Origin of the sequence: Chryseobacterium hagamense, from assembly GCF_007991455.1 — a bacterium.
In the GTDB taxonomy this organism is placed as follows: domain Bacteria; phylum Bacteroidota; class Bacteroidia; order Flavobacteriales; family Weeksellaceae; genus Chryseobacterium; species Chryseobacterium hagamense.
Genome location: NZ_BJYJ01000010.1, coordinates 1 through 173,325, shown reverse-complemented (window position 1 = coordinate 173,325; position 173,325 = coordinate 1). Strand labels below are relative to the sequence as shown.

Annotated in this window: 157 protein-coding genes, 2 tRNA genes and 1 riboswitch; of the genes, 77 read left to right on the top strand and 82 right to left on the bottom strand. The window is 42.0% G+C overall.

Annotation, left to right across the window (positions count from 1 at the left end; translation table 11 throughout):
* Positions 1-160: 160 nt before the first annotated feature.
* Both CHA01nite_RS21025 and CHA01nite_RS11505 read left to right on the top strand, forming a co-directional pair.
* A complete protein-coding gene (locus tag CHA01nite_RS21025) occupies positions 161-1,006 on the top strand; it encodes an RHS repeat-associated core domain-containing protein (RefSeq protein WP_146941580.1) in 846 nt (281 codons plus the stop codon).
* Entirely contained in the window at positions 996-1,472 is a 477-nt protein-coding gene (locus tag CHA01nite_RS11505) for a hypothetical protein (RefSeq protein ID WP_146941579.1), read from the top strand. Before CHA01nite_RS21025 ends, CHA01nite_RS11505 begins: the two co-directional genes overlap by 11 nt.
* 258 nt (positions 1,473-1,730) lie before the next feature.
* Here CHA01nite_RS11505 and CHA01nite_RS11500 read toward each other — a convergent pair whose 3' ends face one another.
* The 3 genes from CHA01nite_RS11500 to CHA01nite_RS11490 form a co-directional block, all read right to left on the bottom strand.
* On the bottom strand, positions 1,731-2,897 hold the full coding sequence (locus CHA01nite_RS11500) for a beta-helix domain-containing protein (RefSeq protein WP_146941578.1): 1,167 nt from the start codon (positions 2,895-2,897) through the stop codon (positions 1,731-1,733).
* 556 nt (positions 2,898-3,453) lie between these two features.
* Positions 3,454-4,878 carry a beta-helix domain-containing protein gene (locus CHA01nite_RS11495; protein ID WP_146941577.1) on the bottom strand — a complete coding sequence of 475 codons (1,425 nt, stop codon included), beginning with the start codon at positions 4,876-4,878 and terminating at the stop codon, positions 3,454-3,456.
* A 45-nt stretch (positions 4,879-4,923) separates the two neighbouring features.
* Positions 4,924-7,719 carry a TonB-dependent receptor gene (locus tag CHA01nite_RS11490; RefSeq protein ID WP_146941576.1) on the bottom strand — a complete coding sequence of 932 codons (2,796 nt, stop codon included), beginning with the start codon at positions 7,717-7,719 and terminating at the stop codon, positions 4,924-4,926.
* A 191-nt stretch (positions 7,720-7,910) separates the two neighbouring features.
* Between CHA01nite_RS11490 and CHA01nite_RS11485 the strand changes: the two genes are divergently transcribed.
* The 12 genes from CHA01nite_RS11485 to CHA01nite_RS11430 all read left to right on the top strand — a co-directional run bounded on the left by CHA01nite_RS11485 (position 7,911) and on the right by CHA01nite_RS11430 (position 23,436).
* Positions 7,911-8,588, top strand: a complete 678-nt coding sequence (locus tag CHA01nite_RS11485; RefSeq protein WP_146941575.1) for a response regulator transcription factor — start codon at positions 7,911-7,913, stop codon at positions 8,586-8,588.
* 53 nt (positions 8,589-8,641) lie between these two features.
* Positions 8,642-9,673, top strand: coding sequence for a sensor histidine kinase (locus CHA01nite_RS11480; RefSeq protein WP_146941574.1), 1,032 nt, complete (start codon positions 8,642-8,644; stop codon positions 9,671-9,673).
* A gap of 129 nt (positions 9,674-9,802) precedes the next feature.
* A complete protein-coding gene (locus CHA01nite_RS11475; protein WP_146941573.1) occupies positions 9,803-10,393 on the top strand; it encodes an IS1096 element passenger TnpR family protein in 591 nt (196 codons plus the stop codon).
* A gap of 792 nt (positions 10,394-11,185) precedes the next feature.
* Entirely contained in the window at positions 11,186-12,538 is a 1,353-nt protein-coding gene (locus tag CHA01nite_RS11470; protein WP_146941572.1) for an alpha-amylase family glycosyl hydrolase, read from the top strand.
* 220 nt (positions 12,539-12,758) lie between these two features.
* Positions 12,759-13,199, top strand: coding sequence for a hypothetical protein (locus CHA01nite_RS11465; RefSeq protein WP_146941571.1), 441 nt, complete (start codon positions 12,759-12,761; stop codon positions 13,197-13,199).
* A gap of 127 nt (positions 13,200-13,326) precedes the next feature.
* Positions 13,327-15,486, top strand: a complete 2,160-nt coding sequence (locus CHA01nite_RS11460; RefSeq protein WP_146941570.1) for a prolyl oligopeptidase family serine peptidase — start codon at positions 13,327-13,329, stop codon at positions 15,484-15,486.
* Between the two features lie 116 nt (positions 15,487-15,602).
* The gene (locus CHA01nite_RS11455) at positions 15,603-16,397 is read left to right on the top strand and encodes a thymidylate synthase (RefSeq protein ID WP_146941569.1); all 795 of its coding nucleotides are present in this window, start codon (positions 15,603-15,605) and stop codon (positions 16,395-16,397) included.
* A gap of 42 nt (positions 16,398-16,439) precedes the next feature.
* Positions 16,440-16,679, top strand: coding sequence for a hypothetical protein (locus CHA01nite_RS11450; protein WP_146941568.1), 240 nt, complete (start codon positions 16,440-16,442; stop codon positions 16,677-16,679).
* 378 nt (positions 16,680-17,057) lie between these two features.
* Positions 17,058-18,377, top strand: a complete 1,320-nt coding sequence (locus tag CHA01nite_RS11445; RefSeq protein ID WP_146941567.1) for a serine hydrolase domain-containing protein — start codon at positions 17,058-17,060, stop codon at positions 18,375-18,377.
* A gap of 5 nt (positions 18,378-18,382) precedes the next feature.
* Positions 18,383-18,601 (top strand): hypothetical protein, encoded by a 219-nt coding sequence (locus tag CHA01nite_RS11440; RefSeq protein ID WP_146941566.1) that lies wholly within the window; start codon positions 18,383-18,385, stop codon positions 18,599-18,601.
* Between the two features lie 12 nt (positions 18,602-18,613).
* Complete coding sequence (locus CHA01nite_RS11435) at positions 18,614-21,127, top strand: M1 family aminopeptidase (RefSeq protein ID WP_146941565.1); 2,514 nt, start codon at positions 18,614-18,616, stop codon at positions 21,125-21,127.
* A 980-nt stretch (positions 21,128-22,107) separates the two neighbouring features.
* Positions 22,108-23,436: a hydroxymethylglutaryl-CoA synthase family protein gene (locus tag CHA01nite_RS11430; RefSeq protein ID WP_146941564.1), complete on the top strand. Its 1,329-nt coding sequence runs from the start codon at positions 22,108-22,110 to the stop codon at positions 23,434-23,436.
* A gap of 374 nt (positions 23,437-23,810) precedes the next feature.
* Here the strand turns inward: CHA01nite_RS11430 and CHA01nite_RS11425 are convergent, their stop codons facing one another.
* Positions 23,811-24,752 carry an alpha/beta hydrolase gene (locus tag CHA01nite_RS11425; RefSeq protein WP_146941563.1) on the bottom strand — a complete coding sequence of 314 codons (942 nt, stop codon included), beginning with the start codon at positions 24,750-24,752 and terminating at the stop codon, positions 23,811-23,813.
* The gene (locus tag CHA01nite_RS11420; RefSeq protein WP_146941562.1) at positions 24,749-25,672 is read right to left on the bottom strand and encodes an AraC family transcriptional regulator; all 924 of its coding nucleotides are present in this window, start codon (positions 25,670-25,672) and stop codon (positions 24,749-24,751) included. The genes CHA01nite_RS11425 and CHA01nite_RS11420 overlap by 4 nt, the downstream gene beginning before the upstream one ends.
* Positions 25,673-25,854: 182 nt before the next feature.
* On the opposite strand from CHA01nite_RS11420, the gene CHA01nite_RS11415 reads away from it, so the two are divergent.
* The 3 genes from CHA01nite_RS11415 to CHA01nite_RS11405 all read left to right on the top strand — a co-directional run bounded on the left by CHA01nite_RS11415 (position 25,855) and on the right by CHA01nite_RS11405 (position 28,536).
* Positions 25,855-27,384: an aldehyde dehydrogenase family protein gene (locus CHA01nite_RS11415; RefSeq protein WP_146941561.1), complete on the top strand. Its 1,530-nt coding sequence runs from the start codon at positions 25,855-25,857 to the stop codon at positions 27,382-27,384.
* 244 nt (positions 27,385-27,628) lie between these two features.
* Positions 27,629-28,012, top strand: coding sequence for a DUF779 domain-containing protein (locus CHA01nite_RS11410; RefSeq protein ID WP_146941560.1), 384 nt, complete (start codon positions 27,629-27,631; stop codon positions 28,010-28,012).
* A 224-nt stretch (positions 28,013-28,236) separates the two neighbouring features.
* Positions 28,237-28,536: a GIY-YIG nuclease family protein gene (locus tag CHA01nite_RS11405; protein WP_146941559.1), complete on the top strand. Its 300-nt coding sequence runs from the start codon at positions 28,237-28,239 to the stop codon at positions 28,534-28,536.
* A gap of 330 nt (positions 28,537-28,866) precedes the next feature.
* Here the strand turns inward: CHA01nite_RS11405 and CHA01nite_RS11400 are convergent, their stop codons facing one another.
* Positions 28,867-30,066, bottom strand: a complete 1,200-nt coding sequence (locus CHA01nite_RS11400) for a dicarboxylate/amino acid:cation symporter (RefSeq protein WP_146941558.1) — start codon at positions 30,064-30,066, stop codon at positions 28,867-28,869.
* A gap of 93 nt (positions 30,067-30,159) precedes the next feature.
* Here CHA01nite_RS11400 and CHA01nite_RS11395 point away from each other — a divergent pair, with 93 nt between their 5' ends.
* The 3 genes from CHA01nite_RS11395 to CHA01nite_RS11385 all read left to right on the top strand — a co-directional run bounded on the left by CHA01nite_RS11395 (position 30,160) and on the right by CHA01nite_RS11385 (position 32,028).
* The gene (locus CHA01nite_RS11395; protein WP_146941556.1) at positions 30,160-31,086 is read left to right on the top strand and encodes a DnaJ C-terminal domain-containing protein; all 927 of its coding nucleotides are present in this window, start codon (positions 30,160-30,162) and stop codon (positions 31,084-31,086) included.
* 3 nt (positions 31,087-31,089) lie between these two features.
* Complete coding sequence (locus tag CHA01nite_RS11390) at positions 31,090-31,392, top strand: chaperone modulator CbpM (protein WP_146941554.1); 303 nt, start codon at positions 31,090-31,092, stop codon at positions 31,390-31,392.
* Between the two features lie 87 nt (positions 31,393-31,479).
* Entirely contained in the window at positions 31,480-32,028 is a 549-nt protein-coding gene (locus CHA01nite_RS11385) for a hypothetical protein (RefSeq protein WP_228458402.1), read from the top strand.
* 54 nt (positions 32,029-32,082) lie between these two features.
* Here CHA01nite_RS11385 and CHA01nite_RS11380 read toward each other — a convergent pair whose 3' ends face one another.
* Positions 32,083-33,066 carry a PLP-dependent cysteine synthase family protein gene (locus CHA01nite_RS11380; protein ID WP_146941550.1) on the bottom strand — a complete coding sequence of 328 codons (984 nt, stop codon included), beginning with the start codon at positions 33,064-33,066 and terminating at the stop codon, positions 32,083-32,085.
* Positions 33,067-33,491: 425 nt separating this feature from the next.
* A complete protein-coding gene (locus CHA01nite_RS11375; RefSeq protein ID WP_146941548.1) occupies positions 33,492-34,721 on the bottom strand; it encodes an ABC transporter permease in 1,230 nt (409 codons plus the stop codon).
* A gap of 4 nt (positions 34,722-34,725) precedes the next feature.
* Here CHA01nite_RS11375 and CHA01nite_RS11370 point away from each other — a divergent pair, with 4 nt between their 5' ends.
* Positions 34,726-35,937, top strand: coding sequence for an exo-beta-N-acetylmuramidase NamZ family protein (locus tag CHA01nite_RS11370; protein ID WP_146941586.1), 1,212 nt, complete (start codon positions 34,726-34,728; stop codon positions 35,935-35,937).
* A gap of 192 nt (positions 35,938-36,129) precedes the next feature.
* On the opposite strand, the gene CHA01nite_RS11365 is transcribed toward CHA01nite_RS11370, so the two are convergent.
* From CHA01nite_RS11365 to CHA01nite_RS11335, 7 genes are all read right to left on the bottom strand, one after another.
* The gene (locus CHA01nite_RS11365; RefSeq protein ID WP_146941546.1) at positions 36,130-36,336 is read right to left on the bottom strand and encodes a hypothetical protein; all 207 of its coding nucleotides are present in this window, start codon (positions 36,334-36,336) and stop codon (positions 36,130-36,132) included.
* Positions 36,337-36,340: 4 nt separating this feature from the next.
* Positions 36,341-36,973 (bottom strand): DUF3575 domain-containing protein, encoded by a 633-nt coding sequence (locus CHA01nite_RS11360; RefSeq protein ID WP_146941544.1) that lies wholly within the window; start codon positions 36,971-36,973, stop codon positions 36,341-36,343.
* 3 nt (positions 36,974-36,976) lie between these two features.
* Positions 36,977-38,152, bottom strand: a complete 1,176-nt coding sequence (locus CHA01nite_RS11355; RefSeq protein WP_146941542.1) for a thioredoxin family protein — start codon at positions 38,150-38,152, stop codon at positions 36,977-36,979.
* 134 nt (positions 38,153-38,286) lie between these two features.
* Positions 38,287-38,359 (bottom strand) — tRNA-Phe (locus CHA01nite_RS11350).
* Between the two features lie 118 nt (positions 38,360-38,477).
* Positions 38,478-38,550: transfer RNA gene (locus CHA01nite_RS11345), tRNA-Phe, on the bottom strand.
* Between the two features lie 96 nt (positions 38,551-38,646).
* The gene (locus tag CHA01nite_RS11340; protein ID WP_146941541.1) at positions 38,647-40,488 is read right to left on the bottom strand and encodes a bifunctional lysophospholipid acyltransferase family protein/GNAT family N-acetyltransferase; all 1,842 of its coding nucleotides are present in this window, start codon (positions 40,486-40,488) and stop codon (positions 38,647-38,649) included.
* Positions 40,489-40,510: 22 nt separating this feature from the next.
* Positions 40,511-41,749, bottom strand: coding sequence for an aspartate kinase (locus CHA01nite_RS11335; protein WP_146941539.1), 1,239 nt, complete (start codon positions 41,747-41,749; stop codon positions 40,511-40,513).
* Positions 41,750-42,256: 507 nt separating this feature from the next.
* On the opposite strand from CHA01nite_RS11335, the gene fbp reads away from it, so the two are divergent.
* The gene (fbp, locus tag CHA01nite_RS11330; RefSeq protein ID WP_146941537.1) at positions 42,257-43,273 is read left to right on the top strand and encodes a class 1 fructose-bisphosphatase; all 1,017 of its coding nucleotides are present in this window, start codon (positions 42,257-42,259) and stop codon (positions 43,271-43,273) included.
* Positions 43,273-44,277: an o-succinylbenzoate synthase gene (locus tag CHA01nite_RS11325; protein ID WP_146941536.1), complete on the top strand. Its 1,005-nt coding sequence runs from the start codon at positions 43,273-43,275 to the stop codon at positions 44,275-44,277. The genes fbp and CHA01nite_RS11325 overlap by 1 nt, the downstream gene beginning before the upstream one ends.
* A gap of 13 nt (positions 44,278-44,290) precedes the next feature.
* On the opposite strand, the gene CHA01nite_RS20505 is transcribed toward CHA01nite_RS11325, so the two are convergent.
* Complete coding sequence (locus tag CHA01nite_RS20505; RefSeq protein ID WP_170234724.1) at positions 44,291-44,458, bottom strand: bacteriocin-like protein; 168 nt, start codon at positions 44,456-44,458, stop codon at positions 44,291-44,293.
* A gap of 341 nt (positions 44,459-44,799) precedes the next feature.
* Positions 44,800-45,192 (bottom strand): hypothetical protein, encoded by a 393-nt coding sequence (locus CHA01nite_RS11320; protein ID WP_146941534.1) that lies wholly within the window; start codon positions 45,190-45,192, stop codon positions 44,800-44,802.
* 157 nt (positions 45,193-45,349) lie between these two features.
* On the opposite strand from CHA01nite_RS11320, the gene CHA01nite_RS11315 reads away from it, so the two are divergent.
* The 3 genes from CHA01nite_RS11315 (at position 45,350) to CHA01nite_RS11305 (ending at position 51,043) form a co-directional block, all read left to right on the top strand.
* Positions 45,350-47,023: a glutamine--tRNA ligase/YqeY domain fusion protein gene (locus CHA01nite_RS11315; protein WP_146941532.1), complete on the top strand. Its 1,674-nt coding sequence runs from the start codon at positions 45,350-45,352 to the stop codon at positions 47,021-47,023.
* A 199-nt stretch (positions 47,024-47,222) separates the two neighbouring features.
* On the top strand, positions 47,223-48,437 hold the full coding sequence (locus tag CHA01nite_RS11310; RefSeq protein ID WP_373869026.1) for an MFS transporter: 1,215 nt from the start codon (positions 47,223-47,225) through the stop codon (positions 48,435-48,437).
* 575 nt (positions 48,438-49,012) lie between these two features.
* Positions 49,013-51,043: a TonB-dependent receptor gene (locus tag CHA01nite_RS11305; protein ID WP_146941530.1), complete on the top strand. Its 2,031-nt coding sequence runs from the start codon at positions 49,013-49,015 to the stop codon at positions 51,041-51,043.
* A gap of 691 nt (positions 51,044-51,734) precedes the next feature.
* Here CHA01nite_RS11305 and CHA01nite_RS11300 read toward each other — a convergent pair.
* Positions 51,735-52,733 (bottom strand): S41 family peptidase, encoded by a 999-nt coding sequence (locus CHA01nite_RS11300; RefSeq protein WP_146941528.1) that lies wholly within the window; start codon positions 52,731-52,733, stop codon positions 51,735-51,737.
* Positions 52,734-52,806: 73 nt separating this feature from the next.
* The gene (locus tag CHA01nite_RS11295; RefSeq protein WP_146941526.1) at positions 52,807-53,772 is read right to left on the bottom strand and encodes a YpdA family putative bacillithiol disulfide reductase; all 966 of its coding nucleotides are present in this window, start codon (positions 53,770-53,772) and stop codon (positions 52,807-52,809) included.
* Positions 53,773-53,929: 157 nt separating this feature from the next.
* Here CHA01nite_RS11295 and CHA01nite_RS11290 point away from each other — a divergent pair, with 157 nt between their 5' ends.
* Complete coding sequence (locus CHA01nite_RS11290; protein WP_146941524.1) at positions 53,930-54,568, top strand: hypothetical protein; 639 nt, start codon at positions 53,930-53,932, stop codon at positions 54,566-54,568.
* 608 nt (positions 54,569-55,176) lie between these two features.
* Here CHA01nite_RS11290 and CHA01nite_RS11285 read toward each other — a convergent pair.
* The 7 genes from CHA01nite_RS11285 to CHA01nite_RS11255 all read right to left on the bottom strand — a co-directional run bounded on the left by CHA01nite_RS11285 (position 55,177) and on the right by CHA01nite_RS11255 (position 62,263).
* Positions 55,177-56,490: a glycosyltransferase family protein gene (locus CHA01nite_RS11285; RefSeq protein ID WP_146941584.1), complete on the bottom strand. Its 1,314-nt coding sequence runs from the start codon at positions 56,488-56,490 to the stop codon at positions 55,177-55,179.
* Between the two features lie 235 nt (positions 56,491-56,725).
* On the bottom strand, positions 56,726-59,260 hold the full coding sequence (locus CHA01nite_RS11280; protein ID WP_146941522.1) for a glycosyltransferase family protein: 2,535 nt from the start codon (positions 59,258-59,260) through the stop codon (positions 56,726-56,728).
* 33 nt (positions 59,261-59,293) lie between these two features.
* On the bottom strand, positions 59,294-59,518 hold the full coding sequence (locus CHA01nite_RS11275) for a hypothetical protein (RefSeq protein WP_174771818.1): 225 nt from the start codon (positions 59,516-59,518) through the stop codon (positions 59,294-59,296).
* Positions 59,519-59,614: 96 nt separating this feature from the next.
* Positions 59,615-60,667, bottom strand: coding sequence for a DUF6263 family protein (locus tag CHA01nite_RS11270; RefSeq protein WP_146941518.1), 1,053 nt, complete (start codon positions 60,665-60,667; stop codon positions 59,615-59,617).
* A gap of 24 nt (positions 60,668-60,691) precedes the next feature.
* Positions 60,692-61,450 carry a 23S rRNA (guanosine(2251)-2'-O)-methyltransferase RlmB gene (gene rlmB / locus CHA01nite_RS11265; RefSeq protein ID WP_146941516.1) on the bottom strand — a complete coding sequence of 253 codons (759 nt, stop codon included), beginning with the start codon at positions 61,448-61,450 and terminating at the stop codon, positions 60,692-60,694.
* On the bottom strand, positions 61,450-61,785 hold the full coding sequence (locus CHA01nite_RS11260; RefSeq protein ID WP_146941513.1) for a hypothetical protein: 336 nt from the start codon (positions 61,783-61,785) through the stop codon (positions 61,450-61,452). Before CHA01nite_RS11260 ends, rlmB begins: the two co-directional genes overlap by 1 nt.
* Before the next feature lie 7 nt (positions 61,786-61,792).
* Positions 61,793-62,263: a DinB family protein gene (locus CHA01nite_RS11255; protein WP_146941511.1), complete on the bottom strand. Its 471-nt coding sequence runs from the start codon at positions 62,261-62,263 to the stop codon at positions 61,793-61,795.
* Positions 62,264-62,515: 252 nt separating this feature from the next.
* Here CHA01nite_RS11255 and CHA01nite_RS11250 point away from each other — a divergent pair, with 252 nt between their 5' ends.
* The 10 genes from CHA01nite_RS11250 to CHA01nite_RS11205 all read left to right on the top strand — a co-directional run bounded on the left by CHA01nite_RS11250 (position 62,516) and on the right by CHA01nite_RS11205 (position 71,286).
* Entirely contained in the window at positions 62,516-63,520 is a 1,005-nt protein-coding gene (locus tag CHA01nite_RS11250) for an AAA family ATPase (RefSeq protein WP_146941509.1), read from the top strand.
* A complete protein-coding gene (locus CHA01nite_RS11245) occupies positions 63,520-63,978 on the top strand; it encodes a GNAT family N-acetyltransferase (RefSeq protein WP_146941507.1) in 459 nt (152 codons plus the stop codon). Before CHA01nite_RS11250 ends, CHA01nite_RS11245 begins: the two co-directional genes overlap by 1 nt.
* Positions 63,979-64,065: 87 nt before the next feature.
* Positions 64,066-64,929 (top strand): DUF58 domain-containing protein, encoded by an 864-nt coding sequence (locus tag CHA01nite_RS11240; protein ID WP_146941505.1) that lies wholly within the window; start codon positions 64,066-64,068, stop codon positions 64,927-64,929.
* A gap of 41 nt (positions 64,930-64,970) precedes the next feature.
* Complete coding sequence (locus CHA01nite_RS11235; RefSeq protein ID WP_373869025.1) at positions 64,971-65,867, top strand: BatD family protein; 897 nt, start codon at positions 64,971-64,973, stop codon at positions 65,865-65,867.
* Positions 65,860-66,852, top strand: coding sequence for a vWA domain-containing protein (locus CHA01nite_RS11230; protein ID WP_146941501.1), 993 nt, complete (start codon positions 65,860-65,862; stop codon positions 66,850-66,852). The genes CHA01nite_RS11235 and CHA01nite_RS11230 overlap by 8 nt, the downstream gene beginning before the upstream one ends.
* Positions 66,852-67,859, top strand: coding sequence for a vWA domain-containing protein (locus CHA01nite_RS11225; protein WP_146941500.1), 1,008 nt, complete (start codon positions 66,852-66,854; stop codon positions 67,857-67,859). The genes CHA01nite_RS11230 and CHA01nite_RS11225 overlap by 1 nt, the downstream gene beginning before the upstream one ends.
* A gap of 97 nt (positions 67,860-67,956) precedes the next feature.
* Entirely contained in the window at positions 67,957-68,700 is a 744-nt protein-coding gene (locus CHA01nite_RS11220) for a tetratricopeptide repeat protein (RefSeq protein WP_146941498.1), read from the top strand.
* Positions 68,700-70,439, top strand: a complete 1,740-nt coding sequence (locus CHA01nite_RS11215; protein WP_146941497.1) for a BatD family protein — start codon at positions 68,700-68,702, stop codon at positions 70,437-70,439. The genes CHA01nite_RS11220 and CHA01nite_RS11215 overlap by 1 nt, the downstream gene beginning before the upstream one ends.
* A 44-nt stretch (positions 70,440-70,483) precedes the next feature.
* Positions 70,484-71,086, top strand: coding sequence for a MarC family protein (locus CHA01nite_RS11210; RefSeq protein WP_146941495.1), 603 nt, complete (start codon positions 70,484-70,486; stop codon positions 71,084-71,086).
* Between the two features lie 5 nt (positions 71,087-71,091).
* Positions 71,092-71,286: a hypothetical protein gene (locus CHA01nite_RS11205; RefSeq protein WP_146941493.1), complete on the top strand. Its 195-nt coding sequence runs from the start codon at positions 71,092-71,094 to the stop codon at positions 71,284-71,286.
* 783 nt (positions 71,287-72,069) lie between these two features.
* On the opposite strand, the gene CHA01nite_RS11200 is transcribed toward CHA01nite_RS11205, so the two are convergent.
* From CHA01nite_RS11200 to CHA01nite_RS11155, 10 genes are all read right to left on the bottom strand, one after another.
* Positions 72,070-73,038, bottom strand: a complete 969-nt coding sequence (locus CHA01nite_RS11200) for a chorismate-binding protein (RefSeq protein ID WP_146941491.1) — start codon at positions 73,036-73,038, stop codon at positions 72,070-72,072.
* Positions 73,039-73,059: 21 nt separating this feature from the next.
* Positions 73,060-73,959 carry an outer membrane beta-barrel protein gene (locus CHA01nite_RS11195; RefSeq protein WP_146941489.1) on the bottom strand — a complete coding sequence of 300 codons (900 nt, stop codon included), beginning with the start codon at positions 73,957-73,959 and terminating at the stop codon, positions 73,060-73,062.
* Between the two features lie 14 nt (positions 73,960-73,973).
* Positions 73,974-75,065 (bottom strand): RNA polymerase sigma factor, encoded by a 1,092-nt coding sequence (locus CHA01nite_RS11190; protein ID WP_146941487.1) that lies wholly within the window; start codon positions 75,063-75,065, stop codon positions 73,974-73,976.
* 3 nt (positions 75,066-75,068) lie between these two features.
* Entirely contained in the window at positions 75,069-76,109 is a 1,041-nt protein-coding gene (locus CHA01nite_RS11185) for a hypothetical protein (RefSeq protein WP_146941485.1), read from the bottom strand.
* A 341-nt stretch (positions 76,110-76,450) separates the two neighbouring features.
* Entirely contained in the window at positions 76,451-76,882 is a 432-nt protein-coding gene (locus tag CHA01nite_RS11180) for a hypothetical protein (protein ID WP_146941483.1), read from the bottom strand.
* Positions 76,883-77,012: 130 nt separating this feature from the next.
* Positions 77,013-77,447, bottom strand: a complete 435-nt coding sequence (locus tag CHA01nite_RS11175) for a PaaI family thioesterase (protein ID WP_373869024.1) — start codon at positions 77,445-77,447, stop codon at positions 77,013-77,015.
* Positions 77,448-77,549: 102 nt separating this feature from the next.
* Complete coding sequence (locus tag CHA01nite_RS11170; protein ID WP_228458401.1) at positions 77,550-78,152, bottom strand: 1-acyl-sn-glycerol-3-phosphate acyltransferase; 603 nt, start codon at positions 78,150-78,152, stop codon at positions 77,550-77,552.
* A 319-nt stretch (positions 78,153-78,471) separates the two neighbouring features.
* A complete protein-coding gene (locus CHA01nite_RS11165; protein WP_146941482.1) occupies positions 78,472-80,190 on the bottom strand; it encodes a PspC domain-containing protein in 1,719 nt (572 codons plus the stop codon).
* Between the two features lie 10 nt (positions 80,191-80,200).
* Positions 80,201-80,530, bottom strand: coding sequence for a PadR family transcriptional regulator (locus tag CHA01nite_RS11160; protein ID WP_146941480.1), 330 nt, complete (start codon positions 80,528-80,530; stop codon positions 80,201-80,203).
* A gap of 443 nt (positions 80,531-80,973) precedes the next feature.
* Entirely contained in the window at positions 80,974-82,308 is a 1,335-nt protein-coding gene (locus tag CHA01nite_RS11155; RefSeq protein ID WP_146941478.1) for a cytochrome P450, read from the bottom strand.
* Positions 82,309-82,634: 326 nt separating this feature from the next.
* Here CHA01nite_RS11155 and CHA01nite_RS11150 point away from each other — a divergent pair, with 326 nt between their 5' ends.
* Positions 82,635-83,225 (top strand): HD domain-containing protein, encoded by a 591-nt coding sequence (locus CHA01nite_RS11150; protein ID WP_146941476.1) that lies wholly within the window; start codon positions 82,635-82,637, stop codon positions 83,223-83,225.
* A gap of 521 nt (positions 83,226-83,746) precedes the next feature.
* Here CHA01nite_RS11150 and CHA01nite_RS11145 read toward each other — a convergent pair.
* The 3 genes from CHA01nite_RS11145 to CHA01nite_RS11135 all read right to left on the bottom strand — a co-directional run bounded on the left by CHA01nite_RS11145 (position 83,747) and on the right by CHA01nite_RS11135 (position 85,974).
* A complete protein-coding gene (locus CHA01nite_RS11145; protein ID WP_146941474.1) occupies positions 83,747-84,130 on the bottom strand; it encodes an acyl-CoA thioesterase in 384 nt (127 codons plus the stop codon).
* Positions 84,131-84,236: 106 nt separating this feature from the next.
* Positions 84,237-84,420, bottom strand: a riboswitch (cobalamin riboswitch).
* A gap of 60 nt (positions 84,421-84,480) precedes the next feature.
* Complete coding sequence (locus tag CHA01nite_RS11140; protein ID WP_146941472.1) at positions 84,481-85,281, bottom strand: hypothetical protein; 801 nt, start codon at positions 85,279-85,281, stop codon at positions 84,481-84,483.
* Between the two features lie 30 nt (positions 85,282-85,311).
* Entirely contained in the window at positions 85,312-85,974 is a 663-nt protein-coding gene (locus tag CHA01nite_RS11135) for an ATP-binding cassette domain-containing protein (protein WP_146941471.1), read from the bottom strand.
* A gap of 365 nt (positions 85,975-86,339) precedes the next feature.
* On the opposite strand from CHA01nite_RS11135, the gene CHA01nite_RS11130 reads away from it, so the two are divergent.
* Positions 86,340-87,440: a GEVED domain-containing protein gene (locus CHA01nite_RS11130; RefSeq protein WP_146941469.1), complete on the top strand. Its 1,101-nt coding sequence runs from the start codon at positions 86,340-86,342 to the stop codon at positions 87,438-87,440.
* A 73-nt stretch (positions 87,441-87,513) separates the two neighbouring features.
* On the opposite strand, the gene CHA01nite_RS11125 is transcribed toward CHA01nite_RS11130, so the two are convergent.
* On the bottom strand, positions 87,514-88,002 hold the full coding sequence (locus CHA01nite_RS11125) for a YcxB family protein (RefSeq protein WP_146941467.1): 489 nt from the start codon (positions 88,000-88,002) through the stop codon (positions 87,514-87,516).
* Between the two features lie 9 nt (positions 88,003-88,011).
* Positions 88,012-90,159, bottom strand: a complete 2,148-nt coding sequence (locus CHA01nite_RS11120; protein ID WP_146941465.1) for an endonuclease MutS2 — start codon at positions 90,157-90,159, stop codon at positions 88,012-88,014.
* Positions 90,160-90,245: 86 nt separating this feature from the next.
* Between CHA01nite_RS11120 and CHA01nite_RS11115 the strand changes: the two genes are divergently transcribed.
* The 3 genes from CHA01nite_RS11115 (at position 90,246) to CHA01nite_RS11105 (ending at position 92,487) form a co-directional block, all read left to right on the top strand.
* Positions 90,246-90,764 (top strand): GNAT family N-acetyltransferase, encoded by a 519-nt coding sequence (locus CHA01nite_RS11115; protein ID WP_146941463.1) that lies wholly within the window; start codon positions 90,246-90,248, stop codon positions 90,762-90,764.
* A gap of 381 nt (positions 90,765-91,145) precedes the next feature.
* On the top strand, positions 91,146-91,817 hold the full coding sequence (locus tag CHA01nite_RS11110; protein ID WP_146941461.1) for a hypothetical protein: 672 nt from the start codon (positions 91,146-91,148) through the stop codon (positions 91,815-91,817).
* A 28-nt stretch (positions 91,818-91,845) separates the two neighbouring features.
* Positions 91,846-92,487: a uracil-DNA glycosylase gene (locus CHA01nite_RS11105; protein WP_146941459.1), complete on the top strand. Its 642-nt coding sequence runs from the start codon at positions 91,846-91,848 to the stop codon at positions 92,485-92,487.
* Here CHA01nite_RS11105 and CHA01nite_RS11100 read toward each other — a convergent pair.
* The 3 genes from CHA01nite_RS11100 to CHA01nite_RS11090 form a co-directional block, all read right to left on the bottom strand.
* Entirely contained in the window at positions 92,474-92,884 is a 411-nt protein-coding gene (locus CHA01nite_RS11100) for a hypothetical protein (protein ID WP_228458400.1), read from the bottom strand. The two genes, CHA01nite_RS11105 and CHA01nite_RS11100, sit on opposite strands and share 14 nt — an antisense overlap.
* A 96-nt stretch (positions 92,885-92,980) precedes the next feature.
* Positions 92,981-93,472 (bottom strand): DUF456 domain-containing protein, encoded by a 492-nt coding sequence (locus CHA01nite_RS11095; protein WP_146941457.1) that lies wholly within the window; start codon positions 93,470-93,472, stop codon positions 92,981-92,983.
* A gap of 77 nt (positions 93,473-93,549) precedes the next feature.
* On the bottom strand, positions 93,550-94,731 hold the full coding sequence (locus tag CHA01nite_RS11090; protein ID WP_146941455.1) for a carboxypeptidase-like regulatory domain-containing protein: 1,182 nt from the start codon (positions 94,729-94,731) through the stop codon (positions 93,550-93,552).
* A gap of 167 nt (positions 94,732-94,898) precedes the next feature.
* Here CHA01nite_RS11090 and CHA01nite_RS11085 point away from each other — a divergent pair, with 167 nt between their 5' ends.
* The 13 genes from CHA01nite_RS11085 to CHA01nite_RS11025 all read left to right on the top strand — a co-directional run bounded on the left by CHA01nite_RS11085 (position 94,899) and on the right by CHA01nite_RS11025 (position 106,149).
* Positions 94,899-96,158 (top strand): mechanosensitive ion channel family protein, encoded by a 1,260-nt coding sequence (locus CHA01nite_RS11085; RefSeq protein WP_146941453.1) that lies wholly within the window; start codon positions 94,899-94,901, stop codon positions 96,156-96,158.
* Between the two features lie 184 nt (positions 96,159-96,342).
* The gene (locus CHA01nite_RS11080; protein WP_146941451.1) at positions 96,343-97,062 is read left to right on the top strand and encodes a pyridoxine 5'-phosphate synthase; all 720 of its coding nucleotides are present in this window, start codon (positions 96,343-96,345) and stop codon (positions 97,060-97,062) included.
* Between the two features lie 224 nt (positions 97,063-97,286).
* A complete protein-coding gene (locus CHA01nite_RS11075) occupies positions 97,287-98,066 on the top strand; it encodes an alpha/beta fold hydrolase (protein WP_146941449.1) in 780 nt (259 codons plus the stop codon).
* 115 nt (positions 98,067-98,181) lie between these two features.
* On the top strand, positions 98,182-98,397 hold the full coding sequence (locus tag CHA01nite_RS11070) for a microviridin/marinostatin family tricyclic proteinase inhibitor (protein WP_146941447.1): 216 nt from the start codon (positions 98,182-98,184) through the stop codon (positions 98,395-98,397).
* 99 nt (positions 98,398-98,496) lie between these two features.
* Positions 98,497-98,712 (top strand): microviridin/marinostatin family tricyclic proteinase inhibitor, encoded by a 216-nt coding sequence (locus CHA01nite_RS11065; RefSeq protein WP_146941445.1) that lies wholly within the window; start codon positions 98,497-98,499, stop codon positions 98,710-98,712.
* Positions 98,713-98,748: 36 nt separating this feature from the next.
* Entirely contained in the window at positions 98,749-98,991 is a 243-nt protein-coding gene (locus tag CHA01nite_RS11060) for a microviridin/marinostatin family tricyclic proteinase inhibitor (protein ID WP_146941443.1), read from the top strand.
* A 33-nt stretch (positions 98,992-99,024) separates the two neighbouring features.
* Positions 99,025-99,246 carry a microviridin/marinostatin family tricyclic proteinase inhibitor gene (locus CHA01nite_RS11055; protein ID WP_146941441.1) on the top strand — a complete coding sequence of 74 codons (222 nt, stop codon included), beginning with the start codon at positions 99,025-99,027 and terminating at the stop codon, positions 99,244-99,246.
* Positions 99,247-99,323: 77 nt separating this feature from the next.
* Positions 99,324-100,280, top strand: a complete 957-nt coding sequence (locus CHA01nite_RS11050) for an MvdC/MvdD family ATP grasp protein (protein ID WP_146941439.1) — start codon at positions 99,324-99,326, stop codon at positions 100,278-100,280.
* A complete protein-coding gene (locus tag CHA01nite_RS11045) occupies positions 100,273-101,277 on the top strand; it encodes an MvdC/MvdD family ATP grasp protein (RefSeq protein WP_146941438.1) in 1,005 nt (334 codons plus the stop codon). The genes CHA01nite_RS11050 and CHA01nite_RS11045 overlap by 8 nt, the downstream gene beginning before the upstream one ends.
* A gap of 580 nt (positions 101,278-101,857) precedes the next feature.
* A complete protein-coding gene (locus CHA01nite_RS11040; protein ID WP_146941436.1) occupies positions 101,858-102,871 on the top strand; it encodes an NAD-dependent epimerase/dehydratase family protein in 1,014 nt (337 codons plus the stop codon).
* Complete coding sequence (locus CHA01nite_RS11035; RefSeq protein WP_146941434.1) at positions 102,868-104,637, top strand: AMP-dependent synthetase/ligase; 1,770 nt, start codon at positions 102,868-102,870, stop codon at positions 104,635-104,637. The genes CHA01nite_RS11040 and CHA01nite_RS11035 overlap by 4 nt, the downstream gene beginning before the upstream one ends.
* Before the next feature lie 3 nt (positions 104,638-104,640).
* Positions 104,641-105,057 (top strand): hypothetical protein, encoded by a 417-nt coding sequence (locus CHA01nite_RS11030; RefSeq protein WP_146941432.1) that lies wholly within the window; start codon positions 104,641-104,643, stop codon positions 105,055-105,057.
* 33 nt (positions 105,058-105,090) lie between these two features.
* Positions 105,091-106,149 carry a diphosphomevalonate decarboxylase gene (locus CHA01nite_RS11025; RefSeq protein ID WP_146941430.1) on the top strand — a complete coding sequence of 353 codons (1,059 nt, stop codon included), beginning with the start codon at positions 105,091-105,093 and terminating at the stop codon, positions 106,147-106,149.
* A gap of 277 nt (positions 106,150-106,426) precedes the next feature.
* Here CHA01nite_RS11025 and CHA01nite_RS11020 read toward each other — a convergent pair whose 3' ends face one another.
* Positions 106,427-107,512, bottom strand: coding sequence for an endonuclease/exonuclease/phosphatase family protein (locus tag CHA01nite_RS11020; RefSeq protein WP_146941428.1), 1,086 nt, complete (start codon positions 107,510-107,512; stop codon positions 106,427-106,429).
* Between the two features lie 134 nt (positions 107,513-107,646).
* Between CHA01nite_RS11020 and CHA01nite_RS11015 the strand changes: the two genes are divergently transcribed.
* Genes CHA01nite_RS11015 through bla form a run of 3 tightly spaced genes read left to right on the top strand, consistent with a single transcriptional unit; the run spans position 107,647 to position 109,379 of the window.
* On the top strand, positions 107,647-108,087 hold the full coding sequence (locus CHA01nite_RS11015; RefSeq protein WP_146941426.1) for a nuclear transport factor 2 family protein: 441 nt from the start codon (positions 107,647-107,649) through the stop codon (positions 108,085-108,087).
* Positions 108,088-108,093: 6 nt separating this feature from the next.
* Positions 108,094-108,471 carry an SMU1112c/YaeR family gloxylase I-like metalloprotein gene (gloA2, locus tag CHA01nite_RS11010; RefSeq protein ID WP_146941425.1) on the top strand — a complete coding sequence of 126 codons (378 nt, stop codon included), beginning with the start codon at positions 108,094-108,096 and terminating at the stop codon, positions 108,469-108,471.
* 26 nt (positions 108,472-108,497) lie between these two features.
* Complete coding sequence (gene bla, locus CHA01nite_RS11005) at positions 108,498-109,379, top strand: subclass B3 metallo-beta-lactamase (RefSeq protein ID WP_146941423.1); 882 nt, start codon at positions 108,498-108,500, stop codon at positions 109,377-109,379.
* On the opposite strand, the gene CHA01nite_RS11000 is transcribed toward bla, so the two are convergent.
* Both CHA01nite_RS11000 and CHA01nite_RS10995 read right to left on the bottom strand, forming a co-directional pair.
* Positions 109,360-109,743, bottom strand: a complete 384-nt coding sequence (locus CHA01nite_RS11000; protein WP_146941421.1) for a DUF1634 domain-containing protein — start codon at positions 109,741-109,743, stop codon at positions 109,360-109,362. The two genes, bla and CHA01nite_RS11000, sit on opposite strands and share 20 nt — an antisense overlap.
* Positions 109,740-110,570 (bottom strand): sulfite exporter TauE/SafE family protein, encoded by an 831-nt coding sequence (locus CHA01nite_RS10995; RefSeq protein ID WP_146941419.1) that lies wholly within the window; start codon positions 110,568-110,570, stop codon positions 109,740-109,742. Before CHA01nite_RS10995 ends, CHA01nite_RS11000 begins: the two co-directional genes overlap by 4 nt.
* 85 nt (positions 110,571-110,655) lie before the next feature.
* Here CHA01nite_RS10995 and CHA01nite_RS10990 point away from each other — a divergent pair, with 85 nt between their 5' ends.
* Positions 110,656-111,207 carry a DUF1543 domain-containing protein gene (locus CHA01nite_RS10990; RefSeq protein ID WP_146941417.1) on the top strand — a complete coding sequence of 184 codons (552 nt, stop codon included), beginning with the start codon at positions 110,656-110,658 and terminating at the stop codon, positions 111,205-111,207.
* Positions 111,208-111,460: 253 nt separating this feature from the next.
* Positions 111,461-112,573 carry a 5-(carboxyamino)imidazole ribonucleotide synthase gene (locus CHA01nite_RS10985; RefSeq protein ID WP_146941415.1) on the top strand — a complete coding sequence of 371 codons (1,113 nt, stop codon included), beginning with the start codon at positions 111,461-111,463 and terminating at the stop codon, positions 112,571-112,573.
* Between the two features lie 29 nt (positions 112,574-112,602).
* Here CHA01nite_RS10985 and CHA01nite_RS10980 read toward each other — a convergent pair whose 3' ends face one another.
* The 4 genes from CHA01nite_RS10980 to CHA01nite_RS10965 form a co-directional block, all read right to left on the bottom strand.
* Entirely contained in the window at positions 112,603-113,433 is an 831-nt protein-coding gene (locus CHA01nite_RS10980; RefSeq protein WP_146941413.1) for a hypothetical protein, read from the bottom strand.
* A gap of 50 nt (positions 113,434-113,483) precedes the next feature.
* A complete protein-coding gene (locus CHA01nite_RS10975; protein WP_146941411.1) occupies positions 113,484-115,604 on the bottom strand; it encodes a cation:proton antiporter in 2,121 nt (706 codons plus the stop codon).
* A 7-nt stretch (positions 115,605-115,611) separates the two neighbouring features.
* Positions 115,612-116,181, bottom strand: a complete 570-nt coding sequence (locus tag CHA01nite_RS10970) for a hypothetical protein (protein WP_146941409.1) — start codon at positions 116,179-116,181, stop codon at positions 115,612-115,614.
* 85 nt (positions 116,182-116,266) lie between these two features.
* The gene (locus tag CHA01nite_RS10965; RefSeq protein WP_146941407.1) at positions 116,267-117,178 is read right to left on the bottom strand and encodes a DMT family transporter; all 912 of its coding nucleotides are present in this window, start codon (positions 117,176-117,178) and stop codon (positions 116,267-116,269) included.
* Positions 117,179-117,319: 141 nt separating this feature from the next.
* Here CHA01nite_RS10965 and purE point away from each other — a divergent pair, with 141 nt between their 5' ends.
* Positions 117,320-117,823, top strand: coding sequence for a 5-(carboxyamino)imidazole ribonucleotide mutase (gene purE / locus CHA01nite_RS10960; RefSeq protein ID WP_146941405.1), 504 nt, complete (start codon positions 117,320-117,322; stop codon positions 117,821-117,823).
* A 59-nt stretch (positions 117,824-117,882) separates the two neighbouring features.
* Here purE and CHA01nite_RS10955 read toward each other — a convergent pair whose 3' ends face one another.
* The 3 genes from CHA01nite_RS10955 to ahcY all read right to left on the bottom strand — a co-directional run bounded on the left by CHA01nite_RS10955 (position 117,883) and on the right by ahcY (position 122,028).
* Complete coding sequence (locus CHA01nite_RS10955; RefSeq protein WP_146941403.1) at positions 117,883-119,556, bottom strand: BspA family leucine-rich repeat surface protein; 1,674 nt, start codon at positions 119,554-119,556, stop codon at positions 117,883-117,885.
* 151 nt (positions 119,557-119,707) lie between these two features.
* On the bottom strand, positions 119,708-120,100 hold the full coding sequence (gene yiaA, locus CHA01nite_RS10950) for an inner membrane protein YiaA (RefSeq protein ID WP_146941401.1): 393 nt from the start codon (positions 120,098-120,100) through the stop codon (positions 119,708-119,710).
* Between the two features lie 614 nt (positions 120,101-120,714).
* A complete protein-coding gene (gene ahcY, locus CHA01nite_RS10945) occupies positions 120,715-122,028 on the bottom strand; it encodes an adenosylhomocysteinase (protein ID WP_146941399.1) in 1,314 nt (437 codons plus the stop codon).
* Positions 122,029-122,235: 207 nt separating this feature from the next.
* On the opposite strand from ahcY, the gene CHA01nite_RS10940 reads away from it, so the two are divergent.
* Positions 122,236-122,850, top strand: coding sequence for a 4'-phosphopantetheinyl transferase family protein (locus CHA01nite_RS10940; RefSeq protein WP_146941397.1), 615 nt, complete (start codon positions 122,236-122,238; stop codon positions 122,848-122,850).
* Here the strand turns inward: CHA01nite_RS10940 and CHA01nite_RS10935 are convergent.
* The 3 genes from CHA01nite_RS10935 to porU form a co-directional block, all read right to left on the bottom strand.
* Complete coding sequence (locus tag CHA01nite_RS10935; RefSeq protein WP_146941395.1) at positions 122,831-125,116, bottom strand: FUSC family protein; 2,286 nt, start codon at positions 125,114-125,116, stop codon at positions 122,831-122,833. The two genes, CHA01nite_RS10940 and CHA01nite_RS10935, sit on opposite strands and share 20 nt — an antisense overlap.
* 648 nt (positions 125,117-125,764) lie before the next feature.
* A complete protein-coding gene (gene porV / locus CHA01nite_RS10930) occupies positions 125,765-126,928 on the bottom strand; it encodes a type IX secretion system outer membrane channel protein PorV (protein WP_146941393.1) in 1,164 nt (387 codons plus the stop codon).
* A 60-nt stretch (positions 126,929-126,988) separates the two neighbouring features.
* Positions 126,989-130,900 carry a type IX secretion system sortase PorU gene (gene porU / locus CHA01nite_RS10925; RefSeq protein WP_146941391.1) on the bottom strand — a complete coding sequence of 1,304 codons (3,912 nt, stop codon included), beginning with the start codon at positions 130,898-130,900 and terminating at the stop codon, positions 126,989-126,991.
* Between the two features lie 164 nt (positions 130,901-131,064).
* Between porU and gldJ the strand changes: the two genes are divergently transcribed.
* Both gldJ and CHA01nite_RS10915 read left to right on the top strand, forming a co-directional pair.
* Positions 131,065-132,660, top strand: coding sequence for a gliding motility lipoprotein GldJ (gene gldJ / locus CHA01nite_RS10920; protein ID WP_146941389.1), 1,596 nt, complete (start codon positions 131,065-131,067; stop codon positions 132,658-132,660).
* A gap of 64 nt (positions 132,661-132,724) precedes the next feature.
* On the top strand, positions 132,725-134,002 hold the full coding sequence (locus CHA01nite_RS10915; protein WP_146941387.1) for a UDP-N-acetylmuramoyl-tripeptide--D-alanyl-D-alanine ligase: 1,278 nt from the start codon (positions 132,725-132,727) through the stop codon (positions 134,000-134,002).
* On the opposite strand, the gene CHA01nite_RS10910 is transcribed toward CHA01nite_RS10915, so the two are convergent.
* A complete protein-coding gene (locus CHA01nite_RS10910) occupies positions 133,989-134,600 on the bottom strand; it encodes an NUDIX hydrolase (RefSeq protein WP_146941385.1) in 612 nt (203 codons plus the stop codon). The two genes, CHA01nite_RS10915 and CHA01nite_RS10910, sit on opposite strands and share 14 nt — an antisense overlap.
* A 39-nt stretch (positions 134,601-134,639) precedes the next feature.
* On the opposite strand from CHA01nite_RS10910, the gene CHA01nite_RS10905 reads away from it, so the two are divergent.
* Positions 134,640-135,029: an SRPBCC family protein gene (locus CHA01nite_RS10905; RefSeq protein WP_146941383.1), complete on the top strand. Its 390-nt coding sequence runs from the start codon at positions 134,640-134,642 to the stop codon at positions 135,027-135,029.
* A 62-nt stretch (positions 135,030-135,091) separates the two neighbouring features.
* On the opposite strand, the gene CHA01nite_RS10900 is transcribed toward CHA01nite_RS10905, so the two are convergent.
* Positions 135,092-136,144, bottom strand: a complete 1,053-nt coding sequence (locus tag CHA01nite_RS10900; RefSeq protein ID WP_146941382.1) for a hypothetical protein — start codon at positions 136,142-136,144, stop codon at positions 135,092-135,094.
* A 69-nt stretch (positions 136,145-136,213) separates the two neighbouring features.
* On the bottom strand, positions 136,214-137,083 hold the full coding sequence (locus tag CHA01nite_RS10895; protein WP_146941380.1) for a helix-turn-helix domain-containing protein: 870 nt from the start codon (positions 137,081-137,083) through the stop codon (positions 136,214-136,216).
* A 259-nt stretch (positions 137,084-137,342) separates the two neighbouring features.
* Between CHA01nite_RS10895 and CHA01nite_RS10890 the strand changes: the two genes are divergently transcribed.
* The gene (locus CHA01nite_RS10890; RefSeq protein WP_146941378.1) at positions 137,343-138,014 is read left to right on the top strand and encodes a hypothetical protein; all 672 of its coding nucleotides are present in this window, start codon (positions 137,343-137,345) and stop codon (positions 138,012-138,014) included.
* A 25-nt stretch (positions 138,015-138,039) separates the two neighbouring features.
* On the opposite strand, the gene CHA01nite_RS10885 is transcribed toward CHA01nite_RS10890, so the two are convergent.
* From CHA01nite_RS10885 to bamG, 3 genes are read right to left on the bottom strand one after another with little or no spacing between them, the layout of a single operon-like run.
* A complete protein-coding gene (locus tag CHA01nite_RS10885) occupies positions 138,040-139,083 on the bottom strand; it encodes an anhydro-N-acetylmuramic acid kinase (RefSeq protein WP_146941376.1) in 1,044 nt (347 codons plus the stop codon).
* Positions 139,084-139,085: 2 nt separating this feature from the next.
* A complete protein-coding gene (locus CHA01nite_RS10880) occupies positions 139,086-139,676 on the bottom strand; it encodes an LPS export ABC transporter periplasmic protein LptC (RefSeq protein ID WP_373869027.1) in 591 nt (196 codons plus the stop codon).
* A gap of 4 nt (positions 139,677-139,680) precedes the next feature.
* The gene (gene bamG, locus CHA01nite_RS10875) at positions 139,681-140,967 is read right to left on the bottom strand and encodes a BamG family beta-barrel-assembly machinery protein (protein ID WP_146941372.1); all 1,287 of its coding nucleotides are present in this window, start codon (positions 140,965-140,967) and stop codon (positions 139,681-139,683) included.
* 708 nt (positions 140,968-141,675) lie between these two features.
* Between bamG and CHA01nite_RS10870 the strand changes: the two genes are divergently transcribed.
* From CHA01nite_RS10870 to CHA01nite_RS10850, 5 genes are all read left to right on the top strand, one after another.
* Positions 141,676-142,794, top strand: a complete 1,119-nt coding sequence (locus CHA01nite_RS10870; RefSeq protein ID WP_146941371.1) for a DNA polymerase III subunit — start codon at positions 141,676-141,678, stop codon at positions 142,792-142,794.
* A 1,327-nt stretch (positions 142,795-144,121) separates the two neighbouring features.
* Positions 144,122-144,748, top strand: coding sequence for a TetR/AcrR family transcriptional regulator (locus CHA01nite_RS10865; RefSeq protein ID WP_146941369.1), 627 nt, complete (start codon positions 144,122-144,124; stop codon positions 144,746-144,748).
* On the top strand, positions 144,732-146,042 hold the full coding sequence (locus CHA01nite_RS10860) for a TolC family protein (RefSeq protein WP_146941367.1): 1,311 nt from the start codon (positions 144,732-144,734) through the stop codon (positions 146,040-146,042). The genes CHA01nite_RS10865 and CHA01nite_RS10860 overlap by 17 nt, the downstream gene beginning before the upstream one ends.
* A gap of 19 nt (positions 146,043-146,061) precedes the next feature.
* Complete coding sequence (locus CHA01nite_RS10855) at positions 146,062-147,165, top strand: HlyD family secretion protein (protein ID WP_146941365.1); 1,104 nt, start codon at positions 146,062-146,064, stop codon at positions 147,163-147,165.
* A 695-nt stretch (positions 147,166-147,860) separates the two neighbouring features.
* A complete protein-coding gene (locus tag CHA01nite_RS10850) occupies positions 147,861-149,435 on the top strand; it encodes a DHA2 family efflux MFS transporter permease subunit (RefSeq protein WP_146941363.1) in 1,575 nt (524 codons plus the stop codon).
* A gap of 438 nt (positions 149,436-149,873) precedes the next feature.
* Here the strand turns inward: CHA01nite_RS10850 and CHA01nite_RS10845 are convergent, their stop codons facing one another.
* Complete coding sequence (locus CHA01nite_RS10845; RefSeq protein WP_146941361.1) at positions 149,874-150,695, bottom strand: vWA domain-containing protein; 822 nt, start codon at positions 150,693-150,695, stop codon at positions 149,874-149,876.
* 643 nt (positions 150,696-151,338) lie between these two features.
* Between CHA01nite_RS10845 and CHA01nite_RS10840 the strand changes: the two genes are divergently transcribed.
* Entirely contained in the window at positions 151,339-151,893 is a 555-nt protein-coding gene (locus tag CHA01nite_RS10840) for a DNA-3-methyladenine glycosylase I (protein ID WP_146941360.1), read from the top strand.
* A 290-nt stretch (positions 151,894-152,183) separates the two neighbouring features.
* Here the strand turns inward: CHA01nite_RS10840 and CHA01nite_RS10835 are convergent, their stop codons facing one another.
* From CHA01nite_RS10835 to CHA01nite_RS10810, 7 genes are all read right to left on the bottom strand, one after another.
* The gene (locus CHA01nite_RS10835) at positions 152,184-152,558 is read right to left on the bottom strand and encodes a glyoxalase (protein WP_146941358.1); all 375 of its coding nucleotides are present in this window, start codon (positions 152,556-152,558) and stop codon (positions 152,184-152,186) included.
* 26 nt (positions 152,559-152,584) lie between these two features.
* On the bottom strand, positions 152,585-152,926 hold the full coding sequence (locus tag CHA01nite_RS10830; protein WP_146941356.1) for a hypothetical protein: 342 nt from the start codon (positions 152,924-152,926) through the stop codon (positions 152,585-152,587).
* A gap of 19 nt (positions 152,927-152,945) precedes the next feature.
* A complete protein-coding gene (locus CHA01nite_RS10825; RefSeq protein WP_174771817.1) occupies positions 152,946-153,446 on the bottom strand; it encodes a DUF2199 domain-containing protein in 501 nt (166 codons plus the stop codon).
* Between the two features lie 514 nt (positions 153,447-153,960).
* Positions 153,961-154,122 carry a hypothetical protein gene (locus CHA01nite_RS20500; protein ID WP_170234723.1) on the bottom strand — a complete coding sequence of 54 codons (162 nt, stop codon included), beginning with the start codon at positions 154,120-154,122 and terminating at the stop codon, positions 153,961-153,963.
* Between the two features lie 144 nt (positions 154,123-154,266).
* A complete protein-coding gene (locus tag CHA01nite_RS10820) occupies positions 154,267-154,653 on the bottom strand; it encodes a hypothetical protein (protein WP_146941354.1) in 387 nt (128 codons plus the stop codon).
* Between the two features lie 168 nt (positions 154,654-154,821).
* Positions 154,822-156,408 carry a patatin-like phospholipase family protein gene (locus CHA01nite_RS10815; protein WP_146941352.1) on the bottom strand — a complete coding sequence of 529 codons (1,587 nt, stop codon included), beginning with the start codon at positions 156,406-156,408 and terminating at the stop codon, positions 154,822-154,824.
* 125 nt (positions 156,409-156,533) lie between these two features.
* On the bottom strand, positions 156,534-157,433 hold the full coding sequence (locus CHA01nite_RS10810) for a magnesium transporter CorA family protein (protein ID WP_146941350.1): 900 nt from the start codon (positions 157,431-157,433) through the stop codon (positions 156,534-156,536).
* Between the two features lie 72 nt (positions 157,434-157,505).
* On the opposite strand from CHA01nite_RS10810, the gene CHA01nite_RS10805 reads away from it, so the two are divergent.
* Entirely contained in the window at positions 157,506-158,528 is a 1,023-nt protein-coding gene (locus CHA01nite_RS10805) for a 3-oxoacyl-ACP synthase III family protein (protein WP_146941348.1), read from the top strand.
* A gap of 70 nt (positions 158,529-158,598) precedes the next feature.
* Here CHA01nite_RS10805 and CHA01nite_RS10800 read toward each other — a convergent pair whose 3' ends face one another.
* Complete coding sequence (locus CHA01nite_RS10800; RefSeq protein ID WP_146941346.1) at positions 158,599-158,985, bottom strand: helix-turn-helix domain-containing protein; 387 nt, start codon at positions 158,983-158,985, stop codon at positions 158,599-158,601.
* A gap of 480 nt (positions 158,986-159,465) precedes the next feature.
* On the opposite strand from CHA01nite_RS10800, the gene CHA01nite_RS10795 reads away from it, so the two are divergent.
* Complete coding sequence (locus CHA01nite_RS10795) at positions 159,466-160,209, top strand: GLPGLI family protein (protein WP_146941344.1); 744 nt, start codon at positions 159,466-159,468, stop codon at positions 160,207-160,209.
* A 59-nt stretch (positions 160,210-160,268) separates the two neighbouring features.
* On the opposite strand, the gene CHA01nite_RS10790 is transcribed toward CHA01nite_RS10795, so the two are convergent.
* The gene (locus tag CHA01nite_RS10790; protein ID WP_146941342.1) at positions 160,269-161,438 is read right to left on the bottom strand and encodes a thioredoxin family protein; all 1,170 of its coding nucleotides are present in this window, start codon (positions 161,436-161,438) and stop codon (positions 160,269-160,271) included.
* A 269-nt stretch (positions 161,439-161,707) separates the two neighbouring features.
* On the opposite strand from CHA01nite_RS10790, the gene CHA01nite_RS10785 reads away from it, so the two are divergent.
* Both CHA01nite_RS10785 and CHA01nite_RS10780 read left to right on the top strand, forming a co-directional pair.
* Entirely contained in the window at positions 161,708-162,586 is an 879-nt protein-coding gene (locus CHA01nite_RS10785) for a helix-turn-helix domain-containing protein (protein ID WP_146941341.1), read from the top strand.
* Between the two features lie 218 nt (positions 162,587-162,804).
* Entirely contained in the window at positions 162,805-163,722 is a 918-nt protein-coding gene (locus tag CHA01nite_RS10780) for a phage tail-like protein (RefSeq protein ID WP_146941340.1), read from the top strand.
* Positions 163,723-164,055: 333 nt separating this feature from the next.
* Here the strand turns inward: CHA01nite_RS10780 and CHA01nite_RS10775 are convergent, their stop codons facing one another.
* The 5 genes from CHA01nite_RS10775 to CHA01nite_RS10755 all read right to left on the bottom strand — a co-directional run bounded on the left by CHA01nite_RS10775 (position 164,056) and on the right by CHA01nite_RS10755 (position 168,063).
* A complete protein-coding gene (locus tag CHA01nite_RS10775) occupies positions 164,056-164,259 on the bottom strand; it encodes a hypothetical protein (protein ID WP_146941338.1) in 204 nt (67 codons plus the stop codon).
* A 250-nt stretch (positions 164,260-164,509) separates the two neighbouring features.
* Positions 164,510-165,607 carry a grasp-with-spasm system SPASM domain peptide maturase gene (gwsS, locus tag CHA01nite_RS10770; protein ID WP_170234722.1) on the bottom strand — a complete coding sequence of 366 codons (1,098 nt, stop codon included), beginning with the start codon at positions 165,605-165,607 and terminating at the stop codon, positions 164,510-164,512.
* Between the two features lie 162 nt (positions 165,608-165,769).
* Positions 165,770-166,732, bottom strand: coding sequence for an ATP-grasp domain-containing protein (locus tag CHA01nite_RS10765; protein ID WP_146941334.1), 963 nt, complete (start codon positions 166,730-166,732; stop codon positions 165,770-165,772).
* A complete protein-coding gene (locus CHA01nite_RS10760; protein WP_146941332.1) occupies positions 166,683-167,753 on the bottom strand; it encodes a hypothetical protein in 1,071 nt (356 codons plus the stop codon). Before CHA01nite_RS10760 ends, CHA01nite_RS10765 begins: the two co-directional genes overlap by 50 nt.
* Positions 167,754-167,802: 49 nt before the next feature.
* Entirely contained in the window at positions 167,803-168,063 is a 261-nt protein-coding gene (locus CHA01nite_RS10755; RefSeq protein ID WP_146941331.1) for a hypothetical protein, read from the bottom strand.
* A gap of 241 nt (positions 168,064-168,304) precedes the next feature.
* On the opposite strand from CHA01nite_RS10755, the gene CHA01nite_RS10750 reads away from it, so the two are divergent.
* The gene (locus CHA01nite_RS10750) at positions 168,305-168,589 is read left to right on the top strand and encodes a helix-turn-helix transcriptional regulator (protein ID WP_146941329.1); all 285 of its coding nucleotides are present in this window, start codon (positions 168,305-168,307) and stop codon (positions 168,587-168,589) included.
* A 248-nt stretch (positions 168,590-168,837) separates the two neighbouring features.
* Here the strand turns inward: CHA01nite_RS10750 and CHA01nite_RS10745 are convergent, their stop codons facing one another.
* The 4 genes from CHA01nite_RS10745 to CHA01nite_RS10725 form a co-directional block, all read right to left on the bottom strand.
* Entirely contained in the window at positions 168,838-169,053 is a 216-nt protein-coding gene (locus CHA01nite_RS10745; RefSeq protein ID WP_146941327.1) for a cytochrome C551, read from the bottom strand.
* Between the two features lie 396 nt (positions 169,054-169,449).
* The gene (gene pruA / locus CHA01nite_RS10740) at positions 169,450-171,075 is read right to left on the bottom strand and encodes an L-glutamate gamma-semialdehyde dehydrogenase (RefSeq protein WP_146941325.1); all 1,626 of its coding nucleotides are present in this window, start codon (positions 171,073-171,075) and stop codon (positions 169,450-169,452) included.
* A 378-nt stretch (positions 171,076-171,453) separates the two neighbouring features.
* A complete protein-coding gene (locus CHA01nite_RS10735; protein WP_146941323.1) occupies positions 171,454-172,557 on the bottom strand; it encodes a DNA topoisomerase IB in 1,104 nt (367 codons plus the stop codon).
* A gap of 209 nt (positions 172,558-172,766) precedes the next feature.
* Positions 172,767-173,204: a DUF6526 family protein gene (locus tag CHA01nite_RS10725; RefSeq protein ID WP_146941319.1), complete on the bottom strand. Its 438-nt coding sequence runs from the start codon at positions 173,202-173,204 to the stop codon at positions 172,767-172,769.
* Between the last annotated feature and the right edge of the window lie 121 nt (positions 173,205-173,325).

Here is a 173,325-nt window from a genome sequence, read left to right as displayed (position 1 = left end):
GCCCAGAGACTTTTTATTGAAATATGGAAAACTTGCCCAAGCTAAGGCCAACGAGTTTCCCACATTCCAACAAAATTTTAACAGCGACAACAAGAAATTATTAATCAAAAACTTTACTTTTGAATGTACCTAAGAAAGGTGAGATTACACCAGGACGTACATGAGTGATATCGGACGTTGGGGAGTAATTGATCCGCTGGCGGAGAAAATGACTCGTCATAGCCCTTACAACTATGCTTTTAATAATCCGATTATGTTTATTGATCCTGATGGTAGAGAAGGTATACTGTATGAAGAACAGGCGCGAAATGCCTTTAGCGCTTTGCAAAATAGTATGCCTCCAATCGATTATGTTAATGATAGTGGAAATAAAATTGGAACAGACGGAACGGATATAAAAGGAGTTATAATGATTGCAAATCGACAAGATATAAACGCTATTAGAACTGCTGAAAGAAATAGTAGTCATGTTACTACAGACCAATTAAGTGAATTCAATACAAATATGATAGTCCCAAGCGATGTAGCTTTGCAAGAATCTCTAAATGTCTTGGCAAGAGGTGTTGCAAATGGTGGATTTCGAGAAGAATCGTCATCAATTGGTGAAAATGACGTGATAGTAAGAGGTAAAACAGGCCCCTTGCCTACAGTGTCAAATGATGTCGCAACTGTGCCAGCTTCAATACCAACTAATAAAACAACTCATACGACTATACATCTTCATCCAGCTGGAATGTTTGTTAGTAATGATACACTTTATCCTTTTAATGCCTTGACACCGACACCAGGAATAGATGATATAACATTTGCAGGAAAGGGAACTAATATAATTATTGGAAGATTAGCAGTTGGAAACAATTCTAATATTACAAGAAATTCGGATGGATCTTTTGCTGATAGTAGGCCTATTGGAGCGGCTGTTTATAGGGGAAATAATATTTCCAAGCCTGCAATGACTTTAACAACAAGAGTAATAAATAATATACTAAACAGAAATGCAAGATAAATTTTCAAAACAAATTATTTTATTATCATTTCTGCTATTTGCAAATTATTTTTTTTCACAAAACAGGAAATTAAACTTAATTATTGTAAATGACCGAGAAATTTCTAAAAGTATTTATGATTTTAAAATTACACCTTTTAATAGTTCACTAGATGAATCAATTACAGGTAAATATATTCCTGGAGAGTTGATTCTTGATTCTAAAGATTTTGACAGGTTATTATCTAGCAACACTAAGGATTTTAAGATATCATTTACAATAATATCTACTGTTAATAAAGATTTAGTAAAGGATTTTAAATATGCCATAACAATACCAAAAGTTTATTTAAACAGCGAATATTTAATAGTAAATATTTTTAATAGATACAATAAAATTTCTAAGAAAAAATATTCAAAATTAATTAAAAGTGATAAAGACTATTATATTGTAATAGAAACTCCAAATTCTATGAAATTTGATTAATCAGCTTAAAAACAGGTTTATTTTGATCCTGTTTTTTTATTTCCGTAAGACTTAAAATTCTGGTAAAGAAGAAAAAAGGATATTCTGACGGGTTCAATATTTATGATAGCATTCAAATTTTGGGACTGTTGATGTATATTATCAGGGGGTGATTATAAGAAACTTTCATTCTCATCTAAAGTAAATGCTACATCATTCTTTTGAAAATAAAATCCCATCGCAATTTGCGATGGGATTTTATTTGTAATCAGCATATATTTACTGCAACCCGGACCATCCAATCGCCCATGCCGGATTGGCCATCTTATTTCCGGCACCGGTAGCGTCGGATTTTTCGGTATAGGTATTGCTGAGGAGGGTGACAGTGGCTCCTGCGGTTGAGGTCGCCGTGATTTTGCTCGTCACGTTGGTGTCGAAAAACACATTGGTAATTTTACTTTGTCCGTTCAGGTAAGTGACGGTGGCATCTCCGGCGAGGTTGAACCCTTTGGCCCAGTTGGAAACCACTACGTTGTCGAAATTGGCGTAGGTTCCTGAAGATAGGCTGATGGCGTTGGATTCGCCTGTGGTTCCGCCAAGCAGGGTGATGTTTTTAATCGTAGGGCTGGAAATTGGAGTAGCCGCCGGATTGGAAGCGTTATTCATTCCTTTGATGCCGGTGTTTCCTGTGCCGTTGGTTCTTCGCTGGGTAAAGACCGTACTAGCCGTCCCGATCCATCCGTCGGTCCAGACGAAAGAGTCATCCGCATTGCCTAAGGCCGCAATATTGGATACATTGACTGTTCCGCCGTACAGCTGGATGCCGTCCTCAGCACTATTGACCAATGCGATATTTTCTACCTTCGTCCCGCTGCCCACTCCAAACAGGGAAAGCCCGTTGAACTTTACGTTGGTTGAAAAATCAGCGCCGGCATTTTCAATCCGCACATACGTCAAAGATCCTGAAGTGTCTGTTGCGGAAGTTCCGCCGTAAGTTGCCGTTCCAACTTCAGAAGTGCCGGTAGTCCCGGTGTTGATGGGCGCTTTTCCGCAGAGGATCACGCCGCCCCAGGTGCCGGGAGTGGCTGCTGATGAAGTAAAGGAAACCGGTGAAGCCGGAGTTCCGTTCGCATAGATCTGCCCGCCCTGTTCTACCAGGACATAGGAGGAAGCAGTTGCCGTAGCCACAATCCGGGTTCCTGCAGGAATAACGAGCTTTCCGCCGTCTTTTACCCGTACCGGACCGTTCAGTACATAGACCCTCGTAGGATCAAGGGTAACAACCTGTCCGCTGGTGACCTCTCCTTTAAAGTTATTGGGATCCTGGGCAATTCCTACCACCGGGGTGGTCGCGATTTCCTCATCGTCTTTATTGCAGGAATTAAACACCGGTGCAGATCCGGAAATAAGCAGGGCCGCAAGTATAGGGAAATGTTTTTTCTTCATAATCGTTCAGATTTATTTTTTAGCAGAGCTTCTGAAATAAGAGCCTGTTTTAAAGGGCCAAATTACCATTTTTCCGGGTATTTTCCCAATACTATTCTGTAAATATCGGTTATTCTTAAAGCCTGTTTACATTTTAATTCAGCAGACTTTCCGTCCTTTCTTTTAATTTTCTGAATTAAATAAACTTTGTTTATTCTTCATTTTGATACGATGATTTCAATTGATTTAACTGGATATCGCCGGGCAACTGACACATTGATTTTTTAATCTAAAATACCTTAAATTCTTAATGGTAAAATATAAATGACAAATTTAAACAGGCGCTTAAAATCTGTTTAAGTTCTGAGTCAGAAAAACTTTCCGTCATTTCTTAAATTTCCGGATTAAAAGAAGCTTTGTTTATTCTTCAATTTAATACGACGGTTTCCATTGAATTCCTGAATTTCTTAATGATGAAAAATAAAAGCTGAATTAAAACAGTCCCTTATAAGCAAAACGGCACCGGAAAATCTTTCCGGTGCCGTTTTAAAATTTAATATGAAGAAACTGATTACTATTATAAGTTATAGTTGGTCCAGCCTGCATACCACGTATCGGAAGCATCTTTTACGGCACCTCTGTAGGTTACAGGGGTAAACCAGCTGGTTAATTTGGCATTGGTGAATACCCCGCCGGTTAATAAAGCGGAACCTGAAGCAGGGGAGAAGTTCGGCGTCGTTCCTGCAGGAGCCCATGCGTTGGTTAATTTTACATCAGCAGTATAGGTCAGGGTAGAATTCCCGTTAGCCGTATACCAGTTGGTAAGATCGGTCAGGGTATATCCTGTAGCAGAAGAAGTAGACGCTCCGTATTTCAGAGGCGTGGTATTACCGGCTAAAATATTGTTCTGGAATACCAGGCCGGAGTTTCCGATGTTGTTATCGGTAGGTGTACCTTTTGTAGCATCGATAAACAGACCTACAGGATATCCTGTGAAAACGGAATTGAATATGGAGATCGAAGAGTTTCTTCTGATCTGTAATGCATTCTGGAACAATGAATTGATTGTACCGGAGTTTGTTCCTGTGCTTGAAGAATTGATCGGGCCGATAATCGTCATGTTCGAGAACGTCGCTGAAGTCTGAGGCGTTAAGGAAGATCCGTTGGCATCATTGTCAGATTCAAAAGCATTTGATCCGGAAACGTCGGCTACCTGCGAATCTCTTACTGCAATACCGAACTGAATTTTTCCTGCAAACCCGTTATCGGTATCGAAATCATCATCAAGACCTTTATAAGCAATAAGGTGAGAACAGTTTACCGTTCCTCCGAACCACTCGAAACTGTCGTCGTTTGCATAGGATACCTGTACGTAGTCTACCGTTGTTCCGTTACCCACGCCACCGAAAGTGATTCCGTTGATTTCTTTATCCGGTAAAAATGCATAGCCTGCATATTCTACTCTTACATATTTAAGGACACCGCTGTTGTCGGCAGCATTGGAACCTCCGTAAAGACCCAATCCTTCCGTATTGTTGATTCCGCCTTCGATTTCCCCGATACCGGCCTGTCCGTTGAAAGAAGCATTGGTAGGAGCCGCTCCGAGGATAACCAGTCCTGCCCAGTCGCCTCTTTTAGGGCTTGGTTTTTCTGAAGTGAAGATAATCGGATTGCTGGCCGTACCTTCTGCCATGATTTTACTTCCTCTGGTAATGATCAGGGCTCCGTTTTTATCGGCTTCCCCAACGATTTTGGTTCCCGGTTCAATGGTTAAAGTCGCACCGTTCGTTACATATACCAATCCTCTTAACTTATACGTGTTGTTAGCTCTAAGCGTAAGATTTGAAGTGATCTTTCCGGAAAGGATCAGGTTCTCAGTCGTTCCGGTACCGGAGTTTCCGTTCTGTACGATCGTTTCCCCATCTTCCTCGATATTTCTGCAGGCAGTCAACGTAGTGGCCAGGGTACCGAGCATTAAAGCGTGTAAAACAAATTTTTTCATGATATAAAGACTATTTTTTTTATTAGATAATTGATTGATTTTTAATTAAAAGCTGTATCCGAACGTAAGGCTGATGTTGGTTCCCGTTACCCGGTCGATAGCCAGTGCATCGGCGCTGTCGTATTTTTTGTTGTTGTTCAGGTCGTGGTAAAATTTCGCATGGCGGTTCAGGATATCGGAAATGTTCAGCTTGATCTCTCCTTTGTTCTGTAAAACCTTTTTGGCTACCTGGAAATCCAGAAGCGGTCTCGGATTTTCCCAGATCGGCGGAACCTGGTCGTTTCCTACGTACAGGATTCTTCTTCCGATCATATTGAAAAGTACCGTAGAAGACCATCCCGATTTTTCGGTATCGTACTGAAGGCTTACATTCACCGTGTAAGGAGACTGCCCCTGCATCGGCCGGTCTACATTGGTGGCTGCATCGGTTACCCTGTTTTTGATGAGTGCGAAGTTACCGCCCAGCGTAAAGTTTTTAAGCGCGCTGAAGAAATCAAGTTTCTTTCTGAATTCCAGCTCCGCTCCGTAAGCATCCGCTTTATCTACGTTTAAGTAGTTGAAGGTATTACTGGTTCCTACGCCTGACTGGTTGAAATACAGTTCGATAGGGTTTTTGAAGTTTTTATAGAAACCTGCAAAGGAAAGGATCTCTCCGTTTCTCGGATACCATTCCCAACGTACATCGGCATTGGTGATTTTGGTTCTCTGGATATATTTGTTACCGATCACCGTAGCCCCCAAATCAAAATCATAGTAGGCCAGCGGAGATACTTCTCTGAATTCCGGTCTTACCACCGTCTGTGAACCGGCCACCCTTAAATTCATATTGTTCGTAAGCTTGAACGTCATGTTTAAAGCAGGCAGGAAATCCGTAACCTTGGTATTCACAAAACGGTCGTCGCTTCTTTTGGTGCTTCCTACCAATTGGTCGAAGTTTTCCACTCTCAGTCCCCAGACTGCCCTGAACCATGAGGTGATATTGCTGTCGAACTGTAAATAGCCGGCATTCAGGATCGTATTGGCGATGTACCGGTACTGGTTTCCTGCGATTTCGTCGAAAGTGAACTGATTACCCGCTGTCCCGAAGTTGCCAGGGTTGAAAATGGTTTCAAACGGCTGCGAAAGCAATCCCTGGTTATAGGAAGCCAGTCTTACGGAGAAAGGCCTGGAATTATAAATCCTGTCTTTTACCTGGAACAGGTATCCTCCCTTGATCGTCTGCTTCTGTCCGAACATCTCAAAAGTCTTGGATACATCTCCGCCCGCATTGTACAGATAATCGCTGAGCGTAGAGTAGAACACGCTTCCCGATTTTTGGGAAAGTCCGTTGGAGATCAGGGCCAGATACGGGCTTCCGTTTATATCAGGATACTGGTTGTATTGCAGACGCTGCAGTAAAGGGATATACTGATCAAGAATACCGAAGCTTCCGTACCAGTTGAAAGTAAGTCCTCCCAGCGCGTCAATTTTGTGGGTACCGTTCAGGGTGGAATTGTAGAAAGTCGTTTCTTTGAAACCGATTTCGCGGGCAATGATGTTGGTCCCGTTGATCGGGTCAAACTCAAAATCCTTACCTGTTCTGAAAGACATGTGGTTCACCGTATTGTTGGTGATGATATTTTTCAGGGAAATTTTATTATTGGTATTCAGCTTTAAGGTCAGATTAAGCAATCCGCCTAGAATAACGTCATTCTGGTATTTTTCAGTATTATAATCGAAATTGGTATCAGCCAGTTCTCCGTTGATGGTAAAGAAACTGTTCCGGGTCTCGATTCTTCTTTTATTATTGCTGTAGTTTAAAACGGCAATCACGCCTAAATCTTTTCCGAAAAGCTTGGTATTGAAACCGCCGTCCAGCTGTAAACTTACATTTTCAGGGAAACCGTTGGAATTATAGCCCAGGTTTTTAACGTATTTTTTTCCGAATTCCGTTTTATCGGCTTCGTTCAGAACGGTGAATGCGTTTTTAGCCGGCATTCCTTCAGGAAGTTTCCGGGTACCGTCATCAATTCCCAGGAAGTCCCATTTGCCGCCTTTCTGCATTTTGAATTCCTGTCCCATCGTGATGGAGTTTCCTCCCACACCCAGCTGCATATTGAAAAAGTTCTTATTCGGAATGTCTTTGGTATTTACCTGGATCAGTCCGCCTCCCCATTCTCCACTGTACTCGGGGATGAACGTTTTGTTGATGACCAGCGTTTCGATAACGTTTGCCGGGAAGAGATCAAAGGAGAATGTTTTTCTGTCCGGTTCTGTGCTCGATAACTGGATTCCGTTCAGCATTGCCTGGTTATAACGGTCCGAAAGGCCTCTTACCACAATATATTTTCCGTCGAACAAACTTACCCCGGAAACTCTTTTCAGAACTTCTCCCGTATTTCGGTCCGGACTTCTTTTAATGGCTTCAACACCGATTACCTGTGAAACAACACCGGAGTTTCTTTGTAGTCCAATGGTAGAAGCAATCGTCTCTTTTCGTGCGTTTGATTTGATCACGACCCCTTCGATCTGCTTTTCTTTCGTGGAAACAGGCTTGTCCAGGACAATGTCGAGATGGGTATTGGTATCGCCTTTTACCACAACTTCACTGATTTCTTTTCTGTTGTAGCCGTTGGAAGTTACCGTGATGACGTAATTGGTTCCCGGGGGAAGGCTTAGAGAGTAGTTTCCGGAAATATCAGTAATCACCTCCTGATCATTTACCTTTACTTTTACGCCTTCGATCGGCGTGTTGTCTTTCTCGTCCAGTACCCTACCTTCTAGAACCTGGCTTTGTGCAAAGGCAAAGCCAGCGGAAAACAAGGCAAGCAGCATAATGCTCTTGTGGATTTGTTTTTTCATTTTACTATATCTTACTCGATTCTTTCGGTGCAAAGAAAGAAAGAATTGGCGGGGTAGATGGTTTAGGGAAATTTAATTTTTTTTTAACTAAACATTAAGAAAAGGATATAATTGTTAACTTTATGTGAACGATAGCCGTTTTGTTAAACCGTGATTAAAATATGATTAACTTTGACGCGTAAAAATTGAAAATGAACCAAAAGAAAATCCTCTTAATAGACGACGAACTGGATATTTTAGAGATTCTGTCTTACAATTTAGAGAAGGAAGGCTACGATATCCATACCGCTACCAACGGCAATGAAGGTATTGAAAGAGCCAAAGAAATTATCCCCGATCTGATCCTGCTGGATGTGATGATGCCTGAAAAAGACGGGATCGAAACCTGCCAGGAACTCCGGAAAATCAAAGAGCTTCAGAAAACACTGATCGTCTTCCTTTCCGCGAGAAGCGAAGAGTTCTCCCAGCTGGCCGGTTTTCAGGCCGGTGCAAACGATTACATCGTTAAGCTCATCAAACCGAAAATCCTGATTTCAAAGGTTAATGCCTTATTACAGCTTACCTCCCAGGTTTCGGATAATGCCAAACTGATCGAAATCGGTGATCTGATCATCGACAAAGACAATTTCAGGGTTTCCAAAAGCGGACAGCAGTTTCTGCTTCCGAAAAAAGAGTTTGACCTGCTGTATCTGCTGGCATCAAATACCGAAAAGGTATTTAAAAGAGAAGAAATTCTTGAGAAAGTCTGGGGTAATGATGTAATCGTGGGCGAAAGAACCATCGATGTACATATCAGAAGACTGAGAGAAAAACTGGGCATCAATACGATCCAGACATTAAAAGGAATTGGGTATAAACTTATTGTTTAATACTCCGTTTCAATCCTTATCTTTATATCCATAACCCATAAAACTTTGTAAAATTGAAATTTTACAGGCTTACCTTCGTCGCCTCTTGTCTTCTGACATTGGTGATGTTTCTGTTAGTGATCACTTTCGATTCGCTGAAGGATCTTTATTACAATACCCCATTCTTTAAAGCGGGGCTTTTTGTCTGCCTCATCTTTATTTTTATCATTAATTACATGGTGCTGGAGCTGCTCTTCAACTATTACGGCAAAAAGCAGGTCCGCGGACTGTCTCAGCTGCTGCCGCAGGAAATCGTGCATAACGACAATGAGAACATCACCATCAAAGAACTGGGAGAACGGTTTTCAGACCTCAACCAGCAGAAAGTGACGGAGCTCGATATGATGAAGGAAATGGAAAGCTACCGGAAAGAATACATCGGCAATGTTTCCCATGAGCTTAAAACACCGCTTTTTTCCATTCAGGGCTATGTGGAGACTTTGCGTGACGGTGGCGTGGATAACCTCACCATCCGTGATAAATACCTGGAAAGAATCGATAAATCGGTAGAGCGGCTGATCGCCATCGTTACCGATCTGGATATGATCAACAGGCTGGAAGCAGGAGAAATCAATCTGAACTTATCCCGGTTTGATGTGAACCTGCTCATCAAAGAAATTTTCGACCTGCTGGATCTTGAAGCGGAGAAGCACAATGCCACGATGCAGATCCAGACCCTGCAGCCGCAGATTTTTGTGGAAGCCGACAAGCAGAAAATATCGCAGGTCTTCATCAATCTCATCTCCAATGCCATTCATTATGCCAACCGGCAGGAAGCAAGAGTCGTCGTAAAAACAAGTGTTCTGAAAAATAAAGTGCTGATCGAAGTCATCGACAACGGGATGGGCATAAAATCCGAGAGCCTGCCACGGATTTTCGAGAGGTTCTACCGCGTGGAAACCAGCAGAAGCAGGAGGGAAGGGGGGTCCGGACTGGGGCTGGCCATTGTGAAGCATATCCTTGAAGCCCACAACGAAAATATCACTGTGGAAAGCGTCTATCTGGAAGGGACAAAATTCAGCTTCATGCTGGAGAAAAATAAATGATTTCCGGCAAAATGTAAGGAAAAAAAATAATTTAAAAAATCCTGAAATATTTTTTTGTCACCTCTCATTTATTTTATATTTGCAACAGAGATTTATCATAATAACAAAGGCAAAAAGTAATTTAAACTGATGGTTTACAAAATCCGCGTAATATTAGATGCGAAAGAAGATATTTTCCGGGATATCGAAGTTAAAGGAAAACAGACGCTGTGGAACTTACATTTAGGAATAAAAAGTGCGTTCAGCCTGCAGGGAGACGAGCTTTCTACTTTTAACCTGCTGGAAGAGGACGGAACGATCGTTAAAAGTGTTCCGCTGGAAGATATGAGCGATGATGGAGACGGCGAGATTATGTCGGATGTATACATCGATGAGGCTTTCGAAAAAACGGGAGATAAAGCTCAGTTCCAGTACGGACTTTTAGACCTTTGGGAGTTTTTCTGCGAATTGGTGGAAGTAATCGAAGAAACAAAAGGCGTGAATTACCCGATCACCGTTTACCGTTTTGGAAACGTGCCGCTGAAAGCACCAAGCAAGAGCGGTACCGGAGGATCAAAAAAGAAATCGGCGATGCCTTTGATGGATGACGATTTCGGTTTCGAAGACGATTTCGCAGTAACCGGGAACTTCGAAGATGAAGATGACGACAATTTCGATGACGAAGAGGAGGATTACAACGACGATGTGTTCGATGATGAAGAAGACAACGACGAGAGATAACCCGAACATCCGAAAATATACAGCCCTGAATGAAAATTCGGGGCTTTTTTTATGAGCAAATCATTATCGGTCATTTTTATCCATTATTATTAAACCACAGATTTACGCAGATTTTCACAGATGACAGCGTGGCTTCGACCCGGTGCAGCCGCCAGTGATTGCCATTGCTTCAAATCACGGAGTATAAAATAACAAACGAAAAGATTTCAACGCCCCATTTGTCATTGAATTCGAATCTCCGATTTCCCGCAGGGAATCTAAACATTATATAAATCAGCCTGTAATATTTTAACTGCGGATCATTATAAAAAGCAAAAGGAATTTCCCGCAGACCGTATCAGATAATAGCATGACCCTAAACTAACTATTCAATAAAAATTAAAGATTTTTAAAAACTTTGCGAACTTTTTAGTGTGTTTTTTTAGCTTTAATGTACACATTACTAATATTTTATGACTTTTGTGGTTTAAAATTTTATGCCGGCTTAAATTGTAATATTGAGATCGTTTCAGAATATGCGCCAGACTGTGCTTTCATAAAAATCTTTGATTTTTTACTCTTATGTGCTCTAAAATATTTTCAGAGTTGGAAATAATCTAATACTCTTATGTGTCTATACAGCTCCCGAATGCTGGTGCGGGCATCCTGCTCGTGTCCTTATTCTGCTCAGCTGTCTGCCTCTGCTGGCGTAAGCGTATACGCCTATGTCTTCCATAGCAATTACTTTGCAAATTTTATACTTGGTTTCCGGGTTTTCCGATCACAATTCCTATTTTTGTCAAAAGAGAATTAATGAAAAAATTAATTTTAATTGCGGTAATGGGGCTGGGGCTTGTATCCTGCACCACTACGCAAAAAGCAACGAAAGACATGACGGATTTACCTAAAAACTGGAAGCATACCACCAATATTTACGAAGTCAACCTCAGACAATATACAAAAGAAGGAACATTTAAGGCCTTCGAAAAAGAAATGCCGCGCCTGAAATCGATGGGCGTAAAGACCTTATGGTTTATGCCGCTGACCCCGATTGCACAGCTGAATAAAAAGGGAAGCCTGGGAAGCCAGTATGCGGCGTCGGATTACACCTCCGTCAGCCCGGAATTCGGAACGCTGGAGGATTTCAGACACCTGGTAAACGAAGCGCACCGCCTGGGCTTCAAGATAATTCTCGACTGGGTGGCCAACCATACGGGCTGGGATCACATCTGGACCAAGACCCATCCCGAATTTTACCTGAAAGATCCGGACGGCAGTTTCCACCGCGCCTCAGGAATGGACGATATCATCGAGCTGGATTATAAAAACCGGGAGATGCGCCTGGCCATGATCGATGCGATGAAATACTGGGTGAAGGAAACCAATATCGACGGCTTCCGCTGCGATCTGGCTTCCTGGGTGGAAGTGGATTTCTGGGAACAGGCACGCCCCGAAGTGGAAAAACTGAAGCCGCTGTTCTGGCTGGGTGAATATGACGAACTGGAAAATCCCGATTACGGTAAGGTATTCGATGCCAGCTATTCCTGGAAATGGATGCATAAATCGGCGGATTATTACAAGAACAATGAACCGCTTCATGAACTGACGGATCTCTTAAAGCAATATTCCGCCATCGGCGACAATTCCATGCGGGCCTGGTTTACCACCAACCACGACGAAAACTCCTGGAACGGAACCGAATATGAAAAATACGGCGTCATCACCAAACCGATGGCCGTATTTTCCGCAACCTGGAACGGTGTGCCGCTGCTGTATTCCGGACAGGAACTGCCGAACATGAAGCGTCTGGAATTCTTTGAAAAAGATCCGATCGAGTGGAACGGTACTTATCAGATGGCCGGCTTCTATAAAACCCTGCTGGATCTTAAATCATCCAATCCGGCCCTGAGAGGAGGGGATCCCAATGTTGCCACGTATCTCCTGAACACCACGGCCAGCGATAAAATCCTGGCCTATATACGGAAAAACGGGAAGAATGAAGTGCTGGTCGTTTTGAATATGTCAAAAGAGCCGGTGGATTTCACCATTGAAGATTCGCAGGTAACAGGTTCTTTTAAAAATGTTTTCGATAAGACCGGAAGAAATTTCGATGAAGGAAAAGCCTTCAGTTTCAAGCCCGGCGATTACGCTGTTTTTGAAAAATAAAATAAAAATAAACCAGTCTCCGTCTGCAAAGGCGGAGATTTTTATATCATTCGATTTAAATAAAGTTACCTCTTCATAGAATCACAAACCATCTCATTTGATATTCAGAACTGTCGGCAGTGATGTGGACAAAAGACTTCCATCCTCCCTCTTCCAACTTTTTTCAGGTTTACATTAATTTTAATACATTTGATTCTTATGTTCACTGAAAATGTTTGTTATGGATAAATCGGAAATACTGACTGTTGTAAAAGAAAAAATCGCAGATAAAATTCATAAACTTGAAACCCTGATCGAGGAAACCCGTGCCTCGAACAACGATACCAAAAGTTCGATGGGGGACAAATATGAAACCGGCCGGGAAATGCTTCAGCAGGAAATCAATAACCTGCAGGTTCAGCTGAATGAAGTATTGAAACAGCAGAATTTTCTGAACACCATCCTTCCTAAATCGTGTGAAAAAACAGAAAAGGGAGCCGTAGTAACAACGGAAAAGGGCCTGTTTTTCATTTCGGTGTCCTTAGGGGAAATTATTGTTGAAGGTCGGAAAATCATCTGTATCTCTCCCGAATCGCCCCTGGCCAAAGCCATGAATGAAAAAAAAGAAGGCGAACTTTTCTCTCTGAATACCATCAGTCAGAAAATCATGGAAATAAGATAATCCGTTGGACGGATCGCCCGGATTTTCAGGTTGTAGGTCGATCGTCGATTAAATCTGTCGTTGGTCGATTAACCGATGCAAGTGGGTTTTTATCGGATTATATTTATCCTTTAAAAACGAATAGGAAATGAAAAACATCCGTATGAGAATCCGGTTATCACTGCCCGGCTGCATCATTTTCGCCACGGCTTCTGCCCAGTATAATTATCCGGCAACAAAAACAGATCCCGTATCCGAAACTTACTTCGGAACCAAAGTAAATGATCCTTACCGCTGGCTGGAGCATATTAAAAATCCGGAAGTTATCAGCTGGTTTAGAGCCCAGGCGGAATTTACCGGTAAACAGCTGGCAAAAATTCCCGGACAGGACCTGCTGATGAATGAGATGGTAACCTTCGATAAGGCCATTCCCGAAAAAATTATCCCGCTCACATTTCAGAACGGAATTTATTTTTACAAAAAGAGAAAAACAGGGGAACCGGTTGATAAGCTGTACTGCAGAAAAGGGACTTCCGGAGAAGAAAAGCTCCTGTTTGATCCTGCAGGATATTTGCCTGGAAAAATAATGGATTTCACCAGCGTCGTGAGTTCCGATGGCAGCAGGGTGCTGCTAAATATGAGCGAAGCAGGCTCCGAGCTGGGCGATATCAGGGTGCTGAACGTTGAAAATGCAAACTTTCTGGAAGATGTCATCGGGCACAGCTTCGGTGAATTTCTGGACGGAAGCAACGATCGGATTATTTATTATCAGGCAAAAAGCTATGATACCCATGATAAGGAAGTCTGGCAGAACACGCCTGCAAAAATGCATATTTTGGGTAAAAATCCCGGTACGGATATTCTGCTGGTCAGTTCCAAAAAAGATCCCGGGCTGAAGTTAAACCCTGCCCAACGCCCGGAAATTTATTATTCCCGTGATTCCCGCTATATGATCTTATCAAAAGCCTCTGTAGAAACTGATCTGGATCTGTATTATGCACCGGCTCCGGAACTGATGTCCGGCCATATCAGATGGAAACCTCTGAGCACCGGAAAAGACCTGATCAAAGGGTTTTATCTGAAAGGGAAATTCCTTTATGCCTGGACGGCAAAAGACAATCCGAATTTCAACATTGTTAAAATCAACCTCGATAGGCCGGATCTGAATCATCCGGAAATCATTATAACCGGAGATAAGACCTGGAAAATATCCAACGTGTCGCAGGCCAAAGATTACCTGGCGGTTATCAAAAGCAAAAACGAGCAGGTTTTTGAGACGTGGACCTATCATTTTGATACCGGAAAATCCGGGAAAATCACGACACCGATCGTTGGAAATGTAGAAGGTACGGCTCTTTCAAAACATAACAATGAAATGCTGCTGGCCAATTATTCCTGGATCAGGCCTTTCAATTTCTACAGCTATAATGCAGACCGTAAAGATTTTTCCGAAGCGCCCTTCCACATGAAAGTTGATCTGCCCAGTCTGGAAAACCTGGTGCTGGAAGAAATCGAAATCCCTTCTTTTGACGGGGAGATGGTGCCGCTGAGTATTTTTTACGATAAAACCAAAATGAAAAAAGATGGCAGCAACCCGGCATTTATGAGAGGATACGGTGCTTATGGAATGTCGCAGCTTCCCGGATTTATGCCGGGCATTCTATGCCTTTTGGATCGCGGTGTTGTCATTGCCGTTGCCCATGTAAGAGGCGGCGGCGAAAAAGGGAACGACTGGTATCTTGCCGGCAAAAAAGCAACCAAGCCCAATACCTGGAAAGACCTGAACGCCATCGCGGAGTACCTGATCAGAAATAAATATACCTCCCCTGAAAAGCTGGGCATCACAGGAGCCAGTGCAGGAGGAATACTCATCGGAAGAGCGATCACTTCCCGCCCGGATTTATATAAGGTCGCCATACCGAAGGTGGGATGCCTCAATGCCCTCAGAATGGAGTTTTCTCCGAACGGGCCGGTTAATATCCCGGAGTTTGGAACCGTCAAAAATCCCAATGATTTCAAAGCCTTGCTGGAAATGGATGCCTATCAGCATATCAGGAAAGGTACAAAATATCCTGCCCAGCTGATCACCACAGGTTTTAATGATCCCCGTGTGGAAAGTTATATCCCGGCAAAATTTGCAGCGAAAATGCAGGCGGACAATGCTTCTTCAAATCCCGTGTTTCTTTATGTCGATTACAAGGCCGGGCATTTCGGCGGTACAACGATCGAAGAGAAATTCAGGCAGAGCGTTCAGGAATTTGCTTTTTTCCTGTGGCAGACCGGAGATCCGGATTTTCAGATCAAATAAACTTTTTTATGCTGCCTGATCCCATCTGTGAAAAGCTGAATTGATAAAATCAAAATACCAGAACTTAAAAATCCCTCATTTTTTCTTACATTTGAGGGATTAATTTTTACTTTCAGATGCAGAACTACCTAAACCTTTTACAGCATATTTTAGACAACGGAACCGATAAAACAGACCGAACCGGAACCGGCACAAGAAGCGTTTTCGGCTATCAGCTGAGATATGACCTGTCTCAGGGTTTTCCTTTGGTAACGACCAAAAAGGTGCATCTGAAGTCTATTATCTATGAATTGCTTTGGTTCCTGAAAGGTGATACCAATATCAGATACCTGAAAGACCACGGCGTTTCCATCTGGGACGAATGGGCGGATGAAAATGGCGACCTGGGACCGGTGTACGGCGCACAGTGGCGGAGCTGGACCGGTGCCGACGGAAAAGTGGTGGACCAGATTACGGAAGTGATCGATCAGATCAAAAAGAACCCGGATTCAAGAAGGCTCATCGTGTCAGCCTGGAATGTTGCGGAAATCCCGGATATGGCTTTGGCACCCTGTCATGCCTTATTCCAGTTTTATGTTGCGGATGGTAAACTGTCGCTTCAGCTGTACCAGAGAAGTGCCGATGTTTTTCTCGGTGTTCCTTTTAACATTGCCAGCTACGCCTTGCTACTGATGATGGTGGCGCAGGTATGCGATCTGGAAATAGGGGATTATGTACACAGTTTCGGGGACGTCCACATCTACAACAACCATTTCGAACAGGTTCAGCGACAGCTTTCAAGAGAACCGAGACCGCTTCCGGTCATGAAATTGAATCCGGAAATCAAAAATATTTTCGATTTTGATTTTGAGGACTTTACCCTGGAGAATTACGATCCGCATCCGGGAATCAAAGCGCCGGTAGCCATTTAATGGTAGCAATTATTCATTAAATTTGATATAAAAGATTGAATTATGGAAATCAAGATCAGCCTGGATGAATATGCCGATGTCCCGTTTATTAAAAAACTTTTATCCCAGATAAAAGGCATCACGAATATTGAAGTTTCCGAAGAAGACAAAACGTATTCGTGGGAGGAAATTGAAAGCTCTGATGAGTTTGAAAAATTAATTGATAAAAGCCGTAGCCAAATTAAAAACGGTGAATATCAGGAATGTTCCGAAGAATTTATAAATTCTGTTTTTAAGAGGTAATGAAAATAATATTTTCAGATATTGCCATCAAAAGTCTTTAGGAAATCATCGCTTTTTTAAATGAGCGGTGGTCAGCTAAAGAACTTAAAGTGTTTCACAAGGACTTATAGAAATTAATTCAGTCATTTCAGGACAAATTCATTTCATACCCTCTTGTGAAGTCTGATAAGCAGGTAAGGTTTGCATTAATAGGGAAAAAACAAGTTAAAGTGTATTTTGATTGCACGTCAGATTGTGTTGAGATCCTGCTTTTCCTGCCCTCAAAAGGAGATCCGGATAGAATTATTAAATTTTTAAATATCTAAAGTGAAGCCCAAAACTTCACTTTTTTTGTAACATCTTATGAAATCTTTCAACTTATTATGAAATCTCAAGGATATGTTGAAAAAATTACTTTTTCTTTCAGCGGTAGGGATCTCAGCAATCGTATTTTCGCAGAACGGCATAAAAGAAAAGCTGGGAAATTACCTGGATTCCCTGTATGTTCATCATAAAGTAATGGGTAGTTTTGCCCTGGCGGAAAACGACCGTCCGACCTTCATAAAAGTGGTTGGATTTGCCGATGCGGCAAAACAGCAGAAAGCCAATGTGGATACCCAATACCGTATCGGATCGATCAGCAAGACCTTTACCGCCGTGCTGGTCATGAAAGCGGTTGAAGAGAAGAAGATTGGCCTGGGGAATAAATTATCGGATTTTTACCCGGAAATTCCCAATGCGGCCAGAATTACCATTGAACAGCTGTTGCAGCACCGTTCGGGAATCCATAATCTTACCGATGATCCTGAGTACCTTCAGTACAATACAAAACCACAGACGGAAAGCAGCCTGATCGCCAGTATTAAAAAATTCAGCAGTGATTTCGAACCGGGCACAAAATACGGTTACAGCAACTCCAACTATATTTTATTGGGCTTCATTCTGGAAAAAGTATACAAAAAACCTTACGCAGAATTGGTACGGTCCAAAATAGCAAAGCCTTTGAAGCTTACCCTTACGGAAGCGGGCGGAAAGATCGACCCTTCAAAAAACCAGGCGGAATCATATCATTATATCAATGGAAAATATCAGGCTTCTTCCGAAACGGATATGAGCATCCCGGTCGGGGCAGGGAATATCATTTCGACCCCGAGAGAGTTGCTTGGTTTCATGCTCGGGCTTGAACAGGGCAAACTGATCCGGAAAGAAAGCTTTGAAAAAATGAAGACCTTTACAGACGGTTACGGATACGGCCTTACGAAAATTCCTTTCGGAACGTATTGGGGATACGGCCACAACGGAGGAATCGATGAATTCCGGTCGGCACTTTTTTATTTTCCGGATCTTAAAATAGCCGCAGCTTTCACTGTGAACCAGTCGGATATGGAGGTGAACGACCTTTTAATCCATCTTTTGGAGACGGCTGCCGGACACGATTTTGAGATGCCCGGCTTTAAAACATTCCATATCGCCGAAAACGAACTTCAGAAACTGACGGGAAAATATGCCAGTCCCGGAATACCGGTAAAATTCGATATTTTTGTCCGGGATAAAACACTGATGGCACAGGCTTCAGGGCAGGGTGAATTTCCTCTGGAACCGGTTTCCGATATGGAATTCAGATTTGCACCTGCCGGGATTACCGTTAAGTTTTTCCCTGAGAAGAAACAGTTCGCCATCATGCAGGGAGGAAGAAAAGATCTGTTTACAAAAGAATAAAAACAATGAAATATTTAAAAATAAATACGGCAGAAAATGCTGATCTTGAAGCGCTGAAAAATGCCGTCCTCCAGATGAAAGGCGTAGACACGGTGGAAATCGTCGACGATGAAAACCCGGAAAGCGAACTGAAAAAAGCTTTTTCCAAAACCAAGGAACAGTTCAAAAAAGGGGACTATGAAACTCTGGTGAACGATATTTTTGATATTCTAACAAAAAAATAATTTTTAAAATACATGAAAAAAGCCATTTTATCGATTGCTTTATTGGGTGGGATTTTCTTTTCCACAAATGCAGCAGCGCAAACCGAAACTTCAGGCAGGGAAAAGGTCTACCGGGCAACCCATACCAAGGTAACGGAGCTGAAACACACAAAACTAAAGGTTGATTTCGACTATCAGAAAGAACAGATGAATGGGGAAGAGTGGCTTACGGCAGCTCCTTTCTTTTATCCGGCCAATGAACTTACACTGGATGCCAAAGGAATGCTCATTCATGAAGTCGCATTGGAAATTAATGGAAAAAAGTCTCCTCTGAAGTACGATTATAAAGATGATGTTTTAAAAATTACGCTGGATAAGACTTATCAGAAAAACCAGGATTATACGGTTTACATCAGGTATACGGCGCGTCCGGGGGAAGTGAAGCAGGAGGGAAGTGCAGCCATTAACGATGCCAAAGGCCTTTACTTCATCAATGCGCAGGGCACAGATCCGGATAAGCCGACCCAGATCTGGACCCAGGGGGAAACGGAATCTTCATCAGCCTGGTTCCCGACCATCGACAAATCCAACCAGAAGACCACCCAGGAAATCTACATGACGGTTCCTGACCAATATGTTACCCTTTCCAACGGGATCCTGAAAGATTCTAAAAAAGAAGCAAACGGACAGAGAACCGATCACTGGGTGATGGATAAGAGGCATTCTACCTACCTGTTCTTCATGGGGGTAGGAGAATATGCCATTGTAAAAGACAAATGGAGAAACATCCCGGTGGATTACTATATCGAGAAGGAATACGAGCCGTACGCAAAGCAGATCTACGGAAACACACCGGAAATGATCGAATTTTTCTCTAAAAAGTTAGGTTATGACTATCCTTGGGCAAAATATGCGCAGATTTCCGGAAGGGACTACGTGAGCGGAGCCATGGAGAACACCACGGCAACCCTCCACGGGAGCGGCGTTCTGCAGAAGCCGGGGCAGCTGGTGGATGAAAATACCTGGGAAGACACCATCGCCCACGAGCTTTTCCACCACTGGTTCGGAGATCTGGTAACCGCAGAAAGCTGGAGCAACCTTACGGTAAATGAATCTTTTGCCAACTATTCGGAATACCTCTGGAACGAATACAAGTACGGGAAAGACCAGGCCGATTACCACCTGATGACGGACGTCAATATGTACCTTCACAATCCGGGTGATTTCAAAAAAGACCTGGTCAGGTTTAATTACGATTCCCGCGAGGATGTCTTCGATCTCGTAACCTACCAGAAAGGAGGCGGAATCCTTCATATGCTGAGAAACTATCTGGGTGATGATGCCTTTTTCGCCGGAATGAACGATTATCTGAAGACCTATGAATACGGGAATGCCGAAGCCCATCAGCTGAGGCTGTCATTCGAGAAAGTTTCCGGAAGAGATTTAAACTGGTTTTTCAACCAATGGTATTTCGGAAGCGGAAATCCGAAACTGAAATATACGTACAGTTTTGAGCCGGTGAAAAAACAGATCGCCGTTACCATTGAGCAGACCCAGGAACAACCATTCCAGTTTCCATTGGCCATCGATGTATACGACAATGGAAAACCGAAAAGGTATAAAGTGTGGGTAAATGCTGAAGCAAAAAATGTATTCAACTTCGATGTTTCAAAAAATGCAGATTTAGTTAATATTAACTCAGACGGCGTTTTGCTGGCAGAAATTACCGATACCAAGACGCCTGAGCAGAACCTGATGCAGTTCTTAGGTTCCAAAGAATTCAAAAGCAGATATGAAGCGTTAAACGGGATCAAAGATCAGGTGGGTAAAAATCCGGCGGCGACCAAACTTCTCGCCGCTGCAGTGAAAGACCCGTTCTTCAGAATAAGAATGAAAGCTTTAAAAATGATGGACCTGTCCAATGCCGAACAGTTTAAGGCGATGGGTGCAGATGTTGAAAAACTGGCTTCCAGTGATCCTAAAACCCTCGTACAGGCTGCGGCGATTTCAGCCCTGGCCAAAACAAAGGATAAAAAATACATCCCTGTTTTTGAAAAAGGGCTGAACGCAGTCTCCAACGCAGTTAGAGGAAGTTCGGTGAGCGCTCTTATCGAAATGGATCCTTCAAGGGCAGCGGCTCTGGCTGAAAAGATCGATCTGAAAGATGCTTCGGAAGATCTGATGGGCAAATTGCTTCCGGTAATCGTTAAAAATAAGGTGACCTCACAGATGGAGAACATTACTCAGCTGGTCGCTTTTTATCCGTTTATCAAATTCCAGAATCCTGAGTTAGGAAAGTCTGCGGAAGAAGGATACAACTGGATCATGAGCTCCGACAACCTGAAAGCGACGGAAGGAATTACCAAAATGCTCGGCCGTGCCAAGGGTGAAATCGGAAATAACCCTCAGGCCAAAATGATGATAACCCAGATCTTAAAAGACGGACTGAACCGGAAAATGGAACTTCTGAAACAGAATCCGCAAAGTGCTGCCGGCATTAATAAACAGATTGATGTTATTAATAAGGCCATTGAGGATTTTAAATAATTCCTGAATAATTCTCTGGTAAAATATGATAACCGCTGCCCTTGACAGCGGTTATTTTTGTTTTTAATCAATTTAATTAAAATTAATCTGCTTTTTTAACAAAATATTTGATTTATCTGTTTTTTTAGCGTAGTTTTGCTGTCAAATTAATACCGATAGTCATTGATGGAATTATAGTTCCCTTACCGGAAAAAGTTAAAGATCAATAGTACTTTTAAAGCTTTGATATTCAATGAAAGTCGTAATTCAGAACCATCATTCACATTCCGTATTCCAACTGATCTTAATAAAATAATATTCCTTCTGGCGATTGTTTAACTGGAATATGGTTGGTACAGGAAGGGTTGTGGAAAAAATAGATTATTTTGATTTATAGCTGAACACAAATTTAATTAATAATTTACACCTTGGGCATTTCTTTACAGGAATGCCCTTTTTATGGGTCCAGCAGCTGTTCCTTTATGCCATTAAAGATAACATGAGTTCAATATATTTCATTTAATTAATAACCGGTGGGTAAAGAGAAAGTCAAAGAATGAATCAGAATTTAAAAAGGATTTCTGCTTAAAAAAGTAATATGGGTCGCATTTTACGCTTCTGACGGGATTTTATATATCTTATAGAAAATCGTCGGTAAGAGACTTTAATACCGTATAAATCCGACTGAACTTTACTTGTGATAAGATATTACCTTCAAGATTTACCGTCGCTTTGAGTAGATTTCGAAAAAATCGTATCGAAAAGTTGCTGAACGACAGATCAGATGTCCTGCTTTACACGTTCTAAATATATTTTTTCCGTTGCGTTGCAAAAAACACCAGAATTAAGGTTAATTTAATCATCAGGACCGCTCATTGTATTTTTGACAAGAGAAACTTCCTGCATCCGGCATCCTTCTTCCAGCCTTTAATCAAATTCAGACAAAAATCATATATGATTAAACGTTTACATTTTTTAAATTCGTATTAAAATTAAATAATATGACTGTTGGAATCGAGGCGGCTGGTTTTCATGTGCCTTCATTATATCTGGAAATTAAAGACCTGGCGGAAAAGAGGGGGATTGATCCGGCAAAACTGGAAAAAGGCCTGGGGCTGCATAAGATGGGCTTTCCCGATGTTCATGAAGATGCGGCAACCTTCGCAGCAGAGGCATTGCTGAAACTGATTACTGATAATCAGCTTAACCCGAAAGATATAGCAAGAATTTACCTCGGAACCGAAAGTGCACTGGATGCGGCCAAACCCACTGCTTCCTATGCCATGCAGATGGTGGAAGAAGTCCTGGAACCTGAATTTGGTGCAAGGGCGTTCAGGAACTGTGACGTAGTGGACATGACGTTCGCCTGCATCGGTGCCGTGGATGCGCTTCACAATTCCCTGGATTTCGTTCGGGCCAATCCGGATAAAAAAGCGATCGTCATTGCCAGCGATTACGCAAAATATGAACTGGCCTCGTCCGGGGAATATACCCAGGGCGGCGGCGCAGTGGCGGTACTGATTTCCTCCAAACCGGATTTGCTTGAAATCGATAATCATTGGGGCGTGGCCACAGAAAGCGTGTTCGACTTTTTTAAGCCGAGACGTTTTTTTCAAAAGGAAGATTTAGCCAATGCTCCCGAAAGTTTTCCGGATCAGATCGAAGTCTTTACTGACGAGCCGGTTTTCGACGGACAGTATTCCAACCAATGTTATCAGGACAGGATCAGGGAGGCTTACCGGCATTACAAAGAAATCACAGGTCAGGAAAAACCTTATGAACAGTGGAAATACCTTATTTTCCATCTTCCGTATGCTTTCCACGGAAAAAGGGTCTTCACCGAAATCTACAGCCTGGAAAACGGATTGCCGTACGGAACACCTGAAGAACAGAAGGCGGTAGCAAAATCAGGAGAATATCTTCGGTTCATCAACGAAAAAATAGAAACCTCCCAAAGGGCTTCGTCGGAAATAGGGAATATGTATACCGCTTCTGTTTTTATGGCGCTGCTTTCCGCTCTGCAGACTGCATTCAACGAAAATGAGGAACTGTCAGGTCAGGAGATCGGATTCTTAGGATACGGCAGCGGCTCGAAGTCCAAAGTCTTCGCCGGAAAAATTTCAGACAATTGGAAAAACGCCGTTAAAAAATGGAATCTTTTTGAAAAACTGAAAACCCGGACGGCCATCGATTTCGAGACCTATGAAAAACTTCACCGGAAACAGCTGAAAAACCCGGTTAATGAAAACTACAGAGGATTCGGACTGAAATCAATAGAACCCGAAAATCCGGTACTGAAAGGGGCACGGTATTACGGTTTTCAGAAATAAATAAATTTAAAAATAAACCTATCCCGGACTTCAAGCGTTCCGGGATTTTATTTGGAAAAAGCTGACTCATGATTGATTGGTCTTCAAAACTTTATTCCTACCCGAATATGAAGACATCCTGGAAATTTTTGATTTTCCTCTCATGTGCTCTAAACTGTTTTCAAAGCTTCAATCTTTATCTCATGTGATAAATCTTCTGCAGATACGCGGATTTGTCCAGATGACGGTGTGGCTCTGTTCAGCCATCGGGAACACAAGACCACGAAGAAATTCCGCTGTATGCTTCTGAAAAGTTCACAGAGCCGTTCTACTGATAAAGCTTCAATCTTTATCTCATGTGACTTATGTGTTAAATCTAAAAGGTGCAGCATCAGTTATTCCCTCCAGAATCCATTACGCTGTGTCCAGCTTTTAAATAATTGCGGCCATTGGGCTGTTTCATTTCCCGGTTTTCCCAGGCCCCAGCCATGCCCGCCGGTTGGGAAGATATGCATTTCCACGGGAATGCCGGCCTTTTTCAGAGCATTTTCCATCAGGTACGAGTTGGCCACAGGGGAGATCGGATCATCAGCTGCCTGCGCCAGAAAAGTAGGCGGTGTGCCCGCAGTCACCTGCCGTTCGGCCGAAAAACCGGTTTCCTGCGAAAGGGTAGGGTGCAGGCCTAAAATACTCTTTAATGAATGGGTTCTGTTATTCGGAGGAAGCATGGAGATGACGGGATAAATTAGTGCGGTAAAATCCGGTCTGGCCGATAATGAATCGACGGCATCAACCTGCTGATAAAATTTTTTGTTGAAAAGAGTGGATGCGATTCCTGCCAGATGGCCTCCTGCAGAAAATCCCAGAATCCCGATTTTATGCGGATCGATTTCATATCTGCCGGCCATACTGCGGATCAGCCGCACTGCCCGTTGGGCATCTTCAAAAGGAACGTTGGTGGTGGGCCAGCCTTCCTGAGGCAGCCGGTAAATCAGTTCAAAAGCAGTGACCCCCTGAGATTGCAGCCAATTTGCTGTGGGGGTACTTTCTTTTCCCATTTCGATGCGTGCATATCCGCCGCCGCTGATGACCAGGACAGCCGTTCCGTTGGGGGTTTTCGGACGGTGAACAATCAGTCTCGGTGTGGAAATACCAGTAAAGGAACCTTTATTACTTACGGTTTCAGGACTTCCCGCCCCACCCTGATCCGGCATAGTGTTTTTCCATAAATCGAGGATTTCCGAATCTTCCGGTAAAGTTAGAGACGGTGTGGCGGATTGAGCAGCCACAGAATGACTTAATAAAAACAAAAGCGCGAGAATGATACGATGGTTCATTCAAAAAAAGTCGTTTTATCCTGAAAGCTTTTCGGCGTAACCCCGACAAGCTGTTTAAATACCCGTGTAAAATAATTCGTATCCGAAAAACCGGTCTGGAAAGCGGTTTCTTTAATGCTGTTCCGGCCGGCCAGCAGTTCTTTGGCTTTACTGATCCTTTCCTGTAAGATAAAATCGTTCGGTGAAGTTCCCAGCTCCTCTTTAAACATCTTGAAGAAATTCGATTTGCTGACGTAAGCCATTTTAGCAATGCTTTCCACCGACAGTTTCTGGTGCAGGTTCTTTCTGATATAATTCACCACAAAACCGATCCTCGATGTATTCTTAGCCATATTCTTCTCTACGATCCCCCGGGCCTGGGTCTGCATCAGCCGGATCAGCAGTTCCTTCAGGGCAAAATCGGCCATAATATCTTTCTGGGAATTGTCATCCATCGCAATCCGCATGATATTGTTGGTTGCAGAGGCAAGGGAGGTATTGTTAAAAAGGTAATATTCATCCGGCCCGATATTCCAGTAGGAAGATTCGTCGGTTTTCGGGAGGTGGTAGTTGAGGTAATTCAGGGAATCCTGGATAAATTCGGGATTCAGGCTCAGCGAAATGCATTGGGTAGGAGTTTGGTCGGCTTCAGGGAAATCAATGACCATTGTTTCCCCGGGTGAGACCAGAACGCTTTCTCCCGGAAAATAGTCGAAATAACCCGTTTTATGTTCCAGCTTCATGTGCTTTTTCCCGCGGAGCATGGCAGTAAAGGCAATCGTGTCAAAATGCAGTTTTACCCCGAAAGCTGCCCGATGCGTTTCATAGATGCTGAATTCGCAGTTGTTCAGGTTAAAGGTCGTCCGGTTTTCAACCAGGCTCAGCAGCTGGTTTTCCCTTTTCAGTTCAGGGGTTTCTAATAAAATCTTGCTGTTGTTCATTCCTAAAGATTTAGATTGCCTCTTTACCCAAATATAGAAAATATCTGCTGATCAATTTGTTAAGGAAACCATAAAAAACAAATGGCTGATACGATTTTGAAGTTTTTTTGTACGATTGTGCTATCCGAATGTCACGGGGAAGTGTAATTTGGTGGATATAAAAATTAAAAATTGTACGAATTATGAGCACTACAACCCAACAGCAACCGGAGACCGTATTGCAATGGCCCGAATTTAAAAGCAGATATGATAATTACATCAACGGACAGTTTACCGCTCCTGCAAACGGAAAATATTTCGATGTGGTTTCCCCGGTAACCGGTAAAAATTTCACCCAGGCAGCACACTCTTCAAAAGAAGATCTTGAGCTGGCCGTCAATGCTGCCGAAAAAGCTTTTGAAACCTGGAAAAATACCTCCTCGACGGAAAGAAGCATCATTTTAAATAAAATTGCCGACCGGATCGAGCAGAATTTAGAATACATCGCAACCGTAGAGACCATCGACAACGGGAAAGCCGTACGGGAAACCCTGGCTGCCGATATTCCGCTGGCTGTGGACCACTTCCGGTATTTTGCCTCCGTTATCAGGGCTGAAGAAGGTTCCCATAACGAATTGGATAAAGATACCGTTTCCCTGATCGTACACGAACCGCTTGGCGTCATTGCCCAGATTATCCCATGGAATTTCCCGATCTTAATGGCGGTGTGGAAACTGGCTCCGGCACTGGCCGCAGGAAACTGTGTAGTCCTGAAGCCCGCAGAAAGTACACCCGTTTCCATTATGGTTCTAATGGAGCTGATCGGCGACCTTCTTCCTCCGGGAGTAGTCAACATCGTTAACGGTTTCGGTGCCGAACTCGGAAGGGCGTTGGTAACCAACCCGAAAGTGAACAAAGCGGCATTTACAGGTTCTACGGCAACCGGACGCCTGGTGATGCAGTATGCCACGGAGAATATCATTCCGGTAACGCTGGAATTAGGTGGGAAATCCCCGAACGTTTTCTTCAGTTCCGTTATGGATGCCGACGACGAATTTCTGGACAAAGCCGTTGAAGGAGCCGTACTTTTTGCGCTGAACCAGGGGGAAATCTGTACCTGCCCGTCAAGATTGCTGGTTCAGGAAGATATCGCCGACGCCTTCATCGCCAAAGTGATCGAAAGGGTGAAAGCCATTAAAGTCGGAAACCCGCTGGACAAAACCGTGATGATGGGCGCTCAGGCCTCGCAGATCCAGAAAGACAAAATCCTTTCTTACATCAAATTAGGAAAAGAAGAAGGCGCGGAAGTGCTTGTCGGCGGTGATGTGAACAATGTGGGCGAAGGTCTGGAAGACGGATATTACATCCAGCCAACCATTTTCAAAGGGACAAACCGGATGAGGATCTTCCAGGAAGAAATTTTCGGGCCCGTACTTGCTTTCACGACCTTTAAAGATGAGGAAGAAGCGGTAAAAATTGCCAACGATACCATCTACGGGCTTGGTGCAGGAGTCTGGACCAGGGATGCACACCAGCTGTACAACGTTCCGCGTCAGATCCAGGCGGGAAGGGTTTGGGTGAACCAATACCATTCTTATCCGGCAGGAGCGCCGTTTGGAGGATACAAGCAGTCGGGAATCGGGCGTGAGAACCACAAGATGATGCTCGACCATTACCGTCAGACCAAAAACATGCTGATTTCCTACAACAAGAACAAACTTGGTTTCTTTTAATTTTAATGCATGATGGCGTGCCCGTTTTCCCCGTCTTACAACGGGGAAACGGTCGGGCTATCCAGGGCTCCACTTCGTTCCGGTGCGCTGCACGCCGCTTTCAGCGGCCCCTTCCTATCCCTCACGCAGACCGCCGTTGGCCATTGACCGAACATTCGGGATACTGTTCACCGTGATGAGGAATTCATATTTAAAACAGAATTTATATTTATAAATCAGAATTATAATCCTTAACAAAAAGATTATGGAAAATAAAATACCCAGGCTTTCTGCTACCGAAAAAGCGTTGGAAGTCATCTGGGAACTGGAGAAAAAATACGGCGACCTGATGTTCTACCAGGCCGGAGGATGCTGCGAAGGCACCCAGCCGCAGTGTTTTGAGAAAGGCGGCTTTTTCCCGAGAATGAACGATGCCATGATCGGGACCATCCATGACCACGAGTTCTGGATCGACCGCGACCTCTTCGAGTACTGGCAGTATTCCCACTTCACCTTAGACGTCACCGACGGTTTCGGACCAGGCGGATTTTCTCTTGAAACCCCTTTGGGAAAAACCTTCAGGGTCATCTACAGGCTCTTCACCCCCGAAGAACTTAAAAACCTGGAGCCGGTGAAGCGGAGTGAATGACCTTTTAATTTAAAATTTGAACTGATTGTAATTAATTTTTTAAATCTGATAAGGGCTTCTGATTGTAGATCTGATAATAGCTCTTGGGAATTATCATTGGTAGCTTATTCTCGATGGTGGCTGAGGTTCTCGATGGTGGCTGAGGTTCTCGATGGTGGCTGAGGTTCTCGATGGTGGCTGAGGTTCTCGAAGCCACATTAGTTTAATATTCAAAAAACACAAATATGAAAAAAGGGTATATGTATATTTTATTATGTTCTGATGGCTCATATTACACAGGTAGTACAATAGATTTAGAATTGCGTCTCTTGCATCATCAAAAAGGAGAAGGTTCAAACCATACTGCAAAAAGATTACCTGTTAAGCTTCTTTATTGTGAAGAATATGATAATATTGCCGATGCATTTTATCGTGAAAAGCAGGTGCAGCGTTGGAGCCGAAAGAAGAAAGAGGCGTTAATCAATGGTGAGCCTCACCTCCTTCCGCCTTTATCTAAGGCCCATCGTGATCTCAAAAATATATAGGTCTTACCTTGAAAATATTTTCTTTAGCTTAAAAAAAACTTGATTTTATCAACAGTGGCTTCGAGAGCCTCAGCCACCGGTGAATAAATCAGCGATAACTAAAATTTCAATAATTCTCTCAATATATTCTGTAATGTCTGGCATTAATCAAGAAGGTACAATCATTATGATAAGTACTGCCGATAATCATTGAAATCCTTATTAATGACTTCTATCCCTGATACCTGGAGTTTTTATAAGTAGTACTGATTTGTAGATAGCGATGTCTATCATTCTCAATAATAGTTTTAATAACTGCCCTTGATGGTGGCTGAGGCTCTCGAAGCCCCATCACACCTTCACAAACCGGCTTACAAACATTGAAGCCACCAACTGTCCTACGGCATTCAGTACCGTTGCCAGAGGATCCACCAGGGTCCCGATGATCATTACGGCCGGAACCGCTTCCTGAGGCAGCTGGTACACCGAAATCATCAGCATCTCCCCGATATACCCGCCGTTCGGAATCCCGCCCGCTACAATGCTGACAAAAATGGTAATTCCCAAAGCCAGAAGCAGGTTCACCGGATCAAAAAAATCCCTGCCGATAATAAGGAACGCTACATAAATTTTAATAATCGACGACATCGACGAACCGTTTTTGTGCAGGGTCGTCCCGATCGGAATGACAATATTCGAAATCTGGCCCGGAATACCGATGTTGGAAGCTGCCTGTAAATTTGCCGGCATGGTGGCAAAGCTGCTGCAGGTACTCAAGGCGGTTAAGGTCGGAAACGGCGCATGGGTCCAGAAACTTTTTACCCCCTTTTTCCCGTTGGCCATAAAGGCATACAGCGAAAAGAAAACAAGGAAATAAACAATCCCGGCAACATAATACAATCCCAGCGGCCTGGCATAAAACCCGAATAGCTGGGGTCCTAACGTAGCGACCTGGTAGGCAAAGTAAGCCCCCAATCCGATAGGAGCCGCTTTCATAATGATCAGGAGCAGTTCTTTCATCACTTCATAGCCGGAGGCGATAAACGACCTGAAGACCTGTCCTTTTTCTCCTGCCTTTCTGGCAGAAAAGCCCGTCATAAAAGCAAAGATCAGAAGAGCCAGCATATTCTGCCTTGAAAAAAGCTGGGTAAACTCCCCGACGGTAAAGAATCCGACAATCCGGTCGCCCCAGCTGTCATTGTTCACGGTTTCTTCCACAATTTCACGGCTGCCCATAACGTCCGAAACCGGAAAAAGGTATACGGCACCAATGGTAAAGACGGCTGCCGTTACAATGAAGAACAGGAAGGTAAGGGCCATCACCAACATGATCCTCCCGAACTTCGACTGCTGTTCCAGTGAAGCAATGGAATTGGAAACCGCAAAAAATACCAGCGGAACCACGCTTACGAACAGCAGGTTCAGGAAAATGTCGCCCAGTGGTTTCAGATACTCCACAATGCCGGGCGCAACAATTCCGATAACGCTGCCGACAGTGATTCCAAGAAGCAGAAGTAAAATTCCGGAGTAGTTTTTCAGGACGTTGTTCATGGGTTGCTTTTTAACCAAAGATAGCGGTAATTTTTCATATCCGAAGTACCTGTTTCGGTCTCAAATTTGTTGATTTCAAGAAAAATTGTTTCTATGGCTTATATAGATTACTATACCATTTTAGGCGTAGATAAAAACGCAACCCAGGATGATATCAAAAAAGCCTATCGTAAGCTGGCGAGAAAGCTGCACCCGGACCTGAATCCGAACGACAAAGAGGCAGAACGGAAATTCAAAGAGCTGAATGAAGCCAATGAGGTCCTCAGCAATCCGGAAAACCGCGCTAAGTACGATAAATACGGCGAACACTGGAAGCATGGTGAAGAATACGAGAGAGCACAGCAACAGCAGCAAAGGCAGTACCAGAGCCAGGGCCAGGGCGGAGGTTTCGGAGGCGGATTTTCCGGAGGCGACTTTGGTGACGGGGAAGATTTCTCCGATTTTTTCCAGAGCATGTTCGGTGGGGCCGGCGGCGGTTTCGGAAGAAGTTCCCGCGGCAGTGCATCCGGAAAATTCAAAGGGCAGAACGTTCATGCCGAACTGAATCTGGGTTTAAGGGATGCCGCTACAACCCATCCGCAGACTTTTGAGATCAACGGTAAAAAAGTAAGGATCACCATTCCGGCAGGAGTCTATGACGGACAGCAGATCAAACTGAAAGGCTACGGGGAACCCGGTTTCAACGGAGGACCGAACGGGGATCTGTATATTACGTTCAATATTCCGGCCGATCCGGATTTTGAAAGAATTGGTGATGATCTGAAAACGAAAGTGACGGTTGATCTTTATACTGCCGTTTTAGGCGGAGACGTAAAAGTAAATACCCTGAACGGAAGCGTCAGCCTGAAAGTGAAAGCCGGAACCCAGAACGGTACAACGGTAAGGCTGAAAGGAAAAGGTTTTCCGGTATACAAAAAAGAAGGGCAGTCCGGCGATCTGTTTGTAACCTATGAGGTGAAGCTCCCGACAGATCTTACGGATAAGCAGAAAGAACTTTTCGAACAACTTAAAAATACCTAAGCCATGAGTGAAAGAATATCACGGGAAGAACTCGTAAAAATATACAATATCGAAATTACTTTTTTTGATGAACTGGTCGATTCCGGCCTGCTGAATATCCATACTGAAAATGAAGTCCGTTACCTGATGTACGAAGACCTGCCGAATTTCGAGCGGTTTACGAACTGGCACTACGACCTCGACATTAATCTTCCGGGACTGGAAGTAATCCATGACATGCTTAAAAAAATGGAAAGCCTCAGGCAGCGAAACCGGGAGCTGATGAATAGGCTGTCAGCAATCGGTAATGAGTATAGGGAGGGTTAGGTTTTATCTTGAAAGCTTTGGAACGTGTGCACAAATGAGGGTTTTAGAATTTAAGAGTATGAGGGTTGGAGTGGAAAAAACTTATATTTGCATCCACAATTAACCGATATGAGTGAAGAAAGAGTGATCGTTCTGAAACCTGAGCGAAAGGACTTCGAGGAAATATATTTTGATGGTAACCAGGGAAGCCTGTTTTTTTCATCCGCCACCAGGGGAAAAACCATGACAACGGTTGTCGTAGGAGCCATACTGCTGATTGTCTTTATCTTCAGGAACGATTTTACACAGGAAAAAGCGGGAATTCTCTATTTTATAAGTTTTCTGTTTCTGTTGTGTGCCGTTTTCCTTTCCATGAGCATCAACAAAGTTTCCCGGTGGAAAAAGCAGGTAAACCATTATTTGTCAAAGCTTGAAAACTGCAGCATTTACGAAATAAGATTAGACGAACAGTTTTTTACCGTAAATATCAATGGTGAAAAGGAAACCAGCGAATGGAAAGACTTTACCCATTTTGGCAGCAATAACGAATTTATTACGGTTGAAGGAAAATACAGTTATATGTTTCCCCGGAAATCGATGAATGAAAAAGATTACAGCTTTCTGAAGCAGGTATTAAAGAAAAATGTTACCGTATAAAACAAAAAACTCAGAGCATAGGTTCCGAGTTTTTTGTTTATTGTGAAAAGGCGGTTAATCCAGCCAACCCATTTCTTTCATCCATTCGTCGTTGTAGATTTTCCCGACATACCGGGAACCATGGTCATGAAGAAGCACCACGATCACGTCGTCTTTGGTGAACTGGTCTTTCATCTGAACCATGGAAGCGATGGCACTTCCTGCTGAATACCCGCAGAAAATCCCTTCTTCCTTGGCCAGTTTTCTGGCGTAGATGGCACCGTCCTTATCCGTTACTTTCTCGAAATGATCGATTACCGACATATCGTAATTTTCAGGAAGAATATCTTCTCCGATCCCCTCGGTAATATAGGTGTAGGCGTTTTCTAATTTTATTTCCCCGGTTTCGTGGATTTCTTTCAGGATCGAACCGTAAGTATCGACACCGATAATCCTGATGTTTTCATTTTTCTCCTTAAAGAACTTCCCGCAGCCTGTAATCGTACCTCCCGTTCCGGCTCCGACTACGAAATGCGTCAGCTTGCCTTCCGTCTGTTCCCAGATTTCAGGAGCGGTAGATTCATAATGAGCCGCTCTGTTCGATAAATTATCATATTGGTTCACGTACCATCCGTTTTCCGTTTCTTTGGCCAGTCTTTTTGAAACTGAATAATAGGAGCGCGGATCGGTAGGTTTTACATCGGTCGGGCATACAATAACCTCGGCACCTACGGCACGGAGAATATCACATTTTTCTTTAGACTGTTTGGAGTTGGTTACAAAGATACATTTGTAGCCTTTGATGATGGCGGCCAGCGCCAGCCCCATCCCTGTATTTCCTGAAGTTCCTTCAATGATCGTCCCTCCGGGTTTCAATCTTCCATCTTTCTCGGCATCTTCAATCATTTTCAGGGCCATCCGGTCTTTCACGGAATTTCCCGGGTTGAAAGTTTCCACCTTTGCCAAAACCAATGCCGGAAAATCTTCACCCAAAACCTTGTTCAGTTTTACCAGTGGTGTATTTCCGATAGTTTCGAGGATGTTGTTTGCGTATTTCATAAACGTTTTTTAAAGCACGCGCTAAGATACATCTTTCAGATAATTAATAATAAATATTGTGTCGCTAAAAATGTAAAACATCTGTAAACCTGTATGGTAGATGTAAAATTATTGATGAAATGGTTAAGATAATCTTAGGTAACCGGAGTGAATTTTATAAACTCCGTAAATCATCCTATTTATTTCAATACCTGAATTCGACAGTATCAATCAGTAGGAATGAATTCGCGGGGTTTAATAAATCTGTCCTTGATATTTCACCATGTACTTTTGATCTTAATGGTGAATTCCTCCGGTTTAATGGTCAATTTTTGACGAATATAAATATACCTGCCGAGCAAAATTCACCATTCACAATTGACATTTCACCTTGAAAATTCACTTACACAGCAAAATTGGCTTGCGGAGCAAAATACACGATTGATCTAATTGTACTTAATCGCTTTCACCGGAGAGATCTTGCTGATCAGATAGCTCGGAACAATTAAGGCAAGACCTGAGATTAGCAGGATCCCCAGGGAAATGGAGATGATCGCAATCGGGTTAAGATCTACCGGAACGGTACTGACGTAATAATTTTCCGGATTTAATTTGATAATCCCAAAAATTTTCTGGATAAAAATCAGACCGAGGCCGATGGCATTTCCGTACAATAATCCCGGGATCATAATGATCAGCGTATAATTGATGAAAGTGGCCCGGATCTGTGCATTGCTGGCGCCCAATGTTTTCAGTAAGCCGATGGAATTCGTCCGCTCAATGATCAGGATCAGAAGGACCATGATGATGTTGATGACTACCACGATCAGCATGATGATGATGATCAGGGCGATATTGGTGTCGAAAATACTGATCCAGTCAGTAATCTGCGGGAATTTTTCCGTGGCTTTTTCTGCGTAATTTTTATAGCCGATCAGTTTTTCGATTTCCGGCAGGTTGCGGTCGGTATCATCAACGTTTTTAAAGAAAATATCCAGTCCGCCGATCTCATCCGGCTTCATGTCCTGGATTTTACGGACGTGGTTGATTCCGCCGAGCACAAACTGGTCATCAATCATTTTAATATCCGTCCTGTAAATCCCGACCACTTCAAACTTCCTGTAAATAGGCTTTTGGTCTGCTTTGGAAAACACGGTAACAATACTGTCCTTTACTTTCAGGTGAAGATCGGTGGCGATCTTCTGTGAAATTGTAACGCCGTTGTAAAACCCCTGTTCGGTTACTTTAGGCGAGGTTCCGGCGATCAGGAATTTCTTAAACCTCAGGCTGTCGAAATCTTTCCCGACACCTTTGAAGATAATACCGGCAAAATTATGCTCATTCCGCATGATTCCCGTTACCGTAGCATATTTCTGGACACTGGCCACATCGGGCAGTTCCCGGATTTTCTTCAGATCCAGCCCCTGATTATCCAGCACTGATGTATTGTATGAAGAGTTGGACCGGGTAGACCGTACGGTGATGTGCCCGCTGAAATCCGCCAGCCTTTCCTTGATCGCTTTTTTGGAACCGAATCCGGTGGAAACGGTAATCAGCGATACGATAATTCCCAAAGCCACAGAGAGCCTGCCGATAAAGATGATCACCCTCGACAGGTTATTTTTGTTATCTTTGGAAAATGCTATTTTTTTGGAAAAATATAAAGGAAAGCTCAAGACGATGAATTTAGATTTCAAAATTAAAAATTTACTTCTTATTTGCCTAATTTTTTTAGGAGTATTCAATCAATATTATTCTCAGGTTCAGCATCAGGATGATTTTAAAACCGGTGCGGATCAGCCGGCCCTGTATCTGCCTCTGCTGAAAGGAAAAACCGTCGGTATTGTGACCAACCAGACCGGGCTTATGAGCGACCGGACTTATGTAGTGGATTTTCTGGTAAAAAACGGGATTAAAATCAAATCTATTTTTGCACCCGAGCACGGTTTCAGGGGCGACGCAGACGCCGGGGAAAAGGTAAAGAACGGAGTTGATGTAAAAACCGGGATTCCCATTGTTTCCCTGTATGGCAACAATAAGAAGCCAAGTGCTGAACAGCTGAAGGGAATTGACGTTATTGTATTTGATATTCAGGATGTCGGCGTTCGTTTCTATACCTATATTTCCACCTTAACGTACGTCATGGAAGCAGGAGCGGAAAACAATGTGGAGGTGATCGTGCTCGATCGTCCCAATCCGCATGACGGCTACACGGATGGTCCGGTCCTCAGGAAAAAATGGACCAGCTTTGTGGGAATGCATGAAGTTCCGGTCGTTTACGGTTTAACCATCGGCGAATATGGTCAGATGGTGAACGGCGAAGGATGGCTTAAAAATAAAGTGAAGGCAAAATATACCCTGATCCCGATGAAAAACTACCATAAAACCAGGCGTTATCCGATGCCGGACCGGCCTTCGCCCAATCTGCCGGACGATCATTCAATCAATCTGTACCCAAGCCTGTGTTTTTTTGAGGGAACGCAGGTTTCCGTAGGCCGGGGCACCGACTTGCCGTTTCAGATTTACGGTTCGCCCTGGACCAAAAGCCTGCCTTACCAGTTTACCCCAAAACCGACAGCCGGGGCAAAAGACCCGTTTTTAAACGGGAAATTATGCTATGGTGAAAATCTTTCAGCGTATAAAAAAGATTTAAGGGAACTGAATCCCGAATGGCTGATGAAAGCCTACAAACATTATAAAAATCCGGAGCTGGACTTTTTCCTGAAACCTGCAGCCGGAAAAAATTACTGGTTTGATATGCTGGCCGGAAGTGATGACCTGCGGAAGCAGATTGTTGCCGGAAAATCAATCTCCGAAATCAGAGCTTCCTGGAAACCTGAGCTGGATGCTTTCGAAAAGATCCGGAAGAAATATATAGTTTACGAAAAATAAAAAGGTGAATGCTGATTCGTCAATGGCAAATGATGCATTTGCTTCACAAGTGAATTTGGAGTCACCGAATAATTGACCATTGACTCGTAAAAATTGACTATTCACATCAAAATAAAATGGTGAACGGTCAATTTGTTAACGCAGGTAAATTGACTATTAACCAGCGCAGCCAAATTGACCATTCACTTTTTATCAGTCAAAATTCTGTGGCGGCGTTTTATCGTCTTTCCCTCTGTTCATGATGAGCAGACCGATGGACAGGCCGATAACCCCTGCAGCGGCGATCATCAATGCCCTTTCCAGCTTATCTGCCTGGTCGTTTCCGAGGTAATTCATCAGGAAAAGAATGACAAATGTAATGACACAGATAATGAGATGGTTTCTTCCGAATAATTTCATGGGATTATTTTAATTTATAAGAAATCATCACCCCACCTCTGTAAGGAATGATTTCACCGCTTTTATTGAATTTTTCAGCCTTGTCATAACGATCGCCTCTTGAGCGGTCGTATCCTTTGTAATAGTCCTGCGAGGTTCCTACCGCTCCATATATATCAATGTTCCAGCGATCCGAAACTTTAAACTGGTATCCTGCAGTAACCCCAAGGATCACTGAATATCCCTTTTGGTATAAATCAGATGAATTGCGGGTAATCCCGGTTTCCGGATCAGTTGAAATATTATCCTTCCAATAGTTCCATTTCTGTACGTTGAAACGGGATCCGGCAATATTGGCTCCGACATAAAAGTGCCTGAAGGCTTCGTTAAAATAATACCTTCCTTCCAGTGAAATGGAATAGTACTGCAGTTCGTGGCCTGCAAAAGATTTCCACGGGGAAATCAATACATCTCCCTGTACCGTAATTTTTTTGCTTACCTGGTGTTCCAGGGCAAGGTTCACAATTCCGATCGGGATGAATAAAGCGTTTCCCTTTACATAGACACTCTTTTCAGAAGGCTGCTCCTGTTCCTGAGCATTTAAATTCCCCAATAAAAACAGGGTAAGAAATCCTGTAATACATTTAATTTTTGACATTTGTTATTTCAATTGTTTCAGTAACTCATCAGCTAAAGCAGAATCTTTTTGGGATTGGCTGGCTATGTTTTTAGACATTTCTGCATAGGTCTTTGCCATTTCTTTATTTCCCGTTAAAAAATAAAGTTTGGCAAGGATATAAGTGTTTTCGGACGTTTCGCTTCTCATCACGGATTTTTCGGCCCATTCCGCTGCTTTCTTCAGGGAAGACGGGGTTTTAATGTGCTCTGAAAACAGCCAGGCGGCTTTTAAAAGTTCGTTGGGTTCAAAAGCTTCTGAATTTTTGTAGTAGGCCAGGGCTGCTTTTTCGTACTCCGGGAAATCGGCGTTCTGCTCGTAATAACTTAGTTTGGTCTGGTTGAGCTTTATCTCCGCATCATGCTTTCCGACCAGAGGTTCTGCATTTTTCATGAAATCATCGTCGTTGATCTTTCTGCTTTGCGGATCAATGGATTGTTCCACGATTTTCCCCAATTTGATCTGGTTATCAAACTCTTTATAAGTTTCTTCAGGTAGAAATTTGATGATCTCCGTTTTCCTTTCAATGAAAGTCTTATAATTTTTATCTTCGGTCGATTTCAGGAAATATAAGAGCAACCCGACATCATCTTTTGTGAATTCCTCCGTTTTTTTCCTGTTTTCAAAATACCTTTCAGAAGCCTGTTTGGCAAAAGGATAATCCGAAGACGAATTCAGCTTCATAATATTGATCAGGAATTCAGGATCTTTTTCGCCTTTGGCAAAACGTTCCTTTAACGAACCTTTTTTGTTGTTCGGGGAATTGACATCCTGAGCCATGGTGAGGAACATGCCCGGTTCCATATAGCCGTAGTTCTGCGAAACCAGCTCGCCGTCGCCATTCAGGAAAAGATAAGTAGGATAGGAGCGTACGCCGTATTTTACTGCAATATCCCTTCCTTCGCCTTTTTCCATGTCAAATCTCGCATTCAAGAAGTTGGCATTGAAATAATCTCCGACGGTTTTCTGGGTAAAAACATTTCTTTCCATCATCTTACAGGGGCCGCACCATGAAGTATAGGCATCCAGAAATACGATCTTCTTTTCTTTTTTTGCTTTGGCAATAAGGTCTTTGAAAGGCAGGTCCTGGAACTTGACGGCTTCCTGGGAAAATGCGGCTACCGCAGAAAACAAAAATAAACCGGAGATAATCTTCTTCATTTCTCAAATAAAATTTCAAAAAGCGAAGATACTTATTTTCAGGTAAAAGAATTGTGATTGATGTTACATTAACCACCATTTAACAAAAATTCAGGAAAAAACAGAAAAGTCATCCCGGAAAGGATGACTTTAAGTGGTTTCTCCAGGAATCGAACCAGGGACACATGGATTTTCAATCCATTGCTCTACCAACTGAGCTAAGAAACCGTTTGGTTTGTACTTCGTCTGAAGTGGTGCAAAAATAATAATTATTATTAAATCCTGCAAGGTTTATTTAAAACAGTTTTGAAAAGAAAACCACCTTTTGACAGGTGGTTTTTCTAAGTGGTTTCTCCAGGAATCGAACCAGGGACACATGGATTTTCAATCCATTGCTCTACCAACTGAGCTAAGAAACCATTCTTGTACTTCGTTGTTTTAAAGTGATGCAAAAGTAGTAAGTTTTCGTATATGAAGCAAGTATTAACACTACTTTTTTTAATAAAACCTAAAACCTACTGATTTTCAACCGGATTATTTTCCTGTTCCCTGCGGATCTGCTCGCTCATTTCTTCGAGTACCGGCTTTATTGTGCTTTCAGGAAGATCGCTGATCCGGATGTACATCAGCCCGTCAATCGCATCATTGAAGTTGGGATCCACATTAAAGGCAATTACTTTTGCATTCTGCTTGATATATTTCTTTATTAAAACAGGCAGTCTCAGCTCCGGTTCAAGGTCGTCGATAATTTTATCCAGCTTGTTTAAATCAGATTCCATTTCTTCAAAAAACAGATGCTTGTCCCGGTCTCTGAGTTTTACCTTATATTCATTTCTCGGCGTGATATACTGTGCCACAGCGGAATCATAATAATTCGAACGCATAAATTCGATCATCAGTGATTTCGAGAATTCTGAAAATTTATTGGAAATACTTACGCCGCCCATCAGGAATTTATGATCCGGATTCCTCAGGCAGACGTGTACGATCCCCCGCCATAAAAGGAAAAGAGGAAGCGGCTTCTGCTGGTATTCCTGGCAGATGTAGGCCCGGCCCATTTCGATTACCTTTTTGAAGAAAGGGTGGATGTCCTGCTCAAATTCAAACAGCGAACTGGTGTAAAACCCGCGTATTCCGGACTTCTTCATCACTTCCTTACCCAAAGCCATCCGGTAGGCTCCCACAAGCTTTTCCGCAGCACTGTCCCAGAGGAAAAGGTGATGGTAATGCTTATCGTATTCATCCAGGTCGAAAGGAAGGTTGCTGCCTTCACCCACGGCCCGGAAAGTCAGTTCACGCTGACGTCCGATTTCCCGCATGATCGAAGGGATTTCCTCATAGGTGGTAAAGTAAACTTCGTAATTCCCGTTACTGAAAAACATTTTATCCGTCCCTTTCAGTTTGGAAATATCCTTTAAAATATCTTCTCTCGGTGTTTCGTCAATGATATTCTGAACAATATTCTCTTCCCTTAGCAAAGGGAATTTTACCGATAAGTTTTTAAGATTGATGCTTTGCGCCAGAGATTTCCTCTTTTCGTAATAAGACTGCATCATATACACCTTACGTTTCAGGTATTCACCCAGTTCCTCGGTCGTCTCCATGTCATCCATGGCTTTTACCGTGATCGGTTTTCCGATCCTGATCCTGATCGGTTTTTCCCGGTCTTTCATCATCTCCGCTGGAAGCATGACGGTCTGTAAATTGGGATGGAGCTTGGCTACCTGATAAAATATCCGGCTGTTCTTCGCATGGAAATACATAGGAACCACCGGTACCTTGGCCATTCGGATCAGTTTCAGGGCGGGTTTTTCCCAGTCTTTATCCAGTATTTCGCCATACGGATTGTTTTTGTTGGAGACTTCCCCCGCCGGGAAGATCCCTACACAGCCTCCGTTCTGAAGATGCTTCAAAGTTTCCCGCATCCCGGAAGAGCTGCTGTATGCTCCTTTCCTGCCTTCAAAGGGATTAACGGAAATCACGTACGGTTCCATCGGCTTGATCTTTTCCAGCAGGAAATTCCCCATCACTTTAAAATCCGGGCGCACTTCAGATAAGATTTTGCACATCAGAATGCCGTCGATCGCACCCAGCGGATGGTTGGAAACCAGAATAAACGGCCCCGTTTTCGGGATTTTAGCCAGATCCTCTTCAAAGGCGATATAGCTCAGATTGCGTTCCCTTACAAATGAGTCGAAAAAGTCTTTACCTTCCTTATCTTTCAGTTTGTCGTATAGTTTATTTACTTCATTGATCTTGGCAATGCTCATGACAGCAGAAGCTACAGGATTTTTCAGAAATCCTATTTTATGTAAGCCGGAAGCTTTAATTAAATCGTTTTTCGAAATTAAACTCATGTGTGTTTAGTCGCAATTAGTTTTATTGTGTTACCATTTGAAGCGTATTCTTGGAAATCTGCTCCAATAATACACTTTTTTCCTGGTAAAATTGATCTATGTTCTCTATTTTAGCATTCCTTACGGTGAATAAAGATACGTTTTTTACGATTTCCGTTTCAAATGATTTCTGCAATTCTTCATTCAGTTCATCCACCTGGTTGAATTTGTCTTCCAGGCACAAAGCCAGTGAAATAGCCGAATTCTGCATCAGGGAAACCTTGATCTTATATTTGGATAAATATCCGAAAATCAAGCTCATGTGGTCTTCTGCAATAAATGAAAAGTCCCGTGTGGAAATTTTAAGCAGGGTCTGGTTTTCTTTCAGGATATAAGATTCTTCGCTTTGGTTTTTTTCCGATGCCCCGACCTTCGTTCCTGCTTTTGCAGGATCTACAAAAGATTTTACGTAAAAAGGAATGTTTTTCTGCTGAAGCGGCTGCAGGGTTTTAGGGTGGATCACACTGGCGCCGTAGTAGGCCATTTCGATAGCCTCTTCATAAGAAATATTGGAAAGCAGGGTTACGTCTTTAAATTTTCGTGGATCTCCCGTCATTACGCCCGGTACGTCTTTCCAGATCGTCATTGCTTCTGCATTCAGGCAATAGGCGAAAATGGCAGCCGAATAATCGGAACCTTCTCTTCCAAGGGTAACGGTGAAATTATTTTCATCCGATCCGATAAATCCCTGGGTAACGTAGCATATTTCTTTATTTAAGCTTGAAATGAATTCCTCTGTCCGGGTCCAGTCTACAACCCCTTCGCGGTATGAATTGTCGGTTTTTACATAATCCCGTGCATCCAGCCACTGGTTGGTAAACTGTATTTCGTTCAGGTATTCGCTTAAAATCTTTGTGGAAATCATTTCCCCGCAGCTTACGACCTGGTCGTAAACGAAATTATAATTCGGAGACTTGTTTCTGCGCAGGAAAGAATCTATATCATCAAAAAATAAATTGATTTCCGCAAAAACGGCATGGTTTTCCGGAAATAAGCCTTCCGCAATTTCAATATGTTTCCGTTTTATCTTTTCAATTTCCGTTTGATAGTTATCCTTACTGAAATAAAGTTCCACCACTTTTTCCAGTTCATTCGTCGTCTTGCCCATCGCTGAAATAACCAGCAGACATTTGGCAAATCCCTGGCTTTGTAAAACCATAGAGACGTTCTTTACGCTTTCAGCATCCTTTACTGATGCTCCACCAAACTTGAAAATTTTCATTAATTTGTTAATAATAAAATTGTTAGATAAAAATTACGGGAATATTTTACGGGGCTCAAAATTATAAATTTACAACGAGATATGAAATAGCCCATGAATTTCACCGGCTTAAGATTTTATTAAAATCAATGCAAATTCAAAGCTGCCATCTGAAAAAGCCGTAAAACAGAAACGGAAAGAGGATCGGTATTCCACTCAATATCATTGCCGGAGGTCTTTACAGATGGAAATTCCCCGCTACTGATCGCCGGGATTTCTTTTATACCAATTGGGTATTATATCCGGTAGATTTGTTGAAGAAGGGAAATTTAAATTAATGTGAACAATAACGCCGGATCTACCCGGCGTCTGTATGAAAAGGGAGTGTTTTTTTATGATAAGTCCTGTTTTTTAAAGTGATTTAAACAGGTATCTGGTTTATGTACAGCGGGTTAAGGGCTTTTGTTAATAATTCTTTTACATTGTAATAAATTTTACGAAATTTGAGGAAATCGTAAAAAGAAAAATATGTCACAGCAACCATTACAGACTTTAGGAGAATTCCTTATCGAAAGGCAGGATGATTTCCAGTATTCCACCGGAGAATTTTCCCGCCTGCTGAGCGCGATAAGGCTGGCTTCAAAAGTGGTAAACAGAGAGGTAAACAAAGCAGGAATCGTAGATATTGCAGGGGCGGCCGGCAACCAGAATATTCAGGGGGAGGAGCAGCAGAAACTGGATGTGATCGCCAATGAAATTTTTATTACGGCTCTGTCCCAGCGGGAGGTTGTCTGCGGAATCGCTTCCGAAGAAAATGATGATTTTATCGATATCAAATGCGGCGAAAACGGGCACTTAAGCAAATATGTAGTGCTCATCGACCCTTTGGACGGGTCTTCAAATATTGATGTGAACGTTTCGGTAGGAACCATTTTTTCTATTTACAGAAGAGTGACGGAACCGGGAACGCCGGTACAGCTGGAAGACTTCCTGCAGAAAGGGGTCAACCAGATTGCGGCAGGTTATATTATCTACGGTTCATCCACCATGATCGTTTATACCACAGGAAACGGGGTAAACGGGTTTACGCTGGATCCTTCTCTGGGAACCTATTACCTTTCACATCCGAACATGACTTTTCCGAGAACGGGAAAGATTTATTCCATCAATGAAGGAAACTACATTAAATTTCCCCAGGGTGTAAAAAATTACCTTAAATATTGCCAGATGGAAGAAGGAGACCGTCCGTATACTTCGAGGTATATCGGTTCGCTTGTTGCCGATTTCCACAGGAATATGCTGAAAGGCGGAATCTACATTTATCCATCCTATTCGCAGGCGCCTAACGGAAAATTGAGGCTGCTGTACGAATGCAACCCTGTAGCTTTTATTACCGAGCAGGCAGGAGGAAAAGCAACCGACGGTTTCAGAAGAATCCTGGAAATTGAACCGACCGAACTGCATCAGCGGATTCCTTTTTTCTGCGGAAGCATCGATATGGTGGAAAAAGCGGAAGAATTTATGAGAATCGACAGTGTAAAATAATGAAAGCAGAATATTTCAGGTATTTATTGGAATTCAAACGCCCGAGTGGAACATCTCGCGGCGTTTTGCGTGAAAAGGAAACCTTCATCCTGGAAATTTCCGAAAACGGGAAAACGGGAGTTGGAGAATGCGCTGTTTTCAGGGGACTGAGCTTTGACGACCGCCCGGATTACGAAGAAAAGCTGCAATGGCTTTGCAAAAACATTCAGAAAGATCCTGAATTTCTAAAAGAGCATCTGATCAGCTTCCCATCGATCTGGTTCGGGTATGAACAGGCCAAGCTGAATTTAGAGCATGGGGAAAATCTCTATTTCCCCAGTGAATTTACAGACGGTACAGTACCGGTTACCATCAACGGACTGATCTGGATGGGCAGCATTGATTATATGGAGGAACAGATCCGTGATAAGCTGGATCAGGGATTTCACTGCATCAAATTAAAGATCGGTGTCAATTGGGAATCTGAACATGAAATTTTAAAAGCCCTGAGACAGAAATTCTCAAAAGAGGTGCTGGAGTTGCGGGTGGATGCCAATGGAGGATTTACCAAAGATGAAGCGAAAACCGTCCTTCAGCAGCTGGCAGATTTGCAGATTCATTCTATCGAACAGCCGGTCAAAGCCGGACATTGGTCCGATATGGCCGAGCTTTGTTCCGGAACGCCTACGCCAATAGCTCTGGATGAAGAACTGATCGGAATTACGGATTTTCATGAAAAGATCAAACTTCTGGAAGCCATAAAGCCACAGTATATTATTCTGAAGCCCGCGCTGGTGGGAGGATTTGCCGGTTCCGATGAATGGATTTCTCTTGCAGAACAACAAAATATCGGGTGGTGGATAACTTCTGCGCTGGAAAGCAATATCGGGCTGAATGCCATCGCCCAGTATACTTTTACAAAAAAAAGCCCGATGCCGCAAGGATTGGGAACCGGAGCTTTATTCGTTAATAATTTCGAGACCCATCTTGACTTGCAGGGCGAATCATTATGGTTTAAAATATAAGCTTTATACTCTGCTAGCAGGCTGGTGCGGGTGAATCCGGACAGGTCTGCTGGCCGCAGTAGTCGGGAGCCCATGATCTGCAGCACATCGCCGCTGGGTTCCAGCTGTTACATCCCAAGGGAGGCTTTCCTCCTTTGATCGCTTTTAATTCCTCTCTCTTGATTTTTTTTAGATTTTTCATAAAACATTGATTTATTTGGTTGGTTATGTAAATATGAAAATCTTTTCAGAGACACGCAAGAAATTCAGCATAATTAACAGATATTAAAAAATATATTTAACAGAATCTATTAATTATCCTGAAGGCTGATGATGCAAGTCTTTTTGTGTTTTAGATCTGATACGCTTTATTAAATAACGTCTTTTACGAAAATTGCCTTTTTAATGTATTCTAAAAATACAGAGAGCTTGGTTCTAACTTTTTCCATGATATAAGTTTATATTTCCCCGATTTATGATAATGAGTTTACAATCTCTATGCCAGACTGTACTACCACAATTTTTCAACAAAGTGTGATATGTTTATGTTTTAATCAATGCTTTGACTAATAAATGGTTGTGAATGTTTTTTTTGTTGTTTTTTGTTCGATTGGTGATAAGATTCCGGTCCATTCCGTTTAAGTTCTGGAAAATGTTATTCTGTACCATTGGAGCTGTATAGATATCCCTAATGGTTACCGGCTTCATATTAAGGGTACCCAGAAGATCATCTTCTGGGAAAGGGGCAGGCTTTAAAATATTCCGGTTGGTATCATCTTTTTTCTTTCTTGCCGCTTCGGGAGTTTCCTGGTAATCCTCGAAGTCGCGTCCGGCAATTCTGAAATTGGGAATCGAATGTCTGTCATTGGAAAAAGAATCAGCTCTTTTGCCTCTATGATCGACGATTTTTCTGTTGTTCAGGATATAAACGGCCATGTTGATAAATAATTGAGTAGGTTTTTAGCAGGCCTAATTTAAGTAAAAATATCATATCCGGATCATTTAATCCCCTTAAATTACTAGTTGGGTAAACCCTTAAATTTTCCTAAATTTGCAAATTGTCGTGATACACGGCATTTTAAAGCGAATTTTAATGGAAGAAGAAAAAAAATCACTCAATTTTATTGAGCAAATTATCGAAGATGATTTGGCAAACGGCCTGAAAAGAGATCAGATCCGTTTCCGTTTTCCGCCTGAACCAAACGGTTATCTGCATGTAGGTCATACCAAAGCGATCTGCATCAACTTCGGTTTGGGTGAGAAATACAATGCTCCCGTAAACCTTCGTTTCGACGATACGAATCCTGAGAAAGAAGAACAGGAATTCGTGGATTCTATTATGAAAGACGTTGAATGGTTAGGTTTCAAATGGGATAAGGTATTGTACGCCTCCGATTACTTCCAGCAGCTTTACGATTGGGCGGTCCAGCTTATTAAAGAAGAAAAAGCTTATGTAGATGAGCAGCCTTCCGAAATGATTACCGAACAGAGAAAAAATCCTACAGAACCGGGAGTGGAATCCCCATACCGAAACCGTCCCGTTGAAGAATCCCTTGATCTGTTTGAGAGAATGAAGAACGGTGAATTTGAGGAGGGGGCAATGTCTCTTCGCGCTAAGATCGATATGACGTCACCGAACATGAACATGCGTGACCCGGTGATGTACCGAATTCTTAAAAGACCGCACCACAGAACCGGAACCGAATGGAAAATTTACCCGATGTACGACTGGGCACACGGGGAATCCGATTATATCGAACAGATTTCGCATTCGCTGTGTTCCCTGGAGTTTGAAAACCACCGGCCGTTGTACAACTGGTACCTGGATCAGGTCTATGAAGAAGGAAAGGTAAAAAACAAACAGCGGGAATTCGCAAGGATGAACGTTTCTTACATGATCACATCCAAACGAAAGCTGCAGAGGTTGATTGCTGAAAAAGCAGTGAACGGTTGGGATGATCCGAGAATGCCTACCATTTCCGGGATGAGAAGGAAAGGGTTTACCCCGGCTGCCATCAGGAATTTTATTGAAAAGGTAGGAGTTGCCAAAAGGGAAAACCTGATTGAGCTTCAGCTACTGGAATTCTGTGTCCGCGAAGACCTGAATAAAGTAGCGAAACGGGTGATGACGGTAGTGGATCCCGTGAAATTAATCATTGAAAACTATCCTGAAGGTCAGGAAGAATGGCTGGAAACAGAAAATAACCCGGAGCAGGAAAATGCAGGAACGCGAGAAGTTCCGTTCTCCAGGGAATTATATATTGAGCGTGAAGACTTCAAGGAAGAAGCCAATAATAAATTTTTCAGACTGAAATTGGGCGGCGAAGTGCGTCTTAAATCGGCCTATATCATTAAAGGGGAAAGGGTAGAGAAGGACGAAAACGGAAACATCACGGCCATCTATGCTACCTACGATGAAAAATCCAAATCCGGAAGCGGTACGGAGGAAAGTCTGAGAAAAGTAAAAGGAACCATTCACTGGGTATCTGCAAAACATGCAATTCCTGTGGAAATCAGAAACTATGATAAATTGTTTACCGTAGAACAGCCGGATGCTGAAAAGGATGTGGACTTCCTGAACTTCATCAATCCGGATTCCGTAACTGCCGTAAATGGATTTGCCGAGCCAGGCTTAAAAGAAGTCGCTGTTGGAGAACCGCTTCAGTTCCAGAGAATTGGTTATTTTACGAAAGATCAGGATTCCACGGATACAAATTTTGTATTCAACAGAACCGTGACCTTAAAAGACTCTTATAAGCCGGAGTAGAAATTTATTGATATCATATAAATGAAACAGGGCTTATTTTTAAGTCCTGTTTTTGTTTTTAACACCAATTCTACTAATGAATTCACAAATATCACAAATGATGATCGTGCTATTCGTGGAAAAAATGAGTGCTGTTTGTGGTTAAAGCTTCTTTACTGACGGCTTATTTTTCAATAATAAAATATAAAAAATCAAGATTGTGAAACTATTAAAAATATATATCAATTCATTCAGAGGACTGTCGTCTGAAAGCTGGATGCTTGCGCTGGTGATGCTGATCAACCGGTCGGGTTCCATGGTGCTGCCTTTCCTAGGCGTGTACATGACCGATCATTTAAAATTCGATATTAAAAGTGCCGGAATCGTGCTCAGCTTTTTCGGGATCGGCTCGGTAGTCGGTTCATGGGTTGGCGGAATGATCACGGATAAGATCGGAGAATTCAGGGTGCAGAGCATAAGTCTGTTCCTGAGTGTTCCCATGTTCTGCCTGATCCCTCTTTTTCATACCGAAGCCGGGCTGGCAACAATTATTTTTATCCAGAGTTCCATCAGTGAAGCGTTCAGGCCTGCCAATTCCGTAGCGGTCTCCAAATACGCCAAACCCGGAAACATCACCCGGGCATTTTCACTGAACCGGATGGCCGTTAACCTCGGGTTTTCCGTAGGTCCGGCACTGGGCGGGATCCTGGCTGCCATTTCGTATGACTTCCTGTTTTATTCCAATGCAGCGGGAGCTTTGCTGGCGGGATTAACCTACGTTTTCTTTTTCAGAAACCGGAGCTACAGAAACAAGGAAAAGCCGGACCGTGCCATATCCGATACGTCGGTGTCTCCTTACAAAGATTCCAGGTTTATCCTTTTTGCGGCGGCCTGCTTCTTTTTTTCCGTATGTTTTTTCCAGATACTGAATACGCTTACGATCTTCTACAAGCAGGAAGCCCGTCTTTCTGCCGAGAAAATAGGTTACATCCTGGGATTCAGCGGGGTGATTGTGGTTGTCATGGAAATGATTATGGTGCAGATTGCAGAAAGGTATCTGAAGCTCAAAACGACCATGCTGCTGGGAACGCTTTTCTGTGCGGTTTCCTTTGGGATGCTGGCAGCAGGAACTTCCTTATGGATCCTGGTGGTTTCCATCAGTATTCTGAGTCTTGGTGAAATCTGGGCGCTTCCTTTTATGGCCACCATTACGTCGCTCCGTTCGGGTACCCACAACAAAGGCGCTTATATGGGATTGCTGGGCATTGCGTTTTCACTCTCGTTTATTATTACCCCTTCGCTGGGAACCTTCGTCGCGGAACGTTTTGGGTTCACCTTTTTATGGTTAGCGACGGGAATTATTCTCGGAATGACGGCGGTTGCATTCTACTATATCGTTCCGTGGATGATCGGGAATAAAAAAGAATCGCATTAAAGAAATCGAACTAATGGGTTTGGAAGCAGGAAGCTGGATGCCGGAAGTTTTTCCTGTCGATTCAACAGCCGGCACGGGAATAAATTATCATACGGTATTTGTTGCTCTATTTTAAAGACCCCTGTTTAAAATTCAGCTTTAGTCAAAATATGATAAGTTTGGTTAAAGCCGGATTATCAGACATCATAGGGAAAATGGGCTTTCTTACCTTCGTCAAGTTCAGGATAAACTCAGGCTCAGGATGACATTGCCCATTTCTATTGAAACTTTGCCTGTTTTATTCGTTTGTAAGGATTTAGCATTATTTGATCCTGCTATGAATTCAAATTGTAAAGCATTTTACTTGAGATCAACTTAAAAGCTCTGAACCAAATATTTACTCGGAAAAGAGAAAAATGATTTGTTTGATAGCCAGTGCCTTTGATTGTAATATTGTCACAGGGAACTTCCGGCATCCAGCATCCGGCTCCCATCTCATTACCTGATTTTTACTGCGGGTTCACGTTAAATTAAAACTTTGACTTAAATATACCCTAATAATAAACGAATGTACGGTTTTTGCATAGCCTCAGGCAATGACAAAACTTTACTTTTTCCTTCCTTTGTTTTCGGTTTCCCTACTGCTGGCTCAGCAGAAAGATTCTGTAGGTCTGATTTCTGAAGTCCGTATTGACGCCTATAAAAAACCGACGGCTTTTATTTCTTCTACCAAATCTGTTTCCGTAGTCTCTCAGAACCTGCTGATCCGGAACCCACCGGAGCGGATGCTCGAATCCATTAATCAGATTGCCGGAGCACGGATGGAGGAGCGCTCACCGGGCAGCTACCGGATTTCCCTGCGCGGCAGTACTTTGAGATCGCCTTTCGGGATAAGGAACGTCAAAGTATATCTGGACGATTTTATCCTGTCTGATGCTTCGGGAAATACCTATTTTAATGTGATCTCCCCGGGACTTATCGACCGGATGGAAATTTATAAAGGGCCGGAAGGTGGTGATTACGGAGCAGCCACGGGAGGAACCGTTCTTCTGAAAACGAAAAGTTCAGATCAGATTTCAGCAGATCTTTCGGCCGGAAGCTACGGAACGTTCAATCAGAGTTTCGATTTTTCAAAACAGCTCGGGAAGCATTTTGTTGAGGTTTTTCAGAACTATTACCAAACCGATTCTTACCGGGAGCAGGCTAAAGTCCGGCGGAAGCAGGTTTTTGTTAAAGATCATTTTAAATATTCTGAAACAGGTTTGATGAAGGCTATGCTGATGTATTCTGATCTGGATTACCAGACGCCGGGCGGACTGACGCTGGAACAGATGAGTACCGACCGCAGACAGGCCAGGCCGGCTACAAAAACAGTTCCCGGAGCCAGGGAGCAGGATGCCGGAATCCGCAATAAGATGATCCTGGCCGGTCTTTCCCACGAGTTTAAAATGACCCCGGAACTTTCCCATTTTGTAATGGTCCAGGGATCCTACGTTGATTTTGAAAATCCCTTCATTACCAATTTTGAAAACCGGTTTGAAAAGAATTTTGCGCTGAGAACCCATTTCAATTATGAAAAAAACTGGAATTCCGTTTCACTGGCTTACCGTCTTGGATTTGAAGGAGGGATCAATGATATCTTAGTTAAAAATTATGATAACAACAGAGGGATCGAAGGGAACCCCCAGAATTTCGACCGGCTTAAGAATACTTCCGGATTTTACTTTTTATCCCAAAAGCTGAATATCGGCGAACGTTTTTTTACCGATATTTCCGTCAGCTTGAATTCAAATGCCTACGATTGGGAACGGCAGTATCCGCGGGATGAACATGGAAAAGTAAAATTCAGGAACCAATGGCTTCCGAATTTCGGGATTGCTTATCTTTTGGGGAAAGGTTTTTCCGTGCGGGGGAAGATAGGGAAGGGGAATTCCGCTCCGACAAATGAAGAGATCCGTTCTTCGACCCAACAGTTCAATACCGGTCTGAGGCCGGAGTTTGGCTGGAATAAAGAAGTTGGCATCAGGAAGCAGTTCGGGAATTCCCTATTTGTTGAAGGGAGCTATTTCGATTTCCGGATGAAAGACGCGATTGTAAGAAGGCAGAATGACGCCGGACAGGAATATTTTGTCAATTCGGGGGAAACGGTTCAGAAAGGCATAGAAGTTTTACTCGAATCTAAAAATTTTGATTTAAAAAATAATTTTCTGAGCCGTTTTAAATTCAGGTTTTCAGGAAGTTTCTATGATTTTAAATTTAAAAATTACCGGCAGAATGAAACTGATTTCTTAGGAAACGCTCTGACGGGAGTACCTAAAACCACCATCAACAGTCTGCTGAACTTTACTTTTTTTAGGAAACTATCGGTTGACTATTCCCATTTTTATACTTCAAAAATTCCTCTGAATGATGCCAACTCGGTATGGTCCGATGCCTTTCTGATCGGAAATATCCGGTTCGGTTTTCCGGTAGAGCTGGATAAAACGAGGCTGAATTTATTTTTTCAGATACAAAATCTATACAATGAAGACTACGTGCTGGGGTTTGACATTAATGCTTTCGGAAACCGGTATTACAATCCTGCCGCCAAAAGAAATTTTGTATTTGGGGTGAAGATTGATTTTTAAATTAACGTAAACCCGAATTGGAAACCGGATTAATGGGTATTTTAGCTTGAAAAAATCAATATCTCGGTTGCCCGGCGATATTCAAGAAATCAATTGAAATCATTGTATTAAAGTGAAGAATGAACAAAGCTTATTTGATTCAGAAAATTAAGAAGAATCACAGAAAATTTGCTGAATTAAAAATTTAAACAGGCTCTAAGTCAGCATGAACTCGACGAAGGATCTGGATTAAGAGGCTGGAAGCAGGAAGCAGGATGCCGGAAGTTTCTCTTGCCATACACAGGATCAAAAGTCTTGATTATCAAACTTAATATGTTATCGCTTTTATCAAAGAAAGGAGTTCTTTTTAAATCCTGAATAACCAGCCTTTGTTATTTTTCCGTCAGGATGCTTTAAAGTCCGGAGGGAAGGCTTAATACAGGATAGGAAAAATTCTATCTGAAGCGTGACCGTTTATCTGTTCCGGCAAGATGAGATGTAGTTAAAATCCTGACTGAATCAGCATCATTTTTATTTCTGAATTAAATAATTGACTGAATATGATGTCACTACGGTCTAAATCACGTTAAGTTAAATAGGGTCAATTCATGCTGAATTAATCTAAATTCGTGTTACTTAAATGAGGCATCAATAGAAATGGGCTTTAGCCAATTTGCCTTACGGCTGATTAAGAATCAAATGTCTTATCATTTCAAAGCTTACCATCGATATACCTGAATGCCGTATTCATGTAAGCTTCATTGGTTTTTGTTTTGTCATCAGTCTTTTCTATCCTGATGTCCGGAGCAATTCCTTCTCCGATGATATTGTATTCTTTTCCTGTACGGTCTATGATATTTCCGATGGTTAAAACAAGAAAAGATCCGTCGGAAAGCTTATATTCCTGATTTGCGGATGTTAAACCCTGCGTATTTACGCCGATCAGGTTTACATTTTTCTGTCCTGCGAATGCAGCGGTTATAAATTCAGCAGAACTGCCGGTGACTTTATTCACCAGTACGGCAACGGGTGCTTTTATTTGCGAAGGCTGTCTTTCTTTCAGCGTGAAAAACTGGGTTGCTGCAGGGCCTTCGTAAAACTTCCCGTCTTTATAGTTGAAATATTCAATATTCCCTTCAGCGTCCTTTGTGCCAACAATATTTTTACGGTCGAAAAACGGTGCGGCAGCGGCATACATGGGATAAAGCATTCCTCCATAATTGTTTCTCAGGTCTAAAATCCACCCTTTGGGCTTCTGTTTCTGCAGTTCATTTACTTTGGAATAAAAGGTATTGATGTACAGATTCCAGTCGTCTTTGTTGAAAGATCCGATATCGGGTAGACTGATATAAGCATATTTATTTTCCAGCAGCTTACCTTCAATTACCGGAAATGCCTGTCCCGTGGCCTTGTAGCCTAAGGTGTATTGCCTTACTTCCTCTGCAGGATAAAATTTGGAGTGCGAATCTTTCAGTGCCCGTAATGCTTTTCCGAGAACAGGATAGGTTTCTTTGATTGTTCTGGCTTCAGAGGCATCACTAAGCGTTATACGGGATAATTCTTCCCAGTTTATCCTTGATTTATTAACGGATTTATGCTGCATAATATCCAGCGCCTTAGAAACATACTGGCGGATACTGTCTTTCTGCGCTGAAGCCCGGGCTGAAAAAAGCATAGCGGTAAGCGATGCGGCGATTAAAAACTTGTTCATATCATATTCAATATAAAAGTGGCTTAAAGATAGCTCAAATAATAAATAAACCCATCTTTAAAACAATAGAATATCAACGTTTTGCAAGAATATTCCGGATAATCATTTCTGCATGGATCCTGGAGTTTTCGATGAACCAAAGATGCGTATCCTTTCCGCCGCAGACCACACCGGCAAGGTATAAATCCGGGACGTTGGTTTCCATGGTTTCAGGATGGTAAACAGGGTTCAGGCATTCGCCCTGCAGTTCGATACCGGAATCTTTCAGGAAATCGAAGTTGGGAAGGTAGCCCGTCATGGCCAGTACGAAATCGTTTTCAATCTCACTGATTTTCCCGTCTTTATCTTTGAAAACAACGGAATGTTCTTTAATTTCCAGTAATTCGGCTCTGAAATGTGCCGTAATGCTTCCTTCTGCAATCCGGTTTTCGATATCCGGCTTTACCCAATATTTTACGCTGGGCGAGATTTCGTCATGACGGATGATCATCGTTACTTCCGCACCTTTCCGGTAGGTTTCCAGAGCGGCATCCACTGCGGAATTGCTTGAACCGACCACCACAATTTTCTGTCTGGCGTAAGGGTAAGGTTCGGTATAATAATGTTTTACTTTGGGTAAGTGTTCACCCGGAATATTCATCAGATTAGGAATGTCATAAAACCCGGTAGAAATAATAACATTCCGGGCGGCATATATTCCTTTCGTTGTTTCAATGGTGAAGATCTTATTGTCTTTGGAAACTTTTTCCACTTTCTCATACAGGTGGATGTTGAGATCCCGCTGCCGGGCAATGCCCTGATAATATTCCAGAGCTTCCTGTCTTCCCGGTTTCGGAGCGGTAGAAATAAACGGGATTCCATCGATCTCCAGCTTATCCGCTGTCGAGAAAAAACGCATGTATAAAGGATAGTTGTATAAGGAATTCACGATGGTTCCTTTTTCGATAATTAAATAGCTGAGGTTGTATTTCCGGGCTTCCAGCGCACAGTTTAATCCGATAGGTCCGCCGCCGATAATAAGAACATCTAAAATTTCCATAGAACAAAATTACAAAAAACGATAAGGCAATAAGTCTTAAATCCAGCAAAAACCGTACAACTGATGATTATCTTTTATTAAAACAGAAGAATACATGTAAATATTAAAAATGTGGCATCTGTTTTGGTGAATATTAAGGTTGAATATTGAGAAAAATATGAAAAAAGCAGTCCTCCTTTTATCTTTCTTAGCCGTGGCTTCCTGTAAAAAGAATCCGGAAAAATTTGTTAATGACAAATCAGATTCCCTTAAACCTTCACAAACAGAAAAGATGCAGGGGAGATCATTGGTCATGGCTAAGGAAACTGCGCTTAAAGCAGCCAATGAAGCCGTTCTTCAGGCATTGCACGATAAGAATTACAAAAGGTTTGCGGAATTCATCCATCCTGAAAAAGGCGTTCGTTTTTCAATGTATGCTTTTGTAAGTCCGGAGAGCGATAAACTTTTTTCAAAATCTGATTTCATTAAATACCAGCCTACAAAAACTATTTTTACCTGGGGTGCATCGGATGGTTCAGGAGATCTGTACAAATCGACGGTTACTGATTATCTGATCAAATGGGTCTATGCAAAAGATTTCGCAACCGGGCAGGTATCTATTAATGAATTCCAGGGACGGGGCAATTCCCTGAACAATTTACGGGACGTTTATCCTAAAGCAGATTTTACGGAGAATTTCGTCAAAGGTTCAGGTGAAGATACCGAAATGGACTGGGATTGCCTACGGTTGGTTTTTGAACAGCTCAACGGAAAATATTATCTGGTAGGAGTGGTCAATGACCAATGGACGATTTAAGGTCTCCCACGGATTATAGGGATTTTCACAAATGGCAGATGCTCTGTTTTAACACATCAGTCATAAAGAAAGAATTTGATGGTTTGCGTATATTTCAGAACACTTTAGATAAAAATCAAAGATTTTTAAAATGTTTACAGTTAAAAGTCTTATGGATTGTACGGATTTTGGCAAATGGCGGGTGCTCTGTTTTAACACATCAGTCACGAAGAGAGAATTTGATGGTTATACTTCCTCTAATTTGCTCTAAAATAACATGAATTCGACTGTATTCAATTCGCAGTCAAATATTTAATTAATTCAAAAGATTCTTCGTGGGATAAATCAATGATTCAGTCCTTTCAGGACTTTAAGACCATACCAATTTGATTGTTTTCAATTTATATTCAATCTCTTATTTAATCAAAATAAAATTAAGGCGGTTTTATTCAGGATTTTAGATAGAATGACAAAATGTTTTGTTTGATTATTAAGATCTTTATGATATTTTGACGGGACAGACTTCCTGCATCCTGCTTCTCTCTTCCAGGCTGCTCGCTCCAGTTCTTCTTCGAGTTCACCTTAAAATATTTTCACGGGATATGACTGATGTGTTAAATCCTGTACGGTTAAAAGAAACGGTCTAAAATTTCAGCCAGCTTTTTCGTCAGATGCCTTCTCGAAAACTGTTCAATATTTTGGATATTGGCAGTTAAATGGCCGTTTTTCCACAGCTTAAATTTTTCAAGGAGGAATGCCTTGATTTCTGCGGTATCATCATAGCTGAAGTGTTTACCGGCCCGGGTATCTTCAAGGATCCGAGCCACATCGGCCTCATCAGGCCCGAAAGAAATAATCTGTTTTCCCGTGGCCAGATATTCGAAAATCTTTCCCGGAATGATGCCTTTGGAAGAGACATTCGGAAAATTGGTAATCAGTAGAATATCGGAAACCTGCATTTCGTTTATGGCCTTATCATGCGAAAGATAGCCCAGGTTTGTAATATGGTTCTTTAAAGCTGATTGTTCAATCGAGTTTAAAATTTTATCATCGATCCTTCCTGCGAATTTTAAAGTGAAACTTTCTGCAAAATCACGATTTGTTTTCACCAGTTCATCCAGAGCTTTCCAGAGGTTTTCAGGATTTCTAAGCTGTTCCAGAACCCCGATATAACTGAGGGTGAACTTTCGTTGCTGATGATCATCTGCTGTTGATTTACTGATTTGTGAACCGGCATCGGATTCATCAAATCCGTTGGTAATGCAGAGGGCATGGGCACCGTTCTTTCTGAAGTTTTCAGCATCGGTGTAGCTGGTCGCCAGAGTTATATCCGCGTTCCTGAAGACTTCACTTTCCAGTTGGCGGTGCTTACGGTCGGAATTTTTGGTAAGCTTTAAATGTTTATAATAAGAAATTTCCGTCCAGGGATCGCGGAAATCGGCAATCCATTTCAGATCGGGAAACCTTTCTTTTAATGCCAAACCGATAAGGTGAAGGGAATGCGGCGGCCCTGAAGTCACCACAGCATCGATTTTGTTTTCCTTTAAATACTGTTCCAGGAACTTAACGGATGGTTTCACCCAGAATACCCTCGCATCAGGGATGAAGAAATTCCCGCGTACCCAGATCGAAAGCCTGGATTTCCAGCTCTGGTTGTTGCCGACATCAAACTGTCCGGCTTTGAATTTTTTATTGCTTTTGTTCAGCTTTTCAGCCAGCTGATACGGTTCCCAGATTTTTGTTTTTATAATCTCAAGACCATCCGGAATATCTTTCAGCAGGCTTTCATCCAGTAAAGGGTAGCTTGGATTTTCCGGTGTATAGATCACAGGGGTCCAGCCGTTTTCCGGCAGGTATTTGGCAAACTTCAGCCATCTCTGAACACCGGGACCTCCCGCAGGAGGCCAGTAATAGGTGATAATGAGTATTTTTTTTTGTGGAATCATTGATTGTTATTTTTACCGCAAAAGATGCAAAAGACGATCAGGGCTATTGGTTATTCAACAGTCGGCAAATGTACATTTATATTTTAGTCAGGTTGGTCAAAACACTTATTGATGAATGTTTCATGACCAAAATGATAGCTATTTTTTACATTGAAATTTACCGGAGTGCCTCAGGTCCGTTCTATATTTCTGCGTAATCATCAATACACCGCTTTTTCAGACTTTTGAATTTCTATAATTCAGCCACTTTTCTTTTGTCTGTTTTGCGGTAAAGGAAAAATATCCCCAGTCCGCTCAAAATAATGAACAACCCGAAGCAGATTAGTGAAATCCATTTTCCTTTTTCGATGACTTCCGGTTCAAAGACCATGCGTACGTGGTGGCTTCCTGCAGGAACGTGTACGGCACGCAAAAGGTAGTCGGCTTTGAGGTAAGGTACTTCTTTCTCATCAATAAACATCTTCCAGCCGTGAGGATAATAAATCTCTGAAAATACAGCCAGCTGCGGCGTTTTCGACTGAGACCTGAATTCCAGCTCGTTCGGTTGGTATTTTGTTAAATTGATAAATGCGGTGGAATCGGCCTCAACCGGTTTTCCTTCAAAATATTTCCGGTCGGAAGATGCGATAACCGCTGTTTTTTTACTGTTGATGGTACCGATGGCCTTAATTTCCTGGTTCGGGGAATCCGTAAATTTCAGATCACTCACAAACCACGCGTTTCCGTTGGCTTTTGGATTCGGCATTGCCTGTGGCTGTTCCGGTCCGCCCAAAACCAGGTATTTGGCATTCAGAAGATTCAGGATATTCGGAACTTTCACCGAGTCCATCACCTGGAAATATTCGTTGATGACATCATCGTATCTTCTCAGCTTTACCGCGTGGTATCCTCCGATAGACGGTTTAAAGTACGAAGTATTCGTCTCGCTGAAGGTTCCCAGGATATTGTTGAAAATCCGGTAATGCGTTTTGTCTTTTTCGGCAATTGTCTCCAGGGTTTTATTCACATTTACATTGGCAAGGATCGATTCCAGGTTCGGATTTCCCTGTGCCTTTTCAGCCAGAAGATCCGAGCTTTCCGTCTGGAAAGGATTTTCGGCAAAGACCTTATCTACATAGTTTTCATCATTCAGATACCGCTTGTTTACCGTCCATAAATCGAATAAACTCACAACCCCGATTATTATCAGAGCAATGTTCTGATTCAGCTTCTGTTTTAAAACCATAAATAAGGCCGCAACGGTAATCGCCACATAAAAGAACGCTTTAATAGCGTCGATCCTGAACATTTTAAATCTTTCATCTACCAGATAATCCAACAGGAAAGGAGGGAGGTAAGTCTTTTCATTTTCCGTCTGGAAACCCAAAAGGGATTTTCCGAAGAGCAGCAGGATCAGGACAAAGCCTAAGGTCCCGCCGCCCACATACAGGAGGATTCTCTGTTTATATTCCTGGGTTAATTCGTTATCCGCAAAGAACCGGTACAATCCGATAATGGCGATGAGAGGGAATAACAATTCCACGACCACCAGGATGGAAGACGGTGCCCTGAATTTGTTGTAGAAAGGAATAAAATCGATAAAGAAATCGGAAAGCGCCATGAAGTTGCTGCCCCATGCCAGGAAAACCGTAAGAATCGAAGCGCCCAGGATCCAGTAACGGTATTTTTTCCAGGCAAAGAAAAATCCTAAAAGTGCAAGGAAACATACAATCGCTCCCTGATAGGCCGGTCCCGAAGTTCCCGGCTGGTCGCCCCAATATGTAAGGCTTCCGAAGCCTTTGGAAATCCTGTCATATTCAGCCTGTGAACTTACATTCTGCTGAACCAGTTCCTGGATTTTCGCCATCATTTCCTTGCCTTCCGGTTCCTGGCTTCCGCCGCCCATCAGTCTGGGGATGAAAAGGTTCAGCGTTTCCAGCTTTCCGTAGCTCCACATCAGCATGCTTTCCTTGTCCATCCCGGAATCTCCGCCGGTATGGCTTTCGTTGGTAAGGATCTGCTTTCCGCGGACGGTTTCTTTAATATATTCGGAGTTGGCCATGATCCTCTGGGAGTTCATTCCTACGCCTATCAAACATGAAGCGGCTATAATTCCTGAAGAGATCAGGAAGTGTTTTACCGGTGTCTTTTTCTGGATCGTCCTGATGAGTTCGGACAGGAATAAAAACCCTAATGCCAGAAACAGATAATACGTCATCTGCGGATGGTTCGCCGCAATCTGAAGCCCCATGAAAAGGGTGGTAACGATGAATCCCCAAATGTACTGCTTCCGGATGTACACCAGAAGGATACCGGCTAAAAGCGGGGCAAAATACTCAATGGTATTGATTTTACCGTTGTGCCCGGCTGCAATAGCAATATAAAAATAAGTGGAAAGACTGAAAAAAGTAGCACCCAGGAGGGCATATTTCCAGTTTCTCACCACGACCATTCCCAGCAGGAAAAAGCCTGCCGCAAGTAAGAACAGGTAATTGACGGGCCGCGGGAAAAAGTTCAGCTTGGAGTCGATGTTTTTGATAATATCCCCTTCAAACCGGCTTCCCATCTGATACGTCGGCATCCCTCCGAACATGGAGTCGCTCCAGTACGTTTCCTTTCCGGCAGCGTCCCGGTAATCGAGAAGTTCTTTGGCTCCGCCGCGGTACTGCACGATGTCATGCTGGAAAAGCTGTTTTCCCGTAATAACGGGGGTGGAGTATAAAAATGCTAAAACGATAAATACAACTAATGAAATTGCAATATAAATCAGGTTTTTATTTTTCGCCATGTGGATGGTTATGATCTTTACTTGTCGGAATGGTTATTTTTTGTCCTTGTTTTCTTTTACCTCCTCATAGTCTACGGTTTCCGCATCCCAGTTGAGGCTCTGGTTATTCTTGTCAGAGTTTTGTAGATCCGGCTTGCTATTATTGTTCTGGTTATTGAACCGGTAACTGTAAAATGTCTTGAAGAATACCCTTTTAAGAATATTCCAGACGAAGAAAATAATAATGGCGCTGAGTACGAGCTCAAGAATATATTTCATAATTTTTTATGTAAGTTTTTACGTTAAAGTCCGGTTTTGCAGACCGCCGGTCAGATGGCCATACACTCAAACTCTTCAACCCCTGAAGTCCTGTATCTATTTAGCTGTCGGGTTCACCATCACGGAAGAATTGGAGACACTGGTCATCGACTGGGATTCTTTTCCTTTCGAAATACTTTCGATCTGGGTGGTCTTTACGGAAATGTTCTGGTTTTTGATCCATCCCGTATTCTGGTCAAACTTAATGGTTCCGTTCTGTGCGAGCTCGCTGCTTAAGCTGTGGGTAACATCGCCCTGGTTCTGTTTTTCCACCTTTTTAGGAATTCCTCCCGAAACGGAAATCTCGACCACACCGTTTCCTGCACTTTTCAGCGTATAATTCGAGGTTACTTTGATTCTTCCCTGGGCGTCAGCATTTTCACTGTTGGACCATTTTCCTCCGATTTTAGCTCCTTTTTTAGGAATGATCGTCAGGTTTTTGGTGAACTGATCTTTCAGCACTTTTTCATTGAAGGATTCTTTAAGGCTGGCCACTACACTTTCTTTCTGATTCTTATCTTTAATCAGTGTGCCTACGGAATTAGCCACTTTGTTGTAAACTGCATCGAATCCGGTAATGGAAATAACGTTTCCTTTCGTGTCCATTTTCATGTTCAGTTTATTTCCCGTCAGTGCCCTGTTGATGTTCCAGATCATCTTCAGATCGTCTTCTTTCGGGATCGGCAATTTGGTGTCCACCACAAGGGTTTTCCCCTGAGCAGTCTGGGAGTTTCTCTTGGCAATAAGATTCAGGGTGATGTCGTAAACATTTCCTTTGATGTCATTGACCATAAAAGACATCTCGTCCGTAGATTCGCTGGTGGCGTTGATGGTTTTCCCGTTGGGATCCGTCATGGTTTTGGTATCTCTCTGATAGGTCGTCAGCGGATAGGTTTTCCCTTTTTCCAGTTTAAAGGTTTGTGTATAGATCCCTGCAGAGTCTTTGATAGCAGGATTTTCTTCCACTTTCGCCACGGAATCGGCCGGAACTTCCACGGTGATGGTTTTTCCGGTTTTAGGATCTACTTTCGTTATTTTTGCCGTTTCTTTTTTATTGCACGAAACTAAAGCTATGGTTGAAATCAGCGCTAATGCTGCTATATTTTTCATTTGGAATTTTTTAATGTTGATTAATTAATTGGCTTTGGTGAATTTCTGCCGTACCGCTTCATATAAAATCGCTCCGCAGGCAACGGAAACATTTAAAGACTGGGTTTTTCCTTCAATAGGAAGCTTGATTTTATCGTCAGCATGGTGCAGGACTTCTTTGGATATTCCCGTTTCCTCATTTCCCATTACGACTGCGCATGGTTCTGTAAAGTTAACGTCGTAAATCAGCTTTTCGGCTTTTTCACTGGCCGCATATACGGAAATTCCGCTCTGCTGAAGGAAATCCACGACATGAGCCAGGTTCGGGGCCTTGCATATTTTCACATTATATAAAGCGCCCGCCGATGTTTTAATGGCATCCGAATTGATCGGTGCCGCTCCTTTTTCCGGAATAATCACGGCATCCACCCCCACACATTCTGCAGTTCTGCAGATCGCTCCGAAGTTCCTCACATCGGTCAATCGGTCTAAAATCAATAGGAAAGGGGTCTTTCCTTCTTCGAAAAGCTGGGGCACAATATCCTCCACTTTATGAAAAGGAACGTCCGAAATGAAGGCCACCACCCCCTGATGGTTTTTCCTGGTAAAACGGTTCAGTTTTTCAACCGGCACATAGTTGGGACGGATTTTATTTTGAGCTAAAATAGCTTTAAGTTCAGCATAAATCGGTCCCTGCAGCGCATTCTGCACAAAGACCTTGTCAATTGTTTTTCCCGCTTCAATAGCTTCAATCACCGGACGTAATCCAAAGATGAAATCGTCCTTTTTATCGTTGTTATTCATTAATGTTCTTGTATAAATTGTCTTCCGGAGTAGTATCCGTAAATAATATTTTCTTCTAAAAGTGAGGCTTTTCCTCGAAATATAATTTCATTATTTAAATCTGCCCAGACTAAAGTGAACATATTTTCTGAAATTGATTCAATAGTCAGGCGGCTTATCAATGCGCTGTTTTGTCTTTCGATCCAAGATGTCATATAGGTTCCTGCAAATCCAGATCCCGAATCGGTTCTGTTTGCACTTTCGGAAAGACAAATATTTCCATAGTTATTAAAATATTCTCCGATTAAATTACCGGCACTTGTTATTCTAAAATAAAAACTTCCTCTTACAGACATCCTATTTTTAATATTTCTCGCCTAAGATCGCTCTCTTTTGCGCCAGCGCATATCCGTAGTGCAGGCTCTCATGCATATTATTAAAGATAATCGCATCCTGGATGCTTTTCAGGTCCATTCCGAAACTGGTAGTGTAGGGCGTGTAATCTGAAAACAGGTCGCTGTCGTAATCTTTCATCAGGATTTTTGAAGTTTCCGTCAGCAGGAACTCCAGGTCTTCCACTTCCGATTTCTGGACATCCAGATTAGGCAGGGTTCCTTTCTTATAGGTTTCGATCCAGTATTTATCGATTCTGAAAGGATTTCCGCTCAGGTAATAATGGAGGAGCTGCTGGGTAGCTACTGTATGGGCAATGTTCCAGTACAGGTTGTTGTTAAAGCCGTCAGGAATCAGCAAAAGATCTTCATACGAAGTATTCTGTAAGATATCGAGAAGATTCTTCCGGACCTGCCGGTGCGCTTGAAAATGATAATTCATTTTGCAAATTTTTTAATCACCAAAAATAGTTTAATAAACTGGATATGACAATTTTTGAAAGGGGCATTGAAGTAAAATTTATATATTTTTATGAAAAACATAAATCACCTTCCTGAATTTTAAGCGATACAAGGGTTTGGAATCTCACATCCATAGCGGATTATTTAACAAACTTTAACTCAAAGATGGCACTTTTTGTGTTGATTAATGCAAGTATTTATTAGAAATTTACCAATTATTTTAAATAAGACTATGTCAGATACATATCAGGCGGATGATATTCGTCAGCTAACCGAACAGGTAAAGGAGGCGAACTTCTATTTTTCCCGTCTTCGCGAAGAAATCAACAAAGTGATCATCGGTCAAGAATATATGATCGACCGTCTTTTGATAGGACTTTTAGGGAATGGGCACGTCCTTCTGGAAGGAGTTCCGGGACTGGCAAAAACCCTGGCGATCAAAACTTTGGCGGAAGCGGTTCACGGAGAATTTTCCAGGATTCAGTTTACGCCGGATCTGCTGCCTGCGGATGTCGTGGGAACCATGATCTATAATGTAAAAGACAACGACTTCTCAATTAAAAGAGGTCCGGTATTTGCCAATTTCGTACTGGCAGATGAGATCAACCGGGCACCGGCCAAAGTGCAGTCGGCCCTGCTGGAGGTGATGCAGGAAAAACAGGTGACGATCGGTGATGAGACCATGAAGCTGCCGAAGCCTTTCCTTGTGTTGGCTACCCAGAACCCGATCGATCAGGAAGGAACTTATCTTTTACCGGAAGCACAGAGCGATCGTTTCATGCTGAAATGTACCATCGATTATCCTAAATTTGAAGATGAAAGGCTGGTGATGCGTATGGTTTCCACTTCCCATCAGCCGGCGGTAAAACCTGTGATTTCCCTGGAACATATCGTGGCGGCAAAAGAGCTGATTAACCAGATTTATCTTGACGAAAAAATTGAGAAATACATCCTCGATATGGTATTTGCCACCCGTTTTCCTGAAAATTACGGACTGGCGGAACTGAAAAACTATATCGGCTTCGGAGCTTCTCCTAGGGCATCCATTAACCTGGCGATTGCGTCCAGAGCCTATGCGTTCCTGAGAGGAAGGGCTTTTGTTATTCCGGAGGATGTGAAAGCATTGGCAAAAGATGTGCTTAGACACAGAATTGGTTTAACCTTTGAAGCGGAAGCGGAAGAAATTTCTTCGGAAGAAATCGTCAATAGAATTTTAGCGAAAATCCAGGCGCCATAATGGATGGAGTGACCATAAGGAAAGCCGTCTGTGAGGATTGCGCGCCGATGCTGGAACTGATAAAAGAACTGGCGGTCTATGAAAAGGCATTGCATGAAGTCACGTTAACGCTGGAACAGTTTACCGAAGACGGATTCGGAACGGCTCCGGTCTGGGGTGCTTTCGTGGCAGAGGCTGACGGGAATATTGTCGGGATTTCTTTGTATTACGATCGGTATTCAACCTGGAAGGGCAGAAGGCTGTATCTGGAAGATCTGGTAGTCACCGAACAGATGCGTGGAAAACAGATCGGCCGGAAGTTGTTTGAAGCCATCATGGATTATGGAAAATCAAATAACTACAGCGGCATGGTTTTCCAGGTGCTGAACTGGAATGAGCCGGCCATTGATTTCTATAAAAAATACAGTCCGAAATTTGATGATGAATGGTTCAATGTATCAATCGAATTTAAAGGTTAAGGTTCAAAGTCTGAGCGTTGGTAATGAAGATTAAATCCTACATCAATCCTGAACCCAAAACATTGAACTTGAAATTACTGAAGTGTTATGCAGATAAAAGATATTGTAAAAAAAGTAAAGCAGATTGAAATCCGTACCCGAAAGAAGACGGAGGCTACTTTAATGGGGCAATATCACAGTGCCTTTAAAGGGCAGGGTATGACTTTCTCGGAAGTGCGCCCATACCAGTTCGGTGACGAGATCCGACGAATCGACTGGAACAAGACGGCCCGTTTTCGGGAGCCTTTTGTAAAAGTGATGGAGGAGGAGCGGGAACTGACGATGATGCTGCTCGTTGATATTTCGGCATCGATGGATTACGGAACCAAAAATCAACTGAAAAGGGAATATGTGGCAGAGATTGCAGCGAGCCTTGGTTTTTCGGCAGCGGGAAACAATGATAAAGTAGGGTTGATTCTTTTTGCTGACAGAGTCTATAAGGTTATTCCTCCGCAGAAAGGAAGAAAGCATATCCTGTCTATAATCAGCATGATCCTCACGGCGGATTATGTGCCTGCCGTATCAAAAATAGATAAAGCCCTGGAATACATGATGGGAATTTTCAAAAGGAAATCACTGGTCTTCCTGTTTTCGGACTTTGAAGATGAGTATGATTCCAAAATGCTGCGGGTGGCTTCCAAAAAGCATCAGCTGCTGGGTATGAGAATTTACGACGAAAAGGATAACGAGATTCCGGATGTCGGTTATACGCTGCTGTATGATGCGGAGACCGGAAAGCAGGTCTGGGCCAATACGTCCAGCGCAAGATGGAGGTATATCTTTGCAGAAGCTCAGAAGCAGAAGCTGAGAAATCTTGAAGAAGATTTTTCCAACAGTTCCGCAAGTTTTATGAATGTGAATACAGGAGCCGATTACTCCAGGCTGCTGTATGGTTATTTTCAGAAAAAATAATTCAAAGGAATGGGTGAGGCTCATTTTAAAATGTATTGAAATTGAAAAAATTAATATTTATATTTTGTTTTTTACTCTGTGCAAATGCTTTTTCACAGATTCTTTCCTCCAGTGTGGAAAAGAAAACGATTGCTTTGGGGGAAGTGAATCACATTGTCGTGACCATCAATAATATTCACGATGAAAAAGTTTCCGCTGCTCCCGAGAATGAATTGCTTCCTTTTCATTTCGAGGAAATTAAAGACAGTATTGCCCAGACGCAGGATGTTTATTACAGAAGGATTGAGTTTACCGTTTTCGATGAAGGGAAATTTACGATCCCCGAACTGGAATTTAAAGTAGGAGGAAAGGTTCTGAAGACCATTCCTTATGAAATTGATGTCATCAATACGGCGCAGAAAACAGATCCGATCAATGACATCATGAACAATAAAGAGGTAAAGCTTGAAGTAACCGATTACTGGCAACTGTACAAGTTTTATATCCTGGCTGCCATTGCGCTGATCTGTCTGGTCATTGCTGTTATTCTATTTGTAAAATACGGACGCAGGAAAAAAAGCTCACCGGTAGTTACAACCAACCAGACCCTGAAAGAACTGGATTCCCTGAAAAAGAAGAAATATGTGGAAAGCGGAAATTACCGTTCTTTCTATGTGGAACTGATTGATATTTCAAGAAAATTCATTGCCACCCAATACCGTCTGCCGGCAGATGTGCTTCTTACCGATGATCTCGTAGATCTGATGAAGAAAAACAATACGATTTCGCAGGAAAATGAGCGTGTGGTGGAAAACGTATTTGTAAGAGGTGACCTGGTGAAATTTGCAAAAACTTTCCCGGATCAGCAGACCATGGAAAAAGATCTGGCAGACATTACCGCATTTGTAAAAAGGTCGTCAAAGGATCTGGAATTCGAAAACCTTAGAAAAGATGCTTAATTTTGAATTTTACAGTCCGTGGTTCTTACTGTTGTTTGTTCTTTTCATCCCGCTTCTGTTCCGGGATATCAGCAAACAGAAAAGAAAAGGAATCAAAGTCCCGACGGTTAAAAATATGGGCGACAGCGGCGGAATTCACGTCGTGATGTTTTTCCTTAAAATTTCGAAATACCTGATTCTTTCGGCTTTGATTATTGCCATGGCAAGACCGAGGACTTTTACGATTTCCCAGGACCGGGACGATACCAAGGGGATCGATATTATGCTTTCGGTAGACGTTTCGCTGAGTATGCTGGCCAAAGACCTTAGCCCGGACCGTCTGACCGCTCTGAAAGATATTGCGATTAAATTCGTTAATAAAAGACCGAATGACCGCATCGGGCTGGTCGCCTATTCCGGGGAAGCCTTTACGAAAGTTCCGGTCACTTCCGACCATCAGGTGGTTGTGGATGAATTAAACAGCCTGAATCCGCTGGAATTACAGCCGGGAACGGCAATAGGCGAAGGTCTGTCCGTGGCCGTTAACCATTTGAAGGATAGCAAAGCAAAAAGCAAAATCATCATCCTGATGACGGATGGGGTTAATACGATAGAAAACGCGATGCCTCCTGCCATTGCAGCGGAACTCGCCAAGAACAACGGAATTAAAGTCTATTCCATCGGGATCGGAACCAACGGCTATGCGCTGATGCCGACGCAGCAGGATATCTTCGGAGATCTGGTTTTTACGGAAGCGGAAGTGAAAATCGACGAACCGGTTTTAAAGGAAGTTGCGCAGATGACGGGCGGAAAGTATTTCAGGGCTACCTCAAACAGCAGCCTGGAAGAAGTATATGACGAGATCAACCAGCTGGAAAAATCTGATGTGAAAGTAGCCAAACTCTTCAATTACCAGGAATATTTCAAAATTTTCCTTTGGGTTGCGTTGGGCTTGCTTTTCCTGGATGCTTTGCTGAGATGGGTATTTTATAAAATTTTAAGCTGATGGATTGGTATATAGGAAATTATTGGTATTTGTTGCTGCTGCTGCTTTTGCCGCTGCTGGCTGCCTTTCTGATCCGTTATCTGAAATGGAAAAAGAAGAAGAGAGCTGTTTTTGCAGACAGCCGGTTTCATGAGCATCTGTTTGAAAAAAAATCGGGTTTTACGATATTTTTTCCGGCCCTTTACCTGCTGGCCATTCTGTTTCTGATTTTCTCAATCATCGACCTGCTGAGCGGTTCGGAGGAAGTTAAAACCAGCCAGAAGCTGAATAATGTTATTTTCATGATGGACGTTTCCAATTCGATGAATGCGGAAGATATTAACCCGAGCCGTCTGACCGAAGCGAAAAATCTAATGCTTCAGAGCATGCAGAAAATGACAAATGATAAAGTCGGGATTGTGATCTTTGCCGGACAGGCAACCTCCATTATGCCATTGACCACCGACTACGGCTCTGCGGAGACTTACATCGGCGGGGTTGAAACCAATTCAATGCAGATCCAGGGAACTGACTTTTTGAATGCAATGAAAATAGCTGTCGAAAAATTTAAAAATGTAAGCAAAGACGGAAGGAAAGTCGTTTTACTGAGCGATGGCGAAGATAATGAGGGAAATGATGATGCGGCGATCCGGTTAGCCAGAAAAGAGGGAATCATGATCACTTCCGTAGGAATCGGAACGGAAGAAGGGGCCCCCGTACCGGAATATGTTTTCGGTCAGCTGATGGGCTATAAAAGTGATATGAACGGGCAGACGGTGATTTCCAAAAGACAGACGGAGGCCCTCAGAAAAATGGCAGATGCTACGGGTGGAACCTATATCGACGGAAACAACATCAATGAAGCACCGGACCGGATTCTGGATGCCCTTCAAAAGAAATCGGGATCTTCCACAACCATGATAAAGTCGCAGAATGCCATTCATTATTACCAGTATTTCCTGGCAGTATCCCTGTTTTTTTTCTTCCTGATCTATATTTTTAATCCCAAAAGAGATTTCAATTTGTAAAAATGGATCATTGTCTCATTTTCAGTTAATTACTTTAACCTAGTTTTAACAAATAAGACGCTGCTTATTAACATATAAAGGAATAATTTTGCACTTAATGAATACTAAAATCATTTTTTTGTCGTTTATTACCGCCTTCCTGTACTCAGGCTTGTTGCCTGGGCAAAACAACTACCGTACGCTGGTGTATGAAGGGAACGAAAAATTCAACGGCAAAGATTATGACGGTGCTTCTGTAAAATATCTGGAAGCCATCCGGAAAAACAGTAAAGATTTTACGGGACATTATAATTTAGGAAACGCCTTATACAAGAGCAAAAAATACGAAGAGGCAAAAGCGGAGTTCGAGACTGCCCAAAAACTGGCCCAGACCCTTCCGGATAAAGCGGCCGCCCTTCATAATCTCGGGAATGCCTATATGCAGATGAAACAGCCGGAAAAAGCGGCAGAGGTCTACCGGCAGTCCCTGAAACAAAACCCTTACAGTGAAGCAACAAGGAAAAATTATGAAATTGCAAAACTGAAAGAGAAGGAAAACCAGCAGAAACAACAGCAGAAAAATAACTCCGGTAAAGGAGGCGGCGGCGGTAAAGACCAGCAGAACGATGATCAGAAAGGAGGCCCGAAAGACCAGAAACAGGATCAGGGGCAGGGCCAGCAGAATCAGGGAAAAGGACAGGGAAATGACCCTAACAAGAACCAGAGTAATGAAGGTAAGATCCCTAAAGGCCTGGAAAATCAGATCCTCAATAAAGTCAGTGATAAAGAAAGAGAAACTGCCAAGAGGATTTTAAACAAAAATTCTTATTCGATGCCCGAGAGCAACGAGAAAGATTGGTGATGCAGAACAGAATTATTTACATATTGCTTCTTATCACATCCGTAATTTCTTACGGACAGGTCAATCTTACAGTAACGCCGGATAAGACCACCTATAATGGGAAGGATGTCGTAAACCTCAGTATTGTTCTGGAAATATCAGGAAGCGAAAACAATCCGCAGACAAAACTCCGTTTGCCGGATTTCTCAAAATTTAACCTGATCGGAACCGGATCCGTCAATAACGCCTTTATGGATCCCGAAACCAATACGGTGGTATCCCAATCTGTTACCAGGCTTGCCCTTGAGCCGAAGCAGAAAGGTAAACTGAAGATCGGTTCTTTCCTGATCACCATCAACAACAAAATTTATAAAACGGAACCTTTTGAAATCTTCGTAAAAGATCTTGATAAGAAGACTGCAACGGCAGCCAATACTTCTAAAGACGTTTTCCTGAATATGGAAATTGAAGACCGTGATATTTATCAGGACCAACCAACGGTTGCCGTACTGAAGGTGTACTCCAGGAACATGGACAATTTCAGAAAGGTAAGAAACCTCCGTCTTCCGGACCAGGAAAATATGGATGTATACCCGATAAGCTTTGCCAAGTCCGAGATCGACCCTTCTGATAACGGGAGCATGGCCTCGCAGATCCTGGCCGTTTTTATGGTTTTCCCAAACGAAGCGGGCTTTGTGGAGGTTCCGGGAGTTTCTGCTTCCCTGAACTCATATGCCCATAAAGAAAAACTTATCTCCAACAAAGTAAAGATCAATGTCAGGAAGCTTCCCGAAGGTTCTCCCGACTGCTTTAAAAATGCAGTTGGAAACTTTAATGTAAGCGTAGCTAATATTTCAAAAGAGAAAATCGAGGTTAAGAAGCCGATGAATGTATTGGTAAAGATAACCGGAGAAGGAAACCTGAAAAGCATGGAACTTCCTAAAATTGCAGCATCGCCGGATTATGAAGTTTTTGCGCCTAAGATTACCTCAAGAGTCCTCGTAGGGACAGAAGGGATGAAAGGCGAAGTATTGGCCAACTATCTGGTGATTCCTAAAAAAGCAGGGGAGATTACCATTAAGACTGAACATTTTGCATTCTTTGATCCTTCGAATAAAGAATATGTGGATTTGGGTGAACAGTCTCTGGCAGTGAACGCCTTTTCCCACGATCAGATTCTTGAATCCCGTACTACCGTTGAAAAAGTAAACGAGTATACCAATACCTTCCTGGAAACGGTGAATACGCCGGTCCTGAAAACCACTTCACTTAAGGTAAAAGAAAAAAGCAAGTTCCACTGGAATATCCTTTTTACCAATTTTGCCATTCTTTTAGTCCTTTTTCTTGCTTATCTCGGATTTAAAACATGGCAAAGAAAAAACCGATCTGTTACAGAAACGGCAACTTTAAAACCGGTGGGATCCGTTGAAGAAACTGAAAGGGAAATCAGGGAAAGCCAGAAAATGGATATCAATGATTACTTCAGTTATCTTGAAAATCTCAAGGATAATTCTGATTATGGAAATTTCTTCCAGACCTTTGATGAGTTGGACCGTGAAGTGAAAAAGCAGTACGGACAGGGATCCGGCGCGGATTTCAGTTCTGTACTTGAACATGAGCAGGGGACTGCTGTAGCGGAAGAATACAGAAACCTCATCCAGCGGATTCAGATCGAAAAATATGCTCCGGTAAAATCGAAGGAAGCAATAGATGAACTTTTAACGATGATTGTTAATTTATATTCACAGATTAGCAAATAATCAATTTATTTTCATATTTTTGCGAAATTTTTAATGACAAATCGATGGAAGTTTTTAATCATTTTTCTATTAAAGAAATCGTAACCTGTTTCATGGTGCTTTTTGCCGTGATTGATATTATCGGCTCAATTCCGATTGTGGTAAGCCTTCAGCAGAAATATGGGCAGATTGAAGCCGAAAAAGCGACGCTTACTGCAGGATCCATTATGCTGGTTTTCCTCTTCGTAGGAAATAAAATCCTGAAGTTTATCGGAGTGGATGTGAACTCATTTGCCATCGCGGGTGCGTTTGTGATTTTTATCATTGCCCTCGAAATGATCTTGGGTATCGAAATCAACAAAACCTCCGAAGTGAAGGCCGCTTCCATTGTTCCGATTGCATTTCCCCTGGTGGCCGGCGCGGGAACCTTAACGACCACGCTGTCCCTGAAGGCTGAATTTCATGATATTAATATTATTTTTGGAATTATTCTCAATACAATTTTCGTATATTTGGTGCTGAAATCGGCGACCTGGCTGGAAAAGAAAATGGGAGATGCCACATTGGCCATTTTACAGAAGGTTTTCGGGATTATCCTGCTGGCGATTTCCATTAAATTATTTACGGCAAACTTTGCACAGTTGGTGCAGAATTATATTAATTTTTAAGAATCATGCAGAAGTTTTATAAAGTATTTTTGGTAGTGTTTATCGTATTTATCGCGATTAATGTGTACGCCCTGGACTGGCAGTCGGATATGCTGTCTGAAGACAACTCGAAGTTTGTATTTTCCATTGCCGCAGCAGTAATCGGTCTGATGTTGCTTTTCGTAATGAATACCTGGAGCAAGATCGGCGTAAAAAAATAATTGAAATTTATAAATTATAGTAGGCCTCTTTCAGTTTTGAGAGAGGTTTTTTGTTTTCACCGGTTCCGCGGATTTATACAGATGCTGGTGTAACAGGCTGATAATGGCTGATGGAAGCCGGAAGTCTTTGGACGACTATTTTTTAGCCGCGGATCTGTATAGATTTTCACGGATGATAGTGCTTATTCTCAGCACATAAGTCACATAGAAAGATCTAAAATTTTGTGCATATTTTTAGAACACATGAGATTAAAAATCAAAGATTTTTAAAAACTTTTGTACGCTTGTTTACCATAAAGCATTCAACTTTTTACACAGTATAAATATCTTTTGTGACTATTGTGGTTATATTCCACACCGCTATTTTTACGGATGAAGCGTTGCTTCGGCTCCGTTCAGCCACAGGATCGTTGAAGCTTTCATCCTATGAAATTACAAAAAATCGAAGATTTTTTTCTTATGTGATCTGAAATATACACAAGGATTAAAGCTAAATCTCATGTGAATCATGTCTTAAAAGCTTTAGGTCCGTAGTAATTAACGTGTATTCAACTATATTCAAATGTTTAATCAATCTAAAAGCAAAATTAAGGCTCATTCAGTCAGGATTTAATAGAATGACTTTTGGTAGAATGATAAAGATGCGGTTTGATCATTAGGGAGATTGATTCTATTTCTTACGGAATAAACTTCCGGCATCCAGCATCCCTCTTCCAGCCTTTTCATCCGGATTCTACTTCAAGTTCACGTTAATTAGATTTTCCCATACAGATCTGATAACGATTATAAGACCACCAGGTTTTTCAGAATGGCTTCGGATTTCAGTTCGGTTTCGGTCCATTCTTTTTCAGGGTTACTTTGTGCGGTAATCCCGCCGCCTACAAATACATGAACGGCATTTTGATAAAGCTTCGCACACCGGAGGTTGACGAAGTAATGGACTGTGTCTTCAGTCTCAATTCTGATGTAACCGGCATACAGTTCCCGGGGAAACTTTTCAAGCTTCTGAATGGTTTCCTTACAGAATGTCTTCGGAATGCCACAGATGGCCGGCGTAGGATGCAGTTCCTGAATAATGGCATCGAGATCTTCCGGCCGTATCTTTGCCTTAAAATCGGTACGGAGATGTTTGATATTACCGGAAATATGATCGTAAGTTCCGGATTCATCGATGTTTTCAGAGTAATTTTTTAAAATATTCCTGATATAGCAGGTTACAGGCTTCTGCTCTTCGATTTCCTTTTCCGACCAGCTTTCTGAAACGGGGAGCGTTCCGGCAAGGCTCATGGTTTCAAATTCGTGTGTCTTTTTGCTGAATTTTCCCAGCACTTCGGAAAAAGCCCCCATCCAGGATTGTCGGCCATTTATAAAAATATACCTGAAAGCATTCGGATAGGATTGGCAAAGGTTTTCAAAGCTTTTTTTCAAATCAATTTTCTGAAAATCCCTGAAAATTTTTCTTCGGGAATAGACGAGTTTCGGAAGGTCGTTTTCTTTGATCACGCTAATGACATTTTCCAGTTGATTGAGATATTCCGTTTGGGTTTCAGCAATGAACCCGCTCCGATCTTCCGGTAATGATGTACTTGAAATATTTGTCTTTGCAAAATCTCCGGTATTCACTTCAATGATATTCCCGGTAAAATCAATTTGGCTTGACCCGTCAAAGGTATGAAAGCTGATATTTTGCTGTACGGAACTTTCGTCGGTGGAGTACAGTTTTTCATCGAAGGGAAATTTAAAGTAAATCATTGTCTAAGGGATTTGCAGAAATCAGAGTTTCGAAAGGATATAGGAAATTCCGAAACTTATTTTTCTTTCTGCAAAGGTATTATTCGTCTTAAAAATCTCAAAATCAAAGTCAGCATTTTTTAATGAAAAATTCTTTAAAGCATATTGCTGATATTCGGCGGATACAAGCCATCTTCGTAAAATCCGGTACTGAAGTCCTAATGCAAAGCCCAGGTTGGCCTGGTTGGATTTAAAATCGTCAAGCCGGTTCAGGACATTGTTTTCCGGTACCAGAAACTGCATCTTATAGGTATTGCGATTCACAAGAATGCCGGCAAAAGGACGGATATTTTTCCAGTCATACATGAATTTTAGCTGGAAGGAATATTCAAAGTGCTTATTGTTAAATCGTTGGAACAAAAGCGGCTGGTTATTTTTCGTAAAATAGTATCCATTAAGAAAAGTATCTTCCTTGTTGGCATCCAGATCGAAGGAGGAATTCCAGTGATAGACATTTGCAGAAAGCTGTACTGAAAATTGATTATTAAAAAAGCTTTTGGAAGCCCAAAGTCCCAGATGTTCCCCGAACTGATTGTTGCCTGAATTTCCTGTATCCCAGCTGGTGTTTTTTAAGCCGGCACCGCCTTCGATTCCGTAAAGAAAAGTAGCGGGTCTTCGTAATTGTGCTCTTCTGGAAACTCTTTGCCGATCGATTTCTTCTTTGTAAACATTACGTACGAATTTTGTTTCTTCAACTTTCAATTCGGGAAGGATTAGACCTTTCAGCCTGGACGGTAAAGGTTTGAAACGGTAGACCGTATCATAAACAATTACTTTTTCATAAACATATACCGTGTCCACTTTCTTTTTTTTACGGTGCTGTGCAAATGATAAGCTTACCGTGAAGACTACTAAAAGCAATACTGTTTTTCTGAAGATCATGGTCTGTCGGTCGTTTATTTTTCTACAAAGATAGTATCTCTTTTAATGATTTTTTTAACGACCATCACTTTTTGTGGGAGTTCATGAACTGTGTCTTTGCCCATGGCATTCCGAAGACTGTGCCTTTGTAACTTTTCTTCAGTCGATTGTGTTTTTTGTCTGTTATCTATCCTGTTGTCTGCTAACAATTCTTCTTTTATATTCTGTTCGGTTGGATTTTGTACTTCTTTTGCTGCTGGCTTATTTTTAATGGGCTGATGATCCTTCAGTTCAGCATGAACCGCATCTGTCGATTCTAATAAAATGGCTGAATGATTCGTTATGAAAAATCTATTTCCAGGATGTAAGAAAAAAACGGACGTCAGGATCATAATTAGAAGTGTTCCGGAGATAATTATCTTTCTGTTCAAAGAATTATTTGAAGGCAGAATGGAAACTTTAGTTAGATCAGAAGGAATTTTAAGTTTTTTTGAAGGGGAAATTTTAAAGTCTGCAAACTTACTTTTAAAAGTCTGTGCCCAAAGCAATCCGCCAAGCCCGAAGATTACGAAAAGCTGCGCCAGTTTCTTTTTCGGGGTATTCTGTTGCAGGATGTTGTTCATCAAATATTGCTGCACGGATTTTTTAGCCCTTAGTAAATGAGATTTGGACGTGTTTACCGTAATGCCGAGCAAACCGGATATTTCAGCATGCGAATGGTTTTCAATGAAATATAAATTGAAAACCGATTTGTGATGGGGCGGAAGACTGTCGATCGAGGACAAGAGCTCCTCATGGGTAAAGTCGTAGATGAAGATGTTTTTTTCTTCGGAAAGAGAATGGTCCATTTCTGAATAGGGATCTTGGATTTCTGAGGATTCTGCAGCAACAAAACTTTCTTTGCTGTGCTTACGGATATGTTGTAAGGCATTGTTTACCACAATTTTTTTCAGCCAGGCCAACAGAGCTTTTTCATCATTCAGCTGATCGTTTTTCTGGATGGCGGTAATAAAGCTGTCCTGCACGATATCTTCTGCTGTATAAATATCCTGGATATATCTACGACAAATCCCCAAAAGTTTTGGGGAATAGTCTTGGTAAATATGCTGCCAGTTAATAGTTGACATAGATTAGTTGGGAATAACGGTGAGACTTCTGAATCGGCCATTCTGATTACCGGTATTGGTAGTCGTAAGCACTTCTACATCATTGATGTATACTTTATAATCAACGCCGGAATTATCTTTATGGAGGATTTTGTAAACATTGTCGTTCAAAACTTTGAAATCATCACAAAACATAAACTGACTTCCGGTTGAGACCAAAATGTACTGAGTAGCATTCTTATAATAATACTGTGGAAGAATATAATATTTGTTACCGTTGTCCCATTCTGCCGTACGAAAATCTGCAGGATTTATGTAGGAAGGGAAGGCCGTATATATATTAGTCGTAAGATTGTACTGCTCGAGTGCACCGGTTTGCCGGTGTTTTGCAATTAAATAAACACCTGATGTATCATATAAAAACTTAGAAAAGTTTTTGGTATTCGATAATAAGTAATAGGTGCCATTTTTATAATAACCTGCGTCATAATTGCCTGAATTATAATTTTTTGTTGCCGTAATGTAGATATCATTGTTGATAATTTCAATATCGGATTCAGCATTAAGGGTTCCTGCATTATGGGTATGCAGAACCGTCTTATTGCCATTTTTCCAATAACACAACTGGTAAGCATCATTAGTGGATGTCGAAGCGGGATTTTTTATGTTTCCTACGATGTATACATCTCCATTTTTAAAGGCCATATCTTTCATCTTGAAATCGTCAGAAGACTGCAGACCAAGCTGCTGTTCGATATCATACCGAATGTTGTTTTTCCAGTAATAATATTTGAAGGTATAGGTTGACGGATCAATTTTGATTCCCTCTACATACACATCAGTATTATCTACCGTTACCTTAGTAGCAGTGCATCCTGCTCCTGATGATAACACGGTTTTAGCTGTATTTTTCCAATAGCTGGCCGTATTGTTCTCATCGTTTCCTGCCACATACAGATCGTAGGAGACCGGCGTATTTTTGTTTATAGTTTCATCGGTGCCCGTTTCCCTGCATGAAACTAAGACCATTATCGTTAAAATAAGAAGTAAAAATAAATTTTTCATAATAATACCTTTTTATTTAAAGATGAAAAAAAATGAAAAGGTTGCATCAAAAAGATAAAATAAGTTTTAAATGTAAGAATTAATCTTCGATCCCTTACGCTTCTCTGAATATTTGAATATCTTCCGGATCAGTTTAAAATAAATATAAGTGGTAAACCTGTTTTAATGGTGGATAAGTTTTTAGATCAGATTAAAAACTGAATGTCCTGTGAATGCCGATGTTTCCTTAAAAGCAGAAAATTCCGGGGCATACCGGAATTTTCCATTTCTATATGAAGAAAACTTATTTTTTTAGTAATATTTTCAAAGCTAATTATCCGTTGCAGGAAAATCAAAGTCTTTCAATTGCAGTTTCCGTTGCAAGATGAAGTCTGGGTACCATCCTGTATTGTAAATGTAAACTGAAACGCCTCAAAATTTTCTTTTTCTGCTGTTTTCGTATAATTTTCATCTCTCATTAAAATATTCCGGCTGTTGTTATCCGTGGCCTTCCATATTTTAAACCGGTTTTGTTCGTAAACAATTTTTACGCTGTCTGCATAGAAGATGATGTCATCCACGGAGCCGAAATTAAGATCCAGTTCCTGGCTGTACGTATTTCCTTTACTGATCACATGTTTCGTTTTTTTACCTTGATAGTAGGAGTAGATATCCATATCAGTACTGCTTTCATTGATATAGCTGTATTTATTAATGATCCTATAATCTATAATTTCTCTTCCGCAGCTTAACGCCAAAAATAAAAAGGGACTAAAGTAAAATATTTTTTTCACAGATACGGGGTTGCTGAGCACATTGTAAAGTATTAAGTCTTTCCTATAAGATACAGAAGAACGAAAAGGTTGCAGTTGATATATGAAAAAAGCCCAAAAAATTTGAGCTCCGTATTTTATTCATTTAATCTTATTTCCGGATGATGGTATTCGTCATCGTGGTGTGGCTGATCAAGGCGTTTTTTTCATCGCGAATTTCGATTTCGGAGACGTGCATGGTTTTTCCTTTCCGGATAAACCGGGCAACCGCAGTGACCGTTCCGTCCTTTTTGCTTTTCAGGTGGTTGGTATTGATGTTGGTTCCCACACCGAAGTATTTTTCGCCGTCGATAAAGATGTTGGACAGGCTTGATCCCATGGTTTCGGCCAGCACGCAGCTTGCCCCGCCGTGCATGATCCCGAAAGGCTGATGGATTCTGGGCAGAACAGGCATTGTGGCCGTTAAAGTTTCATTTTCCACATCAATATCCGTAAAACGGATCTCCAGGGTTTTGGCGAAGGTTTCACCGCCCCAGGCGTTAATGAATGCCAGTATTTCTTCCTTCGGTTGATCTTTAATATACATCTTTTATGAGTAATTAGTAATGGGTAATAAGTAATGAATAATTTTGCCAATAGCCAATAGCCAATAGCCAATAGCCAATAGCCAATAGCCAATAGCCAATAGTTAGTTGCCGGCTGTCGTTTCGGAATCGGGTCCCATGATATTCGGGTTCCAGTTTTCCGGAATTTTCGGGCCGATATCGTTTTTAACATAATAGTCCTGGATTTCCCGCATGATTTCCGTGAAAGGTACCGAAGCTAGTCTTTCGTAAGGGATGGTATAACCTAAGAAAATGGTATTTCTTTTAAAATCTCCTGCTGCCAGAACAATAGGGACTTTTGCTGCCAGTGCCATGTGATAAAACCCTTTTCTCCATTTCGGGACCCAGCTGCGGGTGCCTTCGGGAGTAATCACCAGGCTGAAATCGTCTTTTGCAAACTGCTCTGCCACGAAATTGATCAGGTCGTTTTTCCGGCTGCGGTCGATCCCGATTCCGCCGAGCGCTCTCACGATTCCGCCGTACCAGGCTTTGGTATGGGCATCTTTGATGATGATTTTCAAAGGCTTTCCCAACGACCAATAGGCAAGATTCCCCAGGATGTATTCCATATTGTGGGTGTGCGGTGCCACAACCAGGATACAGCGGTCCAGGCTGCTCACATCGCCCTGCAGGACGACTTTCCAGCCCATTAATTTTAAAATCAGTCTGCCAATCAGCTTTTTCATAATATTTCGGTTAAAAACAAAAAAGTATAACCAAAGTGGTTATACTTTACAAATATATTGAAATATTATCGCTCTTAAAACAGACTGCTGATTAAATCAGCAATTTTCATTACAATTTCTAATGCCAGTTGTACCATAATTGTTTAATATTTTTAATGAGTGTTTCGGTTATTATTTTTTAACAACACAAATGTAAATCTTTTTCCTGAAATGAAGAATTAAATCTTTACATTTTTTCATTTTCTCTGAGAGAAGAAGGGTGTGAATTTCAAACGTTTGGGTCATCCGTTCACACCTTCTGCCACTCTCTGAAGTTTAGTTATTTGGTTTGTATGGAAATTTCATTTTTATCTTTATCCACCTTGAAGTCGATGTTGGCTCCTTTCATCTTTTTGATGCTGTGTTTCATGGAGTCGATCACATGGTCTGCTTCGTCGCTGGCGACTTTTTTTCCGTTGACAATAATGCTGTCTTGGTCATCGGAATTGTATTCTATGGTAGAACCGTTTACCGTGATTTTATTTTCCCCGATTCTGATGTTCCCGTCTTCATCCTTCTCCTGGTCGTTATCGTTGATGCCGTCTGCATTAAGGTCTCCGTCGAAGCTGATGCCGTCCTGTTTTACCGGGATTACTACTGTTTTCATCGGAAGTACCAGTTCGTAATCGACGCTGTAATCTCTGAATCGGTGGTTGTAAGGATATTTAATATAATTCGGGAAGATGATCTTGTTGTTAATGATATCTACCGGAACGCTTACATTCAGTGGGAGGTTATATCCTTTAGCTTCTTTTTTGATGATCAGATACGGTGTCTTTACATCGGCCTTTCTCGTCACATCCACATGGATCCAGTCTTTATGGTAAACCGAAACCTTATCGGAATAAAGATCGTCGTCATAGGCGATGAAGTTCTGAGGAATGGTGATCTGTTTGAAATCCGCATAGATCGTATCCGATTTGGTATTGATGGAAATTTCTTCCGTATCTTCTTTATGGCCTTTGAAGAACATTTCCCTTTTGGCCATGCTTACTCCGAAATATGCACCCAGACCGATTAAAGCAAGGAATAAAGCGCCCAGTACCCATCCGATATTTCTCAGTTTTGTTTTCGGAGAGAAAATTTTGATGCTCAGTACGGTAAACAGCACTGCAGGAATCAGGGAGCCGATAATAATCAGTGCTGAAAACACGGTGTAAAGACCGTCGTCATCAAAAAGGAATTTCATTTCATTGGCACCCGGAAAATTGGAGTCGATCCCGAATAAACCGAACAGGACAAATACCCCGATGATGCTTCCGAACGCCATTAGTGCGAAGAATACGCCGATGACATATTTCAGGATGTTCCATATACCGCTGCTGGCATTGTTGATATAAGGTTTGTTCTCAATATAGATTTCACCGGCTCTTGTGGTGGTTTCATTCGCAAACTGTACCAGTTTGCTGGATTCTTCCTTTAGGTTATCGAAATTCAGCGGTTTTCCTTTCATTTTCAGGAAGTCGGATGCCGTTTCGGCTTTCTGAAGAACAGCCCAAAGGATGAAGTACAGAAGAATAACCAGGAAAGAAGATCCCGGGGCTACCCAGAGGAATAAGAATGCTCCTACCCAGATCAGCCTCATCACCGTGATGTCCATTCCGAAATAAGCTGCCAGACCAGCACAAACTCCTGCAATCTTCTGTTTTTCAGGATCACGGAACAGCTGCTTTTTATCGGAATATTCCGTTCCTGCGCTGCCTGTCCTCTTTGTGTTTTTTTCAGAGTAGTAAGCTTCTTCCTGCTCTTCGATCTTTTCAGGGCTCCCGATCTGGGCAATTACTCTTTCTACATCCGAATCGTTGATGACTTCACGTTTCGCCATGGAATCCCTGAAGATTTCCACCATTCTGATTTCAATGTCGTGCATTACCTCATCCGCTTCCGAAGCATCCAGTGAGCTTCTGAGCGCGTTAAGGTAATCGCTCAGTTTTATATAAGCATGTTCTTCTATGGTAAAAGAAAAACCGGCAAGTCCTATTGAGAGTGTTTTGTTCATAGCTTTGTTTTTAAGGTTTTTGAGTGATTTGGTTTACTGCTTCGGTCAGATCGTTCCAGGTATTTTGAAGTTCCCCTAAGAACAGTTTCCCTTTTTCCGTGATCTGGTAGTATTTTCGGGGCGGGCCTCCTGTAGACTCTTCCCACCGGTAGGAAAGAAACTCTCCGTTTTTCAATCGGGTTAAAAGAGGGTAGAGGGTTCCTTCCACGACATCCAGCTTTCCTTTTTTCAGCTCATCGATCAGGTCGGAAACATACATTTCGCGGTGGTTGATGAGGCTTAAAATACAGAATTCCAGAATCCCTTTCCGCATTTGCGCTTTGGTATTTTCGGTATTCATCTTTAATAAGTTTTGTTAATTAGTTATATAATTTTCGAAATCGGGAACCTAGCTAGCGAACCTCTTTCGATTTTACATTACAAAGATATGTAATTAAAATGGTATTATGCAATACAAAGTAGTGGAAAAATAATTATTTATTATTTAAATGTCTGTAAATCAGTTAAATTATTTTTGCTGATGAAATTCGGGCAATGGGAATTTTTATGAAACAGGATAAGTTTTAATGCCAATACAAGTAAAAAGATCAGATTAAGATGTCGGAAGCAGACTTGAAAATCAGAGCTCAGGAATGAAACGTAGGTTCTGCGAAAGCAGACAACCTTAACAAGCCTGCAGGGGCGAAAGCTGTTTGTAGAGATGACAGGACGTCATGAAATCCCGCAGGTTTGTTTTAATGAAGATAACCTGTGTTTGACGATCAGAGCTTTTAAGGACCTGCTTTAAATTTTAACGATTTTGCCAGGCAGGCTGGTGGTTCTTAAAGTGACCAGTGCTTTTTTCTCCAATGTTTCCTGATAAGATTCGAAATGGTATTTGCTGTAGAATTTACGGACAATCAGTGTCATTTCCATCATGGCAAAATGTTCGCCGATGCAGAGACGCGGCCCGGCTCCGAAAGGGTAGTAGGCAAAATTACGGGCATTCTCATCATCGAAACGTTCCGGAATAAAATCATTGGGCCGGTCCCAGTATTTCGGGTTCCGGTGAAGGCCGGAAATATAAAGGATGATTAAAGTCCCTTTTTCCCAGGAATATTCTTTGAAACGGTCGTCTTCCAGTGCCTGGCGGTCCATGGCCCAGGCCGGGGAATGCAGCCGCATCGCCTCTTTAATAATGTTGGTGGTAAATGATTTCTTCATCAGGCTTTCACTGATAAAAGCATTTTCCCCCTCTTCTGCAATTTCCTGCCGTAATTTTTCCTCCGCTTCAGGATTCCGGCTGATTTCGAAAAAGATAAAGCTTAAAGCGTTGGCGGTAGTCTCATGCCCGGCAATGAAAAGGATCAGCATTTCGTCCACCAGTTGCTGATCAGTCATAGGCAGCCCGGTGTCTTCATATCTCGATTGGATCAGCATATCCAGGAGGTCATTCTTTTCTTCTCCCGAGTTCCGGCGTTTGTCCAGAACCCGCTGGATAATGGCTTTCGACCGTTCGCTTTTCCTGATGGTCTTACCGATGACACCGAGGGCTTTCAGGATCTGGGTATAAAACGGCAGCCTTACTTCCTTGGCGAAAACTTCCTGGACTTCGGTAATGATTTTCCCCAGTTCCTTTATTTCAGCTTCTTCAATATCCGAACTGAAAAGGGTTTTGGCCACGATATTGAACGCCAGGGTATGGAAAAAGTCATACAGATCGGTTTCCGGTTCCTGATCAAATGGCTGGAATGCTTTATTGATCTCCTCGTCCATAATGGAAACAAGATTGGCGATTTTGGTTTTGCTGAAGCCGGGCTGAATCAGCCGCCGCTGTTGAAGCCAGTCTTTGCCGTTGTTGGTCAGCAGGCCGTTTCCGAGATATTTACCCAGGGTAACCGCCTGGATTTCCGATTTAAAGTAGTTTTTATGGTTCTGCTTTAAAATGTATTCGATCAACTCCTTATCCTGCGTGAAAATAAATTTCTTATCTGTAAACGTGGCCCTCAGGTAATAACTGTCGCCGAAGAGATCGTGATTTCCGCTGATGACGGCCAACGGATCTTTTACCCCATTAAACAATGAATATAATTTTCTTTTTCCTTTAATCTCTGCCGGATAATTGAATTTCGGAGCCATACTGAATATTTACCTTAAAAGTACGACTTATCTCATAATAAAAAAATGATATGTTGAGGTATTGAATGGTTTACATAGAAAGTGCAACCGCTTTCTCTATGATCAACTTATAGCTTGCAGAGTGATTTTGCAACGCCGGACATGGAAACGATCTGATGAGCAGCCTGAAAATTGAAATCACCAGATTCCTTGTGTCCTCCCGGCACTGTTCTTAAATGTTCTTGCCATTTCCAACTTCAGGACTGATAATAATGGTATTTGAATAAAGACTATCTTCAAAAGCCTTATTTTTGTAAAAAATTACATCAAGTAAAATAAAACCAGCAATGAAGATCCGGAAAGAAATCGATTTTATCCTGGCGGTGGACGCCCTGAAAAATGTACAGCGAAGAAATTACAATGCCGATGATTCAAGGAGGGAAAATACGGCGGAGCACTCCTGGCAGATCATTATCCTGGCCCAGATTCTTTTTCCGTACGCCAGAAACCGGGCGGATATCGATTTGCTGAGGGTTATCCGGATGCTCTCGATCCATGACCTGGTTGAAATTGAGGCCGGCGATACTTTTCTATTTGACGAAACGGCCATGGCCGGAAAATTTGAGCGGGAAAAAATCTCCGCCCAAAAGATTTTCGGGATTCTGGATGAGCCGCTGCGGTCTGAATTCTTCAACCTGTGGCTGGAATTCGAGGAAGAGGAGACACCGGATGCCATTTTCGCCTGTGCGATCGACCGGATGATGCCTTTTATTTTAAATTCGCATACATCGGGAAAAAGCTGGACCGAAGCCGGCGTTACCGAGAAACAGATCCGGAATATGCTCGAAAATGCCATCAGCCGGGCCTCCGACGAACTGGGAGAAGCCTTTCAGCTGCTGCTGATTAAAAACCTGGAAACGGAGAAAGTGGTGAAATAGAGGGATTGGATGAGGGAATCCGGAGACCGGGACTTTTCCATCTAAGATCACAACAAACATCGCTGAATTCGAATTGAAATAACGTGAATTCGAGGTACAAACCGCAAATAAAGGCGGAAAGCCGGAAACCGGAAACCGGAAGTTGCTCTTGTCAGACACAGGATCAAAGGTCCTGATCATCAAACTGAATGGGTGATTGCTTTATCAGAGAAGTTCTTATGCACTCCTGAATAACCGGCCTTTTTTTAATCAGGGAGGGATTTCTCTTGTTTTTAACGTCCTGAAAGGACGGCTTAATACAATATAGGATAAACCGTGTACTTGTTCCGGCAAGATAAGTATTATTTAAAATCCCGGCTGCATCAGTTTCATTTTTATTTTTGAATTAAATAATCGGCTGAATATGATATTGATACGCTTGAATTCACGTTAAAATAAAAAATCCGGCGGGCAAAGCCCGCCGGAAAAGATTAAAAAATATTGAGAAGTATAGGTTTCAGCAGCTCAGGGCCGCCGGAACTTTAAAGGATTTGGGCCGGTTTTTTGAATTCATCAATGGCCACAAAAGTAAAGTCGCCCACAATTGCCCGTTCTCTTTCGTAAGAGTACATTTGCTCGGTATAAATTTCCACATTTACCTTTAAGCTGGTTTTGCCTACGTGCACTACTTTCCCGATCAGCTCCACGATGGTTCCTGCCGGAATCGACCTTTTGAAATCGATCTTGTCGCTGCTCACGGTTACCACGCGTTTCCTGGCAAAGCGGGTGGCTGCAATGAAGGCCACTTCGTCCATCAGCTGCATGGCCGTACCTCCGAAAAGCGTATCGTAATGGTTGGTGGTATTGGGAAAAACCGCTTTGAAAATTCGGGTTTCGGACTTTTCAATTCTTTCTTCTGTCGTCATATTTCATTATTAATTAAAGCGGAATGAAATAGATCAACACGACAGCAGAGCAGAGATGGGAATCTCCGGTGTCCGTCTGGTCAATAAACTTCAAATCGCGAAAGTTTTTATTGTAAAGAAAAAGGCAGGTCTCCTGACTTGTAACATCTTTATTTCCTTCCCATCCGTTGCTCCGGACAGTGGATCATTAATAAAGACTTCAGTTACTTACAGTTGCGCGACAGTTCGTGATTTGCACACGATTCCCTTTTAATCTGCAGTTAAGCAGAACCGCTTTCCGGAAAGCCTGGGTATAGCCGTTCAGCAGATACAAAAGCTTTCTGCAGGCAAAAGTAATGATTATTGATGAATTATTCAGGGTTTTTGAAAATGATCTGGCTTTCGGCCTTTCCCTGCTTGATGGTCCAGATCGTGGTATAACGGTTTGGTCCGGAACCGTTGATCATGTATAGGAAAATATGGTCGTTGTCAATGGCCGTTACGCCGACGTTGTTAAAATCCATACTAGGCTGGAACATATTCTTGATGGCATCCCTTACGAAAACGGATCCTCTTCCAGGCTGCTGAACGCGTACGGATTTGATTTCGGTCAGGTCTTCGGGAAGTTCTTTTCCGACGCCCCAGGCTTTTACTTTATCCACTTTCAGGATATTTCCTTCGGCATCCTTTTCCTGTTTTTTGATCTTTGCATAAGAAGGGTAGACGTCAATGATCACCTTTGTCCTCTGATTTCCTGGGATTTTAGGATTGGAATCATCAGTAAAGATCAGCGATTTCCCATTTTTGGATTTGGAAGGGGTAAACTGCGGCAGCTTGTCTACAAAAACCACCCGGTTTTTATTCACCATGCCTTCTTTGGTAATGCTGTCGTACCGCACGAAAGGTTTTTCAGTGTCCTCCCTTTCAGGATATCTGATCCATATCCATTCGGTTTCTCCCGGGGCCGGCTTTTCGTAAATAAAGACATCGCCCGTCTTCATGCGGATCTTATCGACGATTTTCCGGTAATCATCTTTGTGAACCCGTACCATGGCGTAGCCTTCTTCAGCTTTCACCACCCCGAAAGGAACTTTATTCTGACCTTTGGCGAAAGCCACAGAGAAAATACTGAATGCGGATATGTAAAATGCCTTGCGTACGGAAATCATCATGAAATTTTTTTAACAGTCCAAATATATAAATTAAATGCTTTTCGGCAGATAATAATGCTGTTGTAATTCATTTAAATCTTTTATGTGCTTCAAAGAACGGTCTTTAAGGAGATAAATTTCATCCGCCGGTTCCAGTGCCGATTCGGTCATAAAATCTGAAATGATAAATCCTTTGTCGTGGGATGCTTCTTTTATCATTTTCATTACTTTTTCGGTCAGGATAGGGGAGAGTCCGCTGTAAGGCTGATCCAGCAGGATAAATTCAGCTTCGGAATGGATGACCGTCAGTACTTCCACCAGTTTTCTTTCGCCGCCGGAGAGATTCCGGGTCGTTCTGTCTAATAAAGGTCTCAGGAGATCAGAATTAAAAAGGTTACGGGTATTTTCAAGGTTGCAGAACAAAGGAATCATTTCTCTGATTTTGATGTTTTTCGGAAACATCGGTTGTTGCGGCAGATAAGCAATTTTCTTTCTTCGGTGTGATTGCTTCGTTAAAACTTCATCATTAAACTTAATGAACTGGGAATCGCCTTTCATGGTTCCGAAAATAATCTGTAGTAACATTGATTTTCCCGAGCCTGTTCCTCCGAGTATTGCAACAATTTGTCCGGTTTCACACGTCAGATAAATGTCCTGCAGAATTTTTTTTGACCCGTAAGATTTTGTAATGCTGTCGATGTGAAGTTTACTCATAAAAATTTAGAAATGATATTGATGGCAAGGCCGACTGAAACCGTAATGATCCAGAGGAAAGACCTGGAAAAACCGAAATTGGCAAAAAAGACATATTCATTCTTCAGTCTCAGTTCATATATTAAAAAATGAAAAGCAGGAAAAATTACAGAAAAGCAGAACCCGAAATTACCGATACTGAAACCCGTCTGAAAAGCGAATATTGATGAAAACAGAAAGGCCGGAATCAGCAGTTTCAGATAAAAAATCCGGAGATTTTAGGGTTTTTGGTCATGTTTCAAATATAATAAAAACTGAAGATGCTGATTTATTAAGTATCTTTAGGGCACCTAATAGCTTCAGGAAACAATCTAAACCGATTAAATATGACAAAACAACTCCTTTTTTTCTTTATTTTCCTCTCAGGAATTTCATGTTTTCAAAGCAGAAATGGAACGGCGGGAGATCCCGGATATTGCTATCTCTGTGATACGGCGCCTGCCAATGTACAGGTTTCGAATATTACCATGACTTCCGGAACCGTAACCTGGACGAATGACCCGACGGTGACTTCGTATGTAATAAGATTCAGATTATATCCGGCTTCTGCGTGGGTTAATGTTAATCAGGTTTCTGTCAACGCTTTTACGATAACAGCTTTAATGCCGTGTACAACCTATGAAGTACAGGTGGCAAAAGTATGCTCCGGTTCTCCTTCGACGAGTGCCTGGTCGCCTTCCGTACTTTTTACGACACAGTCTCCGAATTATTGTGCTGCAGCATCGGCAGATTCTAGTATTGTTTATATGTCTAATGTGACGGTTATGCCCACAGGAAGCGGAATTTCTCCGATGGTCAGTAATTCCGGAACCTCCAATTATACGGATTACCGTCCTGATCCCACCCGGAAAGTACAGCTGATGATCGGCAGTACGGGCAACCAGATTTCCGTCTCCAAAACCTGGACGGGTTCTCCGAATCCCGTATTTGTAAGAGCATGGATCGATTTTAACGGCGACGGCATTTTCCAGTCTTCGGAAATGATGCTCTCGTCAGGCGCTTCAGCCTCATCTGCTGCAACCGCCACATTTAACGTTCCGCCATTTGCTTTCCAAACCGGAAATGCCTGCGGGGTGGCTATGAGAGTGATGATCAGTGAAACCCAGACCAGCTCTGCCTGCGGAACTTTCAGCTATGGTGAAGTAGAGGATTACGGGGTCTATCTGTTGACGCCTGCAAATCTTTCGGCCAACGAAATCAACAGACCTCAGAATATCAGCGTTTACCCCAACCCCGCTTCAGATGTTTTAAACATTTCCGGAATCGAAGGAACCGAATTTGAAATTTATAATGCCGCCGGACAACTGATGCATAAAGGGAAAATTGCTGACAAGACCATTAACGTGCGTGATCTTGTGAAAGGGGTTTATTTTATTCAGATTAGAAACAAAGATCATGTCACAAAACTGAAATTTATTAAAAAATAAAAGCTTCTCCTATCACAGAAAGAAAAAAAATAAAGAGCGTATCGGTTATGGTACGCTCTTTATTTTTTATGGATTAATCTTTTCTGAGTTTGGCTTTTACCTGATTGGCCTTAATGATCGTTCTCAGCCCTGAAACCTGTTCTTTGGCAAAAAACTTTTTCGGTACCATACTCATGACCTGCGCATTCTGGTATATCAGGAACCAGCCTTTATTTTCCTTTACTTTATAAACGGAGTTCCAGGTAAATTCTTCTTCAAAAGTCTCTCCCCGTGCACGGATCGTTTCTTCTGTAAACGTATAATCAATCCTTTCCTGGATATTTTTGTTTGAATTAAAAGCAAACCGGATGCTGAAAAAAGACCGGATGACCATAAACACAAGCAGAATACCAGACCACACCGGAACCGACTGTAAAAGAGTATTTTCCGTATTGCCGTCCACCGATTCCTTCAGGATAAATGCCAACATGAGAATCAGTAAAAAAGCCATCAGCCTCGGAAAAGAACTTTTGAGGTGAAACATCAGAAAATCCTTAAATGTAATCTGCGTTTTTACCGTCATGATCAAAAATTAAATCCTTTCCAGTTCATCCGCGTTGATGGTCGTCTTAAACGTTCCGTAATTCACAATGACTTTATTTCTTGAAATTTTTTCAATGGTTCCCACGCTGGTACTTCCGGTAATGCGCACCCGCTGCCCGACTTTCATCCAGAGCTCACGGTCGGTTTTGCGTTTTTCTTCCAGCTTTTCATTGGTTTCCGCAATTTTATCAATCACTTCCTCTTTCTTCAGCTGCTGGGTAATTTTGCGTTTTACGACCTGCAGGCGTTTGCTTTCGTCCTTATCGGCTCCGATCTTCCTGAATTTTTCCTGTTCGAGGATCTTCACAAAATCTTTAACGACATCCTTCCTGGATTTCCCTTTCACATAGCTGTCGATAAATGCTTCGATCTTATTCCCGAACTGTAATTTCCGGTGTTCCTCTTCATACAACTTCTGGAAGTTGTAGAGCTTCTGCTGAAGCTGTTCGTTCAGTTTCTGGAGATTGTCGCGCTTGTCTTCAACGGATTCCTTTCGCTCGGCAAGGTCGGTTTTCAGCTTTTCGACTTCATATTTTTCCTGCTGGAGCTTAACGATGGTTTTATCCAGGTTCACGATATCATGTTCCACTTTTTTCTTTGCGGAATGGATGATGAACCTCGGGATCTTATTTTTCTCCGCCACTTCAAAAGTAAACGAGCTTCCGGCCTGTCCGACTTCCAGTTTATACATCGGTTCCAGCGTTTCCTCATTGAAGAGCATAGCGGCATTCTCGGCATTCGGAAGCTGTTCCACCACCAGTTTGATATTGGTGTAGTGGGTCGTAATGATGGCAAAGCTTTTTTTATCGTAGAAAAACTCAAGGAAACTTTCGGCTAAGGCACCGCCAAGCTCAGGATCGGAACCCGTCCCGAATTCGTCGATCAGAAGAAGCGTGTTCGCATCGGCTTCCCGGATGATCCCGCCCATTTTCTTCAGTCGGGATGAATACGTGGAAAGATGGTTTTCGATGGACTGATTATCCCCGATATCGGTCATGATCTTATCAAAGAAAAACATTTCGGATTTCGGGTGCGTCGGAACCAGGATCCCGCTTTGGATCATCAGCTGAAGCAAACCTACGGTTTTCAGTGTGATCGATTTTCCGCCGGCGTTCGGTCCGGAAATACAGATGATCCGGTTATGGTCGGTTAAACTGAGCGTCTGGGGGAAAATGGTTTTGTTCTCTGCTTTATTTCTCAGGAAAAGAAGCGGGTGGAAAGCTTCTCTTAACCGCAACGTCTTATGACGGTTGATTTTCGGCAGTACCCCGTTGATCAGTTCGGCGAACTTCGATTTGGCCCTCGTCAGATCAAGATCGAAGATGTATTTCTGGTATCTCCAGAGCTGAGGCTGAAACTCGGCAAGTTCGGCTGTCAGTTTTCTCAGGATCTTATCGATCTCTTTTTTCTCCTCTTCCTGGCTTTCTTTCAGCTTGAAGTAATGCTTGACTACGGAATCCGGCTGAATGTAGGTAATGGATCCTGTTTTGGATAGTCCCAGAACCCTTCCCGCAACCCTTTTCTTGAATCCGGATTTTACGGCCAGAACCCTTTGGTCATCAATAATCGTTTCACGGATGTCATCCAGGAATTCGCTTTGTCCGTAATTGAACAGGGCGCGGTTGAAATTTTCCTGGATGGCTTTTTTGGCCACCTGGATTTCCGCGCGTAATTCTTTCAGGACGGGTGAAGCTTCGCTTTTCACTTCTCCGAAACGGTTAAAGACTTTATCTACCTTGTCAATGATTTCCTTTTTAAATTCCAGGACCAATACATCTTCCATCAAAGTAGGGAAGGTCTCCGGCATGGTCGGGAAAAACTTCTGCAGTTTTCCGATCTGTTCCGTCAGCGTCTTGATTTTCATGAAAGCGCTGTTTTCGAGACGGTAATTCTCGATGAGCATCAGCTTCAGTTCATTTTCGATGTCTTCGTATTCATCAAAAGGAACGGCATTCGAACTTTCAAAACTCGAAAGATATTCGGACGTTTTTTTCAGGGAAATTTCTGCCTCGCCGATTTCCATCGGACGAAGCTCAAGAATCTTTTCCCGCGTCTTCGGGGAATATGCAAAAGGAGATATTTCCGCGAGCAATTGCGGAAACTCTAATTCGTTTAAATCTTCTTTATTTATATACACAGTACAAATTTAGTGAGAAAATGTGAATTTAATTTGAAAATGAGTTAATTTGGGAATTTGAAAATATCTATCATCAAAGAGTATATATGAAACTGGAAACAAAAAGACTGCAACTTAAAGAAATCAACGAAACCCATGTTGAAGATATCCTGAAGATCCGGAGCAATGAAGTCATCAACCGGTTCGTGCAAAGAAACTCTCCGAAAGACAATTACGATGCTTTGCAGTTTATTCTAACCATTAAAGAACGGACTGAAAATAAGCAGACGTTTTACTGGGGGATTTCTTTAAAGGATCAGTCTCATCTTATCGGGACCATCTGCCTGTGGAATTTTTCGGAAGACCGGAAAACGGCTGAGGTGGGTTATGAATTGTTGCCGGAGTATCACAGAAAGGGTATCATGTCAGAAGCTTTAGCTGCCGTTATAGGTTTTGCTTTCCATCATCTGCATCTTGATGAAATTGTTGCTATGACACATCAGGATAACGAAAGTTCCAGGCAGCTTCTCCTAAAGCATCATTTCATACCGGAAGAAGGACGGAAGGATGAAGGGTTTCCGGAAAATCTGGTTTTCAGCCTGAAGACTTCCGTCCGTAATTTGTAAAATCATTATCTTTGGATCATTAAATTGAAACACAATGAATCGTCCTCCGAAAAAAGCGAGCTTATCAAATGGATCAATTCTCTTGAAAATCCATTCATTATTGCGGACTTAACAAGATCAGCAAAAAAGAAAACTTTGATTTTGAAAAAGAATGGGAACGGGGAGTTTCCGGAGAAGAAATAAAAAAATGTACCACAGATTTTCTTACAATATTGCCTTGGAAAAAATAACGGTTCCAGTATCTGCCGGAAATAGCAGAGTATCTGAATGAACTGGCTGTTCTGTTGTTTCAGAAAAACTTTTTGGCTTAAAAAAATGTTTTTGCTAATGATCATCCTGAGATTATTTATCTCTTTTAATGATTGTTGTTTTTAATTTAAAATGGGATTAGATTACTCGATAGAAATTTTTGTAAAAGAAGCAAAACTGATTGATGCATTGCATTGGTTTAGCGAAAAGTTGTATGATTACGACGAACCCAAATTTTTACAGTGGGAAAGTGAAAATGTAAAAATCGGTGGACACTATTTTAAAAATGATAAAAATGCTTCTAATAATTCCTACTTAAAAATACATGATCAACTTTCTTTTACAGCCTCTCTTATTTTTGATATAGATCCTGTGATTATCAATAGTCTTGCTATTCATTATCCTTATTCCTTTGATATCGAAGATTTTAAAGAGACTTTTGAAAATTATTATTTAGGAAACGGAAAAATAAGGATAGGAGATTTTGATTCCGAAATCAGAAAGTCCGGCGTAGATGGTATTTATCATCTGATATTTACTGCCGTCACGACGGCTATGAGCAGCATGCTTGTTGAATCGCTTTCCGTGAAAAAATGGATTGAGGAACTTTCAGAGGTTTCGGAAGCTATAGTTTCTTATATCGATATGGAAAGTTCCGGACATAAGCTTCTTTTTTATAAAGGCAAGAAAATTGATATTACCTTTAGTGACCCTTATGATATTCATCCTGATGAAACAGCTGTTTTCTTCGATGAATATTTTAAATTAATAAAAAACGATCAGGAAAATTCATTTTCAGATTAAACCATTTTCAAATCTTCAAATTAAAATTATGACCTGGACCGAAGTTTTAGCTCCGATAAAAAATACGCCTTATTTTACCAACCTTTGGGAAAAAGTAAAACAGGAATATGCAACGACCAAAGTTTTCCCGCCGAAAAACCAGATTTTCAGGGCTCTGGAGATTACGCCTTTTGATGATATTGAAGTGGTGATTCTCGGTCAGGATCCTTACCATAACGATTATCAGGCAAACGGCCTTTGTTTTTCCGTTTCCGAACAGGTAACTGCACCCCCGTCGCTGAAAAATATTTTTATCGAATTAAAAGATGATACAGGCGTAGTAAGGACGTCGAAAGAACTGGACGACTGGGGCAAACAAGGGGTTTTGTTGTTAAATGCTACCTTAACGGTCCGCGCACATTCGCCCAATTCCCACAAAGACCTGGGCTGGGAAAAGTTCACCGATTATATCATTAAAGAAATCTCGGATAAAAAAGAGAATGTCGTATTTGTCCTTTGGGGAGCTTTTGCACAAAAGAAGGCCGAACTTATTGATCCGGCCAAACATTTTATCTTAAAATCGGCACACCCTTCGCCCTTCTCCGTTCACCGGGGGTTTTTCGGGAGCAGGCCGTTTTCCAAAATCAATGAATATCTTGTTTCAAAAGGTAAAAGACCTATTTCATGGTAGATGCCTTTTCTCCTTTTTTGATGGTAATTCCAATGACGTATCGACCTTTTAACGCCTTTGCACCGTCTATACCGTTTGGATAAGGCTGAACATCGGCTAACGATATCGTATACCCGTTGAATGAAGCGGATGAATGGTAGTTTCTGGCCTGGTTATCAAGGGTAGCAATTTGAAGCGTCATCGGCCGGGTGGCCGTTCCCATCACTTCAACCTGTGCCACGGCAACTCCTGCCCAGATGCAGTTGACGTTTTTCGGACACCGGCTGTCTTCGGAAATCCCTTTGAAGGTAACGTTCATCTGGTATTCTTTCAGGAACCGGTTTTCACCTTCCTTGAAATACAGGATTTCCCCGTCGGCAGCGGTCATCTTTACCGCTCCGGGTTTATTGGTTTCCATTTTTATCGTATTTTCTTTCTTCCGGGCACGGCAATTCATTAAAAAAAGCGGTGCCAGACTTAAAATGAGGGCTTTATAAGGTATCATAATTTATTTTTAAATAATATTGAGCATATCCAGAAGCACGACCAGAAACATGGCGATCCCGACCACCAGGCTGAATCCTGTTCCGTAAATGAATCCGACAAAGGCGCCTTTGGTCGATTGCCAGGCTTTCGTCATGTCTTTGCTGTCGTGAAGCAGTTCCCCGATAAACACGCCGGCAAACATGCCCACCAGAAATCCCAGCGGAATCGGTAAAAACATCCCGATGATAGTCCCGACAATTGAACCGATGCTTCCCCAGCGGGTTCCTCCGTACTTCTGGTTCGTTTTTGCCGGAATTACGTAATTCAGGACTACCGAAGCTACTGTTAAAATCACAAATGCCCAGACATAGATCATCGGTAGGTCCGCATCGGTTCCGAATTTATAAATCAGCAGTCCGCAGATGCTTAGCAGCAATCCGGGCAATATGGGAAGAAAAGTTCCCAGTATTCCCAAAAAAAGCAGGACCAGGCAGAGAATTTCAATTAATACGACATCCATGAGATTTTGATTATACTATGCAAGATATAAAAAAAGCGGCTTTCAGAAAAGCCGCTTTTTATTTAAATTGAGATTTATTATAGATTCAGGATCACGTATTTCAGGATAACTCCGGAATTTCCGATGTTTCCGCTGGCGTGATTGTGGAAAGTCGTATAGTAAATATATCCGCTGTTGGCAGCTCCCGAGCAAGGTCCAACGGTGGCGCCCAGTGCTATCAGGTACGGTACGATAGCCTGAGGAACGGAAAGGCTGATCTGGATATTTCCCGGAAGGGTAATGCAAACCGTGGTAAAAGTCGTCGTCGGGGCATTACCAATCGGTATTGTTGGCAATCCGGTTACCGAAAAGTGGTTGGTCCGTATCATCAAAGCATCATTTGATGATGTTTCTTTTACCAGAACTTCCCAGTAAGCAGGATCGTAAGTGATGATTTTCTGCCATGCCCCCAAATCATAATTGATGTTCAGCGTATTGAATCCCAAAGCAGTGGTAAGACCGGCGTTGGTTACGGTAGCCCCTACATTACCGGAATTTCCGATGTTCTTGGAACATAGCTTGGAATCGGGAACAAATCCGCCAGCCGGAGCACAGGTCGAAGTATTGCTGGTTCCGCCTACCAGATAAGATACATCCCAGTCGGAAGCATAGATACTTCCTCCGTTGGCCACAAAAATGGCAAGATTGGCTTCAGCGGCGGCATAAAGTGCCGGATTTGAAGAGTAGTTGTTCCTGGAGCCGCAGTTGAGAAAGATGATGTCATACTGCGCCAGCGTCGGCAGGCTGGTAAGGTCGTTGTTTGTAATTTCGGTTGCGGTATATCCCAGGCTCAGAATGATATCCTCGATTTTATCATAACTTCCTTTTACGTAAGCGATTTTCGCCACCTGGTTCAGTTTGGTCTGTGCCGCATCGAGGCTTAACGTTTCGTTGTTTTTCACCGTAGCGGAAATTTCCGTCCGGAAGTTGCTTCCGTTACCGGTCTGAATATGGATGGTATGTATTCCTACGGGAGCTTCCAGCGTAAAGTTTCCGTCGGCATCGGAGGTCGTGTAGTAAATTTTATACTTGTCATCAAACGTAAAAACCGAAGCGCCACCGATGGGATTCACTCCGTTTTGGGACATGACTTTTCCGGTGACTTTTCCTGTTTTTACGGTATGGTCAACTGTCATTTCGGCTGAAGTATCCGATTCCGACCGGCAGGCTCCCAATGATAAAAGAACAATGAAAATGAAGAGAAGATTAAACTTTTTCATAAGCTTTAGTTTTTTTTAATTAGAATACTAATTTAGTCATTTTGTTATTAAATATGTTATGATTTGAATTAAATTTTGAATAATATGTAAAAAATTAAGATAGATTATGGTGAAAAATCCCGTTATTAAAGGGTTTCGGTGAATCTAAAATTAGTAAATTTGTTTTGATGAAAGACCAGTTAAAAGAAACCAAGGATCTGATACAGGAATTAAGTGAACCCCTGTACGTTTATATAAGTAAAATCTCGCCGGCGGGTTTGGATTGGGTATTCCATATGATTGTGAAACTGGCCCTGCTCTGTGCGGTCTTCTTTGTCATCGATTTTATCCTGAAAATCATTATCAACAGTATTTTCAGCATCTTCCGCAATCAGGAGAAATATCCGATTGTGAATTCGGTGTATGCCTCAAGGATTACCAACTCCCTCGCGCATCTGATTGCGCTTCTGATTATCGGGGGCATTCACGAATCTATTTTCGCCGGCGCGTTGAAAAATACCACGAAATTCATTATCCGGTCTGTTAATTTAGGTCTTGTTTTAATCTTTGCCGGTATGCTCTACCGGGGACTCACGGCCTTCAGGAATTATTTCGTCATCAAACAGGATTACTATAAAATCATGGCGCTGAATGCCATTTCCGAAACCGTAAAAATTTTAGGGATTTTCATTTTCTCGGTGGTGGGAATATGCGTCTTATTCGGGATAAAAGGATCTACCATCGTCGGAAGCCTCGGGGCCATTACGGCGGTACTGGTACTGGTTTTCCGTGATACGATTCTTGGGTTTGTCACCGGGCTCCACGTAGCCACCTCCAAAAACCTGAAAGTAGGGGATTGGGTGAGCATTCCCAAGTACAATGTCGAGGGAAATATTGCGGAGATCAACCTTCTGACGACCAGGATCAATAACTTCGACAAGACCTTTTCAACCATTCCAACCTATGACCTGCTGACCACGGAGATCAAAAACCTTCAGGTAATTTCGGAGAAAAAGACAAGGCGGATTAAAAAATCAATTTATTTCAACATCAATTCGTTTAAATTCCTGATGGATAACGATATCCAGCGGTTAAAAAGCATCAACCTTATTTCGGAATACCTGGAAGAAAGTTCCGTAAACATGAAAAAGGAAAAAGAAAACATGGCCCATAAAGAGGAGATTATCAACGGAAGGCAGCTTACCAACATCGGGGTCTTCAGGATTTATGCCCAGAAATATATCGAAAGGATCCCGGAACTGGATAAAGAAAGCCCGATCATGGTGCGGCAGCTGAACATTACGCCGCAGGGATTGCCGCTGGAGATCTATTCCTTTACCAACGATACGGAGTGGGTGAAATTCGAACAGATCCAGTCCGATATTTTTGATCACCTGCTGGTAGCGTCCAAAGCATTCGATCTTGAAGTAATGCAGGTAAAAGTGTAGGATTTTCAATCTGAATTTAAAAAAGGACCGGGGATTCTATGCGAAATCTCAGTAAGGAAAACCTGCTTTTCGTTTTTGGAATCTGTATTTTTGCAACGCTATCATCATCAGACGGGACTGGCGGTATAAATCCTCCGGATAAGCAATCCATCGGTCAGAATTATTTAAAAAATTATCATTTAAAATGACAAAACTAAGCGTAAACATTAATAAAATTGCAACCATCAGAAATGCAAGGGGAGGAGAAACACCCAGCGTAACGGAAGCTGCCGTAAAGATTGAACAGTTCGGGGGACAGGGAATCACCATCCATCCGAGGCCGGACGAAAGACACATTACCAGAAAAGATGTTTACGACCTGAAACCGCTGGTGACGACGGAATTCAATATTGAAGGGAATCCCCACCGGCCGTTTATCGATATGGTACTGGAGGTAAAACCGGAGCAGGTAACCTTGGTTCCCGATGCGGATGATGCCATTACTTCCAATGCCGGCTGGGATACCAAAAAGCACTTCGATTTCCTTACCGAAATTATTGCCGAGTTCAGAAATGCAGGTATCAGGACTTCGATTTTCCTGGATCCGAATCCTGCGATGGTAGAATATGCCGCCAAAACGGGAACCGACCGTATTGAACTGTATACCGAAGCCTATGCAAAATATTATTCTCAAAATAAAGAAGCGGCCATCAGACCGTATTACGATACCGCAGTTCTGGCAACGGAATCCGGATTGGGCATCAATGCGGGCCATGATTTAAGCCTGGATAACTTAAAATATTTTGCCGACCATATCCCGAACCTGCTGGAAGTGTCCATCGGGCATGCCCTGATCTCCGAAGCCCTGTATATGGGATTGGAAAATACGGTTCAGGCTTACTTGAAGAGACTGGCGAAATGGTAAATTAGCTGGGTGCTGGTAGCTCGAGGTTAATGAGCACAAAGTTTATAGCGATGTTTATATTATTAAAGGAAAAATTAAAAATTTCACCTCCGCAAACTTCCATTATCCCGCACCCATCACCCAACCAAAAACAGTAAGAACAATTTAAAATGCCAAAAGCTGAAATTTTCATCTCCGAAAACCTCCAGCTTCCGGCACCCATCTTCCATCCAAAAAACAAACCTATGCAAATCCTAAATTCAAAAATATTCGGCGAAAATCTTTCATCCACTCCGCTGCTGGTATTCCACGGCTTATTCGGAATGCTGGACAACTGGGGGACTTTCGGGAAAGATTTCGGGGAACTGATGCCTACCCATCTTATCGATCTCCGCAACCACGGAAGAAGCTTTCATTCCGACGAAATGTCCCACGATGATTTAGCAGACGATATCCTTCGGTATATGGAGCATTACGGAATGGGAAAAGCCCATATTCTCGGGCATTCTTTAGGAGGAAAGGCAGTAATGCAGTTTGCTATCCGGTATCCTGAAAAAGTTGAAAAACTTATTGTAGTGGATATTTCCCCGAAAGCTTATCCGCCACATCACCAGGGAATCATCAAAGCGCTGGAAACGGTGGATTTCAGTACGGTAAATTCCAGAAATGAGGTAGAGGCGGTTTTAAGCCGGTATATTCCGGAACGATCGACGATCCAGTTTTTAACGAAAAACCTGTATTGGGATGAAAATAAAAGACTCAACTGGAGATTCAACCTGAAAACTTTGGCTGCAAAGTATAGCGAGTTTGTATCCAATGCCATTAAATTCGGAATATTCAGTGGGGAAACGTTATTTATCGCCGGAGAAAAATCAAATTATATTCTTCCTCAGGATCAGTTTGCCATCAGGCAGCAGTTCCCGAAAGCGGAATTCGTTACCGTAAAAAATGCCGGACACTGGGTACAGGCCGAAAACCCTGTTGATTTTGCAAAGATCGTTAAAGAATTTTTAAAGGTCGTTTAGGATAATCTTCTATTAATCTAAATTTGTTAAAATTTTATTAAAATACAAGTTTATTCTTTCCAGTGTGAATTTTTTTAATACTTTAGTGACTTCTAAATCACTAAATATTAATACTATGGAAAACAAAAAAACTAAAAAGCCTTTCTTTGCTTCTTTCCTTGAAAAGCAGATTCAGGATCCTGAAAAGATTAAGGGAGGTTCGGGTACCATCACTTCACCTGAAGAAGATAATGTCACCGGGGTTCTTAAAGATAATGTAACGGCTCCGAATTATGATGCCGTAACGATGAGGTACCCTTCTGACAGCGATGCTTCTGAAGATCTGGATTAAACCGAATAAATCCTGCCGTCTGATCATCTACCGGTTTCCTGAAACTGCAGGGATGGTACGGTAGAATTCTTTAACCGTTTAATATCATCCAATCCGATCATGAAAAATAAAAACACCAAAAAACCTTTCTTCGCTTCTTTTCTGGAGAAGCAGATACAGGATCCCGAAAAAGTAAAAGGAGGATCCGAAACTTCCACCGGGGTTCTTAAAGATGCGGTAACCGCACCTTTGGCCGACAGCCTGACTAAGCCGGGAGAAGATACCGTAAGCATGAAATATCCGTCAGACAGCGATGAAGGCGGAAACGCACTTTAAGACAAACCAAACAACCAAATTCAAATTACAAACCTTATGAAAAAGAAAGACAAAAAGCCGTTCTTTGCTTCGTTTCTGGAAAAGCAGATCGAGCATCCTGAAGGCATTCAGGGAGGAGCAACCAGTCCTTTGACCGACCATCTCACCATCCCTGAAAAAGATGCTGTGACTTCTCCAGCCATTGACGGACCGATTACCCTGAAATATCCTTCCGACAGTGATGACGGCGGATACGATCCGGTGCCGCCGGGAGATGATCCTCATACTCCAAACCCTTAATAACCCTTAAGAGTACAATCAAAATTAAATCATATGAAAAACAAGAATTCAAAAAAGAAGCCTTTTTTCGCATCGTTTTTAGAAAAACAGATCCAGGATCCTGAAAAAATCAAAGGAGGAGGCGATGTGACAATAGCAACACAGGATGGTGTTATTACCTCTAAAGTTGCAGATACCGTAACGAAACCTACACAGGATATGATGCATACGATGAAATACCCGTCGGATGGCGATGACGATGCACAGAATGTTTAATGAATCTGTGACCATACCTTAACAAAATTTACAGGGAAACTTACATTTTAAGTTTCCTTTTTTAATAAAACGGCTCCATGATTCTATGCATCACCCATTCCCGGGATTTTTACAACATCGATATTTTTTCTGATTATCTGAAAAGCAAAGGCATCCCGTATTTCAGGCTGAATTCCGACCGCCTGAATCATTCCCAGAGAATCAGTATCCATGAAGATTTTTTTGAACTGACCGATGAATGCGGGAACATCCTTGACTCCAGATCCGTACAGGCGGTCTGGCACCGGAAGTCCTGGGGAATCTCTGTTCCGGAAGAGCTGGATAAGGCCTTTGCTCAAATTTTCCTGAAAGAATATGCGAGTCTCCATTACAACCTTTTTACCTTATTGGAAGAGGTGCCGTGGATCAATCCGCTCCAGAATGAAAATAAAATAGACGGCAATAAAATCCATCAGCTAAAACTGGCTAAAAAGCATCATTTAACCGTTCCGCCAACCCTCTTTTCCAACGATCCGGAGAAAATAACGGACTTTTTCCGTCAGATGTGCAACGGTAAAATGATTGCCAAGCTTCACGGCGTCCTGTCTAAATCGATGGGCGGGGAAAATCTGCTTTCCACCCAGATGATCGATGAAGATTCCCTGGAATCTATTGAGGATATTGAATATTGCCCGATGATTTTCCAGCCTTACATCGAAAAGGAATATGAACTGAGGATCGTCTATCTGGACGGTGAATTTTTCACCGGAAAAATCAACAGTAGCGAACATACGGACTGGCGGATCGCACAGGGAGATTATTTCTGGTCAGCTCATCAACTACCTGAAAATATTAAAGCCGGTCTTACTTCCATGATGAAGGAAATGGGCCTGTATATCGGAGCCATCGACATGATCAGAAGCACGGACGGAAATCATTATTTCCTGGAAGTCAACCCACAGGGCGAATGGGGTATGCTGCAGAAAGAACTGGGATTCCCGATTGCGGAAAAAATCGCCGATAACCTTATAAAAAGAATGAAAACCAATGAATAAAATTTTAATCATTACCCATACCGGGGATAACTTCTCTATTGAAAAAGTAACGGAACATATTGATAAAAACGGCTGTGAAGTGATCCGCTTCGACGTCGACCTCTACCCTCTGCAGAATAAGCTTTCGACCTGTTTCGAAGATGGGGGATGGATCACCGTTCTGGAAACTCCGGAAAAGAAATACCGTCTGGATGATATCTCAGCCATCTGGTACAGAAGGGCCTACAATATGGCCAACGGACTTAAAGAAGAGCTGGACGGAAAATTCCTGGGTGCCGCGCTGGGGGAAATCCGCAACACACTTTTCGGTTTTTTTGAATCTGCCGATGTGTATTCGTTGGGAAAGCCAAGTATCTACCGAAGGCTGGACAGCAAGGAGGAGCAGCTGAAAATTGCCGTTAAGATCGGGCTTAAAATCCCGGAGACCTGCATTACCAATAACCCGGATGAAGCCAGGCAGTTTGTACTAAAACACCGGAATGTCATTGCCAAGATGCAGACCGGTTTTGCGATCTACGAAGACGGGGTGGAAAATGTGGTGTTTACCAATGTCATCACTGAAGAGAAACTCGGAGAGCTGGATACGCTGCTGTACTGCCCGATGCAATTTCAGAAAAAAATCGAAAAGAAAAAGGAACTCCGCGTAACGATTGTCGGACGCGATGTCTATGCTTTTGAAATCGATTCCCAGCAATCGGAAAGAGCTAAAATCGATTGGAGGAAAGACGGGGTGAACCTGATTGATAAATGGGTCCCGACGGAACTTCCTGCGGATATCGAAGCAAAATTGCTGGAACTTCTGGATGTCTATCACGTTGATTACGGAGCCATCGATATGATTGTTTCACCGGAAGACGAATATTATTTTATCGAAATCAATGCGGCCGGAGAATTCTTCTGGCTGGATAACCTTACGGAAGGCAACCTGATCTCCAAAAGCATTGCCGATGTGCTGTGCGATAAAGCCCCGAGAAGAAACAACAGGGTTCTGGCTTAGTTATACTTTTAAACCTTCAGGCCTTTCAGACTTCTTTTAAAAATCAGAGATAAAACTTTTGAGCTAATTTGAGTCTTTTAATATACCCGTTTAGTTTAGTGGGTTTTAAACCTTCAAGGTTTCAAAAACCTTGAAGGTTTATTTTTACAAAGTATGATTAAATTTTCATATCTTTTCAAATCTCCAATTTTAAATTTCACAATTATTCCTGATTTGTAAAACGTATTCAACTTGTATTCATTTGTTTGTTCAGGTTAAAATAAAATTAAGGTTAATTCAGTCAGGATTTTAAATAGAATTCTCTTTAATAGAACAACAAAAGATTTCGTTTGATCATCAGGACCCCGATCGTATTTCTGACAAGGAAAACTTCCCGCATCCATCTTCCAACCTGTTAATCCGGGTTCTTTTTCGAGTTTATGTTAAATATTCAAAACCACAGAATTTTCCGGATGGTTTTTTGTACATATGATTTTTGCGGTTTTCATCATTTTAAAACCGAATTCTCCTTTAAAAGTCGCAAATTTGCATAACGGAGAATATTATCATAATTTAGTCAGCAATCAAGTAAAAATAATTGATGGTTTTTGTAACGGGCGCAACCGGAATTTTAGGCAGGGTAATCGTTTTGGAACTTCTGAAAAAGGGAAAAAATGTACGTGCGGCAAAAAGACCGGCCAGCAACATCAGCGAAGTTAAGCATTCCTATACTTTCTATACGGAAGATCCCGACGGCTTTTTCAGTAAAATTGAATGGATCGATGTGGATTTTGATGATATCAATTCCTTACAGGATGCTCTGGAAGGAGTAGAGGAAGTATATCACTGTGCGGCTAAAGTAAGCTTTCATCCCGCAGATGAAAAGGAAATGTACCATACCAACATCAAAGGTACCGAAAACCTCCTGTACGCCTGCGAAGGATCCGCTGTTAAAAAATTCCTTCACGTCAGCTCGATTGCCGTCCTGGATCACTTCAATGATCAGGGGGAGCTCGACGAAGAATCCGACTTCAACCCTAAGCTTGAACATTCTGCTTATGCCTTATCCAAACACCTGTCCGAAATGGAAGTGTGGAGGGCTTCGGCAGAAGGGATGAACGCGGTTATTATCAATCCCGGAATGATTATCGGCAGCGGAAACTGGGGAAACAGCAGCGGCGATATTTTCCCTACTTTTGAAAAGAACAGCTTTACCTTTTCAGGCGGATCGAATTATGTGGATGTAAGGGATGTTGCTGAAATCTCCGTAGAACTGATGGAAAAGAACCGTTTTGGCGAACGTTTTATTATTGTAGCCGAAGGCCGAAGGTATTCCGAACTGGCCGGACAGATCAGATCAGAGTTAGGATTGAAAAAAGCCAGAATTCTGTCTGATTTCCAGCTGAATGCCGGAAGATGGGCCAATATCCTGTTCGGATGGCTGATTCCTCCGCTGAGGATGATTACCAAAACCAATATCGAAGCTATTTCCAATCTCCATGTCGTTTCCAATCAAAAAATAAAGGAAACCCTGGACTATCAGTTTATTCCGGTTACGGAAAGTATTGATTTTCATTTGAATAATTATATGAACGATAAAAAGATGAAGCCATGAATCTTGCAGAGGCCATTATCCTAAAAAACACAGAAAAACACCCTCTGAAAGCAGCCATCGGTTTCAAAAAGAAAGATGCAGGATGGAAAGAGCTGAGCTGGCAGAAATTCGGTGAGATTGTTTTTAAAACCGCAAATGCGCTGAGAAACGCCGGAATCCAGGAAAATGATAAAGTCGCCATCTATTCGGACAATTCTTCCGAATGGATGATTTTTGATCTGGCCGCTATGGCAATCGGTGCCATCAGCGTTCCCATTTATTCCACCAACAATGCAGAGCAGGCAGAATATATTATCGACGATTCACAGGCAAAAATTATTCTGGTAGGCGACCAGGCACAGTATGATGCCGCCCTTCAGATCCTGCAGAAAGAAAGCAGCAGCCTGGAAACGGTTATTATTTCTAAAAAAGCAGTCTGGATCAAGAAAGAATTCAGCAGTTTTTATCTGGAAGACTTTATTGCCAAAGCCTCGCCGGAATTCGAATGCTGCCCTAAAGAATATGATGATGCAGCCACCATCATCTACACTTCAGGAACTACGGGAACCCCCAAAGGAGTTGTACTTACCCATGGGAATTTCATTAGGGCACTCGATGCCCATTTTGAATTTTTTAAATTTAAAAATTTTGAAGAAGAACTATCGCTCGCATTTTTGCCATTGACCCATGTTTTCGAAAGAAGCTGGAGCCTGCTTTGTCTTTACGGTGGAGCAAGAGTGTATTTCCTGGAAGATCCGAAAAATATCTCGAAAGCCCTGGAAGAAGTAAAGCCTACCATGATGTGCGCCGTACCGAGATTTTTCCAGAAAGTCTATGCCGGCGTACTGGAGAAAGCGGAGGAAGGTTCTTCACTGAAGAAAAAAATCTTCGGCTGGGCGGTGGAAACAGGCTGGCAGACCGCAGAACTGAAAAGAAACGAAAGACCCGTGCCGTTCGGGTTAAAAATAAAGGAAGCTGTTGCCGATACTTTGGTGTTCAGTAAAATCAAGAAACGGATGGGCGGAAGACTGTGGTTTTTACCCTGCGGGGGCGCCTCATTATCCCCGGAAGTCACGAAGTTTTTCGAGTCCGTCGGAATTCATGTGACGGTAGGATACGGCCTGACGGAAACAACGGCTACGCTTACTTTATTCCCCTTAACGCATTTCGAGCACGGAACAAGTGGCAAACCGCTACCCGGTGTAGAGCTCCGGATCGGTGAAAATGGCGAGATCCAGGCCCGCGGAAACGGAATCATGAAAGGATATTACAACAGACCTGAAGAAACCCGGAAAGTATTTACCGAAGACGGCTGGTTTAAAACCGGGGATGCCGGAAAGATCGATGACAAAGGAAACCTGGTGATTACCGACCGCCTGAAAGATCTGATGAAAACATCCAATGGAAAATACATCGCCCCGCAGCCGGTAGAGAATCTTTTAACCAATAACAATTTCATCCAGCAGATCGTGCTTATTGCAGAGGGAAGACAGTTTGTTTCCGCACTTATCGTGCCCAATTTTGAATTCTTAAAAGACTATCTTAAGAAAAACAACATTCCGTTTACTCAATGGGAAGATATTGTGAAAAATGAAAAAATCAATGATTTCTACAAAGAAAAAATTAAAGAACTGCAGGGCGAACTTTCCGATTACGAAAAGGTTAAGCGGTTTACTTTGATGCCTGCGGAATTCGATATCAATGCCGGGGAAATTACGCCTACCTTAAAGGTGAAAAGGGGAGTGGTGCTGAAGAAGTATGCGGATATCATTGAGGAGATGTATTAGATTATGATTGAAATAGAATTTGAAGATCCACACTATGAAATCTGTGAATGTTGTGGTAATACAACAGTAAAACTTACACGGTTTGTGTATGCAGATGATGAAGCTTTTGCAATTTATTATATTCGTTTTACCAAAGAGCACGACGATAAAAATGTTTTGGGATTAATTTCTTTAGGAGAATGGGGAACTGATGAAATTCCTAAATCCAGAACATCATTTTTGTTCAGATTATGGTTAAATAATGAAAATTATAATGTGAGTATGGCAGATGGTAAAGAATCTCCCTGGCAATCTGAAATTCTGGGAAAAATACTAAGCAGAGAAGAGGCTTTACAACATAAATGGATAGATGATGTATTTCATATAACTGATCATATAGTAGATGAGGATTCAGAAGTTATTAAGTATCTTACTGAATAAGAAAAAATAAAGTTTATCATTTTAAACTCAATTATGACAACAACACAGGAATTTTTAGGAGAAAAAGAATTTACGATCCATCATCAGACGGTTTCCGAAAGCTGCCCGTCAAACATCGCCCTGATTAAATACTGGGGTAAGTATGACAATCAGATCCCGGCAAACCCAAGCATCAGTTTTACTTTGAACCATTGTAAAACCAATACCACCATGGAGTTTCTGGCTGGAGAACCTTTTTCCGTTCATACTTTTTTAGCCGGAAATGAGGAGGTGAAGTTTGCCGAAAAAATAGAGAAATATTTCAGGAATATCGAACAGTATCTTCCCTGGATTTTACAGGGGAAATACATTATCAGAACAGAAAATACCTTTCCGCATAGTTCGGGAATCGCCAGTTCAGCCTCCGGTTTCGGGGCCATTGCCAAATGCCTGATGAATCTGGATGATACGTTTTCAGAAAAAACATCCGATGAAGAATCATTGAAAAAAGCCTCTTTCCTGGCAAGGCTGGGAAGCGGAAGTGCCTGCAGGAGCCTGTACAACGGTCTGGTTGTTTGGGGAGCCTCACAGGTGAAGGGCAGCTCGGATCTTTTTGCCGTTCCGTATCCCGATGAAGAAGTCCATGAGGTATTTAAAAATTTCAACGATTGGGTTTTGCTGATTCACGAAGGCCAGAAAAGCGTTTCTTCCACCGTGGGCCATGGGTTGATGAATACCAATCCTTATGCAGACCGACGGTTCCAGGAAGCCCGGGAAAATTTCGGTCCGATGAAAGAAATACTGGCGTCAGGCGATCTGGAAAAATTCATTAAACTGGTGGAACACGAAGCACTGACGCTCCACGCCATGATGATGATGAGCGATCCTGCCTTTATCCTGATGAAAACAGGAACTTTGGCGGTTATCAATAAAATCTGGGATTTCAGGAAAGAAACGGGATTGCCTTTGTTTTTTACCTTGGATGCAGGCGCCAATGTCCACCTTTTATTTCCGAACAACGGTTCAGAAGAGACCGTCAAATCCTTTATTGAAACCGAATTGCTGCCATATACGCAGAATAACGGAGTGGTAAAGGATGAGATGAAGTTTTAGATTTTAAGGAGACATTATAAAGTACAGCTTTCTCGAAATCGGGAAGGCTTTTTTGATTTCCGAAGGGATCTATAGGGATCTTTCAATAAGTTTTTTAATATTTATGTTGCCGTATATTGCGTTGAATCTTCGATTTCCGTAGGAATCAAGCGTAAATATTTCCGCAAATTCTCTAATACGATGTTGAGATTCTTACGGAATAACAAAAAGGAATAAACAATAATTATCAATAATATAAGGAATCAATTAGTTGGTAAAAAGCTCAGAAAATCTACCTTTATCCCTCCGTCACCACCGCATCCCGTTCTCCGTCCTCTTTTTTCCCTTCTTCAATCATTTCCTCAGCCTCCGCTTTTTCTTTCTCGGTGGCGTAATCTATTTTTTCTTCCTGCTTCTTTTCCTGCTCGTGGTCAATAAAGAATTCACAATATACGGGAAGATGATCGGAGCCGAAGTTTTCGAGGGTTTTCAGGTCTTCGATGAAAATTTCTTCACTGTGGAACATCAGGTCAATGGGAAACCGCAGCAGTTTGTATTTGGCATGGAAAGTCGATACGAAAGAGCGGCCGATCCGCGGATCGATCAGATGGCTGGTTTTACGGAACAGGATAGAGGATTTGGACCACGCTACATTGTTGAAGTCGCCGACCACAATCACGGGCTTATCAATTTCAATCACCCGTCTGGCCGTGCTCAGCAGGTCGCCGTCCCTTTCTTTGGAAGTTTCCTCTTCGGTAGGGCTTGGCGGCGGCGGGTGCACCCCGAAAAAGACAAACGAATAGCCGTCTTCGGTTTTCAGATGTGCTTCAATGCTCGGAATATCATCAGCCACAAAATAATGCGTTCCGGACTCTTCTATTTTGAGCTTGGAGTAAAAATGCATCCCGTACGTATTTTCCAGTGTTACTTTATGCTGGTAAGGATAATCCTGTTCCAGTTTACGCAGGGCGTATTCCCAGTCTCCGTTGCTCTCCATGGTGAGGAACATTTCAGGTTTGTATTTGTCAATCAGCCGGATAAAGCGGTCATATTCTCTGTTGAACTGATACACATTGGCGGAGATAAAATGGATCTTATCTGAAGACTGGTATTTCTGAGTGAATTTTTTAACGGGATACAGCGGGGTATATTTTATTAAAATAACACTATGATGAATAAAGATCAGTACCAAAAGACCCTGGCAGTACCATAAGTACTCATGAGGAGCGGCAAAAAATCCCAGAATAAAAGTGAAAAGCGTGAAAAACGTAATCTGTATCTTACCGAATTCCGGCGTACGGAAGATCCAGTGGGAATGCTGGATTTTGGGCAGTAAAGTGAGAATTAATAATAAAACGGTCAGACTCAGGTAAAGTATCCACATATCTTTTCAAATAAACGGATAAATTTAATTCAAATTTATAAGTTTTCAAACCTATTCATGTTTAAAGTTTATGAATTAAATGAGAATTTACCGATTAATTGACTATTTTTATCAGATCACAAATCCATCGTTCCATGAAGAAAATATCTGCCGTTGCCCTGCTGCTGGGAAGTTTCTGTTTCGGCCAGCAGAATGCGGAAATTGAAAAGCCGGTCCGGAACCTGTTTTCCGGAATGAAAAATGCAGATGCTGAGCTTCTGAAGTCGGTATTTTCTGATACGGCCATTCTTCAGACCATCGCCGGAGACGGCGTGAAAACGGAAAGCATCGATGATTTTATACATTCAGTATCAAAGACGGAAAAGGAGGCGCTGGATGAGAGAATTACCATTGAAGCCATCCATAAGGACGGAAACCTGGCCAGTGTCTTTACTCCTTATACTTTTTACTTCAGAGGAAAGTTTTCTCATTGCGGAGCAAACAGTTTCCAGCTTGTTAAGCAAAGGAACGGTGAATGGAAAATACAGTATCTTATTGATACCAGAAGAAAAGATCAGTGTAAGGAAATTAAATAAATTAAAATGAACATCCACCACATTGCCGTTATATGCTCAGATTATGAGGTTTCCAAGAAGTTTTATACCGAAATTCTGGGACTGAACATTCTCCGCGAGGTCTACCGTGAAGAAAGGAAATCATATAAGCTCGACCTTGCTATCGGAGACCAGTATGTGATCGAACTCTTCTCATTTCCAGACCCTCCGCAAAGACCCTCCGGACCGGAAGCCTGCGGATTGCGGCATCTTGCCTTTTCAGTGCAAAACGTTCAGGATAAAAGAGAAGAACTGATGCAGAAAGGATTAGCATGTGAAGACCTCCGGGTGGACGAGTTCACCGGAAAAGAATTTTTCTTCACACAGGATCCTGATCAATTGCCGCTGGAATTTTATGAACTATAAAATATTTACAGCAAATGGAATTTAAAATGAAAAAGTGCCTCCTTTTAGCTGCTGCCGGATTTATGTTTTCAGGACATGCCCAAGTGGTGCATGAACCTAAGAATCATCCTAAAGAATGGTCGCAGCCTTATGAGCCGTTCAGGATTGCCGGAAACCTGTATTATGTGGGAACGTATGATCTGGCTTCCTATCTTATAGTTACGGATAAAGGAAATATCCTGATCAATACCGGTCTTGCAGACTCGCAGCCGGTTATTAAAAACAATATTAAAAAACTGGGCTTTAAATATGGCGACCTTAAAATTCTTTTGCTTAATCAGGCACACTATGATCATTTGGGTGCTATGGCTGATCTTAAAAAAGAAACCGGGGCAAAGCTGTATGCGGACGGTGCAGATGTGGAGGTACTGAAAAGCGGGGGAAAATCGGATTATGAAATGGGGAAGTACGGGATCACCTTTAAGCCGGTAATTCCCGATTTTATTTTAAAGGACAGGCAGGTTATTACTTTGGGAAATACAAAGCTGATCATGCTTCACCATCCCGGCCATACCAAAGGCTCATGCAGCTATCTTCTTGAAACAGAAGATAAGGAAAGAAGCTACAAGGTACTTATCGCCAACATGCCCAGCATTATTATAGACCATAAATTCTCTGACGTTTCTGCCTATCCGGGTATTGCGGAAGATTATGCTTACACGTTCCGTGAAATGAAGAAGTTGGATTTTGATGTATGGGTGGCCGCCCACGCCGGTCAGTTCAGTCTTCACGAAAAGCATCAGCCGAAAGGCTCCTACAATCCGAAAGCCTTTATGGATAAAAAAGGATACCATGATGAACTGAATGAACTTGAAAAAGAATATCTTGAGAAAAAATCAGAAGACCAGGCTAGTGGGCGTACCCGGTGAAAAAGCTGATCGCCATAATCGCCAGGACAATCGAAGAAATGATAACGTAGGTATAATCTTTTTCCTTTAAATAGCCAATCAACGCAAAAATAATCCTCATCAGCGGAGTGAAAATCAGCAACAGGATTCCAAGTTGGATGATAGCCATGCCTTCTCCTTTGCAAAGCGTAGTCCAGAAATGGCTCCATACTTTTTCTGAAGAACCGCCCATCTCGAGAAGCTTGTATTTTTTCGGCATCTCAAAGCCCTCCATAAAAAGCTTCACAAAACCGATTAGTGAAGTGATAACCGATAAAATAACACCCAGCCGGAGGAGATTGCCTACCGAACGGTTAAGATCCGTATCCGTAAAATTCTTGCTCATGAGAAGTTGCTTCTTATTCCGTTATACATCATATACACTGAAAGAATGGTGATCACAATGGCAAAGAATGTCTTCAGTTTCTTGGTTTTGGAAACCATCAGGGTTTTGGAACCGATAAAGCTTCCTACTACAACACCTACCAGAACCGGTGCCACAATTACCGGAATAATTTCGCCTCTCTGGAAATAAATCAGTGAACTGGCTACAGCGGTTACCCCGATCATAAAATTACTGGTGGTGGTCGATACCTTAAACGGCAGTCTCATCATATTATCCATAGCCAGAACTTTCAGGGCTCCGGAGCCGATTCCCAATAATCCGGACATCGCTCCTGCGAACATCATCATGAAAAATCCAGGAACCGTATTTCTTGCTGAATAGCTTTTTAAGATCCCTTTGTCAGGAAAAGTTCCGTATAATTTCAGCCTTTCTTCCAGGCTTCCCTTAATGACGGGTTCCTGATGGTCCGGCTTTCCTTTTAAATTTAAAATAACCGTCAGAAGAAGGATGCTGGCGAAAATAATCCCGATCGTATTCGGATTCAGCATCCCCGAAACCAAAGCTCCCACGATCGCTCCTGCAGTAGTGGCAATTTCCAGAAACATCCCGATCCTCATATTGGTGAAGCCCTCCTTCACGAAAGCAACGGCGGCACCGGACGAGGTCCCGATTACGGAAATAAGAGAAGCGCCGATGGCGTAATGCATTGGAACACCGAAGCCCAGCGTTAATAAAGGAATAATGATAACGCCTCCTCCTAAACCGGTCAGTGAACCCAGAAGTCCTGCCGAAATTGCTCCAAGGAAGAGAATGATGATTTCTGACATGGTACAAATATAAAACTATTGTAACAGTCTGCCAAACGTTTAAAAAAGATAAATTTGATGTATTTTTGCACAAACAGAATTTTTTATGAAACTATTTTATGTCATTCTGGGAGCAACGCCGCCCGGCAGGAATATAGAGCAGCACGATGTCTTCTTTGGGATTGCGGAAAGCCTGAAAGATCTTGTAGAAGATATGAAAGCCTTCTGGAAGGAAGCCAAAGGAAAAATCCATATCGACTGCTACCAGGAGGTGAAGTTCGTGGACGGCTATGAAGTGCAGATTGTGGAAAGGGGAGAAGCAACTTCCGAAGAGCAGCTGTATTTCATCAATCTCGGAGGATATAAAAGAGGTCACTTTGAAGAATTCCATGAGCAGCATCTGGTGGTAGGGAATGCCATGAGTGATGCGGTGAAGAAAGCAAAAGCTACGGAATTTTATAAAACCATGGGTTTTAAAGGAGCCACCAGCCATATTGATGAGAAACTGGGCGTAGACATTGACGATATTTTCCCGGTAAAAGAAATCCTGCCTACTGAAATGAAGAAAAATTATGCCATCTCACTGGTAAAATCCGAGGCGGAAAATCAGGAGAACTTTGTAAGCCTGGGATATTTGAAAATCGACAAAATTCAGTAGTTTAATGACATGCTGAATAAAATGCGTTAATCTAGAAATAGGTTTTGCACAGCACTGATGCTTCGTCATGTATTCTTTGTTGAGTGAAACGTGTCATGCTGAGCCTGTCGAAGTACCTCGGCGAACGAAATGATGCATTATATTTTAAATAAAATCTTTATAGACTTTGTGCTTATCATCAGTAAAGGATAACCGGGCTCGAAGCTTTTATAACCATTATTAAATTAAATCTAACAGAAATAAATAAGTAAAAATGAAAATTGGAATTTTAGGAGGCGGACAGCTCGGAAGGATGCTGATCCAGGAAGCTTTGAAATACGATGATGAATTTTATACCCTGGACCCGGCTTCCGATGCCCCCTGCCATAATATTTCTTATTTCACCAAAGGCAGTTTCAATGATTACGAAACGGTTCTGGCTTTCGGAAAAGATAAAGACGTGGTGACCATCGAGATCGAGCACGTTAATACCGACGCGCTGGCCGAACTGGAAAACCAGGGCGTAAAAGTGGTGCCGAATTCCAATATCATTAAAACCATCCAGCAGAAAATCCTTCAGAAACAATTCTATAAAGCTCATAATATTCCGAGCCCGGAATTTGAGGTGATGGACGGAAGTTCCGATGAGATCAATATGCCTTTGCCGTTTGTGCAGAAGATGAACACCGGAGGATATGACGGAAAAGGGGTACAGGTAATCCGCACTGCCGGAGATATGAAAAATCTATGGCTGGAAGATTCCGTAATCGAAAAGCTGGTGGACATCGACAAGGAACTTTCCGTTATCGTTGCCAGGAATGAAAGCGGCGAAACCAGAACCTTCCCGGTAACTGAAATGGTAGCGGATCCGAAGCTGAACCTTCTGGATTTCAATATTTGTCCGGTTCTCCTTTCGGAAGAAATCGAAGAACAGATTGATGCCATCACCCAAAAATTCCTGAATGCCATCCAGTCGCCCGGACTTTTTGCCATTGAACTGTTCCTTGATAGAGAAGGAAAAGTATGGGTGAACGAAACGGCTCCAAGGCTTCATAATTCCGGTCACCAGAGCCAGGAAGGCAATGCCAACTCCCAGTTTGAACAGATGTACCGCGTGGTGAAGAACCTGCCGCTGGCAGATACGGATGCCATTATTTACAGCGGGATGCTGAACCTGGTCGGAGCGGAAGGCTATTCCGGAAAGGTAATTTACGAAGGAATGGAAGACGTTTTAAGGTTGCCGGAAACTTACATCCACCTTTATGGAAAAACCGAAACCAAGCCCGGAAGGAAAATGGGCCACATCAATGTCCTTGCAGAATCCAGGGAAGAGCTGATGGAGAAACTCGTGACGGTGAAAGGCATGGTGAGGGTAATAGCAGAATAAAGTTAACAGGGCTAAAAGCCCTGTTACGTTTAATGGCATAAGTATTCCGCAAACCGTGGATATCCGTTTTCGTTATATTGATACCCGCTTATTTCATAAAATTCATACGGTGGCGTCGGATTGTTCGGAGAATTATTCGTATAAATGGTAATTTTGCTGTATTTCCTATGGTTATTTTTAGAAAGCCTTAAAAAGAAAATATCCTCAAAAGGAACATTTACATTGGCATAAGGATTTTTATAAGTATCATAGTTATCATATTTGATCTGGATCTTATAATTAGGATTCGATGCTGCCATCTGTTCAATCATCCTTAAATTTCCATTGGTATCGTAGGTAAGGGTCTTGGAGTTTTCACCATACACATCTCCCCAACTAGAAGTTGTTTTTTCTGCGATAGATATTATTTTGTTTCCAGAATCATAAAAATATTTAAAATTCTTTGTATAGCTGCTCCCATCAGTAAAATTAGTTGAAACTCTGTTTTTTTCCGATAATCTGCCTTGATTGTCATACATAATATATTCGATGGACTGGATATTATTAAGATCGGTTGGTTCAATAATTTTTACAGGCTGAGACAAGTTATTATATTGAACTTCTATTGTTTTATCTAGTTCAGGAGCATAAGTAGGATACTGCTGGCCGGGAGCGGTATTATCAATTAGTTTATAATCCATTTTTTTAATGATGCGGTTGCCGTCGTAAATATATTCGGACAGATAAAATTGTTGTCCTGTGTTTTTGATGGTGGTCTGGTTAAATTTTGTAATGTAACATTTTTGTTCCTGTACAGAGTTATCCTCTTGGCTGCATGAGAGTAAAAAGAGCATGGATAGGATGGCAAAGAATTTCTTCATTTGAAAGCAGTTATTATTTTTCGGATGCAAATATAGAAAAAAGCCAGCAGTTATTTAAAAATCTTCTTAATCACATTCCCGATTTCCATAAAGTCGTCATGGTTGCCGACGGATCTTTTTTCGGCGCTGTTTTCCGATTCGGAGTAGGGGAAGATCAGCAGGTAGTTCTTATCTCCCAGGCTTCTGTTCAGCAGTTCCGGGATCAGCCTCATCCTCGGAATGTAGGAAGGCATTCCCCGTTTGGCCATGAACAGGATCAGGGCTTCGTCATCTTTTAGCTGAGCCGCTGTTTCTTCACCGTCTTTCCATGCATTCATAATGATAAATTCGGCTTCGACATTTGCTTTCTTCGTGATCCGCTGAAGGATATCCAGAATTTTTTCTGACGCATAAAATACCAGGGTAGCACCGGAATTCCTGGCAATATTCCAGACCCGGAGCAGGGCGTGGAAAAATCCGGCTTCCAGATGGGCATTTTCGGGAATCATAACGGCATATTTTTTTACGGTAGACCAGGGTTGGGAAGCATGATATACAAGAACATTAACATCCTCATTCTGCAGATACCCATTGTAAAGATTATAGACAAAAGAAGGGGAAAACCCTTTATCATCACTCACTGCAATCATAAGATCGGTAATATTCTGCTCTTTGATCACATTGTTTACTCCATTGATGACATCGTTGTCATATCTTTTCAGCGAATGGATTTTTACGTCGGCCGCTGCGGCTGCATCTGCTGCCGTGTGTAAAAGTTTTTCGGCATTCTTTACTGAAGATTCATTTTTATCTTCATTAATGACATTCAGGGCAAAGATGTTTTCTGTGTTGGAATGGGCCTTGATCAGAATGCCAAGGTTTACCATCCGCTCAACCGTTGCTTCGTAATTAACGGCTAGCAAAATGTTTTCTTCTTCATGGGTATTGCCGGAAACGGCGTCTTCATTATCCTGCTCCGCAATTTTCTGGCCGCTGGCCATCGAGATGAAGGATGAGATGGTACATGAGATCAGAATCAGTAGAATACTTCCGTTAAGGACGTGTTCGTTAAGCAGCCTGATCGGTTCTCCCGTTTCGGTTTCGGAAAGAATAATATTGTATCCTACGAGAACGGTGGCCAGAGTGGCTGCGGCAGATGCCGAACTCAGGCCGAAGATAAGCTTGCCTTCCTCTTTGGTAAAACCGAATGTCTTCCGGGTAATTACCGCAGATATATATTTTCCTCCGATTGAAGCAACCAGCATAATCATGGCCACTTTCAGTGTTTCAAAACTGTTGAAAAAAACTTTGAAATCAATCAGCATCCCGACGCTGATCAGGAAGAAAGGAATAAAAATAGCATTTCCTACAAAATCTACCCGGTTCATAAGTGCGGAAGTATGCGGAATCAGTCTGTTCAGAGCCAATCCTGCAAAGAATGCTCCGATGATGGCCTCCACACCCGCAAGTTCTGCCAGTAAGGCGGCCAGATAAATCATCACCAGAACAAAAATATACTGTGAAATCTTATCATTGATTTTTTTAAAAAACCACCTGCCGATCAAAGGGAAAATTATCAGTACGATCAGCCCGAATACAATAAAGGAAACGGACAGCCTGACCCAGAACGAAAGCCCTACATCACCCTGAACCATTCCTACCACTACTGCCAGCACCAGTAGGGTGGCAATATCCGTAATCATGGTTCCGCCGACCGTAATATTCACCGCCTGATTCTTCGCAATGCCCAGTTTGCTGATCAGGGGGTAAGTGATCAGGGTCTGTGAAGAAAAGAGGCTGGCAAAAAGCACTGATGTAAGGACAGAGAAATTCAGAAGATAATACGATCCCAGGAATCCCAGGATAAAAGGAAAAACGAAAGCATAGCCTCCGTATCCTAAACTTTTCCATTTGTTTTTCTTAAAATCGCCCATATCGATTTCCAGCCCCGCCAGAAACATGATATAAAGAAGTCCGGTAGTCCCGGTAACCACAATGCTGCTGTCCCGGGCCAGGACGTTAAAGCCGTTCGGGCCGATTACAGCGCCGGCAATAATCAAACCCAGCAGGTGCGGAACTTTTATTTTGTTTAAAAGCAGCGGTGCGGCGAGGATGATGATTAATACCAACAGGAATTTAAGGACCGGGTCTTCAATGGGAAGACTCAGGTTATGGATGCTCAGTAAGTTCATGATGTGTTTATTTGGTGGAACGGACGAGTTCTACTGAAAATTTGGCCATGCAGTTATTGTCCGCGGTAATGGTTCTTGTTCCTCTCATTTTATTGGGAGAAAAATCATTCAGGAGAACGTTCATTTCTACCTGTTTTTTCGAGGTGGAATCGGTTCTGAAATTCAGTTTTACTTCACTGTTCTCAAATTTTCCTGAGTAAAGCCTTACCAGATTGTTGTTATTGATGATCTTGGTTACCAGCTGGATGGAATCACTGTCGAATTCCCAGGTATCGGTGCGTTGGTCGCCCACTACATAATCGCTGCAGTTGGACTCCGTACAGATGACTTTTCCGGTCCACAAACCGGCAACCTGAGCCGGCCAGACGTTGATTTTTACAGAATCCTTTTTGGTAGCAAAAATACTGTCCCGCATCTTTAAAAGCGATTGGTATTCGGATTCTTTCTGGGCAAAGGATTTTTCTTTTTCCAGCAGCTGCTGTTCTCTTAAAGTCAGGTCGTTCTCCTTTTTCCTGTTGTCGCAGCTTGTAAGAAGCAGTAAGCCGGTGAAAATTACAAATAGAGCGTTTTTTATCATACTGAATAACTTGGTATCTACAAGATAAGAAAAAATACCAAAACACAGAAGATGCTTGTTTTAACAGATATCGAATAAAAGGTATTTATGGTTGTTCGATTCTCCGCCTTTTGAACATCTCCCGGTTATAATTAATAATAAATACCCCTAAAATAATCAATGCGGCCGCAATAATAAATTTAGCTGAAATTTCTTCATTCAGGATCAGCCAGCTTAAAAAGATGGAAATAATGGTATTGACATAAGCCAGAATAGAGACCTGCACCGGGGAAACCTTCGTTAATGCGTAATGATAGGCAAAAAAGGTAGCGACTGATCCGAATAGAGACAGATAAAGCATGGCACCGACACTTTTCAGCGACCAGCTTTCAAACTGGTAATTTTCGGTAAACAGAAAGGCAAAAATAATCTGGATAATTCCCGCAAAGGCAAACTGATAAAAAAGATTCAGGGATATATTTTTGCTCTGGATATTCATTTTTTTGGTGAAAATCGTTCCTGATGCCCAGCCCAGGATGCCGCAGAAGAGCAGGAAGATCCCGAACCGGTATTCCGGATTGGCCAGGTCCCGGATGCCGTCCCAGAAAATAAATGCGATTCCGCTGAAACACGTCAGGACACCTACTAAAGCTTTATAGGTAAATCTCTGCAGACGTAAGGCAACACTTCCTAAGAATACAATAATGGGAGAGGTGGCGCTGATCAGTGAGGTGAGGCTGCTGGTAATGGTTTCTTCTGCAACGGTGGTCAACCCGTTGGCAATAATCAGCATCAGTGAGGCAAACACAAGTTGGTAGCTCAGGTTTTTCCAGCCGATCCATTGGAACTGTCTCCGGTACAAAAGAATCATCAACATGATCAGGGATGCTAAGAACTGCCGGATTCCCGCTACGAACCAGGCCGGTATCGTTTCCACGGCAACCCGGATGGATAAAAAAGTGGTTCCCCAGACAATGGCAACGGTAAGGATGGCGAGGGTGAGCTTGTAATCTTTCAAACAATACTATTTTGCAAAAATATTCAAATTAAAATATCCGGTGGCGTAATTCCCGGTTTTCAGCCTGAAAGAACAAGTTTTACGCCTTTTTGGAAGAACCTTATTAATTTTTTATCTTTGGGCATCTAATAAAATTGAAGAATGGTAGGAATTATCATGGGAAGTCAGAGCGACTTGCCGATCATGGAACAGGCGGCCGGGTTTTTAAAATCACTGGATATCCCTTATGAACTGACGGTGGTTTCCGCACACCGGACGCCGGAAAGAATGTTTGATTATGCCAAAACGGCGAAGGAAAGAGGCCTGAAAGTCATTGTAGCCGGCGCAGGAGGCGCGGCACATCTTCCGGGAATGGTGGCCAGCTGTACAACATTACCGGTAATCGGGGTGCCGATTTTATCGAGCAACTCTATTGACGGCTGGGATTCGGTACTTTCTATCCTTCAGATGCCGGGTGGAATTCCGGTAGCCACGGTTGCCCTGAACGGTGCCCTGAATGCAGGGATTCTGGCAGCAAAAATCATCGCAACTTCCGATGAGTTGGTCGCTGAGAATCTACAGAAATACCAGGATGCATTAAAAGACAAAGTATTGGGAACCGTTGACGATATTAAAGCAAAACATCCTAACCATTTTGACCAGTAATTTTTTTAATTGAATGATAGAAACCGGGGCTTACGAATTTCGTGAGCCCCGGTTATTTTTTATTTCCTGATGAATTTTAAATTCTGAGTATTTTTATCGGAAATGAGCTGCAGGATATAATTTCCCGGAACCAGATCCCGGACATCGATTTTCCCGTTGTCCAGCATCCCTTTCGAAACCATTCTTCCGCTTTGGTCGAAGATCGTAAACTTCTTCGCCTCACTGTTTCTTACAAAGATAAAATCGGTGGCAGGATTCGGGTAGATGCCGGTATTGTTTTCAGCCTTTAGATCCGAAACTCCCAAGACCGACTGGCATTCCTTGTCGTAAATGTCGCCGGAGATGTTCCAGTTTTTGGAAGTGATCAGGTAATTCCTGGCGTTTACGGCTGCCGGATGGGCATAGACCAGAGGGGCTACGGGTGAAAGAAAAATATTATTGGGGGTAGCAGAATTCTGGCTCCAGCCTACCAGGGTTCTGTCGTAATTCTGGCAGTTCAGTCCTGAGTTTCCAAACATATTGCTTGCATAGGCCAGACTGCCAAGGTTCCAGCTGCCTAGATTTTGGTTGAATTGAGTGGCATTGGCAAACATTCCAGCCATCGTAATAACGTTCGGGGTGTTCCAGCCGCTGATGTCCTGGTTAAAAGCTTTTGCATTCATGAACATATAATTCATCTGGATTACTTTTGAAGTATTCCAGCTGCTCAGGTTCTGGTTAAATTTTTCCGCACCTGAAAACATGCTGGTCATATAGATCACTTCGGAAGTATTCCAGTTTGAGAGGTCCTGGTTAAAAACTTTTGCATTGGAAAACATATTATCCATTTCCACTACTTTGGACGTATTCCAGTTTCCGATAGGCTGATTGAAAACTCCGGCATTATTAAACATGAATTCCATATCCGTTACATTAGACGTATTCCAGCTTCCGATCGGCTGGTTAAAGGCTATGGCATGATTGAACATCGCTGTCATTTCCGTTACTTTGCCGGTGTTCCAGTTCCCAATGGGCTGGTTAAAGTTACGGGCCATCAGAAACATAACTGCCATGCTCGTCACGTTGCCGGTGTTCCAGTTTCCGATCGGTTGGTTGAAAAGCATGCATGCATTGAAAAGCCCGGTAAAATTTGTTACATTAGAAGTGTCCCAGTTATTGATTGAAGGGTTTGCGGATAATGAAGTGCAGCCCATAAACATAAAGGCCATATCGGTTACTTCCGAGAGATCCGGAATGTCTGTAGCCAGCAGGTCTAATGTATTACAGCCTATAAAGGCATATTGCATGGATGACCATTTGGTATTTCCCCACTGATTGATGGCAATGATTTTGGAAGTATCGCCGGTAACATCTATAGCGCCCGTTAATGTGGCAGGATCCCTGAAATAGATCCGATGGAAATTCCCGCTTCCGTTGCTCACCTTTACGGTGTACGTGGCATCAGCAGGATTTGGGTTGAGAGGTGTTCCGAAATCCAGCAAAACCTGGTATACGGAAGTTACTCCGGTAAGGGTTGCCTGGTGGGCCGGATACCCCACTTCTTCCCATTGGATGGTGTAATTCGTGCCCTGAAAGGGCGCCCAGGCCTGGGTATTCGATGAAGCGAAAGGAGGATTGCTGGGAACGGGATTCTGAATATTGCCCGGTTTCCAGGTGGTGATGAATTCGTTCTGCGCCTGGACCCGATGATTGCTGAGCACCAGCATCAAAAAGAAAAGTAGTTTTTTAAACATATCAATATTTTGTTATTTAAGTACCGCAAAAATAGTGAAATATTCAAAATTATTAATGATTTTATGATTTTAAATGAAAAAAATTAATTAATGCAATTAATTTTAAGAAATATGTTAATAAAAAAACTCTCCGTTTTCGGAGAGTTTCATTTTATTCCTGAAGCATATTGTCCCGGGTGTTTTTCTGTACCGCAATGGCTCCGAAAAGCGCGAGTAAGAAGGCAAAGCCGTAGAATCCTTTTTCACTCGGAAGGATGGTGGCATTCCACAGTCCGATCGCCAGCAAAACAATGGAAGAGAGGGTGGCAAACCAACAGATTCCGTAATAGATATCTGTTACCTTGATGTTTTCCAGCCGGTCCCTTACCGCTTTTTGTAAAGATACCACGGCAAACAGTCCGTAGAGCAGGATGGTAAAATAATACCCTTTCTCATTCAGCTGCATTTCCGCTCTTACAAGTCCTACGATAAAACCGATCATTCCGGCTGCCAAAGCAATCCATGATGCCGCTACGAAAGCGGGAGACACATTTTGTTTTTTCATGTTCATATATTAGTAAAGAACCAAAGATATTAATTTAAATTAAATTTGAACAGCAACTGGAATCTTAAAATTTTATTGTGCAGAATGATGAATAGTGAATCCGCTGCGCTGATCAGTGGTCAATTCCTTCGGGGCAATCGTCAATATGCTTCGCTTGTTAATTTATGAAAGATACCAACTTAAACTTTATATCAAAAAACAAATCACATAACCCTTAACCGAAAAATTCCACTTCTTCGGAGGGGTGGCGAAAATGATGAAATAATTTTTGACGGGGCGGTTACGACAGCAGGATTAAAAAAGTGAATGGTGAATGGTCAATCCGCTGCGCTTGTCAATGGTCAATTCACTTCGTTTGCCAATTTTTAACGCGGTGTCCGCAAAGTTTTGCGATAAGGATTCTGCATATTTTCCGTTCGCAAAGGCGTTCCACTCAGCTAGAGACAGCGGTAGATAGGGTTAGAGGTGAATGGTCAATCCGCTGTGTTTGTTTTGCGTAGCAAAATTCACAATTCACCATTTACAAAAAAAACTCCCCAAATGAATGGAGAGTCTTTATTTTTGCTAGAAGCTAGAAGCTAGAAGCTAGAAGCTAGAAGCTAGAAGCTAGAAGCTTAGTATCTGTAATATTCAGGTTTGAACGGACCTTCTACGTTTACTCCGATATAATCGGCCTGTTCTTTTGAAAGGATTTCAAGTTCCACACTTAATTTCTTTAGGTGAAGGGCAGCTACTTTTTCATCAAGATGTTTAGGCAGCATATACACTTCGTTTCCGTAGGCTTCGGAGTTGTTCCAAAGTTCGATCTGAGCCAGCGTCTGGTTGGAGAAAGAGTTGGACATAACGAAAGACGGGTGGCCCGTTGCACATCCGAGGTTCACCAATCGGCCTTCTGCAAGGATGATTACTTCTTTTCCTTCGATGGTATAGATATCCACCTGAGGTTTTACTTCAGATTTTGTAGAACCATAGTTTCCGTTCAACCAGGCCATATCGATTTCATTATCAAAATGTCCGATATTACAAACGATGGCTTTATCTTTCATTTTAAGGAAATGTTCCCCTCTTACGATATTGAAGTTACCGGTTGTTGTAATGATGATGTCTGCATTATCAACCACGGTGTCCAGTCTTTTTACTTCATAACCGTCCATGGCAGCCTGAAGCGCACAGATCGGGTCGATTTCAGTTACCGTAACGATAGAACCGGCTCCTCTGAAAGAAGCGGCTGTTCCTTTACCTACGTCTCCGTATCCGCAAACTACGACTCTTTTTCCGGCTAACATGATATCGGTTGCTCTTCTTACTGCATCCACGGCAGATTCTTTACATCCGTACTTGTTATCGAATTTAGATTTGGTTACCGAATCATTTACGTTGATCGCAGGCATTACCAAAGTACCGTTCTTCATTCTTTCATACAGACGGTGTACACCGGTTGTGGTTTCTTCGGAAAGTCCTTTGATATCTTTTGTTAATTCAGGGTATTTATCAAAAACCATGTTGGTTAAATCTCCACCGTCATCAAGGATCATGTTCAACGGCTTCCGGTCTTCACCGAAGAATAAAGTCTGCTCGATACACCAGTCGAATTCCTCTTCGTTAAGACCTTTCCATGCATAAACAGGGATTCCTGCAGCAGCGATGGCAGCGGCAGCATGGTCCTGGGTAGAGAAAATATTACATGAAGACCAGGTAACTTCAGCACCTAAAGCCACCAGGGTTTCGATAAGCACAGCCGTCTGGATCGTCATGTGGAGACATCCTGCGATTCTTGCCCCTTTCAAGGGCTGAGACGGTCCGTACTCTTCACGGATGGCCATCAGACCCGGCATTTCTGCTTCAGCAAGGGTAATTTCTTTTCTTCCCCATTCTGCAAGGGCGATATCCTTAACTTTATAAGGAAGGTATTGTGTTGTTGTACTCATATGTAATGAATAAATTTAAATTCAGTAATAATAAGCTGCAAAATTACAACTAATAATTAAAATAAAAAAACACAGGCGGGTATTCCCTTGCGTAAACTGATTTATAACAGGAATTTATCAAAGCATGAACAGAAAACGGCCATCCGGAATGGCGGAGCTTTCTCCAAATTTTTTTTTCATTAATTTTGTCCTGTATAAAACAACACGATGCCACTTTACCGCGATTTTTCCGATGACAATGCGACCATTCTTATCTGGAAGTATGATGAAACCGAAGAACTGGATGTCCATCAGCTTCTGGAGCCAGAAAATGCTGAGAAAGTAAAGGATTACCATCCGAAAAAGCTGCAGGAAGTCCTGATGGTCCGGAAACTCCTGAAAGGTTTAAAACCGGATTCAAAGATTTTATACAGGGACAGAGAACCTTTTTTATCTCCGAAAGATGCCGAAATTTCGATTACCCATTCTTTTCCTTTTGCCGCGATTGCTGTTTCCAGAAATAAAATCGGGATCGATATCGAGAAATTCAACCCAAAAATTTTAAGGGTGATCGATAAATTTACGTACGAAGAGGAACGCGGGTTTATTCCTTCCGATAATGAAGTGACGTTCTACACGATTATCTGGAGTGTAAAGGAAAGCATGTACAAAATCCACCACTCCAAACACTGGTCGCTCAAAAAACATTACGAAGTACGGCCCTTTGAACTGAAGCATCTCCACCAGATCCGATGCCGGGTTCATGACGACCTGATTTCCGATGAATTAAAAGCCAGAGTCGAATTTTTCGATGGCTACTGCTTTACGATTGTTGAAGAGTAGTCTGTACCGGTTCTGCTTTTTCGTGGGATTCGTTTTGGTAGGTTTCAATAACTTTACGCTGTTCCTTGGCCACATCGTAGATCAGTTCCAGTACATCGTGGATGTTTTTAAGCTCGGTAAGCCGCGAGATTTTGTCCGGATCCCTGAGGTCATACACTTCATTTTCAGCAAGCTCGGCTTTCCTTTTGAGGATAAGGTCGTCCAGTGATGAATCTTCGGGTTCGATACGGCTTTCCCTGTTCAGCGTCTCCGTAATCTTTTCACCGTTCAGGAGATTGGATACCTTATGCATTTCCGCTTCAATTTTCCGGCTCCAGCCTTCCGCATCAATTTCAGGATATTTTTCCTTGTCTTTTACATACTGTGAAAGGGAAGCGGTATAAGCAGTGATCAGGTGGGAAGTGGCCACAAACTGGTGCACCACCTCCAGTTTTTTCTGCTGGTTTTTGGGATCGGAAATCATCCGCTGGAAATTATCGGAAAGGTTGGCCAGGGAAATGATGGCATTTTTCCGCTTCACTTTATAATCTTCGAGGTTAAAACCGTCACCGATGAATTTGGAAATCACACTCTGAAAATAAATAAGGTTATCTGCAGCCGATTTTTTCATCAGGTCCAGATTCTGGGTATGTTCCCAGACCGGCAGTACCACATAAGCTACCAGCGAAGTGATGATCGCGGCGATAATGGTATCTACGATCCGGTCCCTGAAAATAATATTGACGTTTCCGGGACTGAGGAAATTGAAGCTGACGAATACATAAATCGTCATGAACAGGACCGCCCAGAAATATTTTCCTTTCAGAAAGCTGAAGCACATGATCATACTCAGGAGAAGCATGACGAAAAGAACTTCATTGATGCGGATGTAATGAAGGATTCCGTAAGCAATAACGGCTCCCGCAATGGTACCGTAAAGACGGAGAAGGTTCCGCTGTTTGGTGATGGAGTAGGCGGGCTTCAGGATCGCAACGGTAGTGATGAGGATCCAGTAAGTATGCCCGATCCCGATAAACTGGAACAGGGAAAACAGATAACCCAGCAGTAAGGCAATGGTGATTCTCAGCGCATGGCGGAACTGGGAAGACGACAGCGAAATATTGTTTTTTAAAACCTTAAAATTGAGTTTTTCTTCATTAGGCATGAATTTTTTAAGGTCAAGCCCCGTCGAAAGACTCTTCGCAAGTTTTACGTTCTGTGAAAATACTTTGTAGATCTCGTTGATTTCTTTGGTGATTTCATTGATGCGCATCAGGATCTGGCGCAGGACCATGAAATTCTCAAAATTGTCAGGCGTGATTTTTTTATTTCTCAGTTCAAAATAATGGTGATTCAGGTTCTGCAATTCTTCATCGAGATCATAGAGCGGTTTTGCCCGGGTTCCGATCTGAAGCGAAATGCCGATGTTGGTAATTTCTTCAGCCAGCAGGTTCAGGTAATCATGGATGCTGACGAGTATGGTCGTGTCGCCGAAACTGTTCTGAAGCTTTTCGTAATCGCTTTCGGAGGTCATCAACTTTTCATGGAGATCCATGGAGTTCAGCAGCATGAGCATGAGCAGGCGGCTGGTCGTGGTGGATTCATTGACGATCACCCGGGTTTTGAAAACGGTTTCCCGGGTCTCTTCCTGCAGGTTTTTGATCTCGATCTGCTTGGCGATGACCTGGGTGGTAAGCTTATTGAAGTCCGGGTTTTTCTGGTAGTGGTTGGCTTTGATCTTAAGGAACTCCGCCAGCTGAAGGTAATTTTCCCCGATCATCTGGCTGGCCAGCTTATAGGGCTGAATGGTGGTCACGATTAAAAAGATCAGTAAAAACCAGGTACAGCCGGAAGCAAAAATCAGCAGGCTTTTCAGGATGTTGGTTCCTGTAAGGTGCCCGTCGATGAAGATGGCCATAACCACGAGCGAGAGGGAACCGACGGCCGCCAGCCTTTGGCCGTATACGCCGATGAGGGAGAAGAACATCCCGAAAACAATAATCTCGGCAAAGACCAGAATTTTAATATGCATGACGAGACTTGCAATCGACGCCACGAAAACGAAGCAGACGATGGCAAAAGTCAGGGCATTTCTCCTCCGGATAAAGGGTCCCGGCTGGTCGGTGAGGGCTACGAAGCTGGTTCCGAGCGGGAAAAGGAAATATTCTTTCAGGATTCCGAAATGGGCAAGCACCAGACACGGCAGAACAGTAGCCAGGGTAATCCTGATGGCAGAATATACATATTGGCTGGTCACAAATTTTTTGAGTTCCGCGGAATAGTTCATGGTGCAAAAATAAGGGTTAAATGTGAATTATGGATTTACAAATGGTGAATTTTCCCCTGCCGGTATCTGATGATTTATTTTGAATGCATCGGAGCCGGATAGACAAATCAGTATCAAATTTTAAACCATGATGGCGGCTGACAGAGTTTGAGGGTGTAGAAGCTGAGAATTTTGGAGTTTTGCCTTATGAAGGGTTGAATGATAGGGGGAACATCGGGTTTGTTATAAATGTAAAGCCGAAGTAGAAATCAGATTAAAGAATGGAAAAGGGAAGCCGGAAGTTTTGCTCCTCCAGTTGAACCTGATGGCTGATGTCCTAGCCCGGATCGCAGCGGTTACCCCACAGCAGGGCTGGAAGGTTTGGGAGCGGATGGGCTTTGACGGTGGAGCGCATAGGAGTGCAGCGGCGCGAGGAGTAGTAGCGGAGAGCCGGATTAAGCTCCTGAAAAGTGAAGATTGAGTTTTGCTTTGCAAGTGAATGATGAATAGTAAATGGTGAATTTCGCTTTGTGAGGTGAATCTTTGTGCGCTGAAAAATTGACGAGCGAAGCGGATTGACCATTTACCCGAAGGGACTGACCGTTTGCCCCAAAATAAAACAGGCTGCTTCAGAAGAGGCAGCCTGTTTATTAACCTAGAGGTTGTATTTTAGTTATCTACGTTGGAAGTTTCATCCCCGATGTTCCAGGTAAGCCCGAAACGAAGGGTGTTGTCCAAAGCCGTATTGATTTTTGACATATTGATCAGGTAAGAAATATCCAGTCCGAAGGAACGGTATTTTAATCCGATACCGGCCGTTGCAAACTGTCTGGCGCCCTGCACTTCGCTTTCGTGGAAATACCCGCCTCTTACAGAAAATGCGTTGTCATAAGAATATTCCAAAGCACCGCTGTACATAATGGACTGTTCGTTTTTGAAGGATTTTCCGATTCCGGCCATCACGCCCACATTCGGAACCTGATAGATCGGCTGTCTCGTATTGGGGTCAATACCTACATATTCGGAACCGGGAACCAGGATTTTTGAACCTTCCACACTTAAGCCGACCCGGTTCATGTCATCAAGGTACATATCATATCCAACCCCCAGTCTTGCCATGGTAGGAAGATAAGACCTGGATTCTTCGTTTCCTGTATAATCCAGTTTGGGACCTAGGTTCTGGATGGCAAAACCGGCATTTAATTTCCCGTCCATGCCTCCGAGACTTGAGAATTTCGGAGACGTATAGTATCCGGAAACGTCTACGGCGAAACTGTTGGCTGGCTTCAACGTCGTATCGGTGTTGAAACCGCCGGCTAAGTCGGAACGGATGAATCTACCGGTAACGGCCATGGAGTAGGAGTCGGATAGCTTCAGGCCATACGCGACGTCGATGGAGAATTCATTCGGTTTGGAGGTACCCATGGAAGTGACTTCATTTCCTACTAACTGCGTGAGATCCACTTCTCCCATATTGAAGTAATAGATACTTGCAGAGATGGTAGATCTTTCTTCCTGACCTAAGAATTTGTGAAATGCTCCGTATAATAAAAACACATCATTGGTAAGTTTCCCCATATACGGTGTGTAGTTGATCCCTACGGAAGAACTTGTTCTGCTAAAAGGGTATTTCGCAGCATTCCAGAATTGTGAAAAAGCGTCCGGAGAGGTTACCACCCCCTGGTCTCCCATACCTCCAGCCCTTGCATCCGGTGCGATTCTTAAGAAAGGAGCTCCGGTAAGTACAGGTCGTACAAGGCTTAAATCCTGAGAGTAGCCTAAAAAACCGGCACTTAACCCAATTCCTAAAAGCAGTTTAGTAGTTAAATTCATATGTTGTCTTTTATATATTATCAGTTTTTCGTTAATATGTTTACTGTTATCGTTTTAAATTTATTTCAAAAGTACCATTTTTTCTACAGCTGTAGCACTTCCTTTGCATTTTTCTTGATTCTGACTTTTTGCAAATATCTTAAAAATATACGTACCTTTTGCAACAGTTGCCCCAAAATCGTCTCTTCCGTCCCATTCGATGGCCTGACGCGGCGTTCTGAAGCCCTGCAGGAAAGGTTCTGCCACCACCGGCTGCGATAAAGTTCTTACCAATTTTCCGGTAATGGTATAAATCTGAACATTCACATCGAGAATATCATCGCAATTATGCTCAAACTGGATATACGTTTTGTTGGTAAACGGATTCGGCCAGTTCAGCGGTCGGTTGATTACCAGATGCTGGTCGGCTTCATCCTTAACTTCAAAATTTAACGTAGCCGTCGTCGAATTATTGTTTATGTCCCAAACTTTAAATGTAAGTTGATGCTGTCCGACCGCAAGATTTCTGAAAGGGTAAGTTACATTTCCTTTCTGATAGTCTGCCAGGCTTGGGCTGAGGCATCCGTTTCCTTCTCCCGAGGCATAAAAATCATTCAGCACTACGGTATTGATGATCTGGCCGTCCAAATAGACGGTAATATCATGACCGATACCGGATCCGGTAGAATTAATTCCCGTATCATCGGTAATACAGGCCAGCAACGCCGGGTTCTGGTCGGTAATCCCGCCATCCGCAAAGTTGGTGTTGTTCATGTGCAATTTTACTTTAGGCGGTTCGTTGTCATTGATTCCGTTCGGATTAAGATCTCCTACCTGTACTGCCTGATTGTTGAATACATCACTTGCTTTGTTATCTGCATATCCCAGGATTCTTCCGGTTCCCACCGCATAGTTGATGTCTTTGGGAACATAGAATTCTACGGTGAATACTCCGTTTACCGCAGTTCCCGAAGCTTTTACAATCGCACTTCCCTCTTCGGTATACTGAAGAGCCGGGTTTAAGTTGCCATCGTTATTCAAAGTGGTTTTATTTAATCTTTTATCAAAAATGTTAATAACCACTCTTCCGTTAAATGTGGTATTCACCGTACCGTTCGGATTATTGATATGGCCTTTTACTTTTACGAAATCCAGTCCTCTGATCAGTCCGGGAACCGGTGTTTCGATATTGTCGATCACCAGTAACCTTTTAGGGCGGCTCAGCTTCATGGCGGGATCTCCCAGGAAGTTTACCTTCAGGTGTTCCGTAGAAGCACCCTGCTGTTTTTTCGCATTCAAATGGGCATAGCCGAGTGTATCAAAATCATCACTGGTCAGCTTGAAGATATTCTGGGTATAAGTATTGGTAAATGTAACTCCGTAATATACATCAATCGCACGGCTGGAAGTGATCATGGTGGCCGGGCCTCCCTGTTTCAGTTTAATGAACTGTTCTCCTGCCGAAGACGTAGCGGGATCATCCCAAAGCGTAAATTCACAGGTAATCGTAGAAACAAAAGGAAACCTGCTGTAGACCGGAGAGAAATTATTTGCATTCTGAACCTCACTCAATGTTAATACCCGTTCCTGGGCCCAGCCGTTGATTCCGCCATGCCCGAAGTAGAACATATAAAGGCTGTTCCCGATATCATTGGAAATGGCCTGGTTTACCTGCGGATACCGCTGCCCGCCGGCTGTACTCTGTGCAGGAAAGGCGTCCAGGTATAATTTCCGGACGTTGTATTCTTTAAGATTGGTTAAAGCAGGATTTTCAAAAACGGTTACCAGAGTGCTGTTCATCGTCGTATGGAAAGGCACGGCATTCGGTCCGTCGCTGTCATTATCATCATCCACAATAAAGTCCAGTTTCATTTTCCATTCACCGAAAGGCGTGGATTGTCCCGATAAGCTGTTGTAATACGCCAGGGTTTTGTCGATCATGTTCGCTGCTTCCGTTACATTGGCTGCAGGAAGCCTCCCTACCGGCAGATCCGGCAGGTTGAAATCTATCCGCTGTGAGGTCTGGGGTTTGGTCATCACAATATAGTCATCTGTAACGAAAGACCGGATCACATCCTGCGAAACTTCACTCTCATAGCTGGATACCACGTTGGTATTGCCGGATATCCTGTTTTTATAATCATAGGAAGTATCTCCCAGGATAAAAACATATTTCAGGGTTCCTGACGGGGTATTCAGTTTGGTCACAAAATCCCGGATGGCCGTAAGATCACGGCTGCCGCTGCCGAATTCATTATAAATTTTATCGGTATCGACGATCTGTACGTTATAGTTGTTTTTTGTCTGATGGTAGCTGGCCAGCCTTTGGGCCTGTCCCATCATTTCAGGAACGGTGATAATCAGGTAATCTACATTCTGCAATGCGGAAAGGTTCTGGTTATTGATCCGTCCTACGAATTGAGGACTGTAGGCAGCATCGGCCTTGAAAGCGACGAACTCGTTATTGAAATTAGGGTCTGAAGCGGTATAGGCGAAATTGAAAGTGGTATTTCCTGCCGCTTTGTTCACTCTCCGGTTGGCATTCGTAATATCGGTTACGTCCCAGATCTGTTCTGCTGCAGAGGCGTTGGACAGGCTAAAACCATAGGTGGTATTGCTTCCGCTTACCAGCGAATAATCCCTGAAGTTCATCTGGGTGCCGTTAAAAGTCAGGTTGTCTTTATATTGCACTTCAAAATAATCGGGATAGAAAACCCCGTTTGGATTTACCGAAATATTTGGCTTTAGATTCAGGGTAATCTGACTTCCGCTGAGTCCTGAAACCGTTCCTTTATACTGAGTAACGTAAAATTCATTGGTTCCGCTGGTATTCGGGGCGGGAATTGTAGCTGTTTCAGGATTCTGATTATTAATATTGTAGGTAATGCTGTTCTGTTGGGATTTGTAGGCAATTGTCTGTGCCTGGAACCGGATCTGGTCGCCGGACTGAATGGGAGAAGCCGTGTTGAAAGTAACGGCCTTATCGGTAGTAAAAGGAGTGCCTTCCACCCAGATACGGCCCACCTTCATCAGGTTTTTCTCATCATTGTTAATGAACTGGTAGTTATCAAATCTTGTGATCAGCGCAGAAGCAGGTAAGTTTACATCTACCGGTTGTACCCTTTTACCAGGGCCTTTATCGAAATTGATATAATAATAAGAATAATCTTCATAAATGTTCTTTACATTTTCACTTCTGTCGACCCGGGTATCCACTCTTTTATAGCCGTTCCCGTTGGCTGTATTGTACAGGTTGTAGCCATTCGGTCCCTGGGCATAGAAGAGGGCATAATCATTATCGTTCCATACCCCGTCGTTTTCCCCGACTACCTGGATCGCGTTTTCCTGAAGGGCACCGTATTTCACGTCCTGATTGAATTCCGGCAGCATGATTCCGCCGTTTCCGTATATCCTGAAGTTTTTAGGGTTGACAGATGAAGGGTTGATCCCATTGTCCTGCAGGAACTGTCTGGTAATTTTGAAGATCCCGGATTTATCCACTTTTATCTTGTAAAAATTTCCGGATGAAAGAGGATTGTTGGTGGTGCCAACCTTCATCGTACTGCCGGTGCTGTTGGATAAGCTGCCTTCAGAAATTTCAAATGAAGACAACCTCTGAACCCGTCCTTTTTCTTTTTTGAATAAAGAAACATTAATGCTGGCATAGTGTTCCCCTTCAAGATAATAGTAGGTAACATCTTTTACCTCATAATCCGGCAGCAGGTCCCTGCTCATTTCATACAGATCACCGGCAGAAACATTCTCCCAAACCGGATTGGAAATTTTCAGCTGCTTTTCGCCAACCTGTTGTTTGATTGTAATAAAAATGTTATTTTGGCTGAATAAAAATCCTTGATTTTTGAAATTTGGAAGGTTAAGTTTTGTATCGCCGAAGTCCCGGATTTTAGAACCATCCCATTCGATGCTGATTCTTTGAGCCCAGAGCATTGATACAAAGCCTAATAGAAATAAAAGTGAGATTTTTTGTTTCATGTTTATGGTTGAAATTTCTGAATTACAAAATAAATGAAAATTTTATAATTAAATTGTGATACAATAAAATTAATTTGTTAACGTTTTTCAAAAAAATCAACTCTTTACTTGATTTATTGAATAATTTACTTTTTCTTTGTACTTTGAAAATATTTATATCGACTATGAAAAAACTAAAGTTGTTTTCATTAATAGCATTAAGTTCTACACTTGCATTAACCAGTTGCGGAGGATCTAATAATGGCGGCGGTACGAAAAAATTTGTCAGCAAAACAGGTTGGAAACCAAACGAGAAACAAGGTTGGTTTTTTGCAGGAAAGCAACAAAAACAGAAAGGTTGGCCGGGGATGGTATATGTAGAAGGTGGAACTTTTACAATGGGATTAGTGAAAGATGATGTAATGCACGATTGGAATAACTCGCCACGCAGAATGCAGGTAAGTTCGTTCTTTATCGGGGAAACTGAAATTACTAACTACGAATACCGCGAATACCTTACATGGTTGAAGTATGTATTCCCTCCGAGTGACCCAAGCTTTAAGGAAATCTACAACGGTGCTTTGCCGGATACCTTATTATGGGACAACAAACTATCTAGAAATGATTTCAACGAAACGTATTTCCGTTCTCCTGAATTCGATTACTACCCGGTAGTGGGGGTAAGCTGGACACAGGCCAACAGGTATTGCGAATGGTTGTCAGACCGTGCAAACGAGAAAGCCTTAATGCAGGTCGGTATCATTGCCAAGGATCTGTACATCAACGAATCCAATAACCAGGGTGGAACGGCATTCAATATGGATAAATTCAAGTCGAATGATCCTGAAATGCAAGGGTACATCAATGAAAAAAGAATGCAGCAGAAGACCGGTATGAAAACGACCAACCAAAGACTGCTTGCTGCAAACAGGGCGCCTAACGCTGCGATGGTAACGAAATTCAGACTTCCTACCGAAGTGGAATGGGAATATGCAGCTCTGGGTATGGCCAAAAACAGAGAATACAACCAATACCTGGGTAAAAAACCTGAAATCGATCAGCTGAGAGGAACCAAAGGAAGAGAAAGAGGAATGTTCCTTGAAAACTTCAAAATGGGTGCCGGTGATTATTCCGGGCTTCCGGGCTGGAAAAATGACGGATCTGCCAGAACTTCAGATGTAAGACAGTATCCTTCCAACGATCTTGGAATCTACGGAATGTACGGAAACGTTGCTGAATGGACGTACGACGTATACCGACCAATTATCGACGAAGATTTCAGTGATTTCAACTATGTTAGAGGAAATATGCCTCAGGCTGTTGTAAGAAACGGAGACGGAACTTACAAAATGACCGATGAAAGCAGTATTAAATATGACACTTTAGCTGACGGAAGACTGGTTTACAGAAACCTTCCTGGACAGTTTGAAAGAGAAACGATTGCTGATTACAGAAACTACAGAGACGGAGACCGGATGTCTTCCCTGAATTACAGAAATGCATCCGATTCAGCTGCCGCTTACGACATGTACAATTCACCTAAATCAAGATTTATTGTAGATGCTAACGGTAAAGTAATCTTGCAGAAAGATAAAAAAGAAAGAACTTCCAGTATTTCCAACGATATCAGAGTGGTAAAAGGCGGTTCCTGGCAGGATACGGCTTACTGGCTGGATCCGGGACAAAGAAGGTATAAGTCTCAGGACAAAGCTTTCGGATGGATCGGTTTCCGTGTTGCACAGGATGCCCGAGCTAACGATAAGAGTAGAACAAGAAGATAATATTTATCTAAATAATTTTCAAAAAACCTTCCGGAATACTGGAAGGTTTTTTTATTTTTGAACCATGAATACAGAACAGTTTTACCCTTTGTTTTTACAGGCTGAGAAAGTAACGATCGACAGCCGGAAAATCGGAAAAGACGATATTTTCTTTGCCTTTTCCGGGGATAATTTCAATGCGGCCACTCTAGCCGGACAATCTATCGATAACGGTGCGCTGGCAGTTATTGTGGAACAGAAGGAGTTTGAAGACGAAGCGAGAAATATTTTCTATGTTCCTTCCACACTGGATTTTCTGCAGGAGCTGGCTATTTACCACAGGAAGCAGCTGCAGATTCCGGTAATCGGGCTTACGGGCAGCAATGGCAAAACCACCACAAAAGAGATTATCCATGCCGTACTTTCAGAAAGATTTAATGTTCAGTATACTTACGGGAATTTAAATAACCATATTGGGGTTCCGCTCACGCTTCTCTCCATTAAACCGGAACATGAAATGGCGGTAATTGAGATGGGAGCCAACCACCAGAAGGAAATCGGTCTTCTGTGTTCCATCGCCCAACCGGATTTCGGATACATTACCAATTTCGGCAAGGCCCACCTGGAAGGCTTCGGCGGATTCGAAGGGGTAATTAAAGGAAAATCTGAACTTTATGACTACCTGAAAAACAATGGGAAGACCATTCTGGTCAATGAGAATGATCCGGTTCAGGTAGAAAAAACACAGCATTATACCCCAACAATAACTTTCGGGAGCAGGGGTTCCGATTATCAGTTCGAAATGTTTTCAGAAGGACATTTTGTCGGTCTGATGTACAAAGGGACAAAAGCCGTTTCCAGGCTTACCGGCGAATACAATTTCACCAACCTCTGTGCGGCGGCCAGCCTGGGGCTGCACTTCGGGATCGACGTTGATAAAATAAAACAGGCTATTGAAAATTATACGCCGACCAATATGCGTTCCCAGATCGTGAAAAAAGAAGGGAAGACCCTTGTACTGGATACCTACAACGCCAATCCGAGCTCCATGACGGCTTCTTTGCACAATTTTATTACTTTTAACGGCTCCAAAACCGTGATTATCGGCGATATGCTGGAACTGGGTGAAGAAAGTGAAAAAGAGCATCGGGCCATTCTTAATCTGGCTGAAAAATCAGGCTTCGATCAGATCATCACCGTGGGTGAAAACTTCAGCCGCATTGATTCGTCATCGTTAAGCTTCGGAAATACCGCCGAGCTGATTGAATATCTTAAAACCAACAGAATACCGTCGGAAAATATATTGTTAAAAGGTTCCAGAGGGATCGCCCTGGAAAAATCCATCGATTTTATTCAGTCTTAAGGTCCCGGAATTCCTGGACGATCAGTTTGATATTTTTAAAAGTACCTGGGAAAACTTCGTCTTCGATCTGAGCGGTATTTTTCCAGGCTACCTCAGTGATCCCTTCTTCGATCTGAGGTTTGGACGTGTCTTCACCGCTGAAATTCATTTCAAACCAGTGCGTACACTTCAGGACTTTATCGCCGTTTCTTTCCACATAGATATGATAGGTCGTATTGATAAACCGTACCAGCTCTACATGGGCAAGACCGGTTTCTTCTTCGATTTCACGCACGGCCGATTCTTCACGCGATTCGCCTTTTTCCATTTTTCCCTTCGGAAGATCCCATTTTCCCAGTCTTTTGATGAAAAGGATTTCTCCTTCCGGATTGTTCACCAGGCCGCCCGCCGCTTCGATGATCCTGAAAAGCTTCCGGAACTCAGCCCAGATCTCATTGAGATTCTCCCCGTATACGTTTAATTCCTTTACCGATGTATTTTCAAGAAGATCAAGCGCGATCTCCAGGCTTGTGACGTTTTCGTATCCAAGCGTTTTTTCTAAGTTTTCAGATTGCTTAGACAACAGTAATTTTTTTTCGTTCACAAAAACTTTATACATATATTTGTAAGAATTAAGAATTTAATACAAAAATAAAAAATGAATTTAGAAGGACGAAAGATTATTGTCAATAAATCATCTAAAGAACTGGTGGAAATCCTGAAATCGCCGGAAAATTACAAAGATTTTATGCCGGACGGTCTTCAGAAGTTTGAGACAAGAGAAGACGGATTCAAATTCGGACTGCAGGGAATGCCGGAGATCGCCCTGAAAATCGATGAAGTAACCGACCGGAAAGCGGTGTTGAAATCGGCAAGTTCAAGCCTTGATTTTTCTTTAACGGCTACGATAAACCCTCTGAATGAAAACCAGACTGAAGTACAGATGCTGTTTGAAGGAAAGTTTAACCCGTTCATCAAAATGATGGTCGAGAAGCCGCTTCAGAATTTCATCAATACCTTAACGGATAAGATCGAAGCTTATAAATAGAAAACCTTCACTGAAGGTTTTTTTATTTTGTATAACGGGCTCAGAATTCATTTCATTGAACCTTATTTTTTAAACAGCCCGGCTTGTAGGTCCCAACCTGCAGAACCTTCTGCCAACTGGAGGTAATTTCGTTTACTCTGGTCTTTTTCGATGATGATGATTCCGCCGGTCCGGATATTTTTCATTTCCAGGAAGTCGGTGGTTGTCGCATCACTGTCGCTCAGAGGGCCGCTTCCATATCCGGCCAGTTTATTATAATCCACAAAAATACAGTCGGAAGCTTTATACCGTTTCGTGCTTCCTTTTTCTCTGATCCAGATGGTAGCGGTACTGGCGATGATGTTATGATGAAAATCGAATTCCTCTCCGTTGGTGCCCTGGGTCGTCCAGACCCCGCAGAAATAGCCGCCATAAACCAGTGAATGCCGCATGGCACTCCGGCTGCCGGTTTTCCCGTCGTTTTTCCAGAAAACGACCGGAATTTTACAATTGAAAAAAACACAATGGTCGATCACCAGGCCATACCCATTGGCTATAACGCCTACATGGAGTGGCAGGACATCCACATTTCCGGCGAACAGGCATTGGGTCACCACCAGGTCATCCAGAGTCTTTCCATCACGCCATACCGGGTAAGACCGGCGTAAATTACGGGCATCAAGATACGTATAATCCGGACTCCCGGTAAAGCGGATGCCGGCAATGGTAACATGGCTTACTTCGGGCTGTATTCCTTTTGCCTCTTCCCCGCCTACCCCTGGCTCAGGAGGAACTGCTGTCATGACAACCGGCATTTTTTCAGGGCTCCAGCCGGCATCATCCGGCATTACTTCCGCCCGGATGGTAAGACGCCTGGTATTACTGTATTTATTATTGTTGAAAAGGACGGTGCGGGTTAACAAGTGGGTTCCTTGTGAAAGAATGATCGTGGTTGCTGCCTTTTCCCTATTCAGGTTGATGCGCTTTGCTGCTTCCGATAAAGTTTTTAATGGCTGCGTTTTCGTTCCCGAATAAATGTCGCTGCCGGTACGGGGATTTACGTAAAATTCTTCGGCCTGTACCCGAAGCAGGTTCGTCACTAAAAATAAAAAACCAAGTACGGTAGATTTTGTCATAATTTCTTTTTTCCGGTAAAATTAGAAACATTCCTATCCTGCAAAAAGGTCATTTTATCTTTTAAAAGGTCATTTTATGCTCTTCCGGTATTGAAAAGGGGTCATGTGGGTCAGTTTCTTGAAAAAGCGGTTGAAATTGGATGGATCCGAGAATCCGAATTCGTAGCAGATCTCTTTTACGGATTTGTTTTGATGCAGTTCCTTCTTGATTTCCGAAATCAGTTTCTGATGGATCATTTGCTGTGCAGACCATCCACTGAACTGCCTGCAGATTTTATTCAGGAATCCCGGACTGATGTTAAGCATTCCGGTGTAAGCTTCTACGGTCTGATCCTGTAAAAACCTTTTTTCCAGCAAAGACCGGAACCGGTAAAAACCGGCGTGGACATACGTATCGCGTTCGACCTCATAAACCTCCGCATAATAACGGTTAAGCAAAATAAGAAGCTGGTAAAGGAGCGATCTGATCAGGTGACTGCTGTCATTCTGGATCTGTCCGATTTCCTGCTCTGTTTCATGCAGCAGGTTCAGGCATTTCCGGAAGGGCGCTTCTCCGGCCTGCATCGAAGGAGGGTGTGAATACTGATGGAAGTACTGGAACCGGTATAAAAAAAGTTCATCTGAAAAAAAGAGATGGAGGAAATCCTTTTCAAAGAACAGGGTATATCCTTTGACACTTTCCTGAATATCCCAGCGGCGTACCTGTCCGGGAGAGGTGAAAATAATGGTCTGCGGAAGGATAGACATTTTATTTTCATTCAGTGTCAGCGCTCCCGAACCTTCCGTGATAAAAATTATTTCATAAAAACTAAGTTGGTGCAGGGTCTGATCCAATACATAGTTTTTCAGTGATTCGATGCGTCCGATATCCAGTAAGAGTTCCGATCCGTATTTACAGGGCAGGAAATGATAGGTTTTGATTTTTGGGACTGAGGCCATTGTTTATGATTTCTTGCTGATAAATCCGGGATAAAGATAGAAAAACTTTGTATAAAAGGGTTTTCAAGGGTAATTAAAACTTTTATATTGCTTCGTAGCTTCAGCGTAACCAATAAAGTTAGAGAGTATCATTTCATTGATATCAGGGTTCAAATTTTTTGTATTTTAAACCGATCGGTTCTTGAACAATTCTCAATAAGTGTCGGGAAATATTATTTTTCATACTTTAGACGGGTTAAAATTTAAAAATAATATTTTCATGAGTAAAAAGCTGTTCATTGCGCCCGTCTTATTCCTGTCATTCAGCATGATGTCCAGAGCACAGCATAAAACCATTGTTCCGGCTGATGTAATCCCGTTTCAGGTAACGGCTGAAAAATCTTTATTTAAGGGGAAAAAAGCGTTAGCACTCAAAATCAACGGGCAGGCCGATGGAGACAAAACCCTGGCCATCCTGAAAAATATTGATTTTCACAATGGCGTTATTGAAGCCACCGTTTCCGGACAGCCGCTTGCCAATGCCGGGGAGACCGCCCGCGGGTTTGTGGGCATTGCCTTCAGAACGGCTCCGGATGTTTCCAGGGCGGAGGTCTTTTATTTACGGCCGACCAACGGGCGTGCTAGTGACCAGCTGCGAAGGAACCACTCCAGCCAGTACATTTCGATTCCGGGATATCCATGGGAAAAACTAAGGAAGGATACGCCGGGACAATACGAATCTTATGTCGATATCGTTCCTGCGGAATGGATCAGCGTAAAAATTGTAGTCAAGGATGAAATCGCCAGGCTTTACATTAATGGTGCCTCACAACCCGCTCTGATCGTTAATGACCTGAAGCAGGGTAAAAATATGCGGGGAAGCATCGGGTTATGGATTGGCCCGGGAACCTTGGGACACTTTGCCGATGTTAAGGTAACTAAAGAAGATTGATCCGCTGGGGCGGCCAAACTTTCTGTCAGACAATCATCCCGGAACAATGATCCCGTGAGCTTCCTGTTGCCGAAGCCAGCACATTGATTTCGTTATTCAGTCGCAGGACTCCCATAAAAGCGAAAATCAAAGCCTCCTTGTAATCGATGATGTTTTTTCCGGGAATGATAATTTCGGTATCTGTTTTTGATTTAATTTTTCCGATTAAATACGAATTGTAGGTTCCGCCTCCCGTAAAGAGTACTTTTTTCAGTCGGTTTTCATTCAGGACTTCCGAAATCTGTACGGAAGCATGTTCGGTAAAGGTTGCCAGCAGATCCAGGGCTCCAACGTTTTTAAACAACGGGAAAATATATTCGTTGCACCATTCGATGCCCAGGGATTTCGGAGGAGACTGCCGGTAGTAGGGCAGTGCATCCAATTCGTTTAGTAAAGCCCGGTTAATTTCTCCTGCTCCGGCAAGATCACCGTTTTCATCAAAATTTTTATTGAATTGTTGTGCCAGTGTATTTAAAATAATATTTACCGGTGCTATATCAAATGCGACCCTCTTCTGATTTCTGGTCATTGAAATGTTGGAAAAGCCGCCAAGGTTGATGCATGCATCATACTGCTGGAATAAAAGCTCGTCCCCTATCGGTACCAACGGGGCTCCGTTGCCGCCCATCAGAACGTCCTGGCTCCGGAAATCATAAATCACCGGCAGATTGGTTTCCAGTTTTATAGCCTTGCCATCCCCGATCTGCAGGGTGAATTTTTTGTGTGGCTGATGAAAGACCGTGTGTCCGTGGGAAGCGATCAGATCGATGCCTGTAAGCTGATGTTTTTCAATAAAATTTTTGACGGATCTGCCTAGGTAAAAGCCGTATTCAGAATGCAGTTCAAGCAGTTCTTCGGCAGAAAGAAAGATGGAATTCCTGAGTTTCTTCTCCCATTCCTGAGAATAGGGCAGGGTCTCCGCTTTCAGGATCCCGAAACTCCAGTGGTGGTGCTTTTCAAATCTGGCCAGGCAGATATCCAGTCCGTCAAGGCTTGTTCCGGACATCAGTCCGATGGCGTGAAAGACCATGGTTATTTTTTGTTTGGGGAGATTTCAGGAGCGGCAAAGTCTCCGGAGTTCTGGAAGAATACATATTCCGAAAAATCATCTTTGGCGCGCATGCCGTGGGCACCGATCAGCGTACTGCCATCCTTTCTGGTTACATATACCGTATCGCGGGTGTAGATGCTTTTCTTGATCTGATCCCAGTACACGCTCTGCATGGCAAATTTATCGCCTTCATTGGTAGTGATCCTAACATTACCTCTGGCTTCGTAAAACTTTTTATAATCGTAAAACCGGGCATATTTTGCCTTGATGGTTCCCGGAATTTTCGGTTTTTTCTTATCAAAAAACTGGATGTCGATCCCCTTTCTTGCCACGGTGTAAGGGCTGTCGATCAGCTCATATTTTTCAATGATCGGGGCCTTGGCTTTCATACTGATAAACCCTGAATCCCGTTGGATAATATAAGCATTGTTGATAATTTGTGAAGCGAAGTTTTTACTTTGTTTGGAATTGTTTTTCGTAAGGTCTTCTTCACAGGAAGCCATAATAAAAAATATAGCACAACTAAAAAGGTATGCTATATTTTTTTTATGGAATATGTTTTTAAAAAACATCATATTAGTTGTAAAGTGTTTTTCTGAACCATCGATCGGCAAAATTGAAACCAACCTTCAGATTGATAAAGTTCTGGTTGATGAGGTTGTTTTTCACCGTTCCTCTTTTCCCCAGTTCCAGACCAATTTCCAATCCGCTCATCCTGGTAATGCTGCTGTTTTTGAATGGAAGAAGAACACCGCCGGATACCCCGAATTTATTGATGTTCTGTCCTGCGATCTGCAGATTTCCTTTTTCATAGAAGGCGCCGTACCGGTAAACGATTCTGGAAAAATAACTCCTGAAATTATTGTAGTTCGGCAGATACCATCCTCCTGCAGAAATCCTGTAGGAATCCTGCAGATCCAGGGTGTTTCCGAAATAGGCAATGCTTTCGCCTTTTTTATAGTCTCCTTGTACCGAAAGGAACCACTGGTTCTCCTCGCCGTAACCCACCCCTACGGAAGCCTGCATCGGAAGAAGGTTCTTGGATTTCGTGCTTCTCTGTTCAATGATGCTTTCGTTGCTTTTGGTGGTAGCCGCCGCATCAGAGTAGAAATAGGTACTGTTTACATAATCCGTAGTCATGTTACTGGTATTCCCGAAAGTCGTGGTAGCCCCGATGGTAAATTTACGGTCGGTGCTGGTATTCAGGTTCTGGTAGCTTGCCCCTAAGGTGAAATTGAAGTTGTGGATGCTGTTTCTGGTTTCGTATCCGTTGATCAGTTCAGCATTGGACTGGGCGAGTTCATTCAGGTCGTAAAGGTTCCCGAAATAATAGTTGGCTCTGGCTCCGACAGCAAGTTTATCCGTCACCTTATAGCCTAAAGCGATCTGGGCGGTATTTAAAGTTCCGCTTCCTTTAAACCGGTTGTATAGCGTAACTCCTGTTTCCTGATTTTCATCTTTATGCAGGATGTTATAGCTTTTTGAGCTGTACGGCTGATAGGAAATTCCCATTTTCAGCTTCGGAGACAAAGGAAAAGCCAGTGAAATATTGGATAAATACGTAGAATGCTTGGTCGCCTTCGTATTGTTGTAATCTGTTTTAAAGTAATTGTTCTCGTTGGTTGCTTCCAGTTTGATGCTGGTTAGCTCGAAATTGGCGTTGTTTGCAGGGTTTGCAAAGTTGAAATTACTTGTAAAATCGCTTATGAAAGCGGTGGATATACCTCCCATCGAGGTCGTTTCGATCGTATTATCATATTTCACATCGCCGATTCCGTAAGCCGCATAAGGTGAATTACTCAGGTTCTGCGCATTAAGGAAATACCCAACCGATATGAATGATAGTACAAAGATTTTTTTCATTCTTTATTTTTAAAATAATGCGCAAATATCTTAAATATTAATGAATTGTAAAAATTATATGAGGTTAAAGTTTGTTAAGGCAAAATCAGAGGGAAAACGGCCGCTTGTGTTGTGAATGGGCAATGGTGAATAGTGAAGGGGCAATCCGCTTCGCTCGTCAATAGTAAATGATCCATTCCTTTGGGTGAATAGTGAATAGTGAATAGTGAATCTGTTTCGCTCGTCAATCTTTTTTACACATGAGGTTCGCCATTGTCTTGCGGCAGCAAAATTCCCCATTGACATGTTGTGAATGTCGAATTTCCTGCGCCGGTCATTTGATGAAATCTCTCAAAGCAGGTTTTAATCAAAATAAGACTCGCTTAAACCCTTAACCGCAATTTCCCTCCGGAAGCCGCAGAAGTGGCGAATATTTCAAAAGAATTTTTGATGGGGCGGTTTTTTGCACCGCATACCTTTAAAGTAAATGGTGAGTGGTCAATTCGCCGCACTGGTCAATCTTCTTCATGCATAAGATTGTCCATCCACTTGCGGCGGCAAAATTCACTGTTGCCTTAATTGAAATGGTCAATTCCTTCGGGTCAATAGTCAATCTTCTTTACTTGTCATCTTCCAGCGTATGAACATTCACCATTCACTCGCAACGCGAAATTTTCCATTCCCTAAAATTGACATGACAATAACCTACAATTTTTTTATCTTTGGGCCATGAATTGGGAGAACATCGCCGGACAGGAAAACCTGAAGAAACTTCTCAGAGACAGCATTGCCGAAAACAGAGTCAGCCACGCCCAGCTTTTCACGGGAAAAGAAGGGTACGGAACGTTGCCGATGGTTCTGGCCTATGCCAAAGAAGTCCTGAGCCGAGAGAATGAGCATGCCGCTTCCAGAGTAGAACACCTCAACCATCTCGATCTGCATTTCAGCTTTCCGGTGTTCACGGACAATAAAAATTCTTTAAGTAAAAATAAGTTTGAAGAATTCCGGGAAATGATATTAAAATCTCCTTATGCAAGCTATGACGACTGGACGGCTTTTTTACAGTCGGAGAACAAGCAGCTGTTTATTTCCGCCGACGAAATCGATGACCAGAACCAGAAGTTTGCCTTGAAAAGCTATGAAGGCGGAACCAAGATCCTGATCGTGTGGAGAGCCGATAAAATGAATGTCGCGGCCGCCAACAAATTTCTTAAATTCCTCGAGGAACCGCCTGCCAAGACCGTTATCCTGCTTACGGCGGAGTCAGTAAACGATATTTTGCCTACCATTCTTTCCAGGACACAGATCGTGGAAGTTCCGAGGATTACCGATGCCGACCTGGAAGCTTACCTGAAAAAGAATTTCAGCACCGATGATCCGAAGATCAAAGAAGTCGTTCATGAAGCGCAGGGTGATTTGAATGACGCCCTGAAACTGCTCCGGTCGGGAAGCAAGAACGAAGAATTTGAAAAGCTGTTTGTGCAGTGGGTACGGGATGCCTTCATGGTAAAAAAGAAACCGGAATTTTTAAGAAGCATCATCCTTTGGGCCCGGGAAATTGCCGGCTGGAACCGCGAAAAACAAAAGAACTTTTTAAATTACTGCTCGGAGATTTTCAGGCTGGCACTGCTTCAGAATTACCAGTCGGAAGAATTGGTGTATAAGAAGATCAATGCCAACGGTTTCAACTGGGCCGGTTTTTCAAAGTTTATCTCCGGGGCAAATATTGAAAGCATTCTGGAAGAAATCAGCACCGCCGATCTGCATTTAACCCGTAACGGCAATCCGCGGATTGTCTGGACAGACCTGGGGATCAAGCTTTCACGGTATATTCACAAGAATTCGTAAACAGCAGTCATTCGAAATTGGCGGACAGCCTGTTTTTTTGTCAGTTTTATCAACAATATCCCAAAATCTTTTTTGATTTCAGGGCATCTTTTCTTTTAACTCACAAAAGCAAAGTTGCATAGTGTGAAATTAGGTAAATGAATAAACCGTCAGGTTTTGTAAAGGCCAATTTAACATGAGTTCGACCGTATCAACATCATATTCAGCCGATTATTTAATTCAAAAATAAAAATGAAAGTGATTCAGTCGGGATTTTAAATAATACTCATTTTACCGGAACAAATACACGGTTTATGCTTCTGATAGGATTTTATCCTATCATGTACTAAGCCGTCCTTTCAGGATTTAAAACAAGAGAAATCCCTCCCTGATAAAAAAAAGGCCGGTTATTCAGGATTGAATAAGAACTCCTCTGGTAAAGCGATAACTTATTCAGTTTAATGATCAGGACCTTTGATCCTATGCCTGACAAGAGAAACTTCCGGCATCCGGCTTCCCTCTTCCAGCCTTTATTTACGGTTTGTACCTCGAATTCACGTTAATTTAATACTAAAAGCATTTTCTTTTATTCCTGAACAATTTTAAAAAGAGAAAGGCAAATCGGATAGACCATACTTTTATCTTTAACGTAAATCCTGCTGTATTTGGCTTATATTCAAATGGTTAATTGATTCAAAAGCTAAATTAAGGCTCATTCAATTCAGGATGTAAATAGAATGACTCCGTAGAATAAATCAATGGTCCATACTTCTGGCAGGATTTTATCCTACCCTATAACAAGCCGTCCTTCCGGAACTTTAAGCTACTACAAATTTATCGTATTTGATTTGTATTCAGTCTTTTATTTAATTAAAAATAAAGACGATTTGAGCCAGTATTAAAGAAAAACTTCCTCATAGAATGACAAATGTTTAGTTTGACTGTCAGGACCTCCGATCCCGTTTCTGACAGAAAGAACTTTCGGCATCCAGCTTCCCTCTTCCAGCCATTTCATCCGAATTCTACTTTGAGTTCACGTTAATTTTTAGTAAAAGTCAATATCATTTTTTTGGGATTAGGATCAGGAATAATCAAAATGACATCAATTTAAGCGTACAGGCTGCCAATGCGGTTTTTTCAGACCTTAAAAATGATATGATATAACTCATAATTGCCTTGAAATTCCGGTCTATTATAATTATTAATTTTTTGAATAGTTTATAAATATCTGAATATCAATCGTTTTAATAATTAAATATTAAAAATACATTAAAAAATCAATCAATCGTTTGATTTATTCGGAATTGGTCGTAAATTTGCAACGTCAAAAAAATGAGAACGTATTAAGATGATTTCAAAAGAAGATAATATATTGTTTGCCGCCGAAAAGCTTTTTGCAGAGAAAGGTTTTGAGGGAACTTCCACCCGGGAAATCGCAAAGGCAGCCAATGTAAATATTTCGATGATTTCCTATTATTTCGGTTCCAAGGAGAAGCTGTACGAGAAATTGGTGGAATACAGGATGGATGAAGGGCAGTTTTTCTCCAAAGATATTCTGGAAAGGACGGACATTGATGACTGGGAAAAAATAAATAAGATCGTCGACCAGTTTGTAGGCAAGATCAGACACCAGAAATGTTTTTACAGGATCATGCAGCGGGAACAGCTTTATACAGAAAATCCCCATATTGTGGAACTTCTGAAGCAAGCCAAACTGGGATTTATCGCGATGTATTCCAAAATACTGGAAAGCGGTCTGAAGAACGGGATTTTCACTAAGAACCCTCCGATCTACCTTCTGCATTCTACGATCAGCGGAACTTTATTCTATGCCTTCAATGCCAAGGAAATGTATAAGGAATTCCTGAATGACACCAATGATGAAACCGTTTTCGATGAAAAGTATTACACAGAACTTAACACACATATTAAATACTTACTTAAAGACCTTTTAGGTTATGAAGAAAATAAATAACTCCGTCCTTGCGCTGGCCTTGTTTGTAGGAATGGCAAATGCCAATGCCCAGGAGAAAAAAACACTTACCCTCGATGAAGCCGTACAGCTCGGTATTCAAAACAGCAAGAACCTGAAAATCGATGCCGCCAAAATCGAAGAAGCCACCGCAGATCTGCTTGCGGCTAAAAACAGGCAGCTGCCCGAGCTTTCCGTTTCGGGAAGTTACCTGTATCTTCCTTTAAAACCGAATGTGAACATCAAGCTTCCCGGTGTTGCCGGCGGAGGCCCTGAAATCCATCAGGTAGCTTACGGATCAGCAAATCTGAGCATTCCGATTTACAGCGGCGGAAGAATAAAATACGGGATCGAATCGGCAAAATATCTGGTCGAAGCTTCAAAACTGAGCACCGAAAGTGACAAGGTAGCGATTGCGTACAATGTTGCGCAGGCCTACAACAACCTGTTCAAAGCCAACCAGTCGATCAGGGTACTGGAAGAAAATCTTTCTGCCTCCCAGAAAAGGGATGAAACCTTCCTGAAGCTCGAAAACAATGGGGTCATTGCCAGAAACGACCGGTTGAAAGCCAATCTTCAGACTTCGAATATTGAGCTGCAGCTGCTGGAAGCCAAAAACAATTATAATATTGCCAACATCAATATGGACCTGCTTCTAGGGCTTCCGGAAACAACGGAAATTGAAGTGGACCAGAATTATATCGAGGAAGGTACCGATGTAAGACCTGTTGACTTTTACCTCAGTGAAGCCAGGGAAAACCGCAAAGACCTTCAGGCTCTGGATAAGCAAAGACAAGCCGCTGCCCTGGGAACCCGATCGGCAAAAGCAGAAAACCTGCCGTCCATTGCCTTTACCGGAGGCTATGTGGCTGCAGATATCCCTAAATTTTTAACCCTCTATAATGCAGTGAACGTCGGTGTCGGAATTTCCTACAACTTATCTAATCTGTGGAAAGAGAATTCTTCCCTGAAGCAGTCCCAGGCAAGAGAGATGCAGCTGGCCGCCAATAATGAATTGCTGAATGACAACATCAAGCTGGACGTGAACAGAGAATATCAGAATACGGATTATTCTAAAAAGAGAATTGCCGTTTTCGAAAAATCTGCCGAGCAGGCCAATGAGAATTACCGGATTACAAAGAATAAATACGACAATGGGCTGGCAACGATGACCGAGCTCCTGGATGCCGATGCCGCACAGATTGCCGCCAATGTAGGGGTGATTAATGCAAAAGCAGATGCTGCACTGGCCTACCGGAAATTATTACAGACTACAGGAACTTTAACAATTAAATAAATAAAGAACGAAACCCAACATGGAAAATAATACGACCCCAGCTACTGAACCTAAAAAGAAGAAAAGCCTAGTCTTTCCTATTATTTTGGCAGTTGTCCTGATTGGCGGAGGAATCTACGGATACAACACGTACACCTACGGACAGTCGCACGAAGAAACCGACGATGCACAGATTGCATCCAACCTTGCCCCGGTGATTTCAAAGATTCCGGGATATGTAACGGAAGTAAAGGTAAAAGACAATCAGTTTGTAAAAAAAGGAGATACGCTGATTATCCTGGACAGCAGAGATCAGAAACTGGCTCTGGCACAGGCTGAAGCAGCTCTGGCGACGGCAAAGAGCAATATTTCGAATGCACAGGCGAGCACGACGGCAACTTCCAAAAACATCGGTTCGTCCCAGGCAGCCGTTACGACAGCGAATGCACAGATCGAAGCTGCAAAGGTAAATGTGTGGAAAACGTCTCAGGATCTTAAAAGATATGCAAACCTGGTAAAAGACCATTCGATTACGGAACAGCAGTACGAGCAGGCACTGGCTGCAAAACAGACGGCCGACAGGCAATTGCAGGTTTTGATCGACCAGAGAAACCAGATTGCCCAACAGACTAATATCGCTTCCTCACAGACGGCAGCAAGCTCCCAGCAGATCAGCGTGGCTGGCTCCGTTGCGAAACAGAGGGAAGTGGATGTGGAAAATGCCAAACTGAATTTATCGTATACGGTAATTTTAGCACCTGAAGACGGGTATGTAGGAAAAGTGCCGATCCAGGCCGGACAATATCTTCAGGCCGGTTCTCAATTGTTTGCATTGGTGAAAAATGACCAGAAATGGGTTGTGGCCAATTTCAAGGAAACCCAGGTGGACAAAATGGTAGAAGGACAGAAAGTGAAAATTGAAATCGATGCTTTTCCTGACAAGGAATTCGAAGGAGTGGTAAGCTCTTTCTCTCCGGCAACGGGAGCAACCTTCTCCATCCTTCCTCCGGATAATGCCAGCGGGAACTTCGTAAAGGTTGTCCAGAGGCTTCCGGTGAAAATCAATTTCGTAAACCTTGATAAAAATATCGCCCAGAAACTCAGAACCGGGATGAACGTAAAAGCAGAGGTATCATTAAAATAATAAAACTTAAAGTGAATTGTCAATGCTGCAGATGAGGTTGATCGTAAGAGAAAATGAAGAGGCAAAATTGACTGTGAAATGGAAGAAGAACCATTGACAATTCCTTTATTACCATAAAATAATTTATAAGTGAATTGTCAGTTTGCGGACGAAGGTCAGAATGATGAGGATTTGAAGAGGCAGACTGATGATGCGGGAGCTGGAGAACGGAAGCAGCCGGTGAGGTGGAAATGATGCGGAAGACTGATGATGAGGAGGAAAGCGGTGCCTGAAGCAGGGTTCCTGATGATGCCGGGATAGAAGGAGAGGAACCGATGATGAAGAGGAGGCCGCATGAAAACAAATCAGTTATGCAGGGAGAATATGAAGCAGAGGCTGTCATGAAGAGGCTTGAAGAAAGATTCCGTCTGGATGCAGAAGATTAATGAAGCAGTACTGACAACCATGCTGATGAGCTAATGACAATTCACTTTTATAAAAATACCATTAAAATACGGGAGGTCAGGAGATCCGGATCTCAATGACTGAAATTAAACCTTAAGATTTAAAGTTAGGAAGAGCGAAGATCTCTAAAAATCAAACTCAGCCTGAATCTCAATCTCATTTAAAACAGAATGAAGTTAGTTCGTTACTCCTTGTTCTGATCAGAAATTTCCGGATCTTATGATCTCCTGATTTTTAATACCGAAAAAACTATGCAAGATTCATTAGTAGAATATGGAGCCCGAAGGGTAATCATTACGATTACGGCCATCCTTTGTGCCCTGCTTGAAATTGTGGACTCCACGATTGTAAATGTTGCCCTTAATGAAATGAAGGGGAACCTCGGGGCCACCCTTTCGGAAGTGGGCTGGGTGATTACGGCGTATGCGATCGGGAACGTAATTATTGTACCGATGACAAGCTGGCTTTCCCAGCAGTTCGGACGGAGGAATTACTTTGCCGCATCCATTATTATATTTACCGTGTTCTCCTTTCTCTGCGGAAATGCAACGAATATCTGGGAACTGGTATTTTTCCGTCTGATGCAGGGAATCGGAGGAGGTGCGCTTCTGGTAACTTCCCAGACGATCATTACGGAGTCGTATCCGGTGGAAAAAAGAAGCATGGCGCAGGCCATTTACGGTCTGGGCGTTATTATCGGCCCTACGTTAGGTCCGCCGCTTGGAGGATACATCGTGGATAACTTCAGCTGGCCGTATATTTTCTACATCAATATCCCGATCGGGATTGCGGCAACCTTAATGACCCTGCAGTTTGTACGGAGCCCGAAATTTGCCGAAAAAAGAAAAGCTTCCGATGTCGACTGGCTGGGGATTGCCTTGCTGGCAGTAACCGTAGGATCGCTGCAGTATATTCTTGAAAGAGGGCACGAAGAAGACTGGTTTGCCAGCGGGTGGATCGTTGCGCTGACCACATCTGCTGTTCTGGGATTTATCCTGTTCCTCTGGAGGGAGCTTACCTTCAAATATCCCATTGTGGAACTCCGGGTTCTCAAAAACAGCAATTTAAGGATTGGTACCGTGATGTCCTTTGTCTTGGGATTCGGTTTATACGGCTCAACATTCATCGTCCCTTTATATACGCAGAGTATTCTGGGATGGACGGCCCTGCAATCAGGTGCACTGATGATCCCGGCCGCACTGACGACCGCTTTCATGATGCCGATCATCGGACGGTTGCTGTCCAAAGGGGCCAAACAGCAGGTACTTGTTTCGCTGGGACTGTTCATCTTCTTTATCTACAGCTTCTGGGGCTATAAGATCCTGACGCCTGATACCGGCAAAGATGCCTTTTTCTGGATGCTGATTGTAAGAGGGGCCGGTCTGGGACTCTTATTTATTCCGATCACCTCACTGTCTTTAAGTACGCTGAAGGGCCAGGAGATCGGCCAGGGTGCTGCCTTTACCGGGATGATGAGACAGCTGGGCGGATCTTTCGGAATTGCCGGAATCACGACATTCATTGCCAATGCGAGCCAGAAATACAGGGTAAACCTGATTTCCCATCTCGATGAAACGGATCTTGCCGTTCAGCAAAGGCTGCAGGCCCTGAAAGGAAGCTTTATGGCTAAAGGAATGACGCCCGACGCCGCCATGAATGCCGCTTATAAAATGCTCGACCTCTCCGTCACAAAACAGGCCACCGTACTTTCCTATATGGATGTCTTCCTTTATCTCGGAGTGATCTTCCTGATCTGTATTCCGTTCATTCTTTTCGTGAAAGAGCGGAAAAGCAAGGAAAAAATAGATCTAAGCGGTGTACACTAATTAACGTGAACTCGACGAAGAATCTGGATGGATAGGCTGGAAGCAGGAAGCCGGATGCCGGAAGTTTCTCTTGTCAGACACAGGATCAAAGATATTGATTATCAAATTGAATAGGTTATCGCTTTATCAGGGGGGCTTATTAAATACTGAATAGCCAGCCTTGTTTTTTTTCAATCAGGGGGACGGATTCATATTATTTTAACATGAGTTCGGCTTAATACAGGATAGGATGAAGTCCTGTCAAAAGTGCGAACCGTTTATTTGTTCCGACAAGGTGAGTGGTATCCAAAGTCCCAACTGAATCAGCCTCATTTTTATTTTTGAATTAAAGAATTGACTGAATACGAAATCACTACGATCGAACTCACGTTAATTAAGTATTGAAATAATGAAAAACCTCCCGTCCGGAGGTTTTTGTTTTTTAATACGATGAGAAATTTATTTTTCAAACAGGATTTTCAGGCTGTCATTGGTTCTCTGGATTTCCTCATAGATTTTACTTAGTTTATTCTCATTGATTCTCGCTGTCTTTTTTGCAGGTTTTGATTCTTTTGGTTTTTCAGAAATGAACCGGATGATGTCAAATTCCATCAGTTCCTTTTTGGTATAGAATACTTTAAAATCTCCTCCGGTTTCTGAGGTTATTTTCCTGATCAGGATACGGTCTATCGGCTCTGCTTTCACTTTGGCGAACTGGATGTTGCCATTCAGATCCATCGTGCTGGGCATCATCACGGAGTCTTTTGCCGTAATGACCACCGCATCGATTCTTATATTTTTTCCGGCAGCATCATCCAAAGCAAGCTGGTACGGATAAGATTTTAAATTTTCTTTCCCGTCGGTAAAGAGGATCATCGTTCTATTACCGGACTGATTTTTAAGGGAAGCGATTCCGTTAAACAGGGTATTGGAAAAATTGGTTCCCGGTATCATTTTCATAATTCCACGGTCAAGTTTATCAACGGCTGACAACAATTGGTTTTTATCTTTCGTCAGCGGGCAGAGCAGGAAAGAATTACCGGCAAAAACCACAATCGAGAAAGCCTGATTTTCTTTTTTCTTTTTAATCAGGTTTACGATAACTTCCTTCATCGTGATGATCCTGTTGGGTTGAAAATCGGGGGCCAGCATCGTCAGGGAATTATCTACCAGTAAGGCAATATTTTCCTGGGGAATATGTTGAGGCTTAATCAGATGTTGATTTTCCTTTTTATCACAATTAATCAATAAGAAGAAAAGCAAAAACGCAAAATACTTCATGGTTGGTCAAATCTTAATTCCATGCGAAAATAATGCTTTTCGATAAAGAAACCGGTTAAATTTTAAATGGTTTTAATATGAATGTGACCTGAAATTAAATCCGGTTAAAACTATCGGAAGAGGTAGGATAGCGGCAGGACCGTTTTCTATTATTTACCTATTAAATATTTGAATGGCTTGCTTTACAACGTGCAGGAGGAAATTTCTTGAAGCCATGATCTAACTGGATTTATTTTTAACTAATTGAATTTAAGTTAAATGTCGAGGATATCTGTCTGGTGAATTGACAGCTTCGTAATGTCTCCTGATGAAAAATATCTGTGTCGTCAATCATCGGAACTCCGCACTCCCGGAACTCCGGAGGATCCCTGTTTTTTCAAAATTTCCATTAAAAAAGATGCTTAAAAATTTCCTGCCGGGCTCTATTAAAATTTAACCGGATATCATCACACTCATTTTTTTAATCGATTAATTATAGGATTGGCTGAGAAAACTTCCGGCATCCGCTTCCCGCCACTTCATCCAGATTCCACATCAGGCTTCCATTATTCTTAAATAACCGGCCAAAATTATTGTATTAAAATTTCCTTCTGCCATCCCCTTGTCATTATCCGTCTTATCTTTGCATCATAAAAGAACCATTATGAGCTATTGCACCGTTATCGAAACCATGCAGCCCGAAAGCAGACGGGCTCTTCACCAAAACTACCACGACCATTATTACGGTTTTCCGATTCATGATGACAACGAACTGTTCGGAAGGCTGGTGATGGAGATCAACCAGGCAGGGCTGAGCTGGGAAACCATCCTGAAAAAGGAGGAGGGTTTCAGAAAAGCGTATGACAATTTTGAGATAAAAAAGGTTGCAGCGTATACCGAAGCCGACCGCGAGCGGCTGCTTGCCGATCCGGGGATTATCCGAAATAAATTGAAGGTAAACGCCGCCATCGAAAATGCCAAAACCATTGTCGGACTGCAGCAGGAATTCGGTTCGTTCGAGAAATGGCTGGACCATCACCATCCGAAAACATTGCCGGAATGGATGAAGCTTTTTAAGAAGACCTTTAAATTCACCGGCGGGGAAATTGTCAACGAATTCCTGATGAGTACCGGTTACCTGAAAGGCTGCCATCCGGAAAGCTGTCCGGTGTATCAGAAAGTGCTGGAACAGAATCCCAAGTGGCTGGAAGGAGCATAGGCTGGAAGAGGGAAGCGGGAAGCGGGATGCTAGAAGGTTATTTTGTCAAAACAGGATCAAAGGTTTTCTCATCAAACTAAATAACATGAATTAAATCGTAACTGATTTTTTTTTTCAGTAATATATAGGTGTTGGGGTGAGTGCAGGATCTTATAAAGTTTTTTTAGATTTATCCAAGAAAATTATTTTGATATCCAAGCCACCAGAAGTATCTTAACTGAAAAACTTCCAGCATCCGGGCGCCCTCTTCCAGCCCTTTAATCAGGTTTCTACTCCGAATTCACGTTAAATTAAATGAGTTCCCATTGACTTTTAATCCTTTCCGTAAGCATCGAAATAATTCTTTTATTAGATGATTTGGTATCGGAAAGATAGATTTCCATTTCTTCCGGAGTCAGCATGCCGATGGTTATTCCGATCATCGTATTTCTCAACGCGTTATCTTTCTGCAGGCTCTGATCGATGAAATTTATTTTCTGTTCCTTTTTCAGCGTATCAAAATCTGAAATTTTACGCAGCGCATAATCTTTAAAGAACATCAGGTACATCTCATTCTGCAATTTCAAAACAGGACGGAGCGTCTGGTTCTGGAATGTTTCTGTTGCGCTGGTGGTGTCAAACAGAGGGAGATCCAGTATATCTCGTAAATCGGTTTTAGTAATCATTAATAGAAGTATTTAAACTTTAAAATTTATTTCTGGTGCCAATTCAGTCCGCAGTATCTGCATTGTCTCGCAGCGGGGGGGCTTGCCAGCTTTCCACAGTTCGGGCAATTGTTGAAAAAAACCTTTTCGGATGTCTGTGCGACGATACGCTTGGCCGCATTGATTTCAAACTCATCATAGCCATTTTCGAGCAGATGACCGGTTTCAGCCGTATGACGGATCCAGCCTCTTTCCGTCATGATTTCTCTCAGCTTTCCATTATCGGAAGATTTAGACAGATACATGTGATTTTGTGAGGCTGCTTTTTCATCATCCGTCATAAGATGGCCGAAATAGCGGATAATATATTTTACCGTTTCCTGATCCATGAATTGAAATCTGTTTTTTTTATTTACTCAACACAAAGTTGATTCTTCTCTCTGCTTCTTCTTTTGAAATTCCCTTGTAAAAATCTTTCACAAAGGGATGATCATGGCTTTCATGAGGATAGATAAAAGGTCTTCCCATTTTGTTATTGATAAAAACATCAGTCGGAATAGCATTGCTGAAATCATAGTCAGGAAGGTAATTTGCCAACCATCCGAAACATCCGCTTTCAAATTCTTTATGATCATAATTTTCTACGTAATTCTCAAAACTTTTTTCGCTTAAAGAGACCCATATCCCATATTCGAGATTCTGACAATCATCAATTACTTCCTGCACCAGAACAACCCTGATAAAATAACAGGTTTCATCCAGGTACCGGATAATGCAAAAATCGGATGTTAATTCGGAATTCTTTATTTCATCTTCCGATAAACCGAAATAGGGATATGGCGCAGAATAGGCTATTGCAGGCCAGTCTTCCTTTTGTTCGCCACAACATGGGCAGATGTATTTTATCATTGTCTTTTAATAATTTTTGAACTGAGAATTTGTTTATCTTTTGAAATAACTTTAGAAATATACATCTTATATATGATATGCTGCAACATTAAAGAGGCCGTTGCCACAATTTGTGAGAACTGCCTCTGTTTAATTTTAGTCAGGTGTTGAAAAATGTCAGTTATGGAAACCATTTTCTCGAATAAAACAGAAAGAACGATATTCCGATAACAATAAAAAACGGGTATAAAAATAGTTTAGTAATCAGAAGGTAAACCGTTAATATGAAAAGAAAGATAAACAACAGATAAATAAAAACTGATTCTTTACGAATGACTTTTAATATATTGAATATTAGTAGTATAAAAAATGAAAAAAATGCAAACTGTCCAATGATATTCTGTCTGTAATCGTAATTCGGATGATCATTATACGAATCGCTAAGCCAGGTATAACCAAAATAAATAATGCCTACTAATGGGGCAGCGATTCCAACAATAGATTTATATTTATTTGTTTCCATAATTTTGTACAATTAACATCCTGCTGCTTCCAAACAATCCTGTAATCCCCAACCGGTTCCTGCAAAACCAATCACAGCGCCGCCCCAGGCACCAAATACCGCACCCCAGCCTCCTCCGCCAAATGCTCCGGAAGCTCCACCAACTATGCCACCTAAAATAGTAGCTGTAATCATTCGTGGTTTCCATTTTTTAACACATGCCTGGCAAGGACTGATTTTAGCTGACTCAGGATTATCGATCTTACTGCAGGCTGCTTCAATAACTTCATTGATGAATATTTCATTACTGCCATCATACTTTAGCTGTGGATATTTATCTTATATATTATATAGCAAATCATTGATGACTGCTAAGGAGAGATCTATGTCATCATTTTTATAGCCCGTTAAATTTAGAAAATAACTTTCCCCACCTTTTTTAAAATCTTCTTCATTATAATTTTTAAAAAAATTTTGTTTATCAGGCATATTACCGATAAAATTAACAAAGCTGTTACCCAGATCAATAAATTCTTTGTCCTTTGCCAGTTCATCAATCAGTTGTACCTTCGTTAGGTTTACGGTCCTGGAAGAATAATGATTATTTTTTGCATTGCCAACAGGTACGTCCGGATTTTCCAGTTCATTTTGCTGATTGCAAGCTGTTAAAAATAAAGAGGTCGTAATAAGTAACAAATAGAGTTTTGTTAAGAAAGATTTTTTCATTTTCAATTAGTTTAATATTAATTACTTAATTGTTAAACTTAATGCGCATTTGGTTTTAACAGGACAAATATATTTAAAAAAACTAAATATCCAAAAAAAATTCGATTCCCTAGGTGTTTTTTTTTATTTATATAAAATAGTTTATTTTAAGGATGTTGTAGAGTTATTTTACCCCACCGTCTTCGTATCCTCTTCTTTCAGAATCTTTTTCTCTTTCATGGAAAGCATCATCCGTTCGCATTTGTATTTCTGCCAGTCGAATTGGTGGAGAAAGTCGAGGGCGGCGGAGAAACCGCGGTTGAAGAGTTCTTCCTTTTCGTTTCTTTTCATAAAGAAATTCAGCCAGCTGCTGGTTCCGCAGTTTACGGTCTGGATGCTGAACAGGTGATAAAAGGTGTGTTTCGTGAGGAAGGTTTTGTCGTTAAAGCCTTTCAGGGTGCTGATGATATTGCCGCCGAAAGAAAATGGGGATTTTAAAATCTCTTCGCTGGTTTTTCCTTTTTCCGAAAGAAGATCGGAATCGCTGGTAAGCTGTACCCCGAATAGCGGTGTTCTCGGGTAAAAAATATCGGCGGAGTGGAAGAGGTCAATCGGAAAATTGGAAATGCTTCCGCCGTCGATAAAAACCCCTGCAGGATTGATGTCTTCCGGCTTCGTATTCATCCAGAATTTCCAGGCATATTTTACCGAATCGTCATTCCGGTCGATCGGTTTCTGAAACGGCTCAAAAAAGAAGGGAACCGACATCGAGGCGCGGACAAATTCCGCCGGGCTGATGTGCTTGAGCTCTTCTTCGGACCAGTACAGATTGGCCATGGTCGGCAGTTCCACCTTGATCTTGGCATTGATGTCCGTGGTGATTACGACATATTCCGACTGCAGCAGGTAAAAAGGGTCTTGTTTGTAATAATCGTTGTTAATAGTCCCTTCATAGAAAATCCGGTACCGGATCTCGTCGATGTGTTCTTTGTTGTTCGTATAGATTTCCCCGATGCTTTCCACGGCCATATCGTAATACTGCATTTCGTTTCCGTAGCGGTAGTCCAGGTTCAGGTTTTTGCCTTTCTGTACAAACTTTTCGTTCAGTTCGGCAACGGTTTTGATGCCGAAACCATCCAGCACCGCTTCCATCTGATTCAGGAACGTATTTCCCGGATTCAGTCCGGAATTTGCTTTTTTCAGATCGTTGTACAGTTTCATCAGGCAGATCATGGCAATAAGGATCGGGATGATCGGAACCAGGAACAGCAGTTTGGCGCGCAGGGTGGTTTCCGATGGGATGGCAAACGGCATAATAACCAGGATCAGCATAATGACACCGGCAATGATCGCATTGTTCCGGATGAAATTCCTGTTGTTAAGCATAGAATGGATGGTGGTTCTGATGTAGGGTTTCCCATCCATAAAATCGGCAAAGCTCCAGTTAAACAGAATATCCCTGATGGTTTCGCTTTTTGTTTCCTCTTTTGTCCGGCAGGCGGCAATCAGCATCGTATTGATGGCTCCGGCACTGGTCCCGGCCACTTTCAGGAAACGGATCCCGAAAATTTCGAGGGCATATAGGTAGCCGACCAATGCACTTCCCCAGACCCCGCCGCCTTCCTGTACGAATTCCACATACTGGTTCCCTTCTTTATCCAGGAGGTCCGAAAATTCCTTGGCCGAAATAAGATCGTGCAATGCGGAAAGTTTTTCTCTGGATGCTTTGGAAAGGGTAGGGTCTTCAAGGATTTTTTGCAGGGCTTCGGCTTTCATGGTGATTGGCAGTTAAATTATTCTTGGTTAACGAAGATATTTAATTCTTACCTTAATAAAATACTCCGGCAAAAATTTTTTCAGTCTTTGCAGTTGTTCATTAAGAACAGCCTACCCATTTAACATTACCACTGTTTCCTTCTCGCGTAAATAAACGTGCAGATCACAACGACTGCCATTAATCCCAGGGTGTAAAAATACCCGTTTTTATGGTGCAGTTCCGGCATATTGTCGAAATTCATCCCGTAAACCCCGGCAATAAAAGTGATCGGTAAAAAATACACGGAATACACAGCCAATACTTTCATCACCTGATTGGCCTTCTGGTCGGAGAGCGCCAGGAACATTCCGATCAGGTTGGTGACCTGGATGTTCAGGTGGTCGAAATCGGCAACCACATCCTTATGTTTGTCCTTTAAATCGGAGACTTCGGAATCCTGAAGCCCCAGCAGCCTGAATTTATCGATGGCATCCGAAGAAACGGTAAGCACCCTCGAATTAAGGCCCGACTTTCTTTTCAGCTTATAGAGCCTCTTGATCTGGTTGGTGTGGTTGGTATTTTTGAGGAAAATCTCATTTTCAATATTGTCCATGGTCTCCAGCAGGCTGACCGATTCGTCGTCGAAGCTTTTCATGATCAGCAGGGCAATCCGCAGGGCGATATTTTTGGAGGTGGTCTCTGTTTTCAGGGCAGCGAGCTGCTTTTTGGTTTCCGTAAGGCTCCTGGTCTTCATGCGGTGGATGGTAATAATCGTCCTGCCCATGATAAAGATCCCGATTTTGGTGCTGATGTCGCTGATGGTGTTGAGGTTTTTCCGCTCCAGTTCGGTGCTTTCCCGCAGCAGGAAAAATTTCACGTCGCCGTCCTCTTCGTATTTCGGAAGGTGGTTCGGATCCAGGGTATCTTCCAGAAGAAGATTGTTGATCTCATATCGTTCGTGTAAAAACGCCAGGTCTTCCGCCGTGGGAGCCTCCACATCTACCCATTCGCACTGGGAGTCTCGGTAAAGGGTAACAATTGCCATAGGGTAAAAATAATCATAATTTGAAAAACTATGGATTAAATAAGTTTATCTTTACCAAAATTAAAAAACTATATGATTAAAAGTACCATAAAAGGGATCGGATTCCATGTTCCGGATCACGTTGTTACGAATGATGATTTAGCCAAATTAATGACCACCAACGACGAGTGGATTACGGAGCGCACCGGAATTAAGGAAAGAAGGCATCGCGAACACCGTAACGATGCGCAGGAGACCACCGCTTATTTAGGATTTAAAGCCTCCGAAAAAGCCATTGCCAACGCAGGACTGGCTTCAGAAGATATCGATTATATTGTTTTCGCCACCCTTTCGCCGGATTACTATTTTCCGGGCTGCGGCGTCCTGTTGCAGGATATGCTGGGCTGCGGAACCATTGGTGCGCTGGATGTCAGAAATCAGTGTTCGGGGTTCGTTTATGCCATGAGTGTAGCCAATGCATTCATCAAATCCGGAACCTATAAAAATATTCTGGTGGTGGGAGCGGAAGTGCATTCCTTCGGGCTGGATTTTTCCGATGAGGGAAGAGGGGTGTCCGTTATTTTCGGGGACGGGGCAGGAGCCATCGTTCTTTCTGCCACCATCAATGACGATGCAGGAGATGTACTGGCGGTGAATATGCATTCCGAAGGGAAGTATGCCGACGAACTGTGTACCCAGTTTCCGGGTTCCAAATACGGCTGGAGCGACCGCATGAGGAAAGAGCCGGAGAATGTAACCGATAAGGAAGTCTATCCGATCATGAACGGGAACTTCGTTTTCAAGCATGCCGTAACAAGATTCCCGGAAACCATGAAGGAAGCCCTTGACAAAGCCGGAAAAACCATCGATGACGTGGATATGTTCATTCCGCACCAGGCCAACTTAAGGATTGCCCAGTATGTGCAGCAGAAATTCGGTCTGCCGGATGAGAAGATCTTCAACAACATCCAGAAATACGGAAATACGACGGCAGCCTCCATCCCTATCGCCTTAAGTGAAGCTATTGAGCAGGGAAAGATCAGAAGGGGAGACCTGGTCTTGCTTTCGGCCTTCGGAAGCGGCTTTACTTGGGGAAGCGTCCTTTTCGAATATTAAATAAAAAACTTTTAAAATAAAAATCCGCTGTCTGAAAAGGCAGCGGATTTTCTTATGTTTTGACGTGACGTTAATTTTTCAGCAGCTTTTCGATCAGCCTGTTCTGCATTTCCATCAGTTGATTGATGTGATGCTGATTACTGATCACATTTTCCAATAAATTCTGATCAGTATTACTGTTGATCGTTGTATCACCAATATTTCCTACAGAAGAATTAGTGCTTTTTTCAATGTTATTGTTGACAATCGTATCTCCTTCTAAAAAATACCGGGGTTCCACTTTAAAAAAATCGGAAATCTTCTGCATAAAAATGAAATCCAGTTTTTCAATGGCCCCGTTTTCAATTTTGCTGAGGTAACTCTGGGATACCTCCAGCTGAAAAGCCAGATCCTCCTGGGATATTTCTTTCTGTTCCCGCAATTTTTTTATTTTAAAACCGATACTGCTGTTCATCATAATGGAAATTGAAATGTAAAGATACTGTTTTTACGAGAATATTTTTATTCCAGACGGAATAGCCTTTTATTTCTTTCGGAATTGTTAGCTAGGGAATTGTTGATGATCTTTGGAAAAAGTTTCGCGAAATACTTTTAGTGTAAAAAATTATTATTAATTTCAAAATTCAAAACACATGAAAAGAATTTTTTTATTGGCAGCCTTTGGCGTTGCCGGAATGATGAATGCCAATACTTCCAAAGAAGTGACAATCGAATCAAAAGTTTTTTATCATCCAATAGTCCTCACTTCATCTTGTGCTATATGCAGGTTGTAGAAGTCGGGCCTAAAGATCAGCAGGATTGTTGGATGACAGATTTACAACAGATGGAGGATGACTGTAACAGTCCCTTTGAAAATCCACAATATGGCTATAATCCATAGATCATTAAATTTTTAAAATGCGCAACTACTTTTTAATACTTTCAATTTTTTTCATGCTTGTTTTCATTTGCTCAGCAAAAACAAGAAAAATCTTTTTCTGATCTTGAGGTACAGTATGAATATTCTTTTATTCGGGATACTACAGACATAGATCCAACCCATAGATCAAAAGAAATTATGATTCTGGATTTTAATTCTAATTCATCAATATATTATAGTCAGCAGTATTTAGCAGCAAGAAAAGTTTTTGAACAGGCAGCTATTGCCGCACAGACTTCCGCAAATGTAGAAATCCGCGCTTCGGACCTTCCAAAATATAAAATATCATATTCCATTTATAGAGAGGGGTCCAAAATCTATTATACCGGAAATATTTCCCGTGATTTTTTTACTTTTGAAAGTACCTATTTAAAATGGAAGACAGACTATAATGAAATGAAAACGGTTCTTGGATACAAATGTAATAAAGCTACAACGGTTTTTAATAATAGAATATTTACGGCATGGTATACCAAGGAAATTCCCATTTCGGAAGGGCCTTACAGGTTTAAGGGGCTTACAGGTTTAATATTAGAAATTAATGATGAAAAGTTGTATCACTCATTCAAAGCAATAGGTCTTGAAAAAAAGCAGCTTGAAATTAAACCAATGACTAAAGGAGTGCCTGTAACCCGTGAGCAATATTTAATAAAAAGAGAGGAATTTAAAAGTAACCCGTATTCTGAAAGAACAAATTTTCCTAAGGAAAAAAGAGATAAAATGATTGAAGCTTATAAAAAGGAAATTCCATTGGAAAATTAAAAGATTAGATTTAAAGAGTCAATAAAAAATCCGCAGAACAATCTGCGGATTTCTCTATTTTACTGTATCGTCAAGCTCTTCAGCAGCTTCTCGGTATCGGCTGAATCTTCACCGGATTTTTTCGCCAGTGCGATGGATTTTTCCGCCCAGAATTTTGCGTTTTTCTTATCGCCTGTTTTGTTATAAAGATTGGCCAGGGTATCGGTATTCGCGTAATTTTCATTTTTCTTCACCGATTCCTGCGCCCACGCCACGGCTTTTTCAAGAGACGCCTTATTGGTCACATTTTCAAAGAAGTTCCATGCCAGGGAATTCAGTTCTTCCGAACTCATCGCAGAAGTATCTTTATTCAGTTCCAGGGTCAGCTTTTCGTATTTGGCAATATCTTTATCTCTCAATGCTCTGTTGGCCTGTGCCTTTTTCAGCGTTTTTTCAGCTTCTTCCTTCGGCATAAACTTTTGCGCTTCCGTCAGGAAATAATTGTCATTCCATGATTTGGTATCGGCATTATAGGATTTCTTGAAAAGTCCGCTGATCTTCATGCTTTTATCGATAGCCTCATATTTTTCAGGAGTAATCATGTTGGAAATCTCTGTCTTCTTAGACTGGAATATTTTATACATCGGACTATCCGAAGTCTGCGTTACCGATAAAAGCATCTGGATATCGTTTCTGTCCAGTTCATTTTTGCTGCTAAAATAACGCTCCATTACTTTTCCTGAAAACTCGGGATCGCTGTACATCGTCAGACCGGCCAGGTTTTTCAGGAATTCAGGATCTTTTTCCCCTTCTTCGAATTTCTGCTTCAGGGCAGTCAGCCTTTTGCTTGGGTCACCCGCATCCTTGGCAAACTGGATGAAGTCGTTTTCTTCCACATATCCAAGAGTCCGGTGTACCAGTTCTCCGTTTCCGTCGACGAAAAGATAGGTAGGAAAAGCTTTCACGTTATATTTTTTGGCAATTTCAATTCCTTCGCCTTTTTCCATATCGATTTTGGCATTTACGAAATTCGCATTGTAATAATCGCCTACGGTTTTTTGCGGGAATACGTTTTTCGCCATCAATTTACAGGGCCCGCACCAGGTGGTATAAGCGTCGATAAAGACCAGCTTGTTTTCTTTTTTGGCTTTGGCAAGAACTGTCGCGAAATTGGATTCTTCAAATTTAATTCCCTGGGCAAAGGAAAAAGCGCCAATAAACAGGGCTGAGAATATTGCTAATTTTTTCATAATACTTTTTATTGATTGCAAATGTAATAATTATGTCGATAAATCAGTCTTCATAAAATAAAAATAGTTACAGCGGTATTTTGATTATTTTATAAAGGATAAGTTAAATTAATTTCATAGTATGGATAGAAGCAATTATATTTTACTATAGAATTAATTGGATATATTAAATTTTATTAAAATATAAATTATTCTTAATTTTGTGAAAACTAAAAGACACAACGCGAACATGATGGATTATTGTAATAACCATGATAATTTCTTGATTTATGTCTAAAAGTTTTCAGCAACTTTTGTTTTTTATTATTATTTCGATACCGTTTACGGCTCAGGGAAAAATACGGTCCTCTGTCTCTTATCAATATCCGTCGGCTCCAGTAAAGGTGACCGGCTTTTTACTGGCTTCACAGCATTCTGCCGGGGTACAGGAAACCTATCTTCCTTCAACCTATCCTGCCAAACCTGATCTTCCTTTAAAAATGGGAAACAGCCTACTGAATCCTGTAAAAGATATCGCCATTATCATATTGGGCAGCGTACTGATCGTAACTTTCATTAGATTCAGGAAGACCCGGAAGAAGCAACGGTCCAGGCTCAGGCAGATGCTCAGGAACCAGCATCGTTCGTCTGCGGTCAACCTATCCGGTCCCGTTGAAGATTTGAGATCTGGGTTTGCCAATATTTCTATTGAAGAGTCCTTCGGAGATGACAGAGAGCTGATCCGGCCAAGGACCGAGTCTTTAATGACTTCCGTAACCGAAAACAAGCTGCTGGAACTTCTGGATGATTTTGAAAACGGAACCCTGTACAACCGTAAAAATATGTCCCTGCCTTTTCTTGCCGGAACTCTGAATACCAATACCAAATACCTTTCGTTCATTATCAACCGTTATAAAAGTACAGATTTTAAAACGTATATCAACCGTTTAAGAATAGAATATATAGTTGGTAAGCTCTCAGAAGACGAGAAATACCGGCAGTACAAGATCAGTATCCTGGCCGAGGAATGCGGTTTTTCTTCCCACAGCAAGTTTGCCGCTATATTTAAAGCCATGACCGGTTATTCCCCTTCAGCTTATATTAAACTGCTGGATTCCGGGATTCAGCCTGATCTGAGAAGCATTTGTATGGAAGAAATGTGCATGTAAGATTGTCCGTTAAGCGGAAATACTTACTATTTTCAGGAAAACAGACATCCGTTTGCTTTTCCGTAAGAGCGGCAGTCTCTATATTTGCCACCGGTTTTAAGGATCTTACAGGTTTCCAAGATCTGAACCATTAAAAACCACACCTAAACACTAAAACCAGAAAACGGCTGGCTTCATATTGTAAAATCGATAACGATATTTTACAAAAATTAATGAACATGAACAGCAAAGAATTAAAACGGATGAGAACAACTTTTACAGTCGTTTTGGCTGCCGCATTTTCCAATCTCGCCTTTTCGCAGGTTGGTATCAATACCGTAACGCCGCTAACGAGTTTGGATGTCGTTGCCAGAACAAACGACGGGTCTTCTGCGGAAGGTATTTTGCCTCCCAGACTTACCGGAGACCAGATCAAGGCGGCAGACAGCCGGTATTCCGCCCAGCATGCGGGCGTTATCGTGTACATAACCGATCCGGTAAGTACCCCCAGTACCAAAACCATCAATGTCACATCGGTCGGAATGTACGTTTTCGACGGGAATGTATGGGTCAAAATGATGCAGGGCGACAGCCGGAATTTCCTGACGGTATCTGCCGGCGATATTAAGAATTCCGTCATGAGTACGGATCATGCAGGCTGGTATGCTTTGGACGGAAGGGATGTTTCAACACTTCCTGACGGGGCTAAAGCTACGGCACAGCTTCTGGGCTTTACAGCAAATATTCCTGATGCGAGAGACCGTACCCTGAAAACGAAGGCCGACGGAGAAATTCCCGGAAGCGTGGGAGGAGATAACTTTTTATGGATTTCCCAGCTCAATCTGCCCGATATCACCCTTCCCGGAACCATCCAGGGAATTGCGCAGTCGGCAGGATCCCATACGCACGGATCTCCGGACGGCGGATTCTTACTGGGGGGCACCCTGGTAAACAACGGAGGTGCAGGCGGATATCAGCCCGATCCCAATGCGACGGCCTGGGGCGGAATCGGAATGCTGACCAATACGGCTGCGGCAGGGGCGCACATCCATACGGTGACCGGAACGGCATCAGTTCCTACCGGAGGTGCCGGTAAATCAATGGACAACCGGTCGGCCTATCTGGTGGTCAATACCTTTATTTATTTAGGCGAATAAAAGTCATGCCCTGATGTGAAATCAGCGCAGAAATCCGGTTAACAGGCGGGAAGAAGGATGCCGGATGCCGGAAGCCCCTTCTGTTAGTATAACAATCCAAGGTATTGATTATTAATGGGATCATTTGTCACTTGATTAGAGTGAGCTTGTTGAAAATCCTTATTCAGGAATCTGACTTTCAGTTTAAACTTTAATAACCCGTTTGATATAAATGAAGTAGGTCCGGATTCGCGTTAAATAGAGTGGAACTTGATGGTCCTGTAACACGGAACGATTGCTGGCTAAAGACACTTTATAAATACAGGACCGCAGGTTTTTCTGCGGTCTTTGTATTTATTTTGTTGTTGCGGTATCCTGTTTCATTGCCGTACTGTCGGAAGCGGAAGATTCGGAACGGGCGTTGGCCGTATCGCCCAGGCTGTTTCTCATGTATTCCTTGTTGTGGTCATCCTTAAATTCTTCCCGGTTTTCTTTTTTATCGGCACAGCTGCTTAAAAACAATAAGCCTAAAACCGCGGCTATTCCTAATTTTTTCATAGTAAATTCTTTAATGTTTAGTAACAGATCAAATATAGTGATTAAAAGTAAATAGTAAATGTAAAATGTAAGAAGTAAGAAGTAAAAAGTAAGATGTACAAAGTGAAAAGGATTAGAATATACCAAAATTCAGGGATTTTACTGTTGAAATTATTAATAGCTATTGCTCTTTTACGGTACTTGTTTGCTACTCTCAAACAGAGAACCTCAATCTTTGAATTCTCATCGCCATTAGGAATATTTTTCTCAATTAAAATCCGTTTTCATTTTTCTTCACCAATTCTTCCATTCCGTAATATTTTATGGCTTTCTCCTTTAAGGGGTTAGTGCTCCATTCCTGCCATTCGCCAGTGTAAGGATTATAGCCACATTTTAAAGGTTTTGATACATCTAACCCTCCTGCATCTGTATGGGTTCTTTCGGTATAAGCTCTGCAATCTGTACAAATATACCGGAATTCACAATCTTTGCACACTTCTATTTTGTCTTTTGTGAGATTCCAATATTTCTTGAAATCAGGATGTGCCAACGCTTCTTCTAAAGTCGTGTCCGTAATATGACCAAAACTTTGTGGCATAGAGGGGCAATTTCTGATGTTTCCTTCTGAATCTATGGAAATCTTTTTGTGAAGGCAGGAGTTGTGGTGGAGGGATTCAGTATACATTTGAATATTTGTAGAAAAGTATTTAGAACTTATTTTACCACAACATTTATTACCAATAAAATTTTGAACTGTAAAGAAAATAATTCTTCCGTCTTTACTGTCAGATTCGATGTAATGTTCATTTGGAGAATTAAAAATTATAACAGATGCTAATCTATAATTATCATTTAAAATTTCTTTTAAGCAATCTTCATTTAAGCTTTTATTATAGTTTGTTATTATCGAAATTGATGAAATTATCATTTCATGAAATGTTATATAATTTAAAATATTCTTTATATTTTTGACAAACAATTCGTTTGCAATCCTTATCTCAATAGACTTGCAATTAATATTATTTAGTTCTGTGAAAATTTCAAAAGTTTTAGTTGCAGTTGAAATTTCTACTATTGCATTAGAAATTTCAAAAGGATAATCGAAATTTAATTCTAATTTGGGGAAATACGTTGGATTATGCGTTAGGAAGATAAACTCTTTTTCAAATAAAAAATTAAAATAGTCTTCTATAATTTTATCATATTCATTATTAAAAATATGTTTTATTTCATCAATTGATTTTTTACCGTTATATCTTTTTAAGATGTCAAATAAATCATTTGGGATGGGTTCATAATCACCTCTTTGTAAGTCACATATTATACTATTTGTTTTACCCTTAACACATAAGCAATTAGAATAAATCATAAAAATATTTTTCATAAAATCTTCGAAATAGGTTTATAAAAAGAGTTAAAAATTATTTTGTTAGAATTTATTTTTTTTACTGAAAAATATTTATCTATCTGGTTATCTATAAATTTAGCCTTTTTGGTTTGTTGAAGTAAAATAGATAGTTTAGATAAATCATTATTTACTAATTCTTTCATTATCAAATATTAATTTTTGTGCAATAAATTTTTCTATAAAATAATTACAGTTTTTAGATAACCAACCAAACTGTCCTTGTGGGTTTATTTCTAAAAATACAAACTCATTTTCTGGAGTGAGAATTAAGTCTATTGAGCATGTATTTATTTTTTTGTATTTCAAAAATTTTTTTATTTTTTTCTTTATCACTTTATCTAATTTAAAAGGAATAAATCTATTTTGCTTTTCAAAATTGTAATTTCTAAAATCTATTTTAGTTTTTTCGTCATTTTGAGAAAAAATCGCCATTGAAAAGAAAAATCCATCAAAGTAAAAAACTCGAATTTCAATATCTTTTTCAATGTATTCTTGAAAAATTGAAATTGCAAAATGTTCTTCTAAAAGATTAAAATGTTTTTCTTCTATGAGAAACGTTCCAGGTGAGGAGTATATATAATTTTCACTTCGGAATCTTATAAGATCTTTTATTGGTTTAGTAATGATTTTGTTATGAATCTGTTTAAAGGCCTTTAGTTCAGATTTTACGTTAGTAATTAGTGTACTTGGTACTTTCAAACCAAATTTATTTGCTAAATATAAATCGTATAATTTATTATGCTGACTTTCCTCTACATAGCCTCCGTAATAAATAGTATTTTTAAAACAATTTTTCTTTTCAATAAATTTATTTACAACGTCCTCTTCATCCAGTAGGTTATAAATAAATGGATATTTCTGAATTTCAGAAGGGTTTAGCCGTCTGAAAGCTCTTCTGTGCCATATAATTTCACCATTAACATAGTCTGCTTTTGAAATAGTTTCGCTAAAACTTGAAAAAATATCTGAATTAATTCTTTTAAAACTAACTCCTTTAGCAAGTAAATATTCTATTACCTCATCACTAACCCTATCTTTACTTTCTGTTATAATTTTTATCATCGTACTGCCTAAAATAATCTTCAAAATTTATTTTAATACTCTTTTTTCTTAAATTATTCTCTTCTTCTCTGCTGAGAGATAATATGGCTTTATAAAATGGTTCGAGCTTATATTTGGGGTTTTCATCATTATATAATTTATACAAGACATTACGGGATAAAGATGTTAATCCTATTTCACTTCGTTTTTTTTCTGCAGTTTGTATTTCCTGCTTTTTTTGTTGATCCCTATATTCCGGATAAATACTTTTATTTATTAAACAACATCCATCATTGAGCATTATAAGAGGAAAGTAATTGTATTCTTTTCTTACAAAAGCAAATTCCATTAGAGCTGCAAAATCTTTATTTCTCATTTTGCCCTCTTGTACAGCTTTGTAGAGCAGCGGCTCAAAATCTACATTTTTATACTTACCCATTTTCTGCTGATGGATAATAATGGCTTGGTATTTAAAATGAGCAGATAAAGATGAGTTATTCATACCAATCAAATATTCATTGGGAACACCATATTTTTCAATAATTTTTTTCAATGCAATGGCATTTACACTGTCATTTTTCAGAAAAATTTTACGTTGTTCGATGTTTAGGTTTTGTAAGTTGTCTCTATTTCTATACATTTGATCCCATTGTGCTAAACTATCTAATGTTCTTCGGAGCTTATAGTTAAATTTGCTTTTTGTACAGTCGACTTGCTCCATAAAACTTTTATTTCTTTCCTGAAATTTTTCAAAAAAAACAAAGGCTCTTATTTCAGAAAAATCATACTGCAGACATTTTAGTTTTTGATAATCTTGCTTTGCTCTTTCATCATTCTGTAATTCGGCATTTGTTAGAAAACTATTGTATATATCCTCAAAAAAAGGACTTTCCTTTTCATTAAAAGCCTGATAGTAGTTGTCCGAAGCCGTCTTTTTGTTTCCTGTTACAAGAGCGTATTCTGCTTTGTCTATACTTATATAATACTTTTGTAGATTTTCTGGTAATTGGCAGTAGCTGAAAATTGCAAATAAAGTAAGACATAATGTTAGTTGGATTTTTCTCATATGCTGAAAATATAAAATAATAGGACTTTATTAAAGTCCTATTAAAGTTTTAATTATCTCCGTTACATCCGCCCCAACCGTAATAAGTTCCATTGGTAAATATAAAGTCTTCATTACAACTTGTAGTTTCCCAAAGATAACATCCGCTTGTAGCTTGTCCATAATTAGGTGGAGTATACGCTGGTCCACCGATTCCTCCCGTTAATTTTTCTTTACTGCCATTTTTTAATTGAAATTTTTTAAGACTTTCTAAGTTTTTAATTTTTTTTTGCATCTTTTCAATTTTTAAATTATATTCTTTAATTGTCATACCATCCCTGACATGGGTTTTTGCTGATCCGGGTTTTCCTTATCCTGACTGCACGTGCACTTGCAGAAGAATAATCCGTAAACCTTTTATCCGCTTTTAACAACAATTTCCATTGCTTATGAACAAATCTAAAAAATTCGTTCCATGCAGAAAATTGAATTTTAAAGCTTTTTATAGCCTGTAAACCTTTAGAAAATAGAAAAGATTATATATTTGTAAGCAGAATTAGTATGAAACACCAATGAAATATCAAAAATTATTTCTTGCCAGAAAAGCCAGAAAAATAACTCAGGCTGATATTGCCGTCTATCTTAAAATCAGCCAGACCCAATACCATAAAAGAGAGGTTGGAAAGATCGAAATCTCAGTTGCTGAATGGCTAGGGATATCAAAATTGCTCGGCGTTTCTTTGGAAGAAATTTATGAGCCTTATACCATTTCATCATCCAAAAACTATGCTGATCTGCAGCAGGAAATAGAAGCTTTGAAGCAGCAACTAAGAAATTTAAAGAAAGACAGAGCGTAATTTATTTAGAACTTTCAGATGGAATGACAGAAGATTTATTCTGAATAGGATGGCCTTTAATCATATGCTTTTGGCATCAGGCTTCCCTCTTTTCAGACGGTTGATCCAGGTTCTCATCTGAGCGTCAGTAGATGACCAGGCCCCAGGGCAACACTATAGAATCAACGGGCTTAAGGCAGATTAATCAAACTTTAAAAAAAAATTCCCGGACTTTTATCCGGGAATTAAATGTTGGGGGGGAGTGGATCCTATCTCGCCGTAGCGGCAGTATCCATTTTCATTTTCATACTGTCCGGAGCAGCGGCAGAGGGGGCCGTTGTCATGGTATCGGTGGTAGCCGGAGCCATGGTCGCAGTATTATCCACTGCGGCAGAGTCCGTATTGCTCATCGATGTCGAAGATTCTTTTGTACCGCAGCTGATGGCCAATATTCCTACCGCTGCTGTCAACACTAATTTTTTCATAATATTTTGTTTGGGTTGTGTGCTTCCAACAATTCAATAACCGTTCCGAAAATTCGGTTGGCCATTAATTATCAATAAATTAACAAAAATTCGATGTGGAAATTAAACGAACAGGCTGGAAGAGGGAAGCCGGATGCCGGGAGTGTCTCCTGTCAAAATAGGTTTGTAGGTCCTGATAATCAAACTATGCATTTTGCCATTCTGTTAAAGGAAGTTCTTATTTAATCCTGGATAAAATTAGCCTTAATTTTATTTTTGAATTAATTAAATATCTGAATATGATATTGATATGACCGAATTCACGTTAAATTAAACTGAACGTATCTAATAAAACCGAAAATAAAAACCCCGGAAGCAAAATTCCGGGGCTTATTATTTAACAGTAATTGTTCATTATTATCCGAGATACGGATACTTGTAGTCTTTTGGTGAAACAAAAGTTTCTTTGATTGATCTTACGGAAGTCCATCTCAGAAGGTTCATTTTAGAACCGGCCTTGTCATTGGTTCCGGAAGCTCTTCCGCCTCCGAAAGGCTGCTGGCCCACTACGGCTCCTGTCGGTTTATCGTTGATGTAAAAGTTTCCTGATGCATTTTCCAAAGCTTTGAAAGCTTCGTTGATGGCATAACGATCCTGTGCAAAAACAGAACCCGTTAATGAATAAGGTGAAGAAGCATCTACCAGTTCAAGGGTTTCCGCCCATTTGGCATCTTCATATACATAGACGGATAGGATCGGGCCGAAGATTTCTTCAACCATGCTTTCGTACTGCGGATTCGTAGTTTCGATCACGGTAGGGTGTACAAACCAACCTTTGGAATCATCGGTTTTTCCACCGATTACCACGTTTGCTTCTTCCGATGCGTTGGCTCTGTCGATATACCCTTTGCATTTTTCGAAAGAGTTTTTGTCGATGACCGCATTCACAAAGTTGGACGGATCTTCCGGAGAGCCGATTTTAATAGAATCCATCTGCGTTTCCATTACTTTTTTCACGTCAGCCCATAAAGACTGTGGAATATAAGCCCTGGATGCTGCCGAACATTTCTGGCCCTGGTATTCGAAAGCTCCTCTTACCAAAGCGGTTGCTACTGCTGCTGCATTGGCAGAAGGATGGGCGATAACGAAGTCCTTTCCTCCGGTCTCCCCGACGATTCGCGGGTAGGTTCTGTAATTGTGGATATTGTCACCGATCATTTTCCACATTCCCTGGAATACTTTGGTGGAACCGGTAAAGTGAAGTCCGGCAAAATCCCTGTGTGCCAGTACTTTTTCAGCGGTTTCTTTTCCGTCGGTAAAGATCATGTTGATTACCCCTTTCGGCAGACCGGCTTCCGTAAGGACGTCCATGATGACTTTTGCGGAATAGATCTGCTTATCGGAAGGTTTCCAGACCACAACGTTTCCAAGCATGGCCATACAGGCCGGTAAATTTCCGGAGATTGCCGTAAAGTTGAACGGCGTTACCGCAAAGCAGAATCCTTCCAATGGTCTGTATTCTACACGGTTCCAGATTCCGGCATCCGAAACCGGCTGCTCGGAATACATTTCCGTCATAAATTCTACATTGAATCTTAGGAAGTCGATGAATTCACATGCCGCATCGATTTCTGCCTGATGAACATTTTTAGACTGCCCGATCATGGTTGCTGCATTGATTACATCCCGGTAAGGTCCGGCCAGAAGATCAGCTGCTTTTAAGAAGATCGCCGCCCGGTGTTCCCAGCCCAGCTCGTTCCATTCTTTCTTGGCAGCCAGTGCCGCGTTGATGGCATCATCTACATGCTGCATGGTTCCTCTGTGATAGAACCCGAAATCATGGGCATGATCCTGAGGCGACTGAAGCTGAACCTGGTCTCCTGTCGTAACTTCCTCACCATTGATGATCATTGGGATTTCTACTTTCTCCGCCCACATTTTTTTATATTGGGCGATCAGGCTTTTTACTTCCGGGGTTCCCGGTGCATAAGAATTTACCGGCTCGTTTACCGCGAACGGTACTTGCGAAATTGCTTTTGCCATATTCGTTGTATATTTTTTTATTTTCTGAGAATACAAATTTACAACATTTATTTGAGGTCTCCGGCAAAGAGCAGGGTGAATGGTGGATCGTCAATAGTCAATTTTGAATAGTCAATCTGCTCCGCCTGTCCATTTATTGTTACTGAATATAAAAACCAGTTATTAAATTGGAATAAAAAGACAGTAATCTAAGTTTTCACCGCGATTCCACTCCTCCGGAGGGGTGGCGAAGATTATGAAATAATTTTTGACGGGATGGTTTTTGTGAATGGTCAATGCTCAGTTTTAGACAGTCACTGTCTAAATGCTGTCAGGTGAATATTCGAAAATTTATTTTGAAAATCCAGCAAAATGTATTGACCATTCACCATTGACCCTTTAAATTTTCTCGTTTTCCAGTATTTTCAGCACCAGTTTTTCTTCGTGGGTAAGATCCGCTTTTCCGTCATTTTCTTCGATCTGCTCAAGCTCATCAAGGTATTTTTTGATGGTGTTGTTTTCATAAAGGTTAATGACCAGAGGGTGGACATAGTATTTACGGCAGACCGTACTGGTATTTCCCAAATGGGAAGCCACCATTTCGAGGGCTTCTTTTACTTTTTTCTTATATTCCGTGTGGGTTTCCGCATAGCCGATTTCTTTAAAGGCAATCAGTGCGCTGACGGTCCCGGACCATGTTCTGAAATCTTTTGCCGTGAAATCTTCACCGCTTATTTCTTTAATATACTCATTCACCATTCCCGAATCCACGGTGTGGCGGTTTCCTTCATCATCAATGTACTGGAAAAGCTCCCTTCCCGGGATGTCCTTACATTTTTGGATGAGTCTGGACAGTCTGCGGCTTTTTAAGTCGATGTCATGCATCACTCCTTTTTTACCTTTGAAATGGAAAGTGATTTTCTGTCCCTGTACTTTAACGTGCTTGCCTTTTAAAGTTGTCAGTCCAAAAGAGCCATACAGTTTTTCGTAGGCATTGTTTCCGATACGGATGTTGGTTTTCTGCATTAAGCTTACAATCAGCGCGAGGATTTTCCTTTTTTCAAAATTCCGCAACGCCAGATCTTTTTCTACCTGTAACCGTATATTGGGTAGGGCATAGCCGAACTGTAGCATCCTGTAAAACTTAGTGTGGTTTCGTAAAGCACTCCAAAGCGGATGATAACGGTACTGCTTTCTTTTCTTAACATCAATTCCGGTAGCCTGAAGGTGGCCGTTGTCCAACGCACAGATCCATACATTTTCCCAGGCCGGAGGAATCACCAGTTTATTGATTCGGGTAATTTCTTCCTTATCCCTGATTTTTTCACCGTCTCTGTAATATGAGTATTTTTTACCGGTTTTTTTGCGGGTAATTCCGGCTGTTTCTGCATCGGAGGTATAAATAAGATGTACCGCCTTTGCAGAAGCTACCGGATCTTTCATAATTTTTACAATCTTCGAAGGCTTCAGATGTGATATAAGCTCTAAGTCTGAATTTTCCATAAGATTTGGTTAAGAGTTTCTACCCCTTGAGAATAGCCACAGAATAAGGGCTATTACGCCGACAACGACAATGATGCCCCACCACATCCCTGCTTTAAAGATCGTTTCTACTGCTTCGCAGCTTGTTAACATCAGCAGACAGAATACCGTCATGCTGTATAAGCTCAATTTTCTCATGATAATTTATTTTGGTGTTTATTATTTAAACTTTAAATCCGGTGATGGTCGGCTCTCCATCTTTTGATGGATTTCTTGATCTCATCACCTGTAATTTTTTCGTGAAGCGCCTTGTACAGCAGTTCTCTGAATTCTTCATCGTAGGCGAACCTCAAAGCGGCAATCTGGTCAAATGTCAGTTTGCTTTCTGTTTCATCAGACCTTAGCTGGAAAAGCTCAAAGTATCTTTGTCTGAATTCCAGCCTTACCATCCGGTTCTGTAGCCCGAGGGCGTAATGCTGCCGTACCATAATGGCCAGATAGAAAATCAGAAAAATTACAACTGAAAATAAAATCCAGATCAGCTCATGGGGCTCGTCACTGAAAATTTTATAAATCCCGAAAATCTGCAGCACCATTAATAAGGGAAGGTAAATAAAGTGGTGCGGCGGATAAAATTTCCTGTGGTTTTTATAATTCTGGCTTTCCATAGTGTGTAAGTAAGCAATAACCTTTCCAAAATCTTTTATTTTCTGATCCGAACCTCATTTTTGAGCTGAAGAAATAGTGAGTGTAGGGCTTAAATATTATGTATCATATAATTTAGAAGCT

Bases quoted from the DNA above. Each gene is read 5' to 3' on its own strand.
- CHA01nite_RS10975 (WP_146941411.1), bottom strand. From the start codon at position 115,604: ATGAACTTACTGAGCATCCATAACCTGAGTCTTCCCATTGAAGACCCG.
- CHA01nite_RS10735 (WP_146941323.1), bottom strand. From the start codon at position 172,557: ATGGAAAATTCAGACTTAGAGCTTATATCACATCTGAAGCCTTCGAAG.
- CHA01nite_RS20500 (WP_170234723.1), bottom strand. From the start codon at position 154,122: ATGATTACAGCTACTATTTTAGGTGGCATAGTTGGTGGAGCTTCCGGA.
- CHA01nite_RS11095 (WP_146941457.1), bottom strand. From the start codon at position 93,472: ATGGATGTCGTATTAATTGAAATTCTCTGCCTGGTCCTGCTTTTTTTG.
- CHA01nite_RS10840 (WP_146941360.1), top strand. From the start codon at position 151,339: ATGAGCTATTGCACCGTTATCGAAACCATGCAGCCCGAAAGCAGACGG.
- CHA01nite_RS11175 (WP_373869024.1), bottom strand. From the start codon at position 77,447: ATGTATATTAAAGATCAACCGAAGGAAGAAATACTGGCATTCATTAAC.
- CHA01nite_RS11185 (WP_146941485.1), bottom strand. From the start codon at position 76,109: ATGAAAAATTTATTTTTACTTCTTATTTTAACGATAATGGTCTTAGTT.
- CHA01nite_RS10830 (WP_146941356.1), bottom strand. From the start codon at position 152,926: ATGGATCAGGAAACGGTAAAATATATTATCCGCTATTTCGGCCATCTT.
- CHA01nite_RS11200 (WP_146941491.1), bottom strand. From the start codon at position 73,038: ATGATTTACTTTAAATTTCCCTTCGATGAAAAACTGTACTCCACCGAC.
- gldJ (WP_146941389.1), top strand. From the start codon at position 131,065: ATGAAAAAACTAAAGTTGTTTTCATTAATAGCATTAAGTTCTACACTT.
- CHA01nite_RS11035 (WP_146941434.1), top strand. From the start codon at position 102,868: ATGAATCTTGCAGAGGCCATTATCCTAAAAAACACAGAAAAACACCCT.
- CHA01nite_RS11390 (WP_146941554.1), top strand. From the start codon at position 31,090: ATGAGTGAAAGAATATCACGGGAAGAACTCGTAAAAATATACAATATC.
- CHA01nite_RS11470 (WP_146941572.1), top strand. From the start codon at position 11,186: ATGAAAAAATTAATTTTAATTGCGGTAATGGGGCTGGGGCTTGTATCC.
- CHA01nite_RS11255 (WP_146941511.1), bottom strand. From the start codon at position 62,263: ATGAATTATCATTTTCAAGCGCACCGGCAGGTCCGGAAGAATCTTCTC.
- CHA01nite_RS11015 (WP_146941426.1), top strand. From the start codon at position 107,647: ATGAAGAAAATATCTGCCGTTGCCCTGCTGCTGGGAAGTTTCTGTTTC.
- CHA01nite_RS11505 (WP_146941579.1), top strand. From the start codon at position 996: ATGCAAGATAAATTTTCAAAACAAATTATTTTATTATCATTTCTGCTA.
- CHA01nite_RS11125 (WP_146941467.1), bottom strand. From the start codon at position 88,002: ATGACGGTAAAAACGCAGATTACATTTAAGGATTTTCTGATGTTTCAC.
- CHA01nite_RS11280 (WP_146941522.1), bottom strand. From the start codon at position 59,260: ATGGCGAAAAATAAAAACCTGATTTATATTGCAATTTCATTAGTTGTA.
- CHA01nite_RS11040 (WP_146941436.1), top strand. From the start codon at position 101,858: ATGGTTTTTGTAACGGGCGCAACCGGAATTTTAGGCAGGGTAATCGTT.
- yiaA (WP_146941401.1), bottom strand. From the start codon at position 120,100: ATGAAAAAACAAAATGTGTCTCCCGCTTTCGTAGCGGCATCATGGATT.
- CHA01nite_RS11270 (WP_146941518.1), bottom strand. From the start codon at position 60,667: ATGAAAAATATAGCAGCATTAGCGCTGATTTCAACCATAGCTTTAGTT.
- CHA01nite_RS11240 (WP_146941505.1), top strand. From the start codon at position 64,066: ATGCAGATAAAAGATATTGTAAAAAAAGTAAAGCAGATTGAAATCCGT.
- CHA01nite_RS10800 (WP_146941346.1), bottom strand. From the start codon at position 158,985: ATGATGAACAGCAGTATCGGTTTTAAAATAAAAAAATTGCGGGAACAG.
- CHA01nite_RS11100 (WP_228458400.1), bottom strand. From the start codon at position 92,884: ATGGAAACCAATAAACCCGGAGCGGTAAAGATGACCGCTGCCGACGGG.
- CHA01nite_RS11275 (WP_174771818.1), bottom strand. From the start codon at position 59,518: ATGAAATATATTCTTGAGCTCGTACTCAGCGCCATTATTATTTTCTTC.
- CHA01nite_RS11030 (WP_146941432.1), top strand. From the start codon at position 104,641: ATGATTGAAATAGAATTTGAAGATCCACACTATGAAATCTGTGAATGT.
- CHA01nite_RS11450 (WP_146941568.1), top strand. From the start codon at position 16,440: ATGGAAATCAAGATCAGCCTGGATGAATATGCCGATGTCCCGTTTATT.
- CHA01nite_RS11205 (WP_146941493.1), top strand. From the start codon at position 71,092: ATGCAGAAGTTTTATAAAGTATTTTTGGTAGTGTTTATCGTATTTATC.
- CHA01nite_RS11170 (WP_228458401.1), bottom strand. From the start codon at position 78,152: ATGAAAAAGCTGATTGGCAGACTGATTTTAAAATTAATGGGCTGGAAA.
- CHA01nite_RS11245 (WP_146941507.1), top strand. From the start codon at position 63,520: ATGGATGGAGTGACCATAAGGAAAGCCGTCTGTGAGGATTGCGCGCCG.
- CHA01nite_RS11435 (WP_146941565.1), top strand. From the start codon at position 18,614: ATGAAAAAAGCCATTTTATCGATTGCTTTATTGGGTGGGATTTTCTTT.
- CHA01nite_RS11295 (WP_146941526.1), bottom strand. From the start codon at position 53,772: ATGGAAATTTTAGATGTTCTTATTATCGGCGGCGGACCTATCGGATTA.
- CHA01nite_RS11220 (WP_146941498.1), top strand. From the start codon at position 67,957: ATGAATACTAAAATCATTTTTTTGTCGTTTATTACCGCCTTCCTGTAC.
- CHA01nite_RS11500 (WP_146941578.1), bottom strand. From the start codon at position 2,897: ATGAAGAAAAAACATTTCCCTATACTTGCGGCCCTGCTTATTTCCGGA.
- CHA01nite_RS10885 (WP_146941376.1), bottom strand. From the start codon at position 139,083: ATGGTCTTTCACGCCATCGGACTGATGTCCGGAACAAGCCTTGACGGA.
- pruA (WP_146941325.1), bottom strand. From the start codon at position 171,075: ATGGCAAAAGCAATTTCGCAAGTACCGTTCGCGGTAAACGAGCCGGTA.
- CHA01nite_RS10725 (WP_146941319.1), bottom strand. From the start codon at position 173,204: ATGGAAAGCCAGAATTATAAAAACCACAGGAAATTTTATCCGCCGCAC.
- CHA01nite_RS10970 (WP_146941409.1), bottom strand. From the start codon at position 116,181: ATGATAAAAAACGCTCTATTTGTAATTTTCACCGGCTTACTGCTTCTT.
- CHA01nite_RS11355 (WP_146941542.1), bottom strand. From the start codon at position 38,152: ATGAAGAAGATTATCTCCGGTTTATTTTTGTTTTCTGCGGTAGCCGCA.
- CHA01nite_RS10810 (WP_146941350.1), bottom strand. From the start codon at position 157,433: ATGGCAATTGTTACCCTTTACCGAGACTCCCAGTGCGAATGGGTAGAT.
- CHA01nite_RS11395 (WP_146941556.1), top strand. From the start codon at position 30,160: ATGGCTTATATAGATTACTATACCATTTTAGGCGTAGATAAAAACGCA.
- CHA01nite_RS11415 (WP_146941561.1), top strand. From the start codon at position 25,855: ATGAGCACTACAACCCAACAGCAACCGGAGACCGTATTGCAATGGCCC.
- gloA2 (WP_146941425.1), top strand. From the start codon at position 108,094: ATGAACATCCACCACATTGCCGTTATATGCTCAGATTATGAGGTTTCC.
- CHA01nite_RS11130 (WP_146941469.1), top strand. From the start codon at position 86,340: ATGACAAAACAACTCCTTTTTTTCTTTATTTTCCTCTCAGGAATTTCA.
- CHA01nite_RS10760 (WP_146941332.1), bottom strand. From the start codon at position 167,753: ATGAGAAAAATCCAACTAACATTATGTCTTACTTTATTTGCAATTTTC.
- CHA01nite_RS10850 (WP_146941363.1), top strand. From the start codon at position 147,861: ATGCAAGATTCATTAGTAGAATATGGAGCCCGAAGGGTAATCATTACG.
- CHA01nite_RS10745 (WP_146941327.1), bottom strand. From the start codon at position 169,053: ATGAAAAAATTAGTGTTGACAGCAGCGGTAGGAATATTGGCCATCAGC.
- CHA01nite_RS11250 (WP_146941509.1), top strand. From the start codon at position 62,516: ATGTCAGATACATATCAGGCGGATGATATTCGTCAGCTAACCGAACAG.
- CHA01nite_RS11365 (WP_146941546.1), bottom strand. From the start codon at position 36,336: ATGAAATTATTCGGAAGAAACCATCTCATTATCTGTGTCATTACATTT.
- CHA01nite_RS11430 (WP_146941564.1), top strand. From the start codon at position 22,108: ATGACTGTTGGAATCGAGGCGGCTGGTTTTCATGTGCCTTCATTATAT.
- CHA01nite_RS10895 (WP_146941380.1), bottom strand. From the start codon at position 137,083: ATGGCCTCAGTCCCAAAAATCAAAACCTATCATTTCCTGCCCTGTAAA.
- purE (WP_146941405.1), top strand. From the start codon at position 117,320: ATGGTAGGAATTATCATGGGAAGTCAGAGCGACTTGCCGATCATGGAA.
- CHA01nite_RS11230 (WP_146941501.1), top strand. From the start codon at position 65,860: ATGCTTAATTTTGAATTTTACAGTCCGTGGTTCTTACTGTTGTTTGTT.
- CHA01nite_RS10890 (WP_146941378.1), top strand. From the start codon at position 137,343: ATGAGTAAAAAGCTGTTCATTGCGCCCGTCTTATTCCTGTCATTCAGC.
- CHA01nite_RS11290 (WP_146941524.1), top strand. From the start codon at position 53,930: ATGAAAAAAGCAGTCCTCCTTTTATCTTTCTTAGCCGTGGCTTCCTGT.
- CHA01nite_RS10860 (WP_146941367.1), top strand. From the start codon at position 144,732: ATGAAGAAAATAAATAACTCCGTCCTTGCGCTGGCCTTGTTTGTAGGA.
- CHA01nite_RS11335 (WP_146941539.1), bottom strand. From the start codon at position 41,749: ATGAAAATTTTCAAGTTTGGTGGAGCATCAGTAAAGGATGCTGAAAGC.
- CHA01nite_RS11410 (WP_146941560.1), top strand. From the start codon at position 27,629: ATGGAAAATAAAATACCCAGGCTTTCTGCTACCGAAAAAGCGTTGGAA.
- CHA01nite_RS10880 (WP_373869027.1), bottom strand. From the start codon at position 139,676: ATGTTTTTTAAAAACATATTCCATAAAAAAAATATAGCATACCTTTTT.
- CHA01nite_RS11405 (WP_146941559.1), top strand. From the start codon at position 28,237: ATGAAAAAAGGGTATATGTATATTTTATTATGTTCTGATGGCTCATAT.
- CHA01nite_RS10955 (WP_146941403.1), bottom strand. From the start codon at position 119,556: ATGTTTAAAAAACTACTTTTCTTTTTGATGCTGGTGCTCAGCAATCAT.
- CHA01nite_RS11370 (WP_146941586.1), top strand. From the start codon at position 34,726: ATGAATTTAGATTTCAAAATTAAAAATTTACTTCTTATTTGCCTAATT.
- CHA01nite_RS11110 (WP_146941461.1), top strand. From the start codon at position 91,146: ATGGGATTAGATTACTCGATAGAAATTTTTGTAAAAGAAGCAAAACTG.
- CHA01nite_RS11050 (WP_146941439.1), top strand. From the start codon at position 99,324: ATGATTCTATGCATCACCCATTCCCGGGATTTTTACAACATCGATATT.
- CHA01nite_RS10755 (WP_146941331.1), bottom strand. From the start codon at position 168,063: ATGACAATTAAAGAATATAATTTAAAAATTGAAAAGATGCAAAAAAAA.
- porV (WP_146941393.1), bottom strand. From the start codon at position 126,928: ATGAATTTAACTACTAAACTGCTTTTAGGAATTGGGTTAAGTGCCGGT.
- CHA01nite_RS11400 (WP_146941558.1), bottom strand. From the start codon at position 30,066: ATGAACAACGTCCTGAAAAACTACTCCGGAATTTTACTTCTGCTTCTT.
- CHA01nite_RS11490 (WP_146941576.1), bottom strand. From the start codon at position 7,719: ATGAAAAAACAAATCCACAAGAGCATTATGCTGCTTGCCTTGTTTTCC.
- CHA01nite_RS11460 (WP_146941570.1), top strand. From the start codon at position 13,327: ATGAAAAACATCCGTATGAGAATCCGGTTATCACTGCCCGGCTGCATC.
- CHA01nite_RS11380 (WP_146941550.1), bottom strand. From the start codon at position 33,066: ATGAAATACGCAAACAACATCCTCGAAACTATCGGAAATACACCACTG.
- CHA01nite_RS11300 (WP_146941528.1), bottom strand. From the start codon at position 52,733: ATGAACAAGTTTTTAATCGCCGCATCGCTTACCGCTATGCTTTTTTCA.
- CHA01nite_RS10825 (WP_174771817.1), bottom strand. From the start codon at position 153,446: ATGATAAAATACATCTGCCCATGTTGTGGCGAACAAAAGGAAGACTGG.
- CHA01nite_RS11320 (WP_146941534.1), bottom strand. From the start codon at position 45,192: ATGGCCGTTTATATCCTGAACAACAGAAAAATCGTCGATCATAGAGGC.
- CHA01nite_RS11455 (WP_146941569.1), top strand. From the start codon at position 15,603: ATGCAGAACTACCTAAACCTTTTACAGCATATTTTAGACAACGGAACC.
- CHA01nite_RS11000 (WP_146941421.1), bottom strand. From the start codon at position 109,743: ATGAGCAAGAATTTTACGGATACGGATCTTAACCGTTCGGTAGGCAAT.
- CHA01nite_RS11090 (WP_146941455.1), bottom strand. From the start codon at position 94,731: ATGAAAAAGTTTAATCTTCTCTTCATTTTCATTGTTCTTTTATCATTG.
- CHA01nite_RS10785 (WP_146941341.1), top strand. From the start codon at position 161,708: ATGTCTAAAAGTTTTCAGCAACTTTTGTTTTTTATTATTATTTCGATA.
- CHA01nite_RS11105 (WP_146941459.1), top strand. From the start codon at position 91,846: ATGACCTGGACCGAAGTTTTAGCTCCGATAAAAAATACGCCTTATTTT.
- CHA01nite_RS10820 (WP_146941354.1), bottom strand. From the start codon at position 154,653: ATGAAAAAATCTTTCTTAACAAAACTCTATTTGTTACTTATTACGACC.
- CHA01nite_RS11225 (WP_146941500.1), top strand. From the start codon at position 66,852: ATGGATTGGTATATAGGAAATTATTGGTATTTGTTGCTGCTGCTGCTT.
- CHA01nite_RS11440 (WP_146941566.1), top strand. From the start codon at position 18,383: ATGAAATATTTAAAAATAAATACGGCAGAAAATGCTGATCTTGAAGCG.
- gwsS (WP_170234722.1), bottom strand. From the start codon at position 165,607: ATGATTTATTCTAATTGCTTATGTGTTAAGGGTAAAACAAATAGTATA.
- CHA01nite_RS10845 (WP_146941361.1), bottom strand. From the start codon at position 150,695: ATGAAGTATTTTGCGTTTTTGCTTTTCTTCTTATTGATTAATTGTGAT.
- CHA01nite_RS11485 (WP_146941575.1), top strand. From the start codon at position 7,911: ATGAACCAAAAGAAAATCCTCTTAATAGACGACGAACTGGATATTTTA.
- CHA01nite_RS10900 (WP_146941382.1), bottom strand. From the start codon at position 136,144: ATGACAAAATCTACCGTACTTGGTTTTTTATTTTTAGTGACGAACCTG.
- CHA01nite_RS11145 (WP_146941474.1), bottom strand. From the start codon at position 84,130: ATGACGACAGAAGAAAGAATTGAAAAGTCCGAAACCCGAATTTTCAAA.
- CHA01nite_RS11020 (WP_146941428.1), bottom strand. From the start codon at position 107,512: ATGTGGATACTTTACCTGAGTCTGACCGTTTTATTATTAATTCTCACT.
- CHA01nite_RS11045 (WP_146941438.1), top strand. From the start codon at position 100,273: ATGAATAAAATTTTAATCATTACCCATACCGGGGATAACTTCTCTATT.
- CHA01nite_RS11495 (WP_146941577.1), bottom strand. From the start codon at position 4,878: ATGAAAAAATTTGTTTTACACGCTTTAATGCTCGGTACCCTGGCCACT.
- CHA01nite_RS10870 (WP_146941371.1), top strand. From the start codon at position 141,676: ATGAATTGGGAGAACATCGCCGGACAGGAAAACCTGAAGAAACTTCTC.
- CHA01nite_RS11215 (WP_146941497.1), top strand. From the start codon at position 68,700: ATGCAGAACAGAATTATTTACATATTGCTTCTTATCACATCCGTAATT.
- CHA01nite_RS10995 (WP_146941419.1), bottom strand. From the start codon at position 110,570: ATGTCAGAAATCATCATTCTCTTCCTTGGAGCAATTTCGGCAGGACTT.
- CHA01nite_RS10935 (WP_146941395.1), bottom strand. From the start codon at position 125,116: ATGAACTATTCCGCGGAACTCAAAAAATTTGTGACCAGCCAATATGTA.
- CHA01nite_RS11075 (WP_146941449.1), top strand. From the start codon at position 97,287: ATGCAAATCCTAAATTCAAAAATATTCGGCGAAAATCTTTCATCCACT.
- CHA01nite_RS11080 (WP_146941451.1), top strand. From the start codon at position 96,343: ATGACAAAACTAAGCGTAAACATTAATAAAATTGCAACCATCAGAAAT.
- CHA01nite_RS11465 (WP_146941571.1), top strand. From the start codon at position 12,759: ATGGATAAATCGGAAATACTGACTGTTGTAAAAGAAAAAATCGCAGAT.
- CHA01nite_RS11055 (WP_146941441.1), top strand. From the start codon at position 99,025: ATGAAAAACAAGAATTCAAAAAAGAAGCCTTTTTTCGCATCGTTTTTA.
- CHA01nite_RS10905 (WP_146941383.1), top strand. From the start codon at position 134,640: ATGAATTTAGAAGGACGAAAGATTATTGTCAATAAATCATCTAAAGAA.
- CHA01nite_RS10835 (WP_146941358.1), bottom strand. From the start codon at position 152,558: ATGATTACTAAAACCGATTTACGAGATATACTGGATCTCCCTCTGTTT.
- CHA01nite_RS11155 (WP_146941478.1), bottom strand. From the start codon at position 82,308: ATGGCTCCGAAATTCAATTATCCGGCAGAGATTAAAGGAAAAAGAAAA.
- CHA01nite_RS11420 (WP_146941562.1), bottom strand. From the start codon at position 25,672: ATGAACAACAGCAAGATTTTATTAGAAACCCCTGAACTGAAAAGGGAA.
- CHA01nite_RS11360 (WP_146941544.1), bottom strand. From the start codon at position 36,973: ATGTCAAAAATTAAATGTATTACAGGATTTCTTACCCTGTTTTTATTG.
- CHA01nite_RS10980 (WP_146941413.1), bottom strand. From the start codon at position 113,433: ATGAAGAAATTCTTTGCCATCCTATCCATGCTCTTTTTACTCTCATGC.
- CHA01nite_RS11115 (WP_146941463.1), top strand. From the start codon at position 90,246: ATGAAACTGGAAACAAAAAGACTGCAACTTAAAGAAATCAACGAAACC.
- CHA01nite_RS11340 (WP_146941541.1), bottom strand. From the start codon at position 40,488: ATGAGTTTAATTTCGAAAAACGATTTAATTAAAGCTTCCGGCTTACAT.
- CHA01nite_RS10780 (WP_146941340.1), top strand. From the start codon at position 162,805: ATGAACAGCAAAGAATTAAAACGGATGAGAACAACTTTTACAGTCGTT.
- CHA01nite_RS11425 (WP_146941563.1), bottom strand. From the start codon at position 24,752: ATGAACCATCGTATCATTCTCGCGCTTTTGTTTTTATTAAGTCATTCT.
- CHA01nite_RS11085 (WP_146941453.1), top strand. From the start codon at position 94,899: ATGAAAGACCAGTTAAAAGAAACCAAGGATCTGATACAGGAATTAAGT.
- CHA01nite_RS10750 (WP_146941329.1), top strand. From the start codon at position 168,305: ATGAAATATCAAAAATTATTTCTTGCCAGAAAAGCCAGAAAAATAACT.
- rlmB (WP_146941516.1), bottom strand. From the start codon at position 61,450: ATGAATAACAACGATAAAAAGGACGATTTCATCTTTGGATTACGTCCG.
- CHA01nite_RS20505 (WP_170234724.1), bottom strand. From the start codon at position 44,458: ATGAAAAATCTAAAAAAAATCAAGAGAGAGGAATTAAAAGCGATCAAA.
- CHA01nite_RS11070 (WP_146941447.1), top strand. From the start codon at position 98,182: ATGGAAAACAAAAAAACTAAAAAGCCTTTCTTTGCTTCTTTCCTTGAA.
- CHA01nite_RS10985 (WP_146941415.1), top strand. From the start codon at position 111,461: ATGAAAATTGGAATTTTAGGAGGCGGACAGCTCGGAAGGATGCTGATC.
- CHA01nite_RS11065 (WP_146941445.1), top strand. From the start codon at position 98,497: ATGAAAAATAAAAACACCAAAAAACCTTTCTTCGCTTCTTTTCTGGAG.
- CHA01nite_RS11325 (WP_146941536.1), top strand. From the start codon at position 43,273: ATGAAAGCAGAATATTTCAGGTATTTATTGGAATTCAAACGCCCGAGT.
- CHA01nite_RS10990 (WP_146941417.1), top strand. From the start codon at position 110,656: ATGAAACTATTTTATGTCATTCTGGGAGCAACGCCGCCCGGCAGGAAT.
- CHA01nite_RS10815 (WP_146941352.1), bottom strand. From the start codon at position 156,408: ATGAAAGCCGAAGCCCTGCAAAAAATCCTTGAAGACCCTACCCTTTCC.
- CHA01nite_RS10915 (WP_146941387.1), top strand. From the start codon at position 132,725: ATGAATACAGAACAGTTTTACCCTTTGTTTTTACAGGCTGAGAAAGTA.
- CHA01nite_RS10940 (WP_146941397.1), top strand. From the start codon at position 122,236: ATGCCACTTTACCGCGATTTTTCCGATGACAATGCGACCATTCTTATC.
- ahcY (WP_146941399.1), bottom strand. From the start codon at position 122,028: ATGAGTACAACAACACAATACCTTCCTTATAAAGTTAAGGATATCGCC.
- porU (WP_146941391.1), bottom strand. From the start codon at position 130,900: ATGAAACAAAAAATCTCACTTTTATTTCTATTAGGCTTTGTATCAATG.
- CHA01nite_RS11135 (WP_146941471.1), bottom strand. From the start codon at position 85,974: ATGAGTAAACTTCACATCGACAGCATTACAAAATCTTACGGGTCAAAA.
- CHA01nite_RS10865 (WP_146941369.1), top strand. From the start codon at position 144,122: ATGATTTCAAAAGAAGATAATATATTGTTTGCCGCCGAAAAGCTTTTT.
- CHA01nite_RS11445 (WP_146941567.1), top strand. From the start codon at position 17,058: ATGTTGAAAAAATTACTTTTTCTTTCAGCGGTAGGGATCTCAGCAATC.
- CHA01nite_RS21025 (WP_146941580.1), top strand. From the start codon at position 161: ATGAGTGATATCGGACGTTGGGGAGTAATTGATCCGCTGGCGGAGAAA.
- CHA01nite_RS10775 (WP_146941338.1), bottom strand. From the start codon at position 164,259: ATGAAAAAATTAGGAATAGCCGCGGTTTTAGGCTTATTGTTTTTAAGC.
- CHA01nite_RS10855 (WP_146941365.1), top strand. From the start codon at position 146,062: ATGGAAAATAATACGACCCCAGCTACTGAACCTAAAAAGAAGAAAAGC.
- bla (WP_146941423.1), top strand. From the start codon at position 108,498: ATGAAAAAGTGCCTCCTTTTAGCTGCTGCCGGATTTATGTTTTCAGGA.
- CHA01nite_RS11210 (WP_146941495.1), top strand. From the start codon at position 70,484: ATGGAAGTTTTTAATCATTTTTCTATTAAAGAAATCGTAACCTGTTTC.
- CHA01nite_RS11305 (WP_146941530.1), top strand. From the start codon at position 49,013: ATGACAAAACTTTACTTTTTCCTTCCTTTGTTTTCGGTTTCCCTACTG.
- CHA01nite_RS11060 (WP_146941443.1), top strand. From the start codon at position 98,749: ATGAAAAAGAAAGACAAAAAGCCGTTCTTTGCTTCGTTTCTGGAAAAG.
- CHA01nite_RS11315 (WP_146941532.1), top strand. From the start codon at position 45,350: ATGGAAGAAGAAAAAAAATCACTCAATTTTATTGAGCAAATTATCGAA.
- CHA01nite_RS11475 (WP_146941573.1), top strand. From the start codon at position 9,803: ATGGTTTACAAAATCCGCGTAATATTAGATGCGAAAGAAGATATTTTC.
- CHA01nite_RS11165 (WP_146941482.1), bottom strand. From the start codon at position 80,190: ATGAACAAAACACTCTCAATAGGACTTGCCGGTTTTTCTTTTACCATA.
- CHA01nite_RS11140 (WP_146941472.1), bottom strand. From the start codon at position 85,281: ATGATGATTTCCGTACGCAAGGCATTTTACATATCCGCATTCAGTATT.
- CHA01nite_RS11160 (WP_146941480.1), bottom strand. From the start codon at position 80,530: ATGAATACCGAAAATACCAAAGCGCAAATGCGGAAAGGGATTCTGGAA.
- CHA01nite_RS10790 (WP_146941342.1), bottom strand. From the start codon at position 161,438: ATGAAAAAATTAGCAATATTCTCAGCCCTGTTTATTGGCGCTTTTTCC.
- CHA01nite_RS11260 (WP_146941513.1), bottom strand. From the start codon at position 61,785: ATGTCTGTAAGAGGAAGTTTTTATTTTAGAATAACAAGTGCCGGTAAT.
- bamG (WP_146941372.1), bottom strand. From the start codon at position 140,967: ATGAAAAAAATCTTTGTACTATCATTCATATCGGTTGGGTATTTCCTT.
- CHA01nite_RS10910 (WP_146941385.1), bottom strand. From the start codon at position 134,600: ATGTATAAAGTTTTTGTGAACGAAAAAAAATTACTGTTGTCTAAGCAA.
- CHA01nite_RS11025 (WP_146941430.1), top strand. From the start codon at position 105,091: ATGACAACAACACAGGAATTTTTAGGAGAAAAAGAATTTACGATCCAT.
- CHA01nite_RS11195 (WP_146941489.1), bottom strand. From the start codon at position 73,959: ATGATCTTCAGAAAAACAGTATTGCTTTTAGTAGTCTTCACGGTAAGC.
- fbp (WP_146941537.1), top strand. From the start codon at position 42,257: ATGTCACAGCAACCATTACAGACTTTAGGAGAATTCCTTATCGAAAGG.
- CHA01nite_RS11190 (WP_146941487.1), bottom strand. From the start codon at position 75,065: ATGTCAACTATTAACTGGCAGCATATTTACCAAGACTATTCCCCAAAA.
- CHA01nite_RS11150 (WP_146941476.1), top strand. From the start codon at position 82,635: ATGAAGATCCGGAAAGAAATCGATTTTATCCTGGCGGTGGACGCCCTG.
- CHA01nite_RS10805 (WP_146941348.1), top strand. From the start codon at position 157,506: ATGATTAAAAGTACCATAAAAGGGATCGGATTCCATGTTCCGGATCAC.